Origin of the sequence: Pseudoalteromonas sp. T1lg10, assembly GCF_002964545.1 — a bacterium.
GTDB lineage: Bacteria > Pseudomonadota > Gammaproteobacteria > Enterobacterales > Alteromonadaceae > Pseudoalteromonas.
Genome location: NZ_PQBV01000042.1, coordinates 258 through 230943, shown reverse-complemented (window position 1 = coordinate 230943; position 230686 = coordinate 258). Strand labels below are relative to the sequence as shown.

Genomic DNA, 230686 nt, shown 5'->3' with positions numbered 1-230686 from the left:
CGGTGCACCCGGGACAGTGACTGTGGCACAGGGACAGAGCCTCCTTCATCAGCGCCTTAGCAAGGCCCTTTCCACGCCATTGCTTGACGCAAAGCACCCGCCCTATGGCTACCTTTTCCCCTTTACTTATACAACGGGCATAAGCGCATAACTGGCCGTCTTGATACCCCAAAAGATGCAGTGTATCCGCTGCGATATCGGCATCATCCAGTTCAGGGTAAGGACAGTTTTGCTCAACCACAAACACATCAACGCGGGCGCGCATCAGGGTGAAGAGCTCATCAGTGCTTAGCTCATTAAAATGTTTATGCAGCCATAGAATACTCATGGGTTACTCCGACAGTTGCTCTGACAAAAAAGCCCAGCTAGGCCGGGCTTTCGATTAGTTTTTATTAATAACCGAGGGCTATCAGTGAATTAAGCGCTCAAGCTGGTCGCAAATCTGCGATAGATTCACATGATCATGCTCTATGGTGAGGTCGATATAACCGTCAGCACGAAATGCGCGGTCAAGCTCAATCAGCACATGGGTTTTATGGGCCTCAGGTACAAAAGACAGCTCCACTTCCTGAATGCCGAACATACCGCGATTTCCCGGGCGGTATTCCAACTCCTGATAACAACCTGAGGTCGACTGAAAGCTAGGAGCGCGCAGATAACCCTTTTCCACGTCGGCTTTAACCAAGGAAAAGCCTAGCTTATCCATGGCCTGCATACAGGTTTTGACCGCCTCATTAGGATAGATGTGCAGCACATCACGGTCGCTGGCATCAAGGGCCAAATCAATATTCAAACCGGTTTGTATCCACACCTGAGTCTGGTTATAACCGGCACTAAATTCGGTGATCGGCGTTTCCGAATGCAGTCTTGCCTCAAACGGAATACGGTGCTCTTCACCCGGTTGCAAGGTCAGCTTTTCACTCACCCGCCATTTATCAATAACATGGTTGGCAAAGTAGGCGCCGTCATCCGCTTCTACTTTGACGCGAGTCATTAATGCCAATTCCAGACCAGAAATATCTTGTTCGACATCACCGCCTTGAATGATGATTTCGGCATGAAATTTTTGTCCAGGGTGCAAATGCTCGGTTTGTAGCACTGTGTCTACTTTAGCCGCACCAATACCAACTGAAGCCAGGATTTTTTTAAACATAACTACTCCTGTTTTAAGATCCTTTTGTCGCATCTTAACCACATTTTTATGACCTTGTCAGTGAAAAGTTTAGGTTAGCGACAAATAATACCAATTCACTTAAATAGCTAATCATTCTAGCGGGCTAAATATCATGCTAACGGCGTTGGAATTTTTCTATGTAGAATGTACATAAGAAAAATTCCGCCTTGTTATCACATCATTTATCCAGCGCTATCTCTGCTCACATACTTAACAGAATTGGTATAATCAAATTTTTGCCCGTAATGGGCTAACGAACTATAAAGTCGCATATTTTCATCAAGCCTGGCTTTCGCTACACTGTTAGCATATTGACTATAAAAAGAAATCTATGGAACTCATCTTTTTCGCCGTTGCTTTTGTTTGCGGTTTCGCCGCCTACCAGGTAAAACTGCCGCCCATGGTAGGCTTTTTAATTGCCGGCTTCGTCTTGCATTTCGCCGGCTATAAAACCATGAATTACTAAACAGTATTGCCAGTTTGGGGATCACCCTACTGCTTTTTAGTATCGGCCTTAAACTGAAAGTCTCTAGCTTGATGAAGGTACAGGTCTGGGCCCCGGCAACGGCGCATATAGTCCTTAGCACGGCACTGTTTGGCGGCTTTTTACTGCTGCTGGGTATCTTTGCCCTACCGCTGTTTGTGGAATTAAACTGGCAAACCGCCTTATTGCTGGGCTTTGCCCTTAGTTTCTCAAGCACGGTTTTTGCCGTTAAGGTCTTGGAAGACCGCGGTGAAATGGCCAGCCTGCACGGTAAAATTTCCATCGGTATCTTGGTTATGCAGGATATTTTTGCGGTGCTTTTTTTAGTCGCCAGCACCGGCAAGCTACCTAACTATTGGGCTCTTGCCCTGCTGGTATTGTTGCCACTGTTTCGCCCGGTTATGTTTTGGATCCTAAACCGCTCAAAACACGGCGAACTGCTGCCGCTATTCGGTTTTTTCTTCGCCCTGGTCGCGGGTTATCAAGCCTTTGAGTTTGCCGGTATTAAGGGTGATCTGGGCGCATTGATCCTGGGCATGATGTTTGCCAGCCATAAAAAGGCCAGCGAATTAGCCAAGTCCTTATTGAGCTTTAAGGACATCCTGCTCGTCGGCTTTTTCCTCACCATAGGCTTAAACGCCGAGCTAAGCTTTAATGCCCTGGTCGCCGCCTTGCTGATTGTTTCAGTACTCGGGATCAAGGTAGCGCTTTATTATATTTTGACCAATTCTGTGCGCCTGCGCGCCCGTACCTCTTTGCTTAGCGCCTTTACCCTTGCCAATTACAGTGAATTTGGCCTGATAGTCTGCGCCGTTGCCGCCAGCACTGGCTGGGTGTCTTCACAATGGCTGGCGGTTGTGGCTACAGCGGTGGCCATCACCTTTATTATTGCCTCGCCTCTTAATGGCCGCGCCAACGATATCTATGTACGTATGGAAAACTGGCTACTGCGTTTTGAAAGCGATACTCGCCTTGAGGAAGAGTTGCCGGTTAACCTGCACAACACCCGTATTGTGATCTTCGGCATGGGCCGTATAGGAACCGGTGCCTACGAAACCATAGCCAGCAGTTTCCCCGATGCGGTGGCCGGGATCGATATTAAACCGGAAGTGGTAGCTCGCCATGTTAAACGTGGACGCCGCGCCCTGACAGCCGATGCCACGGATCCGGATTTTTGGCAACGGCTGAACCACTCCCAGGTGGAGATGGTTATGTTGGCCATGCCTAAACACAATCAAAATATCTTCGCGCTACAGCAACTCAAGGTCTCGGGCTATCAGGGTCAGGTGACCGCCATTGCCAACTACCCGGATCAACAAAAAGAATTGCGCGAGCTTGGCGTCGACTCTACCTATAACTTCTACCTCGAAGCAGGTAGCGGTTTTGCCGAGCACGTTAAGGAAAAAATCGCCCTTAGCTAACTCTACTCATCTTCCAGGTGATAACTCAGGCTCTTGAGTTATCACCATATTTCTGCGAACTCAGCACATCAGCCTGCGCTCATTCTCACCCTATTTACAAAGCTTTACACGGCAACTGGTCATAGCACTCAAAAAAGGAGTACACTTAATTTCCAGGCTGATATAAGTCTCTATTTTTAACACAAAATTTGAGTTCACTTACGCCAGCATTAAGGAAGGTTTTTGCGCAGTACCCAGGTAGGAGGTGGTATGTCCATCAACAAAAAGATGACGACATTACAGGAACCAGATGCACAACAGTTGCAAGACGTGCAGTTACAGCTTGATTCTCTTCAAGATGCGGGGGTGACACCTCAGTACATGCGCTACGTGTTATTCCAGAAGATGCTGGATGTTTATCAGGTGCCTAAAGATCATGCAATGCGTACCAAGAGCACGCCGACGCGTTTAGACGACCCAGATTTAATCGGTAAACTCAAAGAAATGGGTTTTGCCAAAGCCAAAACATATCACTAGTTTATGAGGGCCTATTCCCTCACTTTAATAGGCTGGCAATGCCCGTCGCCAGCCTATTTTCCCCTTACTCCACCCTAAATTCACCAATAGCGATTAGCTAGGATTCTGGCTGTTTTTGCACCTTGCTCTTGAATCGTTGCGGCAACAAAGTGGCAAAAGAGTCTACAAAGGGCTTGGTATAAATGGCCCAAATAGAATTGTGTCCGGCATCGTATTGACCAACGCCTATATTGATTTTACCCACTTCATCGGCGCGGATCAGGGTGCCAAACAGTCTGTCCCAAATTGCCAGAGCCGAGCCCAGGTTAGTATCAAAATGAGCCGGATTGTCACTGTGATGAATTTGATGTTGGGCCGGGCTAATAAACCATTTTTCAACGCCCTTGCCCCAACTCAGCCAGACATGGGAATGCCTTAGGTTAGAGCCCATGGCATTAAAGGCAAAAACAAAGACGTTGGCACCGAGAATATCGAACATCGACAAGGTATTACCAAAAAGGTAGTAGCACAGCCCCACCACTAGACCTTGCGACAAGGCCATACGACAGGCATAAAGGTAGCTTTCCAGCGGATGCGAGCGATAAATGGTAAAAGGTGTCAGCACCTTAGCGGAATGATGAACCTTATGGTAGTGCCATAAAAAGGGGATCTTATGCAGGGCATAATGCAGAATAAAGCGCGAGAAATCATCGGCCAAAAACAACAAGATGGTAAAGATAACCACCACACTTGTCTCGCTTAACGCAAATGGCCTGGGCTTGCCAAATAGAGCTTCGAGCACCTCGGTGGTGCCCAGAGCCACCGGCACCATGGTCAGAACCACAGGAGCGAAAAGCAAGGCCTTGAGGATACGGTTGTAAATCCAGAGCTGGTAGTCTTGGCGGGCACTGGGGGCCCACCAGATCTTTTTTGCAAACACATAGCGCAAAAAACCACGCGGAGAGGCTTTGCCTTGACGCTTGGCATAAACAAACAGGGCTAATAGCAGGGCCATGATGATATAACCAATAAAAATACGTTTATTGGCATCAAAAAGATAATCAGGCGTTTGTGCAATACTTTGCCAAATTGTCTCGATCATGACCCTTTCCTAAATATACCAATTCACTTAAATAGTTACATACTTAACAGAATTGGTATTAAAACTGATACTTGTAGCCAATCGATAAAGTACGTGGCTTGCCAGGGCGAGCCCCGTAAGGACGGCGGCTGATGATCTTATCCTGATCGAACAAATTATCAACCTTGGCATATAAGCGGCCGTATTGACCGAGCTCGTAATGCGCAGCCAGATCCACCACTGTCGTGGCTGGTACTTCTTCCCCGGCCAGAGCCAGTTCAAAGCCCTCATAACCTACACCTGCGGTCTCAGGCATATCACTGACATACTTAACCAGCATATCCAGCGCCCAATCCTGATGTGCCAAACCAATGCTTAAAGTAGCCTGGTGTGTTGGCAAATAAGGCAGACGATCGCCCTTACGAATATGGCCCCACTGCACGAATTCGGAGAACAGCTCTTCTTTGAATTCGCTTTGTGTGTAGGTGTAAGTCAGACTCATTGGGATATCCAGATGTAGATTCAACGGATAGGTTTGCGCCAATTGTGACTCAACACCCCACACATCCACTTCACCGCCGCTAAATTCACGGTCAAGCTGGCCTTGAGAACCACAGTTTGATTGACCACAGCTTTCGATCAAATTCGAATAATCGTTAAAGAAGCCGATCACTTCAAAGCGGGTCACGCCATCGTTAAAGCGGCCACCGAACTCGTAGTTAACGCTTTTCTCAAAGTCATCTTCACCGGCACGTACGGGAGCCGCAGGGCTCGACGGCACAAAGCCCTGATGCACACCGAATAACAGGCCACTGTCTTCGTTCAACTGATAAAAACCGCTGACGCCCGGAAGCCAGATGCGAGTGGTCTTTTGCTGATAGTCATCGGCGAAATCCGGCTTGTCGTTTTGGTACTCCATATCCATCAATTCACCGCGTACGCCCAGGCCCAGAGTAAGCTGGCCTAGTGTCACCTGATCTTCCAGGTAAACCGACCAGGCATCGGTCGATTCGGTATTCTCGGTGGTGAAGTGACGAGTATCGGCAACCTTGGTATTAAAGCCATCCACCATGGCATAGGTGTCTTCAAAATGGTTACGTTCTATTTCGTCCTGATGGAAACGCACCCCAAAGGAGACCTTGTGATCCATGCCAAACAAAGCCGTGCGCCAATTACCATCGACCTGAATACCCTGGGAATAGTATTCGCGATCATTGGTGCCCATGCTTAGGTAATAGGTGGTTTCACCGGCAAGCACGGAGTCACGTTGACCAGTGATCACCTGATACTGCTCTTCATACACATCAGGGCTGGCGAGAATATCGGAGAGGCTGGCACTGGTGTTGCCAACGCCGTTAAGCTTAAGCCAGGCTCGCTCATAATCATTACGATAGACACGCGTGGTCAAATCAAAGTCTTGGCCACTAAGCTGATGGGTGAACATCACCTGGGTGTGCTCTGTATCCATTTGCGCCGGTTGCGACGCCGCATAACGACGGTATGGATTTTGTGCATAATCGCTGTCGGTTAGGCCTAAGTAGGTTTCGTCCGACAATTCATCGGCATAAGAGAGCTTAAGCTCAAAACGCTGATCAAAACGTTCGCCATCAAGCTGATAGTCAAGCTTCACCAAGAAGTCGTCTTTTTCAAAACCTGTGTCGCCGCCGCCATCAAGCTCCTTGAAACCATCGCTTTCTAAGTGCACGCCCTCAACCAAGAAGCCAAAGTTACCCTGGCGGTCGCCGTAATAACCATGGGCCTTGTTGTAACCATCTCCGCCCACGGCTAGGTCGATCCCACCGGTGGCATAATCAGGCACCTGACGGCTAACCAGGTTTAGGGTACCGGCCACTGTTTGTGGACCATATTTAATGGCCGCAGGGCCTTTAAATACTTCCACCGCAGTCATGCGGGTGGTTACCGGGAAGTAATAGGCAGCCGGCGCCGAATAAGGCGCGGGGCCTATTAATACGCCGTCTTCTAAGATGGTGATCTTCTTACTGCGCTCAGGAGTCACGCCACGAAAGCCGATATTCGGGCGCAGACCAAAGCCGTCTTCTTCACGAATATTGACGCCAGGCACCTGTGACAGGACGCGGTGAATATCATCAAATTCGAACTCTTCGAGTTGTTCTTCACCGATCAAAGTCGCAGAGCCTGCTTCGGTGCGCAGCTTGTCGTGGTGGCTGATAATTTGAATATGCTCAAGGGATTTTTTTTCGTCGGCAACTGCGTTAAATCCCAGCGCCGCGATGCTTACGGCTAAGGCTAATTTACTGTAGTTCATGGTCTTCCTTAGTCGTTATCACCGGCAGAAGTAGCCGGAAGCTCAAGAGCAAGTTCGTTAATAAAGTCGTTTTTCAGCTCATCTGTGATGGCCTTCACCTTGGTATGAACGTCACGTACCTGCTGTTCATTGTCGATAAGCGCGCTGGCCAGGCTCGAGTCGATGGCGGCTATCACTGCCTTGGTCTCGCTAATGGCCAATAACATGCGCTCCTTGGTGGCCGTCGCCTGCTCTTCATCCAGATAATCGTCAAAACCCACCAAGGCCTCCTGGCCTTGCTGCTGACCCACTAATAGGGCTTCAAACGCCAAGAGGTTAGCCTGAATATTGGCAAGCGAGCTTTTTGCATCCAGGCTTTCCACGTCCTCGGCACAGGCAGAGGTGCCGCATGAGTTAGGTAAAATACCGATAGGCTCGGCCAGCTTCTTATCCTTGACCATTTCGGTCAGGTAGAACATAGCATCGGAGATATGGTTTAAGGCAACGTGGGCGTTTTCAAACTGAGAGTTAGGCTCACCGGCGCTTTTCAACTGCGCCGCAAAACCGTTGTCGCCTTGCCATTTATTGAGTAACTCCTCGGCGGATACGATCAGGTCGTCTGCGGCGGTAACCGCATATTCGCAGCGCGCCACCTTGCGCTCAAGGTCGGTTAAGCTATTCCAATCGGCCAGCGCCTCATTGGCGATGCTGCAGTGATGATCGTACTGGGGGTTAAACAGCACATGCTGCAGCGCAAACAAACCGCGGCGAGTGGCGGTGCGGGTGCTGATATCGTAAGGACGGTTAGGGTCCAGATTAATCACCCCATCCTTGTGATAGGCCACATCCTGGTCGATGCCGCAACGGCTGATCGCCGGCCATGAATAGATGCGGTTACGCAATTCGCCACTGTTGCTAAGAAGTGGCCCCATTTGCATCACTTCCACCTGCTGCCAGGCACCCATGGTATCTAACCAGGCATTTTGCGCCGCACTCATCGCCGCTAACGCCTGCTCCGAGCTGCTTTCTATGCTCGCCTGTTCAAGGGCGCAGTAATCGGCAATGGCAGTGCGCTGAGCTTGCGCCTGGGTATAAAACAGGCTGTAAGCCGGGGTAATGACATTATCGACCAGACTGGCAACCAGCGCCGCTTCATCGAAAGTGGTCGGGTTGGTGATCACCCCTTGATCGCCGCCATTATTAAAGCCTTCGCCCTGTGAGCTTGAAGTGCTCTCACCACAGCCTACTAGGGCCAAGGTCAGGGCAAGTGCTAGGGTTTTAACGCGAAAATTCGCAGTAGTCATATTTCATCCTATTTAGCCAAACTCCCAGTTGCTGGGAGGTGCTGAAAACGACAAAAGGCCAGGCGCGAGTAAGCTCGCGACTAGCCTTTAAAGTTATTATATGGGCATGCTGCCTTGTTTCATTGCTTACCAGTTAGCAACATTGTCGGCGTTAAAGCCGTAGATGTTTTGCAGTAAGTCGCGGGCCGCCATTAAGTTCGCCTGATAATCAGCAATGGCAGCAGCATCTGTCACTACCGGCATATCGCCTAGCAGAGTATGCAACTGGGCAAATTTACCTTCATTAGCCGCAGCATTAAACGGCGAGAATGGGCTGAACTGAAAGTTCATGGCAAAGCCCTTCATTTCCGAGAAATGCTTAGCCAGATTAGCAAAGTCCTCATCTGTATAACTATCCTCTGGATCCGCAGCAATACCAGCGGCAATCATGTCTAAGTCAGCATGCGTCTCGTTGATATAGTGCACAACGGTAGCGGCAATAGCGTTTTCCCAGTTAGCTACGGCGATATCTCGCTGTGCTTTTAGGGCATCCATTTGCTCAGTGTTAAGATCAGCGCCTACGTTGTCGTTGATAATCTTACGACCGGCGATAAAGGCATTCATGGCCGCCGCCGAGAAATCTGTGGTTACTGTGGCGCCACGGTCACGCTTGGCGGCATTGGTGGAGTTGCCCCAGTTGTATTCTGAGGTAAGGTTGATCTGACCATCGCCTGAATAGTCGTTATACCCTGAAGCGAAGGCCTCGCGACCACCTTTACCAGCAAGTTCGTCATCGCTGTATTCCAGGTAGTTGCGCGCCGCACCGAAGTAACCAAAGCCTTCATCGAACTGGTGCTCAAGTGCTGTATATGGCTTACCTTCGTCGCTCACCTTGTTGTCTGCCTCAAGACCTTGATCAAGGTAATCATCGGTACCTTGCGAGAACATCAAAGCGCCAAGAGTATGCTTTTGAATTAGCTGGTTTAAATCTAAACCCGACTCTGTGATATAAAGCTTGGTGATGCTGTTGTCATCTGGGTCGACCAGCATTTCACCGCCGTTGTATTTATCGATATTGGCGGCCAATAGATCAAAGTAATGGAAAATCAAACCTTCAGGCGTCTTGTCCTGTGTGCCGAAATCAGTCCAACCCAGGAAGTTACCTTCTTCCTGCCAGGCTTTGTGCATTTTGTCCAGGCTGTCTTTACCTGCAACTTTTAGACTAAGCTCTTTGCCCGAAGAAGAAATTTCTGCAAATGAGCGCTGCTTAGTTTCTAGGTCACCCACAAATTTAAGACTGCCGTCTTTAACCGTTTCATAATCACCCCAAAGCAGCATTAGCTGCTCTCTAACTTGGCTACCAGTTAGACCATTAGTAGTTACATAATCACTTGTTAGCTGACCAATGTAATGTTTAATTTCAGCCGAGAGTGCGTGGCGAGCGATCTGGCCGCTGTAAGATACCGATGAACCAGCACTCAGTTTAGAAGCAAATTCATAGATGTTTACGCCATCTTGAGCTTCAACATCGTCAACGCTAATGGTCAATTCTTTGCTAAAGGTTAAGCCACCTGCGTCTGTTACCGTCACTGTCACCTTGGCATCGCTTTGCTGCTCAAAGTTAAGGGCGATGCCCTCTTTTAGCTTTAGGGTGGTGCCATCAACAATTTCAAACAGGGCTTCATCGGCCGCTAATGAAAAGGTTAAACCCGATGTGCTGTCATCCGTTGCGTTTAGTGTCCCTACCACAAAACCTACCTGGTCATCATTGACCAAGCTTGCTGAAACAGCAATATCTGTAGGAGCTTTGTTTACCGGTGGAGGAGTCGTGCCCTCGTTATCCGAGCCAGAGCCACCGCCACATGCGGTCAGGCCTAAGGTTGCTGCTAGTACAGCGGTAGTCAGTAGAGATTTGCGCAAGTTCATGTTGTCATCCCAAGGTAGATAATAATCATTCTTGTTTGTAATTAGGGGCACATTATAACGATACGCAAATAACAATCAATATCATTTATTAATTTATTTAAATTAAGTTATTAGTTTTGATAACACCTGTTAAAGAAGTAGGAACTAATTGAGCTTTGACTTGTTTTGCGGCAGTGACATAACGAACTTAGCACCGCCTAAGGCGCTGCTATCAACACTGATTTTACCCTGGTGCCACTGCACTATTTTTGCCGTTATGGCCAAGCCTAGGCCATAGCCGCCGGTGCTTTTGGCACGGCTTTGGTCGAGACGAATAAAGGGTTTAAAGATATCGGCCCGTTTTGATTCCGCGATACCGGCGCCATCATCCTCAATGTAAACATCGCATTGCTCCTCATTGGAACAAATGCGCACCTGAATATGATGGCGGGCATGCTTGATGGCATTGCCAAGCAGGTTTTGCAGGGCGCGGGCTAAAAAGTGCGGATCGCAGCGATACAGGTTAGGTTGCTCGTGCAGCACCTCTATATGCACCTTGCTGTCAAAGTTCAGTTTTTCCACCATGCTATCGACCAGCTCATTAAGGTCGACCAGTTCCAGCGCCAAGGTCGGTCTCTGTGCATCTAAGCGTGCGTAGTGGAGCATTTCGCTGACTAAATTTTCCAGCTCGGTAATATCCGAGGTCATGGACTGCATATACTTTTGCTGCTTTTCGTCGCTGCCCTGCTCTAGCATGGCCAGAGCAAACTTAAGCCGTGCCAGGGGCGTGCGAAATTCATGAGAAACGGATGATGTAAGCTCACGCTGAGCATTAAGCAGGCTATGAATGCGCTGCTGCATCACCTGCAAGGCATCGGTGATGGGTAATAAGAAGGAGCGACCCATTCCACTGACATTAATATCGGTGCGGCCATCCACCTGTGCACAAGTTTCACTGAGTTTATTAAAATCGCGCCACAGCATTAGACTCCACAGCCCTACCGGTGCGCCAACCACCAACAATAACAGCAAATAAGGGCCGACAAAGTTCTCGCCTGGGGCCTTAGGCAATTCTACTGGGCCTATTTGTAATAACTCTTGATCATCAAGAGGCACATACCAGAGCAAATGCTCTTCGGCATCGAAAACATGCACGGCCTGCGCCTGTTCAAGACGCTGCTCAAGCTCGTTCGGGAGGGAGATATCACTGCGCTGCAACAAACGCATGGGGTATTGACTATTAATATACTGACGACCGAGATCGCTTTGCGCCAGGGCTTTAAAATTGTTGCCCAACTCCATCGCCAAAGGTGTCGACTGCTCCTCTGTGGGCCATAGCCTTTCTATGGCCCCGGTCACTATGACCAGAGAAACAATAATATATAAGTAGAGGCTGACAAAGAGTTTGCCCAAGCTAGTTATTCACTCCAGGCGTCGCTGACGAAGAGATAACCTTGTCCCCAAACCGTCTTGATTTTATAGGGTTTATCACTGTTATCGCCGAGCTTTTTACGGAGCCGCGAAATACGCACATCCACGGTGCGATCTAAGCCATCGTATTGGCGGCCAATCATCTGCTCATGCACATATTCACGGCTTAACACCTCACCGGCATTGCTGGCAAGCAACCATAAAAGCTCAAACTCATGGGAAGTAAGGGTGATCTCACCGCCTTTTAAGGTAACGATACGGCTGTTTTTATCGATTTTCAGCTCGCCGAAGGTGACGCTTTGCACCACTTTATCTTGCTCTTGGGTACGGCGTAATAAGGCGGTAATACGTGCCAACAATACTCTGGGCTCTGCCGGTTTGATCACATAATCATCGGCGCCCAATTCCAGACCGATCACCTGATCGAAGTCTTCACCCTTGGCGGTCAGCATCAAAATAGGGAAAGAATACTTATCACGCACTTCGCGGCATACGGCAAAGCCATCTTTGCCCGGCAGCATTACGTCTAAAATCATCAAGTCCACTTGATTCTTTTGCACATAATCCATTACCTCGTCACCGCGAGATAATACTGCCACATTGAGATTATTCTGTTGTAAGTAGTCCCGGGTTAGCTCCTGTAGAGCCAGATCGTCTTCGACTAAGAGTATGTTCGCCATGGGCCAACTCCTGAATTAAAAAAAACTCCACACGGAACGTAAGCGTCGACGCGAGCTGCGTAACGTTTGTAATTCCAGCTGGGTATCTACGACTAATTCGCCTGTGTGCGCATGAGTGAGGGAGTATATGGCGGGTAACTGAACCTCGGCTTTATACTGCCACAACCCCTGTTGCTGCGCGGGCCAGCAGCCCAAGGTGCGCTTATTTTCCAGCAAACACACCGGTATGGCTTCGGGCAAAGTCCAGCGAATATTGACCTCAGTTGTACAGGCCTGTTCTTTGTTTTCAACCACACAATATTGTGGCGAGATCTCCAGCAGTTCGTCACTGTACGCGGGCATGGCTGTCATTATCATCACACTGCCGATCACTGCTGTTGCCGCCACACTCATCATGCTAAAAAAGGTGCTTCACACCGATAAATAAGGTCAACGAAGAAGATTCCTTAAACAATGGGCTGGCTTTGGCCTGAGTATCGTAATCGATATAACCTAAATGCATACGCAGCGCATTGCGTTCGTCGACTATATAGCTAACGTCTATTTTAGCATAGGGCTGGACACTGCTACCAACAAGAATATCCGCATAACCGCCTGTTTCTTCACGACTTAAGCCATAAAAATAGTCGTTCTGCTCGCTACTGCTGTAATTGACGCCAATGTTGGGCTCCAAAACCCATTGCTCAAACCGATACCCCCAACGCCAGCTTGCTTGGGCGCGCCAGCCGCGATAAACATCGCTAACATCCGCCAAAGCCTTGACCTGAAACTGTCCTATCGGGGAGAAATAATGATATTCAAAACCAGCATCGAGAGCCCAATGGCGTTTATCAAGGTCATCGACTCTTACTCTTGCCGGACCTTCTGCTGCTAAAGGAGTATTACTGTCTATTTGTTGCAGCGCAAATACACTGCTGGGGTGCCAATCGACAAAAAATCGTGTTTCCGGGTTAACTTCGGTAATAGCGCTGAGCACATGCGCGTCTTGGTTAATAAAGGTGTAACCCAGCTGATTGTTGTCGAGGTACCAAGTATCTGTGTAATAGGCGATATCGGGAACCAGATACAAGGGCACATCATCGCCGCCATAAAGCGGATTGGTCATCATCCCATAGCCGATGTTCACGCCAAGATGCCATTGCTTTAAGGGTACCTCATTGGCCTGGACGCCACTGCCAAACGCAGCCAAGGCGGCACTCAACACCGAATTATGAAGCCCTAAACGCATATGCTTTCCCGAAAATAAAAGTGCCGCTATCCTAGCAACAGTCAAGGTTTTGTTCAGTATGCAATAACAATCATTAACAAATCACTTCATTTTGGTCACTTAGACGCCATTTATAATTGCTCAGCCAACTGCCAGCAGGCGCCGAGCACAGGCTCAGACAGACGCCGTTGCAAGGCCACCAAGCCAATTTCAAAAGGCGGCGGCGCATCGCCGACTTTGACTATCTGCACCTTATCACTAAACGGACTGTTCTCTAACACCACCTGCGGGATCAAGGCCACCCCTAAACCCAAACTGACCATGGACACCAGCGCTTCATGGCCACTGACCTGGGCATAAATGGGCGGCTGTATCCGCCTTGTTCGCCACCAATTAATCAAGCGGGTGCGATTTTCCCCCTGCTCGGGAATAATAAAAGGAAGTTGCTCCCAGGCAATCGCCCCGCCCTGATTGATCTGCTGGCTCACCTCACAGGGAATTTTTGGAGCGATAAATACCAGCTCAGACCAACCCAAACGACAAAATGCCAATTGTTGTGCCAAACGCTCGGGCCTGGCGGCGATGGCGACGTCTTCATGATGATCTAATACCCGCTCCGGCGCCTGAGCCGGGTCGCCTGTATGCAACTTCATTTCAATTTTGCCATGGCGCTGACGCAGTGCCGATAACAAAGGGTTTAAAAAGCTGTAGGCGGCACTGACGGAGCAATAAATACTGAGCTCACCGGCTACCTCCTGCTCCTGGCTCAGGCTGGTTTTGAATTGCTGCCAATGAGCCAAGGTGCTTTTGGCATATTGAATAAAATGCATGCCTGCCGAGGTCAACTGTACCTGACGGTTGTCACGCACAAACAGTTCGCTCCCTACCTCCTGCTCTAGCTGCTTAATGTTGCGACTCAGGGTCGAGGCACTGATATAACAGCGCTCGCTGGCGCGACCAAAGTGCAAGGTCTCGGCGAGCGCCAAAAAGTAATGGAGTTGCTTATGTTGCATGGCCACCTCATTTCAATATCTGCAATACAATAATGCAAATATATCATTTTACGCAACACGCTATTTTGCCTACATTCAATAGCAGACCTATTTGCAGCACTTCTATTTTAAGGACCGACAATGGCAAATTACTTTAACTCTCTACCGCTGCGTGAACAGTTGGCACAATTAGGGCAATGTGAATTTATGGACCGTAGCGAGTTTAGCGACGGCGTCCAGGTACTGCTTGGCAAAAAACTGGTCATTGTCGGCTGTGGTGCTCAGGGCCTCAACCAGGGTTTAAATCTGCGTGATTCGGGCCTAAACGTTAGCTATGCGCTACGTGAGTCGGCCATTAGCGAGCAGCGCCAATCATTTCTTAATGCCAGCGAAAATGGCTTTGTAGTCGGCACCTATGAAGAGCTTATCCCAGATGCGGATCTGGTATTAAACCTGACTCCGGACAAGCAGCATAGCGCCGTAGTTGATGCGGTAATGCCACTGATGAAGCAAGGCGCCACCCTGGCTTACTCTCATGGCTTTAACATAGTTGAAGAAGGCAAGCAGATCCGTGATGACATCACTGTGATCATGGTGGCTCCTAAATGTCCGGGGTCGGAAGTACGTGAAGAATACAAGCGCGGCTTTGGTGTGCCTACGCTTATCGCCGTTCACCCGGAAAACGATCCACAAGGAAAGGGCCTGGCTCAGGCTAAGGCCTATGCCGCGGGCACAGGTGGCGATCGCGCCGGCGTTTTGCTGTCATCCTTTGTGGCCGAGGTAAAATCGGACCTTATGGGTGAGCAAACCATTTTATGCGGCATGCTACAAACCGGCTCACTGCTGTGTTTCGATAAAATGGTGGAAAAAGGTATAGACGCCGGATACGCCGCCAAGCTAATTCAATACGGCTGGGAAGTGATCACCGAAGCACTTAAACACGGCGGCGTGACCAATATGCTTGACCGCTTGAGCAACCCGGCAAAATTAAAGGCCTTTGCCCTAAGCGAAGAGCTGAAAACCATTATGCGCCCTCTTTATAACAAGCATATGGATGACATCATCAGCGGCGAATTTTCCAAAGGCATGATGGCGGATTGGGCCGAAAACGATGTTAAATTACTGAGCTGGCGTGCGGAAACGGCAGAAACGGCCTTTGAACAGCAAGAAAATAGCGATGTACAAATCAGCGAGCAGGAGTTTTTCGACAACGGTATCTTAATGATAGCCATGGTTAAAGCCGGTGTTGAATTAGCCTATGAAACCATGACGGCAGCAGGCATTAAAGACGAGTCGGCCTATTATGAATCGCTCCATGAAACGCCGCTTATCGCCAATACCATAGCCCGTAAAAAGCTTTATGAGATGAATCGCACCATCTCTGACACCGCTGAATATGGCTGTTACTTGTATAACCATGCCTGTTTACCCCTGCTACAAGACTTTATGCGCGATATCGACACGGATGTGATCGGCCGCGGTCTGGAGCAAACGGACAATGGCGTTGATAACCAAGCCTTGATCCAGGTGAACGCGGCGCTGCGTAACCACCCGGTGGAAATCGTCGGCACTAAGCTGCGCAGCTATATGTCTGCGATGAAAAAAATTGTATAAACAGCACCCTTAAACGCTGTGACTCCCTTCAGCCCTGCCTCTATGCGCAGGGCTTTTTTCTTTAGAATCAAACACCCATTCATGCTTTGTAACAATTCACCTGCCGGTGAAGCATCAGCCTCCACTATACTTAAGCGAGTATTCTTCCAAGGATTGGGGTCTAAGTTTTAGATACGCCTGAGCCGTGGAGGTTAGTATGCGCGCCTTAATTACCCTGGTTATCCCACTTTTGCTGTTATGGGGCTGCAATAGCACACAAGTCACAGAGCTTCCTGCACCGCCTATTAATTTGGCGCAACACCCGCAGCTTCAGGCCCAACCGGTGGAAAGTTTGGAGGAAATATTCGCACTAACCAGTACGATGAAAGCCCAGTTAAATAACGTCTTTGCCACCCGTTCTGGTAATCTCAGCGCCACCAAGCGCTTAATGATGCTCATTTTGGAAAACGGCGACAAAAGCGTGCGCTATCAATCCGGTGCTACCCTGACCGCAGCGCAAACCTATAAACAACTCAATGCCAACTGTTTGTCGCTGTCCATTTTGGCCTTTAGCATGGCCGAACACTTGGGTCTTCAGGGGCAATTCCAGCGCGTACATATACCCGAGTACTGGGCCCTTAATCGCGGCTATAACCTGCTCACCGGCCATATTAACCTGCGCTTATATACGCCGCGTCGCCGTAATGACGTTTATGAACTTTACAACGCCGAACGTGAGGTTACCGTGGACTTTGCTCCGGATTTATCCGGCAGCCAGTTTAAAATCACAGACATCACCAAAGAGCGCGTCGCCGCCATGTTTTATAACAACAAGGGCGCCACCGCCTTGGTAGATCAAGACTATGAGCGCGCCTACAGTTACTTCTATGCGGCCACACAAATGGATCCCTATTACTCCGGCGGCTGGGGGAATTTAGGCATCCTCTATCGTTTAATCGATGACTATGAGCGCGCCGAGCGCATCTATCAATACGCCATCAATATCGACAAGGATAACAACACGGCGCTCGGTAATCTGGCGATTCTGTATCGTCATACCGGGCGCGAACAACTAGCCGAGGAGATAGAGCATAAGCTGGTGCAAATGCGCAAAAACAACCCCTACTACCATATAGCCCTGGGTAACGACAGCCTGGTACAAAAACAGTACGCTAAGGCACTTACTCACTTTCGTAAGGCGCGCGAACTGGACGAGCGCATTCACGAAAGCTACTTCGGCATGGCTCACACTTATTACCTGATGGGCGATATTAAGGCCACACGCCGCTACTTGCTGATGGCGCAAAAGCGGGCGCAATTTGACTATGATAAATTGCGTTACCGCGGCAAACTGGCAAGCTTGGAGCTAGTAGCTAACAATCGATGAAGACACTCATATTTTTAGCCACGGCGCTTATTTGGCTGGCGGCAAACCCGGCCATGGCAACAAGTTCACCCCAATGGCACAGAGATTTAACCTACCTGAGCAGCGAAGATCTGGCCGGGCGCAAGGCGGGCAGCAATAGCGGTGCCCAAGCCGGTGATTATGTGCAAAGGCGGCTACAACAATTGGGATATCAAACTCAGGTGCAGCCCTTTGCCTTTAAGCAAGGCTTTTTTCAACAGGGTCAAGGGCGTAATATTATCAGCAATGATTGCCTGCAAAATTGTGTAGTGATCAGCGCTCATTACGATCATTTGGGAAACTCAGGACATAATTATTACCCCGGAGCCAATGACAATGCCTCTGGCGTCGCCGCTATCTTGTATCTCGCCGAGCAGTTGCATCCGCTGCGTAAGCACATCACCTTTGCCGCCTTCGATGCCGAAGAAAATGGCCTGCATGGCGCCAAACACTTTGTCGAAAACAAAGACCATGATGCGGTGCGCCTTAATATTAATCTCGATATGCTTAATTTACCGCGCGCCAACAGTCGGCTTTTTTTCTATACCCGAGAGTCATTATGCCCGATAGCGAAAAGGCATTTAGATAACAGCCCAATAAGAACCCAGTTGGCCAGGAGCAACCGCAGCATTAATCGCCGTCTTGATGGCGAGCGTATCGACTGGCTAAGGGCCAGCGATCATTGGGCTTTTGCCCGGCAAAAATTGCCCTTTATCTTTGTCACCGCCGCAGATGACCCCCATTATCATCAAACAAGCGACACGCTAGCGCAGATCCACGACGAGCGTTATGCGCAAACACTGCAATTATTAACCCAGTTTATTGGGGAGTTGCTAGGATCTCGGTGCGATGATTTTCATGTTCGTGAATAAACTTTTCTTTGCCGGCACGACTACGCTTTTTAACCTCGTTCTCTAGTTTACAGGCAGCGCTGCGCGTGCCCACAGGCATAGTGAAAACCAAGGTGAGCGGACCCTTGCCCTTGAGGTTTTTCGCCCCCTTGCCCTGCTCATGGGCCTGCAGGCGTTTAACGACATTATTACTGACTCCGGTATACCAATGACCGTATTTTGTTTGCACAATATACAGCCACCACAACTCGGATTTATCTAAACTCATTAAACTAATTACCTCGGTTAGGGTCTTATACCAATTCACTTAAATAGCTAATCACTCTAGCGGGCTAAATATCGTGCTAACTGTGTTGAAATTTTTCGATGTAGAATAACATAAGAAAAATTCTGCCTTGTAATCACAACATTTATCCAGCGCTATATCTGATCACATACTTAACAGAATTGGTATGATTTATGATTTCGCGCTTTACCTTCGGTGTCGAATGGGTATCATGCTAACAACAATAAATAAGGACTGATAATCGAACATGCAGTGGTTTAAACAGTTTTCGCTGGTAGCAGCCATCGTTATTGTATGCAGTAGTTTAAGTGCATGCTCTAGTTGGGTCTACCGCATCAATATTCCCCAGGGAAACTTTCTAGAACAATCCGACGTTGATAAATTACGTGTTGATATGACCCGCGAGCAAGTGCTTTACGTGCTTGGTAAGCCTGTTGCACAGGATGCTTTCGACAAGGATACCTGGTATTACCTTTATGTTTTCAACCTTGACCGCCAGTCCGAACAACGCAAACAGCTGAAGCTGCAATTTGCCAACGAGCGCCTGGTGAGCATCAGCTCGGAAGATTACGAGCAACCAGAAGACTTTAATACTCCGCTTGAACAATAGCGAACTGATTTAAAAAACGCAGCCCAGGCTGCGTTTTTTTTATGCTCAAGCTATTATCTTAACCCTTTAACCTTAGTCACCGCTTTTCACCTTGGCGCCAGTGATTTTATTGGCTCGGCCTTCTTCTTTGGCTTTTTCTGCGCGTTTACGGCGCGCCTCTTTAGGATCGGCAATAAGTGGACGGTAAATCTCTACCCTGTCACCGGCCTTAAGCTCGGTATCCAGCTTGCAGGTGCGGTTCCAAATACCCAGGGTCAGGTTTTTCATATCAATTTCCGGGCACTTTTCCACTATTCCCGATTTCAATACCGCTTCTTCGGCTGTGCTGCCCTTGGGCACTTCAACACTGAGCACGGTTGCTTTATCGGGCAAGGCAAAGACCACTTCAACTTCTATCATTAACGCTCTCCGTACACCACTTTGGCGCGCTGGGTAAAAGCCTGCACCATGTTTTTCGCGACCTCATTAAAGACGCGACCAAAGGCCATTTCCACCAACTTGCTGGCAAACTCGAATTCCAATTTAAGGCTCACCTTGCAGGCATGCTCATCCAGGGGCATAAACTGCCAATGACCATGCAAATGCTTAAAGGGGCCATCCACCAAAGCCAGGGCTATGGTGTGCTGCTCGGCATCAAGCGTGTTTTCGGTGGTAAACCACTTTTTTAGTCCGGCCTTGGATATTTCCAGTCCGGCGCGCATATGATTTTGCTGCTGTGCAAACACCTTGGCGTCACTGCAATGGGGTAAAAACTCCGGGTATGCATCGACATCATTGACCAGGTCGAACATTTCCTTGCTGCTATACATCACCAGCGCTGATTTTTCTATTTGTGGCATAACCTCTCCTCACAACAGCGCAATTCTAGCAAGCTTTAGGGCCAGCCCCAAGGGGCATTCGCAAGGCAGCTGTATAGGGTTAATATCAGACCCCGCATCAAGCTCCAAGCAGGTAATAAAAAACTGGTGTAAATACACATACAATCAGTATAATGGCGCCACTATGGCAAAGAAAAAAACAGCAAAATCGACCTCAAATACCATCGCGCTTAACAAAAAAGCGCGTCATGAGTATTTTTTACACGATAAATTCGAGGCCGGCCTTGAGCTTCAAGGCTGGGAAGTGAAAAGTATTCGCGCCGGTAAGGTAAATATCTCCGAAACCTATATTCATATAAAGAACGGGGAAGCCTACCTATTGGGGAGCCAAATCCAACCCCTGAACAGCGCCTCAACCCATACCATTTGCGATCCCATGCGCTATCGCAAGTTGCTTTTAAATAAGCGTGAAATTGACCGGCTGATCGGCGCTACCGAGCGCGAAGGTTACTCTTTAATTGCCACCGCCATGTATTGGAAAAAATGCTGGGTGAAATTGGAGTTTTACCTCGCCAAGGGTAAAAAGATGCACGATAAGCGTGCCGATACCAAAGAAAAGGACTGGGCCCGCGAAAAAGAGCGAACCCTAAAGCACAAGGCAAAATAAAGCGAACCCAGGTTCGCTTTTTTTATGCCCCTTACCTGCCAACCTGTCTAGAGCCATTGCCTAGAGCCACAACCTAGTAACAAAATATTGCATTCCCCTCGCCTGTAGCGCCCACAAGCGCCGCCCTTTCTGCCTTTCCCCCGTAATCGTAAAATAATCTACACGCTTTTTTACAGATTCAACCAAAAGGTGCATTGCTTTATCCTTGTTAACAATGTTAATTCTATGTTTCTACTAAATTTCTACTACACTCCTACGTGGATATTTAGCAGTAGATAATTATGACAATGAAAAATCCCCACAGGGATAATAATAAGGATTTCAGGATGAGAAAGTTCACACCCAGTGCTCTTGGCACGGCACTCACCTTGGCTTTAGGCACCGGCGCGCTATCCGTGTCTATTCAGGCCCAAGCCGAAGAGGCAACCACAGAAAAAGTCGAACGCATCGAAGTTACCGGCTCACGTATTAAACGTACCGATATGGAAGGCCCTTCACCGGTACAAAGTATCGGCAAAGAAGACATTGCCAATATGGGTTACGACAACCTGCAACAGCTGCTAGAGCGTATGCCAGTTGCCGGTAATGGTACCTTCTCGACCCGCGGCAATAACCAGGATTCAACCGCCAATGGTGGTGCCGCGGTGAGCTTACGTGGTCTGGGCCCAGATGCGACCTTGGTGCTGATCAATGGTCGCCGCGTTGCTATCAGTGCCTTCGCCGAGAGCATTACCAACTCTTTCGTTGATATCAACTCGATCCCAGTGTCGGCCATCGAGCGCATCGATATCTTAAAAGACGGCGCCTCGGCCATTTATGGTTCCGATGCGGTGGCCGGCGTAGTCAACGTGGTCCTGAAAAAGGACATCGAAGGCATAGAGGTCAACCTCGGCTATGGTGGAACCACGGGACCAAACCATGAAGAAACCACCGCCAGTGTGGTCTGGGGTACCACCAGCGCCAAAGGCAGCGCCTCGGTTATTCTCGATTACTTCAAAAACACCGGCCTTGAATCCGATGAAATGGGCTCCTTAGGCACGGCCAACCAATCACCTTACGGTGGTATGGATTTTCGCTCATCACGCGGTTTTCCGGGTTACTTCTACGTCGATGGCGTGAAAACCATTGACCCAGATTGCCCAGCCGACAGCGCCACCGCCAGCGGTAGCTGTTTATTCGATTACGGCCCTTATGGCTTTATTACCCCGCCTGCCGAGCGAGTGGGTGCCATCGCCCAATTCGATTATAAATTCGATAACGATATCACCGCCTTTATGGAAATCGCCGCCCAGCACAACTCCTCTAAAGCCGCTGGTGCACCCACGCCATTAGATGAAGATGCGGGCCTAACGGTTCCAGGTAGCCACCCAAATAACCCATTTGGTCAAGACATTGAGATCGGTCGTTACCGTACCGTAGATGCCGGACCGCGCCGCTGGGATATAGAATCAGACACCCTGCGCCTAGTTGCAGGTCTGCGCGGTGAAATCAACGACTGGGGCTGGGAAGTAGCAGCACAAAAAGGTCGCAGTAAGTCCGAGCAAAGCGGTGATCGCTCCATGGGTTGGGTTCGTGTTGACTTCCTACAGCAGGAAATCGATGCCGGTAACTATAACCCCTTCGGCGGTGTACAGAACTCAGCTGAAGTTATCGACCGTATCACCACCAGCCTGGTACGTCGCGGTGAGTCGCATATGACTTCATTCGATGCCAGCATCAGCGGTGAAGCCTTTGAGTTTAACGAGCAGACGGTAATGATGGCGGCAGGCCTTGAGTACCGTGAAGAAGACGTCAGCGACGTACCGGATGATCAATTCCAGCGCGGCTTGATCTTCGGCACCGAGTCGGTATCAGCAGCAGCGAAACGCGACCAGTGGGCAGCCTATGTGGAATTCTCAATTCCGCTAAGCGATCAGCTTGAGCTACAACTTGCTGGTCGTCACGATGACTACAGCGACTTTGGTTCAACAACTAACCCGAAAGTCGCCTTTAAATGGGCACCAAACGGCGAGTTCTCTTTACGTGGCTCATGGGCTCAGGGTTTCCGAGCGCCATCATTGGCACAAATTGGCTTAGGTCCATCGGAAGAGAGCCAATTCTTCGTTGATACCTATCGTTGTCAGGCCACGGGCCAAGACTGTGACTTACTTGACTACAACATCGAGTTTGCCGGTAACCCGGATCTGGAAGCGGAAGAGTCGGAATCTTGGAACCTAGGTGCTATTTGGGCGCCTGTTAACGAGTTCGGACTTTCAGTAGATATCTGGAGCATAGAGCAAGACAATAAGATTGACGAGCAAGACTTCGGTAGTGTTTACAACACTCACTGTAACGACCAAAACAGCACTGTGTGTGTTCGCCTTCCTCCTGCTGCAGGCCAAAGCCTGGGCGTGATCCAACAGGTGCATAGCACGTTTGAAAACGTCTCCTCGCAAGAAGCCTCGGGTATCGATATATCCACCAACTATAAGATGGATATGGACGACATGGGTCTGCTCAAGTTCAACCTTGAGTGGTCATATATGCACGAGTTCAACAAAGATGGCCGTGAATATATTGGCGAGTACGAGTACCCGCGTCACCGTGGTTTATTCGCCACCAACTGGGAGTTCCAGGACTTCAATGTCAACATGAACATCAGTTACGTCGGCTCGTTTGAAGATACTCCTGATATCGATTTCGACGGTGCCCTTGATTTTGACACCCAGAAATCACGTGACGTTGACTCGCACACCCTGGTAGATATTCAAGGTGCTTATAACTTCAATGACGATATTCGTATCTCTGTGGGCATGAACAACGTCTTCGACGAAGAGCCACCGTTCGCTATTGGTGATGGCGATTCCGACCTTTACGGTTATGTATCATCGGTACACAACCCCCGTGGTCGTTATATCTACACCAACCTGACATGGCGCTTTAACTAATACGCCAAACACGACAAAGGCCGCTAAATAGCGGCCTTTTTATTTGCGTTGTGATACCTGAGCTAGTTAGCCGTAGGTATATGAAGCTTGAATACCCAGCGGAATACCCAGACCCCAATAAGCCAGTAAGAACAGGCTCCAGCCTACGAGGAAAGCGATGGAGTAAGGCAGCATCATGGCAATCAGAGTACCTATACCTGTGTTTTTAACATACTTCTGACAGTAGACCACTACCAGCGGGAAGTAAGGCATCAGCGGAGTAATGATGTTAGAGCTGGAATCCCCGACGCGATAAGCGGCCTGAGTTAAGTCCGGAGAAATATTCAGCTGCATCAGCATAGGCACAAAAATAGGTCCTAGCAGTGCCCATTTCGCCGAGCTTGAGCCTACAAACAGGTTTACAAAGGCGGTTAAGAAGATGATACCGACTATGGTCACCCCACTTGGCAGCGACATAGACTTAAGTACCGCAGCCCCTTCAATGGCTAACAAGGCGCCGAGATTCGACTGCGCAAAGGCGGCAATAAACAAGGCACAGAAAAACGCCATAACTATATAGTAGGCCATGCCTTCCATGGACTTGGTCATGGCCATAATCATGTCTTTGGAGCTCTTAAAGGTACCGGCAACAAAGCCGTAGACCGCTCCGGGTATCCAGAACAGCAAGAAAATTAGCGGCACTATGGATTGCATAATCGGCGCACTAAAATCCGCCAGATTGCCATTTTTGGCACGCAGCGGTGACGTATCTAAGCTCGCGACATAGGCTAACAAGGCCAAGCCGGCCAGCATAACGCCGGTGGCGATTAAAAAGGCTTTCTTTTCTTTACCCGTGGCCTGATCAAAGGCGGGCAGTTCATCGGTATTACCGTCCACTTCTGAGCTTTTCAGACGCGGCTCAATAATTTTGTCGGTGATATACCAACCCACCAGCACGATAAAAATGCTCGACAGTGAGGTGAAGTAATAATTGTTAAGCGGGTTCACTTCCATACTCGGGTCGATGATCTGCGCCGCACTTTGGGTAAAGCTTTGCAGTAAGGGATCTATGCCCGATGGAATAAAGTTGGCGCTAAAGCCGCCACTTACCCCGGCGAAAGCCGCGGCAATACCCGCCAAGGGATGACGCCCCATGGCATAGAAGATCACCCCGGCAAGCGGTATTACCAGCACATACCCGGCATCTGTGGCTGTGTGCGAAACAATACCCACCAAGATCACCATGGGCGTCAGCAGCGCCTTAGGTGTGCGTTTAAGCATTAACTTAATGCCGGTATTGATATAACCGGAATGCTCGGCCACACCCACACCCAGCATGGCCACCAGTACCACGCCTAAGGGTGCAAAACTGGTAAAGGTTGTAACCATGGAAGCCAAAAAGCCCGCCAAGGCCTGGCCAGTAAGCAGATTATTCACCACTATGGGGGCTTTAGTGCGTGGGTCGATAACATCAAAGGTCACGCCCGAGAAGGCCCAGGATAAAACCCAGATAAGTAACATAGCGAAGAGGAAGATCATCGCCGGATCCGGCAGTTTATTCCCCACTCGCTCTATGGTGTTAAGGAAGCGCGCGATTGCGCCGCCTGGTGCAGCTCCTTGCTGGTCACCGTTATTATTATTCATATTGTGACTCCTAATACCAATTCACTTAACAGAATTGGTATAACCTAAAAACAGTCACTCGGGCACTGGGCCCGAGTGAATAACAACAAGCAGCCTACTTGAAAATTAACATAAAGGCTACATGCTAAAGCATTAGAACGAACTAATGCCTGTAAACTAGAAATCCTTGGCTCTTAGCTGGCCAGGGCTTTCACCTGCTCCCAGATCACCACTACATGGTCGCGATCTGTGTCGGTTAATTCGCCATTATGATAGGCCTTAACCAGGCTCTGCTCGATTTGCTCGTTTAGCTCCTGTGGGCTTAGAGCCAGGTTTTCTACTTGGGCATAGCCCACGGCCAAATCAAAGTGACCGCGCAAATAGCCGCCGGCAAAAAGCTGGTCGTCATCGGCATGCTCAACCAGGTCGTCAAAAAAACGCTGTGCCGCGTCTACATAGTTTGAATAAGGCATTACTGCTCCTCATTGTGGCCCACGGCATAGAGCACGTGGTCATTAAAACCTGTGGTTACTTGGATATAACCGGATAATTCGTCGTCCAGGGCACTGTCGCCGGTATCACAAATCAGTGGCCGACCTTCAAGGGCCTGTAGCTTGCTCTTGGTCGCCACCACGATAATATTCTCTTTGCCTATGGCGCGAATAAGCGCCGGGCTCAATTGCTGGTTGCCGCGACCAAATAGGTGACCTTGACCACCTATCAGGGTGATCACCAGCTTAGTCGGCTGGTCTTTACAGGCCTCGAGCAACTGCTGCGCCGTCATATCCCGGCCAATTAATTCCTGGTCTTTTACCAGGTCAACGCCAAGCAGGGTGTTGTCCAGGCCCATTTCTTCCATTACCGCGGCCACGGTTGAGCCGGAGCCAATAATATATTGCCAGTCTTCATCCATTTCGCTGACCACATAGGCGGCGATATCGGCAAGCACCAGCTCGTCTACTTCTTTGCCAGCGCCGTTTTTCACCGCCTGCACATAACGCAACTCGCTTGGCACCCGCAGCTCGCCATAGCGCTTGGCGCGCACCGCTCCGGCCCTAAAAGCATCTTCGTCTATATCCATCACATCGCTTTCACTGAGGGTGACCAGTTCGCCCTTGACCAGCATTTCCACCACACGGCCTGCCGCTTTGGGGGTGATGGCATAGACGCCGGAGTGAATTTTACAACCGGCGGGAATGCCCAAGGCAGGTACTCGCTCACCAATGGCATGACAAAGATTGCGCGCGGTGCCATCACCGCCGGCAAACAAAATAAGGTCAACGCCCTGCTCACAAAGCAACTGCGCCGCATGCTCTGTGTCCTGTGCCGTAGTTGGGCTGGCACTGTGATACACCACCTCAACATTAAAGCCAAGATCGCGGGCCACCTGCTCCCCCATGCCGCCATTGACGGTATAGATGGTTAAATTCTCTTGATAAGGCACCAGTTGCTCAAGCGCCGCGCGAGCACGCAGATGCGCTTTGGGCTCGGCCCCAAGGGCCATGGCTTTGGCCGCGGTATCGGCACCATCACTGCCCTTTAGAGCCACCGCGCCTCCCAGGCCGGCTACAGGATTGATAATAAAACCCAGCTTAAACTGCATAATCTAGTTCCTTTGGAGGTTGCCATTGTAGCTGCTCTCGGCGCAGCGGATAAGCTTGACCATAATGCTGTGCCAGCGCCTTAAGCAATTGCTCAGTGCGGCCGTTAAAGCCCTGCTCTATCAGGGTCTGGAGTTTATCATAGACCCGCTTTTGAAAGGAGAAGCGACAGGTCTGCTCACCGCCAAGATTATCGGCGGAGACGTTAAAGGTAAATCCGGCGGCCAAACACAGCGCCCATTCAATGGCCTGTGGGTGCACTTCGACACTTTCAAACTCATGTTGCTGCGCCTTATCCCGGCCGTCGGGGCAATACCAGTAGCCATAATCTTCCAATTGACGGCGGCGCTCTCCGGCCACCAGCCAATGGGCTATTTCATGCAGGGCACTGGCATAGAAACCGTGGGCGAAAACGATGCGATGAAAGTCGCACTCGTCATCGGCGGGCAGATAAATAGGCTCAATATCGCCTCGTACCAAGCGGGTGTTATGGCTCGCAAAAAATGTGCGCTCAAAGAGCGTGATGAGTTCGTCAACCTGATGCATAACTAAGGGAAAATCTAAAACACAGCGCGATTGTACGGGCTTTGGTCGCTAAAGTAAAAACGCAGCCCAGGGGCTACGCTTTTTGTTAGGCTCTTTGCCCCGGGATGGGCCCATGCTCAAGTTGCACATCAGGGTTTTGCCCCCTTTGACGCAACAGATGATCCATCAGGGTGATGGCCATCATGGCCTCGGCAATGGGAATGGCACGAATGCCGACACAGGGGTCATGGCGACCCTTGGTGATCATCTCCACCGCTTCATTGCTGGTGTTGATACTCTGCCCCACCACGGTAATGCTGGAGGTTGGTTTAAGGGCAATACTGGCAACAATATCCTGGCCGGTGGAAATGCCCGCGAGCACGCCGCCGGCATGGTTAGAGGTAAAACCTTCGGGAGTCAGCTCATCGCGATGCTCCGAGCCCTTTTGTTCGACTACCGCAAAGCCGTCGCCGATTTCCACGCCTTTAACTGCATTGATGCTCATCAGCGAATGAGCCAGTTCCGCATCGAGGCGGTCAAACACAGGCTCACCCAAACCAACGGGAACGCCACTGGCAACCACCTTGACCTTGGCGCCGATAGAGTCGCCTTGTTTTTTCAAATCGCGCATATATTCGTCCAGAGCATCAAGCTTGCTGCTATCTGGGAAGAAAAACGCATTTTGCTCGACCTGTGCCCAGTCATACTGCTCGGCCTTAATGGGGCCAAGCTGTGACAAACAGGCTTTGACTTCTATACCATGGAATTGCTTAAGGTATTTTTTGGCAATAGCACCGGCGGCCACACGAATCGCGGTTTCCCGTGCCGATGAGCGGCCACCACCACGATAGTCACGAATACCGTATTTGTGCCAATAGGTGTAATCACCATGACCAGGACGAAACACGTCTTTGATCTTGCTGTAGTCTTTGGAGCGCTGATCTGTGTTTTCAATCAACAAACCTATGCTGGTACCCGTGGTTTGTCCTTCAAACACGCCGGAGAGGATCTTCACTTTATCCTCTTCACGACGCGCCGTGGTGTAGCGACTTTGTCCCGGTTTACGGCGGTCTAAATCGCCCTGTAAATCCGCTTCATCAAGCTCTAAACCGGCGGGACAACCATCGACCACCCCACCCAAGGCGGGGCCGTGGCTCTCACCAAATGTGGACACCCGAAACAGCTGCCCGATACTATTACCTGCCATATTTCATCCTCATTCCAAATGGCGCGAAAAGTCAGCGAGTCTTATTGCCCAAAGTAAGCGTCAAGATCCGCTTTCGAAATCATAAATACCCCAAGGCCACCGTGTTCAAATTCTAACCAGGTAAAGGGCGCATCGGGGTAAAGCATATCCATATGTACCATAGAGTTGCCTACTTCAACAAATAACAAGCCCTGCTCGGTCAAATGGGCAGAAGCCTTGGCCAGTAACTCACGGGTTACATCCAAGCCGTCTTCACCAGAGGCCAGACCCAGCTCGGGCTCGTGATGAAATTCTTCTGGCAAGTCAGCCATGTCTTCGGCGTCCACATAAGGCGGGTTAGCAACGATAAGATCGTATTTTTCATCGCCGACGCCACTAAAGACATCAGACAGAATCGGCATGACTCTATCCTCTAACTGGTAATCCTGAATATTGATGTCGGCCACAGCTAAGGCATCCGGGGAAATATCCACAGCATCCACCAAGGCATTGTCAAAGGCCTGCGCAAGGGCAATGGCAATACAACCTGAGCCGGTACACATATCCAGTACGCGGGTGATCTGCTCAGGGTGTTGAATCCAAGGAGAGAATTGCTCACTGATCAGCTCGGCAAAAGGCGAACGCGGCACCAGCACTCGCTCGTCGACATAAAACGGCATGCCAGCGAAGTAGCCTTGATTAGTCAAATAGGCCACAGGCGTACGCTCATTAATGCGTCTGGCGATAAGCGCACTCAAATGTGCTTTTTCGGTGCTGGTCAGGCGACTGCCAAGCAGGTTTTGCGGCGCATCCATAGGCAAGTGCAGTGAAGGTAAAATAAGTGCCACCGCTTCATCCCAGGCATTGTCTGTACCATGGCCAAAGTAAATACCATGGGCGCTAAATTGACTGGTGGTCCAGCGTAGCCAATCACTAACGCTATGCAATTCCTGCTGAGCTTCTTGCAGTTCAGCGTCGCTAATAAGGTTTTCGTTCATATTCTGTTGCTAGTTCAGCTAATAATGTCGCCATTGTAGCGTGTTTAGCGCTAGGTTTTTACGCTTTTTTTGGCTAAAATCTCGGCCATGAAAAAACACCAATCTCCGAGTTCGGACAACGCCGAACTATCACAAGACGACATCGATTTATTTCGCCAAAGCATAGGCACGACCAAGCGGGTGAAAAACGACACAGTGCGTCTGACAAGCGGGCAAAAAAAGCACATAGGCGAGCGCCAACAGGTGCAGCGCCAAAGCAAAACCGAATTCTACTTTTCCGATGAGTACATTCCCGATATAGATACCCAGGGTACGGTCAGCTATGTCAAAGAAGGTGAAGACAGATATCTGGCTAAACAGTTACGTCGCGGGGATTATGCACCTGAGCTTATCCTGGATTGCCACGGCATGAGCAAGGAAACGGTGAAGCTGGAACTGGCGGCGCTGATCAGTGCCTGCAAAAAGCAGCATGTGTCCTGCGCCTGTGTGGTACATGGCATTGGCGAGCGCATTTTAAAGCACAAGGTACCTCAATATCTTGTGCAGCATCCGGATATTATTGCCATGCACCAGGCGCCGCTGGAATACGGTGGCAAGGGTGCCTTATTAATTTTGATTGACCTACCCGTGGATATCAGTCCACTGCTGTAGTGCCCTGCCAATAGCAAAGGGCTCGTAAGAGCCCCTTGAACGCCCTTATTCGGTCGTCGCCTCGCAGCCGGAAATAACTTCTGGCAACTCGGCCACCGCCTGTTCCGACAGCGGCGGGCTAAAGTAATAACCCTGCACCACAAAGCAGTTATTGGCTTTTAAGAACTCCATCTGCTCCTTGGTTTCCACGCCTTCGGCCACCACATTGAGATTCAGCTTTTGCGCCATGGCGATAATAGCCGCGGTGATCGCCATATCGTTCGGATCATCCGGAATATCCTGGACAAAGGAGCGGTCAATCTTAAGCACATCAACAGGGAAGCGTTTCAAGTAGTTAAGCGATGAATAGCCAGTGCCAAAATCATCAATGGAAATCGACACGCCCAGGCGTTTAATATCATGCAATTGAGAAATGGCGGTACCCACATCCCCCATCAGCATACTTTCTGTGAGCTCCAAATGCAGATTTTTGGGAGCCACCTTGGTCTGCTCAAGAATACTGGCAAGACTAGGGATCAAATTGGCATCTTGGAACTGGCGCACCGATAAGTTCACCGAAACATTTGCTTCAAGCCCAGCTTGGGCGCGGCGTGCGGAGAACCTGCAGGCTTCATGGAGCACCCATTCGCCAAGCTCAACAATCAAGCCCGTGGCCTCGGCGATAGGGATAAACTTCACCGGCGAAATGGCGCCCTGTGTCGGGTGCGTCCAACGGATCAAGGCTTCAAAACCCAGCACCTTGCCGGTGCGACTATCAACCTGAGGCTGATAATTCAGATGGAATTGGCTGTCACGAATACCTTGGCGTAGCTCGTTTTCAATATACAGGCGTTCGTTGGCGGCGGCGTTAAGCTCACTGGAATAGAAGTGATAGGTGTTTTTGCCCTTGGCCTTGGCCTCATACATGGCCAGGTCCGCATGTTTAAGGAGTTGGTCTTCCTCACTGCTGTCATCCGGCGCCATGGTAATGCCGATACTGGCACTGACGATCACCTCGTTATTGCCCAGGGTAATGGGCTGATTCAAGGTGTGCTGTATGGTGTGGGCTACGTTTCTAGCGCGCTCGTGACTTTCAATACCACTGAGCAGCACGGCAAATTCATCGCCACCAAGACGGGCTATGGTGTCTTCGGTACGCAAACGATTTTTCAAACGATTGGCCACCTCGACCAAAAGTTGATCACCGCTGTCATGACCCAGGGTATCATTAATGCGCTTAAACTCATCAAGGTCGAAATAAAACAATGCAAAGGCGTAGTGACCTCGCTCGGCCAGGGCCATGGACTTGCGCAGCTGCATGCGGAAGAAAGTGCGGTTAGCCAGACCGGTCAGGGTATCAAAATAGGCCAGTTGTTCCATTTTACGCTGGCTTTCTTTCACAAAGGAGATATCCTGCGCCGAAACCACATAGCTGCTTACGCCCCCTTCCTCATCGCGGATAGGTGACACGCTTAGAGACACCCACAGCGCCTTGCCGTCTATTTGCTCCAACATGGTATCGCCACGCCAATAATTGCGGGTGCGCAAATCGTATTCGATATCGTCGTTAAATATTGCCATTTCCTTGGCTATCACGTTCAGTAATTTGCCATTGGTAAAATGCTCTTCATTAAAGCCGGTCATTTCCAACATTTTCGGGTTTACATATTCGATTTGCAGCTGATAGTTGGTGATCAATACCCCGGTGCCAGAATGCGCCACCGCCTTGGACAAACGATTGGCGGCCCGCTCGGCAATGTCTTTTTCTTTAATACGCTGATTAAGGCCGGTGATGGTGTTGGCCAGCTCCACGCTCATGTCTTTAACAGAGCCGTTGAGTACGCCTATTTCGTCCTTGCCCTCGGGAGGAAATTCAGTGTCCATCTTGCCTTTAGCAAAACTGGAGACCGCATCTACAAGCAGATGAATACGGCGCAGCACCAGTTGATATAGAGCCTGATGTAACAACAAGGCGACCAAAATCGGGTAGAGAATAAAAAGTGCTAAGAATTTAATCTGTAACGCCTCAAGTGCTTCCAATGCACTCGATTGCTTACGATACATGCCCACATACCAGTTGAGACCCTCAAGCTTACTCATGGTGCCCAGGTACTGATCCCCTTCATATTCAAACTGCTCGTTCATGCTCGACTGGCCTGAATTCAAGGCCTTGCCGACTAACTCCGCCAGTTGGGGGGTAATAAAGTCGGACAGGCGCAGCACCCGCCCCTCACGGCCGTAACGCTGATATGTTGCCTCATCCAGGCTCGAATGGGCCAACAACTGGCCTTGGCCATCAACCACGAACACTTGCTGTTGCTTATCGTCCATGGGCAAGAAACGCAGCAAACTGCTAAGTTCGATATCGGCGCCGGTTAGGGCTAGATGTTCATTGTTCTGATAAATGGGCGTCACTATGCTGACCACCCATTTGCGACTCACAGTGTCGTAATACACAGGTGTCCATAGCGTAAGCCTATTGGGGTTTGGTTCTGGGCCAACACGATTGAAATTAATCGCATCATGGGTGCGATAATTATCCGGCCTCTCCATAGCCCAGGTTGAAGGCGCAATACGAATAAAACCATCGGCGGTTAACAAGTAAAAATTGGCAAACTCTTGCAGCAAAGTTGGCGAAATAACCCGCCAAAGTTGCTCGGAATGGGTAAACAATTGTTGATAATAAGGAGAGTAATTGGCTTTTGGCATTACCGCAGCGCTCACGCCATCACGGGTACTGCTGCGCAGGAGAGGCTCATCGCTGCTAATAAAATGCGGCGTCGATGCACTGCGCTCAAGCTCGCCAGAAAACAACTCCCTGGCCACCACCGCATTAGCTTGTTCGGCAATATTGATTTTACTATCAATTAATTGCCCAAATTGACCACTAAATCGGGCATTGTATTGGGTCAGTTGCTCATTTTCTTGGAGCATCAATTGTTTTTGCTCGGATTTGAGCATAAACACGGCAGCAAAAATACCGGCGATCAAGCATATAGCTGAGATCAATACCGATAGCTTTATGCTTAGCGAGTGTATGCCAAATCGCGATGGCGGACGCCTATAGACCACAGCCGATCCTTTTTTAAGTATCTGGTTTTTATTATTTTAGCTGGCTAGCAAATATAACAGTCACAGCGTTTATGTATAGCTCTTTTGGCGTTAATTATCAGCCAACCTTGTAACAACTAAGATAAAAGAATTAACAACAAGAATAATATAGTCTTTTGCGGAATAAACACCCAAATAAATTAATGCCTTAGTCTGCATTCTATAAGGTTTACTAGGCGATAATGACTAGGAGAGATGAACCTGCAAATAATTACCAAATAACCACCATAGGCCTATTGACTTTTAACCGCCCAAGCCAGTAGATTGAAGTCATGAACATTATCTCTTTCGTATTTTTTCGCTTCTTTATCTACCACCCTTGTTAGGGAGGCGCGAGCGAGTACGTGAGATTCACACACATGCTAAGGCCTCCCAAACGGGAGGCCTTTTTCGTTTTGGGAATGAGGAAACCTAATAATGACCAATGATACGCTCCTGGCACTGCGCCGAGACATCAATGAAATCGACTCTGAGCTGTTGATTTTATTGGCAAAACGCCGCCGCATCAGCCATTCGGTGGTGGAATATAAAATCGCCAATAACAAGCCCATTCGCGATGAAGCGCGAGAGCAGGAGTTACTGGAAAAGCTGATAAGCTATGGTAAATCGCTCGGCCTGGATGCCTACTATATCAACAGCGTGTTTCAGCGGGTGCTCGAAGACTCGGTACTGCACCAGCAAGCCATGTTGCAGCAAAACCTCAACCCAGAGGTATTGGGCGAGACCAATCGGGTGGCGTACCTTGGCGGCCAGGGCTCATACTCCCAGCTGGCGGTGCACAAATACTTCAGTCGCCGTCCCGGTAAACTGGTCGAGATGGGCTGCGCCCAGTTTGATGAAATCACTGGCGCGGTGGAAAAAGGTCAAGCCGACTTCGGCGTGCTGCCAATTGAAAACACCAGCTCGGGCAGCATCAACGAGGTATTCGACCTGCTCCAGCACGCCCAGGTTTCCATTGTTGGCGAAGTCACCCATTCGGTGGAGCACTGCCTCTTGGTTAAACCCGGCACCGAGCTGGGCGACATTACCAAGCTTTACGGCCACCCCCAACCCTTTGCCCAGTGCAGTCGCTTTATTCAAGGTCTAAATGAAGTACAACTGGAAAACTGTGACTCCACCACCAGCGCCATGAAGGCGGCGCTTAATTGTGATAACAGTGCGCCATCGGCTCTGCGGAAGCTGGCAAGCACTTAGGTCTGGAGGTCTTAAAAACCGGCATTGCTAATCAAAGTGAGAACCACAGTCGCTTTATCGTTGTGGCGCGTAAAGCCATGCAGGTTTCAACACAAATACCGACCAAGACCACATTGATTATGGCCACGGAGCAGCATGTGGGTTCATTGGCTGATGCGCTCATGGTGTTCAAGGAGCATGGCATTAACATGGTGAAACTTGAGTCACGTCCGGTTCCTGGCAACCCTTGGGAAGAAGTGTTTTATGTGGATTTAATTGCCAATCTGGCGGAGCCAAAGGTGCAACGCGCTCTTGAGGCCCTAAAAGATCACACCCAGTTTGTACGCATCCTGGGGTGTTATCAAAGCGATTCACTGCAGGCGGTGGAAGTGAATTAACACCTAAAAAAAGAGCCAGAAGTTATGACTTCTGGCTCTTTTGCATTGTGGGCAGGTTAATTTGCAAGACCAATTAACTCGATTTCCGCGATTTGTACCAGGCCATCATTATTGGCATTTTTACTGATACTCACGCGATAACTGCTATAGGCAAAGCCGTTGCTAAAGCTAAAGGCACGCCGCTGAAGTCTGTCATCCCAGCTCTCGCCGACCCAGGATGCCACTTCCACCCAGGCTTCGCCGCCGTCATTGGAGCCAAGCAGGCTGAAGTTTTCCGGATCCCGCTCTGGGGCATCATTGGCACTGGTAATGACGATTTCACTGATAACCTGAGGGGCACTAAAGTCGGCCTGTATCCAGGAAGGGTTTTCAGCCGTTGGTGCGCCCTGCCAGTCGTTATGGTCCAGCCACTTAGTGCTTGGGTCATTATCAAAGGCCTTATCCTGATTTTCGCCATCGCCAATACTAGAGCGCGCACTAAAGAGGGTGCCAGGCAGCTCGGTTAAATCCTGCAACTGATACTGGGGACCAATAAAGCCCACCTCGGCAATTTGCACCAGGCCATCATTGTTGGCATTGGCACTTACCGACAGGCGGTAATGCGAATAGGCCAAGCCATTGCTCAGGGCAAAATTACGTTGCTCTAAGCGCTCGGAGAATTCCTCCCCTGCCCAGCTCGCTAATGACAGCCAGGTTTCGCCATCGTTCGAGGCCAACAGCGAAAAGCTCGCCGGGTCACGCTCGGGCGCATCGTTGGCACTGGTGATCATCAGCTCATTCACGGCTTGCGCCTCGGCCAGCTGCACCTGGATCCACGCCGGGTTTTCCTCGTTGGGTGCGCCCTGCCAGTCATTGTGATCCAGCCACTTGGTGCTCACATCCCGGTCAAAGGCCTGCGCCGCGCTCTCGGAATCACTGATACTAAAACGGGCACTGTAGCTGGCGCCATCGCTCACAGAGTGATCCAAGCCCTCAAGTTCGGGACCAATCAACTCCACTTCGGCGAGTTGCAGCAAGCCATCGTTATTTTTATTTTTAGTTACTTCCAGGCGATAGCTGCTATAGGCAAGTTGATTGGCCACGGCGAAGGTACGGCGCTCGGTACGCTCATCAAAGGCCTCTCCGACCCAGCTTGCCAGGGTTATCCAGCTTTCACCGCCATCATTAGACGCCAGCAGCGAGAAGTTTTCCGGATCGCGCTCCGGGGCATCGTTGGCGCTGGTAATGGCCAGCTCATTAACCGCTTTTGGAGCACTGAGGTCGAGCTGAATCCAGGACGGATCCGCGTCACTGGGCGCACCTTGCCAGTCATTGTGATCCAGCCATTTGGTGGTTGGGTCATTATCAAAGGCCTTATCCTGGTTTTCTGCATCGCCTATGCTGTTGCGGGCCGAGGCGATCGCTTGTGGGTCATCACTGTGGTCCACGCTCATATGCACGGGGCCAACAAAATCGATTTCGGCCAGTTGCAGCAAGCCATCATTGCCCTGATTCTTGGTGATATTGATACGGTAGCTGGCGTACGCCTGAGCGTTGGCAAAAGCAAATTCCTGACGCTCAAAACGCTCATCAAAGGTGGCACCGACAACGGTAGCTAGGGTTAGCCAGCTCTGGCCACCATCATTGGACGCCAGAATATCGAAATTTTCCGGGTCGCGCGCCGGGGCGTCGTTGGCACTGGTAATGAATACGCTGCTGATCGCCTGTGGCACGGCAAAGTCCACCTGCACCCAGGACGGATCTTCTACACTTGGCGCACCTTGCCAATCATTATGGTCGAGCCACTTGGTTTGCACGTCATTATCGAAGGCCTTATCGGCGCTTTCCGCATCACTGATGGCATTGCGGGCACTGATGGTGGCATCCAGCATGGTTTGCACCGTGCTCACTTCCTTAAGCGGCCCTGTGCTACTTGCCTCATCAAACAAGGGCAAGGTTAAATCAACAATAGACGCACCACTGAACCCTAACTCAGCGCTCAAGGGATGCCGTTCAATAGCATCAAACAGACGTTGGCGAAAACGCTCGAGCGCCTCGGCATCATCCGCCAAGGCCGCACTGATATCGGCTTGTGCAGCACCCAAATTAGCGGCGAGGGTTTCGCCGCTATTCAGCTCGGCAAAGGCGGCGTTAAGTAATGACAATTTAATGCTGGCTTCATCGATTAATGGAGTCTGGCACTGCTGCTCACCGGCCTCATTGGTTTCGCATTGCTCGGCCCCCTGAAAGTTTGCCAGGCTATGGGCACTGACCACGGGCGTTTCAAAAACATTGGTGTTATTGGTTTGCCAGCCCATGATACGCAGCAGTAAGGCTGACATATCCGCTTGCGCCAGCGCCATCAACTCGGCACTGGAGACATTGCGACCGTTGGCAATTTCCTGCTCCACCAAAAACGTCGCCAAGGTGGTCAGGGCGTTGACCTGCATGCTTGCATCCGCCTCACCATCGGCCTGATTGCCATAGGGCACGCTCACCTGAGCCAAGGTGCTTAGCTGCGCACCGACAAGAGCGTCGCCGCTTAGCTCTTGGGCAATTTGCGCATCGCCACACATGAGCGCATCACACACCATACTCGATTGCGCCGTGGTGCTGGCTGTCACCTTCACCGTGGTATTAATACCAAATCCTGGTGCGCCCGTGACGGTGAAAAACACCTCCCCTTGGGTATCCGTCATGGCCTCGGCATCGATGCCAAGCTCGGTGCCATTTAGGCTGGCCACACTTATCTGCGCGCCACTTAAGGTCCCTTTGACCACTGAGCCTGCCAGCTCTGCGGCCGTACTTGCCGCAGTAACCGGGACGTCTTGAGGGTTAGGATCATCACTGCCGCCGCAGCCACTTAGCACAGTGCACAGTACCAAGGGCACCGATGTCACTTTGATAAAATTAGACTTTTTCATATTGCTACCTTGTTCTTTACTGATGCGCACCGCCCGAAGCTGGACATTATTGCTCTTCTTTCTTGCCATCAATTCGGGCCAAGATGCGCATGTCACATAATGAGTTAATTAAAAACGATACGTTAAGCCGGCATAGTAGCGACGACCGCTGTAGCTGCTGCTGCGCAACCTGGCCTTGCTGTCCTCACCATAAAAGGTTCTTGGCTCCTCCTCGGTCAAGTTGATCACCGAGGCGCTAAAGGACAGGTTATCCATCAAGCTATAGGAAGCGTTTAAGTCGACCTGTTGGTAGGGCTCCTGGTAGACGGTCAAGCCATCGGCAAGGCCCAGTGCGGTCTTGCCGCGACGGTTGTAGGAAGCACGAACACTGAAGGTATCGTTCTCAAAGTAAGCAGAGAAGTTGAACTGGTTATCGGCGCTGCCCACCAGAGCAGACTCACCGACCTTTTCACCATCGACACTGACATCCGCCTGGTTGGTGTCATTGAGGGTGTAGTTGGTGTTAATGCCGAAACCGTTATCAAAGGCGTGCTGGGCGAATATCTCAATACCGCGCGAGGTAGCATTGGTACCGTTTGCCGTGGTGGTAAAGGGCGTCACCGTGATCTCCCCTTCGGGCACGATCATCTCACCGGTATTGGGGTTGGTAAAACCGTCAAAAGGACGTACCGAGGTGATAATCAAGGGCACGATAAAGTTATCTACGTCCTTGTTAAACAGCGCGATACCAACCGCAGAGCCCTCCCCGTAATAATATTCGGCGGAGATATCCGTTTGCACCGACTCATAGGGTTTTAAATCCTTGTTACCACCAGATCCCTGCCAGCCCGGCTCAACCGGGTTACCACGGAATTCCAGGCGATCGTCGGCCCACTCCTGAGAGATAAAGGTCAGTTGCTCCGGAGCCCCTAGATCGTTGTATGGGGCGCGCGACATGGTTTTCGCCGCAGCGGCGCGCAGCACCAGGTTGTCGGTGGCATCCCACACCAGGTTTAAACTGGGTAAGAATTGATGGTCGGTGGAGGTGCGGCCAATGGTTTCTTCCACATCGAGTAAACGGCGCTCACCAAGAATGTCTTCCTGAGTGACATCATCAATGTCGTCCAGGAAGAAATTGATCTTGTCCGAAGACATAATATCGGTTTCGGTTTTTACGTAACGGACACCGACATTGCCGCGCAGGCTTTCATAGGAAAAATCCGCCTGCACATAGGCGGCGGTGATTTTCTCTTCGATATCAAAGACAAAATCCGGCTCTTTGCGGGTGTAGTTGGCGTATTCACTGGTGACGATATCGCGGTATTTGTCCCAGTTAATGGTGGGCATGACGTTAACATCAAAACCACCGGGAATGTTCTGCTCTGAACGGCTATTAAGCACATCTTCCAGGTTTGGCATGCCACCGATCCATTGGTAGGAAACCTCGTCGATGGCACCTTGGCTAAATGGATCAAGTGTACCGTTAGCGATGCCCGCCGCCCCCTCTTGGGTGATAAAGAAGGTGTTATTGGTTTCGCGGTGCAAGCTGGTCTTACGGTGTTTCACCCCCACCCGCAGGGTATCAACCCAACCCGAGCTCAAATGGTAGCTAAAATCCAACTGCCCATAATCTTCTTCCAGATCACTGACGATATAACTCGAGCCGGTCGAGCCCGGATCCGGGTCGCCGGCAACACCCCCCAGCAGGTTATCCAGAAGGGCTGGATCCGTATACAAGGAGACGCGGTCACCCAAACGCCAGCCGGCAAAGGCCGCTGCATTTTCCACCCGGCCGGAATCACTGCGACCGGCGGGCTGGCCACTTTTGTACGCCGCACGCCAAGATTCAGACGGGCCTCCACTGGCCTTGGTGCGACCAAATTTACCTTTTAAGTCATAGACGTCGCCGCTGTATTCAAAGCCGAAGTCATAGGTGTCTGAGGTGTCTTCTTCAAGGGTATAACTACCTATAATCCAGGGGAATTCCATATTTCCCTCAGTGCCACCGGCGCCCGTGGTAAAGTCCATGCCCGTCACTATGGTGCCGCTCTGATCAAGCTCAACCCCAACCAGGTGATTGGGGTTGTATTTCCATTCCGGGATCCACATTTGCGAGGTCGCTCTGTCCTGACCCAATTCAAAATGGAAGTAGTTAAAGGTCAGTTCCAGGGTATCCATGGGTAGCCACTGCAAGGTGGTTTGAATCCCTTCACGCTCACGTTTTTCTTTGGTTACCCCAACGCCGGCAACCTGAGGCGTCCAGACGCCGTCATACACATTGCCATAAGCATCTTCTAGGGCGGCGAAACGTCGGCTGCTGTCGATAATTTCATTGCCCTGGGTATCAACCGCGGGTAGATCTGAGCTGGTAGCCCAGCGCCAGCCACCGCCGCCACTCATATCTCCGCCTAACGAGCGGTTGGTGCGGTCCTGACGAGAATAACCGACTAACACACCCAGGTTCTCGTCATCATTTTTCCATGAATACACGCCGTTGAAGTTGGGCTCGTATTTTTCGGTGACATCGGCATAGGTGTATTCGAGGTTTAGGGCGCCAGAATTGGCATCCATATCCAATGGCTTACGGCTGTGGATAATCACGGTCCCACCCACCCCACCTTCATCTAAGCGCGCCTCTGAGGACTTAAATACTTCCACGGACTGCACCATGGTCGAAGGTAGTAAGGAGTAACTAAATGAACGTGACGGTGAGCCCGGAGACGAGGCAATAAAGTTACCATTGAGTTGGGTAAAGGTCAGATCCGATGACAAACCGCGAATACTAACGTTTTCCCCTTCACCGCCGCTGCGGGAGATAACGATACCGGGAACTCGCTGCAAAGAGTCGGCGACGTTTTTATCGGGAAACTTGCCTATGTCTTCGGCGGTAATGGCATCGACAATGGCATTGGACAGGCGTTTAATTGCCATATTTTCTGCCATTGAAGCACGTATTCCGCGTACTTCGATGGTTTCTATTTCTTTTTTATCTTCGTCTTCTTCGACGCTGGGGTCGGCATAGGCTGCATTTCCCGCCGCCATCATTGCTAAAAACAGTGCAGACTTTGTGAACCGCTGCGCATGACCCGCGCCTCGTCGGTTGTTCTTATTGTTGGCCATTTCAGTCTCCAAGTATCTTTCTTATTGTTGCTCGCCAAACAAAAGACTGACGAGAAATGTCGCCTACGTTCCTATTACTGCCTTACTTTTCACAAGTTAATAGTTTGTAAAACTTGCCCACAGAATAGAGTCATGACCAGTTGGAGCGATAATATAAATTCGGTGAGCTCTAAGACAAAATCGGCGTATAGACTAAAAAAAGATCCAATTAACTACGGCCTGATTTATAGTGCACACCCTATAAGAATGGCTAACCCAGAATCAAAATAAAAACGATAACAACATGATTAAAAAGGATTTATAAGATTACAAAACAATTAATATTGAAACGGTGACAAAAAGACAAAACACAGCAAGGGGGATCAATGAACGCCGACAATAGTAAAATTCTTGAAGTTTGTCTGAATGCGGACAACCTCCAGATGCTTAGACAGAACCTTGCTGTGGTGTGCAACAGTGGTGCTCGGCGCATTGAGTTGTGCGCCAACATGGCCCAAAACGGCACCACACCGAGTACTCAGGCCATGACACTTGCCGGTGAGTTAGTGACGGCAAATACCGAGCTACTTGTGATGATCCGCACCAATACCCACTCCTTTAGAGTGGATACGTCAACCTTAGCGCAGATGCTTAACGCCATAGAAGCGGCCGCCGCCCATGGCGCCACTGGGGTCGTCTTTGGCGCCCTGAGCGTAGCGGGCAAAGTAGACGCTCCAATAGTGGAGGCCCTGGTGAAACAGGCTAAACAAGCTGAACTCACATGCACCTTTCATCGTGCTTTTGATGCCATCGACAATCAATTCAACGCCCTGGATACCCTGATAAACCTCGGGTTAGACCGGGTGCTCAGCAGCGGCACTCCCTGGCAAAGTGGCCTGGGCGCCGCGGCAGGGATAGAACGCCTACGGGCATTAGTAAGGCATGCCGGCGGCCGTATTGAAGTGGTCGCAGGCGGCGGGGTGACGGCGGAAAATGCCGGAGCCCTTTGGCAAACCCTAGCGCGTGAAGGCGGTCCTCTTTCACTGCACAGTTACTGCGGCGTACACAAGGCGCAAGACCAGGTATCACATTCGGCTCTCGAGGCAATACTAGATGCAACAGACTAAACAGGATACGCAAACGCCCAGCATTCCCAGGCTTTATCTCGGTATTGATGGCGGTGGCAGTAAATGCAAGGTGCGCCTTGAAGATAGCAATGGCTTATTCCTCGCCGAAGCGACATCGGGACCCGCCAACATAGCAACTTCCTTCAATCAGGCCCAGGAATCGATCACCGAGGCTGCTGTGCGTGCTTTGATGTACGCCGATTTGCCGCTTGAGAAATTAAACACCATCCATGCCTGTGCAGGCTTGGCCGGGGCTTCAGTGCCATCGGCCTTAAACAAAATGATGCAATGGCAACATCCATTTGCGCGCTTGGATATCACCACGGATATGCATATCGCCTGTGCCGGCGCTCATCAAGCCGGTAAGGGCGCGGTAATCATTATCGGTACCGGGTTTTGTGCCGGCGCCATAGACCAAGGCCGGATGCTTGAATTTGGCGGCCACGGGCTGCTGCTAAGCGACGGCGCCAGCGGTGCCTGGCTAGGGCTAAACCTGGTGCGCCATACACTGGAGGTACTGGATGGTCTAACAGTTTCATGCCCCTTGAGTGACGCCCTGTTGCAATACACCCATTGCAACACCGCAGGAGAGCTTACGGCGCAAAGCATTAATGCCACGCCGGGCTATTTTGCCCAGTTTGCTCCTTTGGTGTTTCGTCATGGCCATGAAACCTTGGGGAAAGCGCTCCTCAGCCAAGCCGCTTGTTATGTATCTCGCTATATCGACCATTTACAACATCAAGGCTTTAGCCGCATCTGTTTGATGGGCGGCGTTGCTCATGCACTCGAGCCCTGGCTCAGCGATGAATACCGCGACCTGCTCACCCCCATGCAGGCAACACCGGAAAGTGGCGCGATTGCGCTGTTGCACCATAGACTAGGGGGTTAGGGTCTGTTTGCAGAATCTAACCCTCGATAGTTTCCCGCAGCTTGGAAGGCACATCACCAAAGAGGCGCTTGAACTGTTTGCTGAAATAGCTGGGCTCGGCAAAGCCACATTGGTACGCCACCTGCGACACCGGCAGTTGCGTTTCCACCAGCAGTTTGCGGGCATTCTCAAGGCGCACTTCGTTAATGTACTGGTTGGGCGTTTTTGCCAGATGCTTTTTAAAGCGACGCTCCAGCGCACTCACCGATAGGTGCGCCAACTCGGCGAGCTCTTCGATGCCTATATGGCGATGAAAATGGCTGCGAATATACTCCACCGGCGCCTCAATGGCCTTCACATGCGACAAAGCCTTGGACGTTTTTTGCAAATGGCGCGTTACGCCATAGGTGCCGATGATCTTCCCTTGCTCATCTTTTAGCACATGCTTGGAGGTAGAAAACCAGCCGAGCTCTCCCCTGTCCGTGTAATTCAGCTCCAAGCGGTCGGTCACCACATACCCCTGCATCACCCGCTTATCGTCATTCACATACTGAAACGCCAAGTGTTTAGGGGAAAAGTCGAAGTCCGTTTTAAACAGGATCTGGTCGAGAGACTTAAACCCTTGGTGCTCGATAAAGTGTTGATTACCATGCAGGATTCTACTGTCGGTATCCTTTACCCAAAAAAGAATGTCGGGGATCAGATCAAAAGCGGCAATCAATTGATTTACGCCGACTTTATGTAGAAATTCGGTACGTTCCATGGGCTTGCGCATACTCAAATTAAGGGGCTCGTGCTTTTATTGTAAACGCCGATTTTGTTGCATTGTCAACCGAATTTTTATTATCCCCCAAGCAGCCCACTTCCCTATTATCGATAACACGATGTTAACTAAACTCATAAGCACGGTGTTTTTCAACCCTGTTTTACACCCGAGCGCTAGCACCCTGCTTATAGGAAATATTAGATGAGTATCAAACGAATTCGAATGGCCATGGTCGGCGGTGGTGAAGGTGCCTTTATAGGCGCGGTACACCGTATTGCGGCTCGCCTAGACGGGCAAATAGACTTGGTCGCCGGCGCTTTTAGTTCAGATCCAAAGCGCTGCCTAAGTACGGGACAAACACTCGGGCTGGACCCGGCGCGTTGCTATGGGGATTATCAAAGCCTAATCACGGGGGAAGCCCAGCTAACGGCGGATAAACGCGCCGACTTTATCGCCATCGTCACGCCCAATCACTTGCACTTCCCGGTGGCTAAAATGGCCATAGAACACGGCTTCCATGTGCTCTCGGATAAACCTGCTACTCTCACCTTTGCTGAAGTACAACAGCTTGCTAACTTGCTTGAACAAAATACCAGCCTGTACGGTTTGACCCATACCTACACAGGTTACCCCATGGTCAAAGAGGCCAAACAGCGCGTTATCTCCGGTGAGCTTGGCGCCATTCGCAAGGTGGTAGTGGAATACTCTCAGGGCTGGCTGTCGCAAGCGGCGGATGAACAAGGCAAACAGGCGAAGTGGCGCTTGGATGCCAACACGTCTGGCATTAGCTGCTGTATGGGTGACATAGGCGTTCATGCCGCCAACCTGGTGGAGTATGTCAGTGGCCTGGCCATCACCGAGCTCTGTGCCGATCTTAACCAGGTTTTGCCGGGGCGCGCCTTAGATGATGATGGCACCGTGTTACTGCGTTTCAATAATGGTGCCAAAGGCGTGCTAATGGCCAGCCAAATCGCTGTCGGCGAGGAAAATAATCTGCGCCTGCGCATTTATGGTGAACATGCCAGCCTGGAGTGGGCACAAATGGACCCCAATAGTCTCTGGCTTCGCCCCCATAATGCCCCCGCGCAATTGTTGCGTGCTGGTGTAGGCCCCCTGAGTGAGGCCGCCATGACGGCACTGCGTACTCCCGCGGGCCACCCTGAGGGTTACCTCGAAGCCTTTGCCAATATTTACCGCAACTTTGCGGCGCAGATCAGCGCGTACAAGGCGGGTCAGGTTTCGAGTAACGAGGCATTTGATGTACCCGGCATCGACCAGGCCGTTCGTGGCATGGCGTTTATTTACAATGCCGTTGCGGCGTCTAAGCAAGACAGCAAGTGGCACCCTTTCACAATGGATCACTAAAACGTATGAAACAAATTAAAGGACCAGCCATTTTTCTTGCCCAGTTTGTCGGCGATGAAGCACCGTTTAACAACCTGCCTAACATTTGTCGCTGGGCCGCAAGCTTGGGCTATAAGGGCGTGCAAATACCCAGTGGCGACAAGCGCTTATTTGACCTTGAGCAAGCCGCGCAGTCACAGGAATATTGCGACTCCATAAACGCTATCGTCAAGGATGCCGGGCTGTGTATCACAGAGTTGTCCACCCACCTGCAGGGCCAGTTGGTTGCCGTGCATCCCGCGTATGATGAGATGTTTGATAACTTTGCTCCAGATGAAGTTAAGGGCCAACCTCAGGCGCGGCAAAAATGGGCTACGGAGCAATTGCTGATGGCCGCCAAGGCGAGTCAGCGTCTGGGCTTAAAAAGCCACGCCACCTTCTCCGGCGCGCTGCTGTGGCACACCATGTACCCATGGCCGCAGCGCCCGCAGGGACTGGTTGAGCAGGGGTTTGAGGAATTAGCAAAACGTTGGCTGCCGATTTTGGATGCCTTCGATAAGGCCGGAGTAGATGTCTGCTATGAACTGCATCCCGGTGAGGATTTACACGATGGCGCCACCTTTGAGCGCTTCTTGGCGGCGACCAATAATCATCCACGGGCGCATATCCTCTACGATCCCAGTCACTTCGTCTTACAACAGTTGGACTATCTGCAATTTATTGATATCTATCACCAACGCATTAAAGCCTTTCACGTCAAAGACGCTGAGTTCAATGCCAGCGGCCGCGCCGGTGTGTACGGCGGTTATCTGGACTGGCAAGCGCGTCCGGGACGTTTCCGCTCCCTAGGCGATGGCCAGATAAACTTTGGTGCCATTTTCAGCAAATTGACCCAGTACGGGTTCGACGGCTGGGCTGTGCTGGAGTGGGAATGCTGCATCAAGCACCCCGAGTCGGGCGCTCGCGAGGGAGCTGAGTTTATCGCCAAGCACCTGATCACGCCCACCGACAAAGCATTTGATGATTTCGCCGGGGCCAGTACCGACAGCGAACGCAACAAACGCATTTTGGGCATTAACTAATGAGGACACCCACAATGGATAATAATCATAATAACCGCCTTGTGTTTCGCCTGTGCTGTATTGCATTGGTTGTAACCTCAATGACCTTCGCTATTCGCGCCGGCATTCTCGGTCAGTTAGGCGAGCAGTTTTCGCTCAGCGATACCGAACTTGGCTGGGTAAACGCCATGGCTTTCTTAGGCTTCCCTATTGCGACTATGGTCGGTGGCGCTATCTATAACGCCATCGGTGCGAAAAAATTGGTGGCGCTGGCCTTTGTCTGCCACTTCGCTGGTTTGGTAATGACCATTTACGCCGATGGCTTTTGGGCGCTGCTGCTGTCAACATTCTTAATTGGCTTCGCCAACGGTTCGGTTGAGGCCGGCTGTAACCCGCTTATCGCCGAAATGTATCCCAATAACAAAACCACCATGCTTAACCGTTTTCATGTCTGGTTCCCGGGCGGCATTGTCATTGGTGCCCTGGCCTCAAATGCCATGACCTCAAATGGCTTTAACTGGCAATGGCAGGTGGGTCTTATCATCATACCAACCATCATTTATGGTTTGATGATGTTCAAGGCACAATTCCCGCAATTCGACACTCGCACACACTCAACATTGAGTAATTTGAAGAACTTATTCTCACCTGTATACCTCTTCTTAGTGGTGTGTATGACGCTAACGGCCACCACTGAGCTGGGTACACAACAATGGATTGAGCGAATTTTAGGTGCTTCTGGTGCATCCCCTATGATGATCCTTGCCTTGATAACAGGTTTGATGGCTATTGGTCGTTTTTTTGCCGGGCCCATAGTGCATAAATTTAACCCATCGGGTGTGCTCTTGGGCTCAGCGGTATGTGCGACTGCAGGTATTTTCGTGATGAGCCAAGCCACCGGCAGCATGGTTTACGTGGCTGCTGTGCTATTTGCTATCGGTGTAACCTACTTTTGGCCAACTATGCTCGGCTGCGTGGCTGAATACACGCCAAAAACCGGTGCATTGGGCATGTCGCTTATCGGCGGTGCCGGCATGTTCGCAGTGAGTTTGTGGAATCCAGTCATTGGTAGCTGGATTGACAATGCACGTACGCAGGCACAGGCCGCAAATCTTGACGCACAACAAGCTGAATTACTTGCGGGTCAAGCAGTGCTAGGAAACATTCTGCTGTTCCCAGCCATCCTTATCTTCGCCTTTTTAGGCTTTTATTTTTATATCAAGAACAATAAGGGCGCACTAACACACGCCCAGGTAGCAACAAGTAAAGACTAACATGGGTTTCCTACTATGAAAAATTCGATTAAAGCCCTACCGTTAATGTTCGCTCTAAGCTCCACGGCCTGTGCGTGGGCGCAGGACAACCAGTTGACGGAGCAAGAGCAACAAGCCGGTTGGCAATTGTTATTTGACGGCAAAGACATGTCTCAGTGGCGTAACTTCAAAAGTGATGGCCTGAATAAACAGTGGCAGATAGAAGATGGCGCCATGACCTTAACCGCCGGGGGCGGCGGCGATATCCTCACCAAGAAAAGCTATGACGACTTTGACCTGCAATTGCAGTGGAAAATCGCCCAAAAAGGCAACAGTGGCATTTTCGTGCTTGTGGATGAAAAAGGCAGTGCCATCTACTCCCATGCCCCGGAAATCCAAATTCTCGATAATAAAGAGCACCCGGATAACAAGGTTGACTCGCACCTGGCGGGCTCAATTTATGATTTATTCGCAGCCCCAAGCAGTGCGCATAAAGTAGCTGGCCAGTGGAATGATGTGCGCATTCGTCTGCGCGATAACCACCTCGAGGTATGGCAAAACGGCATCAGCACCACCAGCATAGTGATAGGCAGCACCACCTGGAATGCCTTGGTCGCCAACAGCAAGTTTGCTACCTGGCAGGGCTTTGCCCAGGGCCAAGGTGGGCACATTGGCTTGCAAGACCACGGCGACCGCGTGTGGTTTAAAAATATCAAGATTAAGGAGCTGTAGTGATGGCAAAATTTGATCATAAAGTGCTGGTTGTCGGCTCGGGCGCCGGTGGCGCCATGGCGGCCTATACCCTGGCTAAGCTGGGTCACAAGGTGCTAATGCTCGAAGCGGGACGCGACTATAACCCAAAAACCGAAAGCCCCATGTTTAAGCGCAATAGCGAAGCGCCCTTAATGGGCGCCGGCAACAAAGACAAAAACTTTGGTTTTTATGACGCCACGGTAGATGGCGGCTGGCAAGTACCCGATGAACCTTACACCGAGGCAGAAGGCACCGACTTCTACTGGTGGCGCGCGCGCATGCTAGGCGGTCGCACCAATCACTGGGGTCGCTACTCGCTGCGTTTTTCCGAACATGACTTTAAAGCGAAAAGCCGCGACGGCCATGGTGCTGATTGGCCATTTGAATACCAAGATCTTGCTCCTTGGTACGATAAAACCGAGGCCATAGTCGGGGTGTGTGGCACCAACACCGGCCTAGATGATATGCCGCCGTCTTCTGAAGGCATTTTGCAGCCGCCACCCAAACCCCGTGTTCCAGAGTTACTTGTGGCTGCGGCTGCGAAAAAGCTTGGCATTCCTGCAGCACCCATGCACCGCGCTGTGCTTACCCGCCCTCTTGACGACCGTATGGCCTGTTTTTATGCCACTCCCTGTGGCAGTGGCTGCTCCATAGGTGCGGCATTCCAAACCACCACCTCCCTTATTCCCTTGGCAAAAAAGACGGGTAACTTGGAAGTGATCACCGATGCCATGGTTAAGTCCGTGTCCGTGGACGATAACGGCAAGGTCACCGGTGTCACCTATGTGGATAAGAAAACCATTACCGAGCATGCCATCAGCGCCGATGTGGTGATCCTGGCGGCCAGCGCCTGTGAGTCTGCGCGCATCATGTTGAATTCCAAGTCCGCGGCGCACCCCAATGGTGTTGCCAATTCCAGCGGCCAAATAGGCAAAAACCTGATGGACAGCACAGGTGCCTGGTTGGGAGCACAGATCCCTGCCTTGAAAGGTCGCCCGCGTTACAACGAAGACGGCCATACCGCAAACCACCTGTTTATTCCTTGGTGGGGGCATAAGGCTCAGGCACAAGGAGAACTTGATTTTCCACGTGGTTACCACTTCGAGATCAGCAGCGGCTTCCGCCAACCTGGTTCCGGCGTATCTGGTGATAAACAAGGCTATGGTCCTGAGCTTAAGCAGCAAATTCGTGATGCATACGGCTCATACGTTGGTTTCGCATTACGCGGTGAGATGCTGCCCAACAAAGATACCTATATGGAGATTGACCCAGAAGTGAAAGACAAATGGGGTATCCCTGTGTCTAAATTCCACTTCAAATGGTCAGACAGAGAACTTAAGCAAATTGAGCATGGCCTCAAAACTGCTAAACAAATCCTAGAGACCATGGGCGCAACCGTCGGTGAACTGCCCTCTGCCGAAAAGGCGATTTCAAAAGGGGGAGAAATCATTCACGAAGTTGGCACCACGCGCATGGGCAGCTCACCGAAGGAGTCGGTTACTAACCAATGGGGCCAAACATGGGATTGTGACAATCTCTTTGTTATGGATGCCGGTGTATTTGCGTCTAACCCACATAAGAACTGCACGCTTACGATCATGACGTTAGCTATGCGCAACTCAACTTGGCTCAGCGAACAAATTGGCAAAGGAGCGTTATAATGCACCATCAAGACAGAGACAACGCCTATCAATACAAATCAGGGATGACTCGTCGCGAGTCACTCAAATGGCTAGGCTTATTAGCAGCTGGTTCAGCGGTCACTCTCACGTCAGCTTGCTCCAAAGCGCTTGATGTCACTGCAGCAAGCAGCAAAGGGCATTGGCCAGATTTAGATCTGAAACCCATTACCGCACCGGGCTATGGTACTGATCCAAACTTAGTGATCCCGCCGCAGTCGCCTTGGCCACTGACTTTAAGTGCAGCTCAGCTCACTTTAGTCGCCGTGTTAGCGGATTGGATTGTGCCACGCGAGGGCTCAATTCCTTCTGCATCGGAATTAGAAGTGCCAGCTGTCATTGATGAGTGGGTCAGTGCGCCTTATGAGGGACAACAACGCGACCGCATTACTATTTTGAATGCGCTGGCCTGGATAGACGATGAGGCTCAACTGCGCTTTAAGGCCAGGTTTGCCGCCCTGAATCGCGCTCAGCAGCAGGCGATTATCGACGATATCGCCTATTACTCAGATAAAACCCCTGAGCAGTTTAAGCGCATTGGTAAAGCCTTTTTGCGCTTTAAAGATTTAGTGTTGGGAGCGTTTTTCTGCTCTCCGCAAGGCTGTAAAGACATTGGCTACTTAGGCAATGTGCCTATTGGCGGCGACTATCCAGGGCCCAGTGCACAAGCCAAAGCCCACCTCGATAAGGTGCTAGATGAGCTCGGACTCAGTACCTACGCCTACCAGGATTAATACATCTAGCGCACCGCAGAGCCCATTTATGGGCTCTAATTTTATGGACTCAAAATGAAATATATTTCTTTTAACCCTATTGTTTGGCTTTGTGTTTTAGCTTTGTCTCTGCCGACGGCGGCAAAACAGCCGCAGATTAAGACCCCTCCCATCAGCGTGCAGCTTTGGTCTGTAAAAGAGGCCCTTAAAGCCGACTTTCACGGAACCCTTGAGGCACTTGCGAACATGGGCTTTGCCGGTGTTGAATTCGCCGGAGACTTTGGCCCCTATGGTGACAACCCCAGCGCCCTTAAGAAAACACTGGCCAAGCTTGGTCTTCAAGCCAGCAGCGCCCATATCGGCTTTGATGTCCTCACTGAACAAAAGCTAGCCCACACCCTGCTGTTTTATAAAACACTCGGAGTTAACACCCTGTATGTTCCCTGGGATGAGCGTGCCTGGGATGCCAACCGAATAGCCCAGTTTACCGAGCAACTAAGCGCCGCTCATGCACAAGCCCGGCACTTCGATATGGAGATCGGTTTTCATAACCATGAACGTGAGTTTGAACCCTATAAAGAGGCGACGTTTTGGGACTATATTGCTACCCACACCTCGAACTCCTTGCCATTGCAACTGGATATAGGTTGGGTACATTACGCTCAACAGGACGTTCAGGCCTTAATTAAGGCCTACCCGCAGCGTACCCGCTCTGCGCACATTAAGGTAGTCGCCAAAAACAATGGCCTTAGCCCCATTTTAGGAAACAATGGTTTTCAGTGGGATGAAATCATTCAGACTTTGATTGCTGAGGGTAAAACTCAGTGGCTGGTATTAGAGCAGGAACAATATCCCGAGCAGATGACCCCACTGCAAAGTGTAGCGGCATCAAAGCAAGGACTGGATAAGGTGCTCGCGCGTCTTCAGAACTAATCTAACCCGGCCTTTTTCCCACACAAAAAACGCCACCCCTAAGGTTGGCGTTTCATTATTTGTTTGCTACTCGCTAAATACACTGTGCGGTCATATCCCAATCATTTTTGCGATTGATATTTGCGGTGATGCTGGTGCATACCTTTTTCGCTTCCTGATCGGTTAGACCCCAAAAGATCAAGGCGCCTTTACGGGCGTCGCGATTACCGTTTAAATGAATATAGTGAGTACGCGCCGGCTGTTGCTGCAACATGGAGGCATAGCGCTTATCCAGACTTTCTTTGCACTCAAAGGTGACATGGGAGCAAAAGTTCTCCTCTACGCACTGATCCACAAAGTCCTGAACCAGATTGGCATCACAGGCACCTTCCTTATATCTGTGCCCCACTCCGATCATCTCAATCTCACGCCCTGGTAAGTTGTAAGTGATACGAGCCTGGGCATACACCATTTCCCGCTCTGGGGTAAAAATCTCACTATTATTGTAGAAATAATAAATTGCCGCACCGATTGCTGCCAATATTAATATATTTTTCATTTAGTTACCTCTTCGTCCATTGAAGTTTTGAGTAGCCAGTGTAGAACAGTTTTGTACCTAATCCAAATATGCTCCGAGTAAGTGCTAAGCAGGCCTTTGCCGTTAAAAGCAATCACCCGCATAAGAGCTATACTCTATAGACAGATTGGAGCATGAATTATGAGCCAAAAACGAGCCTTTTATCGCGTCCACAACAAGGTGATTTATATGTCATTTAAGCGCTCTTTTGCGAATGAAAATGACGGCACGGAGTTGCAGTCGCCATCCCCTAAAAAGCTCGCTCAAGTAATTAGGCTAAAACCTAAGCATTACCGGCATTAAGACAAGCATTAGGACGATATAGCCGCGACAAATATACAAGGTTGAAAGCCTAAGGTTACGCCGTATCTCTAAAAAATGCATACTTCCTATAAACCAACCGGCTTAATTCCAGATGTAAGGGAATAAGCAAAATATAAATATAATCGGCAAGCCAGTAGCCAAAATCAATCAGCCACTGCACATATTCTGTAAATCCAAACGTGCTAAGTTGGGGAGCCAAGAAAGTGCCAATAAGCATAAACGGCAAGGCAAAAAGGAAAAATAGAAATTGCACTATGGTCGCCAGCCCTATTACAAGGGCAAAGAATAAAAAGGCGTTGGTTGCTTGCATGCGTTTAGCGTACAAGTAAGGGATGCAGGGGGAGGCCAATAAGAAGAACAGCATTATCCAACCAGCCATTATGACCTCAACTCCTTGAAGAGGCGCCCCATCAATACCAAACCCAGACATGAAAGAGAGGTCGCCAGGCCACCTACCAGCCCCAACAGAAGAGTCCCTTGTAGGGGCATTTGTATCAATATGCCCAAGATAGCAAAGGTGATACATCCATATATTAAAAACCGTAACACAATCATAAATCCTCCATGATCATACCTATTTTTTCATGCTCCAGTTAGCTGGGCTGAGGCTGCCCTCGCAAGCTATCCAGCCACTGCTGCGGGTTGGCCAGAATAAACTCGTAGGCTTGTCCGTTGATTAAGGTGATTTTAATCGCCTCGCTCGATAGTGGAATTACACCCCCACCCTTTGCTGATGTGCTTTGCACAGTGGCAATACTGCTACGAGAAAAGGCATAGGGCCCAAGGCCGAATGTTTCATTGAAGGGGCTAAATTGCAGTTCACTGTCGGTTAAAACCAGTTCGCCGTCGGCGCGCGCCACACCGCACTGAGCCGTGGCATTAGCCGACTTTAAAATAGACGCTGACATATCACACTCCTTTGCAACTAGGTTGCTATTCGTCCCAAATTGATGAGGTTTATGCTTTGATATCAAAAAGCTAGCAGCCTATTAGCGATTAAACAAACCAAAACCAGTAAAATAATTGAGTAAGTTTGCTTTTCAATCCTGCTTTTTACCCATGGGCCAAAATGGGATCACCGCAGGCACCCGATTTTTGTAATCCACATAGACATTGCCAAAACGAGACACCAGGGATTTTTCCTCAAAATACAATCCAATAAAGATATAGACAGTCATGCAAACTGAAAGCATCAACTGGGTCATGCTCATAAAGGGCGTAAACCAGACCCCCATCAAGACCCCGGTTTGAATGGGATGGCGCACCATTTTATAAAGAAAAATTTCTTTAAATTCATGACCTTCATCTGGGTTCATGGATAAACTTTGTTTTAACCCCATCAAATGAAAGTGGTCTATCTCAAAGGTGGCTAGCACCAAGATAAGCCAGCCAAAGACATGTAGCGCACGCAATATAATCACCGCGACCTGGTTATCTGTGTGCCAAACCGTTCCGGCGATGGGTTGCCAGTAGAAACAAAAAGCGAACATAAAGAGGCCGGAAATGAGCACATAGATACTGCGCTCCACCGCCGCGGGCACAATCTGAGTCAGCTTTTTCTTAAAACTGCTGCGTGCCGCCAGGCTATGGTGCAGACCAAATAACAAGATAATGAATAAATTAATGAGGATAGCCTGGGTGCCAGCGCTGCCGGCCGGCTGAGAATTGATATGCAAAGGTAAAAAGCTCCATCCCCCTAAATACAGCATAAATGCTGTGAGTCCTGCCAGCCCAACGAGATAGGCAAAAATCCCAAAGAGTGACACTAAGAGCCTGTTCATACTATTCTCCCCGACCCCGGCCGGAATCAAGCATAATTGAGCTTATAATTTACCGTTCGAGGTACAAACTAGCACCTATGCTCACCTCCTTGTTTGCGAGGGCCGATTAAAATCTAATTTAACTATAGACTTAATCTGTGCTTATGGTGGCTAAAAACATAGGTGGCTGGAGGTTAATTTTCAGGGCAAAGTCATATCGACTTAAAAGAAACCGGTCGGCGCTTAGCACCGACCTAGTATGTGGGAAGCGCCGATATGATTAATCCAACACCTTGGCATCATTGGCTTTATTAAGCAGAGCCCGACTTTGACGCAAAAACTGGTCGCTGGCATCGCTAAAGAAATGTTTGGCATCGTTAAAGGCGGCGATTAAGGCATCCTTATCCTTATCGCGAAGCATGTTCAGGGTTTGCTCGTAGGTGTTTTGGTACGCCTCAAGCAGCGGCTCGACGCGGTCAAACTGGGCCAGCATAATATCGCTGTAAAGCTCCGGGCTTTGTGCAAATAACCGCCCTACCATCATCAGCTCTAACTGATAGATGGGCGATGAGCAGTCGCGAATTTCCTGCAAGCTGTGCTCCTGGCGCGCCAGAAACTGACCGTATACAAAGGTGGTTAAGTGGCGCATCACTTGAATTATTTGCATGGCCTCATCGTGTTTACGTGCGCTCATTGTCACCAGCTGGCAACCCCAAACCTTAAGCTGGGCTTGCAAGGCATCCCCAGCCTTACTCTCACGACCCGGGCACACCACCACTGTTTGCTTAACCCAATGGCTGATGTCGGGGCCAAACATGGGGTGTAAGCCCAGCACAGGACCGCTGTGCTTTTGTGTCAGCGCCGCTAACGGCTTTTCCTTAACCGAGGTGATATCTACCAGTAGCGCGTCCTCATCGAGCGCAGGGAGTGATTCAACCACCTTGTCAACGGCATTGATGGGCACACTGATAATCACGCACTTTGCGCCGCGAATAATCTCTTCGGCCTTGCCTTGCTGCTGTTCATCCTTATCGAGAATACGCACCTCAACGCCACTGCGGATAAGTTGCTTGGCAAACAACTGACCCATGGCACCGCGACCACCGACTATCACTGCAGGGCTAAGCTCAGGGCAAACGCAGGCGAGTTCACTTTGTTGATTTTGATAGGCCTCGCGCATCATGCGGCGGAGAATATCTTCGACCAGGTCGGGATTCACGCCTTGTTCTGTTGCTTGCTCACGGCGCGCGGCAAGGAGAGCGGCTTCACGATCCGGGGCATGCAAAGGCGCACCATAACGCTGCTTGACCTTACCGACCTGCTCGGTGATCTGATTACGTTTTGCTAAAAGGCGGACTAATTCACTGTCGCAGGCGTCTATTTCGCTGCGTAACTGGGCTAACTGCTGCTCGGCTGACATTATGTAAACTTATAATTACATGCGGTAAATTAATAATTACACCGATACTAACACAATCAAAGCGGAATTGAAGGGTTAGCTAGCCGACTAAAGGAAACAAGATGAGGGGGAAACCAAAACGGGCCAGCTATTGCTAGCTGACCCGTTTTATCACGTTTTAGTAAAACGCGCGTATTAATTAAGTTTTTCTTTAATACGTGCAGATTTACCAGAACGCTCACGCAAGTAGTAAAGCTTAGCGCGACGAACCGCACCACGGCGCTTAACTGCGATGCTGCTGATAAGAGGGCTGTGCGTTTGGAATACACGCTCAACGCCTTCACCGCTCGAGATTTTACGAACTGTGAATGCTGAGTGTAGGCCACGGTTACGCTTAGCGATTACAACACCTTCAAAGGCCTGTAGACGCTCTTTTTCACCTTCTTTTACACGTACCTGAACAATAACTGTATCACCAGCACCGAACGCAGGTACATCTTGCTTAAGCTGTTCAGCTTCAAGCTCTTTAATAATATTTTGGTTTACTTTTGCCATTTTATTTCTCACTTTCCTAGGTGTAACTGTCTTCTAGCCACAAGCTATGAGTTTTCCTGCTGATATTCAGCAAGTAAACTTGCTTGCTCCTCAGTCAGAGCTAGGTTTTGCAACAAGTCTGGACGTCGTTGCCAAGTTCTTCCGAGTGACTGCTTAAGCCGCCATTTCGCAATTTCTTGGTGGTTACCGCTCAGTAAAACTGATGGAACCGCTTTGCCATCCAATATCTCTGGCCGAGTATAGTGAGGACAATCAAGCAAGCCATCCGAAAATGAGTCTTGCTCAGCCGACTGGTTGTGGCCTAACACCCCTGGCACTAATCGCGCGACCGCGTCGATTAATGTCATGGCCGGTAGTTCACCACCGCTGAGGATAAAATCCCCAATCGACCATTCTTCATCGATATAGGATTCGATGATCCTTTCATCTATACCTTCGTAACGACCAGCTACTAAAATCAGTTTGTCGCTAAGAGCAAGCTCTTGCGCGCCTTGCTGATCTAGTTTCCGCCCTTGTGGCGACATATAAATTACCTTAGCACCCTCACCCGCTGCGGCTTTAGCATCGATTATGGCCTGCTTTAATGGTTCAACCATCATCAACATGCCCGGACCACCGCCATAAGGTCGGTCATCCACTGTACGATGCTTATCCGTCGCGTAATCGCGTGGGTTCCAGCAGTGAAAGTCGATTAAACCACGTTTCACTGCGCGGCCTGTGACACCCTGCTCAGTAATAGCCGAAAACATCTCGGGGAAGAGGCTTATCACCCCCACCCATAAAGGTGCTTGCGCCATTAAAAGGCCGGATCCCAGTCCACAGTAATTTGGCGAGCTTCATGATCCACGTTCTGAATAACCGAATCGGTTAAGAACGGGATTAAACGCTCACCCTTGCCAAACGCATCTTTACTGTTTGCTTTCACAACCAGTACGTCGTTTGAGCCTGTCTCCATCAAGTCATCAACCTGACCTAGGTTGTAACCTTTATCGGTTACCACCATCATGCCGATGAGATCTCGCCAATAGAACTCACCTGCCGGTAGTTCTGGCAGTTGCGCCGCATACACAGAAATTTCCACATTGGTAAAAGCCATTGCTTGGTCTCTGTCGTTTACTTGCGCGAACTTGGCGATAAAGCCTTTGTTGTGGCGACGCCAGTCACTCACTTCAAAGGATTGCCATTTACCTTGTTGCCCTATCAACCATGGGCTGAAATCGAAGATCCCTTCGGGATCATCAGTAAATGAATGTACCTTAAGCCAACCCTTAATCCCATACGGGGCTCCGAGTTTGCCAACGACGATTGTAGAGGCTTGCTCCTGTTGACTCATGGTTACACTTACGCCTATTAAGCCGCTTTACGAGCGTCTTTAACTAGTTTTGCTACGCGATCTGAAAGAGATGCACCTTGACCTACCCAGTGATCAACACGAGATAAATCTAAACGTACTTTTTCTTCCTGACCTGCAGCAATAGGGTTAAAGAAACCTACTTTCTCGATGAAACGACCGTCACGCGAGAAACGGCTATCCGCAACCACAATTTGATAGAAAGGACGCTTCTTAGCGCCACCACGTTGCAAACGAATAGTTACCATACCGTCCTCTAAATAGATTGACTGTTTTCATTAATAAGTTTACTTCCCCATAGAGGGAAGCTGGGGAATTGTACGAATTTTTTGCCACAATGCAAGTAAGAAGTGCATTTAATGCTTTGTTTATGTCGGTTAAATGCTGATCCTAAGCCGCTGTAGCAAGAGGATTTGACCGTTATTCAAACACCTGCTGGTTAATCGTCACAGTCTATACAAATTGACGCTAAAACGCTTCGTTTTATTACCTCCCTTTAGACCCGCATAACAAAGTGGGTCTACTTGTTGGCATCAAGCGAGGCATCACCCGAGGTATCACCTGAGGCTTTGCCTGAGGCATAACCGCTGCCGATGGCAGAAAAGGGCATTTCCAATTGCAGCTCGGGCACCTGCAAGCCTATCCAGGCAGGAAAGGTGTTGCTGTTCGGCCCGGGGAACAAGGTGTATTCATGAGCCCAAGGGTAGCGCGTGGCCGCAGCTTTGATTTTAGGAATAAGCTGTTGTGCCTGTTTGCCACTGATGGATAAAAACTTCTCTGGCCTGGCACCGTACCAGTATCTGTCCGGAGTGTTGGTTTGATAGGTGCGCAGTGCCGGGCGTCCCTGGTCTACGCCCCAACCCACCACTTCGTACACCGTATATTCATCGGCACCCTGCTCTTTAATGGCGAACCAGGTATGCACCGCAAACCAGCCGCGCCAGCCAAAGGCATCGGCGGCATAAAACTCTATAACCGCTTGTGGCTGCGAAACGGGCATAGCAATACCAGCGGGTTCACGACTGGCGGTGCGCCAATCTGAGCTGGCACAGCCGCTCACGCCAGTGAATAATAAAACTAAGAGCAAAACTCGCAACATGATCTCTACCGTTTTTGGCAAGGAGCTTAGGCTTTCACTATTTCATGTGCTCTTGGGCTTTGCAAACACATAAAAAAGCGCGACTCGTGTCACGCTTTTTCTATCTCGTTTGTTAGAGCGATTAAAGGCTTAAAACTTAGGACCGCCAGGGCCACCCATCATACCCGGAGGTAGCATGCCCTTCATACCGCGCATCATTTTCATCATGCCGCCTTTGCCTTTCATCTTCTTCATCATCTTCTGCATTTGCGTAAATTGCTTCAACAGTTTATTGATTTCCTGCACCTGAGTGCCCGAACCCGCAGCAATACGCTTTTTACGCGAGCCCTTGATGATTTCCGGACGAGCACGCTCTTTAGGCGTCATAGAATTGATAATGGCTTCCATTTGCACAAAGGTTTTGTCGCTCATTTGGCCTTTTACCGTATCCGGCAAGTTGCTCATGCCCGGTAACTTATCAAGCATGGACATCATACCGCCCATGTTTTTCATTTGACGCAGCTGCTCGGCAAAGTCTTCTAAGGTAAAGCCATCACCTTTAAATACCTTGTCGGCAACCTTGGCGGCTTTATCCTTATCAATCTTCATCTCCACTTCTTCGATAAGCGACAGTACGTCGCCCATGCCAAGAATACGTGAAGCTACCCGGTCTGGATGGAAAGGCTCTAAGGCATCGGTACGCTCACCCACACCGATAAATTTAATCGGCTTGCCGGTGATATGACGAATTGACAGCGCCGCACCACCACGGGCATCACCGTCTGTTTTAGTCAGGATCACACCGGAAAGCGGCAGCGCTTCATCGAAGGCTTTAGCTGTATTGGCGGCATCCTGACCCGTCATTGAGTCAACAACGAATAGCGTTTCAATAGGATTGATGGCTGCGTGTAGCTCTTTGATTTCATCCATCATGTCGCTGTCGACATGCAAACGACCGGCGGTATCCACCAGCACCACATCGATAAACTTTTTCTTCGCGTGGCTAATGGCGCCAGTGGCAATATCAACCGGCTTTTGGCTGATGTCACTGGGGAAGAATTCAACGTCGACTTCGTTGGCCAGGGTTTCCAGCTGTTTAATCGCCGCCGGACGATATACGTCGGCACTGACCACAAGCACGGATTTTTTCTTACGCTCTTTTAAGAACTTAGCCAGTTTACCCACACTGGTGGTTTTACCAGCACCTTGCAGACCTGCCATCATGACTACAGCCGGTGGCTGGGCATTCAGGTTGAGCTCTTCGTTGGCCTCACCCATGGCTTTTTCAAGTTCTTCGCGGACGATTTTAATGAAAACCTGACCCGGGCTTAGGCTTTTTGTTACTTCCGTGCCAACCGCACGCTCTTTAACCTGCTTCACAAATTCACGTACTACAGGCAGGGCAACATCGGCCTCAAGTAGCGCCATACGTACTTCGCGCAGCGTTTCTTTAATATTGTCTTCGGTAAGACGGCCGCGGCCACTAATATTTTTTAGGGTCTTTCCTAATCGTTCCTGAAGGTTTTCAAACATCGCTAACGAGTCCGTTGCTACTAACTTGGCGGCGATTATAACTGAAAGCGAGGTGCAAATCCCAGAGGCAAGTGCAATGGATTCACATAATTAGATCTAGGCAAGCGTGTGTGCATTACATACAATGTCCTTTTAAAGCATTCATTTAATCCCTTATAAAGGTCATTATGCTGATCACGGTTTTGACATTATTGAGTTGTGTTTTTTACGCTGCGGCAACGGTGCACGTTTTATCACGCTTATTTCACGCCCAAGGACCTTCACAAAAAGCCACGGTCATTTTGAGTACCCTGGCAATACTGACGCACATGGTGCTGTTGGTGAATTCGGTCTTTACCAATCAGGGCCAAGATGTCAGCTTTATTAATGTCTCTTTATTAACCTGCTGGGTTATTGTGCTCTCGGTCACTGCGGTGTCGTTAAAGTTCCCGGCTACCCTGTTGTTGCCTGTGGTCTATGGCTTTGCCGCTATTTTGCTGTTTGCCAGCCTGTTTATGCCGCACCATCTGATAGTGCAAGACATTCATCTTGAAGCAGGTCTGGTTACCCATATCACGCTGTCATTACTGGCCTACTGTATTTTAATTATCGCGACCCTGTACGCGGTACAATTTTATTTTATCGATAAGCGCCTCAAGCGCAAAGACCTGGCCATTGTTTACAGCCACTTGCCGCCACTTATGGTGGTTGAGCGCCAGCTGTACCAATTGGTTACCGTGGGCACGGCGCTGTTGACTATGGCGCTGCTGTCGGGCTTTATCTTTGTCGATACCATGATCAGCAAAGAATATGCCCATAAAACCATCTTATCTCTGCTCGCTTGGGTAATATTTGCCACCGTGGTTTTAGGACGTCACCTTAAAGGCTGGCGTGGCAAGTCCTCGGTCATCACCATTATGGTCGGTGCCGCTTTCTTAACGCTTGCCTACTTCGGTAGTCGCTTTGTTCAAGAAGTGATTTTGCATCGTTTTTAACCAACCACGAATAGACCCGCATAAGCGGGCTTGACTCTGGGCTTTGAGTACCGCTTAATATACCCTGACTAACTACAAAAGGATCCTTCTTTGGACGACATATCGACGAGTACCCTGTTTATAATCTTGGGCATACTCATATTGATTTCGGGCTACTTTTCCGGCTCTGAAACCGGCATCATGTCTATAAACCGGATACGTCTTAGGCACCTAGAAAAAGAAAATCACCCTGCCGCCATGCGTGTCAGCAAGCTACTGAACCGCCCGGACAGACTGATCGGTTTAATTCTTATCGGTAACAACCTAGTTAATATCGCCGCTGCCCAGGTGGCCACCATTATCGGTTTGCGTTTGTATGGCGACATGGGTATTGCCATCGCCACCTTTGCACTGACCCTGGTCGTGCTTATTTTTGCCGAGGTTACGCCAAAAACTCTGGCGGCTCTGTACCCAGAAAAAGTGGCCTTCCCCAGCTCGGTGATCCTCAAATTCCTGTTAAAAGTACTTTATCCTTTGGTTGTCGTGGTCAATGCCATGACCAATGGCATGCTGCGCCTGTTTGGTGTATCGACTCAGGAAATTGAAGAGCACAGCCTGAGTAAAGAAGAATTAAAAACCGTAGTGAGCGAGTCTGGCGCATTTTTACCGGCTAAGCATAAAAGCATGCTCACCTCGATTCTAGACCTTGAGCAGGTCACGGTTGAAGACATCATGATCCCGCGTCACGAAATAAACGCCATTGATATCAACGATGACTGGAAGGCGATCAGTAAACAGCTCACCAATGCACAGCATACTCGCGTGCTCCTTTATCGTGACCAAATCGATGATGCGGTGGGCTTTATCCACGCTCGTGATGCCTTGCGCCTGCTGACCAAGGAGCAGTTTAATAAGGCATCTTTGCTACGTGCAGTACGTGAGATTTACTTTATTCCGGAAGGAACCTCGCTCAACACCCAGTTGCACAAGTTCCAGCAGGTCAAAGAGCGTATCGGTCTTGTCGTTGACGAATACGGTGATATTCAAGGCCTGGTAACGCTTGAGGACATTCTCGAGGAAGTGGTCGGTGACTTTACCACTACCCAAACTCGCGCTCCGAGCGAGGAAGTCAATATTCAGGCCGATGGCTCAGTCCTGGTCGAAGGCAGCGCCAATATTCGCGACCTCAACAAGGAAATGGGCTGGAAACTGCCTATCGACGGTCCTAAAACCCTAAGCGGCTTAATCGTTGAGTATCTTGAAGATATTCCCGATGCCAACCTGGGCTTAAAAATCGCCGGCTACCCTATCGAGGTACTGGAAGTAAAAGAAAACATGATTAAGCTAGTGCGCGTTATCCCACCGAAAAAGCGTAAGAAAAGCTAGAAAAATCAATACACCACTGTCATCTGTGCTTTAATAAAACTTTGTCGTTAACAAAGGAAAGCACAGATGACAGACATCTCCTTAGAAAATATCTACAACACCGCCATAGAAATGCTGATGCAGTACGGCCCTAAATTCGTCCTTGCCATTGTCGTTCTGTTCGTTGGTTGGTGGCTTATCGGCCGTGTTGCCACCATGTGCGAGCGATCCATGCATAAAGTGAAGGTTGAAGCCGGGCTGACGCACTTTTTGGTCTCCTTCATCGGCGTCGTTCTTAAGGTGCTGCTGCTTATTTCCGTCGCTTCCATGATTGGGGTTGAGACCACCTCCTTTATCGCCATGCTCGGTGCAGCTGGTCTGGCCGTGGGAATGGCACTTCAAGGCAGCCTGGCAAACTTCGCCGGTGGTGTACTGATCCTCTTCTTTAAACCCTTTAAGGTAGGTGATGTAATTGAGGCCCAGGGCCATATGGGTAAGGTGGTAGAAATACAAATTTTTGTGACCGTCTTGCTCACCTATGATAACCAAAAAATCATAATTCCTAACGGGGCCCTCTCTAACGGCACGGTGAAAAACCTGTTTGTTGAAGAAAACCGCCGTGTCGATATCGAGTTTGGGATCAGCTATGGCGACGACGTGCACAAGGCTCGTGAGGTATTGATGTCGGTGCTTAAAGACTATGACATGGTGCTGACAGATCCTGAGCCTCTGGTGCATGTGAGTCAGCACGGTGATAGCCATATTGGTATGCTGGTGTGGGCCTGGGTCAAATCAGAAAATTATTGGCCGGTGTATTTTGGCCTATACGAGCGGGTGAAAATTGCCTTTGATGCCGCCGATATCACCATCCCCTTCCCGCAACGCGATGTGTATATCCACACCTTTCCAAAACAAACCCAGTAACTTGGTCAGCACATAAAAAACGGCGCCTTAGCGCCGTTTTTTTAAACTCAAGAGAACAAACGCTCCAGCCAACTCTTGTCTAAATCGGCCTCGCAGCGCTTTAACTGAGCGCCGTAACGTCCGGCCCGCTGTTTCACCTTGTTGGCCACGCTTAGTAACCACTTTTTGTTATTGTGAGTGCCGCGCTTAAAGCCGCCCCAGCCTTCATGATAATTAAGGTATTGGGCATAGGCATCCCACTTAGATATGCCATTAACCTGATGGGTTTTCCACACAAACCAGGCCATAAAGTCGATGGCATCGTCAAAGTCATCTCTGTCGGCACCGCCATTATCGGTTTCACGGGTATAGTCTTCCCAGGTCAAAGTTTTCGCCTGAGAATAACCATAGGCATCGCTGGCACGGCCTATGGGAATAAAACCAAGGAAGTATTCCATCGGTGGTGCGGCATCGTGTTTAAAGGAGCTTTCCTGATACATCATGGCCATCAGCACATGTTTCGGCGATCCCCACTTTTCCTGGGCATCCTTGGCATCGAAATACCAATCTTCCTTTTCTTCAAAAATCTTACAGATATCATCAGGTTGCTTTGGCGGTGCGGTGGCACAACCGGACAAATACAGAGTCAGCAGCAATAAAATCGAAATTTTTTTCATTTTTTTTGAACTAACTCCTTAGGGCCCAGTCTGAGTATATGAATGCAGCAGTTTAGCATTGTTTCATCCCTGTAGAATATTTTGCGCGGCTACCTTAGCCGCGCTTTTTTATTCCTGAAACTATTCCTTAAAATAGTCATCCAAAAAGGCTTCAAAGCTCAAGGTATCCGCCGCTTCGATGTCTTTTTGCGCCACCACCGACTGCTCGGCCTGTTGCTGCAAATAGGCCTTATCGAAGCTGTGATACTGCCACTTCTGATGTTGCTCAAGGTATTCCTTCGCAAGCTCCAAGGCAAATACGCCATTGTCCGTATTAGCGGCCAATAACTGTGCCATATAACGACCTGAGGTGGTTTTTTCAGGAGCATCTACCCAGGTTGCAAGCTCATTGACCGTTTCACGGTAATGACTCACACCATGGGCCGTATCCATATAATCGGCTACCTTAGCAAGCTCAGCAAAAATATCGCCGGCCCACTGGGTTAACGAGACCTCTTGAGCATTGCGAACTAGTATAAGCTCAGGGTTGCGGCCCTGATTGACTACCTGATCGAGGTTTTCCTGGGTTTGCGTTTGCTCTTCCCAGCTCATCTGTGGCGAGGCCTTAAGCAGGCAGTAGGTTAGAAATACATCGAGGAAATAAATTTGCTGTAAGTCGATACCGGTATCGGCAAAGGGATTCACATCCAAAGCTCGGATCTCGATATATTCAATGCCACCACGTAACAGCGCTTCTGTTGGTTTTTCACCGGAGCGGGCATTACGTTTAGGGCGAATAGGCGAGTAAAACTCGTTTTCTATTTGTAAAATATTCTTGTTGAGCTGTTGCGGCACAGCTCCGTGATAATCTTCCAAGTCCTGATATAAATTTGAAGGCAGGCTGATCGCCTTTTTCAGGCCATCGACGTATTCCTCAAGGGAGTTATACATGACCTTTAAACTGGACTGGGCACTATTGGTATAACCGAGATCGCCTAAACGCAGCGCCGTACCATGCTCAAGATATAAAGAGCCCTTACCGAGCGATTTAAAGGGCAAGTCGGTTTTGCGCCCTTCCAGGAAAGAGCTACACAGGGCCGGCGAAGCGCCGAACAAATAACTGATCAGCCATAATTCGCGCTTAAAGTTACGAATAAGACCAAGGTAACCGTCGGAAATAAAAGACTGTAACTCACCGCTATCGCCGCTTTGGCTTTGCAGGCTGCGCCAGAAGCTCAGTGGAAATGAGATATTGAAGTGCACACCGGCAATGGCCTGCATCATACTGCCATAACGATTTTTTAGGCCTTCGCGATACAGGGTTTTCATTCGCCCTATGTTGGAGCTACCAAATTGCGCCAGGGGAATTTCATCCTGGTTCTGAATATAACAAGGCATACTCACGGGCCACAGCAACTCACCGTCGAGTTGTTCAAGGGTGAACTTTTGCAAGTCCCTTAGCTGCGCCAGTGTTTCTTTTGGGTCATCACTCACCGGGGTAATAAATTCTAATAAGGCTTCGGAGAAGTCGGTGGTGATCATTGAATTGGTCAGTGCGCAGCCGATGGCAACGGGATGCGGACGCGTCGACAAACCGCCCTGCTTATTCGTGCGCAATGCCTCGCGCTCGATACCACGTTGTATGCCTACTATCGCCGCCAATTCCGATGGCGCGGACAAAGCGCTAATTCGCTGCTGTAATTGTGTACAAGTCAAAAAGTTCTACCTCTGGAGCGTCAGCTCAATTGTGTTGTTATGGGGGGCATCGCTCATTACTCAAGACCAGGGCAATAAAATTACTTTCTCTTTGCTGCTATTTTGCTCAATTTGCTGATGCGCCACCCCTGCAGCACTTAACGGCATACACCTGTGTGCTAACTTTAGCTTACCCTGGCAATACCAAGAATAAAGGCGCTGTAATTGCGAGGCATTTTTTACCACCAGCACCCCCTTACCCTGGACCCTTTGCTCCTGAGCCGCAGCGATAATTTGCGCCTGCGATAAGGTCGGCACAGTCACCATCACACTTTGTGCAGACAAGCCCTGTAAGCAGTGCATGCCCACTTCCATACCCACCACATCAAGCAAATAACGCTTGGCCGGTGATTTAACAAAGTCATCATAACCGATTTGTTCAAAGCGCTTCGCTAACTCATGAGGTAATGCACTGCGGGTGACAGCTATAACTCGATAACCCATATTGGCGGCTATTTGCAGCGCCAGCGAGCCGACGCTGCCATTGGCGCCATTAATATACAAGGGCTGGCTTTTCGGACACTCAAGCTTATTGAGAGCTTGAAATGCGGTCAATCCAGCAAGACAGAGACCGGCCAACACGGGATCGGCATTCTCTTTATCGACTTTGATCAACTCGTTGTCGCGGGCTTTGGCATATTGTGCATAGGTGCCTGGGTGAGCGGCAAATCCAACCATGCCCATAACCAGATCACCGCCTTGCAGGCCTGAAACCTGCTCGCCACACTCGACCACCTCACCGTAGAGGTCATAACCCAGAGCCAGGGGCAAATTATGTTTGTTTTGCTCTGCGGCAAAACCGATACCGGCACGGGTTTTTACATCGATAGGATTAATGGCTGCACTGAGTACCTTAACCAAGACCTCATCGGCTGCAACTGTGGGATAGGCCACCGAAATGGGTTTAATTACACCGGGCTCACCAAAGGCCTGAATAGCCATGGCTTGATAGTCGCGTGTCATAAGCAACTCTGTTTGTTCGAATTATTGGCTCTATATTGACATTACCGTCGCGCTGAGACAATAAAAAAGGCGGCCAAAAAGAGGCCGCCTTGTTATGTCTTAGAAGATTAAATTTATTTACCGATAAAGGTAAAGCCATTCTCATCGGCATCGATGCAAATGGTATTGCCCGTTGTTAACTCACCAGAGAGTAGCTTCTGCGCCAGCGGGTTTTCAATGGCATGCTGAATGGCACGCTTCAACGGGCGAGCGCCATACACAGGATCAAAACCGCTTTGCGCCAGTTTAGCCAGAGCTTCATCGGTAACCTCCAGGCTAAAGCCCTTCTCAGCAAGACGTTCATACAGTTTCGCCAACTGAATATCGGCAATCTGTTTAATATGTTCGCTCGCCAATGGATGGAAGACCACGGTTTCATCAATACGGTTGATGAACTCGGGGCGGAACTGTTGCGCCAGCACCATCATGACCTTCTCTTTCATGGTGGCGTAGTCGTTTTTACTCGCTTCCTCTTGGATCACGTCAGAACCCAGGTTCGAAGTCATAATGATCACAGTGTTTTTAAAGTCCACGGTACGCCCCTGACCATCGGTTAAACGGCCATCATCGAGCACTTGAAGCAAAATATTGAACACATCCGGGTGTGCTTTTTCCACCTCATCAAGCAAGATCACCGAGTACGGACGACGACGTACGGCTTCCGTAAGGTAACCCCCTTCTCGTAGCCGACATAACCAGGAGGCGCACCCACCAAACGAGCGACGGAGTGTTTTTCCATAAACTCGGACATATCGATACGTACCATGGCATCTTCGGTGTCAAACATAAGCTGAGCCAAGGCCTTGGTCAACTCGGTTTTACCCACACCCGTTGGCCCCAGGAATAAGAAGGAACCGATGGGGCGATTAGGGTCGGCCAGCCCGGCACGAGAACGACGAATGGCATTGGCCACCGCAGTCACCGCCTCATCCTGACCTATCACCCTTTGATGCAGCTCCAGCTCCATTTGCAAGAGCTTCTCGCGCTCGCCCTGGAGCATTTTCGCTACCGGGATACCGGTCCAGCGTGACAGAATCTCGGCGATTTCATCCTCGCCCACCTTATTACGCAACAGGCTCATATCCTGCATTTCGGCTTGCGATGCCAGCTCCAGCTTGCGCTCAAGCTCAGGAATACGGCCATATTGGAGCTCAGACATGCGTTGCAGATCGCTGGCACGGCGCGCTACATCCAAATCCAAACGAGCCTGCTCTAGCTCCGCCTTGATCACTTGGGTGCCCTGCAATGAGGCCTTTTCTGCACTCCAAACTTCGTCAAGCTCGGCATATTCGCCTTCAAGTTCCTTAATAAGCCCCTGCATTTCTTCGCGGCGCTTTTGTGAGGCCTCGTCTTTTTCCTTCGCCAGTGCATTATCTTCCAGCTTCAGCTGAATAATACGGCGTTCAAGGCGGTCAAGCGGCTCCGGCTTAGAGTCGATTTGTAAACGAATGGACGAGCCTGCCTCATCGATAAGATCAATGGCCTTATCCGGTAACTGGCGGTCGCTAATGTAACGATGCGACAAATGCGCCGCCGCAACAATAGCCGGGTCGGTGATCTCCACCGAATGGTGCAGCTCGTAACGCTCTTTTAGGCCACGTAAAATGGCAATGGTGTCTTCAACGCTGGGCTCATCCACCAACACTTTTTGGAAGCGACGCTCAAGGGCGGCATCCTTTTCAATATATTGGCGGTACTCATCCAAGGTCGTAGCCCCAACACAGTGCAGCTCACCACGGGCCAAGGCCGGCTTAAGCATATTTCCCGCATCCATGGCGCCATCGGCTTTACCGGCACCGACCATGGTGTGTATCTCATCGATAAAGAGGATCACCTGCCCTTCTTCCTTGGCCAGCTCATTAAGCACCGACTTTAAGCGCTCTTCAAACTCACCACGGTATTTGGCACCGGCTACCAGGGCGCCCATGTCCAGCGACAAGACTCGCTTGTTTTTAAGGCCCTCGGGCACCTCGCCATTAATAATACGCTGGGCCAAGCCCTCAACAATCGCGGTTTTACCCACACCCGGCTCACCAATAAGCACAGGGTTATTCTTGGTACGACGTTGCAATACCTGCACGGTGCGGCGAATTTCTTCATCACGGCCAATCACAGGGTCGAGCTTGCCTTGCTCGGCGCGCTCGGTCAGATCTATGGTGAATTTTTCCAAGGCCTGACGGGTTTCCTCGGCATTAGGATCATCTACTTTTTGTCCGCCGCGCAGCGCTTCTATGGCGGTTTCTACCTTGCTGCTGTTAATGTTCAGCGCCTTGAAAATATCGCCCAAGGGGCCTTTATCGTCGCAGGCGGCAAGAACAAAAATTTCGCTGGAGATGTATTTGTCTTTGCGCTTTTGCGCGTATTTGTCGCACAGATTAAGCAAGGTCACCATGTTGTTCGACAACTGCACGTCGCCACCCACACCTTCGACCTTAACAAGTTTTTCAATCGCTTGAGAGAGCTTGGTATTGAGTTCATCGGCACTAACGCCGGCTTGGGCTAATAAGGCACGTACGCTTGAGCCGCTTTGCTGTAGCAGCGCATACATAAGGTGGACGGGTTCAATAAATTGGTGGTCGCGCCCCAGTGCCAAAGATTGAGCATCGGAAAGCGCTTGTTGGAATTTACTCGTAAATTTGTCTAAACGCATGTATCTGTTTCCACTAAATAGTTTGATTAGCTAATTAATGGGTGCGAGTTAGACAATGTTCAAGATGAACGAGCAAAAAATGGACGATTATTTGCGCCAGATCACACTTGCCATACGCCCAGTTTGACCATCGCGACGATAGGAGAAGTATTGCTCGGTCAATGAATAAGTGCACTGCTGCGCATCGGCAATAGCGGTCACACCAAGGCCTTTCAGCTTTTGTGTTGCCAGCAGGGGTAAATTGGCAAGAAACTTATCGCCATGTGGCTTAAAGGCAAGCTCATGGGCACTATCAAGGGCAAGGAATTGTGCTTTGACCTCGGCGCCGACCTCAAATGCCAAGGGGCCAATTGCCGGTCCTAGCCACGCGGATATCTTAGCGGCTGGTGCATTAAATAAGGGTATGGCCTTTTCAATAATTCCCCCTTGCAGCGAGCGCCAACCGCAGTGCAAGGCGGCAATTTCTTCACCATCATCACTGGCAAGTAAAACCGGCAGGCAATCTGCTGTCATAATAGCAAGCGGCGTTTGTACGCAGCGGGTGAATAAGCCGTCTGCTTCGATATGGCTGGTATCGCTTTGATCACTAAGAATGTGTATATGTGTGCCGTGTACCTGCTGCACATAGTGCGCCGGTGCAGGCAGGCAAGCATTCAGCAAAGCGCGATTTTGAGCAACCAAGGCGTTATCATCACCGACATGGTAGCCGAGATTAAAACCTTGATATACCCCTTGGCTGACACCGCACTGGCGAGTGGTTTGCAAAGCACCCACTTTTGCGGCTGCTAGAGCGGCCGCAGGCCAGGTTGGGGTAAAAACGCTGGAATTAATAGTCTTCGTGACCATTTAGCTGGGTATCCAGACGCAAGGCTTCGGTCAGGGCAACCATATCCTCGGGCACTGGCACCTGCCAACGCATTTGCTCACCTGTGATCGGGTGTGCAAGCTGCAACTTAATGGCATGCAGAGCCTGGCGCTTAAAGCCACGCAATACGCTGATAAATTCCTCACTGGCATTTTTCGGCGGACGCGGTCGACCACCATAGAAGGGGTCACCTACCAAGGGGTGGCTAATATGTGCCATATGCACACGGATTTGGTGCGTACGTCCAGACTCCAAACGCAGACGCAGGCGCGTATGAGCGCGGAACTTCTCGGCAACACGGTAATGAGTTACCGCCGGCTTACCAAACTCGGTTACCGCCATATGGGTACGCTTAGTCGCGTGACGGCCAATAGGTGCATCCACCATGCCACCCGCCGTCATGGTGCCATAACAAATGGCCTCATATTCACGAGTAAAGTTATCACGCTTTTGCAGCGCCGCAACCAGATGCGTTTGTGCCGGTATGGTTTTGGCAATCACCATTAGACCCGTGGTGTCTTTATCCAGTCGGTGCACAATGCCGGCACGCGGCACATTTTCGATTTCCGGGCAGTGATGCAACAAGGCATTAAGCACGGTGCCATCTGGGTTACCTGCACCTGGATGCACAACCAGACCCGCAGGCTTGTTGATCACTAAAATATCATCGTCTTCGTAAACGATATTCAAATCGATATCTTGTGCTTCATACTCGCGCGGTGCTTCCAGCTGGGCTTCGATGTTAACCTGTTCTCCCCCCAACAATTTTTCACGTGGGGTGTTTACCACCAGGCCGTTAACATGCACCATGTCATCGAGAATCCAAGTTTTAATGCGCGAGCGAGAATAATCCGGGAACAATTGCGCTAAAATCTGGTCTAGACGTTTACCGCCCAGCTCTACGGGAACCTCTGCACTGAGGGAAATTTGTTCTGCCATAAGCAAGTTTTACCTAATTTACCAGTGCAAGGTCTGCTTGACTGGGTTAGAATCGCATAATTCGCATAGTTTACTCGGTTTTACCTACTTGGCCTAGCCAAAGACAACGAAGGTACCTAATTAATGATAAATAAAATAAGTAAACGGGCATTAGCAGTCGTATTCACGGCCTCCTTACTTAGCGCATGTTCATCGGCACCAGAGCAAGAAGAAATAGAACGCGTGCCTAATAAATCGGCGCAGGCGCTCTATGAAGACGCACGCCAAACGCTAGATTCGGGCCTTTACGCCCGTGCGATAGAATTACTTTCGGCTATTGATGCTCGCTATCCTTTCGGTCCATTTTCTAAACAAGTACAGATGGACTTGGTCTACGCTCACTATCAAACTGGCAATACCGAGCAGGCCCTGGCTACCATCGACCGTTTTATTCGCTTAAATCCCAACCATAAAGACTTGGACTACATGTATTACATGCGTGGCTTGGTGAATATCAAGGCGGATGAAAATGCATTTCAGGAATACTTTGGTGTTGACCGCGCCGACCGCGATGCCCAGCGCACTCGCGTCGCCTTTAGTGATTTCTCAACTCTGATCAATAACTACCCTGAGAGTAAATATGCTCCCGAGGCCAAACGCCGCCTGGTATGGCTGCTAAATAAAATGGCTCGTAATGAGTTAAAGGTAGCGAATTATTACTATGAGCGTGAGGCTTATTTGGCGGCCGCCAACCGTGGTAAATATGTGGTAGAGCATTTCTCGCAAAGTAGCTATTTAATCCCGGCGCTGGAAATGATGGTGAAGAGCTATGAAAAGCTTGGCCTTGATGACGTGGCTGCGCACACCAGACAAACGCTGGAATTAAACAAGGATAAACGTTAAGTAGTTAAATAGCTTAACCAAGATACTAAAAATCCGATGCTCAACACATCGGATTTTTTATAGCTTGAATACCAATTTTACTAATGTAATTGATATTAGATGGCTTGTTCGTCTTCTTCTTGTGTACGGATACGTACTACACGCTCGACATCGGTCACAAAAATTTTACCGTCACCAATTTTGCCCGTTTGTGCCGTGCTCACTATGACTTCAATGGCACGATCGACATCTTCATCGGCAAGGACAATATCAAGCTTCACTTTAGGCAGAAAGTCGACCATATACTCGGCGCCACGATAAAGCTCAGTATGTCCCTTTTGGCGGCCAAAGCCTTTCACTTCGCATACCGTCATACCCGTGATACCCACCTCAGATAAGGCTTCTCGTACGTCGTCCAATTTAAATGGCTTGATGATGGCTTCTACTTTTTTCATATTTTCGTTCTTGCGCTGGCAGATGAGCCGATTTTAGTCAATTGTTGACGGCGACGCAAACACCAAAAGGGGTGACTAATGCGTTAATGGTGTTAAAATTAATATAATTACACCAACAGGACGATGTAATGAAAAATCATCACTTTACAAAACAACACGGTTTTACTCTTATTGAACTGATGGTGACAATCGCCATTGGTGCCATCTTGCTGGGTATGGCTTTATTCAGCACCACACAAATGACGAATAAAGAAAAAGCCAATAATTTTGCCATGGAATTTAAGCGTCAGGTTAAGTTTGCCCGCGCTAAAGCCATGACGACCGGTGATCCAGTTGTCATGTGCGCCATGGAAAATCCGGGGTCTGATGGAGCTTGTGCTGATGACTGGACAACGGGCAGCATTGTTATGTTTTCCGATATCAACGCCAGTGATGAATTTGAGAGCAGCGACGATGTGTTATTGCGTTCATTGTCTTCACTTGTGTCTAATAGCAAATTAAAAAGTACCGCTACAGATAAGTTCTTAATCTTTGACCAGCGCGGTCAAGTGAATACAACACAAAGCTTTATTTATTGCCCAACCAGCGACAATAAATACAATATTGAGCTTCAAGTAATGCCTGCCGGCACCATTCGCGACCTGGGCAAAACCACCAGTACTTGCGATTCCTAACAAGGCAGCTAACCTTATAGCTAAAGGATTAGATATGGGCTTCAAGGATGAAAGCACAATCTCTGGTTTATTCACATCATGCCGCCTTAGGTATGACGCTGGTAGAATTAATGGTTGCTATCTCAATAGCCGCTATTCTTATCAGCATCGCTCTGTTTAGCTTCGGTGACCTACAACTTACTAATCGCCGCACTAACTATATGCAAACCCTGCATCGCAATGTAATGTCAGCTCGCGCCTACGCCATCTACCATAATCAGTTTGTAAGAATCTGCCCGCAAATAGCGCAGCAATGCACAGACTCCTGGCAAAACGACATAATGATTTTTGTTGACGAAAATCAAGACCGTCAGCGCAATGCTAACGAACAGATCCTGCGTGTTATCTCCCCTCCTCATTCAGGCGACCGCATCAGCTATTCGCGAACCGGTGTCAGTTTTAAACCCACAGGAATGTTGCTGGGTTTTAATAACGGCAGCTTTGTCTATTGCTCGGTAGAGCCCAAATTAAATCAACCCGCACTGCGTATTACCGTGAGTCTAGTCGGCCGAATTCGCTTACTTGAGGATAGCGACAAATGTAATTAGGAACGCTGCAAGGGTATGATTTGGTTACCGCCCGACTCACGTGTTTTTTTGGAGGTTCACCTCGAACAACATGCACCTTGTAAACGCCGTGCTGCATCACTACGTTCACGCGTACGGGCTCACTTATATTGGGAAGGGTCTCTATATCAATGTCGGCTCTATTGGTACTTAAACGAAGCGATAGAGTAAAGCCAAAGCACATATAACTCCCAAAACTACCTTATAAGCCAAGTAAAGAATCCACCTTCTGAAGAAGGTGGCTTTGTAAATGCCCCCTCAAAGGGGGCGTTGTTTACTCCAGCGTTAACTTAGCTTGCTTCTGTTTTTCTTCTTTCTCTTGATGTCGGACGTAACGCCTTATTATCTCTTCATTTATTCCAACCGTATCGACAAAGTACCCTCGCTGCCAAAAATGGTTACCCCACATTTTGTTCTTCCTCAAGTACGGATATTTACTAAATAGTTTTAGTGCTATTTTGCCTTTGAGTGCTCCCTTCAGTCTCGATATCGATAACTTGGGCGGTACTTTTATAACTAAATGAACATGGTCTACCTGTACATTTAGCTCTACCACTTTGCATCCAAGCTGCTCACTGTAAACGTGAATACTGCGGTAAACATCCTTACCTACTTTGTTTTTGAGAATTCTAAAACGGTACTTTGGAGTCCAAACTATATGATATTGACATCGCCAGTACACATGCGATGCTTTCTCGTATCTACTCATGCTTCTTGTCCTTTGACTTCGCTAAAAATCAACGGAGCAATTAGCATGGGTAGCTTTTTCAGGCCAAGCCTAAATTGATGATAACCACCTACTGAAGTAGGTGGTTTAGGGGCTGAAAGTAAAAATGCCAGCAAAGCTGGCATTTTCTAAAGCGTGAAACTAGGTTCGTTGATACTAACGCAACTTCAGCTTATCCAATTTACGTGCGTTAGTATCGGAAAACTCTTCACTACGTAAAACGCACTGCTGAATTTCTGCTACCCGTTGTAGCTTCTTGCCTGGGTATTTATGCCCTTCTGCAATAGCCGCATTAGCCGCCTGCGCCTTACTTTTTTGCTTTATCTCCACATCGATAACGGCAAAGGTATTGTCTTCTAACAAGGCATAGCACTTATAACCATTAAGCGATTTAGCGTAAACGCTTGATGACAAGGCAACCAAGGCACCCGCTAACATTAATTTTGATAAAATTTTCATATAGCTTACCTCTTCCAACAAGTGTCGGTATTGGCGCTTGGAGTTGCGCCTTTAACGCCAACCTCGTTTATGGTGAATGTTGTACACTTGGTGTCTTTTAACGCCACTCCTCCCGCTGGGGTGGCTGTTATTACGAAACTTTGCCCATCTACGGTGGCAGAAAGTGCGTACAAACCCGACTCTGTAGTGGTACTTAAACCCAAGTTACTTATGGTCGTTGTATATTGACGGTTATCAGCAAAATACTGCTCTTGCTTGCTTGCCGCATCAAGCACTGCGCTCATAGCTTCCGAGCGGGCACTACTAATAACAAAGCTCTGATAATTCGGATAGGCAATAGCCGCTAAAATTCCGACTACTGCCACCGTAATCATCAATTCTATTAGTGTAAATCCGTTACTTCGTTCCATTAGTTATTGTCCTCTTGGCGGAAAATATAGTTTTGTATGGTTCTAAAGCCCGGCTTGCTTGTTTTAGTCGGATCGTTTTCATCTACCCCGATTAACTCTAACAACTTACCATTATCCGGCGTATCAGGTGCAGATTCATCATCGGTACCACAGTTTAAGCAATAAAACTCTTCTTCCACGATAAAAGTCGGGGGTGGCGGGATCTTATCACCTAGATCCAGAGAATGACCAAAGTCGTATACACTGGAGCCATAATGCAGGTTAAATGCGTATAAACGCCCCATACCACCGGCCAACACACAATTGGCGATATCATTTTCTTCTCTGGGCGTAAAGGACGTGAAGTAAGCAACACCGAATAACACTGTTGGTTGGGCAAGTGATTTCTCGGTTGGGCTTAGTGAGTAATACCAGCCTTGGGAGCTGCCCAGTTGTTTCTCAAAATTTATAAAATCTTCGTCATCGGGCTCAACATCTTCAAGTGGTGCACCCGAAATATTCATTAAATCCAAAGTTGTTAATTTCGTAGGTACATTCTCTAAAGCCTCTGTAAAAGACTCTGTTTTAGTATTTGTATCGCGCAACATATAGAGGTAGTTGCTCTCGATCGTTTCCAACGGGTGAGAGCGGTTACCACTGCCCACCAACACGGCCTCGTAAGGAAGTTCCTGCCTGGTAATATATTCTTTACCATCAATTGTGGTGGTTTTTACTTGCGTATAATAGGTACGAGCTACCGAGGGGCCATAAAAGAAACGACGCTGCTCCGATAGTATTTCTGAATTACTTAACTCGGCGAAATGGAACACAGACCAGGTGCTCTTATCTGTACTGGGCATATCAAAGCGCCACACATTACCGCCGGTATCGCTGGCGTACATACGGTCGGTATAGCCATCATAATCACTATCTAACATAGCGACTTCACCAACTATACTATGCTTGCCTTCGAAGGCAAGACCACCACTTGAATCACCATTGGTGAACTTGCCAACCAGACTACCATCACTGGCTTTAACCATATAAATACCACGGCCAACAGAGTCTGCTCCGAAGCCCGTGTCTTTGTTTGTGTCATAACCAGCACCGAACACTAGAATAGGTTCAGGCTTCTGCCATTTATTCCCTTGCGCATCGATATAGTCGTACGTATAGCCCTTAAGGTAAGTAACAACTGGCTGAGACCAGGTTTGGCCAAGTTCTTCAAATCCAGGAGAAGCAGGGTCCAATTTCCACATTAATCTGGGCGCATTGCTATTAGACATGTCTATTGCATAATATGAATTACCACCACGACGCATTCCGATAAAGACCCATACCGTATCCACGCCATCATCTACAATACCGTCATTATTTTTGTCGTTAAAATAGACTGTGGCGGTGCCATCCATACCATAGACTTTCTCGCCCGATTCGTTGTTACGTAAGGTCGTTAAATTACTAAGCAGTTCGTGAGGAATAAAGCTCCACTGTTCAGTTAAGGTATCATTTTTATCCGAGAACAAGTGTACAAAGCCGGCATTAGTTCCCAGAATAATTTTTATTTCACCGTCAGGGTAAGTCAGCGCCACGGGGCGCGAATGTAAAGGATCACCCATAATATCCTGGCGCGTATCATTGGTTTGACCATCAATATCTTCATCATCTACGTCAAAACCACGCGCCCAATTAATCAAGCCTGTGATCTCTGTAGCTGAAACCCCAAGTTTATCAGCCGCTATCGGCTCACCAACCGTCTCATTTCCATTGCCATAAAACTTATTAACATTTGACGCAGTTAATGAAGCTTCTGGATTAGTTAGGGGCACACCATAATCTACAAAATTAGAATATACGTTACGGTTATCTGCACTTAGCTGGGACAGCACATAGTTGGCACCACCGGCACGTACTTCATCACCATCTGGGGCCGCACTCCAAAATGTGGTTACTATGTCATTACCTGATTTAATATTGCCATCGCCGTCAAGGGCCTGTACGCCATTTACATCGACGACTTTGCCATCAGACACTTTTAACTTTTTCAGGTTGCCTGCCCAGCGGGCACCTTCCGTAGGTAAAAACATGGCGTAATAAACAGAATCCGAGGTTTGGGTACGGTCAAAGTTATTACTTGCAACCGAAGGGGCTGTAAATGAACTGGAGTCAGAAAGGATCTTATTTATAGAATCGTCAAGGGCAAACTGCAATGACTCACTTGTAGTGGCAGAATAGTATTTACCTCCCCCCTCATGAGCGGCTTTTCTTAGAAGAGCCTCAGGTGCGCCTCCACCAAAACCAACCGTGTATAAGGTGGCGGTCTGATTACCTGGGATATTCTGATTAATATCCTGCTTTTTCATATAGTGAGCAAGTGCTGGTAAATAGCTTGATTTTGTTGTTACTAACTGCTCGCCATTTTCCCCCTCAACTACTTCTTCATATTTAATCAAATCATCTATATCTGGCTTAATAGAAGGGGTTATTTGGGGAATTTGGCTAGTAACATAATTATCAAAAAGGGCACCTATTGGTACATCAGCCGCGTTATCTAGGGTAGGCGCCCCATCTGTAATGTAAATAATGCTGATATCTTCGGCGCAACCGCCACGGTTAGTATAGGGAGTTTTATAAATGTCACCAGCGCCGTCTATTGTTGTAGACGTATCAAATGCAGGGATATTCGCTTGATAATTAAGGCCAGCACAAGCGGCGTTACCGTCAGTATCAACATTACAGTCAGTATCATCATCACCAAACTTTACAGCATGGCCACCGAAATAATTGTAAGCTTCAAACAGGGTCTCACACAGAGGTGTATTCGTTTGACCTTCAATTGAGGTAACCAGACTATTTACAATAGTTTCATCCTGACCAAAGCCTGCAACTAGACGTCCACCATCCCGATCGTTTTCTTCTGGGAAATTCAGGTTATATAACATCAAGGCAAACTCGGCATCAGGCGTGGCGCCAAGAGTTGCTGTTATCGTATTTTTAGCCACTTCGATCTTAAGATCCTTGTTAGCAGTGTTTCCTCTGTTGGCTATATACCAACGGATATAATTGGGAGAATAAAGTGTGACCACATTGGCATTTTCAAACTCAGCCTCCATTTTTGAACGTTCGTACTGGTCGTACTGGGAATGAGGGGTTTCGCCACTGTAACCAAAAAATGGCTTATGGCGGTTCTCGTAATTGCTGTTTGAGGGAAAACCTTTAAGCTGATCATGGGTAGCAGAACTATATTCATCGTTAGGCCCAACTTTCAAATACGGGTCAATCAATGTTTTGGTGTCTACCGGAGATTGAAAGGCATTATCGCCATCGTCATTTTGGAAATCAGCTAAACAATCAACGGGGTTTTTCATATTTCCGCCATTGTCATTTTTCAGATTAATCCAGCCACCATTATTGATCCCTGAGAACTCAAGCATTTTCCCAGTAAAATAACCGTACTTGGCTAGAGCTTCTTTCGCCGCGTCACAACCATTAAGCAACATATCAAATCGTTTTGCATCAGAGCGGTTTTCTATGTCACTCAGCGCTATCTCATCGATGGGAATACCGACAGAGTAAAAGACAAAATCATTTTTAAAACCGCTACCGGACTCGGCGCCGGTTTCAGGGTACTCCTCGTTGGTATTATAAGGAGGCGGAGCTATAACAGTTTCATTCATACTGCCGGAGTTATCGACTATTATCAGCACCTTGGCTTTGGCGCCCGTGGCGCCCATATTACCCACATAAACTTCTATATCTTCAGCATGTATTGCTGCCGGCACCGATAGTGCACACAGCAAAGCTAATTTTTTAAAAACTTTCATGTCGTTCACCTATTAATTTATGCCGCTCGTGTTACAGAGACTCTTGCTCTATACCGGCAATCACGCTGACCAAATGGCGGTTATTCTTTCCATAATTCACTTCACTAACGACCCTTAAGTCTCGACTGCACTTAATTTGGGCACCAGTGGCATGTGCCGATTTTTTACGCGAGCAGTTGGTAGCACTAGGCACTCCAGGTGCCTTAAGCAAAGACAAAGAAGCCGTAGCGTCCTTAGCAGTTAGCGTGATCACCTCATCATTAGGCTTACTACCATCGATTGGAAATGGAGCTAAATTAGGCTTAGTAAAATTAACGGCGCTATTTACCTTTATTTCATCAAAAATAGCGCGGCTACTATCGGCGTAAGCCTGAGTAAGAGCCTCATCATAATCTTGCGCCGCATTAATGACCTTCATATCAACGCTACTACTGCTCATAAGGGTTACGGCTACGCCGCTCACTACCAACACCATAACCAGGGCTGCTATCAGCACCACCCCTTGTTGGTGAGTACGTCCTAAAGTGCTATTAACCATTGGTTGCCTCCAGCATTGTTAATCTTAAAGGTTGAAACAAACACCATGCGACGATAGTTATCGTCAAAGGTTAACTTCCGTTGCGTGTTACCGGAAGCAGTATCATCTCCACCGAGCACATAGGTTTGATTCGTTAATTTAATGTTGTTATCTTCCTTTGTGGCACGCACTAATACGGATACTTGCACGGTTTTAATACGTGTCGTGCCAGATTGCTGCCAATGTGCGGGCGTCATCTCGCCCGCTTCTAGATATTCATCCACATCGCCATTGCCATCGTTGTCGAGACCGTAAAGAAAGCGAATATTTTCCACACCTTCAAGTACTGACTCAGTGTCCATTTCGTCACCAATTAAGCGCTTACGCTTAAGCACAGGCACGGTAATCTCTTTACCGCCCGAGGTATATTTATCCTCACCTACGTAGTACACCAAGTGTTCATAGGGCCAGACGCCCTTACCTAGTTCAAATGGAATAGGATTACTATCACCTTCGATAAAGCGCGCATCAGATAAGGTGGTTTGTACATAATACTGGCCAGTCTGTGTGTCTTGACCAGACATTTCCTCACCCACGCCTCGTTTAATTTGGATAACATCACTTCCAATCTTAGCATCGGTAATACAACCAAGCTCATTTGCAGAGTCAGCCTCTAGTCCATATATAACGGGAAAGTTTGGTACAGCCCCCGTACCTGGAAAACTGCCTATACTAAAGACCTCGTCAATGCAATCAACTGCGGGAGCAGTTACCCCAGAGACATCGGCTGTGGTTAAAGAATCAATATTTAAGCGGCCAAAAAAGCCTGTCATTTTCAGATCTTTTCCTAAGATATCTAGGGCAATACGACCGGTTTCTTGCAGCTCACCCATTTCCACCGTGTCCGATGTGGTTACCTTCATGCTCAGATAGGTAAACATCACGCCACCTAGTAAAAACAAGCCAACGACCATAGCGATCATCAGCTCTAATAGGGTGTAACCGGCTATTCGATTAAACCTGCTGTGCTTTATATCCATTGTCGCTCCCTACACAAATAGAAATGAATTAAGTGCTAAAACACGGCGGCGATCATCATTGGTGCCGCAACGTTCCTTAACGCTTGCCACGTCATCGTCGTCATCGGGGTCATCGGGGTCATCGGTAATGACCAGCTTCTGCCGTGAATCCCAAGAAATAGTCACTTTAATAGTTCGGTTATCAGCCCCACCATCGGTGGTATCAATACAAATCATGGCGCCAGACAACGAACCAGTATTATCTTCAGCACGAATTGATTTACGCCAATGTTCCTTATCAAAAAGAGCAACTTGAGCCGCGCTGCATTCACTGTTAATACCAAAACAGTCAGTAGTGCCTAACGTATCACTACTGGCAATATTGCCGTTATAATTGCCTGCCAGTGCCCCTTCGGTATTGGCTTTGATACGTTCAATCACATCATTGGCCACACCCAGCGCTGCCGCACGCTGCATGGCGTCATAGGTAGCCTGCTTTGCTTTTGCCTGCAAGGCAATGGCACCGAGGAGGCCAAAGACTAAAACAATAAACGCGATAAGCGTTTCTAGGAGGGTAAAACCTTGTTGATTACGCATAATGATCCATGGAGTTGCAGTAATTCTTAACAGTTTAGTAACTCTAATGCCAGACTCAACGTAAGAAGGAATAAACGGTATCTTTTCAGGATTAAGCGGTTAGCTAATCCTGATGGTTTAGGTGGGGGTATTATTAACTAAGAATTTTTCCTTAAAAATCATCTATAACTCAGCCTTGCCCAAGGAATGTGTGAATATTCTAAAATCTGAGGTTAGAAGCTTAAAATTATGACAACAAGACCAAGGCGAAGAGCAAAGTTAACAGCAGGTTATTCAGTCAAAGCTTCCTTTACCCGGGTTACTTCACGGCGGCTAACGCTTAATAAATCCTGGCACGACTTTAGCCGCACCTGATATTGCCTGTCCTGTTGTACCACGGACTGCAGCTGTTCTTTATTCACCAAGGTATTACGGTGAATGCGTAAAAACACTCTTGGATACTGCTGCTCCAAATCCTTTAGACTGGTATCAAGCAAGACCTGCGTATCATGGCAAATGGCTTGCGTATACTTACCATCGCTGCAGCAGTAAATAATGTCAGACAAGTTTAGCTTTTTGGTTTGATGTCCTACCTTATAGCTAATGCTTTGCTGTTGCTGCCCTTTCACCTGCGCCTTATTAAGTTGGCTCAGTTTATTCACCACGATATCCAGCTCTTGGCGCTCCAAAGGTTTTAACAGATATGCAGCAGGCATGACCTTAAAGGCATCGAGGGCATGCTGAGGGTGAGCGGTTACAAACACAATAGCAGGCGGAATGGCCTGCTCGTTAATTTCTTGCGCCGCACTTAAGCCGTTCTTCCCCGGCATTTCAACGTCAATAAAGATCACATCGGGCTGCAATTGTGCCGCTAACTCAACAGCCTCCACACCATTATTCGCATACCCGATCACATCTATATGGGCGTGCTCGGCCAACAAGCGATTAAGGCGCTTTTGCGCCATGGGCTCATCATCAACGATCAAAACCTGCACTATATAAACTCCATTTTAGGCACCACCAACTTAACGCGATAACTGTTCGCCAAACGGCGTGACCGCATGCTGGCCTGGCCGGCATAAATGATGCTCAGACGCTTTTGAATATTATCCAAGGCGATACCGTTATGAGCTCGTGTTGTTGGTGTCTGCTGCGCACTCAAACTGTTACTAACAATAACAGTAGCACTTTGCTTACTAATATGTACCTCAACATCAATAACCCCACCCTTATCACTGCTCTCAATACCGTGAACCACGGCGTTTTCCAACAAGGGCTGTAGCGTTAAGCAGGGTAAAACCACCTCGGGTATTTCCTTGGGCAGATGCCAGTTTACCTTTAGACGCTCGCCAAAACGCCACTGCTCCAGGGCAATATAGCGCTTGGCCAGAGCAAGCTCTTGCGCCAGGGTACTTTGCTGACCCACCTGCATCGCCGCCCGGGATAAAGACGCCAGCGCCAATGCCGACTCCTCAGCGGCGTCGCTATCTTCATGGGCCAACTCGGCTAGAGTGTTGAGGCTATTGAACAAAAAGTGTGGGCGAATACGAGCCTGTAACGCATCAAGCTGAGCTCGCGCATAGGCCGAATGCGCCTTGGCGTGTTCATTATAGATGGCCATAAACTGCACAAATAAGGCCGCGACCAGCAAACTAATGGCACTGCTTTTAAACACAAACCAATGGGAAAGCCGGGCATCGAGCAGTTCGAGGTAGCTGATATAAAAGGTGATAGCTAGGGTGCTCAGCACCAACACAGCAACCACGGCAAGCGCTTGCACAGAATTGTTTAGGTCAGGCTTAACTCGACTCAGAACATAAAGCGCAGCAATGCTGATGGAGGTAACAAATTGAATAAGCAGGCTGCTCTGGCCAAGTACCAACCAGAAATTATCCGGTTGGTACTCGCTGAAACTGATGATCAGGGCCAGCACCTGTGCCACGATCAAAGCGCTCAGAATACCGCGCGTTTGACACAAGGTGGTCAGTAAAGAATAGGAATTAGCTTGGGCTGATAACGACTGACTCATTAATCACCCCAAGTGCTTATCTAAGCTCTGCAGGAACGGCAAAGACTATATCTTCCTCACGTCCCGGGTTTTCCACCACCTGCTCACCGCCAAGTGATTTAAGGTGATTGACCACCTCTTTTACCAACACCTCTGGCGCCGATGCGCCTGCTGTTACGCCAACGCTATCAACATTTTGTAACCAGTTGGCATCAATGGAGCTGGCATCATCAATCAAATAGGCTGTGGTGCCCATCTTACTGGCCAGTTCGCGTAGGCGGTTAGAGTTGGAGCTATTCTTAGCACCGACAACTAAAAGCACATCAACCTTGTCTGCCAAATCACGCACCGCATCCTGACGGTTTTGTGTGGCGTAGCAGATATCGTCCTTACGCGGGCCATCGATATCCGAGAAGCGCTCACGCAATGCGTCTATCACATCGGCGGTATCGTCCACCGACAAGGTGGTTTGGCTGCAGTAAAACAGCTTGCTAGGATCTTTAACCTCAAGCTTGGCAACGTCCTCTGGGGTTTCCACCAAGTAGATGCCACCCTCTGGGTTGTCGTATTGACCCATGGTACCTTCCACTTCTGGGTGACCCTGGTGACCGATCAAAATACATTCGGTGCCACGGCGTGAAGCACGAGTCACTTCCATATGCACCTTGGTTACCAAAGGACAGGTAGCGTCAAATACTTTCAGCTCACGACGTTTGGCTTCCTGGCGTACCGCTTGCGATACTCCATGAGCACTGAAAATCACGATACTGTCATCGGGTACCTGATCCAGCTCTTCAACAAACACGGCGCCTCGATCTTTTAGACCATTGACCACGTATTTATTGTGCACCACTTCATGACGCACATAGATGGGCGCCTCGAAAATATCCAAGGCACGCTCTACTATACTGATCGCTCTATCGACCCCGGCACAAAATCCGCGCGGGTTGGCTAACATGATTTTCATCTGTTAATTACCTCTAAGATCTCCACCTCAAACGTCAGCTTTTGACCGGCTAAAGGATGGTTGAAATCAATGGTCACCGACTCGCCCTGCACTTCACGCACAACACCCGGTAGCTCGGTGCCATCTGGCTGAGTAAAAGCAATAATTGCGCCCACCTTAGCTGGCGCTTCGGCGCTGAACTTGCTGCGATCCACATGATAAATGTTGTCCGGGTTAGGTTGGCCAAAGGCATCCTCAGGCTCAAGCTCAAAGCTTTTTTCCTCACCGGCACGCAGACCCAGCAAACACTTCTCAAAGTTTTCCGTCAGGCTGCCATCACCCATTACCAGTTTAGCAGGCTTGTTGTGAACCTTGGTGGAATCGGCGGCAGAGCCATCCGACAACTTGATCGAAAAATGAAACACTACTTCAGAATTAGCACCGATAATAGCCTCACTCATTGACCGACTCCTTTTTACTGCTTGATTTAAAGGCATCAATTAACAATAGCGCGGCACCAATACAGATGGCGCAATCGGCAATATTAAACTTGGGATAATGCCAGTTCTGATAATACACATGAATAAAATCAATCACATAGCCATAAACCATACGATCATAAAGATTACCCAGGGCGCCAGCCAACACAAGGGCATAGGCACAGCCAAGTAATTTATTCGATGCGGGTAAGCGTTTAAGCCACCAGATCAGTAACACCGAAATCGCCACCGCAATGGCACTTAAAAACCAACGTTGCCAGCCACCGGCATCGCTTAAAAAGCTAAATGCAGCACCTGGGTTATGTACATAGGTAATATTGAAAACCGGCAGAATATCTATGGTCTGCCCTAAGGTCATGGTATTGACTACCAGGGTTTTGGTGGCCCAGTCGACCACCAAAAGCACCACAGTAAGTACCAACCAAATTAATCCATTACGCTTAGCTGACACATTCACTCCTACAGCTGAGATTATGCAAATTGACGTGTTTCGCCATCGCCATCAACGTTGGTAACACAGCGACCACACAGCTCCGCATGCGCTTCAACACTGCCTACATCATCACAATAGTGCCAACAACGCTCACATTTTTGTGCATTAGTGGCGGCCACGAATACGGCTAAGCCAGTCAATTCAGACTCTTCAATGTCAGCCGGCTTATCACCATGGGCAAGCACGGATACTTTAGAGGTCAGCAGCACAAAGCGCAGCTCGTCAGACAAGGCATCCAGTGTCGCTTTAAGCTCGTCATTGGCGTACAGAGTCACCTCTGCTTGCAAGGTAGCACCGATAATGTCTTCTTTACGGGCACTTTCCAGGACACGGTTTACCGCATCACGGACGTTCAACACGGTTTGCCATTGCTCATCAGAGAACTTACCTTCAACCGAAGTTAAACCTTCATACCAGGTACCGGTAAATACAAACTCGCTGCGCTCACCCGGCAGCACCTGCCAGATTTCTTGAGCGGTAAAGCTTAGAATAGGCGCCATCCAACGTGTCATCGCCTCGGCAATATGGTACAGAGCGCTCTGACATGAACGACGAGCGTGCGAGTCAGCCTTGGCCGTGTACTGACGGTCTTTGATCACGTCTAGGTAGAAAGAGCCCAGCTCGCCGGTACAGAAGTTCATTAGCTTCTGCGTAACCACAAGTAGCTGATACTCGTCATAGGCATTAACGATTTCTTCTTGCAACTGCGCCGCACGAGAGACGATCCAACGGTCAAGCTCAACCATGTCGGCCACATCAACCAAGTCAGTGCTTGGGTTAAAGCCATTTAGGTTAGCCAGTAGGTAACGGCTGGTATTACGAATACGACGGTAACGATCCGCGGCGCGTTTGAAAATTTCATCCGATACCGTCATCTCTGCGGTAAAGTCGGTCGACGCCACCCATAGACGCAGAATGTCGGCGCCCATTTTATTCATCACGTCTTGCGGTGAAATCACGTTACCTAAAGACTTAGACATCTTACGGCCGTTTTCATCCACGGTGAAACCGTGAGTCATCACCTGGCGGTATGGCGCGCGGCCATGAATGGCAACACTGGTCATTAGCGATGACATAAACCAACCACGGTGCTGATCCGACCCTTCCAGGTATAGATCCGCCGGAGAGCTCAGCTCATCGCGAGCATCCAGTACACAGGCGTGTGTTACACCCGAGTCAAACCACACGTCCAGAGTATCTTGTACTTTTACGTAACGCTCAGCATCCGCACCTAATAGGGTTTCCGGCTCAAGGTCATACCATGCCTGAATGCCGCCTTTCTCTACCAGTTGCGCCGCTTTTTCGATTAGTTCGCTGGTATTCAGGTGTAAATCACCCGTGTCTTTATCAACAAATAGGGCAATCGGCACACCCCAGGTACGCTGACGCGAGATACACCAGTCCGGGCGACCTTCAACCATGTTTTCGATACGGCTTTCACCCCAGCTTGGCAACCACTCTGTCTTCTTGATTTCAGCCAGTGAATCCTGGCGCAAGCCCGCTTTATCCATGGCAATAAACCACTGCGGCGTAGCACGGAAGATAATAGGCGTTTTATGGCGCCAACAATGTGGGTAGCTGTGCTGCAGCGCATGGTGATGCAATAAGGCACCTTTTTCTTGCAGCAGTTCAATTACATTCGGGTTGGCTTTAAATACGTGCTGACCGGCGAAAATAGGTGTATCCGGAAGATACACACCGTTAGCACCAACCGGGTTCGCCACTTCAAGGCCATAGGCAAGACCAGCCGCATAGTCTTCTTGACCATGGCCCGGCGCGGTATGAACGATACCGGTACCCGAGTCCGTAGTAACGTGGTCGCCAAGAATAACCGGCACATTGAATTCTAAGAATGGGTGCGCTGCTTGCAGGTTTTCAAGGGCAGAACCTTTGGCATAACCAAGCGTGTGGAAATGCTTAAAGCCAAAACGGTCCATACAATCTTTAACCAGTTCAGAGCCAAGCACTAAACGCTGTTGTTGACCTTCGTCTTCTACTTGGACTAAGGCATATTCAAGATTAGCGTGTACCGCTACAGCACGGTTTGCTGGCAAGGTCCAAGGCGTTGTGGTCCAAATCGCGGTGGCGATGCTGCCTGTGCCCTTGTGCTCTGCGCTCAACGCAAATGCCGCTTCAACGGCCTGCTCATCGGCGAACACAAACTTCACATCGATGGCTGGCGACTGCTTGTCTTGGTATTCAACCTCAGCTTCGGCCAGGGCCGAACCACAATCCGTACACCAGTGTACCGGCTTAGCACCCTTATGCAGGTGACCCTTGTCGATAATACGACCTAAAGTACGGATGGCATTGGCTTCGAAATCGAAGTTCATGGTCAGATATGGGTTGTCCCACTCACCGAATACGCCCAGGCGTTTAAAGTCGGCTTTTTGACCTTCCACCTGCTTGGCGGCGTAGTCACGACATTTTTGTCTGAATTCTGCGGCTGTTACCTTGTGACCCGGCTTGCCTACTTTTTTCTCAACCATTAATTCAATTGGCAGACCGTGACAGTCCCAGCCCGGCACATACGGGGCATCGAAATCCGACAGGGTTTTCGACTTGATAATCACGTCTTTTAGGATTTTGTTTACTGAGTGACCTAGGTGAATATTGCCATTGGCATAAGGAGGTCCATCATGCAAGATGAAAGACTTCTTACCTTTTTTTGCGGCGCGAATTTGTCCGTACAAGTCTTGCTCGTACCATTGCTTTAACATTTGCGGTTCGCGTTGGGCTAGGTTGCCACGCATTGGAAACTCGGTTTCCGGTAAGTTTAAGGTATGTTTATAGTCGCTCATTAATCCTACTTTCCGTATCGGCTACAGACTGCCGCTCTGGGCGGTGGTCGCTAAAGTAAAAAACTGCTTTGCCGCGATGGCATCGTGCTTAATTTGCTGCACCAATTCATCGAAGCCATTAAATTTTTGTTCGTCGCGAAGCTTATGTTTAAGCTTCACTTCTATAAATTGTCCATAAATCGACTGGGCAAAGTCGAACAAGTGTACTTCCAACAAGGCCCGGGTACCATTAAATGTAGGTTTGTTACCTACATTTGCTACCCCATTGTAGGTGCGCCCGGCTATCACCGCCTGCACCGCAAAAACGCCATTAAGAGGGCATACCTGGCGTTTAAGGGCGACATTGGCGGTCGGAAAACCCAACTCGCGGCCTTTTTTCCAACCATGAATGACCCGGCCACTGATGGCATAGTCATGACCCAGCATGGTTTTCGCCAGTTGCAAGTCTCCCGCTTTCAAGGCGGTACGAATGGCGGTGCTGCTCACTCTGGCATTGGCTTTTTTAAAGCTTTCCGTGCTTTTAACCGCCATACCGGCGCCCTTGCCCAGCTCTTGCAGCAAAGAAAAGTCACCTTCCCTGCCACGACCGAAGCGAAAGTCATCGCCCACGGTCAGGGCCTTTACGCCCAGCTTGTCAATCAACACTTGTTGTACAAAATCAGCAGCGGCCAAATTGGCAAATTTGCGGTTAAAGCTGACACAGATCACCCGCTCAACCCCAAGCTTGGCAAGTAAAGCCAGCTTATCACGCAGTCGCGTTAGCCGTGCCGGAGCCTGAGCTTTACAAAAGAACTCCTGTGGCTGCGGCTCGAAGATCATCACTGTGCTGGGTAGGTTTAACGCCTTGGCGTCCTCTAGTAACCCCTTGATCACCTCAACATGGCCTAAGTGCACCCCATCAAAGTTACCTATGGTGAGTACACAGCCGTGATGCTGGTCGCGTATATTGTGGATTCCGCGTATAAGCTCCATCGCTCAAAATGCCTTGTCTTTGCGCACTACTGCTGACGAAAGTGCTCGATTATAATCTTTTTTTTAATGTGATTCAGTAGTTGCCACATTTTTTATCGTACTTGGGCGCACACCAAAAATAAAAAGCATACCAAAGTAAGTGCTTGCCGCCGCCCCTATCAGGCCAGCCAGCAGCATTATCTGCTCAAGCAAGGGCCAATCTTGCCACGCAAACTGGGCTTGCACCAGGTAAACCAGGATACCCATAACCACGCTAGCAATAAGGCATTTGCTGCTAAAGGCCAAACTAAAGCGGGAAAAATGATACACCTCGTCCTTGGCCAGCTGACGATACAGCAAAAAGGCATTACAAGTAGCCGACAGTGCCGTGGCCAGAGCCAATCCCAGGTAACCGATAAAGGGCGCCAACATAAGGTTAAACACCATGTTCAGCGCCATGGCGATAATACCAATGCGTACCGGAGTACGGGTATCCTGGCGGGCATAAAAGCCAGGCGCCAAGACCTTAATGAGCATAAAGCTCACCAGGCCCACCGCGTAGGCGGCAACACCTAAGGCCACAGCCCTTACATGGTCTTCACCGGCACTGGCAAAGGCGCCATGGTCGAACAGCACGGTAATGATCAGCGGGCTGATGAGCATCAAGCCAACCATGGCCGGCAGTCCAAGGAAAATCACAAAGCGCACGCCCCAGTCCAGAGTAACCTGGAAGTCCGAACCTTTATCGCCGGCATGTAATTTTGACAGCGTCGGCAAGATCACCGTGGCAATGCCAATGCCAAATAGCCCGAGAGGGAATTCAATTAAGCGGTCGGCATAATAAAGCCAGGCAATGGAGCCGGTCACCAGGAAGGACGCAATAACCGTATCCAAGAAGAGGTTTATTTGCGACACCGACACCCCGAACAGCGCCGGGATCATCAGGGTTCTTACCTTTTTCACCCCTTCATCATGCCAGCCCCAACGGGGCCGGACCAACATCTTGGCGCGATATAAAAAGGGGATTTGAAATGCCAGTTGCACCACGCCACCGACAAAGACACCTATGGCCAACGCATAGGCCCCGACATCGAATTGCTGATGCAGAAAAACAGCACAGCCAATAATTGCCACATTAAGCAGCACCGGGGTAAAGGCGGCCACCGCAAAACGGTTATAAACGTTTAAAATGGCTCCACTGAAGGCCACCAAGGAGACGAAGAATAAATAGGGAAAGGTCCATTTCAACAAGCTTGAGGCAAGCAGGAACTTTTCCCCATCGGCGCCACCTTGATACCAGTCCACAAACCAACCGGCACCAAACAGCGCGGCAATTATGGGCGAGCCTATCACCCCAAGCAGGGTAACTATAATTAATATGGTGCCCAGGGTGCCGGCGGCGCGGGCGACAAAAAGCCGTACCGCGTCATCCCCTTGTTGTTCTTTTATCTCGCTCAGAACTGGCACAAAGGCCTGCGCAAACGCACCTTCGGCGAATAAGCGACGTAAAAAGTTGGGAATGCGATTAGCGAATAAAAATACGTCGGCACTGGCATTAGCACCCAATAAATTGGCCACCACCGCATCGCGTACTAATCCTAATACCCGCGAAATCATTGTCATGGCACTGACAATCATACCGGAACGAAACAAGCTGTTAGCCACACATCCTCTCTTGGGCCGACATTAATTGCGGCATTATGCCAATAAAAGCCGAGCGAATACAGCGCTGGTCGCCGCTCATTTGCTTTGCTATAATCCGCCGCGGTCACAGGCCATTAACTGCAATAACAAACCAAATTTTATTGGGTATAGGGTGCGCTAACCCGCTATAGCACCTTATATATGTGTCTCCCGGTAGGCATTGGCGATTCGTTACTCCTGCAGTTGGCTGTGCCACGTGAGTAAATTTGATTGACAAATTGAAAAAAAACGGGCATAGTCCACGGCCTTTAAATATAAGCTTTATTTAAGATTGTTAGGAGCAAACCTTGGCTAACATCAAGTCTGCAAAGAAACGCGCTGTAACCAGCGAAAAACGCCGTCAGCACAACGCAAGCCGTCGTTCAATGATGCGTACATACACAAAGAAAGTAATTGCTGCCATCCAAGCTGGTGACAAAGAAGCTGCACAAGCGGCTTTCGCAGTAGCTACACCTATTTTAGATCGTTACGCAACTAAGGGTCTAATCCACAAAAACAAGGCAGCTCGCCATAAGAGCCGTCTTGCTGCTAAGATCAAAGCGCTATAATTTAGCTCTTAATCTAGCAAAAAAACCGGCCTAGGCCGGTTTTTTTATGTCTGCAAATCAATCACGTTCGAATAAACACATGATTAAGCAGGCGCGGTATACACCTGCTCCCCATTTCTTGAGTTGCCTCTTAGGCAAACTCTATGCTGGGATAAAACTTTTTCAGCATCGCCGCAATCTTCTTCGGTGAAAAGGGTTTCACCACAAAACCTTTGGCGCCCTTGTCTATGGCATCCTTTACATTATCAATAGTAGAATGCGCGCTAACCATCACTACCTTGGCCTCGGGCAAAATAGCGTTAATGTCGGCTATCATCGCCTTTCCGTCACCATCGGGCAGTTCGATATCTAAAAATACAATCTGGTAACGCTTTTGCGCACAGGCCGACATACATTGCGCCGCAGTCGCCGCTTCATCGACATCGTCTATCCCTAAATGCATCAAGGTTTGGTTGAGAAAACTCCGTACCGTGCCAACATCATCCACTATTAATATTGCTATATCGTCCATTGAAACTTCCTAACTTATCCTACTGAATGGGGCAATCCTAAGAATTAACTTAGATAACCAAACTACACTAAAAACCGCCCTTATTATAGAGCGATGCGACGGTTAGGCCAAGCATCTGCCAGCGCCTTGGTAACCAAGCTTACAAGGTAGAAATGACGGGGCGCTTAACTGCCTTATTAAACATTAAGCAAACTTATGTTTATTCTATCGACTTAACCTCAATCAAGTTCCCTATATAGTCATAAAGAAAACGCTAGCCTGCATTAGTTCTAATCAGTAATGCATCATTATCTATTTTTTCAGATGCTAAAAAAAATGATGAACGCTTCCTTAACCACTGATTTTCAGTCATTTACCCCCATGAATTGGCAATTATCCTGATTTTACCTGAATTCCTTTATTGTCCGGCTAATGCCCAACGGCCCAGATCCCGCACCTCAATATGGATGTATTCTCACTCTGAGCGCATTAAATTTCAGATTAATAAAACTTATCCGAAAATGATATTTTTTTTAGTTTGTTTGCACCCATAATGGCTCGCATAATAGCGCCTCTTTTTTAGTCCTATTACACTTTGGAGTCGAGCAACTTGGACGTCAACCTTGGAATTCAAATCATACTTGGAGCACTGGCTATTGGCGCTTTCTTTATTAGTCATGGCACCCTGCTGCGTATCGCCGCAAGTATCGCCATTGGTTTGTTATTTTTTGTCCATGCTCAGCAGTTAGTAACACCTAATGGTTTGACTAACATTACCCTAGTGTTAATTAATACCTTCTATTTATTTAAGGTATACACCAGCCGCGTTGGCCGCACTCTAGTGTAAAACAGCGCAAAAATAACGCACTTGGTACCACGGCACAAAAATGCTGTGGTACAAGTCAAATAAAATAGGCTAACATCAGCCTAGCTGTAATTTATTTGGCCGAGGCGATTATGAATTCTTCTTCTCCAGCACGCGACAGCGACCTATTTGCTGAGTTTATGGGTGATGTTACCCCCATGGCAAAGCCAGATACCGTCAGTTACTTTCAACGCTCATCTAAACCCACGCTTGCACAGCAGGAGAAACGTCGGGCAGCGGAGCAAGCGATCCAGTTCGATGACAACCTGCTCGCAAGCGAACATGTTGAACTGCTCGATCCCCATGATTTTCTAGCCTTTAAAAAATCCGGTGTGCAAGAAGGCGTGTATAAAAATCTGCGCCTTGGTAAATATGATGTGGATGCCACCTTAGATTTGCACGGTCAAACCCTGGTCCAGGCACGCAAGGCCATGTATGAAACCATTACCGACTGCCATGAACGGAATATTCGCGTATTACTGATAAGGCACGGTATTGGAGAAAAGAGCCAGCCCCATAAAGGCCTGCTAAAAAGCTATGTGAACCATTGGCTGCAGCAACTCGATTGTGTTTTGGCTTTTCATAGCGCCCTAAAATGCCACGGCGGCCTTGGCTCCACCTATGCATTATTGAAAAAAAGTGCGCAGAAAAAACTGGAAAACCGAGAACTGCACGCCAAGCGCTAAGACTCGAATCTCAGGCAAAAAAAAAGCCGAGCTCAGCTCGGCATTTTTATGCATTGGAATGGTAGTGTTCTAGCCCTAGACCTTATAAAGGCATGGCGTTAGCTTGGTTGAACCAGGCCGCTAATCCGAGAAAAGCAACCCAAATCAATATATAGCTAAACTTAGCTCCACCTTGATTGTGTTTCATAACGCTTCCCACTTGGCTTAGCCTTTTAGCGGCTAAGATTATTATTATTATTTTTTACATCAAGTATGTAACGGCACATACTATAAGCAAGCGGCAAAAAATTAACAAGCTGTTTACTTAGACAGTAGTAATTTAGTATTGCCGCTGCCTGTCTATGCAATGGAGCAAAGCTTCGCCCCGCTGTAAGCGCTGATAATTAGTCACCACCTGCTCAACCACGGTATCTATCCTGCTTAGCGCACTGCAATGGGGAGTGACGATCAGGTTTGGAGTTTGCCAAAACATGTGCTCTGCGGGCAAAGGCTCCTGATTAAAGACATCGAGAGAAGCGCCACCAAGTTGCTGCGCTTGCAGCGCCGCCAGTAAATCCTCTTCCACCACATGGGCACCACGGCCAACATTTATCACTACCGCATGATCGGGCAGTTTAGCCAGCAAATCGGCATTGATTATCCCCCTTGTTTGCTCGGTCAAGGGCAAAATACACACCAGATAATCGCTTTGTGCCAACATGGTATTCAGACCCAGCTCACCATGAAAATGCTGCACCTCATCACTCTCGGTTTTAGCGCCATTAGAATAAGCCATCACAGAGCAACCATTAGCGATTAAACGCTTGGCTATGGCTTGCCCAAGTTGACCAAAACCCAGCAAACCCACCCGATTATGAGAGCGTACTCGCTTGGGCCGCCAAACTTGCTGCTCTTGCTGATGCATATAACGGGGCATATTGGTTTTATGCAGTAACACCTGAGTTAATACATATTCGGCCATATCCGCTGCCAACTCAGGGTCGACAATGCGACCGACGGGCAGGTGCGCGGGAATAGCCGCCAAGTTCAATCCATCAACACCGGCACCAAAAGACATTACCGCGCGCACATTCGGCAACTGCGACCATAATTCTTCAGGTACCTGCCAGCCGAGCACCATGTCTATGCCCTCGGCATCAACTATATTCGGCCATACCTGTACCTTATCAGCCCCCAATTGCGCCTGAAGCTGGGCTTCTAAACGCTCGATATTACGATTAGGAATGGCTAACAATAAGCTCATCGACTACTCCCGAACAATAAAAAAGAGCAGTATCACATAGCCTTAGTGCAGCGTCACTAGGCTATTTTGCAATGGCCGCTTTAACCCTCGCCCAGTCTTAAAACTGTCACTTATTTTACACCTTAGTGTCATGGTCGATTTTTAATCTAGCTATTATTTCGTTGCCAAAGGGCACAGTATGATCAGCATTGATAAGGTCGTAGAAGATAACCTACCGAGTTTAGCAAACTCACCCAAGGTAAAGGGGCTGGTTAAAAAAGGCCTGGGTTATTTGTTACATGAGCAGGAGTTTGTTGCTTTTGGTGATAATTACCCACACTTACAGGGCCTGGAGTTTATCGAGCAAGTTTTAGAAGAGCTGGATTTCAGCGCCCGATTTAACTCCGCGCAACTGGACAATATTCCCAGCGAAGGGCGCTTGGTAATAGTGGCTAACCACCCTATCGGCTCACTTGATGCCCTGGCATTGATCAGCGTGCTGGCGCGAGTCCGCCCGGATATCAAGGTGGTCGCCAACCGCTTACTGATGAGTGTCACGCCCATGCACTCCTTATTATTGCCGGTGGACAATATGTCCGGCAACAGCCGTAAAAAAGAGCTGGGCGCTATTCATCAACACCTTAAGGATGAAGGAGCCCTGTTGATTTTCCCCGCCGGAGAGGTATCGCGTTTGCGTCCAACCGGCGTCAAGGACTGCACCTGGAACCACGGCTTTTTGCGCATTGCTAAAAAAGCCAGCGCCCCTATTTTGCCAATTTTAGTTAAGGCCAAGAACAGCCCGCTGTTTTACGGCACCTCGATGATCTACAAGCCGCTGGCCAGCCTCTTGTTAGTCAAGGAAATGTTCAAGCAAAGACAAAAGTCGCTGGAATTTGAAATTGGCGCCGCCATAGTGCCCAAGTCATATCTGCTTGATAACCTCAACGATAAAGAGATCAGCCGCCTGATCCGCAAACAGCTTTATCGTCTTGGCACGAAAAAGCCTGAGCTATTAAAAACTCAGACGCCTATTGCCCATGCCGAGTGCCGCAAGGCCTTGGTATCGGCCCTTAATGACTGCGAGCGTTTGGGAGAAACTCAGGACGGCATGCATATTTACCTGTATCAGTATCAGGGCAGCTCGGCGCTGTTTCGCGAACTTGGCCGTCTGCGGGAAATCGCCTTTCGCGCCGTGGGCGAAGGCAGTGGCAAACGTCGCGATATAGACAAATATGATATGGACTATCATCACCTCTTGCTTTGGGATCCAAAGCAGCTGGAGTTAGTAGGTGCTTACCGACTGGCCTGTGCTGACGAAATCATCAATAAACAAGGGCGTCAGGGCCTGTACACGGACAGCCTGTTCGACTACGAGCCGGGCATGGACGAATATTTCGAGCAAGGCATAGAGCTGGGACGCAGCTTTGTGCAGCCAAAGTACTGGGGCCGTAAGAGCCTGGATTATTTATGGTTTGGCATTGGCGCCTTTGTTAGCCGCTACCCCAAGTACCGCTATCTATTCGGCGCCGTCAGCCTCTCTAATGCACTGCCGGAAAATGCCAAGGAGCTGTTGGTGTATCACTACCAACATTATTATGGACAAGCGCAGCAACTGGCTATTCCTAAACACGAGTTTAAACACAGTGACGATACTCAGGCCTATGCACAAAGCCTGTTCTGCGGAAATGATGTTAAAGCTGACTTTACCGAGTTAAAGCATATTTTGGCCAATATGGGCGCCCAGGTGCCAACCCTGTTCAAGCAATACACTGAACTTTGCCAAGAGGACGGGGTCTCATTTTTAAGCTTTAGTGTCGACCCTGACTTTAATAACTGTATCGATGGCCTGGTCTTGGTCGATATGGCCAAGCTGAAAGAGAAAAAGGCGCAGCGCTATCTCACCAATGATGCCCTGATCGCCCGTACAAAAGAAAACTAGTTAACAGATTCCCCCAACCACAAAAAAGCCGGTTTTTACACCGGCTTTTTCATCTCTTAATTACAGTGCCCACTCTTAAGAGCAGGCGAACACCTGCTTTAGCGTCTGGGCATAAATATCAGTAATAGCATTAAGATCCGCCACTGCAACCCGTTCGTTATCCTGATGGATGGTGTGGTTGCGTACACCACACTCCACCACCTGAGTGTGCTCGTTGGCAAAGAAGCGCCCATCGGATGTGCCGCCACTGGTGCTGAGCTTAGGATAACTGTGAGTACAGGCATAAATGGCGCTTTCCAATACCGCAATCAGATCGATATTGCCACCACCGGAGGTGTAATAAGGCTCACAAGGGCGCTCCCAACTGATTTCAATCTCATTTAACCAGGGCGCCAGGGCCTGATTGACCATGTCCTGCACATCATTACTGCGATAACCATGGCTATAGCGCACATTAAAGGTCAGCTGGCACTGGGCTGGCACCAGGTTATCCAAACTGTTAGGTACATGTAGGCCGGTCACCTGTAATGTGGTTTTCGAGCCCTCAATATCCTTATGCCAGTGAATTTGTTGCAGCGCCACCGCCAATTGCGCACCAATATGCGCGGCATTGACCGTATGCTCTGGATAGGCAACATGTCCGGCGCGACCCTTAACACTAATGCGTGCCGACAAGGCGCCACGACGACCATTTTTGATGGTATCACCGGCATGCAAATCAGCGGTGGGCTCGCCGACAAGACAGGCGTCTAAACGCACCCCCTGGTTGGCCAGATGCTTAGCAATCTCGGCACTGCCAAACTCGGCCTCACCCTCTTCATCCGAGGTGATCAACCAATAGAATTGTCCCTGAGTCGGCTTAGCCGCCAATAAGCGATCGGTGGCCGCCAGCATGGCCGCGACCCCGCCCTTCATATCCGCGGCACCTCGACCATACATTTCGCCATCGATAATGTCGCCAGCGAAAGGATCGCAGCGCCAACGCTCGGCGGCGGCTGGTACCACATCTATATGGCCGCAAAACGCAAAGGCACTCCCTGGGCCAAACTCGTATTTCGCTATCAGATTGCTCACCCCTTGGCACTCAAAGAGCTCACAACTAAACCCCCGCTGTGTAAGTTGCTGATCAAGCCAGGCGATGGCGCCGGCCTCATTGGGAGTAACCGAGGGAAAACGAATAAGCTGTTGCAAGTACACAAGCTCATCCGCAAGATTCGAAACCTTTGCCTTAAGGCGAGCAGCGTTCGACATAAAATGCTCCATAACATGGCGTTAAAGCCATTACAGCGCCTTTTTATGACAGCCTTATGTCAACTTTTTGCCTTATAACCGACGCAAAGTTTAATCTAAATCAAAGATCCACCGAGGCGATACGCAAACGCGGATGAAAGCTTGATCTAGAACAGTTTTTATTTTCCAACAGCCCTGATAATGGCGCCATCAGCACAACAAATTTAAAATTTCTACTTAGGAAGATGAAGATGAAAAAAACACTTAGCGCAGCTTTAGTTGGCCTTTTACTTGGAACCTCTTCTCTTGCTCACGCAAACCTGAGCATTAATGTGGGTGCCATTAATGTAAACCCAGACAGCGAAGTGTCTAAAATCGACCAAGATCCAACGCTTGGCCTAAACGTTGATGACGATACGCAGCTGGGTATTACCATCGACTACGCCCTAAACGACAACTGGGTGTTAGAGCTAATCGCAGCCACGCCATTTAGCCACGACGTGGACGGTCGTACCGGTCTTAAAGGTGCATCAATCGGTGAAGTTAAACACTTACCACCTACGCTTCTTGGCCAGTACCACTTCGGTCAGGCCGGCGATAAGTTCCGCCCATTCGTAGGTGCCGGTATTAACTACACCATCTTCTTCGATGAGCAAGCGAGCCAAGATCTTAAAACCGTATTGGGTACCAACGACGTAGAATTAAAGCTAGACGACTCATTGGGCCTTGCCGCTCAGGTTGGTTTTAACTACGCGCTGGACAAAAACTGGGGTCTACACGGCATGGTCAGCTACATGGATATCGACAGCGACGCAAGCGTTTATGCCGATGGCGTTAAGGCACTGACAGTTGACGTTAAAATCGACCCTGTTGTTGCCATGTTCGGTGTACGTTACAGCTTCTAAATACCAATTCTGTTAAGTATGTGAACAGATATAGCGCTGGATAAATGATGTGATAACAAGGCGGAGTTTTTCTTATGTAGTTATTCTACATACAAAAATTCCAACGCAGTGAGCACGATATTTAGCCCGCTAGAATGATTAGCTATTTAAGTGAATTGGTATAACCAAGCCCACACTTGCTAATGTAAGCAAAGCAAAAGCGACTAACCCTTATTAGTCGCTTTTTTTTGTTCCAGCATGGCCTTCCAATGCTCTATCTCCGGCGACAAAACCGGCGTTTCACCCTTATAACCAGTCAAGGCCACTATCTCTTCAACATCCACCACACCTTGGCGGCTGCGAAATACGCCGCGCACATAAGCAATGGCATGTAAGCCTTTCTCTGTTGTAAATTTTTGTTCGATATAGAAGTACTTATGATCCCAACCCACCAAACGCGTAGACACGGTGAATTTTTGCCATGGCTTAATATCGCGAATATAGGTGATGGCGGTAGCATTAACTATAGGAAACCAGCGGCGCTTCATCACCGCCCCCAGCATGCCCAGTCGCTCTGTCATCCAGGTGCGGGCAATATCCATCAAGGCTAAATAGCGGGAATTAGTCAGATGCAGATTAATATCGCAATCAAGAGGCCAGGCGCGAAAGTCGATATCCACGGATTCCAGTAAAGATTGGCGCGCTTTATTACGTTTAATCCTAAAAAATAACCATAACAGCCGAAAATAGAGGTTCAAGGTATGCTCCTAGAGATCCATTAAAACAGGTAAGACCAGCATGGTATCACCGCTTTAATAAAAGCTCACCTATTGCTTTACCCCTTTAAAACATACCAGCAAGGCTTTGAATCCATTACCTTCATAGGTAAGGGCATATAAAAATGGGCACCCTGAGGTACCCATCTGAAATAACCTGGCAAAAACTGCCGATTACACTTTTACGGTCTTTCGGTTAATACCGTATTCGCGCAATTTGTTGGCTACCGCGGTGTGACTGAGCCCTAAGCGTTTAGCCAACTGCCGTGAGCTCGGGTAAGCAGGATAAAGCTTGCGCAACAAGGTGGCTTCGAAACGCTTAACCGCCTGATCTAAACTGCCTTCAAAATCCGACTCCAGGTAACCCAGATCATTGGTAAAGGTCGGCAATTGCAGATGCTCTACGGTCAGCTCACTGTCATCAAGTAAGGACACGGCACGATAAATGGCATTTTCCAACTGGCGGACATTGCCCGGCCAAGGGTACTGCTGCAAATACTCAATGGTTTCTTCACTTAAGGTGGGAACCGGAGCACCATTTTGCTGCGCATATTTTTGCACAAAATGCTCAGCCAGCGGGCCAATATCGGCCTTGCGATCGCGCAGTGGCGCAATGTCCAAGGTCAATACATTGATGCGGTAATAAAGATCTTCACGGAAGGTTCCCTCTTGCACCATGGCCGGCAGGTCTTTTTGTGTCGCGGCAATAATACGCACGTTCACCTTAACCTCGTTTTCATCACCGACCTTGCGGAAAGTGCCGTCCTGCAAAAAGCGCAGCAACTTGGTTTGCAGCTGAGATGACATCTCCCCCACTTCATCGAGGAAAACCGTGCGCCATCTGCCTGCTCTAACACCCCGCGCTTTGGCGCGGCGTTGTCTTCATAGCCGGCATAACCAAAGAGTTCAGACTCGGCAACATCATCGGGAAGCGAGGCACAAGACAGGGCAATAAAGGGTTTAATAGAACGGTTCGACGCATAATGGCAGGCCCGCGCCAATAGTTCTTTACCCGTACCGGTTTCGCCGGTGATCAGAATGGGCGCTTCTAGCTGCGCCATCTTTCGGGCTTCACGCACGGTGCGGCGCATGGCCGTTGAATAGTTATGTATGGTGGCAAAACTTTCCTGACCGTAACGACGAAACGCGCTAACCTGCTGTCCCAATCGGCTTTGCGATTTGATGTTGATCACCGCACCGGCCAGGGCATTTTGGTCATCCCCTTGCGGGACGGATATTGGCAGAATATCGGCGATAAAGTCTTCCCCGCCCACTTCTACCCGAGTGGTTTGTCCCAACACTTCTTTACCCTCAAGCCAGCGGGTAAAGTTAAAGCCTTTAAGCAGGTTATTTATGTTGGCACCCACAGCTTCCTGCTCTGTCATTTGCAAATCGCGACAGGCGGCGGCATTGCACAGGCGCACCCAGCCCTTGTTATCGATAGAGATGACGCCATCGGGCAGCGCACTGAGCAGGGTATTAAGTTCATTATGCTCACGTTCCGAGGGTAAAAACGCCGTGGTCCGCACATCCTCAACGCCATGAATAAGGCGAATGGACGGCATGATTTTTTGAAACTGTTCAAACTCAATGGGCGGGAAACTAACATACATGCGGCAATTCTTGGCATCTACCTCAATGCCTTTTAAATCAACCTGATAGTTAACCAGTATATTTAGTACCTCTTGGGCGATACCAATTCGGTCCTGACAATAAATTTCAAGACGCATGTGTTCCTCAGTCGCGGTTTATCTGTGTGGCTGGCGCAATCATACGCTAAATTAGCAATAATTGGGTAGCAAATTGTAAAGATTACTGCACAAACTTGCTAATGCCATATTGCCGAGGCGTGACGTCCTCTGCACATAATGGTTCATTTATCGTTAATTCATAACTCTTCCCCTGATGCCAGTGGGTATGTATACTGTGGCGCGTTTGTCGCTAGGATAAAGTGGCGCCCGCGCTACCGGCCAGGTAGTTTGCCGCTCTTTTATCCTGCCGATACAGGCCAGCTATCTGGGATCATCAAGGGTTTCCATCCAAGGTTTCACCTGAGGTTTACAGTAGCAAAAGCAACAATAATAAGGCCTCACAAATAGCAGCGATGCCCAGCATTGCAAAATAATAAATTTGTAAGTTAGGAAGTATTTTTAATGAGTTCAGTACCAAAAACAGGTGATTTTCTAGGTCACCCTAAGGGGCTCTTCCTGCTGTTCTTCACAGAAATGTGGGAACGCATGAGCTACTACGGTATGCGCGGTATTTTCGTGCTTTACCTTTCTACTATTGCTACCGCTGCCGCCATGGGCTGGGATATGTCCTACTTCGGCATCGACCCAATGTCAGCAGGCGCCGACGAAGAATATCAAAAAGCATTGAATTCAAATGCCCTGAGCATCTTGGGTTTCTATGCCTTCTTAGTATATGTAACGCCAGTACTTGGCGGTTGGTTTGCAGATAACATCTCGGGCCAGCGTAAAGCCATTATCACAGGTGGTGTGATCATGGCCCTGGGTCAATTTGCCCTGGGTACACCGCATGCCATGGTTCCTGGCCTAGAGCTTGAATTTATGTACCTGGGTCTTGGTCTACTTATTATCGGTAACGGTTTCTTCAAACCAAATATCTCGACCATGGTAGGCGACCTTTACTCTGAAGGTGACAAACGTCGCGATGGCGCATTTACCATCTTCTACATGGGTATCAACCTGGGCTCTATCCTGGGCTACTTCGTAGTTGGCTCTATCGGTGAGAAATTTGACTATCAGTACGGCTTCTTAACAGCCGGTGTAGGTATGCTTCTTGGTGTTATCCTGCAGCTGTCTCTTGCTAACAAGTACCTGGGTAATATCGGTACCGTGCCTGCGGCAAAGCAAGGCGGTGACGACAACCAAGGCGCTGCTAAAAAACCTCTTACTAATGAAGAGCGTGACCGCATCAAAGTAATTTTGATCATGAGCTTCTTCACCATCATTTTCTGGGCCGGCTTCGAGCAGGCTGCGGGCTCAATGAACCTTTTCGCTAAATACAAAACTGACCTGGTATTCTTTGGTTGGGAAATGCCGGCGAGCTGGTTGCAAGCAGTTAACCCTATTTTCATCATCTTGCTAGCACCTATTTTTGCCAGCTTCTGGATCCGTATGGGAGATAGAGAGCCGGATTCACCGCGCAAGTTTGCCCTGGGTATGTTCTTCCTTGGCCTGGGCTTTATCTCCATGGTGGGTGCGGCACTGCAAATCGGTGACGATGCCAATACCAAAGCCCATGTGATCTGGTTGGTTATGGCCTATGTATTCCACACCATGGGTGAGCTATGTTTATCGCCTATCGGTCTGTCTATGGTATCTAAGCTAGCGCCACTGAAATACACCTCACTCCTTATGGGTATGTGGTTCTTCTTCTCGGGTATCGGTAACTACGCGGCCGCTGAAATCGGTAAGCTGGTTGGTGATGCAGGCCCATTAAGCACCTTCGGTGGCGTGGCCATCATGGCGTTCCTCGCTGGTATCTGCTTATGGTTGATGGCTGACAAGCTAGTTGACTGGATGCATGGTGCAGAAGGTACGCATGACGAAGAGCAGCTGCTAGAAGAAGAATTAGAACTCACAGGTGAGAAGCAGTAATTCTTCCATAGAAGTCAAGAAAGGCGCCTTAGGCGCCTTTTTTATTACCCGATTTAACGAAAAGCTTACACCAGCAGGATATCGTACACCTTTATTTACACTTAACCCATTAGTTAATTAGCCCCCCACTCTTTCGCTTTCGAACAAATTCTCCGATTATGCGCTCAAACAATTATGGCTTGATGGCAATGGCGGCGCTTTATTTTCAGCAACGACCTTTACCGCTAGAGCCTAGCCAAACACACAGCAAGTGGAGCTAAATCATGAGTGAAGTAAATAACCCATTAGGCCTTAAGGGCATCGAGTTTACCGAGTACGCAACACCAGATGCGGACTATATGGACAAGATCTTTACCGACTTTGGCTTTTCAAAGTTAAAGAAATTCAAAGATAAAGACATCCTTTACTACAACCAAAACGACATTCATTTCCTATTGAACAACGAGCGCGGCGGCTTCTCTGCAGAGTTTGCTAAGAGCCACGGTCCGGCCATTTGTTCTATGGGTTGGCGTGTAGAAGATGCACAAAAAGCATTCGACACTGCCGTTGAGCGCGGTGCAAAGCCTGCAACCGATTCAACGCACAAAGACATGCCTTACCCTGCTATCTACGGTATCGGCGACAGCCTGATTTATTTCATCGACCAGTTCGGTGACAAGGGCAGCATCTACGACACTGACTTCGTAGACCTAGAAGAGCAAAATGTAGTAGAAAGCAAAGGCTTTATCCGCATCGACCACCTGACCAACAATGTGTACAAGGGTACGATGGAAACATGGGCTAACTTCTACAAAGACGTATTTGGCTTTACCGAAGTACGTTACTTCGACATCAAAGGTCAAAAAACAGCCCTATTGTCTTACGCCCTTAAATCACCATGTGGCACCTTCTCGATTCCAATCAACGAAGGTAAAGACAACAACAACAACCAGATCGATGAGTACCTAAACGAGTACAATGGCCCGGGTGTACAGCACTTAGCCTTCCTTACTGACGATCTTGTCGCCTCACTTGATAAACTTGATCAAAGCAACATCGCGACCTTGGATATCGTAGATCACTACTACGACACCATCTTCGACCGTGTTCCTTGGGTTAAAGAAGATAAAGAGAAGATCAAACAGCACCAGATCCTGGTAGATAGCCAAAGCGAAGATTGTTACCTGCTACAAATCTTCACCAAAAACCTATTTGGTCCTATCTTCATTGAGATGATCCAACGTGTTGATGATGGCGGCTTCGGTGAAGGTAACTTCCAGGCTCTGTTCGAGTCTATCGAGCGTGACCAAGAGCGCCGTGGCGTTATCTAAGCGCCCCCAAATCTAGCGCCAAAAAGCAGCGTCCACCTTTGTGTGGGCACTGCTTTTTTAAGTTCCGAGCCCTTGTTTTTTTTATTCTTGGCTCAATAACAGATAAAAGCTTTAGCAAAAGGAATAACTCATGCAACTCAATGAAACGCACGATATTAACCTGACCAGCTGGGTCAGCTCTGCGAACGACGGCAAAACTGATTTCCCAATCCAAAACTTGCCTTTTGCCACCTTTCGCCGCGCCGGTAGCAGCGAAGCATTCCGTGGTGGCGTCGCCATTGGTGATCAGGTAGTAGACTTAGCCGCCGTGGCCAAACTCGGCATTTTCAGCGGTCTTGCCCAAGAAGCCGTTGAAGCCGCGTCACAAACCAGTCTAAATGCCTTTATGGCCATGGGTCAGGCGCACTGGTCGGCACTGCGTCTTGCGCTTTCACAAGCATTGCGCACGGGTAGCGAGCACGAGCAAGCACTAAGCGACGCTTTGATTGCCCAAACAGAAGTTGAATATGACCTGCCATGTCATATCGGCGACTACACCGACTTTTATACTTCTATCTACCACGCCACAGCGGTAGGCAGCCTGTTCCGTCCGGACAACCCTTTACTGCCTAACTACAAGTGGGTACCAATCGGTTACCACGGCCGTGCTTCAAGCATAGGCGTGAGCGGTCAAACCTTCCCTCGTCCTAAGGGCCAAACTAAGGCTCCGGATGCGGATACACCGACTTTCGGCCCTTGTAAGCGTCTGGACTACGAGCTAGAGCTGGGTATTTACCTTGGTAAGGGTAACGAGCTGGGCGAGTCAATCGCGCTTGATGATGCAGACGAGCACGTATTTGGCTTCTGCCTATTTAACGATTGGTCGGCGCGTGATTTACAAGCCTGGGAATATCAGCCGCTAGGCCCATTCCTGGCGAAAAACTTCGCTTCAACCGTATCTCCTTGGGTTGTGACCAATGAAGCGCTTGTACCTTATCGCTTGGCCTGGACTCGCGACGAGAACGAGCCGCAACCGCTTGAGTACCTGGAATCGGCCAAAAACCGTGAACAAGGTGCCCTTGATATTCAAATGGATGTAGCGGTAGAGACCGAAAAAATGCGCGCCGAAGGCACGCCAGCGGCCAAGCTGTCACAATCAAGCTTTAAGCATTCATACTGGACGGTAGCGCAAATGGTTGCGCACCACACAGTAAACGGCTGTAACTTTAACGCCGGTGATATGCTGGGTTCGGGCACTCAGTCTGGTCCTGAGCATGAAGAAGCGGGCTCGCTACTTGAGCTATCGCGCGGCGGTAAAGAGTCGCTTGACCTGGGTAATGGTGAAAGCCGTAAGTTCCTGGAAGACGGCGATACCGTGATCATGCGCGGTTGGTGTGAGAAGCAAGGCTTCGCACGCATCGGCTTCGGCGAATGTCGCGCCACCGTTTTACCTGCCAACTAATAGATTGCCAGGTAGTTTCCCTTCCCAGTTGACGGCTTATCTAGCCTGGAAGGATAACTAATAAAAATGCAGCTTTCGTGCTTTTGACCACGATAAGCTGCTTTTTTTTGCGGTCAATTACAATTTTTTGCTGGATTTTTAAACTCACCTTGTTATCTTAGCAGGGTTTTTATCAGTAATTTGTCCTTATGAAGTTTAATCTATCATACTTTATTACTAAGCACTTCCCAGCACGGCAGCTCTTAATTCGCCAAGAGGGTGAAGTGAAAGTGGTTGAGCTAACCACCAAGAAGCAGTGCACCATGGCGCTTAGTGCTTTTGTATGTGTTGCTTCACTTGCCTCTTTTGGTGCTTATAACTTCTGGCAGCAAAGCGCATTGCAATTAAGCAGCGGCGATGTGGTTGCTGAAAATGAGCAATTGCGTCAGCAAATCGCTGCGGCAAAGCAGCAGCAAGAGCAATTTATTGCCCAGTTGAGCCAACTGGAGCAACGCCAGCAACTGACACAGAATGTACTGGCTTCCTTGCCCGCATCTTTGTTGCCGGAACAAGGTATTCCCTTTGAGGCCAGCGATACGCCTTCGGCGGATACTAGTGTCGATGAGCGTTTAGCAACGCTACAGCAGCGTCAATACGACACCTTCTCCCTACTCGACCAAGCCATAGTCAAGCGTGAACAAATGCTTGGTGCTGCCATTGCCCGTGCAGGCCTACCCAGCACTGTGATGGATGAGCTGATCGCTAAAAGCGAGGAGCAGGTGGCTCAGGGCGGCCCGCTGGAATTACTCGATACCGATGAGCAGGACACCAGCTCACTCAGCGTGGTCGATAAGCTGTTGACCCTTAACCAGCTAGAGTCCATGTTGGCTCAGGTGCCGCATATGTTACCTGCAGCAGATTACTATATTTCCAGCAGCTTCGGCCTGCGTAAGGATCCCATGAATGGTCGTCGCGCTATGCACAAAGGTGTAGACTTGGCGGCATGGCGTAACACCGAAATTTTTGCCCCTGCGGATGGAACCGTAGTGCGAGCCGGGCGTAACGGTGGTTATGGGCGTTTTATTGAAATAGAGCATGCCAATGGCTTTACCACGCGCTTTGGGCATTTAAATAAAATTCACGTTAAGCGTGGAGATCTCGTCACTAAGGGTGAGGTCATCGCCTTAATGGGAAGCACCGGTCGCAGTACCGCAACTCACCTCCATTACGAAGTGTTGCACAATAATAAACATATCAATCCGGTCAAAATCACCAAGGCATTAACCGATGTTTTCAAAGAACAAAGATACACAGAAGAGTAGTCCCGTTGTGAATAATAATAAAAATAGCAGTACCCCCTCATTAATTTCCGCAGATGTGCGCCTAACCGGCTCACTGTTCAGCCAAGGCGAAGTACAACTTGATGGTCGCATCGAGGGCGATATTAAAGCCGAGGTGTTAATGATTGGCAGTCAAGGCCATGTAGAGGGCAGTGTTGAAGCCGGTGAAGTGACTATACGTGGTCGTGTAAGCGGTTCAATTCGCGCCAATAAGGTAGCAATTGAAAGCTCTGCACAGGTTCAGGGTGATGTGTTCCACAACACCCTGAGCATCGCCGCTGGCGCGCAGATGGAAGGGCAAATCAAACAGCTTAACCAACAAGAAACATTATCGCTTGTCAGCAATGATGAAGAAGCCTTGGTAGCCGAATCTTAACGGCTACTTTTTTCGCGCGGTGATGTACATGGTAACGGCCGCGCGAAACACTAACTCTCCACGCATATTCACTATCTCTACCGGCACCACTAAGTCTTCTTTATCGAACCATTGATGGGGCATAGGGATTTTCGCCGTTGCCTGCATATCGGTATCCACCTTATTTAAATACTCCACCGTCATTCCCTTGGGGATCCAGCGATGGGTTTTATGGGGCACGGTCGCATCCGTCATCACTCCGGCCACCAACTCGGCCAAATTACACTGGGCAATCGCATGTATGGTACCGATGTGGTTATGCACGGCACGGCGGTTTTTCACCTTAGCCACACACTTGCCCGGCATCAGCTCACTAATAGCTGGTTTAATTGATGAAAAATACGGCGCTTTCGCACAGACGGCCTTTGAAAACAGCCAGTGCCCACAGGGCCACTTAGTGAACTTTTGATAGGTACGTAATAATGGGGGTGCAGTCATTGTTCTTCTCCTTAAGCACTCATCGTACCAGTAAACCCGGGTTTGGGTATAAATGCAACCCCCTTGTTGTCGGCTATAGCTGCCAAGATTGTAGGTCAGACTTTGCCGCCATGGATGGAGGTACTAGGGTTACGCAGGAGCAGTTACCTAGCAGTCTGACAAATGAGCAATGCAGGAGAAATTGCCGATAAGACCGGCAAACCTTCAATCAATACCACCCTGTTCTATGGATGAATTGCTTGCACTTTCTCAACTACGACTTTCAAATTAAGATCTTGTCGCGGTGGCGACGACACCATAGGGGTGGTTTGCGCCAACCACCCCTATGAACCCCAAGGCGCCCGTAATTCGCACATGCTTCCGAACTCAGGTTTTTGATAGGCGCTACTCTTAGGCTACGACGCGATTGAACGGCACATCCCTGTGCCGATAAATCTAGCTCGGCATCCATGCCTCGCTGTCTTAGCCACGCTTCGCAGCAAAAGCCGATTTCTTCAGCGCGAATTTTAACGGGATTTAGCTGATACATCTGCGTTTCAATTTAGGTTAACGCAAACTGTAAGTCTGATTAGAGCGAGGATCGGAGGTTCATCCTTCCACCGAAATCACAGTGTATACATCCATAATCCTTGAGTTTCTCCCATAGTCAGGAAAACGACCCAAAGGGTCGTCTTTGTCGTGTCCACGTTTAGAGCAATGTAGCGAAACTTCAATGCTGGTAAGTACTTCCTAAATTTGCTATCAATGGTCATAGGACAAAAACGAGACAGGTTGCGGCAGAAAAACGACCCAATCGCTCGATATTAAATTGTTAGCAGTCAAGGGGGCACAGGTGCTAAATACTTACAGTGAGTACATTGATCGCTATCTCAGTAAGTCAGGACTGAGTAAGCGGCCTTGCCCTGGAGAACACCACTTTGTGAGCGCTTATCTAGTTCCGAGGCTTTTCAAACTAAACCAGCGCGTGCCGGATTACATCAATCCTGATGGAACAAAAGGAATCATCGGGGATGTCGTATATTACAAAGACCACGAACACCAATTCGGTATTGAGGCCAAGCTGGGCACTATTCGCTTAACGAAAGGTGAGTTCAATGAGTGGATTGTTAATACAGACACTTCCCGCTGGCCACACACATTCATCGGCATTGGCACATCTGGCATCGGGCTCTGTTCGTGGGCGGAGTTCCGCTCCGCATATATTGCCGCTGTGGCAGAAAAAAATAGCGGCTGGGTCCCGCGCTCGCTGTCAGAGGGGTATGGGCCAATGAAGTCCGTCAACACGCTGCTCCCCAAACTCCCTAATGGTAAGTTCTTTCGTAAAGGTGCCGACCCAAAGGATTGCGCCGATCTCGAAGAGTCCTTCATTAAGGCACTGGAGAAGGAAATTGCCTGCTAACAAGGCGGTGTTGTCGCCTTCGGCTCCCGTCACTTATCAGCCCATCAGCAAACTCTGAAATATCAGGTGCCGCCTCTCCCGTTTTGATTCGCGCTGAAGAAATCGGCTTTTGTTGTGAAGCGTGGAGTTGATCGTGAGACACGATGTCGAGCTAGATTTATCAGGACATGGATGTGCTGTTAAATCGCATCAACACCTAAGCGGAACGTTTAACAAAAACCTGAGTTCGTAAGCATTGGCGAATCACGGGTTCGCGGAGTTTCCAAAGAGGGAGTCGAATCACTCCCTCTTTGGTTGTCGTCGCCAACGCGACAAAATAAACGCGACAGACACACAAAATATTTCCATATTAATGCTGGCATCTATTTGGCGACATTTTTACAATATGTCTTTGTAAGCTAGGCCGTATTATTATCGTGAATTCTCCTTTAGTTACACCGACTACTCCCCAGAATATTCAACCCAGCAAATCTCTGATCACCGTATTAATGATGCTGGTGGTGTTTTGCCCGCTGGCCATCGATATTTACCTGCCCGCCTTTGTGGTGATGGCCAAAGATTTCCAGGTATCACAACAGCAACTGCAACAGACGGTTGCCATTTTTATGCTCACCGTGGGCTTAGGTCAGCTTGTTGCCGGCCCCCTGGCCGATAAAATAGGTCGCCGTCCCGTTGCCCTTGCGGGTATTGTGATTTATGCCCTGGCCGCCACGGCCGGTGCCATGGCCCGTGATTTAAATTGGCTGTTGGTGGCCCGTGCCGTGCAAGGAATCGGCGCCTGTGCCACCTTTGTTGCCGCGTTTGCCATCGTGCGCGACGTGTTTGGTCCGGCGCGCAGTGGCCAGATGCTGACCTATTTAAATGGCGTGGTGTGCTTTATTCCCGCCCTGGCGCCCATTTTAGGAGCCTGGCTGACGCTGCGTTTTAACTGGCAAAGTAACTTTATCTTTATGCTGATATGGGCCGTGATCGGTGCCCTCGCCACCTGGTTTATCTACCGCGAAACCCGCCCGCATGATAGCCACTATCAGGGCCATATTTTCGATTTTCGGCGTTTTATGCCCATTTTACGCAACCCAATTTTCTTGTTTAACGGCTGCATCACCATGCTAACCATGGGCTCAATTCTAATGTTTGTAACCAGTGCTCCGGGCTGGATCATCGAGCACCTGGGTGACGATATTCCAACCTTCACGCTGTGGTTTTCTCTTAATGGCACCATCAGCGTGGTGGCCTGCTTTATCGCCCCACAGCTTATTAAACGCAGCTCCCGCCGCGCCCTGCGCTTAGGTCTAACCCTGATGTTGGTGTGCGCCATTGCCTTGGTGGCCGGTCAACACAGCGCACACGCCGCAGCGCTGATGATACCCATGTTTGTAGGCGCCCTGGGTTATGCGCTTATTCTTGGCAGTGCCGCCGGCGCCGCCCTAGCCCCTTTTGCTAAGCAGGCGGGCACCGCCTCTGCTTTGGTTGGCGTTATGCAGATGAGCGGCGCAGGAGTGCTGGTGCTAATAACCCAGTCTCTGCCCCTGTCAGCGCCAGCGTTAATCGCTCTGCATATAGGTATGCTACTGCCATTTTGGCTAGTTCTACTCGGCAACAAAGGAAAAATGTTACATAAATAAGACAAACTGTTGCATTTTTAGCCAGTAATTTTTGAAGGGTTCTCAAATTGCTGGCTCCTGTCCCCATAGTAATCCAGCCTTAAAATCCTCTTTTAATTTAGCTAGATAGAAGCCTCTTTATAACTTTCCTGCCCATATCATCTACAGAATATTCTAAAAAAGTAGAAAAAAGGAACAAAATACTATTGCACTTTGTGCCAACATACGTAACATTGTTAACGAATGTTAAACAACGGTTAACACCCTTCAATGCTTTTGAGGTTACTATGAAAAAAACAATGATTCGCAGCGCGGTTGCGTTAGCACTTCTAAGTGGCGCAACACAGTCTATGGCTGCTGATGACCGTTACATCATCCAAGTTGACAACGATAAGAAAGGCGTCGTGAAAGCGCTCGCTAAAAAACTGGGTGGTGAAGTTAACATGGATAGTGATGGCTTCTTCGCAGCGACTTTCGCTGGTAAAGACTTGGCCACGGTTAAAGGATTACTAAACAACCCACACGTTAAATTGGTAGAAGCAGACCAACGTCGTTACCCAATGGGTCTATATAACGACGACCTTGGCGATCCAATGTCACAACAGCTGACTCCTTATGCTGTTTACCAATCACAAGCTAACCAGGTGACTTTCAACGCCAACGCTGGCATGAAAGTATGTGTTATCGACTCAGGTCTTGACGCATCTAACCCTGACTTCAACTGGGGTGCAATCACAGGTGATAATGATTCAGGTACTGGTAACTGGTTCGACAATGGCGGCCCACACGGTACTCACGTCGCCGGTACTATCGGTGCAGCAGACAACAACATCGGTGTAGTCGGTATGGCTCCGGGTGTTGATATGCACATCATCAAGGTTTTCAACGCCGCTGGTTGGGGTTATTCATCTGACCTAGCTCACGCTACAAACCTATGTTCACAAGCGGGCGCCAACATCATCAGCATGAGCCTAGGTGGCGGCGGTTCAAACAGCATTGAATCGAATGCATTTGCTAACTTTACTGCTGCAGGCGGTCTTGTAGTAGCGGCAGCAGGTAACGATGGCAACAGCGTACGTTCATACCCTGCCGGTTACCCATCGGTAATGATGATCGGTGCCAACGATGCCGACAACAATATCGCAGACTTCTCGCAATTCCCAAGCTGTACTTCTGGCCGCGGTAAAAACGTGACCGAAGATGAAACCATCTGTGTAGAAGTAACTGCAGGCGGTGTTGATACGCTTTCTACTTACCCTGCGGGTATGGCGGCATTCGCTTCAGCTTCAGCTGACGGTGCAGGTGTAGAAGTATCGGCAATGGAAAATACAGGTTCAGCAGCCGCTGATCTTTACTTCATGGGCACGGCAGAAGCGACCGACGGCGGCGCAGCTGGCAAAGTATGTCTAATCGACCGTGGTGTAATCTCTTTCCACGACAAGGTTGCTAACTGTGAAGCTTCTGGTGGTCTGGGCGCGATTATCGTTAACAACGAACCTGGCATGCTTTACGGCACACTGGGCGACACCAACAGCACTTCTATCCCAGCAGTAGGTACAGCCCTTGAAGACCGTGCAGCACTTATGGCAGCAACTTCAGCGACTGTTACTATCTCTGCGAGCGACTATGGCTACATGAGCGGTACTTCAATGGCAACACCTGCTGTTTCTGGTATTGCAGCACTAGTTTGGTCTAACCACCCAGAGTGTACTGGTACAGACATCCGTAACGCGCTTAAAGCGACTGCAGATGACCAGGGTGCAGCGGGTAAAGACGTATACTTCGGTTACGGTATCGTAAAAGCGGCCGACGCTGATGCATACCTAACGGCTAACGGCTGTGGCGGTGACGGCGGCAACGGTGGCAACCCAGGTGCTGACGTTACACTTGACGCTAGCGGCTACAAAACTCGTGGCGACGCATACGTTGACCTATCGTGGGCCGGTGCAGCAACCTCTATGGTAGATATCTACCGTAACGGTCAGCTAATCACAACTACGGCTAACGATAACGCTCACACTGACAGCCTAGGTAAGGTTGCGGGTAGCTTCGGTTACCAGGTGTGCGAGCAAGGCAGTTCAGTATGTTCAACAACTGTTACTGTTAACTTCTAAGCCAAATTAGAAGTAAGTAAATAAAGCGGGCTTTATGCCCGCTTTATTGTTTTTTGTCTAGCTGCTACCCTGTGCGCTTTACAGGCCACCTTTCGTTATCATGCTTAACCCCGAACTTCTCTTGTCCTTTCTCGGCGCCAGTTTTCTAATCGCCGTGGGTCCAGGCCCTTCCAATGCCTTTTTAATGGCGCAAACCTTTGCCAATGGTCGCCGCGCCGGGCTGCATTGTGCCCTCGGTTTTGCTTTAGGCGGCGTGGCCCATACCCTGTTTGCCGTGGTCGGCTTATCGGCCTTGCTCAAGGCCTCCACTACCGCCTATACCACGGTGCAATATTTAGGGGCCTGCTATTTGGCTTATCTCGGCATTATGACTCTCTGGCAAAGCTGGCAGCAAAATGCGGCGAGTGAGGCGTGTGAAGACAAGCCCCATGTGCAAATTAAAAAACAAAGCCCGCTGTTGCAGGCCATGATGACCGAGGTACTGAATCCCAAGGTGGCGCTCTTTTTTATCGCCTTTATTCCTCAATTTGTTGACCCGACACTCAACACCTCCACCACGGTACAACTGGCTATTTTTGGCCTGCTCTACCCTATCCTGGCGTTTCCGGTGGATTGCACCTATATCTATTTCGGTGACAAGATTGCCCGTTACTTTAAACGTAACCCCAGTGCCCAACTCTGGATAGACAGGCTAACCGGCTTGATCTTTATAGCGCTGGCCATCAACCTGCTGCTCTAGCGCAACACGAGCTGACCTGTCTTTATTTTTGCTGCAACAACCAAAGATAGAACTGCTGCAAATCATCAAAGCGCCTGTCCACATGGCTAAAATCCTGAACCTGGGAATGGCAATTAGGGACGGCGGCCACCGTTAGCCCGGCATCTTTGGCCGAGCGCGAGCCGGTATGGGTATCTTCAATGGCTATGCCCTGCGCGGCGGGCACCGACAGCTTCTCAAGGGCCATAAGATAAGGCTCGGGGTGAGGCTTAGGGTGGTGCACATCGTCCTTGCAGACGATACAGCTAAACAGGGAGCTTAGTTGATAGCCATGTAAAATAGGGTCAACCTCGTCACGGGTGCTGCCGGTCACTAGGGCTAGAGTAAAGCCCGCTTGAGAAGCCTGACGCAAAATAGTCTCGGCATAAGCCATCAGCGGCGGCAAGGTATTATGTGCCCGCTCGGCAAAGAGCTTGTTCTTTTTGGCGGCCAAGGCCAAAGGATTTACCTGCAAACCATGTTCGAGCACCATGTCCTCGGCCGAGGCCAGTGTTGGTCGCCCAGCATAACGCTGACAAAAGGTCAGTTCATCATAGCGAACGCCATACTCCGCCAGTACCAGATCCCAGCAGTGAAAGTGCACCGCCTCCGAGTCCACCAAGGTGCCATCGAAATCAAATAACAAGGTGGTGATCATGCTCCCTCCAAAGTTCAACAGACCCTAATAACACAAAAGCGCCCTGAGGCGCTTTTAATTGGTTTAACTTGCTGTGGGTGGCTCGGCGCTGGCTGGTTCGCCGCTTTCCAGCTCAACCAGCTCATAACCGCGAGCTTGGCGTACTACCTTGAGCACCGGCTTTTCAAAAGCGCTTTTTAGTCGCTCGGCATCGGCTTTAAGCTCGTCAAGGTCATGGCCAAAGGGTGCGGCACCGGTTTCTGACCAGTTACTTACCTTGCCATTGGCTGTGTATTCCACTTCGTGGATTTGATAAAGCGGCTCTTTGCCCTGCTCTTCCGCCAAGATAACGCGATAGTTCCAAAATCCAGACATGCAAATGCTCTCATGTATCTATAAAAACTGTACTGTACCAGTAAGGTGATGCGATATAAACGAAAAAACCCGCCATCAAGGCGGGTTTTGCATAACTTGCTTATTCGTTAGCTTAGAAGAAGCTGATCTTGAACTCGGCGCCAATGTAACGCTCTTCGTTCACCATGGCGGTGTTGTTGTTGAAATCAACGGCGCCAATGGCTTGCTGCTCATCAAACAGGTTACGAACGAAAGCCGACACTTCATATTCGTTGTCGCCTTCTGCCCAGCTATAACCAGAACGTAAGCCAACTTCGGTCAAGGCCTTGCCTTCAAACTCCACCGACTCATATAAGAAGAAGTCGATTTCGCTGCGGTATGAAACGTCCGCATAAGTGAAGAACTCACCATCGGCCATTTCACGGCTGTAACGAAGCGTTAGGTTTGAGATCCACTCAGGAGCGTGCGGCAAACTGTTGCCGTCCAAAATAGCACGGTCTTCAGGACCAAATGCACCCGGCACCTGATAGGTAGGATCCGTTACCGTACACTGAGCACAAACGGCAACCGCTAGGTCATCGTCTTTCAGCTCGGTGTTATTGTAGCTCAGGTTGAAAGTAGCATTTAGGTTGTCTGTTAGTAACCATTGGGTATCTAGCTCAAAACCATAACCAGTTGTTTTGTCAGCGTTAACAAGACGGTTAAAGTTGGCACCACCACCTACTGCGGTCAGTTGCTGATCGTCCATATCGTAATAGAATACAGCCAGGTTAACGCGACCACGACCATCCCATACATCTGACTTGATGCCCGTTTCGTACGAGGTCAGAGTTTCAGACTTGGCTACGGTTACTTCGTCGCCAAACAGGATACGACCCTGAATACTTGGTGCACGGAAGCTGTTGGCAACTCGGGCGTACCAGTTGATATCATCATTCACTTTATAGTTGGTTGAGATATCCCAGCTCACATGGTCGTCACTTGGGTTTTCCGTTAGGAACAAGGTGCCGCCGCCAACTGGGCTCAAGGTACGGTTCGCGCTAAATTCTTTATCGTCGTCGGAGTAACGCAGACCCACGGTCACTTTAAAGTCGTCGGTTACTGTGTAATCAACCGAGCCGAATACCGCCCAGGCTTCGGTGTCTTGCTGCTGGAGCACATAACCGTTCAGGGCACCATTGGCGGCCGTGTCATAGCTAAAGTTTTCAATGGTCAAAGCTTCATCAAAGTAGAACAAACCTACCTGATAGTTAAAGTCGCCAGAGAAGTTACTGGTCAGGCGCAGCTCTTGAGTATATTGGTCGTGATCCGGAATACCGTCGGCACTTTCTGAAGTGAACGGAATAAAGCCTGGGCCACTTGGCACTGCTTGGCCGTCGATTTCATAACCGCCGTAACCACCGTCGATATCGGCGCGTGAATAGATCTCAGCACTTTCCCACGCCGTGATTGAGGTCACTGTGTGCTCATCCAGATCCCATTCCAGGCGCAGGCTGGCACCTTGAGATTCTACTTGCTGAGTTGCACGTGAAGCGGCGTCGTGTTGTATCTCGTCGTGCTCAAAACCGGATACCAAATCATTGCTGCCCGCTTTGATAGCATTGGCACGAAACGCAATAGGCGTGCCGTCCATATCGCGAACATGGTAGTTAAACAGGCCGGTGAAATCGTCACCTTCGTAAAGGAATTGAATACGCGCGGCTTGGTCGGTGTAACCGCCTAGCACGTCTTTTTGTTCAAAACCCGGTGCCACGTTGTCGATGTAGTTGTCTTTATCTTGCCACAGTACAGAAACGCGCGTTGACAGGCGATCCGTCAGGGCGCCACCTACGGCACCTTCAAAGTCGATAGCACCACGGCTGCCGTATGATACTGAGCCATAACCTTCAAAGTCCTGGCTTGGTTTAACGGTATCGAACTTTACCAGACCCGCCGGGGTATTACGGCCGAACAGGGTACCCTGAGGACCACGCAATACTTCAACGCGAGCCACGTCAAATACTGGGAAACCTTTAAGAATGGCGTTTTCTTGCACCACTTCGTCAACAACTAAAGAAACTGGTTGTGAGGCGTTCAAATCGAAGTCTGTGTTACCTAGACCACGCACGTAAAAACGTGGGAATGAGCGACCGAATGAAGATTCAATCGACAAGCTTGGGATCTTGGCATTCATAAAACGAATATCCATACCCGCGGAGCTGTACGCATCCAGGCTGTCGCCCTGAAGTGCAGAAACGGCTACAGGAACTTCCTGTGCATTTTCAACACGTTTACGAGCTGTGATTTGAATAACTTCAAGTGATTTGTCTTTCGCCGCTGGGCCTTGTTGCTCGGCAGCTGTGGAAGAGAATGCAGAACCTGCAGCAGCAGATAACAGCGTTGCTTTAATTAGATTGGCAAGCGCAGTACGTTTCATCGCTTTCATGTCGGATTTAACCCTTATTTGTACTCTTTTGTTCATTGGTAGATATGTAGCGCCCTATCACCCGGCACAATGTTCAATTTTTCGCGTGCTCCACGCGGACCTTAAATTTGAGAGTACAGGCACCAATAAAAGGCTGAACATTACGGTGGCGAAGTATAGCACCGAAATGAAGCTTCAAATCAGCTTTATTTCATTTTTTTGCAACATTTCCCACCTTTTACCAACACAATCGAGAATTTTAAAAGATTTTATGCGCATTTAAGGACAATTGTCCTTTATGCATAAAAAATAAGCATAGTCTAATTATAATATTTCGCGATACCCACCAAACTTATAAACATAAAAAGCCCAACACCGAACCTAACTGATTAATAAATATACCATTCAAAAATAATCAGGTGGCGCCAAATCAATCTTCAGCTTGTGCAACAAAGACAAGATAGCGAGATTGAGTTCTTCGCTGCGGGCCAGGTACAGATTAAAGTCGGTGGTTTCAATATAACAGAGCACCTCGATACACAGCCCCCGCGGCACAAATCCGGTAAAGCGCGCGCGACAGGGGCTATCTGCAACATCTGGCTGCTGCCCCAGCAGTTGCATCAACTCGGCTTGTAGTTCCGCGATCTGCGCGCTACTGGTGCTCCTATCAAGGATCAGCTCGGGACGATAGCCAATACGCTCACGCTCGGAAATGTTTTCCAACTCCATGTCAACAAAACGAGCATTGGGCACATGGATCACTGTGCGGTTTAAGGTGCGCACCCGGGTGGCCCGCAAACCTATTTCTTCCACCGTGCCCAACTGGGCGCCAAAACGGCATACCTGCCCTACCCGTACCGGCGCCGATGAATACAAGGTAATAGCACCGATAATGTTCTCCACCGATTTTTGTGCCGCCAGTGCCACGGCCAAACCGCCAATACCCAACCCGGCCACTAAGGTGGTGGCGCTAAAGCCAAGGTTTTCCAACCATAAAAATAACGCCATGATGACCACGGCGATTTGCACTACGTTGCCAAGCGGTCGCAGCAAATACACGGCTTGCTCATTGCCTCGTAGGATCAAGCGCTGGCTAAAACGATAACGGACTACGTCAATGGCGCGCAGGGCAAACCAGGTCCAGGCTATGATCAATAAGGTCGCCCCTTCAAAGACGGCTTTGCTGGCCAGCGTCGAATTGGCCTCTGAGGCTAGGTTGCGGGCCAATATCACCCCGAGCAACAAACACAAGGGGCCATTGATCAAACCACTGGCCTCGGCACTTAAATCCGGCTTAATACGCTTGGCGATAAAGGCAAGCACCCGGGTAATGGCAAGCGCCAGTAATAGATACACCAGTAAATTGGCACTGTAATAGACCCATTGCCAGAGTTTGACCCCGAGAAAACTATGATCCGGGAGGTGCTTGTAGAGCCACTCGCCGCTTGGGGAATAACTGTAATGCATCTTTAATAAGGGGATTTGTGCCACCGTGGCATTAGATATCTTCCAGATATAATTACCGCCACTCTCTGCTGGCACCCGTTGTAACAAAATCTGCACCGGCCCCTGAGCGGTTGCGAGCTCGCCCACCAAGTCGCGATAGCTAGGCAGTAAATCCTGCTCCTTGCCTTGTGGCTGACTGCTGAGGCTTGGCAAGTCGACCCAAAGAGTGCGCTCAAGCACCAGATAAAGGATTTCCGCCAATTGCGGTTTGCCCAGCGCCAACACCTCGGGGCTCAAGTTACGAAAATCTAAATAGTCACTGGCCAAGGTAAAATCGCGAGACCTAGCGGCATTAAGATAACCCTGCATGGCCCCACGAGGCGTTTCCCTGTGCAGCTTATCCAGCGCCACCTCTTCAATACCTTGGTCTTGCTCGCTTGCCTCTTGCTCCGTCTGCTCAGGCTGCTGATTTTGCAATATCTCTTTTACCGTTACCTTGCCTTGTGTGGCACCGCACAGGCTACTGGCCAATAACAAAGCCAGTAAGCACGCCCTTATCAACATCGTCTAATATCCTTAATTCCATCTTCAATTAGCATAGACAGCAAAATTAAAAAGCTCACACTTTATCGTTAAAAATTGCCTTAAAAGCAGACACTTGATAGATTCAAAAAGCTACTTTTATTTTTGGGATCATTATGTTTAAGCCTTTTTATTCCTTAGTCGGCGCCGCGATAGGCAGCGCCCTTATGGCTTTGGCTAACCCAGCCTACAGCGCCACCTATGTTAAAGCCGACAAAATGTTGGATGTCACCAATGGCAAGGTACTTGAGAATGTCGTTATCAGCATAGATGAGGGCGTTATCACAGACATTGGCCATACCCTGCCGACCCCCTTGGGCGCCGAGGACCAATTAATCGACTTAGGCAACAAGATGCTGCTGCCCGGTTTAATGGACATGCATGTGCATCTGACTTCGGATCCCACCGTGCCCCGAGTGCAACGTTTTAGCGATTCGGCGCCGCGTAAAGCAATAAAAGCGGCCTACTTTGCTCATAAAACCCTGCTCGCAGGCTTTACCACCTTGCGTAATATTGGCGCCACCGGCTACAGCGTGATTGCCCTGCGCGATGGTATAGAAGCAGGTGATGTACCCGGACCGCGGATCTGGGCGGCCGGCCCATCCTTGGGAGTCACTGGAGGCCACTGCGACAACAACCGGGTACCGCCGGAATTAAATTACCGTGCCGAAGGCGTGGCCGATGGTCCCTGGGCGGTGCGCGCCAAGGTACGTGAAAATATTAAATATGGCGCCAACGTCATTAAGTTTTGTGCCACCGGCGGCGTTTTCTCCAAAGGCACCAAGGTGGGTGTACAGCAATACAGCCAGGAAGAAATGAATGCCCTGGTGGAAGAAGCACATCTGCGAGGCTTAACCGTGGCCGCTCATGCCCATGGCACCAGCGGTATCAAGGCGGCCATTATCGCCGGAGCCGATAGCGTTGAACATGTCAGCTATATCGACGACGAAGGCATTAAGCTGGCGAAAAAGCACGGTACCTGGTTGTCCATGGATATCTACAACACCGAATACACCCTCACCTATGGTGAGCAAAATGGCGTTGCTGAGGAAAACCTAAATAAAGAGCGCCAGGTATCCAAGCGTCAGCGTGAAAGCTTTAGTCGCGCCGTGGATGCCGGGTTGAATATGGTGTTTGGCACCGACGCCGCTATTTATCCGCACGGTGATAATGCCAAGCAGTTCTCACGCATGGTGGAGTTTGGCATGACGCCCTTAGAGGCCATTCAAAGTGCCACCATCAATGCCGCCAAGCTATTGCGCGCCGAAAAGCAATTAGGCCAGTTAAACACTGACTTTGCCGCCGACATGATTGCCGTTGACGGCAATCCGCTTGAGGATATCAGCGTCTTGGAGCGGGTTGATTTTGTGATGAAAGCGGGCCAAGTTTATAAGCAGCCGCAATAGGAGAGCATAATGACTATTAATACTTCACTACCGGGTCAGTGGCCAATCTTTGTTATTCAGGGGATCATCGCCATTATCTTTGCCGCCGTGGCCTGGTTTTCACCGCAAGCCACCATAGGCGCCTTGATCTTTGTCTTTGCCGCCTTCTTTATGTTCGACGGTTGCTCGCGGATTTGGCTGGCATTTAAACAAAAGCAGTATTCGTCTTACTGGTATTTAACGCTGATAGCCGGCATTTTAGGTATTGTCGCGGCCATAGTTACGGTCAGCATGCCTCAGCTGACCGCCTTGATCATGCTCTATTTGATCGCCTTTTGGGCCATCATCATTGGCATGATGGAAATGGCGGCAGCGATCAAGCTCTTTAAGCACCTGCAGGGCGTGACCTTGTTGCTGTTAAGCGGGGTGGTATCGATCATCTTTGGCATCTATCTGATCATTAACCCGGGCCAGGGGATCATTGCCATGCTCTGGCTGGTCGCCATTTATGCCTTTGCCTTCGGCATCATCTTATGTTGGCTGGGCTTTAAGCTACGCGCCTTGGATAAGGCGCACGGCTAACTGTGCCTTTGCCACCTACAGCATCTCGTTGTAGGTCGACTGTAGGTCGCCTGTAGGTCGGGCTTTCAGCCCGACAATGCCCTTTTGTCGACGCAGAGCATCGACCTACAAACCTTAATGTAAGGCAGCGCGATATGGCAAAGAGGCACAGATTTGTGCTTCGCGGGTGATCACCTCGGCCAGACGAGCATCCACTTCTTCTTTATCGAAATATTCGTAGGCCAATTCCACAAATAGATTCTTGTGTTTTTCTTCAGACTTGGCGATGGCGGTATAAAACTCCTTGTCCTTACCCGGCGGCAACGCCTCGGCGATTAAAGCAAAACGCTCATGACCGCGCGCCTCAATCACCGCAGCCACCAGCAGGCGATCGAGCATAAAGACTTCTTTACCATGACGGAACATGCCGCGCAGCTGATTTACATAGGGGTCTTTTTTATCGTCGCCGAGATTAACATCACGCTCGGTAAGCAACTTCACCACCTGCTTAAAGTGGATCATTTCTTCAAGTGCCAAGTCCGTCATGGCCTTGACCAATTTACGCTTATCCGGGTAGTGAGACAGCATAGAAAGCGCCATGCCCGAGGCTTTTTTCTCGGCGGCGGCATGATCTTGTAAAAAGGCGTCGAAGTCGGCAAGCACCGCATCGGTCCACTGCTGTGGCGTATTAAATTCGAGTTCAAACATAAGCATTACTGACAACTAAAATTGGCGCTATTGTACGCAGCCAGGGCCATTCACGCCAGTCCCAAACCAAGACCCTTAGCCTAACCACCAGCTATCGAGGTTATCCACCTTGCCATTGCGGGTCGAGGCAATTTTCAGCGGGCTTTTAATGTCGCGCCAGGCCATTACCTTATTACCCTTATTAAGGTGGGCAAACTCGCTGCCTTGGGGCTCAACACCCAAAAAGCGGCAGAATGTGTGGTAGGCATGGGGTTCGCCTAAATTCAGGCACAACAAACGCTCGCTCTGAGTGGCAAAATAGTCGCGCACCTGCTGTTGGTGGCGGCGATAACAGTGTAAAAGGTGAGCATCATCCGCCAGTGTGTGTGGGTTCAGAGGGGCAAATACCCGCCCATAACTTTGTTTTAATAAAGGGCTAAAGCCGCCATGGGTGCATAACAGGTTATCGCTCATGCGCGCCAGTAATTGCTTAATGGATGCCAGCCAGGCCTGTTCATCACGGCAAAGGAGAATAAAGCGACTGCGCGGATAGCGCCTGGCAAGCTCGGGATAATGACTAAAACAAGGAGTGTCGGCCAGCACCTGAGCCTGTTCAACGCAGGCCTGAGTATAGGCGGTGTGCGCCGTAGGCAAGCCCAACTGCAAGGCCGCCACACACACGCTGGTGGTGCCGGTACGGGGCAAGCCCAGCACAAATATTTTCTCTACTGCATTCATTAGGGGTGGCCTTGATCCGCGCCCAAAAAATAAGGGCGCCATTATACTCATGCCCCTTCATCTATGCGACCCTGGGCTTGTGCTTTTATGCAGACAAAAAAAAAGCGGCGGTTAAATACACCGCCGCAACCTGGGAGCTGCTAATTACAGCATTGCTAAGTATAGTCACTAAAATATAAGTTAGTAATATTTATCGCTTTTATCATTGCCGTTGCCAGAACCGTCATCAAACAGGGTGCGCAAATTGTCGGCAAAGGATTTTAATTTTTCTTTCATGGTTCTTTTTACGCTGACTTCGACGCTGCCTAAAACATTACGGCCGGTGAGTAAAATACGCGGACGTTGGCGGTCTTGATCCCGCGGACCTAAGGCCACCCGCTGATTGCTAGTGGAGGCAATAATATTGGTGGTTTGCGTCACCACATCAACGCCCTCTGGCACATAAATCTCGCATGAGCCCAAATAGCAGTTAAGGTGAATATGTACGTCAGGATGGCTGAAGATGGCATTGCTAAAGTCCAGCTCCAAAGCCCCAAGCACGTTTTTTATCTGTATTTTTTTAGGAACAACCCAATCGCCGCCACGGTGATCCGAACTTAAAATGGTGGTGATGGACTCACCTATCGGTTGCTCATCGCCACGGCCGTATTGTGGGCGCAAACGGGCCGCCTTTTCACTTTGATAGCGCGGGTCAGCTTGCAATGGTAAATCGGCAACCAAGGTCACTAGATATTCTTGATCCGTGCTGTCATAGGCTGCATCCAAACGGCGCTCGAACGCCTCGGCAGAGAGCTCGCCATGGCTGTAATTAAGTATAAGCTGGTCTATGACTTCTTCTTTAACCTGCTCTAGGGGTCTATCCGCGACGGGTACCGACATAATTCAATTCCTTAAAGTGTAATCCTATATAGGCTAGTACTTTTACAGCAAACTTTAGACCAAGATTAAAAACACATATAAATCATACAGATAAATAGAACCTGACAACAAGTGCCGGTAGCAATGACCACGTTTACGTATTTATCACCACTTTTTAGCAAATTTTGCACATGCGTTTTAACTAACACCGGAAGTCGTCCAGCTGCTCGCCAACCACCAGGTGCCCAGCACCAAGACACTCAGGGCAGCAATGCCTTTGAGCTTATGTTTGCGGATCACCTTTTCCGCTTTATTACCGGCGTAATACACTACCAAAGCCAGACCAAAATATCGCAACGAGCGGGCTATAGCGGTGGCAAGGAAAAATAACCACAGGGGATAATGAGTTGCCCCCGCCGCCAACATGGCAATTTGAAAGGGAATGGGCACTATGCCCAGGGTCAGCACAAACCAAAAGCCCTGGCTGTGCATTTGCGCTTTGACTTCGGCAAACTGCTCCGGGGTTGAGATAAGTTCGATTAGCCAATCACCCAGCATATCGAAAAGATAATAGCCCAGGGCATAACCAAACAAGGCGCCGAGCATACAACCCAAAGTTGCCACCAGAGCGATGGCCCAGATTTTATCGCGCCGCGCCTGCATCAGCGGCACCAAGAGCGCTTCCAAGGGAATGGGCACTATGGTCGACTCTAAAAACGAAGCCAGGGTCACGCTTGAGAGCATATGCCGAGAGTGGATCCAGCGCCGTGTTTTATGTATCAGTCGCCCACACATTCCCATCTTGTCTCCCTACATCATTATGCGCCATTTAGTCGGCGCTTTACCAAAGTGATTCGTGTTAACAGCCTAGCGCTGCTCCAACTGCGTCAAAAGCTCTTGCTGCTTGGCTTTCGTTAGTTTCGCCACCACCAAGAGGTAAGAGTTATCCATCATGCGCTCGACTTCCCCTTTAGGAATGCTGCCGTCTAAGATAATCGTGTTCCAAAGTCGCTTAATCATCTTTCATAAAAACCAGCAAGAATCCTGTCGTATAATCACCAGACTGAGTAAACCAGCAAAACATAGCACAGTCTTAATAGTGTTATTCCAAGCATTAATTACCCCCTTACAGTATAGAACTTTCGTTCTCATAGATGTTTAGTTATAGTTCTGAACCAAAGAAGCGTTAGTATTGTTATAAAGAATAACTACCACACTGTGAACGCCAACACTACGAAAACAGGATGTACCCAAAATGTCAGCTTTCATTATTTCCGACGAAAAAACATTCTTAGAGTATGCCCACGCTGTAATAGCTGGACAACAAGACGCTACTGACGTTAAGTTTGAAAATTGGCCAATAATTAGCCTTAATATCAAAGGGAAGCGTTATCACAGCTCCTTACCAACAAAGCTTATGGAAGGCTTGGTCTGCCTTCAAAGTGAAATAAATAAAGCATATGCGCTAATTAGCTATAGAAGTGCTAACAGGCAGAAGCTAACAAACGATGATAAAGAAAAGTTAGAGTTAACCTTCACAATCAAAGAAGGTTCAACCGATACATCAGGTAACCTAGGTGACTGGGTTAACGCTATAATCAACAAACTTGATGTGGTATTAGACGACATGACGGGTAAACAAAAAACAGGACTTATAGCCTTATTAATTTTGGCTATTACAGGTTCATACTCAGTTGTAGAGTTCAACGACAGTCTTCAGAAGACTAAAATAGAAATAGCTAAGCAAGAGGCTAGTAAGCACCAAGAAGAGCAGCGGACGGAGCAGATCATTGCTTTATCTGAGACTAACAAAACCGCTATTAACGCACTCCGACAACAAGTCATGGAAGAAGCAATTGAAGTAAGCCCTAAGCGCGCTAAACAAGCGGTTCAAATAGTTAACAATGGATATAGAGAAGTGGTCAAGTCTGTACAAGATGCAGACCAAATGTCGATAGGTGACAGTACTTACTCTAACGCAGAAATAAGAAAAATTAGCGAAAAACCTTCTGTAACTCGTGATGTTGATGAAGACAGTGGCGATTTCCACATTGACTCTATTAAAAGAAAAGAAACACACTTGATTGTTGGAGTTACAATGGTTGGAGACGACGTAAGCTTTAACATAAAAGTCGATACTTCATTCTTGAAACCTGAGGAAAGTGACTCGCTCTACAATGCATTTCGTGACGGTAAACCCATCACGTTAGATTATCAGGCCAACTTACAGAACGGTGAAATATTAAACGCCAGACTAATAAAAGTAGTTTTACCTAGCCAAACAGCTGCTGCTAGGAAGCTTCAAGAAAACACAAACGAAGAAACCTAAAAGGTTTAACCCTCGAGTATTGTATCAACTCTTAATCACCTAGCATCTGTACCTTTATGGCTATACCCAAACGGGTATGGTCATAACGTGATCAAACAGTACCCATTAGGGTTTACTTTGAATTAAGACCACATTATTATCCGCCACCTCTTAGAATCAAATGAGTACAGGATGTGGCACATATAGCTTATGTTAGGGTTTCGACTACAGACCAAAACACGGAACGACAACTCGCTGAGGTAGAGGTTAGCTTTACTAAGAAGTTTGTTGATCAATGCAGTGGTGGTTCAACCCAACGACCTGCCTTAAGTGAGCTAAAGGAATACATCAGGGAAGGTGATACTGTCCATGTCCATAGTATTGATAGACTCGCTCGTAACCTCTCAGACCTTAAAGACCTCGTTACAGACTGGAACAACAACGGAATCAACGTAAAGTTCCACAAAGAAGGCCTATGCTTCAAAGCTGGTGGTTCTGACCCTATGTCTGAGTTAATGCTGAGTATGCTAGGAGCAGTCGCTCAATTCGAATTATCCATGATTCAAGAGAGACGTCAGGAAGGCATTGAGAAAGCCAAGGCTGCGGGTAAATACCGTGGTCGTCCTACCAACAAAGCCAACCACCAGCAAATCAAGCAATTACGCTCTCAGGGCGTGTCTTTACGCAAGATAGCCAAAGAGGTTGGTGTTTCCCTTTCCACAGTACAAAGAGCTCTAGAAGCCATAGAGAAGCCCTAATGAACCAATACATGTCTGACAGTAGTTTCATAGACATTAACCCTCGAGAAGTAATCCTCGACCCTGCTATGCAAGCAAGGGACACTGATTTAATCAAGAACAAGAGCGCCAGACGCGGACAAGAACTCAAGCAAGAGAGTCAGTCGAAAGAGATTCTTGATGACCTTCATAATGGTGTAGGCATAAAGCAACCTATCACCCTATTTGAAGTAAATGGGAAAAAGCTTGTTGTTGATGGATTCCATCGTGTTGGCGCATCCCTTGAGTACATGAAGGAAGCTAAACGCGATGATTTCACGGTTAGAGCTATGCTAATCAAGAACAGATCATACACTGAAGCCTTCCTAACAGCGCAAGAAGCTAACCAAAGCCATGGTGTAGGTGTTACCAAAGACGAAGTTAATCAGTCTAAGTTTCGAAGCTTAGTGGTAGCCGGAAAGTACGATTACAGCGTAAGTGAAATCCAGAAACTAGTGGGGTGCTGTCGTGGTCAAGCTAACCATGTATCAAGGGCACTTAAAACTTGTTGTGAAGTTATCCAAGGAAAACTAGAGGATTACAAGTCTCTTGAGAGTTTCACTAACAAGTTACAGTCGCAATTAAAGCTAAATTACCCTGAGGCGTTAACTAAATCTGCATGGGACTCTAAAGGATTCCCAAAAGTAAGAAGACTTTCTGATGCCGTCTCAGGTAAAAAGTATATACCCAAGGATAAGACCAGTGAAGAGTATAGGCTATACCTAATAGAGGACACTTATTCAAAGATTGATAGCTTAATTGAGTCTGTTGGTGAGGATAACTTCAGGGAAGCCCTACGTAAAACAGCTAGGGGCTCTACCCTTGGTATCTCTATTACCAGAAGGGACAAATGGTTGGAGCAAGCTGGAACACTAGCGAGTGATGAAGTACCTGATAACTGGGATGGTTCTTCTGTTCCTGAAAGCTCATACGATGCCTTTTAGAAGCCGTTAAATTAACCACAAAGGCAAGCCTCACGTAGTCTTTATGAATCTTTAAAGACTAGGTGTACACATGTGTACGGTGTGGCTTTCCTTGGTGTACACAACAGGTTTAAGACAAGTATGTAGAAACAAAACTAAAGCCTAAAAAAACAACAATTTTAAAAACACATTTGGTGTAAACATAGTGAGTCGATGCAATCGCAAAGAGGCTTCATTACCTCCACCCCTCCCCCCTACCTCGCATCAAGACCATAACGCTGGACGCTTTCCTTTCCTCATGCAATACATGTATTTATTCAAAGACCTATGTGTTAATTTTCTGGGAAGAAACAAAAAGATAGATGAGTCATACCAACAAGGAAAATCAACAATGTCACTACAAATCATCCAACAACACATATCAGAATTTTTAAGTTCCAGTGAGCCAGAAGTCCTTGCTATAAGTGGAGCTTGGGGGGTTGGTAAAACTTTTGCTTGGAACCATGAGCTAGTCAACGCTAGGAATGATAAAACCTTAGCTTTCGATAAATATTCATACGTCAGTTTATTTGGAGTCAACTCTTTAGAAGTGTTGAAGGTAACATTGTTTGAGAACCTGATTGATAGCTCTTTGATAGGTTCAGATCCAAGCCTGAAATCGTTAAAAGATAATACTGTTAGTATGAGCAAGTCCCTTGGACAGAAAAGCCTAAAGCAAATCAAGAACTTGCCATTTATAAAAAATGCTTCTTCAGTACTCGATGCAATGTCTTACATGTACGTGTCCAATAGCTTAATCTGTATTGATGATCTTGAGAGAAAAGGTAATGCGCTAAGTTCTAAAGATATTCTTGGCATAGTGTCTCAATTGAAAGAGCAAAAAAAATGCAAGGTTGTTCTCCTACTAAATGAAGCGAGTATTTCTGATAGCCCAGACTACAAAGAGTTTAAAGAGAAAGTTATAGATAAGGAGATAACTTTTAGTCCTACTCCATCAGAATGTATCGACCTAATTATCCCTGATAATTTTGCGTTAATAGAAGCAATCCGTGAATGCGCAGAAACCCTTAACCTCACAAACATGCGTGTAATTTCAAAAGCATACACTCTAATATCAAAGTGTTTACAACATTGTGATGGCCTAGACCCAGCGATACATAGACAAATTTGTCACACTATCACCTTGTTCACTACGAGTTACTACTGCTCCAGTTCTAATAAGGACATACCGCCGATCGATTTTCTGAAAACCAATTCATTTGTCAGCTTGTCAACGAAAGAACCTGACGACCATAAAAGATGGAGAGGCTTATTAGTCGCCTACCACTTTGGCCATGTAGATGACTTGGATAAAGTACTCCTTCAAATAGTTGAGTCTGGGTTTATCGATGTTGAGTCTTTTGAAACCACAGCCGCAGAAACGAACAAAAAGTTAATTGAATCTATTCAGGAGAATGCTTTTAGTGAAATCTGGCAGGAGTTTCACAACTCCTTTTGTGAGGAGAAGGATTTTGTTGAACGTTTCATGCAGATTGCTACAAACGCAGTGAGTACAATGAACGCTTCTAACTTAAGTAGCTCTGTACGGCTACTGCGAGAGCTAGAGCAAAAAAGTAAGGCTTCTGAGCTTATAAAGGCCTTTGTCTCAACAAACCTAAAGAAAGGACGTTTAAAATATCTAGACAAGCATGATGACTTCGGACATGAAATAGACGATGAGCTAATTGAAAGTGTTGCAGTGGTACTCAATAATTCCCCTCAAGTGGAACCCACCAGAGAGTTCCTAATTAGAGTTGGCACAAGTTATGACATTAGTGAGGAAGACAAGGCAAGAATGTCTCAAATTACAGTATCTGATTTCCAGCAGTTCTTTAAAGAAGAGAGCGGAAAGCCTTGGAGAAAACTTTTAAAACTGTCGATTGGGCCACAAGGTGAAGAAAATGCCAAACTAGCACTGGCGAAAATTGCGCAGGAGTCCACGCTAAACAAAGTACGGCTAGCAAGGCTTGGATTAGAAGCTTAGTACTTTAGCCATAAATCCCCATTGGGAGTTCAGATGACTCCCTTTCGTCCGCCGCTCTTACTTAGAATTACCAAAAACAAAAACAGAACGGGACTCACCATTATTCCAATAAACTGTCTTCTGATCTTTACTAACCTGTGCCTCAATCTCTACACCTGAGTTGAGTGTTATGACCATAGACCCTTTAGAACGCGTATCATGTTCTCTATATGGTAACTCAGGGTGAGGCGTTGTTAGCCAAGGCGTTGCACCAGTCTTAAGAGTAATGTCACTTATAAGGCTTCTCAGGTAACCATTAACCTTATGTCTACCTTCTTCATTATCCAGCATGTTTCTGACCTGATGGAGCCGTTTCCAATTCCCTTCATTAGATGCCTGTGCAGCGAGTAGAGTTTCCTTCTGTCTAAGTTTTTCTATTTGACCTTTTAAGCGTTCTCGCTGTTCTCTAGCTTCATTGAGACTGCTTCTCAACATATCATCAAGTCCCATCTCTTTTATGGTTTCCGCAAGATTGCTAACGCCCTTATCAGCTTTTGCTAGCTTCAGCTTAGTTACTTCAATGTCGTGACGAATTGCTTCCAACTGTTCCACGTGCTCACCTGTGCCTGTTAATGCAGTCCAGTCTAAGCCATTAAGTACCAGAAGAAGGTTGTGCTCTAGTTTGGTGTATACCCAAGTAGGTTCCTTGCAAGTTGTCCCATAAGACCCACACCGTACGCTATCCTCATTACCACCCTTGAGCGTGTAAGCTCTTCCACACACGCACTTGAGCAACCCCTTGAAGATATTACGATGATTAATCGCCTTTCTCCCTCTCAAAGCCCCGCTCTTTGCCTTGATGATCTCAGCCTTTTCCCATGTTTGTTGATCAATTATTGCAGGATAGTAATCTGAAATGGGCTCACCCTCTGGTAAATAAGTAGTCCCTGACTTTCTCATTGGCTGGAACAAGCCTATAACACTCTGCTGCCTAAGAATATAATTGACCTTCTGTGGCGTCCATTTAGCGGAGCGTCCCAGTGGAGGTGTAGCAGAGGCCACTAACTTGTGGGTGATTTGAATAGAGCCGTACCCTTGGGTATAGAGAGAAAATATCTCTTTTACGATAGATGCCTTTTCCTCAAGCACATTAAATTGGTCACTAGCTTTGTCATATTCCATCCAAACGGGACATTGAGAAGTGACTTTGATTCCTGTTGTTCTAGCAGCTAACTGCTTCCGCTTTCTTGCATCTTTAATCCGCTGTGACTTTACCTCAGATTCCTCAGCACCACGTTGCGCAGAGATCCCCCAAGTCATTAAGTCAAACAGCGCATATTCACTAGAGCCTGAATAGAGACGGTCATCTGATACAGTGTATACCTGTACACCCTTACGAAGCAGAGTAAGCATGATTTCTACGGACTTATTTACACCTTGGCGTGAAATCCTGTCTGGGTTCTCACAAATCAACACACACGGTGTCTGAAGTGACCCAGAGTCTACAAGGGATAAGAACTCACTGAATGCTCCCTCAGAGACATTCTGACCTTTCCAGCCACTTACACCTAAGTCCTCAAAGGTTTTCTCTGAGAGAACCCAACCATGCTTCTGAGCGGCCTTAACTGTGTTTTCAAGCTGGCGTTCTCGACCATAACCAGCCATTTGTTTCTTTGAGGAGAGTCTTAGGTAACTATATGCAATCACTGTACTGTACACGCCCATGTGTTGGAGGGAGCGCGAGTATACAAACTACAGGCTTATATGACAATTGCGTTTATCCATATGGTATCCGGGCAACACGGCGCTAAAAATATCGCGCAGCGCCTGCGCCTCATCCGGGTCGCACTTGAGGTTCATTTGCCACATGGGTTCGCCATCGTCGATTGCACGCAGCGTTAAAGTGGCAAACATCTTACCTGCTACCTTATACACATCAACCCCTTCGCCAAAGGGCTGTTCGACCTTGGTTTGTGGCTTATTGAGCAAATAATTATGGGCTTGAATCTGATCCATACCGGCACCTTATTATTCATGGTTATTTGGTTACTTTTACTCAGTCTTCAAAAGTTAGTATCTATGGCCGCTGAGTTCACCTTGCTGCCAGCGGCTAAAGCCTTGCCTGATGTTAATCGGAACTAATCCCTGTACCTGCTGAGCACTGAGCTTCTGACAGCGCTGCGCCACTTGTGCTTTGACTACTTGCTTGAACGCCTTTCGGCCCTCAGAATTATGCAGCAAATAGCTTATAAACGCCCAACTGGAGCGATATAACTTGCTACTATCACCATCGTTTTGCCACAAGGCTTCCGCTTGCCATAAATGACCCGGGCTATAAACGCTCTGTTGTAGCCAGCCATCACGAACCCAACTTGGGTTAGGATGTACCATCACCAATTGCAGCTCAATCTCGGTGTGCTCAAAATATTCCGCCAACCCCTCATTGAGCCAAGAAGGCGTATTGCCTAGTATGGCGTGATTTATGGCATGTACAGCTTCATGTATGGCCGTGCGCATGGTTTGAACATCACCTCGGTATTCTATATAGGCTTCATTGGAACGGCCGAAATAACTGCCGACGCTGTTTGAGGAAGTACTGCCAGCGCGGCGTATGGCCGCCAGGTAACTGCTGCGCTTCGGCAATACATGCAGGCGTAATTCAACCTTACGCATCACCTCCCTGCCGACCACCTGACTATAGGCTTTAAAGACACCATTTAAGGTCGACTCGAGCCGGGCTCTAAATTCACTATTCATACTCGGCGCAATCAGTTCAAGAGCAAAGTAATCCATCACATCAGCACCCTCGTACCGATATTGCTGCACCTCAAAGTCGGGCTTTTGATCACTGACATGACGCACGCCCTGACTATCAGTCCAGGTGTAAATACCCTGAAATTGCTGCACCTTGAGCTCTCCTAAGGAAGTGTCGGTACAGGTAAAACGCTGCCCAAGGTTATGCTTACTGCCCTTTGTCGCCACGGCGCTTTTTTCGCCACTCTTTCCGGTACTAGCTCCGATACCGGGCTGAGCTTGTGTGGGTTTAGTCGGTGTGTTTAAAGGCGATTTATTCTGCAGCGGCGCTGGAGCTGGAAGCGAGGCTTGTTTTAAGCCAAATAATTGCTGCAGCCAGGTTATACAGGCGGCTACTGGCTCGGGTAACTCCAGCTGTTTTCCCTGCAACTGATTGGCCCCGTGCGCCAGCGCTAAGAAAATAGCTAAGCATATAAATATATTGATGATTCTTCTTTCCATAACGCGTTTATTTATCTAATCCCTTTGCCCCAGATCATAACAGCGATTACTGGACTGGGGTACAACTAGCATGGACGGCCAAGCAAATTATGCCGTGACTTTAGCGCTAAGCTAGAGATGTCCTCATGATGACAAAAACAAGGAGATTCATTATGAAAGCAGCAGTTGCCCATAGTTTTGGCGCCCCTTTAAGCATTGAAGAAATAGCCAAGCCTACTATCGACGCCCATCAGGTGCTGGTGAAGATTCATGCCTGCGAGTGTGTCATACGGATTTACACGCCTGCCACGGCGATTGGCCGGTCAAACCCAAACTCCCCCTTACCCCGGGGCATGAAGGTGTAGGTGAAATTGTTGAGCTCGGCAGTGCCATCAGCCACTTAAAGCTCAGCGACCGAGTTGGGATCCCTTGGCTTTACAGCGCCTGCGGCCATTGTGAATATTGCCTCGATGGCAAGGAGACTCTGTGTCTGGAGCAGCAAAATGCGGGCTACTCCGTCGATGGCGGTTTCGCCGAATACTGCGCCGCCCATGGTGATTATGTGGTGAAAATCCCCGAAGGACTAAGCTACCCGGATGCCGCACCGCTGTTTTGTGCTGGCGTGACCACCTATAAGGCACTCAAGGTATCCGAGACCAAGCCCGGACAATGGATGGCCGTTTTCGGCGTCGGCGGCCTTGGACACCTGGCAGTGCAATATGCGGTGGCCATGGGCATGCGGGTTGTGGCCGTGGACACGGGTGAAGCCAAACGTGAACTCGCGCAGCAGTTGGGTGCCGAACATTTCTTCGACTTTAAAACCGACGATGTGGTCAATGCCATCAAAGAAGTCAGCGGTGGCGTACATGGCAGCGTCTGTACCGCGGTAAGCAAAGCCGGCTTTAGGCAAAGCTATGATGTGGTGCGCCGCGGTGGTAAATGCGTGCTGGTCGGCCTGCCGCCGGAGGACATGCCCTTGCCTATTTTCGATACCGTACTCAATGGCGTCAGCGTGGTTGGCTCTATCGTCGGCACCCGCAAGGACCTGGAGGAATGCTTAGAGTTTGCCGCCCGCGGCAAGGTCAAAGCCATTATTACCGAGAAGGGCCTTGATGATATTAACGATATCTTCGCGGATATGGAAAAAGGCGAGATCACCGGGCGCATAGTGATGAATATGCCCAAGTAAATAAGCAGGCCACCGCAAGGTGGCCTTTTTATGAATGTCTAATTAGTTTGCAATAAAGGGCGCCGAACAATCCTCGGTGCCAATATTACATACCATAAATTCCTGAGACTGCTTCTTAAAGTACCAATAGGTAGCGCTGTTGCTATCGGTCACCGACTCCAGCCATTGGCCATTAAAATACAGATCGACGCCTTCAGCCTCTGTACTCCAGGTCAGGGTCGTTTGAATATCGCGCCCGGCATTTTGCACAGTACCTTGCAACACGGGTGCTGCTGGTGGCAATACCGATGGCACAGTGGCCACGAAGGCATTGCTGGTGCTGACAAACAGCTCGGTAAAGTCACTTAAGTTGGTATCGGTGACATACACCTGACCAAAGCGACTGCCCGTTACTACACGACCCGAGTGGTCGATATCAATATCGTGTAGATTGCCACCAATTTCCAAGGTGTTAACCAGGGTGCCATCGGCGCTATAGCGGGCAACATAGCCACTCCAGCTCACCATATATATATTGCCCTCGGCATCGGCGGCTACACCACGCGACGAAGAAGTATGACCCAAGGCCAGGCTGCGCAGCACTGTGCCACTGGCTGGGTCTATCACATCAAGAGCACCATAGGTGTTTTGCAAAGCATACAACTTTCCATCTAGCCCCACATTGATATCGATATAGTCGCTGTCATCGATAATGCGCTGCGCATTGCCGCTAGCTAAATCAAACTTAACTACACCCTTGGCTGCTCCGTCGTAGGCAGTGTAAGTATCGGTCACATATACTGCATCGCCAATGGCAGTTATGCCACCATAAGACAGGTTATTCGCTGTGCTCCATCCAGGCATGGTAAAGCTCTGCCAGTTTTCACCGTTATAGACCGACAACTCAGGGGTAAAGGTGCCGTTAAATACAGCAACTCGACCATCATCCAGTATGGTGATATCACGTGCCATTTCATTGGCACTGTTGGTCGGAATGTTTCGCTGTGATATCAAGGCGCCGTTATTGTATTCGTACAAGATATTGTCGCTGGCAACGACCAAGCTGTTATCCTGAAATACTTGGTTGCTCATTGCCGGAGCCGCAACTGTTAACAACGCCAATGTCGAGATCATTGTTTTCATTATTTTTTCCTGTTGTTCTAGCACTTATGGGTCCCCCCAAAAATCCTTGTCTAAAATTGACGATTAGGGAAGCATAATACTCCCTAAGCAAACGTCTCTAGCATAACAGTAAATTAACAATACCGATAATAGGGATGCGCTTGTTATCCTTTAAATTTTAATGACATAACTTTTTTTGGCGGTGGTACACGCAGTCGCCACAAGATTTATTAGTCTAAATATCCCCTCGCCACTGCCGACTATGGTCGCATTTTGCTCAGCGCCAAAAGCTCCTATTTTTATTAACACTCTCACAATTTTATTTTGGAGCCTTGTATGTCAGGCGAATATCAACGCACCTATCGCGCCTTTAGTGATAATCCAGAGCAATTTTGGCTGCAACAAAGCGAGCGCATTGCCTGGTTAAAGAAACCGCAGCAAGCCTATCATCAGGATGAGCATGGCTTTTATCACTGGTTTGCCGATGCCGAACTTAATACCAGCTACCTGGCACTGGATCAGCATGTGTTAAACGGCCATGGCAATGAAACGGCGCTGATTTACGACTCGCCGGTCACAGACAGCAAGCGTCAGTACAGTTACAGCGAATTGCTCGAAGAAGTAAGTAAGTTCGCCGGGGTCATGCAAGGGCTGGGAGTTGGTAAAGGCGATCGCGTGGTGATCTATATGCCTATGATCCCCGAAGCTGTGATCGGCATGTTGGCCTGTGCCCGCCTCGGTGCCATTCACTCCGTGGTCTTCGGTGGTTTTGCCGCCCATGAGCTAGCGGTGCGTATTGATGATGCCACACCAAAACTTATCCTCAGCGCCTCCTGCGGGGTTGAGGTCGATAAGGTGATCGAATACAAGCCGCTGCTCGATGAGGCCGTTAGTCAGGCCCAACATAAGGTCGAGCATTGTGTTATTTACCAGCGCCCGCAATGCTATGCGCCGCTTAGCGAATGCCGCGATATTGACTGGGCTACAGCCATGAATCACGCTCAAAGCGTGGACGCTGTGCCAGTCGCTGGCGCCGATCCCCTCTATATTCTTTACACCTCAGGCACCACGGGCACACCCAAGGGCGTAGTGCGTGAGAACGGCGGCCATGCGGTGGCCATGCATTACAGTATGGAAAGCGTATACGGTATGCGCCCAGGGGAGGTATTTTGGGCGGCCTCGGATATAGGCTGGGTGGTGGGCCACTCCTACATAGTTTATGCGCCGCTGATTTATCGCTGCGCCACCGTGCTATACGAGGGAAAACCTGTGCGTACCCCAGATGCCAGCGCCTTTTGGCGCGTGGTTGAAGACTACAAGGTTACAGCTTTATTTAGCGCCCCAACCGCATTTCGTGCCATCAAAAAAGAAGACCCCAGCGCTCAAGGTTTTAAGCAATACGACACCTCAAGTCTAAAACGCTTGTTCCTCGCTGGCGAGCGTCTGGATCCGCCCACCTATGAGTGGTTAAAAGAGCACACCCAATTGCCGGTGCTGGATCACTGGTGGCAAACCGAAACCGGCTGGGCCATCGCCTGCAACCCCATCGGCATTGAGGCCCTCCCCACCAAGGCAGGCAGCGCCACAGTGCCCACCCCGGGTTTTGATGTACAGATACTCGATGTCCATGGTGAGCAATGCGAAGCCAATGAGCATGGCGCCGTGGCCATTAAGCTGCCGCTGCCACCCGGATGCTTGCCGACTATCTGGCAAAATAACGAGCGCTTTAAAAGCGGCTATTTAAGCCAGTATCCGGGCTATTACCTGTCCGGCGATGGTGGTTACTTCGATGAGGAAGGCTATCTGTTTATTATGGGCCGCACCGATGATGTGATAAACGTGGCCGGTCACCGCCTGTCTACCGGTGAAATGGAAGAGATAGTTGCGGCTCACCCGGCGGTGGCCGAGTGCGCGGTGTTTGCCATACATGACAGCCTTAAGGGGCAAATCCCCATGGCCATGGTGGTGCTTAAAGACGACTTCACCGGCAGTCATGAAGAGGTCGAGCAGCAACTTAGAGCCTCGGTACGCTCCACCATAGGTGCCATTGCCTGCCTGCGGGATATTATCTGCGTGCCGCGCTTACCAAAAACCCGCTCGGGTAAAATATTGCGCAAGAACCTGCGCCAGTTGATTGATGGTGAAGAGCTACAGATCCCCTCCACCATAGATGATGCCAGCATCTTTACCGAGATAAGCGAGCAGCTGCAAGGGCGTTAACTCAGCGGTCAAGGCAACCTGCGGGGGGCGTTCATTCGCCCCGCGGTTTATTCCCAACGCGCGATAAAGGCAACAAAGTCCTCAGCCGCCAACGGCTTGGCACACCAGTATCCCTGTACCTGATCACAACCCAGCTCAGCCAGACATTGCCACTGCTGCTCGGTTTCCACGCCCTCGGCTATGCTGCCAATATTGAGCGCCTTGGCCAGTTGCACCATGGCCTTGACTATGGCCATATCCGCCGGCTCGCCGCTGGCCAAATCATCAATAAAGGATTTATCTATTTTCAGCTTATCGACAGCGAAGCGCTTTAAGTAGCTCATTGATGAATAGCCGGTACCAAAATCGTCGATGGACACCTTAAAGCCCGCGGCGCGCAGCGAATTAATGCGCTTAAGTACCGAGTCCGGATCCATCAGGGCGATGGCTTCGGTGAGCTCCAGCTCAATACAGCTGACGGGCACCTCATAAAACTCAAGCTCGCGCATCAGCGCGCCCAGCAATCCTTGGTCTTCAAAACTTGCTGCCGATAGATTAACGGCAAACACCAGGTCTTCAACTCCCATTGCCAGCCATTGTTTTATTTGCGCCAGCGCATGCCTAAACACCCAGGCATCCAAGGCTTTGATCAAACCTGCGCTTTCCGCCACAGGAATAAACTCGCCAGGGGAAACCTGACCTAACTCAGATGAGTGCCAGCGCAGCAGCACCTCGGCGCCGACCACCTGACGGGAATCTATACGCACCTGAGGCTGAAAGACCAGGGAAAGTTCATCTTCCAACAGCGCCATGTTGAGGGCATTGATCACCTGCAGTTGTCGCGACGCATGCTGATTCATCTCCCGCGCATAAAAAAGGAAGTTGTTGCGACCACGTTTTTTCACTTCAAACAGCGCCGCCTCGGCCAGTTGCAGCAAGCGTTGGCTGTTATCGCCATCATGAGGATAAAGCGCCACACCAATGGAGGCGGTGAGCACCATGTTTTTATCGTCGATATTAATCGGCGTGCGCAGGGATTCGAGGACGCGTTGAGCCTTGCATGAGGCACTGTTGGCCTTGGCATAAGGCATTAAAAAGGCAAAACGGTCACCGGGTAAGCGACAGATCAATTCGTCTTCATCACCTAAATTGAGCAGCCGCTGAGCCAAGGTTTTGAGGATCAAATTGCCCTTTTCATAACCCAGAGCTTCGTTGAGCACCTTAAAGTTATCCAGACCAATAAACAGCAGCGCGCCCTCGGTCAGCCTGTTCTTCGAGCGCAAAGATGCAAACACATGCAGCAGCATCTTGCCATTGGCCAGCCCGGTGAGCTGATCATAGTAAGACAGGTGATGTATCTTGGTTTCGTTTTCTATTTGAGCGGTAATGTCATGCTGAAAAGAGATGTACTTGCTGACCTTGCCGTCTTTATCCTTGATCGGGTAGATGGTGGTACGCTCGATCAGCTCCTGCCCTTGCTTGTTACGGTTGATCAGCTCCCCCACCCAAGGTTGCTGGGCAGTCAGGTTTTGCCACATGGACTGATAGACCTGAGGCGCGGTTTTACCCGAGCTGAGAATAGCCGGATCATTGCCCAGCAACTGCTCGCGCGAAAAGCCACAAAGTTCCACATAAGCGCGGTTCACATACTCGATTTTAACCTCAGTATCCGTGATTAAAATCGGGTGCGGATTTTGCTCAACCGCCAATGACAAGGTGTGCATACGCTCTTCCTGACGAAGGCGGTTTAACCAATGCCAAATGGCCTGGGACCAAATGGTAATAGCCTCTACCTCACGGTCGCTAAAACTGCGCTGGTCATTGCTAAGCAAGATCACCATGCGCAGTACCTCCTGATCGCGCACCGGCACCGCCATTACAACCCCTAGCGCCGATAACTCACTCTCTTGGCTTGACTGCCCCTGCCAATGAGGATGTAAAACATGCTCTTGCGTACCTAGCTGCGGCGACAGTTGTGACAATAAATCCAGGGCCTGTGTCACCTTGAACTGCCCTTCACCAGCTAGCAACTGGTAAGTCCCGTCGTCATTAACCGCATACAGGCCAATACTTTGGCAAGGAACTAGATAGCGGGCATAGCTCACCCCATGACTCAGTAATGCCGACTCACAGCCCTTATAAGCAACATCGGATAAGCCTAGCAAGCCTTCTTTAAGTCTGGCTTCATGGGCCAGAGCATCGACTTGCGCCGCACGTTCGCTGACATCGCGCACCACCACCAAATAATTCGCACTGCCTTGCTCGGCCAGTTTCACCACCACGCATTGGTAATGGCGTTGCTGTTGTTGCCGGGCGACCACTATATTCTCCACCTCGGCCATACCCTGACGCTTGGCCGCGGCCACTGTGTTATATAGGCGGGTTTGATCTTTGCCTGCAAACAAGGTGTAAATGCTGCGCCCTATACTCTCCCGCTGCAGTAAAAACGGTTCGTTTTCTTTGGCATGGCTGCGCAGTATTTTGCCGTGTTCGTCAATTTCAAACACCAGTTCAGGCAAGGCGCTTAAGGTGGCACTCAGGCGATGGCGCGAACGTTCAAGATCAAGAAATGGCCGGGTAATGGTTTCCACAAACAGCACCTGATAAAGCAAAATATAGGCAACAATTTTATAGAGGTGACCACAGAGGTTTAGGGTGTCGCTGATATGAGTGTAAAGAGTAAAATAATATTCGCTGAGCACCATAAGCACGGCGACCACGAACAAATGGCTTAAATTTCTGCTCTGTCGTACCTGCGCCAAACGCAATAAAAAGAGTAATGCAGCAAAGGCATACAAGGCCATCAAGAAATACTCAAAATTGCGCTTAAAGTCGGTTAGCCCCTGCCCGGGAATATAGCTAGGTGGCAGCCAGTCAGGATGAAATAAAAACACATAGCTCACCAGCGTGGCGCTCATGCCGGCGACAATCAAGGATGGATAAATGCTGCGAGACCCCAAGGCCAGCCAGGGCTGGGCTGCCAGAGCAATAATGGCAACGGCGGTAAATATGCGCCCGGCAAACCAAAAGTTAATTGCCTTGTCGGCGCTTGCTGGGGTAATAAACTCCGGCATCCCCTGGAACGAAAACACATGCTGAAAGTCGAGTACGCCAACCCAAAGCATCACCCCGGAGACAAATATAAAGGTCGGGCTTTTAATATAGCTGCGTGCGCTCCAGCCCACCGCAAAGATAAGCACAGAGACTATGATGGAGACAAGCTCCAAAAAAGAATGCAGCAGTATATAGTGCTCTATAATGCTGACCAGCCCGAGCCGCTCAATAAGCAGCGACAGCCCCAGCACCACAAGAGCTATTACTAAAAACCTAGAGCTTTGCGACCACTCTTTTGCATGACTGGGGTGAATAAGGTTGCGCACCAGAAAACTTGACCGAAATAGAGAGAATTATGCTTGGATATATTGTCGAGCAGAAGTCGAAATACAGTCTAATATGCTGAAAAATCAGCATGTTCGGCAATATACCATAACGGGTGAGGACTGTAACTCACAGGCCGCACCCGAGCGCAGAATTTCACCCTGCATTTGATCTGGGTTATCTTTTGCTAAGATTCAAAGGTCATTGGTAGACCCCCGCCTCTACAATCGCAACCCAAAAAGGTCTAAAAATTAGGCATCTTCTTGCTGGCTCATAAAGTCCGCCATTCTCTGCAGTAACTCTTCTTCGCTGAGATCTTCCTTATGAGTGCCTATGGTCCAGACATGACCAAAGGGATCTTCCAAGGTACCGGCACGATCGCCATAAAATTGGTCGTGCACCGGACGCAGCTCCTTGGCTCCGGCGGCAATGGCCCGGGCAAACACAGCATCCACATCTTCTACATACAGCATTAAACTCACCGGCGTGCCGCCGAGGGCATGTGGGCTTTGAAAATGCGGCTGTGGGCACATATCCGCCAGCATAATATGGGAGTCGCCGATTATCAGCTCGGCATGAGCAAGGCCACCATCGGGCATGGGCATCTGCATCACTAACTCGGCCCCAAAGACCTCTTGATAATAGCTAATGGCACGCACGGCACCATCAATAATCAAATAGGGGGTAACGGCATGAAAGCCTGGTGGAATAGCAGGAACACTCATAAATTTGACTCGCTGTGGTAATTTCACTCAGTTTAAGCTTAGTCGACAGACAGCAAGCAAGTACCTTATCAGTACCCGGCAACCAGGTATATTTCGCGGCGTTTTCAAGCTAGTATCGGATAATATTGATAAGGTGATGGACGCCAGATAATGATCAATACCCTGAGACTACGCGCTTGTGGCAACTACTCAAGCCTGGGGGAGGTATTTGAAGTGCTGATAGACGGCACACCCTTGCTGGAACTGGTAAAGCAATTCGAACAGCGCTTTGATCCCCACATAGGTGGCGCCTATAGAGCGGCGCTGAGCCTTGACGATATCAGCAAGCGCATGTTGGAAAACAAGGCAACCCTGATGCCACTGGCCTGTGATTGCGGACAGTGGGAATGTTGGTACTTACTTACCCAGGTGTATTGCACCGACGACTATGTGTGCTGGCAGCATTGGCATAACCCCTATCGCGACGGCCAAAGCACACAGCATTGGGATTACCGTGAATTTGATGTATTCACCTTCGACAAAGCGCAATATCAAGCGGAAATCGTTAAGGCATTAAGGTAACGACTTAAAGGCTCAATTATGGATGAACAGGAATTACAGCATTATCTGCGTAGCGTAATCAACGAAGCGGACGTCGCCTTGCTCTGTGATGATTGTCGCGGTGCCCTGGCTTTGGTTGTTAGTCGCTTGCATGCCCTGTACGAATTCGATGAAAACCTTCATATTCCGTTACTTGATGAGCTTCCCCAGCGCTACCGTGCCGGGGAGCTGGACACTCCCGAGCAGATCCGGGCCTTTTTCGAGCGCCACCTAGATTCTTTACCCGGCGATACCCTGCCACCGCCACAACCTATCGAAGACGAAACCCGGTAGCCAAAACGAGCCATTCTAAGACCAATTTCAATGCCGGGTCTTAACCCACTCCACTCTCAAGTACCATCCCGTAAAATGCAAAAATAACCTAAAAACGCAAAAATAATGCACATTTGTTAAAATAAACCAAAGCCTTAGCCACAAAAACAAAACCTACAACAAATTGAATTTAAATGCCTTTTTACCAACCAACCCCAAATTACCCAAAACAATTACAAAAAACTATACCATTTTTTTAACAACTGTGTTTTCATAATCGGGCCTAACGCGGTAACCGAATTACAACAGGCGGCAACCGCGTCAACGTCAAATACCCTTGTGTCACCAAGGCACAATGACAACACAATAATTAAATAAAGGTATTCACTATGAAGTCTAAATTCTCTCTCGTTGCTACGGCCACCCTATTGGCTCTAGGCCTTGGCTCAGAAGCAGCACTAGCAAACTCTTTACAACCGAATTTAGGCAGCAAGGATAAAGCTGAACAAGTAAAAACGAACGGAGCGAGCAAAGAGCGCGTAATCGTAAAATTTACTCGCGGTAAGTCTGCCGAAGTAAAATCGCTGGCGAAAAAGCTAGGCGGTGAGATTAAAGTTGATCTGGCCAAGCACGATGCCTTCGCCATGGAAGTACCAGCGGCGGCTCTTAAGGGCCTGCGTAACAACCCAAATGTTGAATTTGTAGAAGCCGACGTTAAACGTCACCTACTTGCCACCAACCTAAACACCACAGAGGTTGAGCCATGGGGTATCAGCCGCGTGCAAGCGGATATCGTTTCCGATGAGCTAGCCGGCAACCGCACCGTATGTATTATCGACTCAGGCTATGACATCCGTCACTCGGATCTAGATGCGAACCTGGTATCAGGCACCAACGACTCAGGTACCGGCCAATGGTCAACGCCAGGCGGTTCACACGGTACTCACGTTGCCGGTACCGTAGCCGGTATCACTAACGGTTCGGGTGTTGTGGGTGTAATGCCAAACGGCAATGTAAACCTGCATATCATTAAAGTATTTAACGAGTCTGGCTGGGGCTACTCTTCAAGCTTGGTATCAGCAGTTGATGACTGTGTGGCAGCGGGCGCCAACGTTATCAGCATGAGTCTAGGTGGTGGTGGCAGCAGCCGCACCGAAGGCAATGCCTTTGCCAACTACTACAGCCAAGGTGTACTAAGCATCGCCGCGGCAGGTAACGACGGTAATACCGCTCACTCTTACCCGGCTTCATATGATGACGTGGTATCGGTAGCGGCCGTTGATTCTGGCAATATGCACGCTAACTTCTCACAGCGCACCAACCAGGTTGAACTTGCCGGTCCAGGTGAAGCCGTACTGTCAAGCGTAGGTCTGGGCGACGGTCAGCTAGCACAACTAAGTGTTGGCGGTACCGACTACTTCGCTAATGGCGTGGTACCACACCTGTTCTACAACAGCAGCCTGTCATTTGACCCTGCGGGCAACAATGGCTCAGCCAGCGGCGCGCTAGGCGTATGTACTACAACGGGTACTTCATACTCGTGTGGCGACATGACGGGTAAAATCTGTCTTGTTGAACGTGGTGAAAACCAAGGTGACAGCTCGACCTCAACGGAAAATTCATACCCTGAATACCGTGGCGCCAATGCCTGTGCCGACGCCGGTGCCGAAGGTATTATCGTTTACAGTAATGCTGCTCGCCCGGGCCTACAAGCGCCATTTATGGTTGACTTCAATGGCAAAATTCAAGGCATTCCAACGGCCTCAATTGACCGTGCAACCGGCCTTGAGCTGGCTGCAAAAGCGGGTCAAACGGCGAGCCTGTCTAAAGTAGATGGCCAGGACTGGGATTACTACAATGGTACATCAATGGCGACCCCTCACGTGAGTGCGGTTGCAGCCCTGGTGTGGTCATATCACACCGCCTGTTCGGCAGCGGAAGTGCGTAACGCCCTGGCGGTTACTGCTGAAGATTTAGATGCAGCCGGTCGTGACGTGAAAACCGGTTACGGTCTGGTTAAAGCACAAGCGGCCATCGATTATCTTGCGGGTACTAGCTGTGGCGGCGGTTCATCTGACAATGCACCGGTAGCGGATTTCAGCTTCTCATGTGATGCCCTGGCTTGTAGCTTCACCGACGGCAGCTCGGATGACAACGGCGTAACCGGTTACAGCTGGAACTTCGGCGACGGCGCTAGCAGCTCGGCGCAAAACCCTAGCCACAGCTATGCGGCAGACGGTTCATACACTGTGACGCTAACGGTAACCGACAGCGCCGGTCAAACCGACACCAGCTCACAAACCGTGAATGTAAGCAGCGGTGCTACGGGCGGCTCTATCGACCTAAATGCGTTTGGTTACAAGGTAAAAGGTCGTCAACGCGTAGACCTAAGCTGGAGCGGTGCAAACAGCAGCAATGTTGATATCTATCGCAACGGCTCGGCTATCACCACAACCAACAATGACGGTGCCTACACTGACGCTATCAACCAAAAAGGCGGCGGTGTATACAACTACTCAATCTGTGAAGCAGGCACGACTAACTGCTCTGCAACTGTAACCGTAGTTTTCTAAGCCTTAGTTAAACTACCGATACATTGCAACACCCATGCCGGTCTATATAGACCGGCATTTTTGTTATAGCACTATTGACCGGTAGGGGCTTTAATGACAAGCAGTAACAGATTTCAATTGTTAAGCGCGGTTGCTATAACTGCGGATCTCAAACTGGGTTATAAAGCCAAGGTTTTCATACAGAGGTCGACCGGCCGCCGATGCCTGCAAGACCATATACTGCGCCCCCGAGGCCACCGCAAGCCTGAGCAAATCCTGCATCATGCTTTTGGCAAGCCCTTGTCCTTGATGCGTTTGTTTTAACGCGACCTGATGAAGGCCGACTACCTCCCCGGTGTAATACAAAAGCGCGCTGGCAACAACCTTTCCCGCCCATACCCCAACATATAATTGTGCTTGCTCACATTCGAGTAAAGACGCAATGGCCCGGGCATCCACACGATAACCAAAAGCCTCATTCACCACCTCTATCCAGGAAGAAACCTCCTCGACCCTAGTAATGTTTCTTACCACCAACTCTGCGCTCGTGATTGTCTTATCCGAGGTGGGTGGATAATCACTTACGGACAAGGGCAAATACATGGCCGTTTGTTCTAAGACGCAATCCCATCCGGCGTGTTTAAGCGCTAACTCACGCTCTTCGGGGAACTGCAATGACGCCCCGTGCAAATCCGGCCAAAGTGGAAACATCACCCCAGCTCGAGCCTCGGCTAGCGGCGCCATGCTGGTCAGCGAACCGGGCTCTGGGTGCCAGCAGCGATGAGGCCACACATGATTGACCTTAAATGGCCATGTGCTCTCATCAGCCAAGGGCGCCGCACCATAGTGCTCCCAAAGGCTTGTTAAGTTCGCTATATTGGCTTGATTAATATCCACTTCTCGACTCCCAATTCACTAAGATAACACCACCAATCAATAACACCGTTCCCAATAACTTGCTGCCATCCAGAGCCTTAACGGGCAAGTTAAACCAACCCAGGTGACTGGCAAGCATGGCCACCACAATTTGCCCCGACAAGGCAAACGACATCATGCTTCCTAGGCCCATTTTTGGGATCAGATAATAAAAGCAACTGACGCCAAACGCACTGAACACGCCGGCGAGCCACAAATACCAGGGCACATTGGTGATGACACCAACACTCGGGTAGCTTTTACTGGTGAATACCAGCACCGCGGTGACAAGAGTAAAGCTGGTTAAAAACGCCACCCCAGTGGCGAACATTGCGCTGTTGAGCAACACCCCCAATTGCGCATTCATGGCCGCTTGTATGGCAATGGCGGCGCCGGCAGCAATGGCCAGTATACAAAGCATTAAGGCCATCATACGCTGTCTACCATCTCGGCATAGTCGAAGCGGACTTTTTCTGCCCTTGCTTGGCTGTCTTCTTGATGTCGATAGCCTATGGGGCAGATCACGGTCGTGGTTAAACCGCGCTTTGTTAACCCAAGAATGCGGTCATACTGCTGCGCGTCAATCCCGCTCATCGGGCAGGTATCTATGCGCATCTGTGCCGCACAGGTAAGCAAGTTGCCAAGCGCAATATAGGCTTGCTGATGTGCCCATTCCTGGCGCTGTGCCGGTGTTTTACTGGCCAGCGCCGACTTCATATGATCACCGTAACGCTGTAAATCGGCAATGGGGGTGCCCGTGACTTCGCTGTGGCGGGCTATATAGCGCTCTACCGTCTCATCACCAATGTTTGTCTGCGCCGCAAAAACAAGCAAATGCGAACTATTAGCCACCTTATCCTGGCCGTAGGAATGAGGCACCAGTTGCTCGCGCAAGTATGTTGAACGTACCAGAATTAACCTATAAGGCTGCAATCCATACGCCGACGGGCTTAAGGAGGCGGCCTGTAACAGGGTTTGCAATTGGTCTTCAGGCACCCTTTGCTGGGAAAAATGTTTTACGGCGTAACGCCACTCTAGTGCGGTTAAAAACTCCATACTTACCTCTGTGTCAATCAAACCATAACTGGAACCTACTCGCTCCAGCGCATGAGAGACAGTGTTTCGAGGCGCTATGCGGGGTTCATTTACATAGGTTGATAAGGGATAAGTTTTTTCTCACCCGACTTAACTGGGTCGGCGTTATCCCTAAATGCGAAGCGATATGGTATTGCGGTAAGCGCTCGGCTAAGGCAGGAAATTGCTTGCTAAAATGCAGATATCGAGTGGTGGCATCGTCCTGCACTATCTCGATTTCTCGCTGGTCTTTTGCCAACAACCAATTTTTCTCAAGATAATGGATTTGATAGAGCATAAGTTCTGGATTGCTCTGCATGAGCCGGCGAAAGCCCTTAAAATCGATGGCGATCAGCGTACTTTGCTCCAGTGCCTCAAAGGCCAAACTTGATGCTTGCTGTGTTAACAGCGCCGTCATAGACCCGGGAAATTTGCCCTCATCGAAAAACATCTTATTGTATTCATTACCTTTTTCATCGGTAACAAAACAACGTACCAAGCCTTGATAGAGATAAGAGAAGGACCGTGGCACGACCCCACATGGATAAATCAGCTGGTGCTTATCCGCATGAACCAAGGTGCATAGGGGCTTAAATTGCTGCCAGGTCTGCTCACCGATGGGAGCATACCCTGTCATTTGCGCACGCAAAGAGTCGAACGCAGCCTGCTGCTCACTCACTATTACCTCCAATGTAACTAACCGCCTTACTGGACTTATTTTCGTCATTGGTACGAATACCGACACTGCCAGTCATTATAGTCGGATTGATAAGCAAAACAGTAGCGCAACGTTTTATCTCGTTAACCAACAAAGCAATGATAAAAAAAGCCCCAATTTTGGGGCTTTTTAAGTACTTTATAACTTGGCTAACAATGGCGACATGGGGATACCAAAATCGGGGAGGCTCGGCGGTAAGCTGGCCACTTCTGTAGGTAGCTGCGCTTTAATCCGCTCCATGTTTTCACTGTCACCTTGATGGAAGTAAACATAGTACTTCAAAACGGCTGTGTACTTATTGTCTTCTGGTAACTGCTCAAGGATGGCTCGTGCATTGTCAAAGTCCTCCACCTCTATGTACGCACGGGCCAGATTCATCAGGGTTCCAGGTTTAGTCTGGTCTTTTAGCTGCGCCTTTAGTTCGTTTAACTCATTAATTGCTAAATTAGGCTGCTGCAGCTGCAAGTGCGTTAAGGCCGTTACATTTTTCAAAAAATATGGCGCCGAGTCCGCATCGGGATACCAATCTGCGAAGGCAAGCATAACATCTTCATAACGAGCAAGTTTGTGACCAACATGACTTAGCAGGGTAAAGCTCAGTAGCTTAATTTTGCTTTCGTCCTGTTCGTTGAGTACGGCTCTATTGGCGTGCCAATTTAAGATGTTAGCAAACACTTTATTGAGCTTTTCTACATCTTTGCTTTTAGCCTCGGCTGCGCCATCGAGCAACGCAGCCATTTGCTCATCATAACTAATGGCTGTTTGCTGTGCTTGTAGCTGCTGCGGCTTATCTTTATCCACAATTTGCGCCGCCGCAACGGCACTAAAGGCGAGTGACATAACTAGTGCAATGACATGCTTTTTGTTCATAGTTTTTTCCTTGTCTAACATTTTAATCCGTTGCACGTTAAAGCTCTGTTGTTGAGCAATACTTAACAACGGGGTCATAAATTGCCTATGTCCATTTTTCGCTTGGTGCTGCGATAAAAGGACACTGGCAAGATCCAGTTGATATTGTTCCCGAAAGCTCGCTGCGCACTTTTCATCGCAGCTGAGTTCCAGCTGTTGCTTTGATTTTTTAGCTAAAAATAAGCACAGGGGATTCCACCAAAATAGGCTTTCCAACAAGCAAATAGCCCAGCTCCAATACACATCCCCCTGGCGTAAATGGGTTGCCTCATGTTGAATAATCGAATGAACTTCTTTGGCATCAAGCAGCGCCCGATCCAGCCAGATAGTGGGCCGTGTCACCCCACTGGCGAATGCCGGAGCCCCTAACTTTGCAACCCGAACAGGGTAACCCCCACTACTTTGATCATAGCGGTTACAGGGTGTGGAGTGGCGATAAAGTCGCTTGATAAACGAGAAGTACTGCCCTATGCGCCAGATAAACAAGGCGACACCAATTAGCAACGCCAGAAATACCAGATGAGAGACATCAAATGCATAGCCATCAACTAACGACACTGGTGCCTGAACCTGAGTAGCTAGAGCATCTTGTTGTTGGCCTTGCGAGGGAGCCGTCTGCCAAAAATGTGCAACGTTAAAAGTCAGCTCCGGGTCTTGCTGATATTTAGAAACTTCGGGCATATGCTGCCAGGGCACAAGCCAGCTGGACAGTGCCAACACCGAGACATAGAAGCTCAGTCGTGCCGGAGCACTTTGTAGCCCCTTTAATGCGACCAGTGCGCACAGTGAAATAAATAAGCTGGTTAGGAAATAGTCCGTCATATCGCCCTCCTTTTTTACATGTCTTTCTTTTTGCTATTTAACAGGTTTTGTAAATAGGCAATATCCTCATCATTAAGACGCTCTTCTTTAATAAAGTGAGCAATGAGATTACGGGAGCTTCCCTTAAAAAAGCGCTGCATAAAGGTGGGGACGGCTTCTTCTGACAGAGCGCTTTGCGTCACAATAGACTGATAAACAATCGCCCTGCCTTGCTGACCACAACGCTCCACCGCGCCTTTCTTTTCAAGCCGATCGACAATTGTTTTCACCGTGTTATAGGCCACTTGCTTGTTATTCTTTTTTGCTTCGCTAAGCAACTGATGGATTTGGCTCGCTGTACATGGCTCGTGTTGCCAAAAAAGCTGCATCACATCCATTTCAAAATCACTGAGTTTCATTTCACCCTCACTACTACACTTGTAGTTATTAACTACCACAAATGTAGTAATTAGACTTTTTAAAGTCAAGATTTAATTTAACCCTCAGCATGAAACGGTTAGGTAAGTTGTGAACTGCGTCTTTATTCTGCCGGCACGAGGTTGAGCATGTTATAATCCCCTTTTACTTTTAAAAGATGATTGTCACCGTGACCTTACCTGCCTTTTCCAGCACCCCGCTTTCTCGCTCTTTGCTCGATAACCTAGAGTCTTTGGGTTATCACCATATGACAGAAATCCAAGCGCAAACCTTGCCGCTCATTTTGGCGGGCAAGGATGTGATTGGTCAGGGTAAAACCGGCTCAGGCAAGACGGCCGCCTTCTCTTTGGGGCTGTTACATAATCTCAATGTAAAACGTTTTCGTGTCCAGGCCCTGGTGGTATGCCCGACCCGAGAGCTGGCCGATCAGGTGGCGGTGGAAATTCGCAAACTGGCTCGTGCCATTCACAATATCAAGGTGCTCGCCCTGTGTGGTGGTGCGCCCATGGGGCCGCAAATCGGCTCGCTTGAGCACGGTGCCCATATTATTGTCGGCACCCCGGGACGCATTGAAGAGCACTTGCGTAAGGGCCGCTTATCCCTGGATGAGGTTAACACCTTCGTACTTGATGAAGCGGATCGCATGTTGGAAATGGGCTTTGAAGAGCCACTGCAATACATTATCGATCACTGCCCGGCAGAGCGACAAAACCTGCTCTTTAGCGCCACCTATCCGCCTAAGATTGAACAGCTGGCCCAGCATGTGATGCACAACCCGCAAAAGATCACGGTCGAATCGACCCATGACGACAGCAGCATAGAGCAGTATTTCTATGAGGTGGACAACAATGACATGCGCTTGGAAGCAGTGCAAAAACTGCTGCTGCATTTCCAGCCCGAGTCGGCGGTAATTTTTTGCAATACCAAGGCCGAGTGTCAGCAGGTGTGCGATGAGCTTCAGAATATGGGCTTTGATGCCGCCGCCTTACACGGCGACCTAGAACAAAAAGACCGCGACCGCACCCTGGTACGTTTTGCCAATCACAGCCTGAGTATCCTTGTGGCCACGGATGTCGCCGCCCGAGGTATAGATGTGGACCATGTGGATATGGTGATCAATTACCATATTGCCCATGACCCCGAGGTCCATGTACACCGCATCGGACGTACCGGCCGCGCCGGTAAAAAAGGCATCGCCTGCTCCTTAATGAGCTATAAAGAGTCGCACAAGGTCAATGCCTTAGAAGATTATCTCGAGCAAACCTTGGAGCCCACCGACCTGCCCAATGACAACGTCTTTAGCAATGCGATTAAGCGTGCGCCCATGGTCACCATACAAATCGACGGCGGCAAAAAGTCCAAACTGCGTCCGGGAGATATTCTTGGCGCCCTGACCTCTAATCAGGCCATTACCGGGGATCAAATTGGGAAAATAAAGGTCACGGCTATCAGCTCCTACGTTGCCGTGCAGCGTAAAATTGCCAATGCGGCGCTGAAAACCATCAGTGAGGGGAAAATGAAGGGCCGCAATTTCCGCGCCCGTAAGCTAAATCGCTAAGCCCTTACGGAAATATATCACTTAGGTGCCAAGGCCTTACGCCCCAGCACCCAATCTCTTAGTTGGCGCCCAGTAAGGCCTTAGCCATTAACTGACCGATTTCGGTGTGGTGCAACATGCTTGAGAAAGGCTTGGTCACGCCATCTGGGCCAAACGCATACACGGCAACCGGCGTTGCGGTATGAGTACCGTTACCCCAGGTCACGCTTTGCTCCGAGCTAATAGCACGGGCAATCAAGGCTCCTTGGTCTTCATAGGCATACACATAGAAGTCGCTGAAATCATTGATAGCCGGCACCTGAGTCGCGCTTAGGTACTTATGATCCGCATAATAGTTTTCGTTAGGCTTAACCGCAGCAATGGCTTGCGCGTCTGCATAATCGATATGGAAATCCGGGTGCAGGGTCGCGTTTACCGCAGTTTGCCATTGCTCCGGCGTTGAAGCGCCAAAATCCCAATCAGCATTCACCTGGTCGTAAATCGCATAGAAAGACGCTTTTTGAGCGTAAATCTTGTCCAAAGTAGAAAGCGAACCAAAGTTGTAGTTTGGATGGTAGTTTTCACCCTTCATACCATCACCCGACAAGGTAGTCGCTTCAGGAATATTATGTGCCGAGTAGCTAAAACCAAAACCACCGGTTTCGTGGTCGGCGGTGATCACCACCAGGGTGTCATTGCGCTCACTAACCCACTCGTACACGGCATCAACCGCTTCATCAAACTTCAATAGTTCGTGTAGCATCCAGCCGGTGTCATTTACGTGCGCCGCCCAGTCGATTTGACCACCTTCGATCATCAAGAAGAAGCCATCTTCGTCTTGAGACAAAACATCCAGGGCTTTTAGCGTCATTTCACGCAGTGAAGGCTCGTGGTTACACTGGCTTTCATCGTTTTTACAGGCCGTGTATTCGATGCCATCGTTCATAGCCGAGTCGTCAAATAGACCCAGCAGCTTAGCACCTTCTGCCGCGCTCAACTGGTCCTTATCAAAGGCCAGGGTATAGCCGGCGTCGCGTGCTTCTGCGATCAGGTTACGATCGTCGCTACGCTTGGATTTCTTAATGACGCTGGTGTTACCGCCTAGCTCCGCAGCCAATGCATCTTTACGATCGGCGGTATCTTGTGGCAACCAGTGACGGGCACCACCACCTAGCAATACATCAACCTGATTCATCAGCAGATCTTCGGCGATTTCGTTCTCAAATGAGCGATGTGGTTGGTGCGCCGCAAAAGCCGCCGGCGTGGCGTGAGTAATACGGGTATCAGTCACTAAGCCTGTGGCCTTGCCCGCTGCCTTGGCTTTTTCCAAAATGGTCTCGACCACATTACCCTGGTCATCCAAACCAATCACTTCAGAAGCCGCCGACATGCCGGTTGCCAACTGAGTCGCCGAGCACGCCGAGTCTGTTACCAAAGAACCGTTTTTACCGCCCGGGGCATTAAGCGACAAACCAACACGACCGCCGTCGGCAAACTTCTGCATGCCCGTGGTTGTGCTTGCCAATACGCTGTTTGGCGCCCGGCGCGCATATTCCTCAAGCAGGCCGATTTGTTGCGGGCCCATGCCGTCGCCAATCATTAAAATGACGTTTTTAACCGAGGTAACTTCTTCCTGTTCAACCGGTACTTCAACGATCTTTTCAACTTCAACGACACGTTCGACTTCAACTGTTTTTGTGTCCGAATCACAGCCCATTAGCAGTGCCGAAGAAATGGCCGCCGCCAGCATGGTTTTATTTATTTTCATTTTTTTTCCCTGATAATACTATTTTAGTTAGTTGTACAGGGCGGCGATAATGAACGCGCTTTGTTAAAAATAAATGAAACTTTTGTAAAGGTTTAAATTATTGGGACATTAATTTTTATATTTATAAAATAACCATTCCCATATTAGGGATAAAATAAATCAAACCATATTTCTTTCTCTCCCCTAAGCCAAGAGCGCTTTATCTAGACTTTTTTTATCTATTTGCCCAAGGGAGGCTAAACTTGAAAAGCAGCTTAGCGATTTAGTTGATTTATCGGGGTCAATTTCAAGGAGCAAGGCATGAATCGTGTCAGTAATGTAGAGGCGCAACAGAGTAAACCGATCACCGCACGTTCGCCAATTCGAGCACTGTTAACACCACGCTATAAAGATATGGGTGGTTTTTCGGTGCTGCGCTCCCTGCCCACCTCACAGATCACCACCATAGGACCCTGGATTTACTTCGATCACCTAGGACCGGCCACCTTTGCGCCCGGGCAAGGGGTTAATGTGCGCCCTCACCCTCATATTGGCATAGCCACAGTCACCTATATGTTCGACGGCGAGCTGCTGCATAGAGACTCCTTAGGCAGAGTACAAGCGATTCGTCCCGGCGATGTTAACCTAATGATTGCCGGTGCCGGCATAGTACACTCAGAGCGCCAAAGTGAGCAGGAGTGCGCTAAAGCGCACAGTCTTGAGGGCTTACAGTTATGGCTGGTATTGCCAGAAGAGCAAGAGCAAAGCGACCCGGCCTTTTATCATTATCCCGCTGAAGCCTTGCCTATCACCTCGATAGCTGGGGTGCCGGTGCGGGTGATGATGGGCAGCGCCTACGAGGTAAGTTCACCGGTAAAAACCTTTTCCGATACCCTTTACCTTGAAGCCGAATTAGCACCCGGACAAACACTGCCCCTGCCCAATTGCGAGGAGTTAGGCTTGTATGTAGTGCGAGGCCATATTCATTGCGGCGGCACCTCGGTGCCAGCTCAAAGCATGGCGGTGTTCGATTGCTCACCCACGCTGAGCATCCGCGCTCATGAATATTCACGCATCGTCTTAATTGGCGGTGCCTACCTCGGGCCCAGGATCATAGATTGGAACTTTGTATCAAGCAGCCAGACCCTTATCGAACAGGCAAAAGAAAAATGGCGCCAGGGGCGCTTTCCCAAGGTGCCCGGCGATGAGGAAGAATTTATCCCTCTGCCTTAATCAGGAAAGCCAAGTCTATAAGTACATAATCCAGGTCATTACCCTGTTGCGGTAACAGGAGTTATACGGCTTGATAGAAAAAAAGGTCGCCCCGATTGAGACGACCTTTTAAGGAGGGGAACTTACTTGTTACTTCACGCCCTTGCCATTACAGCTATTAACCATTAAATGATCATATGCGGCTTTGGCCTGAACCAAGCCATTACCATACTTATAGTCATAGCCGGCATCGCCCAAATCCTTCGCCGAAACGCTCAAGGCATTACGGATCTCATAGTTATTACAGTGTGGGAAATGACTCCATACCAAGGCCGCGACACCGGACACATGAGGCGTCGCCATTGAGGTACCCGACATCCAGGCATTGCCACCACCGGGGAAGGTGGAATAAGTGTCTACACCAGGAGCTGCAAGCTCAATCTGAGAAGTTCTTTGTGAAAATTCAGCATGTTGCATATCCTTATCCACTGCCGCGACCGACACCACGGAATCGTAAGATGCGGGGTAGCTATGGGTGGCGTTGCCATCATTACCAGCAGCGGCAATGGCCAAGACACCGGCACGCTCTAGTCGTGCAAAAGCACGCGCTTCAACCTTGCTCGAAAAGGCGCCGCCCAAACTCATGCTCACTACCTTAGCACCGGCGTTGGCGCAATCCGCCACCGCGCCGGCAAGATCTGAGGCATAAACAAAACCGCCCTCGTCATCAAACACTCGTACTATGTGTAATTCGGCCATACCCGAGCCTAACACCCCGGTCACACCGCCGTTACCATCAATTGCGGCTATGGTGCCGGCGACATGGGTGCCGTGACCGTGGCCGTCTTCATACCAGGGGCCAGCGCCTTCATCGTCACCGGTCACAGTAGTGCTTGGCAAATCCGGGTGTCCCAAATCATAACCGGTATCGACAACACAGACCTTGATACCGCCGGCATAGTTAAGCTGATCCGCTTGCACCATGGCTAGGCCGTATGGCGCAATATCTTGAAATTCATTGGCGGAAACTGCGCTTGGGATAACCTGGCGCACGGCATCAATTTCGGCGGATTTCATCACCCCCTTTGCCTGTAATTGTTTAAATGTATCGGCATTAACCACAGCCGCCACGGCGTTATCATGATCCAACTGACGTTTTACTTCGCCACCGGCAGCCTCAATGGCGGCGATCAGCTCGGCCTTATTGCCCTGATGATATTCGAATATGACACGAGCCGTTTTGCCCGCCAGCATATCAGTGCCCTCAACCAGCTCGGCTTGCGCCGAAAAAGCAGTGGCTACTAATACAGTGAGTAAAGTTTTATTAAACATCCGTATTCTCCTTATTATTCTGCTTCGTTAGTTTCTGGGCAGCTGTGTTGCTGAATATTACCGTTCACTGTGCCAACATTACCGTAACCCTCATAGGGTCCGTCGATAAGGTTAAACGCGGTAATGGCACCATGGAAATTGCCTTTACCTTCGCCGGTATCAAAGAAACAGACAAAGCCTGTGCCTTCTCCAGGCGCCTGAGGGTTTTTCGATGAGTAGCTAAATTGCGCTTCAAACTGATCCATGCAGTTACATTCCTGCACGCCGTTTTCTAATCCTTCATCGGTCAACGCACAATAACCAAAATTATCTACTTGCGCCTTAAGGCTTACACCACCAACATCTTCGAAATCAATGGCGCTGTGATCGACATAGTTAACGCGACCCTTAACCTCATCGCCGCCGCAATTTTCGGCGTTAAAAGTAAAGACGGCATTCTTATCACCACCGGCCGAAGCCATGGTGCCGCCGCCAGTAAACTTATGCTCACCGATAAAGGTACAGCCGCTCGACAAGGTTGCGGCCAACAACGCCACGCTAAGCAATTTGAGTTTGTTTTGGACCATAACGTCCTCCATTTGTCATTATTTTTAACTTCATTGCATGTTTTTTTATTGCGCACTTGTTCAAACAGTAATGAGAGCCATATAACAACCAAGATGGCACCACTTCCTCACCTGTTGTGAAATTCCAGTGTAAGCAGTTACCAACAATTAACATATAACGCAGATGCGCTAATTGAACGGCTAAATTGACCTAGGCCATTTGACCTAAAATAGCCGTTAAATGCGAAAAAAGTCGTGGTTTTTGAGTAAAAACCAGACTTTATTGCAATTATTGGCACAATGAAAAAGGGGTTAGCTTAGGTGCTGAGCTACAGGTTTACAGCTCAAGGGCATGAGCCAGGCGCTTATATTTCACCGCCGCCTGAGTACGGTTTTCAACATCCAGCTGTTTAAATATGGCACTGGCGTGAACACGAACGGTTTTCTCGGAAATATTCAACTCACGGGCAATTGCCTTGTTGCTTAAACCATCGGCCATTTGCCTTAACACCTTGCCTTGACTGGGGGTCAAAAAGGGTAATACATGGAGTTCATCAGCCTCGGGCAAGACCTGGCGAGAGGCTACTGAATCGACAACAAGGTACTTAGAAATCAAGTCAATAATCACCGAGTCGAATTCGGTTTTAGAGACAAATCCGGCGGCGCCGGCGTTTAAACAGGCGGTGCAGCTGTTAAAGTCATCAAAGCCGCTTATCACTATCACAGGGACATTTGCGTAGTTCTTACATATGTATTCCACTCCCTGAATACCCTCACTGCCGGGCATGGAGAGATCAACAATGGCTAAATCTAGGTGTTGTTCTTTTTGCTCAAAAAGGCGAAAAAGTTGATGGTAACAATGGGCACTTTCAACCTGAATATCGGGCCAAACGTCTTTAATTTTATGTTCAATGGCAAACACAATTAAAGGATGATCATCGGCTATCGCAATACATGCGTTACTCATTTTAAAACCCTCCTTAGCGGCCTTCCCTGCTGGTTTGGCTTAACTGACCCTAGCTGGTGAGCACACCTCTTGTGTGCTTAAGCCAACTTATTACAATGACCCCAATACGGATACAATACCTTGGTCTAGCTTTCCTTTACCTAGGCTAGCCTTACCTAAATCTTCACGCTACAAAATCAGTTAATGCTCATAGCCAACATACAATGTACTTTACAAAGGTACAAGGTGCGCGCGATAGATTCTATTCTCACCGTAACCCAGTTCCGACATCGCCCTGTGTTCCTCATTTCTAATTGCACCGCGCCGCCAAGCAGCTTAACGCCGATGCATTAACTTAAAGCCAACTATACTTTAGTGATTGAACAACTAAGAAACAGCGCCCTATGACTCGCTCAGCCTTTGTTATTCGCCTTATGGTTCTTGGAGTTTGCAGCTTATTCGTTGCCTGTGGTGGCAGTGACGGCGACAGTGCTCCCCCAGTCAAAATATGCACACAGACCAGTCTATATTACTGCCCTGCCTCCGCCTTTAATGACCCTTTTGGTATCGCCCTGACCATAGCCTGGTATACCGGCCAATGCACGAGAGAAGTGTTTTGCGAGGAAGACGGTAACGTGCCCGACGTCGACCCGGATAACGGCATCATTGACGATGACTTTATCAGTAAAAACTGGACGACCCAGTCACTGCAAGAAAGAGAGCCCAATAATGAGTTTGAGCAGGCCACGCCCTTTATTCTCAGGCCCAGTAACGGCGTATTGATCACAGGAGAGCTTGACGCCGCAAGCGATAAAGCCGATATATTCGCCTTTATTATGGATGGTCAAATCACCGTCAGTATCTATTTGTGTTCAACGCCGAGCACCTGTACCCAGCCGTTTTACAATGGCCCCGACCTCTACATCGAGCTCTATAACGCCAATGAGGTGTTATTGGATAGCACAGAAACACCCAATGAACTGGGCCATGTATTTACTGGCCCGCAGTTATTGGATGGTGAGCAATATTTTATCGCCGTGCGTATCAGAGACGCTGCCATGGCTGCGCAAGAATATAAGTTAGTCATCACCGACTAATTTGAATCAAGGCCGTCACACCACGGTTAAGGTGCCACGATACATCTGCATCTGGCAGTGAAATGGATACTCTCCCGGAGCCAGGTCGGACAGCGTAACAGCTGTTAACTTGTCCAACTCCAGTTGCTCGCTGACTCCCAAGCTTGGGATCAGTAACATTTCCGAGCAGGGCGAGTGGTCCTTGCGCAAGAAATTAAGGGTCACAGTCTGATGTGCCGTCACCTGAATCGCCGAAGGAGTATAGACTCCGTCTTTAACCTCTATGGTCAGCGACTGCTCCTGCACCCGGGTTTGGGTCGGTTTGTAGAGCCAAAACCACCAGGCTATCAAGGCGATCAGTGCCAGTCCTAGAATGTTGATGATGATCATGCTTGTTTCTCCTTTGCCTTATGCGCAGTAAATAACCGCAGGCGGTTGGCGTTGCTAACAACCGTGAGGGAAGAAAAGGCCATGGCCGCACCGGCGATCACCGGGCTCAAAAGCATGCCAAAAAATGGATAGAGCACACCGGCGGCAATGGGAATGCCGGCAACATTATAAATAAAGGCACCAAAGAGGTTTTGCTTGATGTTTGTTAGGGTTGCCCTGCTCACGGCAATGGCATCGGCCAGACCATGGAGTGAGCCGCGCATTAGCGTGATATCGGCGCTTTCGATGGCCACATCCGTGCCTGTGCCAATGGCAAAGCCGACATCGGCCAAGGCCAAGGCCGGAGCATCGTTAATGCCATCGCCTGTCATCCCCACCAGCTCACCGCTCTGTTGCAGCTCTTTGACCTTGTTGGCCTTGTCTTCGGGCAGTACCTCGGCAAAAAACTCTTTAATGCCAGCTTTATGTGCCACCGCTGCGGCGGTTTCTTGATTATCACCGGTCAGCATAATGACACGAATGCCATTGTCTTGCAGACGTTCAATGGCGGCAATGGAGTCCTTTTTGATCGGATCGGCCACGGCAATAATGGCGGCCAGTTCACCATCGATAGCAAAAAACATCGGGGTTTTGGCCTGTTTCGCCAAGCCATGGGCGCGTTCGCTAAAATCGACAAGCGTGATGCCCTGTTGTTGCATCAGCTTGGCATTGCCAAAGAACAAGGTTTTATTATCGCAGCGCCCTTCTACTCCCAAACCGGTCAAAGCCTTGAAGGAGTCCACCGCTAACAACTCAACGTCCTGCTCCTTCGCCTTATCCACTATGGCCTGCGCCAGCGGGTGCTCGGAGCCGCTTTCCAGACTCGCCGCCAGTTGCAGTACCTCCTGCTGTTGATGGTTGTCGGCAATCACCAGGTCGGTGACCTGAGGGGTTCCTTCGGTGATGGTGCCGGTTTTATCCAGCACCATGGCGGTGATTTTTGAGGCGGTTTGCAAGGCTTCACCATTACGTATTAGCACCCCCGCTTCGGCGGCCTTGCCCACGCCCACCATGACCGACATGGGCGTTGCCAGCCCCAGGGCACAAGGACAGGCGATGATCAACACGGTAGTGGCGCAGACCATGGCCAGTGCCAGTGCTGGCTCGGGGCCAAAGTTCAACCAGGCCAGAGCCGTCAGTACGGCAATGATCATCACCACGGGCACAAAATAGGTGGCAATAACGTCGGCCAAACGGCCGATGGGCGGCTTGGAGTTTTGCGCCCGTTTAACCATATTGATAATGCGCGCCAGCGCCGTGTCTTTACCCACCCGGGTGGCCCGAAACTGTATCGAACCGGAGGTGTTTATGGTGCCAGCCGCCACTTCGTCGTCTTTAGACTTTTCAACGGGCATGGGCTCACCGGTCAGCATGGACTCATCGATAAAGGTATGGCCTTCACTGACCACACCATCAACGGGAATTTTCTCGCCGGGTTTGACCTTGACCAGATCGTCCAGCAAGACCTGGGCAATATTAATTTGTACTTCTTTATTATCGCGGATCACGGTCGCGGTTTTGGCCTGTAAGCCAATCAAGCGCTTAATGGCCTCGGATGTTTTGCCTCTGGCTTTTAATTCCAGTGCCAGACCGAGGTTAATCAGGCCAATGATCATGGCGGTGGCTTCAAAATACACATGCCGCGCCATGGGGGGAATGGCCTCGGGGATGGCCACCACCACCATGGAGTAAAGCCAGGCGGTGCCCGTGCCCAAGGCAATCAGGGTATCCATATTGGCATTATGGTTTTTAAAACTTTTCCAGGCACCGGTGTAAAAATGCTTACCGGAAAAATACATTACCGCCAGGGTGAGCAGGCCAACGCCTAACCAGGCTGCGCGTTGCATAGATGTGGTGACCGACATATCGCCGCCAAGCAGGCCAAACAGCATTAATGGAACACCCACCGACAAGGCAATCACCGTATCCCTGACCAGCTTTTTATAATAGGCTTTATCGGCAAGTTCTTTTTCACCTAGCAAGTCTTCATCGTTTTGCTCTTGCACCGCCTTGGCGTTATAGCCCGCCGACTCTACGGCGGCAATTAAGGCCTGGGTTGAGGCCGTGCCGGTAACCAACACGCTTCTGTCGGCAAAGTTCATCTGCGCACTTACCACGCCCGGCGTTTTTTTCAGCGCCGCCTCTATTTTACCAACGCAGCTGGCACAGCCGGCTCCTTCGATAAGCAGCTGTTGATTTACGTTCGACTCACTCACTTAGTTCTCCTTATTCGCACCCCAAAACTCACGTTACTAGCAAGTTCCGCTGCTTCCGCTCGTTTTATCGCTATTGTCGATGAAAGTGTAGACCTGTGAGTAGGACCAAGGTCAAACTTAAATCAATTAATTAAAATAAAAGGGTAAGCTTGAGTGCGTTTATTGGCTGGGATTCGCCAGTTAGGTAGAAAAATAGGGCCGCTGTTATAGCTTGTAAGCAAATTACTAAAGCGCCTGATTGCCACCCCTAAGCCCTTGTCTTAAGGTTATAAAAGCGGCTTTATTGCGCTTTAGAAAGACCTATTCGCAGCCTTGTTACCCAGTCGCATCCTTATCAACAACGGCGGTAACATACTGTTTTATCAATTAAATAAGCCATTAACCCAGCCGAATATTGGTCTTTCGCTGCATTTCTTTACTAAACAGCAATAAACAACTATAGCTATAGCCACGTTGAAACATTGCTGGCTGAATGAAGTCTGCCCGACAAACTGACACCAAGTCTGCCTGACAAACTGAAGTGAAATCCGCCGACAAAAGAATCATCCTCAAGGAGATTTTATGTTGATTTCACTGCTGCTCAGGTGTGCCTGCACCTGCTCTCGCCTTTTACTAACCAGTGCCGAAAAAGGCTCAACTAGAAAGACACGTAACCACTTACGCAAACTCAATATAATGGCGAGTGTTACCTTATTACTGGCCTGTTTGTATATTCCCAATTCCTACGCCGCGAGCAGCTGTGGCGGCGATGGCGAGCGCGCCTGCTGTGCCGGTACCTTTGAGGTCTGGCTTGGCCAGGCCTGTGATTACGGCAATGTTGAAGTCGCGGGTTGCTCCGGAGACTGTACCTGCGGCGGGCTAAATCCATTTGGCATTCAGGCATCGGGCACCTGTAAAGCCACCACTTCCTGTGGCGGCGAAGGACAAAGAGCCTGCTGCAATGGCCTGACGGAAACCACCACCTCGGGTGAGCTACGCGCCTGCAACTCAGGGTTAGTTCCCGTCGCTGGCTGCGCCGGTAATTGTTATTGTGGTGGCAGCATAGCCACGGGGCAAGTTGCTCAACACACCTGTGCGCCGGTGACCGAATGCGGCGGTGAAGGACAAAGAGCCTGCTGTGTTGGCGAACCAAATACCAACGGCGCGTGTAATTCTGGTTTAACCGAAATACCCGGATGCTCCGGGGATTGCAGTTGCGGCACGGTTGATCCCGCCGACTGGCTGGGCGGCATTCCCTCGCAATCCAGTGGTACTTGTGCACGTGTCGGCAGTGTCGCCATCGAAGAACCGCAAGCGGGCTGGAGCGCCAGCGAGGAGCCGCGAACCTGTGCCCTGCGCGGCTACGCCGACCTGCATAACCACCTGTTTGCCCATTTAGCCCATGGTGGCAGGACCTTTGCTGGTGAGTCGGCCCCGGTTGATGACTTTGGTCAATTTACCCTGGATGCAAGTAACAGCATTAATTCAGCAATGTCGCAACAGGAAGATCTCGACATCCACGGCACTCACACCATACTCGAGGGCTTGATTAACGGCGATACCGTCGGCGCCGGCACCAAGGACGGCTCGGTCGGTACGGGTGCGCCTCCGTATTTCAATAACTGGCCGACCTGGACCACTACCACCCACCAGCAAATGTACTACCCCTGGGTGGAACGTGCGTTTCGTGGCGGTATGCGCTTGACCACCATGTTGGCGGTCACCAATGAGGCGCTGTGCAAGTCCACCGAAGGCAGCGACTGCGCCAACTCCATGGGTCCCATAGACGCACAAATAGAGGCCGCCTATGATTTCCAACGCTTTATCGATGAAAACTGTGCTGCCGACCCGGCCTCCGGCTTTTGTGCCGGCGAAGCGGGCGCCAAAGAAGGCTGGTTCCGTATCGTCACCAGCCCCTTAGAAGCACGCCAGGTTATAAGTGAAGGCAAGCTCGCCGTGGTGCTGGGCATAGAGGTGGATAACCTCTTTAACTGTAAAGAACAAAATAGCAATCGTCCCGAAGCCAGCTGCCCCAATATGCGCGACAGCAATGGCGAGCTGATGCGCAACGAGCTTGGTGAGCCCATAGACACGGTGACAAAAGCGGTGAATCATTACTTCGACAAGGGCGTACGCCACTTCTTCCCCATTCATAATTTCGATAACGCCTTTGGCGGCGCCGCCACCTGGAACGACATTATCGCCGTCGGTAATGCCTATTCGGAGCAGCGCTGGTGGCATATAGAAGACTGTGGTGTGGGATATGGTGAGTACGGCAGCCGGCTGTCCGGCGGGCCCTTCGACGACCTGTTAAAACGATTAATCGGCGCTATCGGCTTTGACTCCGAGCTGCCCGTGCGCCCCATCTACCCCCTTTACCCCGCGTGCAACCGCTATGGTCTGAACCTCAGCGACACCGACCCAGGTCCGGATAAACGCGGGTTAGGTAGTGAGTTATTTTCGGCGCTGATGGATAAGGGCATGATCATAGATATCGACCATATGTCCCGTAAGTCACTGGACAACACCCTGGCCCTGACGCGCCTGTATGCGGGTGATGAAAATAATCCCTTAGCTTACTATCCCCTGGTGGCCAGCCATGTGCAGTTTTTTGATTTGCACCAGCGTACGTTCGGTGGCAACCAGGGCCGTCATGAGCGCATGCGCACCAAAGAGCAACTCGAAGCCATTCGTGATGGTGGCGGTATGATAGCGGCCATGACCAAGGACGATGTGCAAGACACGGCAATCAAGGGCTATAAGGTCACCTTGCCCTACTCAGAGCCGCTTTTTGGCGTAGCCATCAAGGATAACTGCCGTCATTCTTCCAGAACCTTTGCCCAAGCCTATCAGTATGCGGTGGATGTGATGGGCGGCCCCGTGGCTCTGGGCAGTGATTTTAATGGCGTCGCCGGTCATGTTGGCCCTCGCTTTGGCGCTAATGCCTGCGGCAGTGATATTCCTACCCTGGCACCCAGCGCCGATGTAGAACGCAGCGCCCAACTGCGCGAAAACAATAAACTTATCTACCCCTTTACCCTAGACGGCTATGGTACATTTGATAAGCAACTAAGCGGATTTAAAGCCTTTGACTTCAATGTCGATGGACTGGCCCATGTGGGTCTGCTGCCCGACCTGGTTAAAGACATGGAAAATATCGGTCTTGCCAAACCCTATAACGATGCCTTGTTTGAGTCGGCGGAGCAGTATATTCGCGTGTGGGAGCGTGCCCTGCGCATCACCGCCTTGAAAAACGGTAACCCTTTACCCGAAAGTCCCGCGGCGGAGCTTACCTGCCCTCGCAGCAATTTATGCCAGGGAGATAACAGCGTACCGGCGGGTATTAGTTGTCCGGCACAGGTGGTTAAAGAGTGCACCGGGCCTGATACCGAGGCACAATTTGCCGACCCCAGCGTGAGCGACGGCAGTTGTGGTGTGGCCACCTTCCAAGGTTGTATTCCAGGCTCAGGCTCGCTCTTTAGCGTGGGAGACAATGAGGTAACCTGCGCTGTGATGGACAGTGGCAGGAACACCGAAAGCTGTTTCTTTAACGTGACCATACAGGACACTCAGGAGCCGGAAATTACCGCCCCTGCCGATGTGCTCGCCGTGGAGTGTACCTCGCCCCAAGGTGCCTCCCCAGAACTCGGGCTGGCAAGTGCCGCTGATATCTGCGACCTAGCTCCAGTTATTAGCAACGATGCACTAAATATTATCCCCATTGGCGCCAATACCATCACCTGGACCGCCACCGATGGCAGCGATAACCAGGCCACGGCACCGCAGCTGGTGGAAATAGTCGATACCGTGCCCCCACAGATTAACTGCCCGCAAAACATAGTGGCCGAGTGCAGCGGCAACCGCTCTGCAACCCTGACCCCAGGCGCGGCAACCGGGTCAGATCTCTGTTCAACCACGGTGGCGCTAAGCCAGCCATCAACCCAGTCTTTCCCCATGGGGATCACCGAGCTCACCTACACCGCCACCGATGCTCAGACGCTGACCTCGAGCTGCACCAGTACGGTTAAGGTGGAAGATACGCTGGCACCACAATTCAACGACATCCTGGCCTCACCGCATATCCTCTGGCCGCCAAACCATGAAATGATTGACGTGGTGATCGCCCTTACGGTCAACGATGTCTGCGACAACAGCGTCCCCGTATGCCGCGTCACCGATATAAGCAGCAATGAGAGCAGCGATGGCAAGGGCGATGGCAGTACCGAGCCCGATTGGTCCTGGAATGCCAATCAAACCGGCACTACTTTGAACGTGCAACTGCGCGCCGAGCGAGAAGGCTCAGGCGACGGTCGCACCTACACCATCGACCTGGCCTGCAGCGATCTCAGTGGCAACACCAGTACGGCGCAAACCACAGTCTATGCGCCCAAAAATAACAATTAGTGTTAGAACATAAATTAAAGCCCGCAGCTGCGGGCTTTAATCTAACGGTGCTATACCCTTATTCATCGGCTAACGCGCTCAAGCCGAGTTAAAGCTATCGAAGTGGATAACGTTTTTATCGACGCCCATATTAACCAGGGTGGCTATGGTTTCATCCATCATGGCTTTAGGCCCACACATATAATAGTGCGCGGCTAACAGGGCTTCTTTATTCATATTATTGAACAACACCTGCTGGGCATAGCCGGTGGCGCCTAACCAATCCGGACCTGCTTGCGATAGCACAGGGGTGAAGCGGAAATTATCAAAGCGCTGGCTCAGGGCAAAAAACTCTTCCTGATAGAGCAGGTCTTCTTCATGGCGCGCACCAAAGTAGAAGTGAATTTCCTGCTTGCTATTGTTGGCCAACAGTAGCTCCTTGATGATCCCTCTCAGCGGCGCCATACCAGAGCCTGCGCCGATCACCACAATGGGTGCCTTGGTGTCTTGGTCAACATAGAACTCTTCGAATGGACCCAAAGCATCAACCGTATCACCTGGCGCCATGTTACATAGATAACTGGAACCCGAGCCCGCCGGCACGCCCTGTTGCGGGGCGCGATGATATTTAATGGCAAATACCAGCTCTTCGTCTAACTGGCTCACCGAGGTCAGTGAGTAGTTACGTGAGCAAGCCGCTCTGGGGTACTCGCTATTATCTTCCTCGTCCCAATAGGCTTTGTAATCGCTTGGAATATAGTGCGGCCTTGCCGGTACTTGCCCTTGGGAATAAAGAAACGCATAAAGGCACCGGCTTTATAAGCCAATGGCGGCCCCTGAACTTTAAATCGCAACTCCTTGATATCCGGGGTTACAAACTCACTGCCCACCAGGGTCAGCTCAACCTTTTTGGCATCGGTGACATCGAACAAGGTCATGTCTTGAACATCGTCACTAAAGTGTTGACAGGCTAACCTAAAGCCTTGTGCCAGCTCAGCTTGCGAGAAGTGTTGCTGGTCGGCGGAGGTAGCCTTAGGTGCGGGGTTAATCAACACCTTACAACGCCCACAGGTGCCACCGCCACCGCAGGTAGACGGCAGGGAAATATCATGGCCCGCGAGCCCATCTAACAGATTCGTCGCCGTAGAGAGCTCAAGCTGATCAAGCAACTGCTGTTCATGATCGAATATTTTCACCGACGTTCGCTTCGACAGCAGGGCGACCTTATACTGTCCACGGCGAATAAGATCTAAGGTCCAGATCAGCCCCGACAGCGACAACCACAAGGTAACAAAGGCGAACAGAATAATCTGGATATTGTTAAAGCTGCCCTCATTGCCGTAATCCATAAAGTGCAACATAAAGAAGATATCGGCGAAGCGCTTATGAGCATCGCTATGCCCGACCACGCGGCCCGACCCCGCCTCGATATAGACACTGGTTTGAATATCATCGTTAAAGTTCACCCGCCACGCGGCATTTTTCTGCTTGGGAAAGTCTTCAAGGGGTGGCTGTAGCAGGGTCACCTCTCCGACGCTGCCCGGGCCATTGTAGGATTGCTTGGCAAGTCGCGTGGCAAAGGCTGCATCTATGCTCACCTCATTACCCCGATAGGCGTCAAACAGGCTGTATTCGTTCTCAAAGTACGGGTACAGACCGCGCTTATGGGTAAGCAAATAATAGGGCTGACCGAGCAGTGCAATCTGCTTGAGCGATACACTGGGCTCGGCTTTTTCCAGCACGCTTCTTGGTTCGACCAAGGCCGACGAATCTATCTGCACTTGGTCATGCGCGTGGGCGCGATAGGTATGACCGCCGACCTTATGGTGATCCATCAAGTTAAAATAAAAGCCGCTGCCTAACCACAGCATAAACTGAACCCCCACGACCAGGGAGGTCCATTTGTGTATTGATCGTATCCACTGCATTAGACATCACCTCGTTGTAGTTGATTTTTTTGTTGGAGGTCTTGCGTTAAGGCATGCTCTTCTTCGTTCTTTTTGAACACCCTAAAGTACACCAGCACCATGCCGGCCAGGGCGGCCAAGATGCTAAACAGGGTCACCCAAAACAGCAATTGATTGTCTATTTCACTGTCTTCGTAATCCATCACGTGGAATCTAAACATCCAGTCGAACAAGCGCCACCATTGGTGTCGCTTGGCCAGCACCTCACCGCTTCGGGCGGAAATGTACAGCGCCGGGCTGCCCAGGTTGTCGAAATTCACGCGCCATGCTGGCAGTGCATTGTGCACCCGTCGACTCAACTCAAAGGGCGGGTTGTCGTCTATGTATTCAACACTTTCAACGTCACCGCTGCCGGTGTACTCGGACTTGGCTACCCTCACGGCTTCGTCTTTGCCCAAAGGCGAGAGCAAGACGCCGGTGTTGGCATCCACCAGATAGTGAACATCGTCTTGCACAAAGCGATACACGGGTTTATCCAGGTGCATCCCCAGCGAGAGCTTCTCCAAGCCCGTGTACTGAGCCCTTAACGAGCTCATGGGATAGTTGACCTGCTGCACCGCCACCTTGGTCTGATGGTTGTGAACCAAGGTGTCGCCGTGCACATAATCTATGTCAAAAAACACCATATAGGCCCCGGTAACCGACCAGATCACAAACTGAGAGCCCAAGAACAGCATCAGCCACTTGTGGTATTTTCGGCTGCTTTTTAGCAGGCTAAAGGGCGGTGTTTTGTCTGCCTCAAGGGCGCGAGCGCGCCAAATAAAGTAGACCGCCGGTAAGACCAGCAGGGTCAGCAACACCGCACTGAGCATGCCGCCCACCATGGGCGCGGCAATACGGCTCATCACCTCGGAGCCGGTTCCCGAACCATATAAGATGGGCATTAGGCCGATGATAATGGTGGCAACCGTCATCATTACCGGGCGAATACGCATGCCCGCCCCTTCCATAATGGCCGCTGTCAGCTGTGCTCTATCAAAGGCGATGCGCTGCTCTTTACAGCGTTCTCTGGCCTCCTTATAGGACTGGTTTAAATACACCAGCATAATCACGCCAATTTCAACCGCGACCCCGGCCAGGGCAATAAAGCCGACCCCTACGGCGACGGAGAAGTTAAAGCCCTCAAGGTACATCAACCATAGGCCGCCGATCATCGCCATGGGCAGGGTGATGATAATGATGCCGACTTCAACAAGGGATCTGAAGTTTAAGTAAAGCAGCACCACAATAATGGCCAGGGTGAGTGGCAAGACATAGGTCAGCTTATCTTTCGCTCGCTCCATGTACTCGTATTGTCCGGCCCAGTTGATCGAGTAACCCGCCGGTAAATCCAGGTTGGCAACCAAATGTGCCTTAGCATTTTCAACATAGGTGCCCACATCCACATCGGCGATATCGATAAAGGTCCAGCCATTAATACGGGCATTCTCACTCTTGATACCCGGCGGACCAATCTCGATACGAATATCGGCAACATCGCCAAGGGCAATGCGTTGTCCGTTTGGTGTCACCACAGGTAGGCGAGCAAGCTGCTCCGGCGAGTCACGGTAATCCTGCGGATAACGCAGGTTGACCGGGTAACGCTCCTGGCCTTCGATGGTTTGCGTCACATTCATGCCGCCGATGGCGGTCGAAACCACCTGCTGCACATCTTCAATGTTTAACCCGAAGCGGCTCGCTTTTTCCCGTGAGATATCCACCTTGATATAACGGCCGCCGGCGACGCGCTCGGAGTAAACCGAGGCGGTGCCTTGCACCTGAGGCAAGAGCTGCTCAATTTGCTGACCTATGTCTTGAATGACATCCAATCTCGGTCCCGCGACCTTGATACCCACTGGGGTTTTAATGCCGGTTGCCAGCATATCGATACGGGTTTTAATCGGCATCACCCAGGCGTTGGTTAGGCCGGGGAATTTCACCAATTTATCAAATTCCGCTTTCAGGCTTTCGGTGGTCACGCCTTCGCGCCACTGATCGCGCGGTTTAAGCTGAATAAAGGTTTCAATCATGGTCAGCGGCGCCGGATCCGTCGCCGTTTCCGCTCGCCCAACTTTACCGAACACAGTCTCCACCTCTGGCACGGTGCGGATCAGCCTGTCGGTTTGTTGCAACAACTCCCGGGCCTTACCAATGGAAATACCCGGGTAGGTGGTTGGCATATACATCAAATCCCCTTCATCCAAAGGCGGAATGAACTCACTGCCAATTTTGTCTACCGGGTAGAATCCTACCAGGGTCAAGGCAAGGGCCAGCACCAGGGTGAGTTTCGGGAACTTCATCACCTGCGCCAGCACCGGCTTATAGGTGGCAATCAACAAACGGTTGAGCGGGTTTTTCTTTTCCGAGACCACCTTGCCGCGAATAAAGTAACCCATCAATACCGGCACCAGGGTAATGGCCAAACCGGCAGACGCCGCCATGGCATAGGTTTTGGTATACGCCAGCGGCGCAAACATACGCCCTTCCTGTGCTTCAAGAATAAACACCGGCAGGAAAGACACTGTGATGATCAGCAAGCTAAAGAACAGCGCCGGCCCCACTTCGGAGGCGGCCTTGGCCACGATTTCCCAGCGGTTTTCGTTGGTCAGGGGCGTTTTTTCCATGTGTTTGTGCATGTTTTCTATCATCACGATAGCACCATCGGTCATGGCACCAATGGCAATGGCGATACCGCCCAGGGACATAATATTGGCATTGATCCCCTGCATATACATGATGATAAAGGACACCAAAATGCCCAGCGGCAAGGTAACCACCGCCACGATGGAGGAGCGTAAATGGAACAGGAAGGCCACACAGACCAGTGCCACAATGGCCAGTTCTTCTGCGAGCTTGCTCCAAAGGTTATCAACCGCGCTTTCGATCAGTTTGGAACGGTCATACACGGTGACAATCTCAACCCCTTCCGGCAGCGACGACTTCAAGGATTCGAGCTTTTCTTTGACCCCATCTATGGTTTGTTGAGCGTTTTCACCAAAGCGCATCACCACTACGCCGCCAACCACTTCGCCTTCGCCGTTTAATTCCGCGATACCACGGCGCATTTGCGGCCCCAGGCTGACATTGGCCAGATCACCTATACGCAGCGGCGTACCTTGTTCATTTATACCCAGGGGGATTTTTTCAATGTCACTGACGGACTTAATATAGCCGGTGGCGGTCACCATATACTCGGCTTCGGCCAGCTCGACCACGGAGGCCCCCGTTTCCTTGTTACCGCGCTGCAAGGCCACCTGAATTTGCGCCAGCGGTACGTTGTAGGCACGCAGCTTATCAGGGTCAACCTGCACCTGGTACTGCTTCACCATACCGCCCACGGCCGCCACTTCGGAAACGCCGGGCACGGTTTGCAGCTCATACTTCAAGAACCAATCCTGAATACTGCGCAACTGACTTAAATCATGGTTACCGGTTTTATCCTCCAAGGCATAGATATACACCCAACCCACACCGGTGGCATCCGGGCCCAGTTGCGGTTTGGCCGTCTCCGGCAGGCTAGAAGCCACCTGGCTTAGGTACTCCAGCACCCGCGAGCGTGCCCAATACAAATCGGTGTCATCATCAAAGATGATGTAAACATAGGAGTCACCAAAAAAAGAAAAACCGCGCACCGTTTGTGCACCGGGCACCGACAACATGGCCGTGGTCAGCGGAAAGGTGACCTGATCCTGGACCACCTGAGGCGCCTGCCCTGGGTAGCTGGTTTTAATGATCACCTGCACATCGGAGAGATCCGGAATGGCATCAACCGGGGTGTTCTTCAGCGAGTACAAGCCGCCAAAGGCTATGATCAGGGTGATCAGCAAGACAAAGAAACGATTGCCTACCGACCAGCGAATTATTGATTCAATCATAACTACTTCCCTCTACTTAATGCGCTGAGTGATCAACAGCATCTTGCTGTTGCGTATTATCAGCGAGAGAGATTTCGGTGATGACAAAGTCGTCTCTGATTTCAAAGGTAAACATCACTTCATCGCCTTCGTTAAAAGCAGAGATATCGACATCCTCGGCAAGCATAAAGTCCATGGTCGCCGCCGGGCGGCCCCATTTTTCAATTGGTCCGCGGCTGATGTTCATGATGCGGTTTTGCGCATCAACAAGGTTTATCACCCCCATCACGGTGGCACTGGACACCTCGGGCTCGGTCATGATGTGAATACCGGTTAGCTCATAGCCGCCGTCATCGGTTTTGGTCACTTCAAAATGCAACGTCTGACCCGATTTTAAGGCGTCAATATCCACCGAGTCTGCCACGGTAAAGTCCATGGTCATCTCTGGCCAGTCCCATTCTTTTGCCGGTCCGTGGGTGATGTTCACCATGCGATGACCCGCCATGACACTGTTCACTTCCCCTTCCATCCATACCGATGTAGGCACTTCGTCGTGATACATGCGTTTGAAATCCGAGCTCTTGCTTGATTCCGAGTCAATTAAGAATTGCGCTGAGGTCACCACCACATCGCCCTCTTCAAGACCCGTTAGTATCTCCACCTCGTTCTCGCCCACTCGACCTAGGGTTACCGCGACCGATTTAAACTGGCCGTCACCAAAATCCAGAACGACACGATCTTGCTGTCCGGTTCTGATCACCGATTCTTTTGGCACCACCATGGTATTGCCGGTTTGCTCTGCCTGCAGCGACACCTGCGCGAACATATTCGGCTTAAGCAAATAGCCTGGATTATCAAATTTCAATCGCACCCGCAGGGTACGCGTTTGGCTGTTAAGGGTGGGATAAACATAATCAACCACACCGTGCCATTCTTTACTGGGTAAATAATCCAGTGTCATCGACACCGGCAGGCCTTTTTTAATGACATCGGCATCGCGCTCGAACACCTCCGCCTCAACCCACACCTGATCCAGCTTAGCAATACTCATCAGCGTGGTACCGGGCTGCACATAAAACCCTTCACGCACTTGCAAGCCATCCACAACCCCTTGTTGTGGCGAATAAAAAGTAACGGTTTGGCGCACCTTGCCGGTACGCTCCAGCTCATCAATAAACTCCGAAGACATGTGCAACGCCTTTAAACGCTCTCTGGCTGCAACGGCCAAAGAGCCACTGCTATGCTTTAAGGCGATCAGAAACTCTTCCTGGGCATTGACCAGTTGCGGCGAGTAAAGGGTGTATAACGCCTGCCCCTTATCCACCGGGTTACCGGCGGCTTTGACGTAGAGCTTTTCTATCCAGCCATCAACACGGGGGTGAATATGGATCAGTTCGTCTTCATCATATTGGACATAGCCCACGGTGGAGATATTGGTTTGCATTGTTTTCACTTGCACCGGCGCGGTGCGCACGCCCAAATTATGGATCACGTTCGGAGAGATTTTTACCGCGCCTGGGCCAATATCACTGCCCGACTCTTCTTCCTCGTAAACGGGCACCAGGTCCATCCCCATGGGTGATTTACCAGGCTGATCACGACGATAATTGGAGTCCATGGGCGCCACCCAATAAAGCGGCTTCTTTTCCCCTGAGTCGGCGACTGTTCCGCTAGTGTCAGACTCTTGGCTGTGAAACAAACTCATGCCCCCGACTCCGATCAAGGCACCAATGATCACGGCGATAATCGTTTTGTTGTTAGACGACATTATTCTTCTCCAATTCGGTGTGTATGTATGGACTCGCTGTTGGTTTGCTGTTGTGGTTGGTAGCGAGCCATAAAGTAATTGATTCGGGCAACGGTTTTAAGCAGGTTAACGTCAATATTAAGTGCCGAAATACGGGCATTTAACACGGCGATACGGGCCCGAACGACCTCGGCAAAATCACCATCATCATTGGTGTACGCATTGAGCGATGCATCTGCCTGTTCTTGTGTTTGTTTAAGTAACAGCTCGCCGTAGAGCGCCTTTCTGTCGGACAAGCGCTTTAACTGCTTGAGCTCTTTTTCCACGGCGCTGATCATTTGCTTGAGCAGCAGTAACTTCTCTGTTTTTACCGACTCAGACTCGGCGATTGAGGCGGCCACTTGTTTATCCTGGTTATTCTCGGTGAAAATCGGCAGGTCAAAGGTAACGCCCACAGAGAAAAAGTCGGCGCGACTATCGCCGGAAGGCATATCGCCCCGGTAGCCGTAGCCGGCGTTGACGCCCCATTGAGGCTTATAGCTCTGCTCGGCCAGCTGCACGCCTTTTTCTGACACCTGCTGTTTCACATCTATGGCCATGAGGGCGGGATGATAAGCCAACTCGCCGGCAAGGCGCTGGCGGGAATAATCGGATGCCTTAAACAGTTCGGCATTTAACAGCTGCAGTGTAGGCAACTGGTTTGATACCTCAAAAGCGAAGGTGCTTGGGTTGTCATCGAATGTGATTGCAAACTCATCTTCATGGTAGATATGAAGCCATTCGTTGAGCTGCGCCAACAGGGTATCGAGTTTTTGCTTTTCTACCGTCAACCTGTCTTCGAGTTGCACAATTTCCAGTTCGGCGCGAATAACATCCTGCTGGCGCGTCTTACCAATCACATTGGAGTAGCTAATCATCGCCACCTCGGCAATTTGCTCAAACAGCGCTCTGTCGCCCTTGATAAGCTCTATTGTGCGCTGCGCCAGGTAAGCGTCTAACCACAGCTCTGATACCTTGCTTTGAAGCTGCGCTTTACGGTTCGCGCGTAACAGCGGGTACTGGGTCGACTCGAGCTCAAGCTGGCTTTGTTTTAACTGCAAGCTATCACCGCGAGGGAACATTTGCGTCACGCCGACTTTCACTTGCGTCATCCCCTCTTGCTCAAACTCCCAGGTATCTACCGGCAGGTTCATTAAACCGAGGGAAACCTGAGGGTCGGGCAAAGCACCCGAGGCAATGCTCTTGTTTTCAATGGCTTGCTGTTTTAGGCGATTGCCATGCAACCAAGGGTCATTTTGTTGCGCCATCATGACCGCTTGTTCAAGGGTGAGCGCTTGCTGCGCCGTCGCCGCCTGCGAACTCGCGGCCACGGCGATAGCTAACAGCCAGGTAGCAAGGCTAACAGGATAGCTAGTCATTAGAACTGCTCCTCATAGGTCTTCACATGGGCGTAGACTTTGCTGCTGCCATCTTTGTAGAGGATAAGCACCTGATAGGGCGTAAACCTGTCACCCACTTCCATGCCGGGTGACCCTAGGGGCATGGCGGGAACCGACAGGCCGATGGCATCGGCGTGCTCTTCTTTTAGAAATTGCCGGATAAACTTCGCGGGAACATGGCCCTCAAAAGCAAAACCATCGCGTGAAATGGCACTATGGCAGGAGCGATAATTGGCGGCGATGCCAAGCTTGGTTTTGACCGGGCTGATATCCAGATAGTCTTTGGCATAGGTAATGAACCCCTCACTCTCGATATGGGAGATCCATTTTTTACAGCAACCGCAGGTCGGTGTTTTGTACACCAACAGCTCTAAAACATCATTGCCATTGCTTCGTTCATTGGCATGAACAACACTCGGTAAAAGCAGTACTAACACTGCTACTTTTAAAAACTTTTTAATCATTTTAGCCCCCAGCAAATGCTGGCTTTTCAACACGTTTACACGTGCATTATCACAAAAGTGCTCATCATCTTTGAGCAGATTTTTGACGCATTAACCCTGTGTTAGGCAAAAATGGGGGGGCGAAAAAGAGACGTTTGAATTGCGCTTGGCTGCGCAGAGGTGGCGCTAATGACGGCCTCACTGACGGCAATTACGTCGGCCATAGCGGTAGAGGAATTAACAAGGGTTACCGATGTACAGGCGTTTGTCGGGCAAACACACTGCACCTCACAGCAGTCGTCCATCATAGCTGAATTCATGGCTGTATCGCCATGTTCCATGCCTTGATGATGCTGCATCTGGGTATGTTCGGTCACCATCTTCATGGCTGCATGAGCTTGATGAGCGTCCATAGCCGTTTCACATGTCATCGCAGAATAGGCGAATGCCTGCCCAAGCAGAGCAATCAGCACGGCTGCAATAACTAATATCTGTGAAACCAGTCTAAACATAACACTCTCAAATTGAATAACCTAAAAAGACTAAGCTACTTTTTGCGTAAAGTAAATGCTTTGTAGATAAAGCAACTAGCGAAAGCGTTAGCAAATTCACCGCCAATAAAAAGCCGGTGTGAAGTTTTAATCACACCGGCTTATTTTGGATCGCTTGCTTGTGCGCCCGTGGCCTAACACATATTGTCGGTCGCCGAGCAGAACACACTTAGTGTCTTCTTTGCGGTGCTTTTTGGATCATTTCTTTGCCATTTTCATACACATAGGCGCTCACCCAACGTCCATACAGAAGCTGGTGATTGTTGTCCAGCACGGCTACAAAGGGACGGCCATCGGCATTATTGGTCGCCAGGGCAATTCCCGTGGCGTTTTCCAGCCCCAGAGCACCACTTTCAACTAAACGTAAAAACGCTTCAAGCTCTTCCAGGGTTTCAATAATGTCGTTGTCATTGATCATGCTTATTACTCACTTAAACTCCGATAGGTGTAGATTAACAGGTATAGCCAGGCGAATAAATCAAGCCACCTCCATTACACGAACATCCATTTGGCGCTTACTTGATTTGCCCTGGATAAAATTGGCCTCTTTAATTTTTTCCGAAACAAATCACCGACAATTGGATAAGGGTCAAGGCTAAGTTTTAGGAATTGGTCCCGCTACTCTCCCTGAGTGCAACGCTGCACAATTTGATAACTTATTTGCGAGATTTCAGCGTCACTTAAAGGACAAATTCTCATACTCAAGAGTGTCCTGTGTAATTGTTTATGATTGACAATTGGAAATGGCGGTTTAGTTTTAGCCTCAACCCACCAGCCAGGAAAAGCCAAGACAGGGGTCGTTTGTAAATGCGACAATCCAGTGGCTTTAATTAGCCATTCATTGACCCATTTTGCTTGACGCTGAGCCTGCTCTATAGGCTCTCGCTCCTGCCAAGAAGGAAAATGTAACAAGCCATCTTTATAAAACATGGCATAAGCTTTTTTGCCATTCTCTTCATCGGCAACTCGTTTGTGACGTCCTTTTGTTTCAACTGCAAAAATACCCTGAGGGCCTACTGCAAGGTGGTCAATATTAAAGCCATCAGCTTGAACATCATGAAATACCTGATACCCATTTGCTTGTAGCTTCATTAACTCACTGGCTGATGCTAACTCTGCATCTCGACCTAGTTTGAGTTTAATGAGAGCCTTAAAAAGTCGCCTCACCTTCGCCAAGATATAAATCAAGCCTACGAATGCTACAACGAGTAAAAGTAAGTTTGAGAACGAAGAAAAGTCAAAGTGTCGAAAGCCCACCATTAAAAAAGGTATAGACATGACCCCCGTTAAAGCCCCTGCTAGCCCTAAGGCTTCAGCACCTGTTTCCGCAATCTGTTGATTAAGGTGCTGAGCTGGCATTCGGATTAATTTGCTGCGCTCAATTGGCAATCGATGTTTTTGCTGATGCCTGTGTAGTAATACCCACATAAGTACAGCGACTAGAAATATCCCTCCGGCAACCACAAACGCAGGCAGAATGGAAAGAAGTAAGTTACTCATAAATCCCTTTAATTACATAACGATAGTAATTTTAATTTTGGTGTAAATCTTTTGAAAAACGACAGCTTAGTGCTGGCGGGCGAAGAGGCTAAATATCTTTACTTAGCCAAGTTACCCACTCACAAAAAAGCAGGCCAATTGCAGCCTGCTTTTTTAAAATCAAAATAAACCCTTACGATTCGCGATAGAAAACTTCTACCGTGCCTTTGCTTTTAAGCAGTAGTGGTTGGCCGCGACGGTCAAGCGCCTTAGGTGAGGCTACCTTAATCCAACCTTCGCTGATGCAGTATTCTTCTACGTCGAAACGCTCTTTGCCGTTAAAACGCACGCCAATCTCATGCTGTAGAATTTCTTCGTTGTAGAACTTGCTACGCGGGTTGATAGATAGCATGTCTGGAATGGCCGGTTTTGCATTTGTGTCTGTCATGATGATTTTTCTTAATTTATAAATGTGCCGCTATTGTAGGTAATACCGCAGCAATGCTCAATCATCAGCGCACCAAAACAACCGGCTGATTTATTTGCGCTGGGCAATGAGACATAGGATAGTAACGCAAGCATCCAACTAGGCATTGACACTGTATAGGACCACTATGATCAAAGCACTTCTGGCTTCTGGCCTTGTTTTATCCACCTTACCAGCATTTGCGGCCAACCTTACGGTTGAAGAGCTGCGCATTGAAAAAGCCACCAGCGCCATGCCTCAGGTATTAAGCGCCTTTAGCGCTGATATCAGTCAATTTGAACAGCAGTGGCAAGGCGCCAAAAGCTATGCCGAAGCAAAAAAACGGGTGCAAGCGCACGCCAGCGAACTATGGCAAAGCGCCAAGCAACGCCTTACCAGCAGCGCAAGTTATGAAGATCGCGAGCTCTATTGGGCACGCCTGCACTCCAGCAAAGTAATACGCTCGGTTAAGCCCGCGTTTACGATGAGCGCTGCTGAGCAAGCCGCCTTACTGGCTCTGTTAGAGCACGGCAGCCGTGGCCGCGATGACCTTGAATATACCAAGGGCACAGAGAAAAAGATTCTCCTGACCGGCTTTGATCCCTTCTTGCTCGATAAAAACATCAACCAGAGTAACCCTTCCGGCGTGGCCGCCCTGTTACTCGATGGCCAGGTGATAAGCCACAAGGGCGTGCAAGCGGAAATCAACACAGTGATGATCCCGGTACGCTATGAGGATTTTGACCAGGGTCTGATTGAAGAAATTCTCGCCCCCTATTACGCCCTGAATAACGTTGATATGGTGGTCACCGTGAGCATGGGCCGTAAAGACTTCGACCTTGAGCGCTTTCCCGGCAAACGTCGCAGTGTCACCGCGCCGGATAACGCCAATATCGTCTATGGCGGCACGCAAACGGCACCGAAAATATCCAGCCTCAATGGCCGCCCCTTACCTGGCGATGAGTTTGTGCAATTCAGCCTGCCGGTAGCGCAAATGCAGCAGGCCAAGGGCCCGTACAAGGTTATCGACAACCACAAGGTCACCACACTGGAAAAAACCTTTGAGCCCAAGACCCTGGATGAGCTTAAAAACGCGATTGCGGTTAACGGCGGCGGTGGCGGCTATTTATCGAACGAGATCTCCTATCGCAGTATTCGCCTGCGCAACGAGCTCAATTCCGACATTCCCACCGGGCATATTCACACCCCGCGTATCGCCCAGTTTGAACCTGAAGTGGAGGCAAAAATCGTGGCCCAGATTAAGGCCATGCTGGAGCACAGCCTCACGGCCATTTAGCGCTTGCCTGCGCCAATGGCGAGCAAGAACAATAAAAAAGCGCCTTAGGGCGCTTTTTTATTAGCGTTATGCATCAAGATAATCACTTGAATGCAATCACTTGCGAGTGCGTCTGGCCTGGCAGTCAGGCTCAGGGCTCTAGTGGCGCCAGGGCTTAGTTAGACCAGTGAATATGCTTGATTTTCCACTGTCCGTCTTGTTGCTCCAGCACTATGGTTTCCATGCTCTCATAATCGTATTGCTTATCCTTATAGGTGCCCTTGGTATGGCTGCGTGAAACAGAAACCGCGGTGTTACCAAAAACCTCAACCTGATGTTCCAGTGTTTTTGATTCCATCATTTTCAGGTATTTCATATCGGATAACATATGATGATGCGCATATTCGTCGGCACTGCGCTCTACGCGCCCACCCTCGAAAATAATAATATCATCGGCAAGCTGTGCCTTGGCGAGCGCCTTATCACCGCTTTTAAGGGCCTGCTTAAAGGTAAGCACCGCCTTGGCCGCTGGTGTGTCCAAGCCTTTGAACAGTTTCGCGTCTTTTTCATCGCCACTCTGGGCTTGCACGGCAACGCTGGTCGTTGCCAGTAGGAATAAAAATGCCGCTAGTAATTTCATTATGCTTCTCTTTTTATTGTTTTAGTTAGTAGGGCCTACCACACTGGTTAAGCAAGCGGTTACGGCCAAAATGGCCCCTGCGATGACCATCTCTAGAGTGATGGAGTTAGCTAACGCCGCCCGCCCATCCGGGTTGTTAAGCCGAGGAACGAGTATAAACTTGTGCCTGGCGGCCAGCGCCAATATACACAGCACTAACACTAGCTTAAGCAGTAAGGTTTGTCCGTAACTCGACGCAAACAGTGCCACGGGGCTGCTGAGCAATTGAAGCGCCATATACGCCCCGGCCAAGAGTAAAACACCAACCAATACACTAGCCTGCCGTGAAAAGCGGTTCATCAGGGCTATTAGCCCATCATCATTGAGCACCTCAACGGCATGTTTAAGCGGATACAGGGCCCCAAACCACCAGGCCATCACCACAACATGCACCATTAAAAGCGCTTTTTCTAGCGCCGTTAACTCAGAAACATGCCCGACCAAGGTAAAGGAGTAGGCAAGCATTAATAAGCTGGCAGCAAACAGGCCATGGCGCGCCCATTTAACTAATGTGGCTTTGGCAGAGCAAGCCAATAGCATCACCGCCCCTAAGGCAGCCAGGCAGCCCAGGGCTCTCACCTGGGCCGTTGCACCTATGGATGAATCCCACATAATTTCCAGGATAAAGCTATCGAATGCGCCGCCAATGCCGTCTTCTGCCATGGCACCGGTATTGGCAAAAAACCAAACAACATTGCCGACAAAGGCAAGCAGAACCAGAGATAATGGCAGGCAAATGCCGCTCAATACGCCTGGCCGTAAGGGGTCCTGTTCATGGGCAAATACCTGACCCAAGAAGGCATAGCCGGCAACACCGGCAAAGCCTGCATAAAAGGCCATTTTCGCTAGCACAATGATGGTATTCCAGATAAACACGTCCATCACTGGGTATTAGCCTTGCTTAGTTCACAACAAAGCTAACGCTGCTTTTCATTTTATGGCCGTCTTGGCCAAGAAAAATCATATCAACCTGATAGCTTGAGGGCGCAAGTTCAGGAAGTGCCCAGGAATGCTCAAGGCTCGCTTCCTTAGTGGGCTTAAAACCAAATTTAATGGCCTCACCCTGCGCATTTTTTAGTGATACCTTCACCAGGCGCACTTCTTTGGTAAATGTGAGTGATAACAGCTCGGGAGTTTGCGCTAGCGTGGCCTTATCAGCGGGCACACTGGCTTTCAAATCGACATGGGCAAAGACCGCAGAACTAAACGCAAGCGTGATTACCGCAAGAAAGTGAATTAATGATTTCATTGTTACCTCGATTATTTTTTTATTTATAAGATCACGCCGACAGGCAGACAACTGATACACCGGGCCTGCAGCACCTGTACATCTGCCGACGTCTTATTCGAAATTTATCACATTGCGTTGTTACTTATTGTCTTTATTGCAATGCGTTTTGCAGCCCTATCTAACCAGATATACCCCGGTGTTAAAAGGAATGTGATAAAAAACGGCGAAAAACCAGCGCCGGTTCCTTAATTGAACCACCTAGCCGGGGCCACAGGTATTGCGCTAAGGCTAATAGCGAAAAGGCACATGCCCTACCTTCACCAAGATCACCGTTTCTTCGTTTACGTACGGCGTGTGCTCACTCATATGCGGGCTGCGCAGCCAGGTGCCCTGCGGATAATGACCGAACTCATCGCAAAACTCGCCGCTAAGCACTAAAACCTCTTCACCGCCAAAGTGCTTATGAGGCACAAAGCGCTCGCCCTTGGGCCATTTAACCAGGGCCGTATGTTCATGCTCAAAGGTGTGCAGTGGCATCACTTCAAGGCCACCCTGCCCCGGTTGCCACTGTGTTGCCCGGGTGTTGATGCGCACCGTTTGCGTATCCTTTTCATCAAACTGATTGAGCTTCACAAAGAGCACGCAGCCTTCTTTACTAAAGGGCGCGTGCACACTATTAGGTGGATTACGAATGTAGGTGCCCGCCGGGTAATCGCCATGCTCGTCTGAAAACACCCCCTCAAGTACAAAGATCTCCTCCCCCAGAGGATGAGGATGCGGATTAAAACACGAGCCCGCCTCGTATTTAACTATGCTTGTAGTGTGCCCCGACTCTTTGCCTTCGCGCTCCAATGGCTTGCGCCACACCCCTTTAGCCGGGCTTGCCAGCCAGGGTTGCGATGCCGTTTTAATCGCTAACTTCTGGTCAAAATCCATATTTAACATGCGTGCTCCTGTTTGATGCGCTTCTGCAAGCGCTCAGCTGGTTTTGATAATAAGCAAAGATTACTACACCACCGGCGTTTTGGTTCACCCAAAGGCGGTAAAAGGAGTATCAGGGCAAAGACTATAGTGGCAGTGCGATGCGACCAAGAAATCCCGTTATCTTCCTTTGCCAGCGCGTCATAACTCGGCGGTTATGTGTGAAGACACCTTATGGAAATTTAATAATTTATCCTTGAGCCGTTGTGAGTAAGTAACAAAGTTGGTGAGCGCACCGGCATCTTTTCTATTGGTATCGGCAAGTAACAATAACAGCTTGCGGTGGGCCTGATTAAGATGCAGCTGCAACAACTTGGCCGACTTCTCAATCTCCTCATTATTGGGCTCCTCTAGATGCTCACTGGTTTTTGTAAAAAGATTTAAGGTATCGCTCGATAACTCTCTTACCAGAATCAAAATATCACTTTTCAGCTCGATAAATTGCTCACTCATGATGCGTTTGCTCTCAAACAGATCGGTAATTGAGTCATGGATCTGGAACAGATAATCATAGCGATTAATTTGTATTATCAGCTCTCGCGATTGCTCTTCATCCTTCATCTTGCTTAACAGCGAAGTGAAGTAAGTCATGTACTCTTTTTCGATAAAGTTGACATATTCAATGCGTTTTTGCGCCGTGTCCTGAATGCTCTTGTAGTTTGTTTCTAAGCTTAGGGTGACGAGGTTGTAGTTCTCCTTTAAAAAGTTGAGCAGCTGTTGATTACCCGTTTCAAGCCTGTCCACGATAAGCTGAAACTCTTCGTCTTCTTGATAGGTCGGCAGCTCAAGGCGCTCAAAGTCCATTTTCCCTTCACCCAGCAAAAAGTCGACAAAGCGGGTAAAAGGGGTGACAAAAATAATAAAGATGAGGCTGGCAACCACGTTGAATATAAAGTGAATGTTAGCCAGGGCAATAGCCGGATCCATGGTCACGTCACTTAACTTGTGGCCAAACAATAAAATAACGGGCAAAAACAACAAAACCCCACCCACATTAAACAAGAGGTGACTCAAGGCTGCTTTTTTAGCGGCGATATCCATCCCAAACACGGCGATCATGGCCGTTGCCGTGGTGCCTATATTGGCCCCCATGATGATGGGCACCGCATTCTCAAGGCCCAAAACTCCCTGCTGGGTGAAGATAATAGCCAAACCCGTTGTGACCGAGCTCGACTGCACCATGGCGGTAAAAATACAGCCAACCAAAATCGCTATCAGGGGATTTTGCGGCTGGGTTAAAATCTCGATTAACACCGGATTATTTTGTAATGGCGCCAAGGAAGAAGAGATCAGATTCAGGCTGAAAAACACAAACCCGAAATAGAAGATGGCCTTACCAAAGATAGAAAAACGATTGCGTGTCAGCGATAAGAAAAAGCCGATCATAATAAACACAGGCGCAAACACCGTAAGCTTAAAGGCCACCAGCTGCGCCGTTATTGTGGTGCCCACGTTGGAACCGAAAATAATGCCCACACTGTTTTTGAACGTTAACACCCCCGCGTTAACCAGGCTGATGGTGATCACCGAGGTGGCGGAGCTGGACTGAATTAAAGCGGTAACAATGGCGCCAATAAAGACGCCGAGTATGGGTATGCGCGTCGCCCGGCCAAGGGACTTACGAAAGCGCTCGCCAGAAATGCTTTCAATTTCCCGAGAGAAATTCTGAAGCCCAAAAATAAAAAGAATAATGGCGGTTAATCCGGCCATGGCAATCGTCAGGTTTTCCATTTGCTTATCAAATTTTGAGCAAGGCAGATATAAAAAGCATAGGTTTTAGATGCAGTTAGCGCAATATTGTCCAGCGATCTTGGTTCGTTTTTGGGGTAATAATAATCCCCTCGGCTTACGCACGAAAAACCCATGACCGCAGCGGGGTAAGCCGTCTCATTGTCGCTGCGCTTGCCGCTTCCTATACTAAAAGCACACCCACCCCACTTGTTTAAGGCGTTCTTTTTATGGCTGCCGATATGCTTATCCCCCAGACCATACTCTTTGCTGCCATTGCCTTAGCGCAGCAATCGAGCTGGGAGCGCTTTTCGCTGCAGCAGCTGGCCAGCTCACTCAATTGTGGTTTAAGCGATATACACAGGTACTTTCGCTCCAAGGACGATATCGCCGAGGCCCTATTCGATGGCGCCGATAGGGCCATGCTCGCCTACGCCGACAGCGAGGCCGCTAAAGTAGGCTCGGAGCAAGAGCGCACCCTCAATTGCATCATGAGTTGGTTTCATTATCTGGCCCCCTACAAGGCCGTGGTGCGCGATATTATGCGTTATAAACTGGAGCCCGGGCACTTTCACCTGCAGGCCCATGGTGTGACCCGCGTCAGCCGCACCGTGCAGTGGTTCAGAGAAGCGGCGGCGCGCCCGCAGCAGGGGTTGGCTAAGGTGGCCGACGAGATTGCGCTCACCAGCGCCTACCTGAGCAGCTTTTATTTCTTTTTAAGCGATAACAGTGCCGATAATGCCAAAACCAGAGCCCTGTTAGGGGGCTTGCTTAAGCGCATTCATGCCGGTCATGGCTTTTTCTCCCGCCCGAAGCGAGCAACCTAGCCTTGGATGCCCTCACCCATGTATTAATTGGCGCCCTTGTCGCCCAGTTGCCCGCAGCTAAACCTTCATCGGCAGGTGCAGACACCAGCACAAAGACCGACTGGGAACTCAGGGCCGCGATCGGCGCCGCGGTGGCCCTCTTTCCCGATTGTGACTACCTGCTGTTTTGGCTCAGCCCGCTGGACTTTCTGGCCTATTGGCACCGGGCCGAAACTCACTCCCTGCTGCTCTCCCCCGTATGGGCGGCGCTGATAAGCTATCTCTTGTGTAAATTGCTGCGCCTGGCAAACGCCGCACTGGTCTTTAAGATCTGCTGGCTTGCGATCATTTCGCACCTAGTTGCAGACACCCTAACCGTGTACGGCACCCGCTGGTTTGCCCCCTTGTCAGACGCGCAATTCAGCTGGGACCTCTTGTTTATCATCGATCCCTACTTCACCTTGAGCGTGATACTGGCCGCATTGCTGATGTATATTTGCCGAAAAAAAATGTGGCATAACAAGCGCTTTCGCCTGGCGGCATTGGGCCCGCCTTTACTCTATCTTGCGGCGGTACTCGGCATAAAACTCACTTTAACGGCGCATATACAGCAGCAGACACTTGCTCCCGCAGCGGCGATGCGCTTGCTGCCACAGCCTTTTTCACCCCTTTATTGGCAGGTGTTGAGCGAAGACGAGGAACACATTTATCAGGCCTATAGTAAGTTCACAACAGACCCGCTGGCGGACGGCCTGTCCCACGCCGCTGGCGTAAAGGGCTTTGCCGAGGCCTATACCGAGACGGGCACTTTACAATGGCGCAGCTACACACAGCCAGCGCACTCCGACCCAATTATTCGCCAGGCGTGGCAACACCCAGACTTCAAGGCCTTTAGAGACTTTGCCGAGTACCCGGTGGTGTTAGCAAAAGAGACATCGGCAGAGCAAGGCTGCGTGTGGTTCAGCGACCTGCGCTATCACTGGCCCGGCATCCAGCCCTATTTTCGCTATGCCATGTGCCAGACCCGCGAAGGCCAATGGCAACTTAAGCGCGGCCGGTATTTTAGTGAACATAATGAAGAGGTTAACTAGCAAGTGTCCTACGTATTGAACTCACACATCTGTGTGACAACGTGGAATTGAGGTTTGTAGGTCGGTCTTTTAGGCCGACAACAAAGCACTGTAAGTTAGACTTTGCCGTCATGGATAACAGTTTATAGGTCGGTCTTTGCCGCCATGGATGGCGGTAGTAGAGCAATGTAGGAGCACATTGCCGATAAGGCCGACAACAAAGGGGAGGATTTCTCCAGCGCGAATTTAAACAGAAAATCAACTAATACACCTGTGTGACGAAGTGGAGATTAGAGTGATTGTGGGTTCGGCTAAGCGCAAGACCTAACCAAACTTCTATGCCTAGGAAATCTGGGTTTGCTTACTCTTCCTCTTCATCGGCGTCAAGGATCAGCTCTTGCATCTGTTGCGGGGTAAAGACAAAGAAGTACAGGTTTTCGATAGATGAAAGGGTTTTACCTTCCAGAGATTGATAGTCTGCGGCATCCGTGTCGAGCCAGTAGCCGGCGAGCACGCCTTCTTTAATAGGGAAATACACACTCTCACTGGTGGTCACCGCGCCGACCGAGTTAAACACATAATCGCCATAATGTTTGTTGACCGTGTCGACCAGCTCACTTTGCTGCTGCTTGCGTTGGCCCAGTTGTGAAAATAAATCTGATTCTTGCATACGCCTCTTCTTAAATTCGCCGCTACATCCATTTGCTAAGCTGGCCCGGTATTGATACCAGCCTTATGCGGATAAAATGATGACAATTAAAATGAATATAACACGGTAACTGAACAGGGGTAGTCCTGTTGGCTAAATAACGAGATCTAAGTTTGAAAACTACGGGCAAATGAGCTGATACAGCGGACTCTTAGGGCTAGATTCTTAGTGGCTGTGGGATTGGCTTGGCTCAGATGCAAAAAGCAAGACTTGGCGCCATTAGTTGGTACATAATGGCTGAGATTTTCCTCTATTCAACAATAACAAACATGGACAGCCGATAATGACCCCAGAAAAGGAAGCGGAGTCACTCACAAACGAAGAACTACTCACACAACTTCGCGAGTTGGATTTAGAGAGTGATTTATATCTCATTTATTACGATGAACTAAGAAGACGAAACGTCATTGAGGATGGCAAAGGTTCTATCTACTGGTTCTTTGTTTTATTCCCAGCCATACCCATATTTGGGTTGTATTTCGACCTATTCCGTTTTGGAGAAGAAAGGGTAATACCAAAAGAGATAGCCAACATCTGGCTGATTTCAATGCTCTTTTTATGGGGTGTTGGAACCGTTAAGTACACTTTTGACATTAATCTCTATGAGAAATACGAAAAAGAAAACAGCAAAAATAAACCCTGAATATCCTCTGCAATGCCATTAAATATTTATACGCTGTGCTTAAAAGCCGAGATCGAAAGTGCGAATTAAAACGGGAAATGAGCTGAAACAGCGGAGCTATTTGGTGAGATTTACAGTACCTGTGGGCTTGGGTTGGGTATGCACAATGCAAGACCTGACCTCATTGGCTGCTAAAAATAAGTAATTAATTTTTGGGGGGCTAGATTCTATCTTTTACGGTGGGGTCTTATCACTTTCCTTTTTCGGCTGGTAACTTACCTTCTTTACTAAAGATAAAAAATACAACTTGGATTGAGGCTATGACTAAAAGCCCAATTACAAATCCACTGAAGGTAAATCTACTCCATTCTATTATTGAAAAAATTACCAGAAGTGCAGCATAAAATAACCTCTCAATCACTGACTTGATGACGAAGACAGAAATTAGCGCGACTGCCAACAATGCCAAAGCTAATACTTTGAGCGCTTGTAATTTTTCTTTCCTTTCTTCTATTTTAACTTTAATCATCTCTTCTTTTTTCGAATACATCTCCTCTATATAACTCTTAATCTCCTTCTTTGAAGAAAAGTTTTGGGATTCAAGGGACATACCTATTTCTTCATCTGTCACTCTTAACTCATTAGGAGGTCTTTCGAGATTTTGGAGAGCAACGAAACCAAATAGCAACACAACTGACACAATAAAAAGCTTCATCATTATCAACCTATCAAGCAGGGATTGTTGGCTTGGGTTGGGCCAAATGCAAAAAGCAAGATCTGACCCCATTGGTGCAAATGTCTGTAAGTTAAACAAAACTATAAGGGGTTGCTGAGATAAAACCAAATGGATTGAGTTCAGGCGTATATGCAATAAAGAACGGGTAAGATCTTGTCGTGGTGGCAGATGCGAGATACCTCTTAAGGTAGATGCCTTGTTAGTTTGTCTAATGCATTCTGCATTCCATAGCGCTCTGGGCCCAGTTATAATTACGCTTTATTACCCTAACTCCTTATCTCGAACTTCCATGAAAAAGCTCTCCAAAGTCCAGCTAAAACAACAAGCACTGGTGCTCAACGTTGCCGATGCACTCGAACAACAAGCGCGCGCAGAAATACCCGGCATGTTGCAATGCTGGTTTGATGTCCAATACCACTTGTTCCCCGGCTCCCTGCTCCTATGTTTTCAATTCGAAAATGACCAAGCACTAAAGGCCGCCGAACCTCACCTACTCAAATGGCAAAAACGCTTAAGCGCCGCCATGCTGAAAAAAGGCGTGATCCTAAAAGATATGCGTAAGCACTTAACCTTTACCCTGAAAGGGCCAGAGGATTGAGATAGAAGATAAAAGAGGCCAGGTGAATTTAATGGACTGCCCAAGGCAAGACCTGCCCCCTTTATTTCCTTCTAGAGTGGGTGTCTGTGTTATTTTTTCCTCTCATGTAAATTCCCTTTAATTTATCTCTAGTTGTTTATTTACCATACACTGTGATTCGAGAGTCTTGAGGAGGTTTGTAAAAGCTAATGTTTTTATAGCCTTCGCTCTCTAGCAACTTAACAAGAGGCTCCAGTTCCTGGAGTTGGTCTGTGCCTGTGGTCGCATCATAAAAACACCCAGAAATTTCAGATTCAAAAGAGCGCGCTCCTTCAACCGAGTCATCGAACACCACATAGTGTTCATCAAAATATTCTGGCTCCCAGATTTGTTGTTTGGCGTATGTCTTCTTTTTCCAGTTCTCCAAACAAGCGACTTGATCTTTTGTCGCAATAAACACTTTCTGGTCTTTAGGTTCGAACGTTCCCTTGAGCAACACTGCAACCAATACGAGGTTGAGTACAACTGAGGCTATAAGCTTCTTGTCCATCGTTTATCACTCTATTTATAAATGAATATATCGCCGTTTGTTTTCTTTGGTATCCGCAACTACCGATGCGACATGTTCATCGGCTCTGTCGCCACGTAGGTTAGAATCGATTAAGTGTTCCCAAGGCAAGAGAATGAGGGATTTTATGAGTGAAATATACGCCAAAATAAAACAAACAGCCCCACCAAAACCTAATGCGACAGTCAGAAAAAACTCGATGTAGACATTATCTACAATATCCATTGATGCAAACTGCATAAAAATCACCCCGACAACACCAAGAGTGAAGTAGGCTATAAACAAGAAGGACAAAAAAGCATTACGTTTCAGTGAGCTATCGAACTTCCCACGCCATTTAAAAGAATCTTTCTCGTAATCGATATCTATAAATTCGATTTTCTTTCCATACTCTTGAAGGTGGCGGAATGCACCCGGCGTCCAAATGAACCATTCAATTTCTTTATTGGTAAGATCAGCGCGTGTGAATAAGCGCAAGATAACTAAGATTTCTGCCAAGTTAGTGCTCGCGTCTCTACCGCAGAGCTTTTGTAACTGCTGGTATAACTCAACTCTTTTGTAGCTTTGCGAACTATGACCCAAGTAGACACGACTAATAACACCTACGATTGAAGCGATACCTACTAAGATAACGACGACTTTGCCGATAAAGACTACTGATGCTTCCATTCTTAATGATTAATTCCATGTGCAAATGCATATCCCTAAACTACCCCAACTGCTGGACAATACAAAATGCAAGACCTAACCCCGGTCGTATACCCTTAAGAAAATATCATGAACTCAAGTATAAGATTACTCTGAATGACGCGCTGAGAATGAACCAAAAAAAAGCTGCCGTAACCAATGCTTGTACCATCTTTATATCAGTGACTACATCATTAGTAAGAATGCTATTTTTGTGTTGATAAACCAATAGCTTCTTCGCAATACTTCTTTCAAAGCAATCTTTGCACTGTTGTTCTGATGTCAGAGCTTCCCAATCTAGAACATGTGTAACAGATACTGCTAAGGCTTTATGAGACCACCTGAGTGCCCGAGCTAAAAGCACCATAGCCATGACTAAAAAAGATAGGCTAAAGCAATACATAACTCCTTGGCTTATCGAAGATATTTCATCAAATTTGTCAATAAATAGTGGTGTAATAGATAGTAATACAGCTACAAATGCAGCTGAAGACGCTTGATACACCCCAGCTTTACTATCCACCAATGCACGCCGCTGTTGCTCTTGATCATATAAACGTCTTACCTCATCCAATATGATGGTTGGCGAGTTAGGACTTTTATCTATAGATTCGCGAATCTGATTAGCCTTCTCTTGAAAATTAACGCCAGGGCTGGTATCAGTTTGCAATGTGGGCCAGAACCAATCAGGATTTATCATTGAACTTACTTATTTTAATTAATTCATCGACGATCGAAGAGGATATGGGTAATCCCGTTTGATTTTCGATCCATGCCCATTGACCGTTAGGGTTAATTTCTAGGAACCAAAATTTGCCGTGATTGTCGCAAATCAAATCTATTGCACCAAACCTTAAGTTCATGATTTGAACTAACCTAACGCACAAGTTCTCGATATCCTCGGGAATTTTAATATGTTGGTGAACTAACCCCAAGTCGCCCCCTTTTCTCCAATCTACTTGGGTTACCTCTGAGCCCTGCGACCAAATAGCAACTGGAAATACTTTTCGACCAACAACGGTAACTCTGACATCGTATTTCTTTTTAATTTCTTGCTGAAAAATAGAAGGAGAAAAAGAAATAGCTTTCTTCTGTCCCGTATTTACCTTTGGTACTCTGCTAGTAAAAACAACACGCTCGGAATCACCTTCGATCAAAGCTTGGCGCAATGGTTTTATAATAAGGTTTTCGTTAGTCGTTTTAGAAATAACATCATCTACGTCGTTACTTATTATACCCAAAGGTATACTAAAACCGATTCTCTTCGCTATTACCAACTGCATTGGCTTATCTTCAGCTAGTGCAATATTTACGGGTGAGCTAAACCACTTCCCCTCTAATCTTCCGTAAATACTCTTTAAAAAAGCCAACCACTCTAACTGAAGAAAATTAATATATTCTTGTTTTAATGAACCAGACTCAATTTCTGGTGCTAATGGCCTCCGAAGGTATGCCGAAGTTACGTCTTCTCCCCGTAGTCCACCAACTTTCCAATCCGCCATAGACTCGTAACCAATAGTACATTCACTGCTCGGTAATGTTTCTGTATTTAAGCGGTAATAGCTGACGCCCCTATTCTTAAGCTCCCTAACAATATAATCAGTTGTCAAATCTTGTTGGTTTGTTACTAAAAGTATCATATGGATGCGAATATATCTGAGGAGTCATCCGACTCGTGGCTTACATCAGTCTTAGTAACTAAACTTTTTAATGCAAATAAGTCTAAACTTTGATCATCACTTTCAGAATTAACCTTAGTCTTTGTCAAAAGATCCAAGTCATAAGACTGATCATCACTCTCAACCTGAGCATGCGTTTTAGTCATTAATTGAGATACTTCATTTGTAAATACGTCTATCAGAGGCTGCCCTGATTTTTTATCCACCCACATGTCTTGCTGATTACAATAATTGCCAAAAACTGAACTATCAGGACTGGAGGTTCTTTCACATGAGAAATTTAAAATAAAAGGCATTTCACTAACTTGGTGCATAAGTTACATCCCTGTAGAGTGTGTAATCTAATATCAAGTTTATATATATCTTACCTTCGCACATAAAAACAAGGTGTTGTAACGACATCTCAGCATTATTTAAATAAAGAAACGCTATTTAAAAACGATTTCAAAATTTTTTGGATAGTACTACTTTTAAATAAAATCAAATTCCCAAAGTGGGTTCAAGTCTTGCATTTTGCATTCTTTCAGCAGCTCAGAGACACAGTCAAGCATGAGACTTTCAGCACCCTACCCCCCGTTTAAATTCGCGCTGGAGAAATCAGCTTTTGTTGTGGAGCGTGCTGGTGTCAGCGAGGCACGACGCCGAGCTAGATTTACCAGCACAGGGATGTGCTGTTAAATCGTGTCAGCAACTAAGCGGAGCGTTTAACAAAAGATATGAGTTCGGAAGCATTAGCGAATTACGGGTGTCCTAGGAGATCCAAGAGGGCGACGAGTGACCGAAGCATCGCTTCGCAGCGCTCGGAGGTGGAGGCATGGCTGAAAGCGGAAACAAGAGAGTGAATAGTTTCACTCTCGCCGCTTGAAGGTGACGAGCTCTGTGAGGAACGGGGACGCCGACAGGAACACGGCTTCATGATCACAACTATCGAAGTTGGAAACTAGGCTAAATTTTAAATCAAAAGCTTAGCTTGATAGCACATGCAAATGAAGTTGGAAACTTTAATCAAAATTGGATGTTGAAACGCAGTTCGACGAGGCATTGATGTTGGAAACTGCAAACTTTCATCAAATACAATCCACTTCTGAAAAAGTCATTCCATAAGTTGAAGAGTTCAAATCAGCTTTATAAAACTTAACCTTGTGGTCATTAATTACTTTTCGCACAAGCTTTATATCTTCATCACTCACTTTACAACCAAAATACACAGCTTTTAGAGGAGCTGGCCATGTATAAAGCCTATCACCAACATCAACTATGTGTCTCCACTCTTCCTCATATTCCCAATGCTTTGATTTCGCATTGAGAATTCTCTTCTTAGCGGATAGCTTCTCCTCTTTACCTAAGAGAGAGCTAGGGCTTAGTCTTGGATGATTATCTGTGTAAAATACAGGCTGAGTTTCTTTGTCATCAGCCAATTGGCAACCATTTATTCTTTCAAACTCTAAGCACATACCATTATGTTCATCAGCATAATGAGACCACATCAATAGGTTTTTATTACTCGTTGCTAAAGATAAAATACCCAATTCTTCTATTTCTTCCCTAAATTTATCTAAGAGCGGTTGGAGTGAAACTTTCTTACTCACATTTGCGTCAGACATATCACTTTCGAACTTATCTTCAATTTTTTTAGTGTCTGTCTCATATACATAAGAATGCATCCTGCCATCCACATAAAATCTGGTGTCAAATGGATCATTGAACCTAGCAGGTTTGGAGTACCAAAGCATACCTTGAGCTAAAGCGTTCAACTGATTTTTCCCGATAGGGTAATACTTATAAAGGTATTTGACTTCTGAGCTTTTCATACGTTTCAAACTCTATAACCCATTAATTTTCAACATATAATCTAGCTATTTTCTCAAGTAAAGAACTTTTACTTACTTCATTTATACGAAGAATATCCTCTGTGAATGAACTAAAGAATATGTGTGTAATGGGTTGTTTCAATGCACTTAACAACTTCCCACCAGCGTTGAAGGTAAGTAAATTGTATACTCTATTTTGCTTGGCAATATCTTGATTAGGTCTTTGAATTGGAGCAACAAAATAGAAAAGATCAGGCCCTACGTCCTGCAAGTACACATGGTGGTACTGCTTTCTCTCTTTAGGTAACAGGTAGTATGGTAAAACAGACACATCGACACCACTTTGTCTATTAACAACAAGTTCATCACTGTCAGATATAGAAATAGTATCAACTGCACTATTACCGATTATTTGAGGCACCCTAATTGTGCTGTAAGAAGTAAGCAATACAGCCCTATCTTTATCATAAAGATAGAAGCTATCATCATGTATCTGTCTATCACCAAAATAAGGACATTCGAGTGCCAATCTTTTTTCGGATTTAATTAGCTGATTACCTTCAATAACTAACCTCTTACTACTTATATTTACGTCCACAACTGAAGCAAAGAAGTTATTTTTCTTCGCTTTTAACTTTCTAATGTATACCAGCTGTAAATTGGCATCTGGTAAATCTATTTCATCAAACGCGCGGTGGATGAAAACATTTCTTTTTAGCCAAATTTCAGAATTTATTCGATTGAGTTTGTGTGGTGAAATAGCGTAGCTGACTTCCGAACCTCTAGGTTTTACTTCTTTATCTGTTTCAGCAAAGTTTAGCCCCTGTATTACTTTGACAGATTGAGACTCGAATCGAGCAATTTTTAGCTGCGTGTAATAATCAAGGTCTTCTCTCTGGTGTATAGGCGTATTCCTGTATGCGTCCCAAAAGCCCGTAAATACCTTTCCTTCAACACCTTTTCTTTGGATACTTGAGCTTCCATCACTTGCGTTTAGAACGATATAGTTATGCTCTTCCTTTAGCGATTCAAAAGGGATAGGAGCCTGAACTATTGATACATTGCTTGATTCAAATTCTGAGTACAACTGGGATAACGCTTTATCCTTTTTTGCAACATCAAAATCATCACCAAGATTATCGATAATAACGATGTCAGAAGTGCATACTTTATCTGCTGAAATAAAGTTATCAGTTACATGTGTTGCGCTGAAATGCCTAACAGAAAACTCTATGTCTAACCGATTTAGTATCCCCTGAAGAATATCTGAGAGTAGGTTTTGTGCGTAGTTTATTGAAGCAGCAAAGGCATCTCCAAATGACATAAACTTACGTTTAGAATATTTTGTAGCGCTAACTTCTCTACTAGCAATGTATTTCGAATCTTTAGTTTTAAATAATGCCTTAGTATCATCTAGATCCACAGTGATTGCTTCTAACCTATTTACCCTAAATACCTTCTTTACCAAGTTAAAGCAAAGCTCTTGGGATGGTGAAAAGTATAGCTCTGGCTTTAACGCCTCTAGATATGTAGTCCCATCTTTTTTCTCTCGTCCAGACCTATGAACACTTAAGTAGAGCTCTGAATTGAAGTAAGTAGGAGAGAACTCATACTTTTCCTTCGCCTGCTCAAGAAACTCTGTTTTTAAGTGTAACCCTAACAGTCCCGAAACTAACCTGTCCTTCTTTTGCTTGTTTAGTAAACTAATTTCATCAATTAGTAACTCATGATTTGGTTTTTCATGAGTCAAATAGAAGAAATAAACTTCTATAGCCCCTTCATTGAAAAACTTTACCCATTCATAGTGCGGATTGATTTCATTTGAGAGCTGTAACTCTTTTCTGATTGATGCTTTGATTTCCCTATGAATTTTCTGTTCAAACTCGACAAAGCCTTCGCCTTCTTTGACAAATAATTTGGATTTGCACCCGATATAAAGGTCTTCATGTAACGAGTGAAAAAGCGCTTTAACTATGTCGTCTGTCTGTCCCTTAATATCCAAAATATTTGTTGTTGCTATTGGCATATTTTGAGCGGGATTTGTACAATCAAAACTCATTAAAACTTTCCTTGTAGTAAATTTGATAAAACAGAGTTTAAAGCAACTCTCTGATTTAACTGGCTTCCTTCATAGTAGGATGTGAGTTCACCATCACTGTTTCTTCGTTGCTTTGGTTTATAGCTAGACTCTTCTTTAAAAAGGTTTAGGTAAAACAGCTTTTTCAAATGACTAACTTCTTGCTCATGATTCAACGCATTGTTTTCTAAGCGGCCATTCAAATATATGAAATTAAGCTCAGAATACTTACTTCCCACATAATCAGATACTGTCTTTATTTTTGTTAAAGCCTTATGGTGAGTTCCCTTTGACAAAACAGCTTTATCAAGCGTCGATGACCAATTTTTTACGTCAATACAGAGTAACCGGTCATCAATCTCCACATAAAAATCGAAAAGCTCGTACGAACGAATTCCAATTTTTTCTACTACTTCTTCAGTGGTTAAAGCTTTAATCTCAAACTTATCCAATAGCATTTTGAAGAGGTACTCTCCGACATTGCCTTTAAGCATGCGAATAAACTTAGGATGAGGCACATTAGTTTTAAATGCTTCTGATGATAACCGAGCACTTTCTCGTACTAGCGTTGTAACATAATTATCAGTTTTGTAATCCATTTTACTGGTGTAATCCAACGAAACCATTTTGTCTGGACGATACAAACGGTCACCATGGGTGATATCAGTCAAGATCTCTGGTGCATTATCCCTATAACAAAGCTTAAGACTCTCATTGATGTGTTCAAAGTTTATGTAGAGTTTTTCGATTGAAGCAGCTACCAATTTATCGTTTTTAGCAATTTCAGTTAACCTTAACTCTTTCAAATACTTTTCTGGATCGTTTACTGATTCAATACCCCGTAATAGGTCATTAAAACGCAGTGCGTTCTTATCCCCCTTACGAGCATCTTCGATTATCTGAGGGACTACTTCATCAAAAAATTCATCAAGTAACTCTCCTGATGATTGAACACCTTGCTCAAAAGCTTCTCTTTCAGCATCAGTGTTGAAGCCAACCTTGGCGCTTCTGCTTTCACACTCTGCTTTAAACCGTTGGTTTAGCAAAGACATGCTCTCAAAGAAAATTTCATTTCTAGGATCTTTCGATAGTCGAGAAAACTGAACCGCTGCCGAATCCGCAATATCAGATGGCAAAAATATCTCAGAAGTCATATTTGCATCTTTTCTTTCGACGCGACCTATTGCTTGCATAATTACTTTGAGTAATTCCAGTTCATGCTCATAATTTAAGAATCGATAGTCCTTTCCATGCACTAAATTTATTTCAAATTCGCTTAATGCCTTTTCTTCAGAAGTATCCGAAATCCGCTTCATAATCGATAGGCAATTTGCCAGCGAATAAAGGGTTTTGTCACCTGTCGCACTGTCTTTAATCACCTGACTCCAAAAAGGCGAGTTGATTAGTACAAGCCTCTCAAAATCAACTTCAAAGTTAACGCTTAAGTGGTCAACATATTCAACAAAGTAATTTAGACCCGTACCCGCGCCTCTATAAGTCGACATAAACGCGAGTTTTAAGTTGTTTGAATTAACTTTAACGAAGCTTCGAACATCAACTTCCTTATTGAGCTCAGCATTAAACAACACCGTTTGAACAACAGGCCTATTGGAAAAAGGTGTGAACTGAAAAATACGCCCTTTCTTATCTAAGTCTCTGAAGCCATTCGGTTTAGCCGTTTTACCAGTCTTAATGGCCATAACATACTTTCTTAGCGCGTTAAGAAAGTTACCGGATAGTGATAATGAAAGTGTGTGCTTTCCGTCAAAGGCAGAAAGTAACCACGCAGCTAACTGACGCTTAAACTCCAATCTCTTGTACTTGTCATCTTGTTTATAGGTGTAGTCAGATAACTTTTTGTACCAAGCATCAAAAGTACTTTTGAACTCATCAATCAGCTCTTCACCACAAATGAATTCACTTAGCTCATCAAACACTTCAAATTTTACTTTTCTCAACTCGGCTCTTGTCTCGCGCAGGTTTACTAATGTTTCTTTAGAGTCCAAATTTCGGGTAATTAGCTCAATCCCCAAGTTTCTTGTTCCATCATTACAATACTTTCTCAAGAAAGGTTGGTTGTATTGTCCGACAATATTTTTATTTATACCGCTTGTCGCACTAAGTGCAATTACAGAGTTTGTCGTGTTGTGCAGCATACGAAGTAACGAAACTTCTGGCTGCTCTTTGATTAGGCTTAGAGAAAAGTTTACATAGGTAAGTTTCTCCAGGGAGGGATCTCTAAACTCTAAAAGTTTCTGAGGGATTAAAGAAAAAACAGTTTTTGGATGAAAATAGGTATAAAAGTGATCTATCTTAATTTCACTCCTTTCGTCTGGACGATCAAACATACTCTCTACTTCAGATGCGACCGTTCTAGCTTTTTTCATAAATTTATAAAGCGGATAATTTTGACTACTATCACCACCTTGCTTTAAAGATTTCACAAATTCTGAAGATGACTTAAATTCGCTCGCTGCGGCAGCTAAAACCGCCATTGTAACTTGATAAACATCATGTAGTGATAGTGTTCTGTCTTCCAAATCAGTAGTGTAGTAAAGCTGACATGTACCTGTACCATGAGCAAGCCTGACTCTAATTCGCTTCAAACCGTCTTCATTAAAGTACCTTTTTGGAGTGAAACAAAATGCATTCCTAGTTAAATTTATGATTTGCTCAGCATCTCCGTGCCGTATTTGGACAAAATCAATATTTCCGGAAAAGGTTGCCAACACAGTTTTTAAATTAAGGTCATTTGATAATTCACAATGCTCGCTAAGGTTCCTTCTGATCTTCTCGACAAAAGCAAGCTTGTCTTCATAAAATGGCGTAAACTGAATATCCGCTTCAATAGTTTCAGTTACTTGCATATATATCCGATATACACCTGCAAACACATGTGCAAGTTGGATTTCAGGTGTAATCAATGTGGTCGTAGCAGAGTCTGAAAAGAGTTTATGAGCTTCATGAACCTCATCAATTATGACTGTAAAACTAATACCATTCTCTCTAAAGTAGTTAGATGCGTCGGCTTCGAAAAAGTCATTCTTTAAGAATTCGATTCTTTGTTCATGCTTATCCGATAAGTGCATACCAGTTCTTATATTAGAGTCTGTTAAGTGTTTTTTTCCACCAACAATGCAGTCAAACGGCATCGATTTAAAAGAAAATAACCCTTGAGGATTTTTTTGTGGCAGTCGAATATTCAGGTCAAACTTATTCGTGGTAGCGAGCATTATGCATGGTTTTACCATAGCTATAGCGAAAGGAATACAATGTTTTACTATCTCAGCTCTAAGGACATCGAGGTCAGTTTTAGACTCAAATAAAGTGATAAGATCCGCCGCTTTAGCGTTATAATTTAAGCAGGATAGCGATAAATCGAACAGGGTTTTTTCCATATTTCGACGTTGCTCGGTCAACTGTGCTTTCAAATCACTTATTATCTCTGCATTGTCAGCTTCATACGTCTTCACTTCTGTATTAATCCGGTTCTGCAATGAATCTACCGTTCTCAATGACTGAGCAAGCCTTGTCAGATCCTTTTCAAGCCATTTATATTTTTTACGTTTTCTAACCCATGAATTGTAAAGATCATGGTTTTTTCGCTTCTCACCATTTTGGGATGCGACCCAACTCTCAAACTCTAAGTCTGTTAAGTCGAGCATAGCTAGAAATGCAACAAACTCGATACCTGCGTTTTGTGCCTTTTGAACTAACCCTTTATCAAAATCAAACTGAGACTTTTGAGGACTTACAAACACAAGGTTTGTGAATGGGCCAGAGCTTGTTGGATTGGGCCCATACTCAATATATTCAGAGATAACACCATATGACTTACCAAAGCCTGTACCATCATTGGATTGCACCAAACAAGGTTTGCGATGATTAGTCATTTGGTACAGCTTTGAAGCCTCTGAACGATATTTGTTGATCGAATTCTTTAGCTCTTCGTTTGGTTTTAAGTAATCAACAGTCTCAATAACAGACTCACCCTCTTCTAAGTAGGCTCTATCTGAAAATTCATAACCTTTTCCATCCGTATAACTGAGCAATCCAGCTTTAAACAACTCACAAATTATATTTAGCTCGCTGATTGCAAATTTTTCACCTAAAAGCTCAAAACTCTTTTCCAAAGGAGTTCTATTTTTAAGCAGCTTTGTAAGCTCTAGCTCAAGTTCATCCAAAGTTTTTGTGGGCAACTTGTCAAATAAAGGCTGTATAGAGAAATCTTCAAAAGTCGTCTTACTATCTCTTCTGTAAAAAATACCTGTTTTATAGCTAGTCCTTTTATCAATGGTGAAAAAACCCATCTTTGCCAGCATAAACAATACAGCCTTTGGCTCATCACCAAACCTCTGAGCAAGTTCAACTATAACCGGGTTCTCTTCGGTGATTTCCTCTAAAGAGAGCAACTGAGGGTCGTAAGACCTTGCGATTTCATACAATCGCTCTTTACTATCATTTGTCCACTTCATAAGTCCTCCCACTGAAAACTCTTTAGCTGTCTGTTATCACAAAGCATTATTTTGCTGCGCTATCATGCCTTAAAGCACTCTGTATACATACTAACCAGAATCATTTGATTTGCAAGAGTGTATTTATACAGTTTATAATGATGCTAGGAATCAAATTGAGGATCTCATTGTGAATAAACTTGAACTCGTGGACTTTTTGTTAATGTTTACAGGGAAAGTAAATCGAAATGAGTTGATGGAAATTGCAGACATTTCTATTGCTACAGCAACCAGAACACTGACGCAATACAGAGAAACGTATGCAGATAACATCGAATATAACATTGGAAAGAAGCGATACGATGCCACTAGGCAATTCAGCCCAGCTTTTACTCATAATTGCATAAGCGCACTTAAAGCAATGGCCTATGGCCAACGCTTAGAGCCCACAAAACTGCTAACTACAATAGGACCAGACTCAATCGCTTCTATTGATGTGAGTCTAAATACAGATTTGGTATCCAAAATATGTAGGGCTATATACGCTGGGCACGCCTTGAAAGCTGCCTACGTATCGTCAACAGAAAATTACAAAAACCGAGAGCGACTTATTCTCCCAACTGCCATCTTTGAAAGCAGAAATAATTGGTATGTAAGAGCATGTGACTTAAGCGATAACACTACTTATAAAAACTTTAAGTTAATACGATTTAATGATGCAAAAACAGCTGAATTCAATAAAGAAGTACCTGATGACATTGAATGGCGAAGTAAGGTCACTTTAACCATTGGACCCCACATCAAACATCCAAACCCAGAAGCGTTAAAACTCGATCTCGGTTTGCTCGACAAACCAGTTGTCAATCTCATTGTGTCTGAAGCCTTAGCTGGGTTTGTTTTAGCTGAGCTTGGGGTAGACTCATCAGCCAATTCAATTTTAAACCCATTTCACTTTCAATACTGCTTATTGAACAGGTATGAATTAGAAAACTTAAATTCCCTAATACTGGCCCCAGGGTTTAACGAAAAATAAACAAGCACATGATTTACTGATAGTTAATGTATTAATCGACACAGAACTTGAAGGTTCGAGCACTACTAGAAATCGTCGGGTGATCTTCACTCAAATGACTGGACACACAATAATGCTTTTTTCCACTGTAGTGTCGTGTTTATGTCATTAATAATGGAAAAAAGCACTATTGAGAAATCGTAGGTTCCAACTCATTGAAGATGACCATATCAGCGGGAGATTTTTTATAAACTTCTTTTCGACGAGTAATTTCGGCTACTAGTTACTAATTTTTAAGACTAGCTTTCAGTTGGACTCGGCTTAAAAGTTGCCGCAAGCTCTTCATTGCTAACATTAAAAAGACGTAGTGCCGCACGAGTAGAAGATGGCGATTCAATACGAGCAAACAACTCTTCAAATTGCATTGCATCTCTGCGCTTTTCAAGTTGTTCTATCAAAGCAGGCTCACCATACTGATAAACATCCGGAATATTGAGGTTGATGACTTTGTCTAAGAAGCGCTGACCAGTATATTGCTCGATACGGCGCACATGTTCGTCTTCCATAACAAACACAACATCAGACCATTCGAGCAGCTCTTCACTGCATAATGTTGTACTGTTTCGCTTGCACTCTTTCTCGCTCAAACCCGCTGAGCGATAGACGCGTAGTGGGTCTTTCACAGCAAAGTGGTCTTCAGCTGTCTTGCTGCGATTTAAATTCGATGTACATAAAAATAAGATATTCATTTTATGAATTCCTCTATCAGACTCTAGGCTCGCTTAGCCGCTTTTTGGAATAAACGCTGTGTCTCATCAAATAATGATGCGACATCTTGTTCTTTGAGCCAAAACGGAAGCATTAAATGTACAGTCGGAATTTGTGTTTCAGGGCATATCTCAACATGAAGCACCTCCACTTCGCCGCCTTCAACCATGCCGGACAGTGTCCGAAGTAATCGATTCATTATGAACACGAACTTATCGTCCACCAGCAAAGGGGTGTAAATGAGTACATTCGGTGAGTGTTCACGAAGGTGCTGTTCAAGTGCAGTCGCATACATATGAGCCCCTTAGAGCGATAAAAAACCTTCTATATAGAATGAGACAAAAAGTGGGAAAAATCTCGGAAGTGTCACTTAAATCTCGGAAGTGTCACTTAAATCTCGGAAGTGTCACTAAAATTTCGCAAAAAAATTGTTTAATGGTCTCGACGAACAAAAAACAAAATGATTAAACGCTCAAAAAACGACGCTATCGCAACCTAATTAGTTCAAGTCTGTAAAATCCCCCCTTAACAGAGTTGAATAGCAGTAAAATCAGAGGAGAAAACCCATTAAACATAACCACGCATTATGAGCTATCCCCCCTTTTTGATAGGTTAAGAGAAAATTAGCCGCGAACAGTCCATTTTCGATAGTTTTCTGTATTTCCAATTTCACTCTTAAAAACCGAAGAAGCGAATACTCTACAAACAGAAAGCACATGCAACAGGTCTCATATAACACATTGATTTATAAACCAATTACCAAAATTCACAGTTTTCCTGTCAAGCACTTTTTCTACCATTTTGGTTACAAAACAAGCAAACGAACAACCTAAATCAATGACTTAGCAAATTCATGCTTGCAATTTTTTTTGAAATCATTAGTCTCTTATTTGGAGACAATAAAACATGTTTTTGGTGAGAGATAGGCATTAAAAACCTATTAATTAGCTGTTTGAGTTGCTTGTATCTTACTTAACTGGCTTTCTTCGCAACGCAGTTGCGGAATAACAAGATTAATTGATAACAATAAATAACTGTCTACCAATTTTAAAAAATTACTCTTTTGAAGTCCCGCGAGCCAAAATCTGCTGAGCCAACCCAAAAGCCAACGGAACCTTTTCACGATAGCGCCTTAGCCAACTGTGACCACCCACAGCTCTATCGATTGCAGACAACGAAGTAAACTTACCTTGCAGCGCTTCAAGCTGATCACACAACACCAAGTCTCGTACAGCCCAATTTATGCCTTGAGGCTTACCTGGTGACTTCGCTTCAGGAAGCTGAGCGTATAACCATGCTTTGTCGTGTTTATAGAGCCACATATATGCATTACACTGATGTTTAATCACATTGCGTGATGCATCAGGAAACCGCCTCATAAAGTTTATCAGCGATGTTCGATTGCTTAGTTTCCGCTGCTGCATCAGTAGATGATGACGCCATGCGGATAAACCTGCATGCGACTGAATAACTTGCTCTACGGCTCCAATTGACAATCCTAACTGCTGCGCAATGTCCTGCCGATGCTGCCCTACAAAGGCTTTACGCCATATGCACCGTTCCATCTGTGGAGTGATGCGTTTGCGACGTCTTTCAATCGTAATTTGATGTCGAAGGGCCACTCCTTTCACATAACCTACGCTGCATTTTAGCTGTGCGGCACACTGGCGAAGTGAACAGTGTTGCTTGAGCAGTTGAAGCACCTTGCGCTCTTCGGGCACTGTATGCGTTTTCTGATGCGGTATGACGACCGACTTACTTTTCTGTCCAGCAAAGAATTGCTCAGGTGAGTCAGTCAGGTACGCCATTAGTAATACATGACGAATATAATGAGTTGGTGCATCTTGATGCACTAACCGGGGTACAAAATGAAATGTAGACAGCTCTGGAGGCAGCACTTTGCCTTGAACATCAAAAAGAGTGAGCCAAGTACGCTGTAATTCTTTTTTTAGCTGTTTCCAGCGTATTCGCCCACCAGCAGTGATAAAACCTTTCGCATCTAACCACGCAATGTACCGCTCGGACATACTTCCTAGTGGGGTAAATTGGCTTAATAACGCATGTAATTCGACGATGTAGCGACTTAACTTGAGCGCATTGGACTCGACTTCAAGATTGAGCGTATTGTCTACAAAGGGCAATTCGTAAGCATGGTTTAGCGCCCCTTCACCGGCTTCAACGGTAGACAGTACTCTCGCATGCACAGGACAAACAGAAACCCCATGAAGTTGATGCATGGTGTGCCAATACGCCAGCCCATACCGCGCTTTATCTTCTTCCATACAAGCACAGCAGCACTTCAACACATAGCCAAAGCTCAACTTGCTAGCAGCCATTCTGGCTTGCTCGTAGACTGTTGATGCATTGTTTTGCACTTCACTGTTTGCCAATGCGAGTCGCTTTTCTTTATCGCTCAATCCAAAAGCGACGAGAGGATGGGCTGATGCTTCAAGGCGAAGGTGCTCAACAGTGCTGTCTGCCAATAGCGCCAGTGATGATAAATGCCCCGGTAACAGGGCATTGATACGGACAGATTCGCGTCCGAATAAAGTTTGGTTCGTCACTTTCCACGAACCGTAGGGAGACAGTAAATGGGCTCTCGCTGCCAAGCTATACCCACATTCACCGGGTAAAAGCCTGAGCTTATCCATGCGTTGCCAGCTCAGGGTACGTTACTGCAATAAAGTCTTCTAAAAGCAAATACACCAAAGGATGTGGATGAGCGGCTACTGAACTTATTTGCGTTAAGTGCGGACTTAGCATCATTGGGTGACATAAAACCCCTCTGTGCAGTTTAAGATTACGAAACCAAGCGCTGAGCTCGTACTCACTAAAGTATGACAAGAAGCGTTTTTGCCATACCCCCAATAATCGCCGCTCCGCCACACTGTTTCGCTCAAGTGTCGATACCTCAGCCAACTCCCGAACACGCTTAACTAACACTAACCGCCTATCACGCATAATAGGACTATGAGCTAGCCGTAGACTCGCCGCTTCAATTCGCTTCATCGTATCTGTCATCGCGATAGGTGCAGCTTCAAGCCAGGCTCCGCAATCAGGACAAGTATTTCCCTTTGGAGGAAATGCTTGTTCATTCAATCGATGTTGTCGCCAACCACATGCCTGACAACTATCAATTAATGCTTCATCATGCTTGTGACAATAAAATACGCCAGCCAACTGATGGTTTCGATGAAAGTACGCCAAACCATAATGAGCTTCGTTTTCACCCACACACATCGGGCACCAACGCCAGCGTGCAACATGCGTTGACTCTCCTCCTCTTACAACTTGGTTAGGCTCCTTTGCTTTTTCCCACACTAAATCTTGTGGTAAAAATGCTCGAAAATAATTCACCAAACTATGTTCAGCATGAAATTCACTATCTTCAAGCTTACCCATGGCATTAAGTGCTTCGTTTTCTAATGCGCCGAAAGCCTGATGAGGTGACACACTGCGCACAGCAAGTCGCATTAGCGGCTCGTCAGGAACTAAACACGTAATGCGTTCAAGATAATGCCAGCGAGCCGGGGCAGATTGACAATCTTCCCCAGGCAATATTGTTCGCCAATGAGTCATCAGTCTTCCCCTAACATCGATAAAAAGTTATCAGGGGACATCTTGTCACTTTCTTGGCTCGCATCCACTTCATACGCCGTTCGAGGTGGCTTGTGAGGTATCACCTGCACTTTACCTCTTAGCAGCTTTGCGTTATCTCGCTCATATTCCTGCATCATCTGCTTCGCTTTGCTCTCGACAGCTTTAAGCTTTTCGACATCATGATGGGCATTCTTAGGATTAACCATCTCAAGTAAACGCATGGGTTTTAAGTCTTCATATGCTTTGTAATCAGAACGAACACGCATGCTGTGTAATGCCGCAATGGGACCGGACAAAGGCGAAAACTGTTTGAGGAATACATGCTCTAACGCGGATGCAGTCAGAGTTTGTTTGGAAGCTTCAAAATAGCTTAAAAAGCGCAATGTTGCTTGAACTACCGATACGGCAATAGCAGGAATGCCCGCAGTTAAATCATGCAGTTTATAGCGAAGCGCTCCATCACTGTCTCTGGCGGCTGAGAATCGAACAGAATTGAATAATGCATGACAAAGGTTTTTCCAGAATCCTGATTCGACATCACAGCTAGCCAAATTAAGTGAACCGGCACGAAGTGTACGCCGTGTAATAGTCATCTCTTTAGCAAAAAGCTCTAGCGCACTGAAGGTGCCGACAAAAATTGTCGATACACCTAAAGTATTCACCAATTCTTCCACAAACTTCATCGACGTTTTTTCATTGGTGCCGATCTTGAAATCACTTGAGCTAGGCGCAAAGTTTTGTGCTTCATCTATGATTAAAGCGCCGATATGATGCTTAACAACCGCTTTACGCACCGTTTGGATCAGTTCATATACGCTACTATTACGCTGCTTATACGCATATTGCTCACCCGTTGCTTCATCAATCGCGTCTAATATGGCTGTTAAAAACGCTTTCTGACCGACTCGATCATGATGTTCAACGTATACATACGTTATCTGCGTCAATGGACACGGTTTCATTGTGCCATCCGACATAGAATAGGCCGTGTGTTCAATCTTTTGCTCAATCTGCTCCAGCGCTTGCTTGACCATGCTGGACTTACCGCGCCCGCTCAAACCGGATATCAAGAAGGTATAGCTGTTCTCAAGCAAGTTTAAACGCCTGATATTTAATGACTTAAGCGGTGCATCTTTATCGGCTTCAATGGCCGCTAAAATACCTTGCCAGTCATCATTGAGAGGGTTGCGCCCGAGGTAAGACACTTCAATACCGAGCCGAATCGCCTCATAAATCTCAACCATCTCATCTTGCACAACGTGCAAACTAAACAAGTTAAGAATACTAGAGCGAGTGTAATAGCCATGAAGTTCCTCTGGGACACCGGTCAAATCTAATCCATCAACAAATGATACTCCGCACTGTGTATGAATCTGCTGTTTAGCGAGAGGAAAGCCTAACCCTTCGACAAGCGGGTTGCCACGGTGCATCGGATTGGGATGACGAATATAGTTAGCTTTAGCCATGAGTCACCTCCACAGCGTTCGGATTACCAAACATGTCTGATGAAGAACTGACTAAATCATTTTGCGCAATATCTTTAACGGCACCTTGCATGCCTTTTTCAATATCTTGTCGATACTGATGATGCTGTCTATCAGCCTCGATTTTCCGATTATCTTTGATATCAGACACAATACCTTTAGCCTGCGATTTTTGATGCTGATTAGTACGCGTTTTAGCCATTCTCTCTAAGGTGCGTAAGTCAGATCTTAAAATCACTGAACTAATCCGAGATTGTTCCTCTGCGACAGCAAGCTGAGACTTTAAGATCACCATCCGATGATGTATTTGTTCCCAGACCATGTTTTTATAAGCTTCACTGCGCTCTGTAAGCTCAAGTTGATATACTGTCTTAGTTTCTTCGTCTTTGTACCAGATATGATTCGTCGAGCTCTCTGAGTAACGAATTGAGATAGACTGACGACCAAAATTTTTAGAATGCTCTAAAAGCGGCAAACGCTCAAAATCAGTAGACGAATAATACAACCCCTTGAAATACACGCCTTGGCTTCGCACACTGACTTTTGCCTCCGGCAACAAACCGAACAACAATTGCTCCCGGGGCAACTTTGCAGGTGCAATGACGCAGTTGCTTAAGCTGTAATTCCAAGCATCGCGAGGGGCAAATGCCACACCGTCGCGCTCCATTTCGAAGGTACGATTATTAATACGTGTAGAATGATTATTAGCGTGAAGAACACACTTAATGATTGCGCGAGTTAACTCATCGCTAGTCAAAACATTGTTGCGGCTAGGATGTTGTTCATCAAATTTATTAATCTTGATGACTTTACCGTGCTCAAGCGGAGAAAATGCTTTCTTTTGAATAATATCGAAACTTTTCTCTACAGTGCCTTTACACACTCCCATGTGATACGCATTTAAATTGACCACTTCTATGCCAATTTTACCTTTGAGCAAGGCCTCCATATTCTTATCACTGTTTTCTGTACCACGGTCTGCCGTTAACTCACGCGGAGGATGGCAACACGGCCAATCCTCGGAGCTGATTTTGACTCCGAACTGTTTGCAAAATTCGACTTTATCAGAACATGCATTGAGTAAAGCGTGACAGGCCCCTGTCCAGTCAGGGCCATGAAAAGCGATGTGCATGCCAACGATCATACTGGTCACAACATCGACCACTAAATACAGAACCGGTCTACCAATTGACATTAACTCATTCGAAAACTCATAGCGCACATAGACATCTAATATTGTGCTATCAATTTCATAGCGACTTGTTGCACCGCGCAATCCGTGCTTCGCACTTCCCGTTCTCGCTTTGTGATCTCGTGTATAGTTTTTCTCACCGACACGCTTTCTTAACCACGTCAATTTAGACACAATTTTATTAATTTGACGTTTGAACGCCCTTGACGAAATCACGTGATTATTGCCAAGGGGAACACGCAATTCTTCTATCATCTCATCAATCGTTGCCCCTTTTGGTCGAATTGATACGCTGCCGTAACGATAGATATAGTCTTCATATAAGTCTTCAAGTACGACTTCCTTGCGATTGCGTAAGTGCGAACGTGCAAACTGTTCAATATCCTCAACGTCTTTTTGCGTGACATGACGATAAGCAGTTCCGTTAACCGTTTTTGGACCGGGTTTGGATGAAAGATCGTGCAGCCCATCCTCATTCAATATTGGAGAGTCAGGGAGAGAAAAGTTTTGACCGCAATAGTAATAATTCGGGAGTAAGGCATTTTTTATCCCACCATCCCGAAAATAGCGATTTAACATGCTAGTGACATATTTCTTACTGCGCTGAGAAAGCTCAATCAGCTCTTGCAATAATCCCTTAGGATCACCAAATAGATAACGATGCAACTTTTCAGGATCCTTCACAAGAGGCTTAATTGTCGACCAGGCGGCATCTCGCATCTCCAGAGGGTCTTTCACTTCATCATTAGCTGCATTTTTCTTGAGTAATTTGAGCTTTTTAGCTAAAAGCTTTTGTTTGAAATAGCTGTCATCTTCGAACAAAATATCGGGTATATTCGGAGGTAACAACACCCACTCTTCACGTTTTACTTTCTGCTCAAAATATTTAATATTTATTGTAAATGGTCGACGAGGTCTGTTACAACTCAAGTCAGAGACAGCAATTTCGTCTTTTTCTTCCGCTACGATGCGGTATTTCACTTCGGGGTGCTTCGGATTAACGGAAGCAATAATCTGATTAACAAACATAGTCCACCTCCTTCGCTACCGCTGGTAACGGGCGGTTTAGATTAATCTCAGTCGTCCAGTCAAAATGCAGCACACGCTCATAAGCGAGCATCTGAAAAATGCTTTGGATCTGATGTAATGGCAGATTGATATCACTTGCAGTGCGTTCAAGATTATTGCGCACTGTAGCTGTGGGATAGTTTTCGAAATTAAGCGTTAAGTGACAAAGCACAGCGGATTTCAAGTCATCACTAATATCAATATCATAAGGAGAGTCATAACATTCGCGAAAATAACGCAGATTGCTTGTTACTGATTTATCAAATGACTTCTCGGTCAACTGTGTCCACGAAATATTATTTTGTAAGCAGTAGATTCGCTCTATTTCCGCTTTAGCGTTTGTCCGCGCTACAGCTTGCGGACTGGTAATGTTTTTATCTAACGCATCAGAGTATTTGAAATTATAAGCATGTCGGCTTTTGTCGGAGTGAATCACTAAATAATCCAGCGTCATCGTTTTCGCTGGACGATGACCATTGAAATTTACCGCTTCTTGATACGAAGATGGGTGCACGATATTAAGCTCTGTAGCCACTTGCATTGTATCTGCTATGGGAAGCGGGAATTGTTCTAAGATATTTTTCACTCGTTTGTTTGCTTCAAAGTGAAAAAATGCCTGAAGTTCTCCACGGCTCAGAAAGTGATGAGCGCGTTTGGTTTTGTGACTGTATATGATCTGCCCTTGCCCGATCGTGTGAGACTGCCTGACAGTAATCCAAGGGCGATATCCCTCTTTTTTGACTTTTGCATAATATCGAGCAATGCGACTTCGCTCTTTATCTGTGATGATAGGTTGAGTAACTTTTTTCATCTAGATTTCCTCTTTGAATAGTAAAAAAAGAGGAAGATAGTCGAACGTTCAAATTACATCAACACACATAATATACTGATAATTAAAGGATTTTATTAGTAGGCACTAATAATTTAAAGTGGTCAATTTTTGAGCTTTTGTAAAATCAAAGACTTGAAAAACAATTATTAGCAGCCGCTTATAATTAAATATATTATGTATATAACCAAAAAGAATAATATATTATGAAAGAGTATATTAACGCTGCAATTTAATAAGAAAAGTACCGTGTAAGAACCAAGCCCCATCGCAAATTTAACTTTTTACCGCAATTCCATTGTAGACAAATTACTGAACTAGCCTGAGTAGAAGTTGCCGCATACTCAACCTTTGCTGGGTTTCATTTTGTGGTAGATATTTCATTACAATGATAGGTTGGTCATGTATTTAATGACCGCACAAGGCTATTTAGGATTATATTTGTTTTGAAGGGAGTAGAGCTCTTGAAAAGCTTAAATTATCACACCACTATTGATCACTTTTACTGATTCAAATTTTGCATTATTTATCTTTATTTGATATAAAAAATCAATCAAAACATATAAAAAACAAGGATCAAAGTAACCTAATTTAGAGCCTTGGAAAAAGAGGAAATAAAATGGAATTTATTATTGGGTTATTTGTAATTTATTTGATTTATAAATTATTTAAAGGTAACAGTAAAGCTTCTGCACACAATCCTCCCCCAAAAAGAACTCCCCAACCTTTTTCTGAAAAAACAAAAGTCCCTAAAAGTAGAACCTCATCCCCCAGTATTGCTGTAGGCTCTTCCAGCATAAGTGTATCCAGTTCGTCTAATCATGCTTATTTAGACGATGATGATGACTTTGCTACTTTTACTATTCATACAAGCTTTGGCCGAGAGCCAGAAAAAACAACGAACAAACAAAAAGGTCGATGGATAAGTGTAGATGAACAACTTTCTGTTAATGGAAGACAGTTAACGAAAGGCTTTTTCTACTTTGGTGGAGTAATGAATTCACTAGATGGGTACGGTATAGAGCCATCTCTAGTGGATGATAAACGCCCGGCTTCAAGTCCCTCGGTAGATTCAGAAATATACACTGATGAATCCTTAGGGTACTGGCCAACTTACGCATCCTTATCTAAAGGCTGTAGAGGCGCTTACCTAGATTGGCTCGCCTCTGATCGCTCAAACCCCAATACGCCAATTGGTTATGTCTTCATCTATTTCTACGGGTTTGAGAGAAGAGTCATCGAAAACAAATCAAATAATCAAATATCTAATGAAGAGTACATAGCAATATTTGAAGAAGTGTTGCGTCTCAATAGCGTTTTTAACGCAAATCGTTCGTTCAGAGGATACTCTGCTAATTTCCTCGAACTAATGGCACTTCAAAGACCCGCCTTATTTGAAGATAGACTGTCAGATATACCAGAAACTAATAATGCATTGTCATTCAAAGTAAAACTTGCAACAACTATAGCCAATGGCAACCCTGTAACAGCTCCCTTAGCTTTAGAGTGGCTAAAAAATACATTCGAGTATTCCCTAAAAACTCCCGCCCGTAGATGTGAAGAAGAGTTTAGCCAGCTTTTCCAAATTAGATTTTCTGAAAAGTTTGGCGAAGGAATTTCCGTAAAACCCAATAAAACTAAACTGCGACTTTCATACCATGCGGCAAGTAATGGTGTGCATGGGGTTGATTTGGAGTTGGGTGACTTACCTGATCCAAGTATTCTCAAAAGCCCAATTAAAAAGCTCATTCCTATTGCCGAACAATGTACAGAAGAATTGAGCAGCTATAGCCGTTACTTAGGAAAAGCTGATACCTCAAGGAGTGACATTGCAGCGTTGATGTTATTACCTAAAGAACTGGCAAACGAAGCAAATTCACCAGTTATAGAAACATTTAAGTCTTGGGCAAATCAGATAATTAGTTCAAATGATGGACTAACCACAGTCAAAGAATTCTGGACTCATACAGGTACACCTCTCCCTAAGGCATTTAACAAAAAAGAAAATGAACTTGTCGCTAACTTGGCTGCTAAGGCTGAAATAGGTATTGCGCCAGACCAACGTTTTCACCATGCAAAATTGAAAATCGATGACAACATTGTGCTCTTCTCACCGGGCCATGGAGAGTTTTTTGAGCCAAGCTCGGCATTCAACCAAGTAAGTTTAGCAATTAGGTTAGGGGCAATGGTCGCAACGATAGACGGTACTGTAGATCAGCATGAGAAAATCGCCTTACAAACGTTGATAAACCACGATGACAAACTCTCACCTGCTGAAAAGAACTCGTTAAATGCATATTTAACTTGGCGTCTAAATGCCCCTGTAAATAATACCGGCTTGAAAGCTAGGATTGAAAAACTCGGCGTTCCACAGGTGGAATTCTTGAAAAGATTCATGCTTTCCATCGCTCTTGCTGATGGAAGAATCGATGCTTCTGAAATTAAGCAAATTGAAAAGTTATATACCTCGTTAGGCTTAGATAAATCACTCGTTACAAGTGACATTCATGCGTTTGCCTCCAGTAAACAACCTATCTCAGCCACATCTAAAGGCGCTTCAATTGATAAAAGTACCTTTCAGTTGGATGAAGGTATTCTGGCTATGCATGAAAGTGACACCAACGATGCAAAGAGTATGCTGGAGAGTATATTTGCCGTTGATGAAGAAGCTGAACTGGGAGTGAGCCCCACAGCTGATGTCAATGAAGAAGGCTTAGATAGTCCTTACAAAGAACTTTTTGAAACTTTGATAGCTAAAGAGTCGTGGCCACGTAAAGAAGTTCATGAACTGTGCAGCAAACTAAACATAATGGTTGATGGCGCATTAGAAACTATTAATGACTGGGCTTATGACAAAGTCGATGCGCCAGTTCTAGATGACGATGGTGATATCTATGTCGATCTAGAAATCGTAGAAGAATTGAAGGGATAAACAATGGTTGCAAAAAGAATACGAGCTAAAGAAAGGGATGCAATTATCCAATCTCTGAAGTCAGGTGTGACTCCTAAGATTGGAATCCAGCATATCCAAGTTGGTCGAGTAAATGAATTAAAAGCTCTGATCCAAGACATTGATCGGATCTCAGATGGAGGTTCAGCTTTCAGGCTCATTATCGGCGATTATGGTTCTGGTAAAACATTCTTTTTAAGTGTTGTACGTGCTATTGCTCTGGAGAATAAGCTTGTAACCGTCAATGCAGACTTATCTCCTGATAGACGTATTCATGCATCGGCTGGTCAAGCTAGAAACCTTTACTCTGAGCTAATGCGTAACATGGCGACTCGCAACAAACCTGATGGTAATGCTTTAACCAGTGTAGTTGAAAAGTTCATCACAGAAGCGATTAAAGAAGCTGATACTTCAGGAAAAAGTATAAATTCAATTATCCATGAAAAATTAGCATCACTTTCTGAACTCGTTGGCGGTTATGATTTTGCTAAAGTTATTGAGGCTTATTGGATAGGTCATGAGAAAGATGATGAGATACTAAAAGCTAACGCCATAAAATGGTTACGAGCAGAGTATTCAACTAAAACCGATGCCCGAAATGACCTAGGTGTTCGAACAATTATTTCGGATACATCTTTTTATGATGCGCTGAAATTAATGAGTTTATTTGTCAGACAAGCTGGCTACCAAGGGCTTCTAGTTAACTTAGACGAGATGGTAAATCTATATAAGTTGAACAACACCACAGCGAGAACTTCTAACTATGAGCAAATACTCCGAATTCTAAACGATTGCTTGCAAGGAAGCGCTGAGCATTTGGGATTCCTTCTCGGCGGAACCCCTGAGTTTTTGCTAGATCCACGTAAAGGCTTGTATAGCTATGAAGCACTGCAATCTAGATTGGCAGATAACAGCTTTGCTAAACAAGCGGGCGTGATTGATTATTCATCACCAGCGCTACACCTCGCTAGCTTAACGCCTGAAGAACTTTATATTTTGCTTAAAAACTTGCGTCATGTTTACGCTGAAGGTGACGAAGCGAAGTACTTGGTTCCAGACGAATCTCTCAAAGCGTTCTTACAGCATTGCAGCCAAACTATAGGGGATGCGTATTTTAGAACGCCACGTAACACCATTAAAGCATTTTTAGACATGCTCGCGGTAATCGACCAAAACCCGCAAATTGCATGGCATAGTCTAATCTCATCAGTAGCAATTAATGAAGATAAGCCTTCCGATGTTGAACTCGAAACAGAGGACAATGAAGATGGATTTGCTGACTTCAAACTATGATTGATGAACATGAAAAATTAGACCATCGGATTCAGCGCTGGATATTCAAACAAGGCTGGACTGGCTTACGAGAAATACAATGCCTTGCTATTGAACCTATATTGTCTGAAAAGACAGATGTGCTGATCAGCGCTTCAACCGCAGCCGGAAAGACAGAGGCATTTTTCTTGCCTGCGCTCAGCGCTATAGCACCTCAAGAAACGGGTGTAGGGATCCTTTACGTTAGCCCTCTAAAAGCCCTTATAAATGACCAAGATAGGCGCTTAGAAAGTCTGTCTGACCTGTTAGAAATACCGGTTACTCCCTGGCATGGTGATAGCTCACAGGGCCGAAAGAAGAAATTAAAAGCATCACCATCCGGTGTCGTGTTAATAACACCTGAGTCATTGGAGTCATTACTCATCAGAGACTCTGGCTGGATCAAAGCAGCATTCTCTAATTTGAAATATATCGTTATTGATGAGTTTCATGCCTTTATTGGCTCTGAGCGCGGCCATCACTTACTCTCTTTACTTCATAGACTTGAACACCTTCTCGGAAGACTAGAAACACCAATCCCGAGAGTCGCTTTGAGTGCTACGCTTGGTGAGTTAGAGAAAGTACCTCTATCACTTCGCCCTAATCGCTCTTTACCTTGCAAGATCATCAAAGATACACATTCGACTTCCACCTTGAAGGTTCAGGTAAAGGGGTATGTCAACCCTGCTAACTTAGAAGCTGAGTCTTCCAATGATGCCGAATATACGATCTGCCAAGATTTATTTAAATTTTGTCGAGGCGGAAATCACCTTGTATTTGCAAATAGTAGAAGCCGTACAGAAAGCATTGCGGCTACATTATCTGACTTCTGTGAAGAGAAAATTGTACCGAATGAATTTTTTCCTCACCATGGTTCGCTATCTAAAGATCTTCGAGAAAGCTTAGAAAAGCGATTGCAACAGGAGCATTATCCTACCACAGCGATTTGCACAATGACTCTTGAACTAGGCATTGATATCGGCAAGGTAAACTCCGTAATTCAAGTAACAGCCCCCCACTCTATTTCAAGTTTACGTCAAAGAATGGGACGCTCAGGAAGACGCGGTGGAGCCTCAATATTGCGAATGCTAATCGCTGAAGCTGAATTGACAAAAGATTCTAGCGTCATCGACAAACTGAGGCTGGAGCTTATTCAGTCTCTGGCCATGATCAGACTTCTTATCGGCAGTAAATGGTATGAACCAGCTGATACATCACTTTATCACTTCTCAACACTCCTTCATCAAGTACTTGCGGTTACTGCACAATGGGGAGGAATTAGAGCAGAACAATTATTTAGTTTGCTCTGTAAAGATGGCCCTTTTCAAAACGTTAATGTTGAAAACTTCAAAGCACTACTTGTCCACATGGGCAAAACAGAACTCATAACTCAGTTAGGAAGTGGTGAATTGGTGCTTGGCCTTTTGGGAGAAAAGCTGACAAGCCATTACTCGTTCTATGCTGTTTTCAAAACGCCTGAAGAGTTTCGGATTGTATGTGGAACAAAATCACTCGGAACGCTGCCTGTAGATTCATTGGTATTGGAAGGTCAGCATATTGTTTTCGGTGGAAAACGTTGGAAAGTAAACGACATAGATAGCGAAAAGAAAGTCATTTATGTGGAGCATGCAAAAGGTGGCAAGCCGCCTAAATTTGGTGGTACTGGCTTGAACATACATGATGTTGTCCGGCAAGAGATGTTCCAAATATTAAAAGACGGTGACTACAGAATTTCTGTGGGGGATCAGAAAGTCGACTTCGCTGATTCAGCTGCACGAGAACTGTTTGGTGAGAGCGTACGATATTTCGAAGATGCAAAGCTCTCTAGAGAACCACTGCTCCAGGTTGGCAATACTACTTATATATTCCCATGGCTTGGCGACAAAGTGGTAAATACAATTGTCGCCTTGCTAATCCAACATGGGGTTGAAGCTGGCGCATATGCAGGAGTCATAGAAGTAGAAAAAGCGTCATTAGAAAGTGTTCGCTCAATATTGCTCAAACTTGCTTCAACGGAACTCCCAACAGAAACAGAACTAGCACAACAAGTACAGGAAAAACGTATCGAGAAGTTCGATGAGTTCTTGCCGGAAAGTATTCTATCCATAGGGTATGGAGCAAAAGCGTTTGACATCCAAACTACGGAGCTGTGGTTATTAAGAGCGAAGCCATGAACAGAAAATACGAGGCATTAAATGGGAAGAACCCAGAGAAAGACAAGTAAATACCTAGAACTGTATCGTAAATCTTTTAAAAATAAAGTTAATACTGTTATCTCATTTGCTCCCCCAAATACATCAAAAGACAGGTTTTTCGATTTATTTTCTGAAGTTTACCCCGAAGATGTATCAAGCATGGAACAGCACTTCAAGTTTTACCAAGAGAAAAATAGAAACCGAAAAAAAGGGAAGCCGCTTTTTTTCCCAAATCCAACAGACTTGCTTTATGAGATGGCTAAAGCAAAGTTAAATCACATTAAAGTTGATAGCTGGAACCCGTCAGATGCTGAAGAAGCAAAAAAAGCAGCTCATGAAGATGCTAAACGAGAGAGAGAAAGGAAACTTTTAAGTTATCGGAAAAACAATATATCAACACAAACTGTTACTCCTAAATACATAATAAAATTAATAAAAGCATACTGGAATGAAAAAACTAAAATACGCAGACTATTAATCGTTACAGAGTGCGGAAAATACAAGAACCCAAGAACTATTTTGTTTTTTAGAAAAGTATTAAATCAAGAGTCAGATTGGTTTATACGTAATTACTGCTTTCGAATACTTCAAAAGTTTAACGAGGTTGTATACCTCCCACCTAAAGGAAGAGGGAAAAAAGAGCAATATGATTTATTAGTGAAAGAATTCGGCTGTGATTATAAAGAGGATATTGGAAGAACGCCGCAAGACATCATTAATGAGTTCTATGACGATGATTACATTCAAAACTATAAAGACTTCGATGTATTTATCTCCCATGCGATAAAGAATTCAAATTTAGTTGATAAATTAGTCGAATACTTAAATTCTTGCGGGCTAGTTGCATTTGTTGACTGGAAGAGTGATAGAGAAGACTTAAATAGAACAAAATCTAGCAACTACACTCAAAAAGTTCTAGAACTTAGGATGCGACAGTCTAATTCAATGATTTTAATAAGAACAAAAGATTCAGATATGTCGAAGTGGGTATCGTGGGAAATTGAATACTTCTACTCTCTTAGAAAGAAGATCGCTGTTTTAGATGTAGAAAAAGATATCGTACCTAAGCCAAAATATTTGGAGAGCCTTCCTATAGCTAAATTTATTAGCAATAATTTAATTATATTATCCAATGATAAAAATAAGGCTTTTTGTGAGTGGCTCAAAAATATTGACATGGATCTATTTTAAGTACAATATCAACTTTCCTTAATCTGAATTTGTTCATCTGAATTGTAGATTACTTACCTTTCCAGTATCTTTGTCTAACATCCTTAGGCTGAAATTTAGGGCTCTGGAACCTTTCTTCTTTAGGGGATATACCTAATTTTCTATGAAAAAGCCGGACATAATCCATGTCAAAATGTAAATCACTATCTGAAAGCTCAGGGTTACTTTTCTTAATTATTTTTTCTATTTCTAATGTAGCACCACCAGTAGATGTTACTGGAAGAACATTCTTACCTGGATGACATTTCTGAAATAAATTAAATTCATCAACAATCCCCCCCATTCCTCCAATGAAAACAGCTACATTAAACTTATTTTCATTAAACATACGTTCTCTCATCCGGAATAAACTTTTACTTAGATCATTTTGTACGTTTTCTGTATAAACTACATTTTTAAAATTTTTATTGTCTTCAGGAAATTTATCTTCAAAAAATGACGATTGATATAATTTCACCCATTCCCCATAATCGACCCCCATTTCCTCAGCCACAACTTTTATCATTGGTGTTATAGCTGGATGGCCTCCCCAAACTAAGATCCTTCGTCCCAATGTTACATGGACTAATGCTCTTACGGCTGAAGTAATAGCAACCGAGTTCGATGACGCTGAATATTCAGGTGCTCGCCTTGGATCAGGAACACTTGCTGATAAAAAAATACAGTCTTCCAATTTAGACCTCCCACCCAGCAAGCGCCCATGCAGCATGGGTTATTTTAAGACCTCGAACAGATTTTATATTTTCATCTAACCATTGAAGATGTTTAGACCAAGATGGCCTAATTCCTATATCATCATAGACAAGAACTGGAATTTCATTTCCATCATTTGACTGAGCTTTAACTGCAATATCATTTAATATCTCAGCAGTCGGAATACCTACGACAGGGTATATCCAAAGTTTACGGTCGTCTAATAGACGAACAGCCACTGCTCGATGTGCTCCAATACCTTCAAAGCTAGCACCGATTTTTTCGACATCGGCTCTTAGACGTCCAGTTATAGACATATACCTTGCAGCTATGCTTCTACTCCTAATGCACTCCACTTTCAAAGCTATTTCATCTATTTTTTCGAGTGTCAGTGGTCCGCTGTCTTTCTCTAGATCTTCAGTTTTCAAATAAACTGTTTCAGCCAAATCTGACATTCTGTCCGACTCATGATTTGGCCAAACTACGCGAAGAACATGAATCTCCTTAGCACGAGCACGACCAATTTCTTCTCGTGTCCACCTACTTTCAAAGTAAGTTGGTGTATCTAGCATTATGAGAACATCTGAATCACAAAGTTTATGCCAAAGAGCGTCTTGAAATGGCTCTCCTGGACGGATATCGTGAGTATCTAAGAAGACATCAAAGCCTTTTGCGATAAGCAAGTCGTGCATTTGCAACGCAACATCGCGTGACTCTGTTCGTCTATAGCTTACAAATATTCGTCTTTGACGACGCAATAAGCCCACACACTCCAACATCAATGTAGCTAATTCTCTCATTTCCTGATCATTTTTATTGAGGCTGTAGCCGTTATTTGCCTGCAAAAAATCAGGTATTAGTTGGGAGAATTCTTCTAAATTGGTAACTACAGGTATTATTGGAACACTCTCACGAAATAAGGATTTTGCTACATCTAAATCTACATGTGGCTTCCCGCCAAAATAAACCGATGAAAAAGCAGCAGATCTGTCACGCTGATTAACTGAGTTAGCATCATAAACTTTAATTTCTTCCTCCAAATTAAGGTCAAAATCAGAAGCCATTTCCCCTATTGTATTAATTAAATTCTGACTCTGTTCTGGAGTGACGCACCCTAAAATAGCAAACTCATAAATACCCGTCATACTAACGTCCTGCGGCTTTTGCAGCATCTTCAATCCAGGTTGCGAGGTTATTATATCCGTCGTCATTTACCCAATCATAAGTAGAGTACATCTCTGAAAAGTATGTTTTTCGCCCATTATCTTCAACATACCAATAGTCAAGCGGATTCTTACCTTGAACGTCACTACCCTTTTGCGGATCTTTGATTCGATGAATATCAATAGCAATAATGCCTTTTTTCAACTCATAACTGCGCTTAATTTCGTGTTGAACCCATTTGCGATCAAATGTTTCAGCGCCAAATAAAACTACTGTTACTGAAGTTCCTTTAAGTTGATCTTCAATCCATTTTTCTATACCGCCAGCTCTTCTTTTAGCTTCCTCAAATTCAGCTTTATCATAAAAAGGCTGTGCTTCACCATCACGCCTAACGACCCAGGAATTCCTTACCTGAACTACTCTCCTGACGTCTCGCTGATAATGAAAACTAAAAAATACTTTCCGTGCCATACCGATATTTTCCTTTTAATGTTCGAAACTGCATAAGATATCCTAAAACAGGAGCTCTAAAAGAATAGAGCCAACAATGCAGTAATAAATTTATTATATTTTTGATTTCAACATCTTCACTTTCTAAAACCAGTATGTCATTTATTACTCAAAAGACCAAACACACTTGATTCGCTTCATGGAGCTCTCTATAAACTTTTAAGTCATAAAAAAGGCGAACCATTTCTGGTTCGCCTTCTATACTTAGTTAGTTTCCAACTTCAATTTCAGTTTCCAACTTCGATTACGAGGTTTCCAACTTCCATTGTTGTTATCACTTCATGGATGAATTACTTGCACGGTGGTGATGAATTTCCTCTTGGCCGAAGTCGGCGGCCCGACAAGACAAAAAGTTGAAATGCCAAGGTTTCGATATTTAACAACTTACTAAGTTGCATAGTAATTCATCCCTGAAGTTTGGTTGTCGTCCCCGGCCTTTCGCTGGCTCAAGGCGTTCGCATGCTAAAAATAGTCCACTGGACTATTTTCTTAACGCGCTCACCCAACGCGACAAGATCTCAATTTGAAAAGCCATGTTATCCAGCATTCCTCAGCAATTATGAAATCTTATATTAGCCATTGTCGGCCTGAAGACCGACCTACATCCTTGGCGGCAACGACCGACCTACAAACAAAAAAAAGCGCCCCTTTTCAGGGGCGCTTTCCAAACTTGTTAATCAGCCCTCGCTCTGCAGCGAGAATACAGCCAATTAGTCCTCGCGATACAACTCTACCGCTGGACAAGAACAAATCAAGTTACGGTCACCGAACACGTCATCGATACGTGTAACCGTTGGCCAGAACTTGTTCTTCGCTACGCTTTCAACTGGGAATGCAGCATAGAAACGGTCGTATGCGCGGTTCCAGTCGTTGCCTAGCACATCGGCTTGCGTGTGCGGCGCGTATACTAGCGGGTTGTCTTCAATTGACCATTCGCCGTTAGCAATCTTGTCGATTTCGCTCTTGATTGACACCATGGCTTCGATAAAGCGGTCGATCTCAACCTTAGACTCAGACTCGGTTGGCTCGATCATCAAGGTGCCGGCTACCGGGAATGACATAGTTGGTGAGTGGAAACCGTAGTCCATCAAACGCTTAGCTACGTCCATTTCAGATACGCCAGTGGCTTCTTTGATTGGACGCAGGTCAACGATACACTCGTGAGCAACGCGGTTGTTACGGCCACGGTATAGGATTGGGTAATGCTCGCTTAGCTTCTCGGCTAGGTAGTTGGCATTAACAATCGCTGTTTCGGTCGCTTCACGTAGACCTTCGCTACCCATCATGGTGATATAAGCCCATGAGATAGGAAGAATAAGCGCTGAGCCGTAAGGGGCTGCCGATACCGCGCCGTTGTCTACATTGGTACCTGGTACGTTGATCACGCTGTGGTTAGGCATAAATGGCGCAAGGTGTGATTTAACACCGATTGGGCCAACACCTGGGCCACCGCCACCGTGTGGGATACAGAATGTTTTGTGCAGGTTAAGGTGCGATACGTCTGAACCGATAAAGCCTGGGCTGGTTACACCTACTTGCGCGTTCATGTTGGCGCCGTCCATGTAAACCTGGCCGCCGTGCTGATGCACTATGTCACAGATTTCACGGATGGTTTCTTCGTATACGCCGTGCGTAGACGGGTATGTGATCATGATGCACGATAGGTTTTCTGACACCGCTTCAGCTTTCGCTTTAAGGTCAGCCATATCCACGTTACCTAGCTTGTCACAATCAACCACTACGATCTTCATGCTGGCCATTTGTGCCGATGCAGGGTTAGTACCGTGCGCAGAGCTTGGGATCAAACATACGTTACGGTGACCTTCACCGCGTGACTCGTGGTATTTACGAATGGCGATAAGACCTGCGTATTCACCCTGAGCACCTGAGTTAGGCTGTAGTGATACGGCATCGTAACCCGTGATGTTTACCAACCAGTCGTGTAGTTCACCAATCATGATCTGGTAACCGGCCGCTTGATCCAATGGGCAGAATGGGTGCAGGTTTGCAAACTCTGGCCAGGTGATTGGGATCATCTCAGCGGTCGCGTTTAGTTTCATAGTACATGAACCTAGCGAGATCATTGAGTGGTTAAGCGATAAGTCTTTGTTTTCTAGACGCTTGATATAACGAAGCATCTCAGTTTCGCTGTGGTACGAGTTGAAGTTCGGGTGCGTTAGCACTTCGTCATCACGTACCAGGCTTGCAGGGATAGACTGTGAACCATTAGCGCTGATTTGTGCATCAAGTGCTGCTACGTCCAGACCATGACCTTCACCTAGGATGATGTCGAATAGCTCTAGTACGTCTTCACGTGTTGTGGTCTCAGATACAGAGATTGAGTACTCACCGGCGTGATTAGTCGCAAAGTTCACTTCTTTCGCTAGTGCGCGTGCAATAACTTCGTCTTTGTTGTCAGCAACAACGGTAATGGTGTCGAACCAGGTGTCGTGCTTAAGAGTAACGCCCTTTTCTTTCAGACCAGCGGCTAGGATATCGGCGAAGCGGTGGATACGCTCAGCGATGGTTTTCAGGCCTTGTGGGCCGTGGTAAACCGCGTAGAAGGCAGCCATGTTTGCTAGTAACACCTGAGCAGTACAGATGTTTGAGTTCGCTTTTTCACGGCGGATGTGCTGCTCACGTGTTTGCATTGCCATGCGCAGTGCGTCGTTACCTAGGCGGTCTTTTGAAACACCGATGATACGACCTGGTAGTGAACGCTTGTAGGCATCACGCGTGGTGAAGAAGGCCGCGTGTGGACCACCGTAACCCATAGGCACACCAAAACGCTGTGCTGAACCAAGTACTACGTCTGCACCTAGTTTACCTGGGGCTTTAAGTAGCATAAGCGCCATGATGTCTGCAGCAACACAGGCTAGTGCTTTTTTGCTTTGTACAGCAGCGATAAGGTCAGTTAAATCAACCACTTCACCGCTTGTTGTTGGATACTGGAATAAGGCACCGAAGATCTCATGGTTTGCCGCTTCGCTTGCAGGACCAATGATGATGTCAAAACCAAACTGCTCGGCACGTGTTTTTACCACGTCGATAGTTTGTACGTGAACGTCTTCTGCAATAAAGAATGCGTTGGCTTTTTTCGCTTTAGAAACGCGCTTAGCAAGAGCCATGGCTTCAGCCGCAGCAGTTGACTCGTCAAGTAGTGACGCGCTTGCAAGGTCAAGACCGGTCAAGTCCATTGATAGGGTTTGGAAGTTAAGCAGTGATTCCAAACGACCTTGGGCGATCTCTGGCTGGTATGGCGTGTAAGCCGTGTACCAACCTGGGTTTTCTAAAACGTTACGCAGGATCACGTGAGGTACATGCGTCGGGTGGTAACCCTGACCTATGTATGATTTGAATACCTTGTTTTTGCTGGCTACTGATTTTAGGTAGCTTAGGGTTTCAACCTCAGTGCGGCTTTCGCCAATTTGCAGGCCGTTCTCAAGACGAATGCTAGCAGGAACAGTTTGTTCCATCAGCGCTTCAACACTCGATACTCCAAGAGCACTTAGCATGTCGCTCATTTGCGCCGCGCTTGGGCCAATGTGACGACGAATAAAATCTTGCTTCTGCTCTAACTGTTCAAGAGATTTGGCATTTGACATGTGTCCAGATTCCTATGATCCAAGAAATTTAATGCGGTTTAGTGGGGGTTATTGCCAACAAATATGGCATTGCACCAAACCTGTAAGGGTGCCGATATGGCGGCACATCTACACTAACCCGATACCCAGGTACCTGGGGTTAGTATCAAAAAAGCCCCAAAACGGGGCTTTTCAGGGCCGACGCCCAAACGACTAATTAGTCTTCGTCGATGTTGTTCTGGTAGCCTTCTGCGTCAAGCAGATTTTCAAGCTCAGACTCATCAGATGCTTTAATACGGAATAGCCAGCCGTCACCGTAAGGGTCGCTGTTTACCGTTTCAGGTGCATCTTCAAGCTCTTCGTTAATAGCAACGATTTCACCGCCGATTGGCGCGTAGATGTCTGAAGCCGCTTTTACAGACTCAGCAACGGCACAGTCTTCACCTGCGTCTACTTCGTCACCAACTTCTGGTAGTTCTACGAATACCATGTCACCTAGAAGCTCTTGCGCGTGCTCTGTGATACCTACAGTGTAAGTACCATCGCCTTCAGCGCGTACCCACTCGTGTGAACTAGCGTACTTTAACTCGCTTGGAATGTTGCTCATTGTCTGTTCCTTTGGTGTAAATTTATATTCTTATACTACGGCTTTACCTTGACGCACAAAGCAAGGTTTAACCACTTTAACATTGACTAATTTTTTACGCATTTCAACCTGCGCCGTTTCACCGATTTCACGCGGTACACGGGCAAGTGCAATACTGTGACCTAGTGTTGGTGAGAAGGTACCCGAGGTGATCACCCCTTCGCCCGCTTCACTTACTACTTTTAAGCCACTGCGTAATACGCCTTTTTCTTCAAGCACAAGACCAACAAGTTTGTCGGTGCTCTTGTCAGCGCGTTGTTGCTCTAATACTGCACGGCCGATGAAATCACGCTCTGCAGGTTCCCAGGCAATGGTCCAAGCCATATTGGCCGCCAGCGGAGATACGCTTTCGTCCATGTCCAGACCGTATAGGTTCATACCTGCTTCCAAACGTAAGGTGTCACGCGCACCCAGACCAGCCGGTGCTACACCTGCGTCTAGCAGCTGCTGCCATAGGTCAGCGGCTTGCTCGTTTGGTACTACGATTTCGTAACCGTCTTCGCCAGTATAGCCTGTTGTGGCGATAAATAAATCACCGGCCTGCACACCGAAGAATGGCTTCATATCGGCCACGGCTTCTTGCTGTGCTGCACTTAGTACGTTTGCTGTTTTTGCTTTGGCGTTAGGGCCTTGCACGGCGATCATGGCGAACTCAGGACGCTCGGTCACACTCACGTTGAAATCGGCAGAAACGGCAGCCAGGTGGGCTAAGTCTTTTTCACGGGTCGCCGAGTTAACCACTAAGCGGTACTCGGTGTCGCTGAAGAAATAGATGATCAAATCGTCGATCACACCGCCTTGCTCGTTAAGCATGCCTGTGTAAAGCGCTTTACCGGCAACGGTTAGCTTAGCAACGTCGTTTGCTACCAATTTTTGTAGGAAAGCTTTGGCGTCATCGCCTTGAACGTCAACTATGGTCATGTGTGATACGTCGAACATGCCAGCGTCGGTACGCACCGCGTTGTGCTCTTCGATTTGCGAACCGTAATTGATCGGCATTTCCCAGCCGTGGAAATCAACCATTTTTGCACCGGCTTCCAGGTGCTTGGCATGTAGAGGTGTTTTAGAAGACATAATATTCCTTCACGTTTTACAAACCCAGTATGGTGGGCGTGGCCTCGATTATCGAGGGGGAATAACATGGGCCGCGATTATACATAAGTTGTTCGCCGCTGGCACCCAAATTAACGATTACTTTTTTAACATCTGGCAAAAGATGCTTACATAACCCAGTGCGCCCATTTAAGCAGCTTGTGCTTGGGGGTTAAAACGAGCGCTGGTTAGGCTATGGGTTAAATCCGTTAGCGTCGATGACAAGGCAAACACGCGATAGTACTGCTGTGCGTCCTTAGCACTGGCGATAACAAAACAGTCATCGCACTGCACGCCATAATGCTGGCTGTTATCGCCAAGCGCCATGCCCATATACAGGCTGAATTGCTGGCTAAGGAACTCACCGGCATCGGGACCGCTAAAGTGTAGGCAATTTAGCTCGGGACGGGGCAAAATATCCACATCAAACGACTCGCTGGCCGTATCAAGCACTGCCAGCAGCGGCTCGGCGTCGTTGGTTACTATGCGCAGCGCGGTATCGCTTAAGAAGAAAACATCAAAGCTGAGCGCCTGCTCTGGCAGCTCATAACGCACCGCCATGCCGGTTTTATTGGCCCAGTTCAAGGTGCTGGTCTTCAGGCTTTGTAATAACAAGAGCACTTCCGAGCCGCCGAGATCGATGATCTGTTCATTAGCCGACACAAAGGTATTGGTCTGGGCGTTTTCTGCGCCGTGATGACGGGCAAAAAAGAGAGATTGGATCGTCATGGCTGCCTCAACTTGTGATTTTTAAACTGTTGGCAGTATAGGGCTGGGCCAGAGCAACAACAAATTGTAATTTTTTATCGATTGATAAATAATTGCAATGTATATAGGCCAATAAATTTCCTTTACTAATATGAAAAATATCCCCATGGACAGTCTGCGCACCCTGGTCACCGTTGTTGACGTGGGTGGTTTTGCCAAGGCCGGTGAGCTGCTGGGGCTGTCGCAACCTGCGGTCAGCCTGCAAATAAAGCGCCTCGAAGACTTACTCGGCCGTAAGCTGTTTAAAAAGCAGGGCCAACGCCAGGTGCTCAATCATCAGGGCGAGCAACTGCTGCCGTTGGCCAAGCAGATCCTCAAGGAAAACGACGCCATCTTGCAGCTCTTTAGTAATGAAACCGTCACCGGTAAGGTGCGCTTAGGCATTCCCAGCGAATTTGCCGCCAGTATTTTGCCCGCCATTATTGGCGATTTTGTTTCTCTCTATCCGGATGTGTCGCTGGAGGTGAAATCCGAGCTCAGTAAACAGCTGATGCACGTGAGTAACCGCGAAGAGTTTGACCTGCTACTGACCTTGGTGGAACAGCTGGATAACCCCCACTACCCAAGCTTTTTGCAGGATCAGCTGGTGTGGGTAGGCAATACCTCCATCAAGGCGAACAAGCCGGTGACCTTAGTGGTGGCGCCACAGGGTTGTATTTATCGCCGCCGCGCCATCGATGCCCTGGAGCAGGCCGGCATTCCCTGGCGTATTGTCTATACCAATGCGGATTTGACCGGACTCACGGCGGCCATTAAGGAAGAGTTGGGGATCACTGTATTGGCACGTAAAACCGTGCCCGAGGAGCTGCCCTTTACCACACACACCGACATGCTGCCGGTGCTTGGGCAAGTGGGCATTAGTTTGATTAAACGTGCTCAGGAGCCGGCCCATGCCATCGACAAGCTCGCCGAGTTTATTACCTTGCGCCTGAGTTAAAGGGCGTCTGTTTACTTGCCGAGCGCCTGCTCGGCAAACACCTGCTTCAGCGGCTTGATATCGTTCACCGCACTTAAGCCTAAACCGCGTACCAGCTTCTTAATGGGGTTGTTACCGGCAAACAGGGTTTTTAGCCCCTGCATGGTGGCAATATGCTTTTGCGCGTCGAGCTTACGCTCGCGCTCATAGGTGCGCAGTGCACGTTGAAGATCGCCCTCGCCGCTTAACAGTGGCTCGGCCAGCAACTCGGTAAAGCGCGCCGCATCTTTTAACCCCAAGTTCATACCTAAACCCGCTAACGGGTGTATGGTGTGAGCCGCATCGCCCATCAACACGATACGCTCCTTCACCCATTGACGGGCGTAGCGCATGGTCAGTGGGAAGACCGGGCGTTTGGACTGTACCTCACACAGGCCACACTGACCGTCAAAGGCGGTGTAGAGCGCTTTGTTAAACTCTTCGTCAGTCATGCTTTGATAGGCTTGTGCCTGTTGCGGTGAGCACGACCAGACGATGGAGTGCATATGCTCGTCGGCCAGGGGTAAAAACGCCAGAGGGCCGTCCGGCAAAAACACCTGACGGGCGCACTGCTCATTGCCCTGCTCGGTTTTAATGGTGGCGACCAGGGCATGGTGATCATAATCTTTAAAGGTAATGGGCAGATTAAAGCGCTGGCGTACGCCTGAGTTGGCGCCGTCTGCGGCAATCAAGAGCTCACACATCACCGGCGAGCCATTATCCAGCGTGAGTAATACATTGCTGTCGCTTTGGTGAATGTCTTTATAGGCGTGATTAAACAACAGGGTAACATTAGCTTGCTGCTCTAATCTGGCTACCAGAGCACGATGAATAACATCGTTCTCGATAATATGGCCCAAATGGGTCACATCGTAATCATCCGCACTGAAATGAATATGGGCGAAGCTGTCTTTATCGCGTACATCCATTTGCGTATAAGGACTTATACGCTGCTCTTGCATCAGCGGCCAGGCGCCGAGCTCTGTAAACAGGGCTTCGCTGGCCTGGTTAATGGCACTGACGCGCAGGCCGTATTCGTCGCTTAAAGGCGCGCATTTATCGCCGGCATCTATGACCACCACACAGACGCCTTGCAGGCTCAGTGCTAGCGCCGCACTTAATCCAACACAACCGCCGCCAACCACGGCTACCTTCGCTTGAAACATGCGTTAATTAAACCCCATTAATTGTTTTGCTAATGGCTGGCGCAACGAACTGCATAGTTGCATTGCCGCCAAACCCACACTGCGCCCAAGGGCTATGGTGCGCGAGCCATTGGAAAAAGTACGCACTAGACCGTCGGTCAGTGTCATCACCCGGGTAATGTCGTCGGCGCGCGCCTGAGCGTAGGCCGAAGTAAAGGCGTATGTGCCCAAGTCATCGCCAGCATAGGCAATTTTGGCCACCAATTCTTTGATGTCGCGCAGGCCCAGGTTAAAGCCTTGCCCGGCAATGGGATGAATGGCATGGGCGGCATTGCCTATCACTACGGCGCGATGGCTGACAAGACTATTCGCTCTGCCCCACACCAAGGGGTAAACACTGCGCTCGCCGACCTGGGTAAAGAGCCCGGCGCGATAGCCGAACTCCTGCTGTAGTCTGGCAACAAATTCGTCGCTGGAGGCGTCTTGCAAGTCGCCTAGCTTATAGCCTTGGTCGCACCACACCAATGAATAGCGCTTACGCGACATGGGCAGTAAGGCCAGCGGGCCATGGCTGGTAAAGCGCTCAAAGGCCTGACATTGATGGTCGTCCTGCACTTCGACATTGGCAATCAGGGCATGTTGGGTATATTCCTGGGTATCAAAATCCAGATGTAATAACTTGCGCGTGGGTGACTGGGCGCCATCGGCCACCACTAACAGCTTGGCGCCTAACTCGGTGCCATCGTCCAAAGTGATCTGGTTATGTGTCTCATGCATGCTTACCGCGGTGACTTTCGCAGGGCAAAATTGGGTCACTTGTTGATGGCTTGCCAACGCACGATGTAAGGCCTGACCCCAGGGGCGCACCTCAACCACGTAACCCAGGGCATCAAGACCATAATCCGCATGGCTGATCTGGGTTTTGCCAAAATGTCCGCGGTCCGATACCTGCACCTGTTTAATGGCACAGGCATAGTCGCTGTGCTCTTTAAACAGGCCGTATTGCTTGAGGTAGTGCACCGAGTCGGCGGCCAGGGCAATGGATCTATCATCAAAGCTGGGGTGATAATCGTTACTGGGCTGGTAGGCCTCGATAACAGCCAAACGTAAATTAGGACACTGCTGTGCTAAGACATTCGCCAATGTGCCCCCGGCCAAACCACCGCCTACAACCACCACATCAAAGTGCTGCACCTGTTAGCTCTCCTGCATTAGCGCTTCTATTTCGGCTACTTCTTTGGGCACCGAGGCGGTGAGATTTTCATGGCCATTTTCGGTGACCAGTACATCGTCTTCAATGCGAATGCCAATACCGCGATATTGCTCTGCCACCGGCGCATCTTCGCTGATGTAGAGGCCCGGCTCTATGGTCAGCACCATGCCTGGCTCGAAAGGACGGTCTTTTTCGTCTTGCTTATACTCACCCACGTCATGCACATCAAGGCCAAGCCAGTGGCCAAGGCCGTGCATATAAAAGGCACGATAGGCCTGACTTTCTAATAGCTCGTCAAGCTCGCCTTCTAGCAAGCCAAGATCAATCAGGCCCTGGGTAAGAATACGGTTTACCACCTTGGCGGTTTGCGCCAGGGTATTACCTGGCTTGACCATATCCAACGCCGCATACTGTGCCTTAAGCACCACGTTATATACGGCCTTTTGCGCGTCAGAAAATTTGCCGTTAACCGGGAAAGTACGGGTAATATCGGCAGCATAGCCGGCCAGCTCACAGCCCGAGTCAATCAACACCAGATCGCCGTCTTTGAGGGTCGACTCGTTTTCGGTGTAGTGCAAGATGGTGGCGTTATCGCCACTGCCCACTATGGTGCCGTAGGCCGGATAACGGGCGCCGTTCATGGCGTAATGATGATGTAATTCGGCTTCGAGTTGATACTCGGTGGCTCCGGCCTTGGCAAAACGCATGGCGCGCTTGTGACCATCGGCACTGATCTGACCCGCCTGGCGCATAAGCTCTTGCTCGGCGGGTGATTTAAATAGGCGCATTTCATGCACCAGGGTGCGAATATCGCGGATCACCTCAGGCGCACGATAGCCTTTTTTAGGGGCGCCACGCAGGGTATTGAGTAAGGCAAAAACCTGGTCGTCGACGTCTTTATACACGCCCTGACCATAGTAGAGGGTGGCTTTTTGGTTCACCGCATCGATGAGGCCCTGATCCAGCTCGGCAAGGGTGTAGGCATCATCGATAGGGAGCTGTTCTTTAGCAGCATCGGCGCCCATACGGCGACCATGCCAGATCTCGGCGGTTTTATCTTTTGCGCGACAGTACAGGATGGACTTTTGCTCTTCGCCTTTGACCAGTACCAACATGGCATCGGGCTCATTAAAGCCGGTGAGATAGAAAAAGTCGCTGTCCTGGCGGAACGGGAATTCGGTATCGCGGCTGCGGGTAATTTCCTTGGCAGCGGGAATAAGGGCAACCGAGTTGTTTTTCATTTGCGCCAGCAACTGGTGCTGGCGCGCGCGGTATTCTGCGTTAGTGATATTCATTAGTGTAGCGTCTTTGAAGTTGGCGCCGTGCTCTCTCGTTTACCCAGCTCGGCAAAGCAAAGCATGGCCGATACGCGCACATACTCCAACACTTCATGCAGTGCCTGCTTGTCTTCTTCGGTCTCATCAAAGTGGGTATCAAGGCGGCTGATTTCGGTGAAGTCCTGGATCACTTCTTTTACGTCATCGCTTAGCTTGCCGTAATCTTTTTGCTTTAAGCCAAAACCCAGTAAATAGCCGTTTACCCAGGCAACCAGGGCATTAGCTTGATCGATCAGGCTTTCTTCTTCGTCCGGCAGCAAAAGCTCAAACTGCAACTGCTCATTGGAAAAGCTTTCAACTGCTTGGGAGTAGAGTTCACTCAACCATTGTTTGAGGGTCTTTTCAAAACTAATGCCGTCATTAAGCACATCGCTAAGAAGACCCAGGTAATCTTTTTCTTCGATATCCAGACCACAGGCCAGGAGCCCTGTGATAATTCCCTGCACTTCGGAGGGCATAACAAAGATGTCGTTACTTTCTAAGAGTAGTTGGGCTTGCTGATAGCTAGGTTGTTCGCTCATGATTGGCTCGCGTATGACGAAAAATATTGATTTCAATGCCCAATGCTACCATCGCTGCGAGAGCGACTCCACCGTATTGTTACCACCCAAGTATGATAGCGATCAAATAACGCCCAGCTTGTTTACTTTGCCCGCACTTAGAAGGAAATTTTGTGATTAAGCTGTATCCCTGTTGCTGGGTCTTATATACTAAAGGTGTTCCCTAGCTTGTTGGCCAGCGAATGACGTCCCTGAGCCGATAATTTTTATTTAGGAATGCATTTTGTAGGCTACTGCGCAAGCTCGGCATGTACCGAGAAGCCTACGGCTTACAGGTGTCTTCCGCCTTGAACCTTAGGGTTCAAGGGCTGATATTCGTAACCGCAACGCCGGGGAACACCCTTCCTTCTTTTTCTAAATCTTATCTTATTTACTCACAGACAAGAGTTGGCTTATACCTTTAATAGCCAAGATCTCAGGTTCTCCCTTGTGAGTTATACCAATTTTGTTAAGTATGTGATCAGATATTTAGCACGCTAGAATGATTAGCTATTTAAGTGAATTGATATAAGTCCCTTGTAGGTCGGGGTTTACCCCGACAAGGTGCAGATACATGTCACAATGACATGCCGCATTGTCGGCCTAAAAGGCCGACCTACAAACGCAAAAAACCCGCTCATTGAGCGGGTTTCTGTAAATAGGAGCTTGGTGCGTTACGCAGTAAGATGCTCTACTTCGTAGCGACTACCTTCGTAGCGACTACCTTCGTAGCGACTACCTTCGTAACGACTACATTCGTAGCGACTACATTCGTAGCGACTACATTCGTAGCGACTACATTCGTAGCGACTACTTTACTTCGGGCTATCCTGCCCTTGCCCTGCGGGTCGCCTACGCGATGTAAAGCTGTTCCCTACAGCTTTATCACATGGATGAATTCGCTTCACTCAGCTTTTTTCCTGCCATGTTCAAGTAGAGTATCAATGCTTTTAAACGAAAAAACCCAGCTATAAGCTGGGTTCTTCGTATAATTAGGAGCTTGGCGATGTTCTACTTTCACATGGCAAATGCCACACTATCATCGACGCTGTTTCGTTTCACTACTGAGTTCGGCATGGGGTCAGGTGGTTCCAAAACGCTATGGTCGTCAGGAAAAATTGTAAATTCGGAAAGCTTTATAAGTAA

At 48.1% G+C, this 230686-nt stretch carries 192 protein-coding genes, 1 rRNA gene, 1 other RNA gene and 7 pseudogenes (1 of these 201 running past the window's edge); 66 read left to right on the top strand and 135 right to left on the bottom strand.

Annotated elements, in window-relative coordinates; translation table 11 throughout:
- Both C2M17_RS12275 and C2M17_RS12270 read right to left on the bottom strand, forming a co-directional pair.
- On the bottom strand, positions 1-328 hold the 5' portion of the coding sequence (locus C2M17_RS12275; protein ID WP_105201043.1) for a GNAT family N-acetyltransferase. Its footprint begins 116 nt before the window's first position; 328 of the gene's 444 nt are visible here — the first part of the coding sequence; its start codon is at positions 326-328; the stop codon falls past the left edge of the window.
- An 81-nt stretch (positions 329-409) separates the two neighbouring features.
- Positions 410-1153, bottom strand: a complete 744-nt coding sequence (locus C2M17_RS12270) for a sporulation protein (RefSeq protein ID WP_105201042.1) — start codon at positions 1151-1153, stop codon at positions 410-412.
- Between the two features lie 352 nt (positions 1154-1505).
- Here C2M17_RS12270 and C2M17_RS12265 point away from each other — a divergent pair.
- Together C2M17_RS12265 and C2M17_RS12260 are read left to right on the top strand one after the other, a co-directional pair.
- Positions 1506-3079, top strand: a pseudogene (locus C2M17_RS12265) (cation:proton antiporter domain-containing protein).
- Positions 3080-3328: 249 nt separating this feature from the next.
- Positions 3329-3595: a hypothetical protein gene (locus C2M17_RS12260; protein ID WP_105201041.1), complete on the top strand. Its 267-nt coding sequence runs from the start codon at positions 3329-3331 to the stop codon at positions 3593-3595.
- Between the two features lie 97 nt (positions 3596-3692).
- On the opposite strand, the gene C2M17_RS12255 is transcribed toward C2M17_RS12260, so the two are convergent.
- From C2M17_RS12255 to ilvY, 9 genes are all read right to left on the bottom strand, one after another.
- Positions 3693-4676: a sterol desaturase family protein gene (locus tag C2M17_RS12255; RefSeq protein WP_105201040.1), complete on the bottom strand. Its 984-nt coding sequence runs from the start codon at positions 4674-4676 to the stop codon at positions 3693-3695.
- Positions 4677-4734: 58 nt separating this feature from the next.
- The gene (locus C2M17_RS12250) at positions 4735-6942 is read right to left on the bottom strand and encodes a TonB-dependent receptor family protein (RefSeq protein WP_105201039.1); all 2208 of its coding nucleotides are present in this window, start codon (positions 6940-6942) and stop codon (positions 4735-4737) included.
- A gap of 8 nt (positions 6943-6950) precedes the next feature.
- Positions 6951-8225 carry an imelysin family protein gene (locus tag C2M17_RS12245; protein WP_105201038.1) on the bottom strand — a complete coding sequence of 425 codons (1275 nt, stop codon included), beginning with the start codon at positions 8223-8225 and terminating at the stop codon, positions 6951-6953.
- Positions 8226-8351: 126 nt separating this feature from the next.
- Positions 8352-10130 (bottom strand): DUF4856 domain-containing protein, encoded by a 1779-nt coding sequence (locus C2M17_RS12240; RefSeq protein ID WP_105201037.1) that lies wholly within the window; start codon positions 10128-10130, stop codon positions 8352-8354.
- 144 nt (positions 10131-10274) lie between these two features.
- Positions 10275-11522: an ATP-binding protein gene (locus C2M17_RS12235; RefSeq protein ID WP_105201036.1), complete on the bottom strand. Its 1248-nt coding sequence runs from the start codon at positions 11520-11522 to the stop codon at positions 10275-10277.
- A 5-nt stretch (positions 11523-11527) separates the two neighbouring features.
- Complete coding sequence (locus C2M17_RS12230; RefSeq protein ID WP_105201035.1) at positions 11528-12220, bottom strand: response regulator; 693 nt, start codon at positions 12218-12220, stop codon at positions 11528-11530.
- Positions 12221-12235: 15 nt separating this feature from the next.
- Positions 12236-12607, bottom strand: coding sequence for a DUF3019 domain-containing protein (locus tag C2M17_RS12225; protein WP_158681444.1), 372 nt, complete (start codon positions 12605-12607; stop codon positions 12236-12238).
- Positions 12608-12617: 10 nt separating this feature from the next.
- Positions 12618-13448, bottom strand: a complete 831-nt coding sequence (locus tag C2M17_RS12220; RefSeq protein WP_105201033.1) for a MipA/OmpV family protein — start codon at positions 13446-13448, stop codon at positions 12618-12620.
- A 110-nt stretch (positions 13449-13558) separates the two neighbouring features.
- Positions 13559-14440: an HTH-type transcriptional activator IlvY gene (ilvY, locus tag C2M17_RS12215; RefSeq protein ID WP_105201032.1), complete on the bottom strand. Its 882-nt coding sequence runs from the start codon at positions 14438-14440 to the stop codon at positions 13559-13561.
- A gap of 120 nt (positions 14441-14560) precedes the next feature.
- On the opposite strand from ilvY, the gene ilvC reads away from it, so the two are divergent.
- From ilvC to C2M17_RS12200, 3 genes are all read left to right on the top strand, one after another.
- Complete coding sequence (gene ilvC / locus C2M17_RS12210; protein ID WP_105201031.1) at positions 14561-16033, top strand: ketol-acid reductoisomerase; 1473 nt, start codon at positions 14561-14563, stop codon at positions 16031-16033.
- 196 nt (positions 16034-16229) lie between these two features.
- Entirely contained in the window at positions 16230-17399 is a 1170-nt protein-coding gene (locus tag C2M17_RS12205) for a tetratricopeptide repeat protein (RefSeq protein WP_105201030.1), read from the top strand.
- Positions 17396-18289, top strand: coding sequence for a M20/M25/M40 family metallo-hydrolase (locus C2M17_RS12200; RefSeq protein ID WP_105201029.1), 894 nt, complete (start codon positions 17396-17398; stop codon positions 18287-18289). Before C2M17_RS12205 ends, C2M17_RS12200 begins: the two co-directional genes overlap by 4 nt.
- On the opposite strand, the gene C2M17_RS12195 is transcribed toward C2M17_RS12200, so the two are convergent.
- Positions 18237-18536: a GIY-YIG nuclease family protein gene (locus C2M17_RS12195; protein WP_105201028.1), complete on the bottom strand. Its 300-nt coding sequence runs from the start codon at positions 18534-18536 to the stop codon at positions 18237-18239. The genes C2M17_RS12200 and C2M17_RS12195 overlap by 53 nt on opposite strands.
- A 265-nt stretch (positions 18537-18801) precedes the next feature.
- On the opposite strand from C2M17_RS12195, the gene C2M17_RS12190 reads away from it, so the two are divergent.
- Complete coding sequence (locus tag C2M17_RS12190) at positions 18802-19164, top strand: outer membrane protein assembly factor BamE (RefSeq protein WP_105201027.1); 363 nt, start codon at positions 18802-18804, stop codon at positions 19162-19164.
- A gap of 72 nt (positions 19165-19236) precedes the next feature.
- Here C2M17_RS12190 and C2M17_RS12185 read toward each other — a convergent pair whose 3' ends face one another.
- The gene (locus tag C2M17_RS12185; protein WP_105201026.1) at positions 19237-19563 is read right to left on the bottom strand and encodes an RnfH family protein; all 327 of its coding nucleotides are present in this window, start codon (positions 19561-19563) and stop codon (positions 19237-19239) included.
- Positions 19563-20003, bottom strand: coding sequence for a type II toxin-antitoxin system RatA family toxin (locus C2M17_RS12180; protein ID WP_105201025.1), 441 nt, complete (start codon positions 20001-20003; stop codon positions 19563-19565). Before C2M17_RS12180 ends, C2M17_RS12185 begins: the two co-directional genes overlap by 1 nt.
- A gap of 163 nt (positions 20004-20166) precedes the next feature.
- Here C2M17_RS12180 and smpB point away from each other — a divergent pair, with 163 nt between their 5' ends.
- Together smpB and C2M17_RS12170 are read left to right on the top strand one after the other, a co-directional pair.
- Positions 20167-20649 (top strand): SsrA-binding protein SmpB, encoded by a 483-nt coding sequence (smpB, locus tag C2M17_RS12175; RefSeq protein ID WP_105201024.1) that lies wholly within the window; start codon positions 20167-20169, stop codon positions 20647-20649.
- Between the two features lie 326 nt (positions 20650-20975).
- Positions 20976-23576 (top strand): TonB-dependent receptor plug domain-containing protein, encoded by a 2601-nt coding sequence (locus tag C2M17_RS12170; RefSeq protein WP_105201023.1) that lies wholly within the window; start codon positions 20976-20978, stop codon positions 23574-23576.
- A 66-nt stretch (positions 23577-23642) separates the two neighbouring features.
- On the opposite strand, the gene C2M17_RS12165 is transcribed toward C2M17_RS12170, so the two are convergent.
- From C2M17_RS12165 to prmB, 6 genes are all read right to left on the bottom strand, one after another.
- A complete protein-coding gene (locus C2M17_RS12165) occupies positions 23643-25199 on the bottom strand; it encodes an AbgT family transporter (RefSeq protein ID WP_105201022.1) in 1557 nt (518 codons plus the stop codon).
- A gap of 173 nt (positions 25200-25372) precedes the next feature.
- On the bottom strand, positions 25373-25651 hold the full coding sequence (locus C2M17_RS12160) for a YfcL family protein (RefSeq protein ID WP_105201021.1): 279 nt from the start codon (positions 25649-25651) through the stop codon (positions 25373-25375).
- Positions 25651-26781 (bottom strand): ATP-NAD kinase family protein, encoded by a 1131-nt coding sequence (locus C2M17_RS12155; protein WP_105201020.1) that lies wholly within the window; start codon positions 26779-26781, stop codon positions 25651-25653. Before C2M17_RS12155 ends, C2M17_RS12160 begins: the two co-directional genes overlap by 1 nt.
- A complete protein-coding gene (locus C2M17_RS12150; protein WP_105201019.1) occupies positions 26771-27325 on the bottom strand; it encodes an elongation factor P hydroxylase in 555 nt (184 codons plus the stop codon). Before C2M17_RS12150 ends, C2M17_RS12155 begins: the two co-directional genes overlap by 11 nt.
- 85 nt (positions 27326-27410) lie before the next feature.
- Complete coding sequence (gene aroC, locus C2M17_RS12145; RefSeq protein ID WP_105201018.1) at positions 27411-28511, bottom strand: chorismate synthase; 1101 nt, start codon at positions 28509-28511, stop codon at positions 27411-27413.
- A 41-nt stretch (positions 28512-28552) separates the two neighbouring features.
- The gene (gene prmB / locus C2M17_RS12140; RefSeq protein WP_105201017.1) at positions 28553-29488 is read right to left on the bottom strand and encodes a 50S ribosomal protein L3 N(5)-glutamine methyltransferase; all 936 of its coding nucleotides are present in this window, start codon (positions 29486-29488) and stop codon (positions 28553-28555) included.
- A gap of 87 nt (positions 29489-29575) precedes the next feature.
- On the opposite strand from prmB, the gene smrB reads away from it, so the two are divergent.
- Complete coding sequence (gene smrB, locus C2M17_RS12135; protein ID WP_105201016.1) at positions 29576-30139, top strand: endonuclease SmrB; 564 nt, start codon at positions 29576-29578, stop codon at positions 30137-30139.
- 45 nt (positions 30140-30184) lie between these two features.
- On the opposite strand, the gene C2M17_RS12130 is transcribed toward smrB, so the two are convergent.
- Positions 30185-33190 (bottom strand): bifunctional diguanylate cyclase/phosphodiesterase, encoded by a 3006-nt coding sequence (locus C2M17_RS12130; protein WP_105201015.1) that lies wholly within the window; start codon positions 33188-33190, stop codon positions 30185-30187.
- A 456-nt stretch (positions 33191-33646) separates the two neighbouring features.
- On the opposite strand from C2M17_RS12130, the pseudogene C2M17_RS12125 reads away from it, so the two are divergent.
- Positions 33647-34800: pseudogene (locus C2M17_RS12125) on the top strand (chorismate mutase).
- 56 nt (positions 34801-34856) lie between these two features.
- Here the strand turns inward: C2M17_RS12125 and C2M17_RS12120 are convergent.
- Together C2M17_RS12120 and C2M17_RS12115 are read right to left on the bottom strand one after the other, a co-directional pair.
- On the bottom strand, positions 34857-37703 hold the full coding sequence (locus tag C2M17_RS12120) for a discoidin domain-containing protein (RefSeq protein WP_105201014.1): 2847 nt from the start codon (positions 37701-37703) through the stop codon (positions 34857-34859).
- 108 nt (positions 37704-37811) lie between these two features.
- Positions 37812-40802: a TonB-dependent receptor gene (locus tag C2M17_RS12115; protein ID WP_105201013.1), complete on the bottom strand. Its 2991-nt coding sequence runs from the start codon at positions 40800-40802 to the stop codon at positions 37812-37814.
- Positions 40803-41167: 365 nt separating this feature from the next.
- Here C2M17_RS12115 and C2M17_RS12110 point away from each other — a divergent pair, with 365 nt between their 5' ends.
- Together C2M17_RS12110 and C2M17_RS12105 are read left to right on the top strand one after the other, a co-directional pair.
- Entirely contained in the window at positions 41168-41908 is a 741-nt protein-coding gene (locus C2M17_RS12110) for a copper homeostasis protein CutC (RefSeq protein WP_105201012.1), read from the top strand.
- Positions 41895-42797: a BadF/BadG/BcrA/BcrD ATPase family protein gene (locus tag C2M17_RS12105; protein WP_105201011.1), complete on the top strand. Its 903-nt coding sequence runs from the start codon at positions 41895-41897 to the stop codon at positions 42795-42797. Before C2M17_RS12110 ends, C2M17_RS12105 begins: the two co-directional genes overlap by 14 nt.
- A 16-nt stretch (positions 42798-42813) precedes the next feature.
- Here the strand turns inward: C2M17_RS12105 and C2M17_RS12100 are convergent, their stop codons facing one another.
- Positions 42814-43539, bottom strand: coding sequence for an AraC family transcriptional regulator (locus tag C2M17_RS12100; RefSeq protein WP_105201099.1), 726 nt, complete (start codon positions 43537-43539; stop codon positions 42814-42816).
- A 204-nt stretch (positions 43540-43743) separates the two neighbouring features.
- Here C2M17_RS12100 and C2M17_RS12095 point away from each other — a divergent pair, with 204 nt between their 5' ends.
- Genes C2M17_RS12095 through C2M17_RS12065 form a run of 7 tightly spaced genes read left to right on the top strand, consistent with a single transcriptional unit; the run spans position 43744 to position 51278 of the window.
- Positions 43744-44907: a Gfo/Idh/MocA family protein gene (locus tag C2M17_RS12095; protein WP_105201010.1), complete on the top strand. Its 1164-nt coding sequence runs from the start codon at positions 43744-43746 to the stop codon at positions 44905-44907.
- 5 nt (positions 44908-44912) lie between these two features.
- Positions 44913-45968 (top strand): sugar phosphate isomerase/epimerase family protein, encoded by a 1056-nt coding sequence (locus C2M17_RS12090; protein ID WP_105201009.1) that lies wholly within the window; start codon positions 44913-44915, stop codon positions 45966-45968.
- Between the two features lie 14 nt (positions 45969-45982).
- Positions 45983-47221 (top strand): MFS transporter, encoded by a 1239-nt coding sequence (locus tag C2M17_RS12085; RefSeq protein ID WP_105201008.1) that lies wholly within the window; start codon positions 45983-45985, stop codon positions 47219-47221.
- A gap of 15 nt (positions 47222-47236) precedes the next feature.
- A complete protein-coding gene (locus C2M17_RS12080) occupies positions 47237-47932 on the top strand; it encodes a 3-keto-disaccharide hydrolase (RefSeq protein ID WP_105201007.1) in 696 nt (231 codons plus the stop codon).
- 2 nt (positions 47933-47934) lie between these two features.
- Positions 47935-49614 (top strand): GMC family oxidoreductase, encoded by a 1680-nt coding sequence (locus C2M17_RS12075; protein ID WP_105201006.1) that lies wholly within the window; start codon positions 47935-47937, stop codon positions 49612-49614.
- Positions 49614-50366: a gluconate 2-dehydrogenase subunit 3 family protein gene (locus C2M17_RS12070; RefSeq protein WP_105201005.1), complete on the top strand. Its 753-nt coding sequence runs from the start codon at positions 49614-49616 to the stop codon at positions 50364-50366. The genes C2M17_RS12075 and C2M17_RS12070 overlap by 1 nt, the downstream gene beginning before the upstream one ends.
- 54 nt (positions 50367-50420) lie before the next feature.
- Positions 50421-51278 carry a sugar phosphate isomerase/epimerase family protein gene (locus C2M17_RS12065; protein WP_105201004.1) on the top strand — a complete coding sequence of 286 codons (858 nt, stop codon included), beginning with the start codon at positions 50421-50423 and terminating at the stop codon, positions 51276-51278.
- Positions 51279-51351: 73 nt separating this feature from the next.
- Here C2M17_RS12065 and C2M17_RS12060 read toward each other — a convergent pair whose 3' ends face one another.
- From C2M17_RS12060 to ffh, 11 genes are all read right to left on the bottom strand, one after another.
- Positions 51352-51816 carry a hypothetical protein gene (locus tag C2M17_RS12060; RefSeq protein WP_105201003.1) on the bottom strand — a complete coding sequence of 155 codons (465 nt, stop codon included), beginning with the start codon at positions 51814-51816 and terminating at the stop codon, positions 51352-51354.
- Between the two features lie 376 nt (positions 51817-52192).
- Positions 52193-52537 (bottom strand): hypothetical protein, encoded by a 345-nt coding sequence (locus C2M17_RS12055; protein WP_158677968.1) that lies wholly within the window; start codon positions 52535-52537, stop codon positions 52193-52195.
- 214 nt (positions 52538-52751) lie between these two features.
- Positions 52752-53066: a hypothetical protein gene (locus C2M17_RS12050; protein ID WP_105201001.1), complete on the bottom strand. Its 315-nt coding sequence runs from the start codon at positions 53064-53066 to the stop codon at positions 52752-52754.
- A 132-nt stretch (positions 53067-53198) separates the two neighbouring features.
- Positions 53199-53939 (bottom strand): methyltransferase family protein, encoded by a 741-nt coding sequence (locus C2M17_RS12045; protein WP_105201000.1) that lies wholly within the window; start codon positions 53937-53939, stop codon positions 53199-53201.
- 259 nt (positions 53940-54198) lie between these two features.
- On the bottom strand, positions 54199-55338 hold the full coding sequence (gene tyrA / locus C2M17_RS12040) for a bifunctional chorismate mutase/prephenate dehydrogenase (RefSeq protein ID WP_105200999.1): 1140 nt from the start codon (positions 55336-55338) through the stop codon (positions 54199-54201).
- A 174-nt stretch (positions 55339-55512) separates the two neighbouring features.
- Positions 55513-55872: a 50S ribosomal protein L19 gene (gene rplS / locus C2M17_RS12035; RefSeq protein ID WP_105200998.1), complete on the bottom strand. Its 360-nt coding sequence runs from the start codon at positions 55870-55872 to the stop codon at positions 55513-55515.
- Positions 55873-55916: 44 nt separating this feature from the next.
- Complete coding sequence (gene trmD / locus C2M17_RS12030; RefSeq protein ID WP_105200997.1) at positions 55917-56669, bottom strand: tRNA (guanosine(37)-N1)-methyltransferase TrmD; 753 nt, start codon at positions 56667-56669, stop codon at positions 55917-55919.
- Positions 56669-57205: a ribosome maturation factor RimM gene (gene rimM, locus C2M17_RS12025; protein WP_105200996.1), complete on the bottom strand. Its 537-nt coding sequence runs from the start codon at positions 57203-57205 to the stop codon at positions 56669-56671. The genes trmD and rimM overlap by 1 nt, the downstream gene beginning before the upstream one ends.
- 17 nt (positions 57206-57222) lie before the next feature.
- Positions 57223-57471 (bottom strand): 30S ribosomal protein S16, encoded by a 249-nt coding sequence (gene rpsP / locus C2M17_RS12020; RefSeq protein WP_017216164.1) that lies wholly within the window; start codon positions 57469-57471, stop codon positions 57223-57225.
- Between the two features lie 272 nt (positions 57472-57743).
- Positions 57744-58322: a DUF3750 domain-containing protein gene (locus C2M17_RS12015; RefSeq protein ID WP_199776020.1), complete on the bottom strand. Its 579-nt coding sequence runs from the start codon at positions 58320-58322 to the stop codon at positions 57744-57746.
- Positions 58323-58451: 129 nt separating this feature from the next.
- The gene (ffh, locus tag C2M17_RS12010) at positions 58452-59834 is read right to left on the bottom strand and encodes a signal recognition particle protein (protein ID WP_105200995.1); all 1383 of its coding nucleotides are present in this window, start codon (positions 59832-59834) and stop codon (positions 58452-58454) included.
- A 167-nt stretch (positions 59835-60001) separates the two neighbouring features.
- Between ffh and C2M17_RS12005 the strand changes: the two genes are divergently transcribed.
- From C2M17_RS12005 to C2M17_RS11995, 3 genes are all read left to right on the top strand, one after another.
- Positions 60002-60808 (top strand): cytochrome C assembly family protein, encoded by an 807-nt coding sequence (locus C2M17_RS12005; RefSeq protein ID WP_105200994.1) that lies wholly within the window; start codon positions 60002-60004, stop codon positions 60806-60808.
- A gap of 90 nt (positions 60809-60898) precedes the next feature.
- Positions 60899-62173: an HlyC/CorC family transporter gene (locus C2M17_RS12000; RefSeq protein WP_105200993.1), complete on the top strand. Its 1275-nt coding sequence runs from the start codon at positions 60899-60901 to the stop codon at positions 62171-62173.
- A 66-nt stretch (positions 62174-62239) separates the two neighbouring features.
- The gene (locus C2M17_RS11995; protein ID WP_105200992.1) at positions 62240-63076 is read left to right on the top strand and encodes a mechanosensitive ion channel family protein; all 837 of its coding nucleotides are present in this window, start codon (positions 62240-62242) and stop codon (positions 63074-63076) included.
- 47 nt (positions 63077-63123) lie between these two features.
- Here the strand turns inward: C2M17_RS11995 and C2M17_RS11990 are convergent, their stop codons facing one another.
- The 6 genes and pseudogenes from C2M17_RS11990 to rluD form a co-directional block, all read right to left on the bottom strand.
- Complete coding sequence (locus C2M17_RS11990; RefSeq protein ID WP_105200991.1) at positions 63124-63732, bottom strand: transglycosylase SLT domain-containing protein; 609 nt, start codon at positions 63730-63732, stop codon at positions 63124-63126.
- 120 nt (positions 63733-63852) lie between these two features.
- A complete protein-coding gene (gene gshA / locus C2M17_RS11985; RefSeq protein WP_105200990.1) occupies positions 63853-65427 on the bottom strand; it encodes a glutamate--cysteine ligase in 1575 nt (524 codons plus the stop codon).
- Between the two features lie 60 nt (positions 65428-65487).
- Positions 65488-66429: an NADP-dependent oxidoreductase gene (locus C2M17_RS11980; RefSeq protein WP_105200989.1), complete on the bottom strand. Its 942-nt coding sequence runs from the start codon at positions 66427-66429 to the stop codon at positions 65488-65490.
- Between the two features lie 113 nt (positions 66430-66542).
- Positions 66543-69118: pseudogene (clpB, locus tag C2M17_RS11975) on the bottom strand (ATP-dependent chaperone ClpB).
- A gap of 87 nt (positions 69119-69205) precedes the next feature.
- The gene (gene pgeF, locus C2M17_RS11970) at positions 69206-69892 is read right to left on the bottom strand and encodes a peptidoglycan editing factor PgeF (protein WP_233997991.1); all 687 of its coding nucleotides are present in this window, start codon (positions 69890-69892) and stop codon (positions 69206-69208) included.
- Positions 69893-69944: 52 nt separating this feature from the next.
- On the bottom strand, positions 69945-70922 hold the full coding sequence (gene rluD / locus C2M17_RS11965; RefSeq protein ID WP_105200987.1) for a 23S rRNA pseudouridine(1911/1915/1917) synthase RluD: 978 nt from the start codon (positions 70920-70922) through the stop codon (positions 69945-69947).
- Positions 70923-71045: 123 nt separating this feature from the next.
- Here rluD and C2M17_RS11960 point away from each other — a divergent pair, with 123 nt between their 5' ends.
- Positions 71046-71804: an outer membrane protein assembly factor BamD gene (locus tag C2M17_RS11960; protein WP_105200986.1), complete on the top strand. Its 759-nt coding sequence runs from the start codon at positions 71046-71048 to the stop codon at positions 71802-71804.
- 95 nt (positions 71805-71899) lie between these two features.
- On the opposite strand, the gene glnB is transcribed toward C2M17_RS11960, so the two are convergent.
- Positions 71900-72238 carry a nitrogen regulatory protein P-II gene (gene glnB, locus C2M17_RS11955; protein ID WP_105190133.1) on the bottom strand — a complete coding sequence of 113 codons (339 nt, stop codon included), beginning with the start codon at positions 72236-72238 and terminating at the stop codon, positions 71900-71902.
- 128 nt (positions 72239-72366) lie between these two features.
- Here glnB and C2M17_RS11950 point away from each other — a divergent pair, with 128 nt between their 5' ends.
- A complete protein-coding gene (locus C2M17_RS11950; RefSeq protein ID WP_105200985.1) occupies positions 72367-72912 on the top strand; it encodes a GspH/FimT family pseudopilin in 546 nt (181 codons plus the stop codon).
- A gap of 47 nt (positions 72913-72959) precedes the next feature.
- Positions 72960-73499: a GspH/FimT family protein gene (locus C2M17_RS11945; RefSeq protein ID WP_105200984.1), complete on the top strand. Its 540-nt coding sequence runs from the start codon at positions 72960-72962 to the stop codon at positions 73497-73499.
- Between the two features lie 292 nt (positions 73500-73791).
- On the opposite strand, the gene tnpA is transcribed toward C2M17_RS11945, so the two are convergent.
- The 15 genes from tnpA to murJ form a co-directional block, all read right to left on the bottom strand.
- Positions 73792-74226: an IS200/IS605 family transposase gene (gene tnpA / locus C2M17_RS11940; RefSeq protein WP_105200983.1), complete on the bottom strand. Its 435-nt coding sequence runs from the start codon at positions 74224-74226 to the stop codon at positions 73792-73794.
- 174 nt (positions 74227-74400) lie between these two features.
- On the bottom strand, positions 74401-74703 hold the full coding sequence (locus C2M17_RS11935; RefSeq protein ID WP_105213057.1) for a hypothetical protein: 303 nt from the start codon (positions 74701-74703) through the stop codon (positions 74401-74403).
- Between the two features lie 5 nt (positions 74704-74708).
- Positions 74709-75113 (bottom strand): type IV pilin protein, encoded by a 405-nt coding sequence (locus tag C2M17_RS11930; RefSeq protein ID WP_105200981.1) that lies wholly within the window; start codon positions 75111-75113, stop codon positions 74709-74711.
- Positions 75113-78916 carry a pilus assembly protein gene (locus tag C2M17_RS11925; protein ID WP_105200980.1) on the bottom strand — a complete coding sequence of 1268 codons (3804 nt, stop codon included), beginning with the start codon at positions 78914-78916 and terminating at the stop codon, positions 75113-75115. Before C2M17_RS11925 ends, C2M17_RS11930 begins: the two co-directional genes overlap by 1 nt.
- 31 nt (positions 78917-78947) lie before the next feature.
- A complete protein-coding gene (locus tag C2M17_RS11920) occupies positions 78948-79454 on the bottom strand; it encodes a pilus assembly PilX family protein (protein ID WP_105200979.1) in 507 nt (168 codons plus the stop codon).
- Positions 79436-80473 (bottom strand): PilW family protein, encoded by a 1038-nt coding sequence (locus C2M17_RS11915; protein ID WP_105201097.1) that lies wholly within the window; start codon positions 80471-80473, stop codon positions 79436-79438. The genes C2M17_RS11920 and C2M17_RS11915 overlap by 19 nt, the downstream gene beginning before the upstream one ends.
- Before the next feature lie 9 nt (positions 80474-80482).
- Positions 80483-81049: a type IV pilus modification protein PilV gene (gene pilV / locus C2M17_RS11910; protein WP_105200978.1), complete on the bottom strand. Its 567-nt coding sequence runs from the start codon at positions 81047-81049 to the stop codon at positions 80483-80485.
- A gap of 269 nt (positions 81050-81318) precedes the next feature.
- Complete coding sequence (locus C2M17_RS11905) at positions 81319-82023, bottom strand: LytR/AlgR family response regulator transcription factor (RefSeq protein ID WP_105200977.1); 705 nt, start codon at positions 82021-82023, stop codon at positions 81319-81321.
- Complete coding sequence (locus C2M17_RS11900; protein WP_105200976.1) at positions 82023-83057, bottom strand: sensor histidine kinase; 1035 nt, start codon at positions 83055-83057, stop codon at positions 82023-82025. The genes C2M17_RS11905 and C2M17_RS11900 overlap by 1 nt, the downstream gene beginning before the upstream one ends.
- Positions 83058-83073: 16 nt before the next feature.
- The gene (ispH, locus tag C2M17_RS11895) at positions 83074-84003 is read right to left on the bottom strand and encodes a 4-hydroxy-3-methylbut-2-enyl diphosphate reductase (protein ID WP_105200975.1); all 930 of its coding nucleotides are present in this window, start codon (positions 84001-84003) and stop codon (positions 83074-83076) included.
- Positions 84000-84443, bottom strand: coding sequence for an FKBP-type peptidyl-prolyl cis-trans isomerase (fkpB, locus tag C2M17_RS11890; RefSeq protein ID WP_105200974.1), 444 nt, complete (start codon positions 84441-84443; stop codon positions 84000-84002). Before fkpB ends, ispH begins: the two co-directional genes overlap by 4 nt.
- The gene (lspA, locus tag C2M17_RS11885; RefSeq protein ID WP_442792493.1) at positions 84436-84933 is read right to left on the bottom strand and encodes a signal peptidase II; all 498 of its coding nucleotides are present in this window, start codon (positions 84931-84933) and stop codon (positions 84436-84438) included. The genes fkpB and lspA overlap by 8 nt, the downstream gene beginning before the upstream one ends.
- 20 nt (positions 84934-84953) lie before the next feature.
- Complete coding sequence (gene ileS, locus C2M17_RS11880; RefSeq protein ID WP_105200972.1) at positions 84954-87776, bottom strand: isoleucine--tRNA ligase; 2823 nt, start codon at positions 87774-87776, stop codon at positions 84954-84956.
- Between the two features lie 21 nt (positions 87777-87797).
- Positions 87798-88748 carry a bifunctional riboflavin kinase/FAD synthetase gene (ribF, locus tag C2M17_RS11875; protein ID WP_105200971.1) on the bottom strand — a complete coding sequence of 317 codons (951 nt, stop codon included), beginning with the start codon at positions 88746-88748 and terminating at the stop codon, positions 87798-87800.
- Between the two features lie 63 nt (positions 88749-88811).
- Positions 88812-90392, bottom strand: coding sequence for a murein biosynthesis integral membrane protein MurJ (gene murJ / locus C2M17_RS11870; protein ID WP_105200970.1), 1581 nt, complete (start codon positions 90390-90392; stop codon positions 88812-88814).
- 326 nt (positions 90393-90718) lie between these two features.
- On the opposite strand from murJ, the gene rpsT reads away from it, so the two are divergent.
- On the top strand, positions 90719-90979 hold the full coding sequence (rpsT, locus tag C2M17_RS11865; RefSeq protein ID WP_105190149.1) for a 30S ribosomal protein S20: 261 nt from the start codon (positions 90719-90721) through the stop codon (positions 90977-90979).
- 130 nt (positions 90980-91109) lie between these two features.
- On the opposite strand, the gene C2M17_RS11860 is transcribed toward rpsT, so the two are convergent.
- On the bottom strand, positions 91110-91490 hold the full coding sequence (locus C2M17_RS11860; RefSeq protein ID WP_105200969.1) for a response regulator: 381 nt from the start codon (positions 91488-91490) through the stop codon (positions 91110-91112).
- Positions 91491-92079: 589 nt separating this feature from the next.
- On the opposite strand from C2M17_RS11860, the gene C2M17_RS11855 reads away from it, so the two are divergent.
- Both C2M17_RS11855 and smrA read left to right on the top strand, forming a co-directional pair.
- Positions 92080-92316 (top strand): hypothetical protein, encoded by a 237-nt coding sequence (locus C2M17_RS11855; RefSeq protein ID WP_105200968.1) that lies wholly within the window; start codon positions 92080-92082, stop codon positions 92314-92316.
- A 110-nt stretch (positions 92317-92426) separates the two neighbouring features.
- Positions 92427-93020 (top strand): DNA endonuclease SmrA, encoded by a 594-nt coding sequence (gene smrA, locus C2M17_RS11850; protein ID WP_105201096.1) that lies wholly within the window; start codon positions 92427-92429, stop codon positions 93018-93020.
- 319 nt (positions 93021-93339) lie between these two features.
- Here the strand turns inward: smrA and C2M17_RS11845 are convergent, their stop codons facing one another.
- Complete coding sequence (locus tag C2M17_RS11845; protein ID WP_105200967.1) at positions 93340-94263, bottom strand: 2-hydroxyacid dehydrogenase; 924 nt, start codon at positions 94261-94263, stop codon at positions 93340-93342.
- A 178-nt stretch (positions 94264-94441) separates the two neighbouring features.
- On the opposite strand from C2M17_RS11845, the gene C2M17_RS11840 reads away from it, so the two are divergent.
- Entirely contained in the window at positions 94442-96181 is a 1740-nt protein-coding gene (locus tag C2M17_RS11840) for a GNAT family N-acyltransferase (RefSeq protein WP_105200966.1), read from the top strand.
- A gap of 75 nt (positions 96182-96256) precedes the next feature.
- On the opposite strand, the gene dapE is transcribed toward C2M17_RS11840, so the two are convergent.
- Positions 96257-97432 carry a succinyl-diaminopimelate desuccinylase gene (dapE, locus tag C2M17_RS11835; RefSeq protein ID WP_105201095.1) on the bottom strand — a complete coding sequence of 392 codons (1176 nt, stop codon included), beginning with the start codon at positions 97430-97432 and terminating at the stop codon, positions 96257-96259.
- Positions 97433-97662: 230 nt separating this feature from the next.
- Here dapE and C2M17_RS11830 point away from each other — a divergent pair, with 230 nt between their 5' ends.
- A complete protein-coding gene (locus tag C2M17_RS11830) occupies positions 97663-98316 on the top strand; it encodes an OmpW/AlkL family protein (RefSeq protein WP_105200965.1) in 654 nt (217 codons plus the stop codon).
- Positions 98317-98519: 203 nt separating this feature from the next.
- Here C2M17_RS11830 and C2M17_RS11825 read toward each other — a convergent pair whose 3' ends face one another.
- Positions 98520-99053, bottom strand: coding sequence for a thioesterase family protein (locus C2M17_RS11825; RefSeq protein ID WP_105200964.1), 534 nt, complete (start codon positions 99051-99053; stop codon positions 98520-98522).
- Between the two features lie 192 nt (positions 99054-99245).
- Positions 99246-100801: pseudogene (gene tyrR, locus C2M17_RS11820) on the bottom strand (transcriptional regulator TyrR).
- Positions 100802-101224: 423 nt separating this feature from the next.
- Between tyrR and C2M17_RS11815 the strand changes: the two are divergent.
- The 5 genes from C2M17_RS11815 (at position 101225) to C2M17_RS11795 (ending at position 107140) form a co-directional block, all read left to right on the top strand.
- Positions 101225-102694, top strand: a complete 1470-nt coding sequence (locus C2M17_RS11815; protein WP_105200963.1) for a peptide MFS transporter — start codon at positions 101225-101227, stop codon at positions 102692-102694.
- A 263-nt stretch (positions 102695-102957) separates the two neighbouring features.
- Complete coding sequence (hppD, locus tag C2M17_RS11810) at positions 102958-104004, top strand: 4-hydroxyphenylpyruvate dioxygenase (protein WP_105200962.1); 1047 nt, start codon at positions 102958-102960, stop codon at positions 104002-104004.
- Positions 104005-104134: 130 nt separating this feature from the next.
- Positions 104135-105445, top strand: a complete 1311-nt coding sequence (gene fahA / locus C2M17_RS11805; RefSeq protein WP_105200961.1) for a fumarylacetoacetase — start codon at positions 104135-104137, stop codon at positions 105443-105445.
- 188 nt (positions 105446-105633) lie between these two features.
- Positions 105634-106746, top strand: coding sequence for a M23 family metallopeptidase (locus tag C2M17_RS11800; RefSeq protein WP_105200960.1), 1113 nt, complete (start codon positions 105634-105636; stop codon positions 106744-106746).
- A gap of 7 nt (positions 106747-106753) precedes the next feature.
- On the top strand, positions 106754-107140 hold the full coding sequence (locus tag C2M17_RS11795) for a bactofilin family protein (protein ID WP_233997986.1): 387 nt from the start codon (positions 106754-106756) through the stop codon (positions 107138-107140).
- A gap of 3 nt (positions 107141-107143) precedes the next feature.
- On the opposite strand, the gene C2M17_RS11790 is transcribed toward C2M17_RS11795, so the two are convergent.
- Positions 107144-107617 carry a hotdog fold domain-containing protein gene (locus tag C2M17_RS11790; protein WP_105200958.1) on the bottom strand — a complete coding sequence of 158 codons (474 nt, stop codon included), beginning with the start codon at positions 107615-107617 and terminating at the stop codon, positions 107144-107146.
- Positions 107618-108536: 919 nt separating this feature from the next.
- Here C2M17_RS11790 and C2M17_RS11785 point away from each other — a divergent pair.
- The 4 genes from C2M17_RS11785 (at position 108537) to C2M17_RS11770 (ending at position 113473) form a co-directional block, all read left to right on the top strand.
- Complete coding sequence (locus C2M17_RS11785; RefSeq protein ID WP_158677948.1) at positions 108537-109016, top strand: hypothetical protein; 480 nt, start codon at positions 108537-108539, stop codon at positions 109014-109016.
- Between the two features lie 416 nt (positions 109017-109432).
- Entirely contained in the window at positions 109433-110641 is a 1209-nt protein-coding gene (locus tag C2M17_RS11780) for a multidrug effflux MFS transporter (RefSeq protein ID WP_267894354.1), read from the top strand.
- A 278-nt stretch (positions 110642-110919) separates the two neighbouring features.
- Complete coding sequence (locus tag C2M17_RS11775) at positions 110920-112734, top strand: S8 family serine peptidase (RefSeq protein WP_442792606.1); 1815 nt, start codon at positions 110920-110922, stop codon at positions 112732-112734.
- Positions 112735-112834: 100 nt separating this feature from the next.
- Positions 112835-113473, top strand: coding sequence for a LysE family translocator (locus C2M17_RS11770; RefSeq protein ID WP_105200954.1), 639 nt, complete (start codon positions 112835-112837; stop codon positions 113471-113473).
- A 22-nt stretch (positions 113474-113495) separates the two neighbouring features.
- Here the strand turns inward: C2M17_RS11770 and C2M17_RS11765 are convergent, their stop codons facing one another.
- The 4 genes from C2M17_RS11765 to C2M17_RS11750 form a co-directional block, all read right to left on the bottom strand.
- The gene (locus tag C2M17_RS11765) at positions 113496-114149 is read right to left on the bottom strand and encodes an HAD family hydrolase (protein ID WP_105200953.1); all 654 of its coding nucleotides are present in this window, start codon (positions 114147-114149) and stop codon (positions 113496-113498) included.
- 63 nt (positions 114150-114212) lie between these two features.
- Positions 114213-114503 (bottom strand): hypothetical protein, encoded by a 291-nt coding sequence (locus C2M17_RS11760; protein ID WP_105190169.1) that lies wholly within the window; start codon positions 114501-114503, stop codon positions 114213-114215.
- Between the two features lie 112 nt (positions 114504-114615).
- Positions 114616-116907, bottom strand: coding sequence for a TonB-dependent receptor (locus C2M17_RS11755; RefSeq protein ID WP_105200952.1), 2292 nt, complete (start codon positions 116905-116907; stop codon positions 114616-114618).
- Between the two features lie 384 nt (positions 116908-117291).
- Positions 117292-118896 carry a mechanosensitive ion channel family protein gene (locus C2M17_RS11750; protein WP_105200951.1) on the bottom strand — a complete coding sequence of 535 codons (1605 nt, stop codon included), beginning with the start codon at positions 118894-118896 and terminating at the stop codon, positions 117292-117294.
- A 185-nt stretch (positions 118897-119081) separates the two neighbouring features.
- On the opposite strand from C2M17_RS11750, the gene C2M17_RS11745 reads away from it, so the two are divergent.
- Together C2M17_RS11745 and C2M17_RS11740 are read left to right on the top strand one after the other, a co-directional pair.
- Complete coding sequence (locus C2M17_RS11745; protein WP_325050673.1) at positions 119082-120320, top strand: Xaa-Pro dipeptidase; 1239 nt, start codon at positions 119082-119084, stop codon at positions 120318-120320.
- Positions 120321-120329: 9 nt separating this feature from the next.
- Positions 120330-120881 carry an HdeD family acid-resistance protein gene (locus C2M17_RS11740; RefSeq protein WP_105200950.1) on the top strand — a complete coding sequence of 184 codons (552 nt, stop codon included), beginning with the start codon at positions 120330-120332 and terminating at the stop codon, positions 120879-120881.
- A gap of 114 nt (positions 120882-120995) precedes the next feature.
- Here the strand turns inward: C2M17_RS11740 and C2M17_RS11735 are convergent, their stop codons facing one another.
- From C2M17_RS11735 to C2M17_RS15930, 5 genes are all read right to left on the bottom strand, one after another.
- Positions 120996-121568 carry a tRNA-(ms[2]io[6]A)-hydroxylase gene (locus C2M17_RS11735; protein WP_105201093.1) on the bottom strand — a complete coding sequence of 191 codons (573 nt, stop codon included), beginning with the start codon at positions 121566-121568 and terminating at the stop codon, positions 120996-120998.
- A gap of 75 nt (positions 121569-121643) precedes the next feature.
- On the bottom strand, positions 121644-122285 hold the full coding sequence (locus C2M17_RS11730) for a sulfotransferase family protein (protein WP_105200949.1): 642 nt from the start codon (positions 122283-122285) through the stop codon (positions 121644-121646).
- A gap of 180 nt (positions 122286-122465) precedes the next feature.
- Positions 122466-123164: a LiaF domain-containing protein gene (locus C2M17_RS11725; protein ID WP_105200948.1), complete on the bottom strand. Its 699-nt coding sequence runs from the start codon at positions 123162-123164 to the stop codon at positions 122466-122468.
- 177 nt (positions 123165-123341) lie between these two features.
- Positions 123342-123944, bottom strand: a complete 603-nt coding sequence (locus tag C2M17_RS11720) for a VTT domain-containing protein (RefSeq protein WP_105200947.1) — start codon at positions 123942-123944, stop codon at positions 123342-123344.
- A 66-nt stretch (positions 123945-124010) separates the two neighbouring features.
- A complete protein-coding gene (locus tag C2M17_RS15930) occupies positions 124011-124163 on the bottom strand; it encodes an MmcQ/YjbR family DNA-binding protein (protein WP_199776018.1) in 153 nt (50 codons plus the stop codon).
- 235 nt (positions 124164-124398) lie between these two features.
- Here C2M17_RS15930 and C2M17_RS11715 point away from each other — a divergent pair, with 235 nt between their 5' ends.
- The 4 genes from C2M17_RS11715 to C2M17_RS11700 all read left to right on the top strand — a co-directional run bounded on the left by C2M17_RS11715 (position 124399) and on the right by C2M17_RS11700 (position 129173).
- Positions 124399-125472, top strand: a complete 1074-nt coding sequence (locus tag C2M17_RS11715) for a hypothetical protein (protein WP_105200946.1) — start codon at positions 124399-124401, stop codon at positions 125470-125472.
- A gap of 173 nt (positions 125473-125645) precedes the next feature.
- Positions 125646-126209, top strand: coding sequence for a recombinase family protein (locus C2M17_RS11710; RefSeq protein WP_105200945.1), 564 nt, complete (start codon positions 125646-125648; stop codon positions 126207-126209).
- Between the two features lie 11 nt (positions 126210-126220).
- Positions 126221-127171 carry a hypothetical protein gene (locus C2M17_RS11705; protein WP_233997984.1) on the top strand — a complete coding sequence of 317 codons (951 nt, stop codon included), beginning with the start codon at positions 126221-126223 and terminating at the stop codon, positions 127169-127171.
- Positions 127172-127541: 370 nt separating this feature from the next.
- Complete coding sequence (locus C2M17_RS11700) at positions 127542-129173, top strand: hypothetical protein (protein ID WP_105200943.1); 1632 nt, start codon at positions 127542-127544, stop codon at positions 129171-129173.
- A gap of 57 nt (positions 129174-129230) precedes the next feature.
- Here C2M17_RS11700 and C2M17_RS11695 read toward each other — a convergent pair whose 3' ends face one another.
- From C2M17_RS11695 to C2M17_RS11685, 3 genes and pseudogenes are all read right to left on the bottom strand, one after another.
- Positions 129231-130877, bottom strand: coding sequence for a recombinase family protein (locus tag C2M17_RS11695; RefSeq protein ID WP_105200942.1), 1647 nt, complete (start codon positions 130875-130877; stop codon positions 129231-129233).
- Between the two features lie 48 nt (positions 130878-130925).
- Positions 130926-131168, bottom strand: a pseudogene (locus C2M17_RS11690) (MmcQ/YjbR family DNA-binding protein); the annotation flags it as partial.
- Between the two features lie 54 nt (positions 131169-131222).
- Positions 131223-132407, bottom strand: a complete 1185-nt coding sequence (locus C2M17_RS11685) for a hypothetical protein (RefSeq protein ID WP_105200940.1) — start codon at positions 132405-132407, stop codon at positions 131223-131225.
- 152 nt (positions 132408-132559) lie between these two features.
- Here C2M17_RS11685 and adhP point away from each other — a divergent pair.
- Positions 132560-133575 (top strand): annotated as a pseudogene (gene adhP, locus C2M17_RS11680) (alcohol dehydrogenase AdhP).
- Positions 133576-133617: 42 nt separating this feature from the next.
- Here adhP and C2M17_RS11675 read toward each other — a convergent pair.
- Positions 133618-134697, bottom strand: coding sequence for a hypothetical protein (locus tag C2M17_RS11675; RefSeq protein WP_105200939.1), 1080 nt, complete (start codon positions 134695-134697; stop codon positions 133618-133620).
- 315 nt (positions 134698-135012) lie between these two features.
- On the opposite strand from C2M17_RS11675, the gene C2M17_RS11670 reads away from it, so the two are divergent.
- The gene (locus C2M17_RS11670) at positions 135013-136896 is read left to right on the top strand and encodes a propionyl-CoA synthetase (protein WP_105200938.1); all 1884 of its coding nucleotides are present in this window, start codon (positions 135013-135015) and stop codon (positions 136894-136896) included.
- A gap of 47 nt (positions 136897-136943) precedes the next feature.
- Here C2M17_RS11670 and C2M17_RS11665 read toward each other — a convergent pair whose 3' ends face one another.
- A complete protein-coding gene (locus C2M17_RS11665; protein ID WP_105200937.1) occupies positions 136944-140255 on the bottom strand; it encodes a bifunctional diguanylate cyclase/phosphodiesterase in 3312 nt (1103 codons plus the stop codon).
- 249 nt (positions 140256-140504) lie between these two features.
- Positions 140505-140978, bottom strand: coding sequence for a VOC family protein (locus C2M17_RS11660; protein ID WP_105200936.1), 474 nt, complete (start codon positions 140976-140978; stop codon positions 140505-140507).
- A gap of 150 nt (positions 140979-141128) precedes the next feature.
- On the opposite strand from C2M17_RS11660, the gene C2M17_RS11655 reads away from it, so the two are divergent.
- The 3 genes from C2M17_RS11655 to C2M17_RS11645 all read left to right on the top strand — a co-directional run bounded on the left by C2M17_RS11655 (position 141129) and on the right by C2M17_RS11645 (position 144403).
- Entirely contained in the window at positions 141129-141539 is a 411-nt protein-coding gene (locus C2M17_RS11655; protein WP_105200935.1) for a hypothetical protein, read from the top strand.
- An 18-nt stretch (positions 141540-141557) separates the two neighbouring features.
- The gene (locus C2M17_RS11650; RefSeq protein ID WP_105200934.1) at positions 141558-141851 is read left to right on the top strand and encodes a hypothetical protein; all 294 of its coding nucleotides are present in this window, start codon (positions 141558-141560) and stop codon (positions 141849-141851) included.
- Positions 141852-142219: 368 nt separating this feature from the next.
- A complete protein-coding gene (locus C2M17_RS11645) occupies positions 142220-144403 on the top strand; it encodes a S8 family serine peptidase (protein WP_105200933.1) in 2184 nt (727 codons plus the stop codon).
- Positions 144404-144523: 120 nt separating this feature from the next.
- Here C2M17_RS11645 and C2M17_RS11640 read toward each other — a convergent pair whose 3' ends face one another.
- The 6 genes from C2M17_RS11640 to C2M17_RS11615 form a co-directional block, all read right to left on the bottom strand.
- Positions 144524-145279 (bottom strand): GNAT family N-acetyltransferase, encoded by a 756-nt coding sequence (locus tag C2M17_RS11640; RefSeq protein WP_105200932.1) that lies wholly within the window; start codon positions 145277-145279, stop codon positions 144524-144526.
- On the bottom strand, positions 145269-145718 hold the full coding sequence (locus C2M17_RS11635) for a DMT family transporter (RefSeq protein WP_233997983.1): 450 nt from the start codon (positions 145716-145718) through the stop codon (positions 145269-145271). The genes C2M17_RS11640 and C2M17_RS11635 overlap by 11 nt, the downstream gene beginning before the upstream one ends.
- 8 nt (positions 145719-145726) lie before the next feature.
- Positions 145727-146353 carry an NAD(P)H-dependent oxidoreductase gene (locus C2M17_RS11630; RefSeq protein WP_105200930.1) on the bottom strand — a complete coding sequence of 209 codons (627 nt, stop codon included), beginning with the start codon at positions 146351-146353 and terminating at the stop codon, positions 145727-145729.
- A gap of 85 nt (positions 146354-146438) precedes the next feature.
- Entirely contained in the window at positions 146439-147050 is a 612-nt protein-coding gene (locus tag C2M17_RS11625; protein ID WP_233997982.1) for a Crp/Fnr family transcriptional regulator, read from the bottom strand.
- A 177-nt stretch (positions 147051-147227) separates the two neighbouring features.
- Positions 147228-148820, bottom strand: coding sequence for a M56 family metallopeptidase (locus C2M17_RS11620; protein ID WP_105200929.1), 1593 nt, complete (start codon positions 148818-148820; stop codon positions 147228-147230).
- A gap of 14 nt (positions 148821-148834) precedes the next feature.
- Positions 148835-149218 (bottom strand): BlaI/MecI/CopY family transcriptional regulator, encoded by a 384-nt coding sequence (locus tag C2M17_RS11615; protein WP_105190189.1) that lies wholly within the window; start codon positions 149216-149218, stop codon positions 148835-148837.
- Between the two features lie 176 nt (positions 149219-149394).
- Here C2M17_RS11615 and dbpA point away from each other — a divergent pair, with 176 nt between their 5' ends.
- Positions 149395-150795 (top strand): ATP-dependent RNA helicase DbpA, encoded by a 1401-nt coding sequence (gene dbpA, locus C2M17_RS11610; protein ID WP_199774406.1) that lies wholly within the window; start codon positions 149395-149397, stop codon positions 150793-150795.
- A 58-nt stretch (positions 150796-150853) separates the two neighbouring features.
- Here the strand turns inward: dbpA and C2M17_RS11605 are convergent, their stop codons facing one another.
- Positions 150854-152542, bottom strand: coding sequence for an alkaline phosphatase (locus C2M17_RS11605; RefSeq protein WP_233997981.1), 1689 nt, complete (start codon positions 152540-152542; stop codon positions 150854-150856).
- A 300-nt stretch (positions 152543-152842) separates the two neighbouring features.
- Between C2M17_RS11605 and C2M17_RS11600 the strand changes: the two genes are divergently transcribed.
- Positions 152843-153754, top strand: coding sequence for a pirin family protein (locus C2M17_RS11600; protein ID WP_105200928.1), 912 nt, complete (start codon positions 152843-152845; stop codon positions 153752-153754).
- A 129-nt stretch (positions 153755-153883) separates the two neighbouring features.
- Here the strand turns inward: C2M17_RS11600 and C2M17_RS11595 are convergent, their stop codons facing one another.
- From C2M17_RS11595 to C2M17_RS11585, 3 genes are all read right to left on the bottom strand, one after another.
- Positions 153884-155065, bottom strand: coding sequence for a S8 family peptidase (locus C2M17_RS11595; RefSeq protein ID WP_105200927.1), 1182 nt, complete (start codon positions 155063-155065; stop codon positions 153884-153886).
- A 14-nt stretch (positions 155066-155079) separates the two neighbouring features.
- Positions 155080-155631: a hypothetical protein gene (locus C2M17_RS11590; RefSeq protein WP_105200926.1), complete on the bottom strand. Its 552-nt coding sequence runs from the start codon at positions 155629-155631 to the stop codon at positions 155080-155082.
- Between the two features lie 316 nt (positions 155632-155947).
- Positions 155948-156577 carry a response regulator transcription factor gene (locus C2M17_RS11585; protein WP_105200925.1) on the bottom strand — a complete coding sequence of 210 codons (630 nt, stop codon included), beginning with the start codon at positions 156575-156577 and terminating at the stop codon, positions 155948-155950.
- Between the two features lie 383 nt (positions 156578-156960).
- Between C2M17_RS11585 and C2M17_RS11580 the strand changes: the two genes are divergently transcribed.
- The gene (locus C2M17_RS11580; RefSeq protein ID WP_105200924.1) at positions 156961-157653 is read left to right on the top strand and encodes a hypothetical protein; all 693 of its coding nucleotides are present in this window, start codon (positions 156961-156963) and stop codon (positions 157651-157653) included.
- A gap of 15 nt (positions 157654-157668) precedes the next feature.
- Here the strand turns inward: C2M17_RS11580 and C2M17_RS11575 are convergent, their stop codons facing one another.
- Entirely contained in the window at positions 157669-158022 is a 354-nt protein-coding gene (locus C2M17_RS11575) for a cupredoxin domain-containing protein (RefSeq protein ID WP_105200923.1), read from the bottom strand.
- Positions 158019-160277, bottom strand: a complete 2259-nt coding sequence (locus C2M17_RS11570) for a heavy metal translocating P-type ATPase (RefSeq protein WP_105200922.1) — start codon at positions 160275-160277, stop codon at positions 158019-158021. Before C2M17_RS11570 ends, C2M17_RS11575 begins: the two co-directional genes overlap by 4 nt.
- 561 nt (positions 160278-160838) lie before the next feature.
- Between C2M17_RS11570 and C2M17_RS11565 the strand changes: the two genes are divergently transcribed.
- Positions 160839-164660, top strand: a complete 3822-nt coding sequence (locus tag C2M17_RS11565; protein WP_105200921.1) for an HYR domain-containing protein — start codon at positions 160839-160841, stop codon at positions 164658-164660.
- A gap of 78 nt (positions 164661-164738) precedes the next feature.
- Here C2M17_RS11565 and C2M17_RS16075 read toward each other — a convergent pair whose 3' ends face one another.
- The 11 genes and pseudogenes from C2M17_RS16075 to C2M17_RS11520 form a co-directional block, all read right to left on the bottom strand.
- Entirely contained in the window at positions 164739-165305 is a 567-nt protein-coding gene (locus C2M17_RS16075; RefSeq protein WP_233997980.1) for a hypothetical protein, read from the bottom strand.
- Positions 165306-165310: 5 nt separating this feature from the next.
- Positions 165311-166567, bottom strand: a complete 1257-nt coding sequence (locus C2M17_RS11560) for a 2Fe-2S iron-sulfur cluster-binding protein (RefSeq protein WP_233997979.1) — start codon at positions 166565-166567, stop codon at positions 165311-165313.
- Positions 166567-167091 (bottom strand): PepSY domain-containing protein, encoded by a 525-nt coding sequence (locus tag C2M17_RS16070; protein WP_233997989.1) that lies wholly within the window; start codon positions 167089-167091, stop codon positions 166567-166569. The genes C2M17_RS11560 and C2M17_RS16070 overlap by 1 nt, the downstream gene beginning before the upstream one ends.
- 255 nt (positions 167092-167346) lie before the next feature.
- Positions 167347-170460, bottom strand: a pseudogene (locus C2M17_RS11555) (efflux RND transporter permease subunit); the annotation flags it as partial.
- Between the two features lie 16 nt (positions 170461-170476).
- Positions 170477-172207, bottom strand: coding sequence for an efflux RND transporter periplasmic adaptor subunit (locus C2M17_RS11550; protein ID WP_105200920.1), 1731 nt, complete (start codon positions 172205-172207; stop codon positions 170477-170479).
- Positions 172207-173604 (bottom strand): TolC family protein, encoded by a 1398-nt coding sequence (locus C2M17_RS11545; protein WP_105200919.1) that lies wholly within the window; start codon positions 173602-173604, stop codon positions 172207-172209. Before C2M17_RS11545 ends, C2M17_RS11550 begins: the two co-directional genes overlap by 1 nt.
- The gene (locus C2M17_RS11540) at positions 173604-174089 is read right to left on the bottom strand and encodes a DUF411 domain-containing protein (protein WP_105201089.1); all 486 of its coding nucleotides are present in this window, start codon (positions 174087-174089) and stop codon (positions 173604-173606) included. The genes C2M17_RS11545 and C2M17_RS11540 overlap by 1 nt, the downstream gene beginning before the upstream one ends.
- A gap of 101 nt (positions 174090-174190) precedes the next feature.
- Positions 174191-174580: a hypothetical protein gene (locus C2M17_RS11535; RefSeq protein WP_105200918.1), complete on the bottom strand. Its 390-nt coding sequence runs from the start codon at positions 174578-174580 to the stop codon at positions 174191-174193.
- 208 nt (positions 174581-174788) lie between these two features.
- Positions 174789-175037 carry a hypothetical protein gene (locus tag C2M17_RS11530; protein WP_105200917.1) on the bottom strand — a complete coding sequence of 83 codons (249 nt, stop codon included), beginning with the start codon at positions 175035-175037 and terminating at the stop codon, positions 174789-174791.
- Positions 175038-175237: 200 nt separating this feature from the next.
- Positions 175238-176119, bottom strand: a complete 882-nt coding sequence (locus C2M17_RS11525; RefSeq protein ID WP_105200916.1) for a nuclease-related domain-containing protein — start codon at positions 176117-176119, stop codon at positions 175238-175240.
- A 172-nt stretch (positions 176120-176291) separates the two neighbouring features.
- On the bottom strand, positions 176292-176546 hold the full coding sequence (locus C2M17_RS11520) for a DUF3297 family protein (RefSeq protein WP_105200915.1): 255 nt from the start codon (positions 176544-176546) through the stop codon (positions 176292-176294).
- Between the two features lie 166 nt (positions 176547-176712).
- Between C2M17_RS11520 and C2M17_RS11515 the strand changes: the two genes are divergently transcribed.
- Positions 176713-177861, top strand: coding sequence for a hypothetical protein (locus tag C2M17_RS11515; protein WP_105200914.1), 1149 nt, complete (start codon positions 176713-176715; stop codon positions 177859-177861).
- A 154-nt stretch (positions 177862-178015) separates the two neighbouring features.
- Here the strand turns inward: C2M17_RS11515 and C2M17_RS11510 are convergent, their stop codons facing one another.
- The 5 genes from C2M17_RS11510 to C2M17_RS11490 form a co-directional block, all read right to left on the bottom strand.
- Positions 178016-178480: a YybH family protein gene (locus C2M17_RS11510; RefSeq protein WP_105200913.1), complete on the bottom strand. Its 465-nt coding sequence runs from the start codon at positions 178478-178480 to the stop codon at positions 178016-178018.
- Positions 178481-178501: 21 nt separating this feature from the next.
- Positions 178502-179401, bottom strand: a complete 900-nt coding sequence (locus tag C2M17_RS11505) for a copper resistance D family protein (RefSeq protein ID WP_105200912.1) — start codon at positions 179399-179401, stop codon at positions 178502-178504.
- Between the two features lie 19 nt (positions 179402-179420).
- A complete protein-coding gene (locus tag C2M17_RS11500; protein WP_105200911.1) occupies positions 179421-179768 on the bottom strand; it encodes a copper resistance CopC family protein in 348 nt (115 codons plus the stop codon).
- 270 nt (positions 179769-180038) lie between these two features.
- Positions 180039-180695 carry a cupin domain-containing protein gene (locus C2M17_RS11495; RefSeq protein ID WP_105200910.1) on the bottom strand — a complete coding sequence of 219 codons (657 nt, stop codon included), beginning with the start codon at positions 180693-180695 and terminating at the stop codon, positions 180039-180041.
- Positions 180696-180872: 177 nt separating this feature from the next.
- On the bottom strand, positions 180873-182462 hold the full coding sequence (locus C2M17_RS11490; protein WP_105200909.1) for a Na/Pi cotransporter family protein: 1590 nt from the start codon (positions 182460-182462) through the stop codon (positions 180873-180875).
- A gap of 227 nt (positions 182463-182689) precedes the next feature.
- On the opposite strand from C2M17_RS11490, the gene C2M17_RS11485 reads away from it, so the two are divergent.
- On the top strand, positions 182690-183286 hold the full coding sequence (locus C2M17_RS11485; protein WP_105200908.1) for a TetR/AcrR family transcriptional regulator: 597 nt from the start codon (positions 182690-182692) through the stop codon (positions 183284-183286).
- 2 nt (positions 183287-183288) lie between these two features.
- Positions 183289-184356, top strand: coding sequence for a metal-dependent hydrolase (locus C2M17_RS11480; RefSeq protein ID WP_105200907.1), 1068 nt, complete (start codon positions 183289-183291; stop codon positions 184354-184356).
- A gap of 340 nt (positions 184357-184696) precedes the next feature.
- Here the strand turns inward: C2M17_RS11480 and C2M17_RS11475 are convergent, their stop codons facing one another.
- Positions 184697-185005: a hypothetical protein gene (locus C2M17_RS11475; protein ID WP_105200906.1), complete on the bottom strand. Its 309-nt coding sequence runs from the start codon at positions 185003-185005 to the stop codon at positions 184697-184699.
- Between the two features lie 322 nt (positions 185006-185327).
- Between C2M17_RS11475 and C2M17_RS11470 the strand changes: the two genes are divergently transcribed.
- Positions 185328-185687, top strand: coding sequence for a hypothetical protein (locus tag C2M17_RS11470; protein WP_105200905.1), 360 nt, complete (start codon positions 185328-185330; stop codon positions 185685-185687).
- Between the two features lie 229 nt (positions 185688-185916).
- On the opposite strand, the gene C2M17_RS11465 is transcribed toward C2M17_RS11470, so the two are convergent.
- Complete coding sequence (locus C2M17_RS11465; protein ID WP_158684015.1) at positions 185917-186384, bottom strand: hypothetical protein; 468 nt, start codon at positions 186382-186384, stop codon at positions 185917-185919.
- Positions 186385-186691: 307 nt separating this feature from the next.
- On the opposite strand from C2M17_RS11465, the gene C2M17_RS11460 reads away from it, so the two are divergent.
- Entirely contained in the window at positions 186692-187000 is a 309-nt protein-coding gene (locus C2M17_RS11460; protein WP_105200903.1) for a hypothetical protein, read from the top strand.
- A gap of 136 nt (positions 187001-187136) precedes the next feature.
- Here C2M17_RS11460 and C2M17_RS11455 read toward each other — a convergent pair whose 3' ends face one another.
- From C2M17_RS11455 to C2M17_RS11420, 8 genes are all read right to left on the bottom strand, one after another.
- The gene (locus C2M17_RS11455; protein ID WP_105200902.1) at positions 187137-187529 is read right to left on the bottom strand and encodes a hypothetical protein; all 393 of its coding nucleotides are present in this window, start codon (positions 187527-187529) and stop codon (positions 187137-187139) included.
- A 15-nt stretch (positions 187530-187544) separates the two neighbouring features.
- Positions 187545-188216, bottom strand: a complete 672-nt coding sequence (locus C2M17_RS11450; protein ID WP_105200901.1) for a hypothetical protein — start codon at positions 188214-188216, stop codon at positions 187545-187547.
- Positions 188217-188322: 106 nt separating this feature from the next.
- Positions 188323-188934, bottom strand: a complete 612-nt coding sequence (locus C2M17_RS11445; RefSeq protein WP_105200900.1) for a hypothetical protein — start codon at positions 188932-188934, stop codon at positions 188323-188325.
- Complete coding sequence (locus C2M17_RS11440) at positions 188921-189874, bottom strand: hypothetical protein (RefSeq protein ID WP_105200899.1); 954 nt, start codon at positions 189872-189874, stop codon at positions 188921-188923. Before C2M17_RS11440 ends, C2M17_RS11445 begins: the two co-directional genes overlap by 14 nt.
- Complete coding sequence (locus tag C2M17_RS11435) at positions 189871-190227, bottom strand: hypothetical protein (protein ID WP_105200898.1); 357 nt, start codon at positions 190225-190227, stop codon at positions 189871-189873. Before C2M17_RS11435 ends, C2M17_RS11440 begins: the two co-directional genes overlap by 4 nt.
- A gap of 753 nt (positions 190228-190980) precedes the next feature.
- Positions 190981-191724, bottom strand: coding sequence for a DUF2971 domain-containing protein (locus C2M17_RS11430; protein WP_105200897.1), 744 nt, complete (start codon positions 191722-191724; stop codon positions 190981-190983).
- A gap of 22 nt (positions 191725-191746) precedes the next feature.
- Positions 191747-193783: a hypothetical protein gene (locus C2M17_RS11425; RefSeq protein ID WP_105200896.1), complete on the bottom strand. Its 2037-nt coding sequence runs from the start codon at positions 193781-193783 to the stop codon at positions 191747-191749.
- Complete coding sequence (locus tag C2M17_RS11420; RefSeq protein ID WP_158684014.1) at positions 193783-198276, bottom strand: hypothetical protein; 4494 nt, start codon at positions 198274-198276, stop codon at positions 193783-193785. The genes C2M17_RS11425 and C2M17_RS11420 overlap by 1 nt, the downstream gene beginning before the upstream one ends.
- A 169-nt stretch (positions 198277-198445) precedes the next feature.
- On the opposite strand from C2M17_RS11420, the gene C2M17_RS11415 reads away from it, so the two are divergent.
- Complete coding sequence (locus C2M17_RS11415; protein WP_055732691.1) at positions 198446-199288, top strand: WYL domain-containing protein; 843 nt, start codon at positions 198446-198448, stop codon at positions 199286-199288.
- Positions 199289-199566: 278 nt separating this feature from the next.
- Here C2M17_RS11415 and C2M17_RS11410 read toward each other — a convergent pair whose 3' ends face one another.
- From C2M17_RS11410 to C2M17_RS11380, 7 genes are all read right to left on the bottom strand, one after another.
- Positions 199567-200016 (bottom strand): phosphotyrosine protein phosphatase, encoded by a 450-nt coding sequence (locus C2M17_RS11410; protein WP_105200893.1) that lies wholly within the window; start codon positions 200014-200016, stop codon positions 199567-199569.
- Between the two features lie 23 nt (positions 200017-200039).
- Positions 200040-200330 (bottom strand): hypothetical protein, encoded by a 291-nt coding sequence (locus C2M17_RS11405; protein WP_105200892.1) that lies wholly within the window; start codon positions 200328-200330, stop codon positions 200040-200042.
- A gap of 760 nt (positions 200331-201090) precedes the next feature.
- The gene (locus tag C2M17_RS11400; protein WP_105200891.1) at positions 201091-202686 is read right to left on the bottom strand and encodes a TnsD family Tn7-like transposition protein; all 1596 of its coding nucleotides are present in this window, start codon (positions 202684-202686) and stop codon (positions 201091-201093) included.
- Entirely contained in the window at positions 202679-203614 is a 936-nt protein-coding gene (locus tag C2M17_RS11395) for a TniQ family protein (RefSeq protein ID WP_105200890.1), read from the bottom strand. Before C2M17_RS11395 ends, C2M17_RS11400 begins: the two co-directional genes overlap by 8 nt.
- Positions 203614-205101, bottom strand: coding sequence for an ATP-binding protein (locus C2M17_RS11390; protein WP_105200889.1), 1488 nt, complete (start codon positions 205099-205101; stop codon positions 203614-203616). The genes C2M17_RS11395 and C2M17_RS11390 overlap by 1 nt, the downstream gene beginning before the upstream one ends.
- The gene (locus C2M17_RS11385) at positions 205094-207340 is read right to left on the bottom strand and encodes a transposase (RefSeq protein ID WP_105200888.1); all 2247 of its coding nucleotides are present in this window, start codon (positions 207338-207340) and stop codon (positions 205094-205096) included. Before C2M17_RS11385 ends, C2M17_RS11390 begins: the two co-directional genes overlap by 8 nt.
- The gene (locus C2M17_RS11380) at positions 207330-208190 is read right to left on the bottom strand and encodes a TnsA endonuclease N-terminal domain-containing protein (RefSeq protein ID WP_105200887.1); all 861 of its coding nucleotides are present in this window, start codon (positions 208188-208190) and stop codon (positions 207330-207332) included. The genes C2M17_RS11385 and C2M17_RS11380 overlap by 11 nt, the downstream gene beginning before the upstream one ends.
- A 637-nt stretch (positions 208191-208827) precedes the next feature.
- Here C2M17_RS11380 and C2M17_RS11375 point away from each other — a divergent pair.
- From C2M17_RS11375 to C2M17_RS11360, 4 genes are read left to right on the top strand one after another with little or no spacing between them, the layout of a single operon-like run.
- The gene (locus C2M17_RS11375) at positions 208828-211140 is read left to right on the top strand and encodes a tellurite resistance TerB family protein (RefSeq protein ID WP_105200886.1); all 2313 of its coding nucleotides are present in this window, start codon (positions 208828-208830) and stop codon (positions 211138-211140) included.
- Between the two features lie 3 nt (positions 211141-211143).
- Positions 211144-212451, top strand: coding sequence for an ATP-binding protein (locus C2M17_RS11370; protein WP_105200885.1), 1308 nt, complete (start codon positions 211144-211146; stop codon positions 212449-212451).
- Complete coding sequence (locus tag C2M17_RS11365) at positions 212448-214643, top strand: DEAD/DEAH box helicase (protein WP_105200884.1); 2196 nt, start codon at positions 212448-212450, stop codon at positions 214641-214643. The genes C2M17_RS11370 and C2M17_RS11365 overlap by 4 nt, the downstream gene beginning before the upstream one ends.
- A 21-nt stretch (positions 214644-214664) precedes the next feature.
- Complete coding sequence (locus tag C2M17_RS11360) at positions 214665-215855, top strand: toll/interleukin-1 receptor domain-containing protein (RefSeq protein ID WP_105200883.1); 1191 nt, start codon at positions 214665-214667, stop codon at positions 215853-215855.
- A 49-nt stretch (positions 215856-215904) separates the two neighbouring features.
- On the opposite strand, the gene C2M17_RS11355 is transcribed toward C2M17_RS11360, so the two are convergent.
- The 7 genes from C2M17_RS11355 to C2M17_RS11325 form a co-directional block, all read right to left on the bottom strand.
- Positions 215905-216567, bottom strand: coding sequence for an SLOG domain-containing protein (locus C2M17_RS11355; protein ID WP_105200882.1), 663 nt, complete (start codon positions 216565-216567; stop codon positions 215905-215907).
- Between the two features lies 1 nt (position 216568).
- Positions 216569-217732, bottom strand: coding sequence for a toll/interleukin-1 receptor domain-containing protein (locus tag C2M17_RS11350; protein WP_105200881.1), 1164 nt, complete (start codon positions 217730-217732; stop codon positions 216569-216571).
- 1 nt (position 217733) lies between these two features.
- Positions 217734-218222: a TIR domain-containing protein gene (locus tag C2M17_RS11345; RefSeq protein WP_105200880.1), complete on the bottom strand. Its 489-nt coding sequence runs from the start codon at positions 218220-218222 to the stop codon at positions 217734-217736.
- A gap of 749 nt (positions 218223-218971) precedes the next feature.
- On the bottom strand, positions 218972-221866 hold the full coding sequence (gcvP, locus tag C2M17_RS11340) for an aminomethyl-transferring glycine dehydrogenase (protein ID WP_105200879.1): 2895 nt from the start codon (positions 221864-221866) through the stop codon (positions 218972-218974).
- 196 nt (positions 221867-222062) lie between these two features.
- Entirely contained in the window at positions 222063-222452 is a 390-nt protein-coding gene (gene gcvH / locus C2M17_RS11335; protein ID WP_105200878.1) for a glycine cleavage system protein GcvH, read from the bottom strand.
- 30 nt (positions 222453-222482) lie between these two features.
- Positions 222483-223565 (bottom strand): glycine cleavage system aminomethyltransferase GcvT, encoded by a 1083-nt coding sequence (gene gcvT / locus C2M17_RS11330; protein ID WP_105200877.1) that lies wholly within the window; start codon positions 223563-223565, stop codon positions 222483-222485.
- Positions 223566-223733: 168 nt separating this feature from the next.
- Positions 223734-224312, bottom strand: a complete 579-nt coding sequence (locus C2M17_RS11325; RefSeq protein ID WP_105200876.1) for a hypothetical protein — start codon at positions 224310-224312, stop codon at positions 223734-223736.
- 130 nt (positions 224313-224442) lie between these two features.
- Between C2M17_RS11325 and C2M17_RS11320 the strand changes: the two genes are divergently transcribed.
- Positions 224443-225288 carry a LysR substrate-binding domain-containing protein gene (locus C2M17_RS11320; RefSeq protein ID WP_105200875.1) on the top strand — a complete coding sequence of 282 codons (846 nt, stop codon included), beginning with the start codon at positions 224443-224445 and terminating at the stop codon, positions 225286-225288.
- 11 nt (positions 225289-225299) lie between these two features.
- On the opposite strand, the gene C2M17_RS11315 is transcribed toward C2M17_RS11320, so the two are convergent.
- Genes C2M17_RS11315 through C2M17_RS11300 form a run of 4 tightly spaced genes read right to left on the bottom strand, consistent with a single transcriptional unit; the run spans position 225300 to position 229522 of the window.
- Complete coding sequence (locus C2M17_RS11315; RefSeq protein WP_105200874.1) at positions 225300-226472, bottom strand: FAD-dependent oxidoreductase; 1173 nt, start codon at positions 226470-226472, stop codon at positions 225300-225302.
- Positions 226473-226475: 3 nt separating this feature from the next.
- Positions 226476-227645, bottom strand: a complete 1170-nt coding sequence (ubiH, locus tag C2M17_RS11310) for a 2-octaprenyl-6-methoxyphenyl hydroxylase (RefSeq protein WP_105200873.1) — start codon at positions 227643-227645, stop codon at positions 226476-226478.
- A 3-nt stretch (positions 227646-227648) separates the two neighbouring features.
- Complete coding sequence (gene pepP, locus C2M17_RS11305; RefSeq protein ID WP_105200872.1) at positions 227649-228959, bottom strand: Xaa-Pro aminopeptidase; 1311 nt, start codon at positions 228957-228959, stop codon at positions 227649-227651.
- Positions 228959-229522 (bottom strand): UPF0149 family protein, encoded by a 564-nt coding sequence (locus C2M17_RS11300; protein ID WP_105200871.1) that lies wholly within the window; start codon positions 229520-229522, stop codon positions 228959-228961. The genes pepP and C2M17_RS11300 overlap by 1 nt, the downstream gene beginning before the upstream one ends.
- Positions 229523-229718: 196 nt before the next feature.
- On the opposite strand from C2M17_RS11300, the gene ssrS reads away from it, so the two are divergent.
- Positions 229719-229901: non-coding RNA, 6S RNA (gene ssrS, locus C2M17_RS11295), on the top strand.
- A 637-nt stretch (positions 229902-230538) separates the two neighbouring features.
- Here the strand turns inward: ssrS and rrf are convergent.
- Positions 230539-230653: ribosomal RNA gene (gene rrf / locus C2M17_RS11290) — 5S ribosomal RNA — on the bottom strand.
- Between the last annotated feature and the right edge of the window lie 33 nt (positions 230654-230686).

Excerpts from the sequence above, each read along its gene's own strand:
- C2M17_RS12270 (WP_105201042.1), bottom strand. The coding sequence starts at position 1,153 with ATGTTTAAAAAAATCCTGGCTTCAGTTGGTATTGGTGCGGCTAAAGTA.
- C2M17_RS12260 (WP_105201041.1), top strand. The coding sequence starts at position 3,329 with ATGTCCATCAACAAAAAGATGACGACATTACAGGAACCAGATGCACAA.
- C2M17_RS12255 (WP_105201040.1), bottom strand. The coding sequence starts at position 4,676 with ATGATCGAGACAATTTGGCAAAGTATTGCACAAACGCCTGATTATCTT.
- C2M17_RS12250 (WP_105201039.1), bottom strand. The coding sequence starts at position 6,942 with ATGAACTACAGTAAATTAGCCTTAGCCGTAAGCATCGCGGCGCTGGGA.
- C2M17_RS12245 (WP_105201038.1), bottom strand. The coding sequence starts at position 8,225 with ATGACTACTGCGAATTTTCGCGTTAAAACCCTAGCACTTGCCCTGACC.
- C2M17_RS12240 (WP_105201037.1), bottom strand. The coding sequence starts at position 10,130 with ATGAACTTGCGCAAATCTCTACTGACTACCGCTGTACTAGCAGCAACC.
- C2M17_RS12230 (WP_105201035.1), bottom strand. The coding sequence starts at position 12,220 with ATGGCGAACATACTCTTAGTCGAAGACGATCTGGCTCTACAGGAGCTA.
- C2M17_RS12220 (WP_105201033.1), bottom strand. The coding sequence starts at position 13,448 with ATGCGTTTAGGGCTTCATAATTCGGTGTTGAGTGCCGCCTTGGCTGCG.
- ilvY (WP_105201032.1), bottom strand. The coding sequence starts at position 14,440 with ATGCAACATAAGCAACTCCATTACTTTTTGGCGCTCGCCGAGACCTTG.
- ilvC (WP_105201031.1), top strand. The coding sequence starts at position 14,561 with ATGGCAAATTACTTTAACTCTCTACCGCTGCGTGAACAGTTGGCACAA.
- C2M17_RS12205 (WP_105201030.1), top strand. The coding sequence starts at position 16,230 with ATGCGCGCCTTAATTACCCTGGTTATCCCACTTTTGCTGTTATGGGGC.
- C2M17_RS12200 (WP_105201029.1), top strand. The coding sequence starts at position 17,396 with ATGAAGACACTCATATTTTTAGCCACGGCGCTTATTTGGCTGGCGGCA.
- C2M17_RS12195 (WP_105201028.1), bottom strand. The coding sequence starts at position 18,536 with ATGAGTTTAGATAAATCCGAGTTGTGGTGGCTGTATATTGTGCAAACA.
- C2M17_RS12190 (WP_105201027.1), top strand. The coding sequence starts at position 18,802 with ATGCAGTGGTTTAAACAGTTTTCGCTGGTAGCAGCCATCGTTATTGTA.
- C2M17_RS12185 (WP_105201026.1), bottom strand. The coding sequence starts at position 19,563 with ATGATAGAAGTTGAAGTGGTCTTTGCCTTGCCCGATAAAGCAACCGTG.
- C2M17_RS12180 (WP_105201025.1), bottom strand. The coding sequence starts at position 20,003 with ATGCCACAAATAGAAAAATCAGCGCTGGTGATGTATAGCAGCAAGGAA.
- smpB (WP_105201024.1), top strand. The coding sequence starts at position 20,167 with ATGGCAAAGAAAAAAACAGCAAAATCGACCTCAAATACCATCGCGCTT.
- C2M17_RS12170 (WP_105201023.1), top strand. The coding sequence starts at position 20,976 with ATGAGAAAGTTCACACCCAGTGCTCTTGGCACGGCACTCACCTTGGCT.
- C2M17_RS12165 (WP_105201022.1), bottom strand. The coding sequence starts at position 25,199 with ATGAATAATAATAACGGTGACCAGCAAGGAGCTGCACCAGGCGGCGCA.
- C2M17_RS12160 (WP_105201021.1), bottom strand. The coding sequence starts at position 25,651 with ATGCCTTATTCAAACTATGTAGACGCGGCACAGCGTTTTTTTGACGAC.
- C2M17_RS12155 (WP_105201020.1), bottom strand. The coding sequence starts at position 26,781 with ATGCAGTTTAAGCTGGGTTTTATTATCAATCCTGTAGCCGGCCTGGGA.
- C2M17_RS12150 (WP_105201019.1), bottom strand. The coding sequence starts at position 27,325 with ATGCATCAGGTTGACGAACTCATCACGCTCTTTGAGCGCACATTTTTT.
- aroC (WP_105201018.1), bottom strand. The coding sequence starts at position 28,511 with ATGGCAGGTAATAGTATCGGGCAGCTGTTTCGGGTGTCCACATTTGGT.
- prmB (WP_105201017.1), bottom strand. The coding sequence starts at position 29,488 with ATGAACGAAAACCTTATTAGCGACGCTGAACTGCAAGAAGCTCAGCAG.
- smrB (WP_105201016.1), top strand. The coding sequence starts at position 29,576 with ATGAAAAAACACCAATCTCCGAGTTCGGACAACGCCGAACTATCACAA.
- C2M17_RS12120 (WP_105201014.1), bottom strand. The coding sequence starts at position 37,703 with ATGAAAAAGTCTAATTTTATCAAAGTGACATCGGTGCCCTTGGTACTG.
- C2M17_RS12115 (WP_105201013.1), bottom strand. The coding sequence starts at position 40,802 with ATGGCCAACAATAAGAACAACCGACGAGGCGCGGGTCATGCGCAGCGG.
- C2M17_RS12110 (WP_105201012.1), top strand. The coding sequence starts at position 41,168 with ATGAACGCCGACAATAGTAAAATTCTTGAAGTTTGTCTGAATGCGGAC.
- C2M17_RS12105 (WP_105201011.1), top strand. The coding sequence starts at position 41,895 with ATGCAACAGACTAAACAGGATACGCAAACGCCCAGCATTCCCAGGCTT.
- C2M17_RS12100 (WP_105201099.1), bottom strand. The coding sequence starts at position 43,539 with ATGGAACGTACCGAATTTCTACATAAAGTCGGCGTAAATCAATTGATT.
- C2M17_RS12095 (WP_105201010.1), top strand. The coding sequence starts at position 43,744 with ATGAGTATCAAACGAATTCGAATGGCCATGGTCGGCGGTGGTGAAGGT.
- C2M17_RS12090 (WP_105201009.1), top strand. The coding sequence starts at position 44,913 with ATGAAACAAATTAAAGGACCAGCCATTTTTCTTGCCCAGTTTGTCGGC.
- C2M17_RS12085 (WP_105201008.1), top strand. The coding sequence starts at position 45,983 with ATGGATAATAATCATAATAACCGCCTTGTGTTTCGCCTGTGCTGTATT.
- C2M17_RS12080 (WP_105201007.1), top strand. The coding sequence starts at position 47,237 with ATGAAAAATTCGATTAAAGCCCTACCGTTAATGTTCGCTCTAAGCTCC.
- C2M17_RS12075 (WP_105201006.1), top strand. The coding sequence starts at position 47,935 with ATGGCAAAATTTGATCATAAAGTGCTGGTTGTCGGCTCGGGCGCCGGT.
- C2M17_RS12070 (WP_105201005.1), top strand. The coding sequence starts at position 49,614 with ATGCACCATCAAGACAGAGACAACGCCTATCAATACAAATCAGGGATG.
- C2M17_RS12065 (WP_105201004.1), top strand. The coding sequence starts at position 50,421 with ATGAAATATATTTCTTTTAACCCTATTGTTTGGCTTTGTGTTTTAGCT.
- C2M17_RS12060 (WP_105201003.1), bottom strand. The coding sequence starts at position 51,816 with ATGAAAAATATATTAATATTGGCAGCAATCGGTGCGGCAATTTATTAT.
- C2M17_RS12055 (WP_158677968.1), bottom strand. The coding sequence starts at position 52,537 with ATGGCTGGTTGGATAATGCTGTTCTTCTTATTGGCCTCCCCCTGCATC.
- C2M17_RS12050 (WP_105201001.1), bottom strand. The coding sequence starts at position 53,066 with ATGTCAGCGTCTATTTTAAAGTCGGCTAATGCCACGGCTCAGTGCGGT.
- C2M17_RS12045 (WP_105201000.1), bottom strand. The coding sequence starts at position 53,939 with ATGAACAGGCTCTTAGTGTCACTCTTTGGGATTTTTGCCTATCTCGTT.
- tyrA (WP_105200999.1), bottom strand. The coding sequence starts at position 55,338 with ATGTCAGCCGAGCAGCAGTTAGCCCAGTTACGCAGCGAAATAGACGCC.
- rplS (WP_105200998.1), bottom strand. The coding sequence starts at position 55,872 with ATGGCAAAAGTAAACCAAAATATTATTAAAGAGCTTGAAGCTGAACAG.
- trmD (WP_105200997.1), bottom strand. The coding sequence starts at position 56,669 with ATGGCGCAAGCACCTTTATGGGTGGGGGTGATAAGCCTCTTCCCCGAG.
- rimM (WP_105200996.1), bottom strand. The coding sequence starts at position 57,205 with ATGAGTCAACAGGAGCAAGCCTCTACAATCGTCGTTGGCAAACTCGGA.
- rpsP (WP_017216164.1), bottom strand. The coding sequence starts at position 57,471 with ATGGTAACTATTCGTTTGCAACGTGGTGGCGCTAAGAAGCGTCCTTTC.
- C2M17_RS12015 (WP_199776020.1), bottom strand. The coding sequence starts at position 58,322 with ATGTTGCGAGTTTTGCTCTTAGTTTTATTATTCACTGGCGTGAGCGGC.
- ffh (WP_105200995.1), bottom strand. The coding sequence starts at position 59,834 with ATGTTTGAAAACCTTCAGGAACGATTAGGAAAGACCCTAAAAAATATT.
- C2M17_RS12005 (WP_105200994.1), top strand. The coding sequence starts at position 60,002 with ATGCTGATCACGGTTTTGACATTATTGAGTTGTGTTTTTTACGCTGCG.
- C2M17_RS11995 (WP_105200992.1), top strand. The coding sequence starts at position 62,240 with ATGACAGACATCTCCTTAGAAAATATCTACAACACCGCCATAGAAATG.
- C2M17_RS11990 (WP_105200991.1), bottom strand. The coding sequence starts at position 63,732 with ATGAAAAAAATTTCGATTTTATTGCTGCTGACTCTGTATTTGTCCGGT.
- C2M17_RS11980 (WP_105200989.1), bottom strand. The coding sequence starts at position 66,429 with ATGACACGCGACTATCAAGCCATGGCTATTCAGGCCTTTGGTGAGCCC.
- rluD (WP_105200987.1), bottom strand. The coding sequence starts at position 70,922 with ATGGCAGAACAAATTTCCCTCAGTGCAGAGGTTCCCGTAGAGCTGGGC.
- C2M17_RS11960 (WP_105200986.1), top strand. The coding sequence starts at position 71,046 with ATGATAAATAAAATAAGTAAACGGGCATTAGCAGTCGTATTCACGGCC.
- glnB (WP_105190133.1), bottom strand. The coding sequence starts at position 72,238 with ATGAAAAAAGTAGAAGCCATCATCAAGCCATTTAAATTGGACGACGTA.
- C2M17_RS11950 (WP_105200985.1), top strand. The coding sequence starts at position 72,367 with ATGAAAAATCATCACTTTACAAAACAACACGGTTTTACTCTTATTGAA.
- C2M17_RS11945 (WP_105200984.1), top strand. The coding sequence starts at position 72,960 with ATGAAAGCACAATCTCTGGTTTATTCACATCATGCCGCCTTAGGTATG.
- tnpA (WP_105200983.1), bottom strand. The coding sequence starts at position 74,226 with ATGAGTAGATACGAGAAAGCATCGCATGTGTACTGGCGATGTCAATAT.
- C2M17_RS11935 (WP_105213057.1), bottom strand. The coding sequence starts at position 74,703 with ATGAAAATTTTATCAAAATTAATGTTAGCGGGTGCCTTGGTTGCCTTG.
- C2M17_RS11930 (WP_105200981.1), bottom strand. The coding sequence starts at position 75,113 with ATGGAACGAAGTAACGGATTTACACTAATAGAATTGATGATTACGGTG.
- C2M17_RS11925 (WP_105200980.1), bottom strand. The coding sequence starts at position 78,916 with ATGAAAGTTTTTAAAAAATTAGCTTTGCTGTGTGCACTATCGGTGCCG.
- C2M17_RS11920 (WP_105200979.1), bottom strand. The coding sequence starts at position 79,454 with ATGGTTAATAGCACTTTAGGACGTACTCACCAACAAGGGGTGGTGCTG.
- C2M17_RS11915 (WP_105201097.1), bottom strand. The coding sequence starts at position 80,473 with ATGGATATAAAGCACAGCAGGTTTAATCGAATAGCCGGTTACACCCTA.
- pilV (WP_105200978.1), bottom strand. The coding sequence starts at position 81,049 with ATGCGTAATCAACAAGGTTTTACCCTCCTAGAAACGCTTATCGCGTTT.
- C2M17_RS11900 (WP_105200976.1), bottom strand. The coding sequence starts at position 83,057 with ATGAGTCAGTCGTTATCAGCCCAAGCTAATTCCTATTCTTTACTGACC.
- ispH (WP_105200975.1), bottom strand. The coding sequence starts at position 84,003 with ATGAAAATCATGTTAGCCAACCCGCGCGGATTTTGTGCCGGGGTCGAT.
- fkpB (WP_105200974.1), bottom strand. The coding sequence starts at position 84,443 with ATGAGTGAGGCTATTATCGGTGCTAATTCTGAAGTAGTGTTTCATTTT.
- ileS (WP_105200972.1), bottom strand. The coding sequence starts at position 87,776 with ATGAGCGACTATAAACATACCTTAAACTTACCGGAAACCGAGTTTCCA.
- ribF (WP_105200971.1), bottom strand. The coding sequence starts at position 88,748 with ATGGAGCTTATACGCGGAATCCACAATATACGCGACCAGCATCACGGC.
- C2M17_RS11860 (WP_105200969.1), bottom strand. The coding sequence starts at position 91,490 with ATGGACGATATAGCAATATTAATAGTGGATGATGTTGGCACGGTACGG.
- smrA (WP_105201096.1), top strand. The coding sequence starts at position 92,427 with ATGAATTCTTCTTCTCCAGCACGCGACAGCGACCTATTTGCTGAGTTT.
- C2M17_RS11845 (WP_105200967.1), bottom strand. The coding sequence starts at position 94,263 with ATGAGCTTATTGTTAGCCATTCCTAATCGTAATATCGAGCGTTTAGAA.
- C2M17_RS11840 (WP_105200966.1), top strand. The coding sequence starts at position 94,442 with ATGATCAGCATTGATAAGGTCGTAGAAGATAACCTACCGAGTTTAGCA.
- dapE (WP_105201095.1), bottom strand. The coding sequence starts at position 97,432 with ATGTCGAACGCTGCTCGCCTTAAGGCAAAGGTTTCGAATCTTGCGGAT.
- C2M17_RS11830 (WP_105200965.1), top strand. The coding sequence starts at position 97,663 with ATGAAAAAAACACTTAGCGCAGCTTTAGTTGGCCTTTTACTTGGAACC.
- C2M17_RS11815 (WP_105200963.1), top strand. The coding sequence starts at position 101,225 with ATGAGTTCAGTACCAAAAACAGGTGATTTTCTAGGTCACCCTAAGGGG.
- hppD (WP_105200962.1), top strand. The coding sequence starts at position 102,958 with ATGAGTGAAGTAAATAACCCATTAGGCCTTAAGGGCATCGAGTTTACC.
- fahA (WP_105200961.1), top strand. The coding sequence starts at position 104,135 with ATGCAACTCAATGAAACGCACGATATTAACCTGACCAGCTGGGTCAGC.
- C2M17_RS11800 (WP_105200960.1), top strand. The coding sequence starts at position 105,634 with ATGAAGTTTAATCTATCATACTTTATTACTAAGCACTTCCCAGCACGG.
- C2M17_RS11790 (WP_105200958.1), bottom strand. The coding sequence starts at position 107,617 with ATGACTGCACCCCCATTATTACGTACCTATCAAAAGTTCACTAAGTGG.
- C2M17_RS11775 (WP_442792606.1), top strand. The coding sequence starts at position 110,920 with ATGATTCGCAGCGCGGTTGCGTTAGCACTTCTAAGTGGCGCAACACAG.
- C2M17_RS11770 (WP_105200954.1), top strand. The coding sequence starts at position 112,835 with ATGCTTAACCCCGAACTTCTCTTGTCCTTTCTCGGCGCCAGTTTTCTA.
- C2M17_RS11765 (WP_105200953.1), bottom strand. The coding sequence starts at position 114,149 with ATGATCACCACCTTGTTATTTGATTTCGATGGCACCTTGGTGGACTCG.
- C2M17_RS11760 (WP_105190169.1), bottom strand. The coding sequence starts at position 114,503 with ATGTCTGGATTTTGGAACTATCGCGTTATCTTGGCGGAAGAGCAGGGC.
- C2M17_RS11755 (WP_105200952.1), bottom strand. The coding sequence starts at position 116,907 with ATGAAAGCGATGAAACGTACTGCGCTTGCCAATCTAATTAAAGCAACG.
- C2M17_RS11750 (WP_105200951.1), bottom strand. The coding sequence starts at position 118,896 with ATGTTGATAAGGGCGTGCTTACTGGCTTTGTTATTGGCCAGTAGCCTG.
- C2M17_RS11745 (WP_325050673.1), top strand. The coding sequence starts at position 119,082 with ATGGCTTTGGCTAACCCAGCCTACAGCGCCACCTATGTTAAAGCCGAC.
- C2M17_RS11740 (WP_105200950.1), top strand. The coding sequence starts at position 120,330 with ATGACTATTAATACTTCACTACCGGGTCAGTGGCCAATCTTTGTTATT.
- C2M17_RS11735 (WP_105201093.1), bottom strand. The coding sequence starts at position 121,568 with ATGTTTGAACTCGAATTTAATACGCCACAGCAGTGGACCGATGCGGTG.
- C2M17_RS11730 (WP_105200949.1), bottom strand. The coding sequence starts at position 122,285 with ATGAATGCAGTAGAGAAAATATTTGTGCTGGGCTTGCCCCGTACCGGC.
- C2M17_RS11725 (WP_105200948.1), bottom strand. The coding sequence starts at position 123,164 with ATGTCGGTACCCGTCGCGGATAGACCCCTAGAGCAGGTTAAAGAAGAA.
- C2M17_RS11720 (WP_105200947.1), bottom strand. The coding sequence starts at position 123,944 with ATGGGAATGTGTGGGCGACTGATACATAAAACACGGCGCTGGATCCAC.
- C2M17_RS15930 (WP_199776018.1), bottom strand. The coding sequence starts at position 124,163 with ATGATTAAGCGACTTTGGAACACGATTATCTTAGACGGCAGCATTCCT.
- C2M17_RS11715 (WP_105200946.1), top strand. The coding sequence starts at position 124,399 with ATGTCAGCTTTCATTATTTCCGACGAAAAAACATTCTTAGAGTATGCC.
- C2M17_RS11705 (WP_233997984.1), top strand. The coding sequence starts at position 126,221 with ATGTCTGACAGTAGTTTCATAGACATTAACCCTCGAGAAGTAATCCTC.
- C2M17_RS11700 (WP_105200943.1), top strand. The coding sequence starts at position 127,542 with ATGTCACTACAAATCATCCAACAACACATATCAGAATTTTTAAGTTCC.
- C2M17_RS11695 (WP_105200942.1), bottom strand. The coding sequence starts at position 130,877 with ATGGGCGTGTACAGTACAGTGATTGCATATAGTTACCTAAGACTCTCC.
- C2M17_RS11685 (WP_105200940.1), bottom strand. The coding sequence starts at position 132,407 with ATGGAAAGAAGAATCATCAATATATTTATATGCTTAGCTATTTTCTTA.
- C2M17_RS11675 (WP_105200939.1), bottom strand. The coding sequence starts at position 134,697 with ATGAAAACAATGATCTCGACATTGGCGTTGTTAACAGTTGCGGCTCCG.
- C2M17_RS11670 (WP_105200938.1), top strand. The coding sequence starts at position 135,013 with ATGTCAGGCGAATATCAACGCACCTATCGCGCCTTTAGTGATAATCCA.
- C2M17_RS11660 (WP_105200936.1), bottom strand. The coding sequence starts at position 140,978 with ATGAGTGTTCCTGCTATTCCACCAGGCTTTCATGCCGTTACCCCCTAT.
- C2M17_RS11655 (WP_105200935.1), top strand. The coding sequence starts at position 141,129 with ATGATCAATACCCTGAGACTACGCGCTTGTGGCAACTACTCAAGCCTG.
- C2M17_RS11650 (WP_105200934.1), top strand. The coding sequence starts at position 141,558 with ATGGATGAACAGGAATTACAGCATTATCTGCGTAGCGTAATCAACGAA.
- C2M17_RS11645 (WP_105200933.1), top strand. The coding sequence starts at position 142,220 with ATGAAGTCTAAATTCTCTCTCGTTGCTACGGCCACCCTATTGGCTCTA.
- C2M17_RS11635 (WP_233997983.1), bottom strand. The coding sequence starts at position 145,718 with ATGCTTTGTATACTGGCCATTGCTGCCGGCGCCGCCATTGCCATACAA.
- C2M17_RS11630 (WP_105200930.1), bottom strand. The coding sequence starts at position 146,353 with ATGGAGTTTTTAACCGCACTAGAGTGGCGTTACGCCGTAAAACATTTT.
- C2M17_RS11620 (WP_105200929.1), bottom strand. The coding sequence starts at position 148,820 with ATGACGGACTATTTCCTAACCAGCTTATTTATTTCACTGTGCGCACTG.
- C2M17_RS11615 (WP_105190189.1), bottom strand. The coding sequence starts at position 149,218 with ATGAAACTCAGTGATTTTGAAATGGATGTGATGCAGCTTTTTTGGCAA.
- dbpA (WP_199774406.1), top strand. The coding sequence starts at position 149,395 with ATGATTGTCACCGTGACCTTACCTGCCTTTTCCAGCACCCCGCTTTCT.
- C2M17_RS11605 (WP_233997981.1), bottom strand. The coding sequence starts at position 152,542 with ATGAAAATAAATAAAACCATGCTGGCGGCGGCCATTTCTTCGGCACTG.
- C2M17_RS11600 (WP_105200928.1), top strand. The coding sequence starts at position 152,843 with ATGAATCGTGTCAGTAATGTAGAGGCGCAACAGAGTAAACCGATCACC.
- C2M17_RS11595 (WP_105200927.1), bottom strand. The coding sequence starts at position 155,065 with ATGTTTAATAAAACTTTACTCACTGTATTAGTAGCCACTGCTTTTTCG.
- C2M17_RS11590 (WP_105200926.1), bottom strand. The coding sequence starts at position 155,631 with ATGGTCCAAAACAAACTCAAATTGCTTAGCGTGGCGTTGTTGGCCGCA.
- C2M17_RS11585 (WP_105200925.1), bottom strand. The coding sequence starts at position 156,577 with ATGAGTAACGCATGTATTGCGATAGCCGATGATCATCCTTTAATTGTG.
- C2M17_RS11580 (WP_105200924.1), top strand. The coding sequence starts at position 156,961 with ATGACTCGCTCAGCCTTTGTTATTCGCCTTATGGTTCTTGGAGTTTGC.
- C2M17_RS11575 (WP_105200923.1), bottom strand. The coding sequence starts at position 158,022 with ATGATCATCATCAACATTCTAGGACTGGCACTGATCGCCTTGATAGCC.
- C2M17_RS11565 (WP_105200921.1), top strand. The coding sequence starts at position 160,839 with ATGTTGATTTCACTGCTGCTCAGGTGTGCCTGCACCTGCTCTCGCCTT.
- C2M17_RS11560 (WP_233997979.1), bottom strand. The coding sequence starts at position 166,567 with ATGCAGTGGATACGATCAATACACAAATGGACCTCCCTGGTCGTGGGG.
- C2M17_RS16070 (WP_233997989.1), bottom strand. The coding sequence starts at position 167,091 with ATGCACCTGGATAAACCCGTGTATCGCTTTGTGCAAGACGATGTTCAC.
- C2M17_RS11550 (WP_105200920.1), bottom strand. The coding sequence starts at position 172,207 with ATGTCGTCTAACAACAAAACGATTATCGCCGTGATCATTGGTGCCTTG.
- C2M17_RS11545 (WP_105200919.1), bottom strand. The coding sequence starts at position 173,604 with ATGACTAGCTATCCTGTTAGCCTTGCTACCTGGCTGTTAGCTATCGCC.
- C2M17_RS11540 (WP_105201089.1), bottom strand. The coding sequence starts at position 174,089 with ATGATTAAAAAGTTTTTAAAAGTAGCAGTGTTAGTACTGCTTTTACCG.
- C2M17_RS11535 (WP_105200918.1), bottom strand. The coding sequence starts at position 174,580 with ATGTTTAGACTGGTTTCACAGATATTAGTTATTGCAGCCGTGCTGATT.
- C2M17_RS11530 (WP_105200917.1), bottom strand. The coding sequence starts at position 175,037 with ATGATCAATGACAACGACATTATTGAAACCCTGGAAGAGCTTGAAGCG.
- C2M17_RS11525 (WP_105200916.1), bottom strand. The coding sequence starts at position 176,119 with ATGAGTAACTTACTTCTTTCCATTCTGCCTGCGTTTGTGGTTGCCGGA.
- C2M17_RS11520 (WP_105200915.1), bottom strand. The coding sequence starts at position 176,546 with ATGACAGACACAAATGCAAAACCGGCCATTCCAGACATGCTATCTATC.
- C2M17_RS11515 (WP_105200914.1), top strand. The coding sequence starts at position 176,713 with ATGATCAAAGCACTTCTGGCTTCTGGCCTTGTTTTATCCACCTTACCA.
- C2M17_RS11510 (WP_105200913.1), bottom strand. The coding sequence starts at position 178,480 with ATGAAATTACTAGCGGCATTTTTATTCCTACTGGCAACGACCAGCGTT.
- C2M17_RS11505 (WP_105200912.1), bottom strand. The coding sequence starts at position 179,401 with ATGGACGTGTTTATCTGGAATACCATCATTGTGCTAGCGAAAATGGCC.
- C2M17_RS11500 (WP_105200911.1), bottom strand. The coding sequence starts at position 179,768 with ATGAAATCATTAATTCACTTTCTTGCGGTAATCACGCTTGCGTTTAGT.
- C2M17_RS11495 (WP_105200910.1), bottom strand. The coding sequence starts at position 180,695 with ATGTTAAATATGGATTTTGACCAGAAGTTAGCGATTAAAACGGCATCG.
- C2M17_RS11490 (WP_105200909.1), bottom strand. The coding sequence starts at position 182,462 with ATGGAAAACCTGACGATTGCCATGGCCGGATTAACCGCCATTATTCTT.
- C2M17_RS11485 (WP_105200908.1), top strand. The coding sequence starts at position 182,690 with ATGGCTGCCGATATGCTTATCCCCCAGACCATACTCTTTGCTGCCATT.
- C2M17_RS11475 (WP_105200906.1), bottom strand. The coding sequence starts at position 185,005 with ATGCAAGAATCAGATTTATTTTCACAACTGGGCCAACGCAAGCAGCAG.
- C2M17_RS11470 (WP_105200905.1), top strand. The coding sequence starts at position 185,328 with ATGACCCCAGAAAAGGAAGCGGAGTCACTCACAAACGAAGAACTACTC.
- C2M17_RS11465 (WP_158684015.1), bottom strand. The coding sequence starts at position 186,384 with ATGATGAAGCTTTTTATTGTGTCAGTTGTGTTGCTATTTGGTTTCGTT.
- C2M17_RS11460 (WP_105200903.1), top strand. The coding sequence starts at position 186,692 with ATGAAAAAGCTCTCCAAAGTCCAGCTAAAACAACAAGCACTGGTGCTC.
- C2M17_RS11455 (WP_105200902.1), bottom strand. The coding sequence starts at position 187,529 with ATGGACAAGAAGCTTATAGCCTCAGTTGTACTCAACCTCGTATTGGTT.
- C2M17_RS11450 (WP_105200901.1), bottom strand. The coding sequence starts at position 188,216 with ATGGAAGCATCAGTAGTCTTTATCGGCAAAGTCGTCGTTATCTTAGTA.
- C2M17_RS11445 (WP_105200900.1), bottom strand. The coding sequence starts at position 188,934 with ATGATAAATCCTGATTGGTTCTGGCCCACATTGCAAACTGATACCAGC.
- C2M17_RS11440 (WP_105200899.1), bottom strand. The coding sequence starts at position 189,874 with ATGATACTTTTAGTAACAAACCAACAAGATTTGACAACTGATTATATT.
- C2M17_RS11435 (WP_105200898.1), bottom strand. The coding sequence starts at position 190,227 with ATGCACCAAGTTAGTGAAATGCCTTTTATTTTAAATTTCTCATGTGAA.
- C2M17_RS11430 (WP_105200897.1), bottom strand. The coding sequence starts at position 191,724 with ATGAAAAGCTCAGAAGTCAAATACCTTTATAAGTATTACCCTATCGGG.
- C2M17_RS11425 (WP_105200896.1), bottom strand. The coding sequence starts at position 193,783 with ATGAGTTTTGATTGTACAAATCCCGCTCAAAATATGCCAATAGCAACA.
- C2M17_RS11420 (WP_158684014.1), bottom strand. The coding sequence starts at position 198,276 with ATGAAGTGGACAAATGATAGTAAAGAGCGATTGTATGAAATCGCAAGG.
- C2M17_RS11410 (WP_105200893.1), bottom strand. The coding sequence starts at position 200,016 with ATGAATATCTTATTTTTATGTACATCGAATTTAAATCGCAGCAAGACA.
- C2M17_RS11405 (WP_105200892.1), bottom strand. The coding sequence starts at position 200,330 with ATGTATGCGACTGCACTTGAACAGCACCTTCGTGAACACTCACCGAAT.
- C2M17_RS11400 (WP_105200891.1), bottom strand. The coding sequence starts at position 202,686 with ATGGATAAGCTCAGGCTTTTACCCGGTGAATGTGGGTATAGCTTGGCA.
- C2M17_RS11395 (WP_105200890.1), bottom strand. The coding sequence starts at position 203,614 with ATGACTCATTGGCGAACAATATTGCCTGGGGAAGATTGTCAATCTGCC.
- C2M17_RS11390 (WP_105200889.1), bottom strand. The coding sequence starts at position 205,101 with ATGGCTAAAGCTAACTATATTCGTCATCCCAATCCGATGCACCGTGGC.
- C2M17_RS11385 (WP_105200888.1), bottom strand. The coding sequence starts at position 207,340 with ATGTTTGTTAATCAGATTATTGCTTCCGTTAATCCGAAGCACCCCGAA.
- C2M17_RS11380 (WP_105200887.1), bottom strand. The coding sequence starts at position 208,190 with ATGAAAAAAGTTACTCAACCTATCATCACAGATAAAGAGCGAAGTCGC.
- C2M17_RS11375 (WP_105200886.1), top strand. The coding sequence starts at position 208,828 with ATGGAATTTATTATTGGGTTATTTGTAATTTATTTGATTTATAAATTA.
- C2M17_RS11370 (WP_105200885.1), top strand. The coding sequence starts at position 211,144 with ATGGTTGCAAAAAGAATACGAGCTAAAGAAAGGGATGCAATTATCCAA.
- C2M17_RS11365 (WP_105200884.1), top strand. The coding sequence starts at position 212,448 with ATGATTGATGAACATGAAAAATTAGACCATCGGATTCAGCGCTGGATA.
- C2M17_RS11360 (WP_105200883.1), top strand. The coding sequence starts at position 214,665 with ATGGGAAGAACCCAGAGAAAGACAAGTAAATACCTAGAACTGTATCGT.
- C2M17_RS11350 (WP_105200881.1), bottom strand. The coding sequence starts at position 217,732 with ATGACGGGTATTTATGAGTTTGCTATTTTAGGGTGCGTCACTCCAGAA.
- C2M17_RS11345 (WP_105200880.1), bottom strand. The coding sequence starts at position 218,222 with ATGGCACGGAAAGTATTTTTTAGTTTTCATTATCAGCGAGACGTCAGG.
- gcvP (WP_105200879.1), bottom strand. The coding sequence starts at position 221,866 with ATGTCAAATGCCAAATCTCTTGAACAGTTAGAGCAGAAGCAAGATTTT.
- gcvH (WP_105200878.1), bottom strand. The coding sequence starts at position 222,452 with ATGAGCAACATTCCAAGCGAGTTAAAGTACGCTAGTTCACACGAGTGG.
- gcvT (WP_105200877.1), bottom strand. The coding sequence starts at position 223,565 with ATGTCTTCTAAAACACCTCTACATGCCAAGCACCTGGAAGCCGGTGCA.
- C2M17_RS11325 (WP_105200876.1), bottom strand. The coding sequence starts at position 224,312 with ATGACGATCCAATCTCTCTTTTTTGCCCGTCATCACGGCGCAGAAAAC.
- C2M17_RS11320 (WP_105200875.1), top strand. The coding sequence starts at position 224,443 with ATGAAAAATATCCCCATGGACAGTCTGCGCACCCTGGTCACCGTTGTT.
- C2M17_RS11315 (WP_105200874.1), bottom strand. The coding sequence starts at position 226,472 with ATGTTTCAAGCGAAGGTAGCCGTGGTTGGCGGCGGTTGTGTTGGATTA.
- pepP (WP_105200872.1), bottom strand. The coding sequence starts at position 228,959 with ATGAATATCACTAACGCAGAATACCGCGCGCGCCAGCACCAGTTGCTG.
- C2M17_RS11300 (WP_105200871.1), bottom strand. The coding sequence starts at position 229,522 with ATGAGCGAACAACCTAGCTATCAGCAAGCCCAACTACTCTTAGAAAGT.